Raw genomic sequence first — 230686 nt, forward strand, 5'->3', positions numbered from 1 at the left:
CGAACGCGCGGTGCGGATCGCGCACCGGCCGATGCAGTTCGATGCGGCCGTCGCCGTGCTCGGGATCGGCGGCGAATTCGGCGCGCAGGAACTGCGGCACCTGCGCCTCGAACACCTGCGCGCTCTTGGCGCCGTTGCGCGAGACGCGATACTCGACCCGCTCCACTCCGCGTTCGGCCGATCGCTGGCCGCGCGCATCGCGCTGCGGATCGTTCAACTGCACCTGGGTGTAGAACACCGGTTCGGCGCGTCCCTGCGCGTCCATCTCGAACACGACGTAATGCGCGGGCACGGCGGCGTGGACGCAAGTCGCCGCCAGCGACAACGCGGCGGCGCACAGCAACGTGGACAGTCTCATGGCGATTCCCCTGCGAGCGGCGGACGGATGCGCATCGGCGCCGGCCGCGGGAGGAAGCGGCCACGTCGATATCGGATCGAAACGTCGGCGCCGCGGCGGTGCGGCTCGAAAGGTCCGCGCGCGCCCGGCGACATCGGCACGCTACTCCTAGGCCAGCGCGCCGAGCGTCGGCGCGGTCACAGTATCCGGCGGCGGGTTTCAGCCATTTTTGTGATGCGCGATAGCGGAAACGCAACCCGGGATGCGCAAGGCGCGGCGCGGACGAGCGGCCGAACGAGGCCAGTTCTATCGCGGGTTTGCGATTTGTATGGATGCCGCTTCGGCCAGGAGCCAGATTCATCTGTCGCCGCAGTCGCGACGCCGCGATACGAGCCGTAGCGGCCCGGCGTTCTCCGACATCTGTGCGGAGGCCGCTGCGATGGAGCGGCCTTTCCGCCCGTCGCCGCAGTCGGCGCCGCGCAATCCACGCAACGCTCGCGCAGCCTCCGCCGCATATCGACATCGCCCAGCCCGACCCGCGACGACACCGCCCTCATCCCTGAGAAAAGACCTTCAGGCCCGACGCCTTCAATCGGCCGCGACGCGGCTTCGACCCGCTCGGAGCCGAAAGCGTCGGGACTGAAGTTCCTCTCCCCTCGCGCGGGCGCACCTCTCGCGCGTCGCGGGCTCGCGCGTCCTGCGCGAAGCCCGCCCCCTTGGCCCCCACCCGATGGCGGCATCCCTGCCGCCACGCGCGCCGTCCTGGCGCATCCCCGATCCCGATCGCCCGCCGTCCCTGGCGGTGCTCCCTGCGCCGCGCCTCCTGGCGCGCCTGATCGAATCGGGCGGGTTCGTTCGGCCGACGTTCCCTGCCGTGCTCGGGGCCCGGCATCGCAAGTTCTCCACCGACGAGGATGCTTGCCGCTTGCGATGCGCGTCCCTGGCCCCTTATCCGCCCCTCCTTGGGCGTCGCTGACGGGTTGGAATCCGTTCCTTGCCGCGTGCCGCTATTGTCGCCGTTGCGGTTCTCTCACATTGAGAATCCGCACCGATCGACGCGGCCCGAATGCCTCGGCGGGAACGCGGACGTGGAGCGTCGCGGCCTCCTTGTCCGCTCTCGCCGCGCGACCTGCGCGGCGTCTCCACGGCGCACAGAATCGCGCGCCGCGGCCGGCCGCGTCAGTCGGCCGTCGGCGCGCGTCGGGGTAGGATTTTTCCGCTTGCGCTCAGCGCTGCGATGCGCTTACGGCATCACCGGCGGGTGGTAGGTCAGGGTCAGACCGAGCAGCCACAGCAGGCCGAGCACCAGCGGCACGTGCACCAGCAGCTGCAGGAAAGTGAAGCCGACGATGTCGCGCGCCTTCAGGCCCAGCACGCCCAACAGCGGCAGCATCCAGAACGGGTTGATCAGGTTCGGCAGCGCTTCGGCCGCGTTGTAGACCTGAACCGCCCAGCCCAGGTGCACCTGCAGATCGTTGGCGGCCTGCATCACGTACGGCGCTTCGATGATCCACTTGCCGCCGCCGGAGGGCACGAAGAAACCGAGCACCGCCGAGTACACGCCCATGACCAAGGTGAAAGTCTCGGTGCTGGCGATGCGCACGAACACGCTGGAAAGGTGATGCGCCAAGGTCTCGCCGTCGGCGCCCTTGGCCGCGGTCAGCAGGCTGGCGATGCCGCCGTAGAGCGGAAACTGGATCAACACGCCGCCGGTGCTCGGCACCGCGCGCGCGACCGCGTTGAGGAAGCTGCGCGGGCGCCAGTGCAGCAGCAGGCCGGCGGTGAGAAACAGGAAATTGTAGGTGTTGAGGTTGGCGATCGCGGTCACCAGCGGTTTCTGCGCGAATTCGTAGATCAGCCAGCCCACGCTCATCGACGCGAGCAGCACGGTGATCAGCGGGCTGTATTCGAGCCACTCGCCGGGGCGCGTGCGCGGCGGCAACGCGGCGGCGTGTTTTTCGTCGGCGGCGAGACGGTCGGCGCCGTCGAACTCGCGCGCGCGCCGCACCGAGGCGCCGCGCGGCGCGGTGACGAAGCACACCAGCAGCGACACCGCGATCAACGCGGCGGTCAGCGCGATCGACTGCCACAGGAAGATGGTTTCGCTGAAGGGAATCACGCCGGTGATCGCCAGCAACGCGGGCGGCATGCTCGCCGGATTGGCCTGCAATTGCGCGGCCGAGGAGCTCAGGCCCATCGCCCACACCGCGCCGAGGCCGAGATAGGCCGCGGCGCCGGCGGCGCGGTAGTCCATGTCCAAGTCGTCGCGCCGCGCCAGCGCGCGCACCAGCAAGCCGCCGAACACCAGCGAGAAGCCCCAGCTCAGCAGCGAGGTCAGCATGCTGACCAGGGCGACGTAGCAGATCGCGCCGCGGCCGGTGCGCGGGAAGCGCGCCAGCGCGTCGATCAGCCGCGCCACGGCCGGCGCGGTGGCGACGACGTAGCCGCCGATGACCACGAAGGCCATTTGCATGGTGAACGGGATCAGGCTCCAGTAGCCGTCGCCGAACGCCGCCGCGGTGGCGGTGGGCGTGGCGCCGAAGGCCAATGCGGCGAAGGCGACGACGACCACGCCGAGCGCAGCGAACACGTAGGCGTCGGGGAACCAGCGTTCGGCCCAGGCGGCGCTGCGCAGGGCGAAACGGGCGAGCGGGCCGTCGGCGGCGGGAGCGGCTGGGGTCATGGCGTGAGTAGTCCTGCGGAGGCTTGGGGATTGTCCGAGCCGGGGGTGCGCGGGCCACTTGGACTTTAGTCGCAAAGGCGTGTGGCGGTCTTCCGGGGAGGCTCTTGTAGGAGCGGCGTGAGCCGCGACCGCGGCACTGCGTTTGCGCCGCAGACGGGAGGTCGCGGGTCGCGGCTTACGCCGCTCCTACAGGGAGTTTTCGGCGAATTCGTTGGGGTGGAGATTCGCGTGTCGCTGGCGCGATCTTCGTTCCGGGGCTGTTCGCGACATCGCGCAGGCGCCGCAAGTGTGGTGGCGCGGTCGCGGCTTGCGCCGCTCCTACAGGTGGCTGTCGGCGGATTCGTCGGTGTTGGGCGCCGTGGGGCGCGGGTTTCGGGCGGCAGGGGCGCTCCGACGTCGTGCAGGCGTCGCAAGCGCGGTGACGCGGTCGCGACTTGCGTCGCTCCTACAGGTAGCTGTCGGCGGATTCGTCGGAGTTGGGCGCCGTGGGGCGCGGGCTTCGGGCGGCAGGGGCGCTCCGACGTCGTGCGGGCGTCGCGAGCGCGGTGGCGCGGTCGCGGCTTACGCCGCTCCTACGGGTAGGCCAGAGGTTCGCGTCAGTCCTTGGCGCCGATGTTCACGCGCGGCGCCTTGCCGGAGCCGATCACCGCTTCGGCCCGCAGTTCGAAGGTCGCGTCCTTGGAGTACAGGCCGCTCACGGCCACCGCCGTCCACGCGGGGTAGTGATCCTTGAAGAATTCGCGATGCACTTTCAGCACCGGTTCGATCCGCCGACGGAATTCGGCCTGGTCGCGGGCGACGTGGAAGCTCTGCAGCTCGATCACGTCGTCCAGGTCGGCGCCGGCGCTGCGCAGATGCGCGCGCAGTTCGACGAACAGCGCGCGCGCCTTGGCTTCGTCGTCGGCGCCGTCGAGGGCGGGGATGCCGGAGACGATGACGCGGTCGCCGATGCGCACCACCGGCGAGTAATGCAGGTCGCGGTAGGAGCTTTCCCAGCCCGGCGGGGCGAAATGCTCGCGGGTCGGCGCCTCGCCGGGCGCGGCGATCGCGCCGCAGCAGGCGAGCGATAAGGACAACGACAGCAACGGTTTCAGCATGGCGGCGCTCCGCGCGGCGGGATCGACCGCCATTTGCGCATCGCGGCCGCGGCGGCGTCATTGCCCTGGATCACGATTGCGTTGTGCAGAGTTCGCGAGCTCGCGAATGCCGGCGAAAGTTCGCCTAGCGCGGCGCGAATGCCGCGACCGCGCACACACATACGCGGCTCCGCCACCGACTCGCGCCGCCGCGACGACCGCGCGCGGGAAACCTCAGTAGTCGCCGGGATCGGCGCTGTAGCGCACCGGCACCACGATCGTCGCGCTGCCGCCGGCGACCAGATCCACCGTCAACGACACGCTGTTGCCGCCCGCCGCGCCGCCGCTGGCGGCGCCGCAGGCCGAACCCGCGCTCGCGGTGCAGCGCCACGGCGCCGACAAGGTCGCGCCGGCCGGCAAGGTGTCGCTGACCTGCGCGCCGATGGCCGCGTCGCCACCGTCGTTGTTCACCGTGAGGGTGTACTCGCGGTCCACGCCCGGGGTGTAAGTGGTTTGGTTGTCGGTCTTGCTGATGCGCAGGCCGGTCAATGCGGCGCGATTGGTGATGGTGCAAGTCAAGTCGTTGCCCGCGTTCGGCGTCAACGTCCAATCGACCGGGCCGGTCCCGCTCGGCCCGGCCGGCGCCGGTACCGCGCCGGTGCTGCCGGCGTTGGCGACGCAGGCGATGCTCTTCTGGTAACGCGCGAACGGCGTCGAACCGGCGCTGAGCGCATCGCGCAAGGCGTAGCCGGTGCCCGACGCCAGCAGCAGCGCACCGGTGCTGGCGCTGGTGCCCGCGCCGCTGGTGGCGGCGCTGCCGAGAACGTTCGCGCCCTGCAGCAGGCTCACGGCGAACTGATCGGCCGCGGCCGCGCGCGCGGCGACATCCTTGTTCAAGGTGATGCGCGCGTCGGCCAGCGTCAGCACGTGGTCCTCGACTTCGCCGTCGTTGGCCGAACCGGTCGGCGTGGCGATCTGCGCGGCGTTGCTGGCGATGCGCAGACGCATATAGCTGCGCCCGGTCTGCACGCCGGCCGGCACGGTCCAGTTGAGCGCGACCGTGGTGGTGCCGCTGCAGGTCGGGCTGTTGCTCGATACCTCGCCCGGATCGTTGAAATCGCCGTCGCGGTTGAAGTCGATCCAGCCGCGCACCGTGCCCGGCCCGGTGCAAGCGATCGCCGGCGAGGTGTAGGTGCGGCCGGGCAACGCGGCGATCGTGCCCAAAGGCGTGGCGAACGCGTCTTCGTCGTCGCTATCGAGCACGTCGTCGCCGTCGGCGTTGGGCGAGTACTGCGCGACCGATTCGGAATCCAGCAACGTGCCCAGGCGCGTGCTCGGCGGCACCAGATTGGCCAAGGCGAAGGAACTGGCGTGGATGTCGGTGGTCGCGCCCGGCGTCAACGTGCCGCCGCTCCAGGTGAACTGGGCCAGATGCACGGCATCGCCGTAACTGGCCGGCGCGTCGCCGTGATCGGTGGTGTCGACCACGACCACGCCCAAGGCCACCGCCGAACCGCCGCCGCCGCGGAACTGCACGCTGGCGCTGGTCGCGTTCTCCATGAAACCCACGCCCATCGGACCGGACGAGCAGAACGGCGCCGCGCCGAAGCGCAAGGTGCGGGTCGCACCGGTTTCGGTCAGCAACGCCGGGGTGCCGTTCGCGCAATCGGAGGAACGGAAGCGGTCGATGACCCGCCACACGGTCGGCTGGCCGGCGTTGTTGGCGGCGATCATGGCTTGCAGATATTCCGCGCCCGAGGATTGCTCGGCATCGGCCACCACCAGGCCTTCGAGTTGATACGCCGGCGGATTGGGCTGACCCGGCGGGCCGAGCGTGGCCGAGCAGCTGAAATCGAAATTGACCGTGGTGCCGTTGGCGTTGTTGCGCAGGCCGATGTCCATCGTATTGGCGGTGCCGGTGCCGCCGATGTTGTACAGATCGTCCAGGCCGTCGCCGGTCCAGTCGCCCGGCCGGTAGATGCGCAGCGACGGCGCGGCGCCGCCGCTGATGTTGCTCAGCGAGCAAGTCACGCGCAGCTCTTGTCCCGACAGCGGAATCACGTTGGTCACGCTGGTGCCGGCCTGCGGGATCGTGTTGGGCGCGGTGCCCCAATCGAACCAATAGATGTTCTGCTTGAAGCGGCCCGCGCCGCCGGTGGCGAACTGCGCTTGCGCGGCCAGCGGCAGCATCAGCGCGGCCAGACCGGCGACGGCGACAGCGGGATTCGCGAACAGGCTCGCGAACGCGCTCGCGAGCGAAGCGCGCCGGCGGCGCGCGGAACGGGACGAGGTCATGCGGGACTTCCAAACGGCGACGGGCAACGCCGGGCGGCCGGGCCGCGCGCGCGGAAGAACGCGTTACGCTGATCCCCCGCTTCGGCGTGGCCTCAGTTTGCCTATCGGCGCGTCAACGCCATTTGAAATGCGTCTTCATCGCTTGAAATGCGCTGAACCGCTTAACTGAACATCGTTCAGCTTGCCGCGTGCGCGCCGCGCACGACGTAGTCCACGGCCAGACCGGCGAAGATCGTCAGCCCCACCCAATGGTTGTGCAGGAACGCGCGGAAACACCGCTCGCGCTCGCGGCCGCGCGCGATGACGAATTCGTACGCCACCAACGCGATCGCCGCGATCAGGCCGGCGTAGTACCACACCCCCAAATCCGCGCGCTGCCCGGCCAAAGCCAAGGCCGCGAACATCAACGCGTAAAGCACGCCGATGGCGATCAGATCCAAATCGCCGAACAAGATCGCGGTGGATTTGGACCCCATCCTCAGATCGTCTTCGCGATCGACCATCGCGTACCACGTGTCGTACGCGGTCGACCACAAGATATTGGCCACGTACAACAACCACGCCACCGCCGGAACCTCGCCGCGCACCGCCGCGAACGCCATCGGAATGCCCCAGCCGAACGCCATGCCCAGATACACCTGCGGCAAATGGGTGTAGCGCTTGAGGTAGGGATAACTCGCCGCCAGCACCACGCCGACCACGCTCATCAATATCGTCAACCGGTTCATCGTCGCCACCAGCGCGAACGCGACCAGCATCAACGCCGCGAACACCGCCAAGGCCTCGCGCCCGCGCAACTCGCCGGTCGCGAGCGGACGGTGCTTGGTGCGCTCCACATGCGGATCCAGCCAGCGGTCGGCGTAATCGTTGATCACGCAGCCCGCCGCGCGGGTCAGCCAGACCCCGGCCGAGAACACGAACAAGGTCCACAGCGGCGGCACCCCGCCGGCCGCGATCCACAGCCCCCACCACGTCGGCCATAACAGCAGCAGCCACCCGATCGGGCGGTCGCCGCGGGTCAGCTTCCAGTACAGCGACAGACGCCGCCGCCAATCGGGCGCGGGCAGGTGGGATTGAGCGTGGTCCATAGCGGTATAGGGTAACGCGTCGGCACTGGGGCGCCCGCGCGTGAGCGGCGGGTGGAGCGTGCCGGAATTGCCGGAAGGGGCTCGCCCCTGATCGGATTGATTGGGAGGGCCAGACTGGACGGGCCGGACGCGGGACTTGCCGGATCGGCCCGGTCGGCGGGTGCGCGGGCCGGATAGCGCGCCTGTTCTGGCCGCTTGGCTCGGTACGGACGGCCCTCGGCCCCCGCCGCCGGCCGGATTCACCCAAACCGCCGGATTCCGTTATGATGCACGGCCGCACGCCGCCCACCGGCCGTGCGCGATCTCTAAGCGCCTGTAGCTCAGCCGGATAGAGTAGCGGCTTCCGAAGCCGTTGGTCGGGGGTTCGAATCCCTCCAGGCGCGCCAAACACCCCTGTTCGAACCTCTCTATTCCGAGAGCAGCGGCCGCCGAAAACGCCTTGTTTTCGGCGGTTTTCGCGTTTTGGCGTTGGACCAAGGCCGGCGCGGTTTCGACCGAAATGGGGCAGATCAACCCAACTTTTCTCTCTCTTTTCTCAGGTCGTTGGTTTTTTAGTCCAACGACCAACTCGCGCGCCCCTTTGTTTTCAATAACTTAGCGTTGGTCAAAAAAGACCGGTTTGATGCCAAAGGTGGGGCCCAAAAAAACGTTCTAACGTGTGCGGAACTCACGAATTGGGCCAAGAGTAGGAATTAGTATCCTTCCCTCCTTCCGCTGACTCTGCGCAAGACATGCTGACTCTGATCGAGAAGCTGGCCGTGGCCGAACTGGGAAAGCTTCTGTACGACTTCCTGCCGGCATCAGGGAACAGGGCCACGTCATTTCCGATTGCCGCCGCACAAGCGGGCATTCCTGAAAGCTGGCCAATGGGCTTCAGCAAAGGGCCTGGCATCGAACGGATGCTGGAATGGACTCTCGTCAATAGACGAGACCGCATTGCTCCCCTTCTAGAGGCGATCGTGGGTCAGTCGATGTCGTATCGCGGCAAAGGCAGTAATCCTCTGACGCGCGAGGAAGTCAGCCAAGTCGTTCTGCTAACAGCCAAACTAGGCGTTCAACTGGTTGAACTCAGCGACCCTGCATTTCTTGATGGATTGGCTCGCCAAGCAAACCCGTCAGCGCCGGCGTCCCCTAAAGCTGAGTCCGTATCCGTTGCTGTTTTACAGCAGCTCGAACGTCAGCATATCGATTTAGCCTCGCTAGCACCTCATCCTCGCGGGTACGCCTTCGAGAAGTTCCTCTCGGAGCTCTTCTCTGTTTATGAGTTGGCACCGCGGGCTAGCTTTCGCATCGTTGGGGAGCAGATCGACGGCAGCTTCAGACTCGACCATGAGACATACCTGCTTGAGGCCAAATGGGTAAACGCACCCGTCGGCGCACAAGATCTCTATGCTTTCACTGGCAAGGTTCAGAACAAGGCCACGTGGGCACGTGGAGTGTTCATTAGCAACTCTGGCTTCTCGAGCGAGGGGCTTATCGCGTACGGAAAGCGCAATCCCGTTGTCTGTATCGACGGTTTCGACCTGAACGAGATGCTTCGCCGCCGCCTACCCTTCGACGACGTACTTCGAGCCAAAGTACGCCGCGCAGCAGAGACAGGCGATCCGATGGTCCACGTGCGCAATCTATTCCCCTGAGGTGAGCGCGGAGGACTACGCCGTCCCGAGCCCACCGATTTCGGTTCAAACGCACCACAAAGGGGATAGACGACGATCTTCGTATCGCCGCCGCCACTCGCGGGACAAATGCTGGAATCACTTACCCAGTTCGGACCAAGCGCTTTACGATCCCTAGTCTTCCAGCCAGTCGGCATACGGCTTCAGATCCTCGATGTATGGAAACAGGTCGCCAACCTCGCACCTGATCTTTGTATCACCTGGAGCGATCCAAACGGAACGCGCCACCGTCCCCGGCAGGCGGAATCAGCCCGCAGTCCATCGCCAGCCGCGCCAGCGCGATATCGGTCTGCACGCCCAACTTGAACATCACCTTCGCCCGCACGGTACGGATAGTGGACTCCGTCAGGTCCAACTCCAGCGCAATATCGGCGTTGCGTTTTCCCTGCACCATGAGCAGCGCGACCTCCAACTGGCGCGGGCTGAGCTGGTCGAACGGCGTAGTCTCGAACAGCACCCGCGCGCCGAGCGCGTCGTCCAGATAGCGCCGGCCGGCGGCGACCTCGCGCACCGCGCGCACGACCGCGCTGCCGTCGCGGGCCTTCGATACGTAGCCCATTGCGCCGGCCGCCAACAGACGGCGCGGCACCGGGCCGCCCTCGACCACCGAGACGATCAGCACCTTCAGATCCGGGTGCTCGACCAGCAATCGGCGGGTGACTTCCAGACCGTCCATGTCCGGCAAGTGGAAGTCGCATAGCACCACATCCACGCGGCGGCGTGCGATAGCGGCGAACGCCTCCTTGCCGTTACCGGCTTCGCCCACAACGCGGAAATCCTTCTGCGTCTCCAGTACCCAATTCATCCCGATGCGCACTAGCGGATGATCGTCGATCACAAACAAGCGAATCATTTCCGTCCTCGGCATAGCGTTCCGGGGACGGACTTAACCAACACACTTGCGGCGTCATCAACTCAATCATTTCACTTTTGCTTTTCGCCGAGTCGAATCTCGGCGTAACGCAAAAGATGGATAGACGAACGCCGAAACAAGCGCGGCAAACGCGCAAACAAAATCAGAACTTTCCTACGGCGCCGCAGCCCTCGCTTTTGTTAGCGTTTTCCGTCTCCCTGATCGCTGGAGCATGCGGTGGACGATGCTGACAGTTCGTCGATCATCTACTTCGATGTTGTTCACCTGAATTCAAAGCACTGGCATGTGCACGTAGACGGCATACGCCAGCCTGTTCCGTTCACGAGTCGCGATAGCGCCGCAGTGGCGGCACGCGCGCAAGCTCGACATTTCAACTTGCACAGCGGCTTGCCTACACGAGTGCGTGTCGCCGATGTGCTGGGCGACCTCAAATGTAAGAACTGTTACAAAGAGCTCGACAACACGCTGAACGACCTGCCTTTCGAAGCCCGACGAGCGGTCTCATACCCCGAGATTCTTGCCAGCGACACTCGGCTGGAGAATGATGCAGCCAACCGCCACATGGACCCCGTGGCCTTGTCCGGCACTGACATGGAAACGTCCTACTTCGCCCCTCAGTCTTTTCCTCTCGACCGGCCGCCCCTCTGGCGTCGTGTCGCCGCGAGTTTGCTAGGCGCCTCCCAACGATGCAGGCCGCTCCCCCCTGCGTCGCGCATCACCACGTCAAAAGGAGTTGCATCGTGAAAGCTTCTCGTAAGCGCTTCAAAGATCAGACCGCCTCCCCCAATTCCTCCGGAACCTGACCATGTTCATAAGGACGTGCAGACAAAGACCTAGAAGCGTCACCCCAGGCATGCATCGAACAAGCACCCTACTGGCGTGCCTGCTCGGCCTGTCCACGGTGTTGACCGGCGGACCAGCCAGCGCGCAGGAAACTCAGACCACGTGGACCGTCAGTTCCATGGCCGGGCCCCAGCCTGGAAGCTATGTGACGCAGGACGAGGCTGCGGCTGCCATTAAGTCACTGCCCAGCCCGTTCCCGCCGGATGCGCAAATTCCCAACCCGCATCCCTTCATCGACACGATTAAAGAGGCGCAAGTCGCGCCCGACGGCAAGCTGTCGATTGTGTATTGGATGGGGCTGAAGCCGTCACTAGACCCTGACTGGAAGTACACCGCGGCCGAAGCAGAGAGCCCGCTCGCCACCGAAGCGCAACTGGTCGCCACCATCCAAGCCAGTTTCAACGCGCAGTACAGCGCCTGCACTACCAATGCCAAGGTCACGTTCTTGGGGCCCTGGTATACCCAACAGCCGTCGCACGCAGGAAAGATCGAGCTACGCCCGTACAAGGTCGAGTATTTCGATGGATTGAATACCGAGGGATCGCCTTGTGAGCCTGCGGCTTACGAAAATGAAGCCATGCGATCGCGGCACCAGCAGTGCCCGAACATGTTCATGCAGTGGACCATCGAGCGCCAAGCGTGCGCGAGCGACCTCACCGCGAGCATCAGCCCTGGAAAGATCCAGGAATGTGGCGCTGATGCCACCGCCGATGCCGAGCAAGGCAACCCTTGCAACGTCAAGACCGGCGCCAAGATTGAGCACCAAACCGATATCGACCTGGGTTGGATCGCTCTCGTCCGAAGCTATCACTCAAGCGTGACCACGCAAGCCGGCGGATTCGGCCCGGGTTGGACCCATTCGCTTGATCGGCGATTGGTCGTTTCGGGCAACACGCTGAGCCTCAGCGGCGGCAACGGCTATCAGGTCCGATTTACCAAGGTCGGCGACGCGTACCTAGCCGCCGATAGCAGCGGCGATCGTATCGTCGCCTCGGGTGGTCAGTGGTGGCTCTATCGGGGCGGCGATGTGCTCGTGTTCAACGGCAAAGGCCAGTGGATCGAGCAGCGCAACGAAGACGGCACCGGCTTGACCTTCAGCTACACGCCTCTCGGTCAGCTGGATACCGTCACGCATACCACGGGCCGGTCGCTCCGCTTCGTCTATGCCAGTCAAGCCGCGGATGCGGCGATCAGTTCGGTAACGGCCAATGGGGCGACCCTCGCCAGCTACACCTATACGCCGGGCCGACAGGTCGAAACGGTGAGCTTTCCCGGAGGTACGCAACGCAAGTACCACTATGAGGACAGCCGTTTCCCGCGCTTTCTGACCGGGGTGACGCATGAGGACAGCCAGCGTTACAGCACCTTCGCGTACGACGCCAAGGCGCGGGTGATCTCCAGCCAGCACGCGGGCGGCGCCGACGGCATTACCTTGGAGTACCGCCCGCAGGGCGGCACCATCGTGACCGATTCGCTCGGGCAGAAAACGACCTATGGCCTGACCAGCGACGCAGGCGCACTGCCCCGTCGTCTCAGCGACATCGTGGATGAGCGCGGCGCGGTCAGCAGCACGTACCAGACCGAGGCCAGCGACTTGCGCGGTCGTCCGGCTAGCGTGACCAACCGCAAGGGCATCAAGACCGAGTACGCCTACGCCGAGGCCAACGACTCGGTGACCGGAGCGCTCGCTCGCACCGTGACGACGACCGAGGCTGTGGGCCAACCTGAGCAGCGAATCAGCACCTCGACGACCGATGTAGCGAGCAATCGCCTGATCCGGTCGGCTGTCGGCAATCAGGAAACCCGCACCACCCGCAATGCACGCCTGCAACCGGTCACCGTGACTGTGCGTGATACCGTCACCAATGAGGTTCGCACCACCACGTATGCCTACTGCGAGGCCGCCGATGTGGCCGCTGCCAGCAGCACCTGCCCGATCTTGGGCCTGTTGAAGTCGGTCGATGGCCCGCGCACGGACGTGAGCGATCTGACCCGGTTCGAGTACTACAGCAGCGACGACAGCGCCTGTGCGACCACGCCGTCGCTTTGCACCTATCGCAAGGGCGACCTGCGCAAGACCATCGACGCGCTCGGCCGCACCACGGAAGTTCTCGGGTACGACCCGCAGGGCCGGCCGGTGTCCGTCCTCGACGCCAATGGCGTGACGACCGATTACGAATACCAGTCGCGCGGTTGGCTGACCGCAACGAAGGTGCGCGGCGCAGACAACGCCATCGAAACCGACGACCGCATCACCCGCGTCGAGCACTGGCCGACCGGCCTAGTCAAAAAGGTCACCCTTCCTGGCAACGTCGCGACCAGCTACACCTACGACCTCGCGCAGCGCCTGACCGACATCACCGATAGCGCGGGCAACACGATCCACTACACGCCCGACCTGGCCGGCAACATCAAGCAGGAGGACATTAAGACTGCCAGCGGCGCCCTCAAGAAGACGCTGTCGCGTGTGTTCAACGCCCTGAGCCAGTTGCAGACCCTGAAGGACGCGTCGCAGAACGCCACGGGGTTCACCTATGACAAGAACGGCAATCCCGAGCAGACGACGGATGCACTGGGCCGGCAAACCCTTCAGTCCTACGATCCGCTCAATCGCCTGAGCCGCACCCTGCAGGATGTGGGCGGCTTGGCGGCGGAAACGAAGCTGGAGTACACCGCGCTCGACCAGATCGCGAAGGTCACCGATCCGAATGGCCTGAACACCACGTACGCGTACAACGGTTTCGGCGACCGCACCAAGCTGACCAGCCCCGACACCGGGATCACCGACTACACGTACAACGCCGCAGGCTTGGTGGCCACCAAGAAGGATGCCAACGACGTCGTCGCGCACCGCTACACCTACGATGCGCTCGGCCGCCCGAAGGCTATCTTCTACACCGCGGCTGGCCCGGCCGACGTCGAGTACGACTACGACACCGTCAACGCCGAATGCACGGCTGGCCAGACCTTTGCGCTGGGTCGCCTGACCGCGAGCCGAACCGAAGGCAATGAGCTGAAGTACTGCTACGACCGCTTCGGCCAAGTCGTGCGCAAAGTGCAGATCGTCGCGGGCAAGAGCTTCACCCTGAAGTACGCCTACACCATCGCCGGCCACCTATACACGGTGACCTATCCCGATAGCACCACGGTCGATTACGTCCGCGATGCGCAGGCGCGGATCAAGGAGATCGGTGTTCGCCCCTACGGTGGCACCCGCACGGTGCTGTTGAACAACGCGACCTACGAGCCGTTCGGCCCGGTGACCGGCTGGACTTACGGCAATGGCCGCGCGCTCAACCGCACTTACGATCAGGACTACCGTCCGAAAACCATCCTGGACAGCGCCAGCGGTGGCTTGTCGCTGAGCTACGGCTACAACACGGTCGGCGAACTGACCGAACTCAAGGACGGTTTACAAAGCGCGGTCCAGGCCAAGTACGACTACGACACGCTCGGCCGGCTGACCTTCACTCGGGACGGTCTATCCAACCCGCTGGAGACCTACACCTACGACAAGACAGGCAACCGCAAGAGCCTGACTGACGGCGGCGGCTTGAAGGCCTACGGTTACAATAGTGCCGGAACGCATCGCCTCACCGACGTAGCTGGCGTCGCCCGTGGTTACGATACGGTTGGCAGCACCATCAGCATCGGCGGGACTGCCAAGGAGTTCGTCTACAACGCCAACGACCGGCTGAGTCAGTTCAAGCAGAGCGGGGTCATCAAGGCCAACTACCGCTACAACGCCTTCGGCGAGCGGGTCGCGACTACCGGCGCCACGACCAGCACGATCGACACGTACACGCTGTACGACGAAGACGGTAACTGGATTGGCGATTACGACAGCACGGGGGCCGCTAAGCAGCAGGCGGTGTGGTTCGGCGACGCACCAGTCGGGTTAGTCGTGGGCAGCGGCGGCACGCAGAAGTTGCACTATGTGCAGCCGGACCACCTGGGCACGCCACGTGCGGTGATCGATCCGACCCGCAATGTCGCTGTCTGGACTTGGGATGCCAAGAGCGAGGCGTTCGGTAACAGCCCGCCGAACCAAGACCCCGATCTGGACGGCACCGCGCTCGTGTTCAACATGCGGTTCCCGGGGCAGCGACTCGATGCAGCCAGCGGACTGATCTACAACTACCTCCGTGACTATGATCCTGCTATTGGGCGCTATGTTCAAAGCGATCCGGTTGGCCTGGATGGCGGTATTTCGACCTATGCATACGTAAGCAATAATCCCGCTCAAGACATCGACCCATCAGGCCTTCAAGGAACGTTGGCACGAAACTGGGGCTTCAATCAGGCTGCGCGGGCAGCCGCTGGCGGGAAGAAGGATTGCCCGGCTGGCCCGGTGCCACCTCCGCTGACAATGGGTTGGGCGCTCCATCAAGGTGTAACTAGTGCCGTTAGGGCTTACAACCAGCGAGAAGATCAACGCGTTTACGTAACCTACGTTCTACAAAAGGGTAACGTATGGTACTTCGGGCGCACGAGCGGATTCGGCACTCCGGATCAAATTGCACGAGCGCGATATCGCTATCATGAGCGTCGCCTGATGGGCTATCAATTCGTGACCTTCGACCAGGCAGCTTCTGGCGTCACCGGATATGCGGCGATCCGTGGGCGAGAGCAGCAACTGATCGACTCGTGGGGTGGCGTGGGCGCACCACAAGTCGGTAACGACATTCGAGCTGTGCGCAAAGACAATCCGTCGGGTCGCGTTTATCATGAGGCGGCCAATTACAGGTTCGGAAACATCGCTCCATACACTGGAAAATGACAATGCGCAAAAGCCTGTATGAGGAAATCGCCGATTGGTGTCTGACCCTGCTGGATATGGCCAGCAAGGATGAAGACTCGAAAATTTTGGCGATGTTGCGCGACAACGTTGTTAAAAATAGCGGAAAGAAGTCAATCGTCGAGATTGCTACAGAGCTTTCAATCGCGTTCGAAGGTGAGCCTAAAAACCGGCTTAAGCTTATCGATGAAACTTTGCTGAAAAAGCACGGGATGACACGCGAGTACTTCTTGCTAAAGCAGAACAAGAAGGTTCGGAAGATTCTGCAGCAGGGCGCAATAAGGAACGACAAGGAGTACGAAATTGTTCGTAGCTCTTTGCTTGACATGGAGCCACCGCCCCTACTCAAGGAGGCATTGTTCGAACTCATTGCACAATATGAAAACGCACAAGGCGCAGCCAAAATCTAATCGACCGACGCAACGAATTAATGTTAACGGCGTTGGACGGAGACCTTGAGAGCGGCCTTTGCAACAAACCTTGAATTGAAGGGCCCCGGCAACGGGGCCTTTCTTTTTGCGCTCGCTACAACGCCGATTGCCGACGCGCCCGCAACTGACTGGCTACCGAGCGCCCCTTTTGCATCGCCGAGCGCACCGACCACTTGGCTAGTGCTGATGCCCATACGTCCCAACCTCGCCAGTCCATCCTGTAGGCCAATGGCGAAGTCGGCCAAATCGTTCGACTCGGCTACCGGCTCGGCCTGGACGTACGCGCTTCGTCCGCCCGGTGCGACCGGGACCTCGACGGGGCCGAACGACTCGACCTCCTGCTCCCAGGTATCCTCGGCCAGCGCGCGGCCGAGCAGCCCCGCCTTTTTTCATTGATCCGTGCAGTAGGTAATGCTGCCCAGCGTGAGCCATGCAACCTGGGCACTGGGCGGCAGCCCCACGAATACTTCTCCATTTGCTCGCACATCGATTCGGGTCGGCGCTCCTGCATCGCTCAGCGTCGTCATGATCAACTGCGCGGATGGACGAAACGCTGCGGGCAGGACGAACACCACCGTTCCGCCGGCCCCGCCCTTGACCACGCCCCGCAATTGCACACGGTTCCCATCCTTTCGGTAGCCTGCCGGAGCAAACACATCTCCGAAGTTCGTCCACGGCGCGTTGAGCGACGGCGCTACCCACGCGCCCTTGCGCGTATCGGCCAGCGCCGCGGCGGTACTTCGCCGGGTCTGCCCCCCTTGCACCACCGGCACGATTTCATCGCCGGTCAGCGCGCTCGCCGCCGGCAGCTGGGACAGTTTCAGGTTCGCCATATCATTCCATCAGCAGGTAGTCGCCGGCTTCGGTGACCAGCTCGTCGCTGACCTCCGACCGCAGCAGGCCGTTCTTGAAGTCGAAGGTGTGCGTGGCCTTCTGCCAGCTCGCCAGACCGTCGCGCGTCGAGCCAATCTCGGCTCGTAGGCGGTAGACGCCCTTGAGCGTGGCGGCGTAGCTGGTGCCGGTGATCGGCGCCGGGCTGTCGAGGACCGTGCCGGCAATGGCGTCCAGCAATCGCAGCACGTAGGCGGTGCCCGCCTCCGGGCCGATCGATCCCTGCCCGTGGTCGACCAGTTGATCGCTCTGCAGGCGCCGGTCGCGGTGCGCCCAACTCACCACCAGGTCGCCGTCCACGGCAGCCGGATAGCGAGCGCCGGCCAGTTTCAGATCACCCGGCGGGTACGGCCGCGCTTGGCGCTGCGCCAGCCTGACGCTGTCCACCGGCGCCAGCGCCGGGTCCAGCTGCGCGCTGGACGTGCGGGTTAGCAGCTTGGCCTCGACGGTTTCGCCGACGGCGTAGTCCGTGGGGTCCGCCGCCGCAAAGTCGTCGTAAAACCAAATCCGGGCGCCCTCGGCATGCGGCACAGGCACGGTGTCCGCGCAACCGCGCGCCAGCGTCGCGGTCTGCGTCTGCGGATCGATCGCCACCACGCGGACCAGCTCGTCCTCGATCCAGGCCGCGGTCCCAACCACCACCTGATCCAGCGCGCGCCCGGTCGTCAGTTGGGCGGCCGTCGTCGTTGCCGACAGCGCGCCGGCCAGGACCGCGGTCGGGCACCAGTCGCCGGTTCCGGCCTCAACAAAGGCGCCGCCCCCGACCCGGCTCGTCAGGATGTAGTTCAGCGCCAGGCCACCGGGCTGCTCACCCAGCGCCAGCACCAGGCCGGCATCCGCCGGCAGCGCCGCCAAGGCGGCCGGATCTAGCGTGGTAGCCAGATCCCGATAGCCGGCCTCGAACAATCGACGCGTCGGCGCCGGCTGGGGATTGCGGTCCGGCGGCGTCCACACCGGCGGCTGCGACTGCACATAGCTCGTAGCAGGCAGACCGAACACGTCCTGTACCGCCGAGACCAGGATCGCCCCTTCCGAGAGCCGGCCGTCATCGAACGTCCCGGCGCGCAGCACCAGGGTGCCGATCTCGCGGAACGGGTCGCGGATGCAGAACACGCTGCCGGGCGCGAGAGCGTCGCCGCGGCGATCCAGCCGTACCTTGAACCGCTTCAAGGCCGAGCAAGCGATAGAGAGATCGCGCGTGGCGACTCGGGCCGCCAGCTCGGCGGTCGGCAAACCGCGGTACTCGGTCGTAGTCGAGGCCACGCCGCCAGTGGCTTGGATGCCGGCCAGATCCTGCACTCGGATCTGCCGTTCCTCGTCGTTGATCGGGTCGTACCAGGTCACGATGACCTGATTGACCGCGCCGTCCTGCGCGCCGCCCTCGTCCTCCTCGATCGCCAGCAGACCGGACTCGTAGTCGAACACCGGCAGGTCTTCGACGCGGTAGTCGTCGCGCAGCAGGCGCAGCGTCGAGCGGCCGGTGCTGCGGTCGGTGTACTGCGCGGCACCGATATGGTCGATCACGACCTGCATGAAGTCGCTGATCGACGTCTGCCGTGCCCAACGCAGGCACAGGCCGAAGCCTTCGGCATGCAACGTGTCGGCGGCGCGCCGGTAGCTCGCCTCGTCCAACAATCCGCGATCCAGGCCGCGGCCCCAATCGCGGTTCGTCAGGCACTCGACCAAGATGTGCGCTGGGTTCATCGCCCGGATGGCGCCGTTGGCGAGCCAGATCACCGCCTTCTCGGGATACCAGGGCGCACCATCCCAACCGACCAGCGCGCGGCGCGCGCGCGACTTCCAAGGCTTGGGGTACGGATTGTTCGCCGCGATCTGACCGTCGAAGTACTGGGTCGTGGCGCCGCGGAACGCAGGTGTCGGCGTGCCATGCAGCGCGGACAGGGCCGGCAACACCGCTTGGTCGGCCTCGCCCATGAGCACGTCGAGCGTGCCCTTGATCCCGCCCTCGCCCTTGTCGCCGCCGAACAGGTCGGGCTTGTTGATGGCGATTCGGCCAGTCTTCATGATCGAGCCCTTCCAGGCCTCGCGGTCGCCGACTCGAATCTCGACAATCTCGTCCACCGGCCCTCGTGCGAGGCCCATGTGCAATCCGAACAGGTAGCGGTGGCCGACCGTCTGCTTCTTGCGGCTACCCACGCGCTGCCTCCGCGCGCGCGAACGCGACCAGGTGCAGGCCCAGCGCATCGCCGGTCGCCTCGATGACTTCGGCCTCGATGCCGTCGCGCACAAACGCACTCCAGTCCAAGCCGTAGTAGGCGAACCACTCGCGCCCACCTTGGGCGCAGAACCCCGGCCGCGCGCCGAAGCCCGGCGCGCGGCGCAGGTGCTCCAAGGTCACGATCACTTCTTGCCGCCCTTCTGCTTGATCGGCTGTGTGCGGTACTGGCCGACGCCGAGCACCATCCAGTCCGAGATCCAGACATCGCCGAAGATCACCGCCTGCGGCGTGCCCTCGGTGGCCTGCGGGAACTGGAAATCGCCGAACGCGGCCGGCTTGGGCTGCGGCGGTTTCGGCCGTGCGGCCGCCGAGACGAAATAGCTGACCAGCCAGATCGCCAACTGGACCCAGACGTTCATGCAGATGTTCCGAATTCAGAAGACGGGCGTGCCGTCGAAAGGCGATTTACCGGGTAGCCCCGGGGCGCCGCCGTAGTTCGGCGCGTTGGCGAACTTGCTGTGGCAGATCGCGATCGTCCGCGCGCAGCCGGGATAGGCGACGACGGCTTGGCCGACACGCAGCCCGTCGCCGGCGCCGAGCAAGATCAGCCGCTCGCCGATGTGGGCGCGAATGCCGCGCCGCTCGATCCCGGCCTCGCCCAAATCCCAGGCCAGGAAGCCACCGGCCAACCAGCCATCCGGGAGCAGACCGAATGCGCCCGCGGTGACTGCGTTGCCGGCAACCGTCGCCAGCAGCGCCGGCACCCGATGCGCCTCCGGGTTGACCCGGCAGTTGCGGTCGTAGAGCGTGTGCGGGCAACCGCGCGTCCACGCCAACCGCAGCCCTGGCTGGCCGAGCGCGGCATCCAGCGACTGGCAGCGGACCTCGGTGGCTTCCAGCTTTGGCCGATTGACCCCGGCGACGCGGCCCACCCAGGACACGCGCGCCTCGGCATCGCCTTCGTGGATGTCGCGCACGAACACCGCGACCTCGGTCGACGGCGGCAGGCCGCGATACAGGCGAGCAACCTCGAAATCGCCCGGCGCTGTAATCGTCAACACGTCGCTGGCGACATGCCCGGACTGGCGGATGCCGTCGTCGCTGATCGCGGTGGCGCGGAAGGTCTGCGTATCGAGTTGGAAGTCGCGGTCGCCGCCGGTGTATCGCCAACGCTTGCCGCCGCGGACGAACTCGTACAGCCGTCGCGGATTGCCCGCGGCGGTCGAGCGTTCGAATTGGTCGAAGCTCATGCCGGGGTGGGTCCATCGTTGCTGTCAGGATCGCGCACCGCCCGCAGCACAATGGCCGCGTCGGCGGCGCCGTCGCTGTCGGTGTGGTGCTCGATCTCGGTTTCGTCGCTGTCGGCGCGGGACAACGCCATGAAACTGATCCGCTTCACGTCGCGCACGCGGACATCTGCACCCAGCGCGGCGTCGAAGGTGATGCGGTCAATGGCGTCGTCCAGGCTCACCGCGGCGGTGATGCGGCGATGGAAGGCGCGGCCGTCGCGCAGCTCGATCCGAAGGTCGCGGCGACCGGGCCGCAGACCGCCGAACCGGGCCAGGCCGACATTGGCGATGTCCGCCGCTGTCGCGGTGCCGGCGACGGTAGCCAGCAAAGTCAGGTCGTCGGCATGGGTCGGCCGCCACACGGCACGCTGGCGGCCTCGCAGGGCGTATAGCCAGGACCGAACCCGCGCCCGTTCCGCCCGGCCGTGCATTCGCCAGGTATGGGATTGCGTCACCGCCGCCCAGTCCGCCGGGTCCAGCACGAACGGGGCGCCGAACTCGTTGTCCAAGGACAGCAGCGCGCGCTGCCAACCGGCCGACAGCGATTCCGACTCGTCGGGGCGATCGGCCAGCACCGGATGGCCGCGGTACCTCGGCGCATCCGACAGCGCTGGCCAATCGCAGGGCTCGACCACCTCGAAGCGCATTGCGACCGAGGCTGCCTGATCTGTCAGGCGGGTGACCTTCGGCGCCTCGGCCAAGCGGGCGGTCCGGACGGGGTACAAGCGGGTGCCGCGCGACCAGGCCCGCGTCGTCGGATGCCGCAGGACGATGCGGTCGGCGCTGATCGACTCGATCTCGGCGACCTCGGTGTCGAACGCGGTCGGGCCGCGTAGCAGCACCAGACCGCCCGGCCGGAAGTCGCGATAGGCCGGATCGCAGGCCAGGACACGGACGCCGAGCGCATACTCGGCGCCTAGCCATTGCCCGTCCGGCCAGACCGGCAGCGCCCACGTGCGCCCGCCCCAGCCGAACACGGCCAGATCCAGCAACACCCGCTCGCGGCCGTCCACGGTCAGCGTCGCTTCGAACGAGCGCCGCGGCGTCGAGCGCAGGCCGCGCCGCTGCTCAACCTGCAGCGGGCTGGTCAGGATGTCGGTGCGCCACGCCAGCCGCTCCAGCACGCCGCGAGACCAATCCGGTACAAAGGCGAACGCGACGATGCGCTGGCCGGTGATGACGACCGGCTGCACAGGGAAACCGTCAAACCGGAACGCCAGCGTGGCGCCGATCACCGGCGGGCCATCGGTTCCGACCGCGACCTGCCACGTCCGCTCCGACAGCGGTGCGAACGGCAGCGGCGGCGCGCCGGGCGCGGTCAGGACGATGCCCTCGCCGCCCGACAGCGTCGCTTCGGTCAACGTCAGCGCCTGGCTGCGGAACGCATTCCAGACCCACACCGCCCGGCGCTGCACGCTGCTGACGTTGCCGAGGTTCAGCACCCGCGGCTCGACGTGGATGCGGTCGAAGAAATCGTCGCCGAACAGCGGCTGCATCACGCCGCGGCGTCGGTCGCCGATGTGCTGGGGCAGCACTACGGTGCGTTGCCCATACGTCGGCTCCGATCCGAGCGCCCCGGACGCGCGGCCATCCCAGAACGGCGGAGATCGGAAGTAATCGCCCTGACCGCTGAAGGTCAGCGGCCACAGGCCATGCCACATACGATGTCCGCTAGTTACTCGGTGATGCGATAGGCATATCCGTAGACCCCGCTATTCGGGGTGCCGGCCGGGCCATTCTTGCGATGGACCGGGAACACCTTCCAGCGGTCGCTGCCCAGCACCAGCTCCTCACCGGGGGCGTAGCTGTCCAGGCGGATGAAGCGAAGGTCCGGCGGGTGGCCGACGCCGGTGTTCAGGTCGCCGCCGCGGGGCACCGAACACCACAGCGGCTGGCCCGGCGCGCGACCGGTCAGTGTGCTGTGTCCGATCTCCTTCAGTAGATTGATCGGCGCCCCTCGCCGACGCCAGCCGCAGGACAGTGCGCGGCTATCGCCGCCGGTGTCCGAGACCCCATGCCAGCGTGGCGAAACGCCATCGAAATCACAGCGCACGCGCGTCACGGCCGACATGTAGTTGGCCCAATAGTCATCGAATGCCACTGCATGGCGAACGTCGTCTGGACTGCTGATGTAGCTCGGATCGTAGTACCACTGACTGCCGTAGACATACTGCGCGGTGTTGACCAACCCGGCGGTCACTAGCCTCCCGGTGCCGAAATGCTTAAACGTGCCGGCCTGAGTCTCCAGCACGATATGCAGGTACGGCTGCGGCGCTGTTGCGCTGAAGAAGTGGACGGCGCTATACGGACCTTGGACGTAGTTCGTCCAGACCTGCGCGCTGGCGTCGGTCTGGACATCCGCGTTGGCATTTGCCGCGTAACCCGTATGGCCGAACGCGCCCACGAACGGCGGCGGCCGAGAACTGTCGCCACCGCTCAGTTCGGTCAGAAACGTCGCATACAGAGAACCCGCATGAACGCTCAGCGCTTTGCCGACGCGCACCGTGCGGTCGCGCCAGCCATCCACGGCCCAGCCGTTGCCTTGGGCAAACACGCGCAGCTTGTCGAGCAGCTCGTTGGGGTCGTTCGCTGCGGACGTCGCGTAGGCCATCAGTCGAGCTTCAACGCGAAGTAGTTGTCGGGAGAGATCCGAAAAGCGTTCTGGAACGCCATCCAGCCCGCGCCCTCATGGTCAATCCGCGACTCCGAGGCGGTATTGAAGCCAGTCGTCCAGCCGCAGCCGTCGAACTCACCCAGCGTGTGCCGCGGCGAGGTGCTTCCCAGAACCAGCGGCAGCATGGGCGAGGTGCCGTCCAGGTTCTCGCGGAGATTGGCGCGATCGCCCCAAGTCGACATCGCGCTCGGATACACCTTCCCAGGCGTCTCGGTATCGCCGATATCGCTCGATCCTGACGCAGAACGATTGACATGCAGACGCCAGACATTGTCTGGGTAGTTCACCGCGAGCGCGTAGCGTCCGGGGTCGAAGAAGCAACGGAAATTGGCGTCTGTAGCATCGGGCGTCAGGGTCTCGGCAGATCCGCATGCGCCAATAGCGAGCGGGTACTCGTGAATCGACGGCGGCTCGTAGGCGTTGATGAAGCCCAGGTAGGCGCTGAGGTACACCGTGCCCACTCGCGCGACAATTACGACGCGCTGGCCGTTGATCGCCAGCCAGTAGGCGAATGGACCGTTGCGCAGCGGCAATCCCCGCACGCCGCTGACGTTGGTCTGCGACCGCACGCCGCGTAGCGGATTGTGCGAGCGGAAACCGTACCAATTGAGGTTGTACGCGGCACGCGCCGCATCCTCGTACAACTCGGCGCCGATGAAGATCGCCTTCTGTCCATCCAGGCCAGGTGCCTGCACCACCCACTGCGCCCGGTCTTCGAGCTCGAAGTCGGCGTCGAGGTCGGTATGGAAGCTTATGTCGTTGACTTCGAGCGGGTCGGCGCCGGCCGTGCCCGTGATCAGCAAGCGCCAGAACCGGGCAGCGGCAGGAACAACGGTGATCGGGTAGGTCCGGCGCATGCGCGCGCTCGGCCAGACCTGGCCACTCCAGGTTTGCACCCGCGACCAGGCCGAGCCGTCGTCGGAGCGCTGCAGTTCGAAAGCCGCCGGGCCGCGCGCGCCGTTATCGCCGATACCCACCGTCATTGCCTTGACCACGGCCGGACCGATCATCTCGATACTGGCGTGCGCCGGCAGACCGGCAACGGGCAGGCTGGACCAGGTGTCGGTTCGGTTGTCGAATACCGAGGCCGGATTGGTCAGGTTCGTCGTGCGAAAACCTGCATTGCGGCAGCCGTAGCGGCGAACCAGCGTCCAGGCAGGCGAAGTGTTGAGGGTGAAGCGGTCGCCCGGCACGAATGGCGTCGCCCCCGCATTGATCCGGAACCGTAGCCGCTCGGACTCGAAGGGCTGGCCCACCCAGGCGATGCCTAGATCGCCCGCAAGCGCGCCGATCACTTGGAACCGATCCGCATCCAGCGCGGTCAGGGTGAAGCCCTCGGCGACGCTGATGCGGCCGCCGCGGTACCCGCCGGCAGCGCCGTCCGGTCCGGTCAGCGTGCCGTTGCCGGTACCCGCATACAGCAAACCCCAGGCGTGGCCTTCGGTACAGAGCGCAGATTCCAGCCGGCCGAGGAAGTCGTAGTAATCGGCAGCAACGCCGGCACGAAGAGTCATGGGCAAAAGAAAGCGCGCCCGGAGGGGGCCGGGCGCGCGATAGCGGTTGAGGAACTGGGGGCTCAAACCGCCGGACTCAGTGTCGCCACCGACGGTTGCACACGCTGCGATGGCTAGCTCGAGTCCTGACGCACGGTAGGAGCAATGGCGCGGATTGTGAGCAAGATCACTTGGCGCGCCCGACTTGGATGCATATCACGGCCACGATCTCGCGCGGTTTGAGACAACACATTCGGATAATTCCCGTGGGCACCACGCTCGGCGCGAAGCAGCTTCGATTGGCGCCCGGACATGCAGAACATCCACCGTTTTCTCACTATGGAGAGTAAGAAAATGCACGCATGGATCAGTTCCACCCACAAGCGATTCGCCTTCGTTCTCGCAGCAACGCTCGCGTTGCTCCCGTTCACCGCCAGTGCCCAGTTCGACCCTCCCACGCCCGTCCAAGGCATGTATCTCCAGATCGCCTCGCGCTGCGTAACGCCAACCTCAACCGGAGGCGTTGTTCTCGGCCCCTGCTACACGAACGACCAGAAGTGGAAGTTCTATGGCGTCCGAAAGAACTGGCGGGGGTTCTGGGACGTTTTCATGATTCGAAACGACGCGCTCGGCATGTGCTTGGCCATCAAGGGGACCGATTGGCGAGACAACGCCCCCCTTGAGCCAAGGGCATGCTCTGCGACAACCGTTCCTGTCGCGGACATGCTGTGGTTCCGCGAAGATGCCATCGAACCCGATGGCTGGAATCTGGCCAGCCAGACCAAGTGGCGCAACATCTATAGCACCAAGTGTATGGATGCAGGCGACCGACACCTCGGCATTCAACTAACCCAGTGGACCTGTGCGGGAAGCAGTTGGGGCCCGCAAGACTTCACCGGGTACTTCTACTACTGACCAGCCAACGGCCTGCCTATTGCAGTCGTTTCCGCACCGCTCTCTGCAGTATCTGTAGAGAGCGGTGCGTTCCGAGCAATTCGATCTCAGCTCGCTACCCTAGATCCTGCCGGACAGTCGGAGCATTGGCCCTGATCGTGGAAAGGATCACCTGTCGTCCCGCTTGCGTGCCCATCACATTCACGATCTCACGCGGGTCCAGGTACAGGACATTCGTGATCTGCGAGGAGCGCGGCTCGGCGGCACTGGCGGCGGATCGCTCCGACACCGACCGGTGTGCGACGGAGGGCGCGGTCGGAGCCGGCGACACAAAGCCCCCTCCGGCGTACCCGCGCAGCCCGTCCAATGCGGCCATACCGATACGGTTGAACCGCTCCAAGAACGACCGCGCACCTGGCTGGCGCACGACTTCCCGGCGATTGACGAACTCGCCGCGGTGGACGATGCCAGCCGGCGCGTACTTCGGGCCGATGCCGGTAAATCCGCCGGATGCGAAGAAGCCACTCGCGCCCTTGGTCGCATTGGCGGCCAGCAGGGTGGCCGCGGCCGTCTGCATCGCAGTGGCCGCCTTCATCACCACCCCACCGGCCACGCCCAACGCTACCGAAGCTCCGGTGATCGGGGTGGCATAGGCGGCGCCGGCGGCCGCGGCTTGGACCGGGTCTGGCTGCGCGAGATCGGGCGTTTTGCCCCCTCCCGCGATCTTGCCTACAACCGACATCAGCTTCGCCGTCGCGAAGGCGGCCAGTTGCTGCGACGCCAACTGCGCCAAGGACCGGGCCATGTCCTGCACCAATCCCGTCAGTGCTTGCCGCAACGTCAACGTACCGGTAGCGAGCCCTTCCAACGCATTGCCAAGGCCCGTCTCGAAACCATTGGTCAGCGTTACCACCAACTCATTCGACTGCGTCTTCAGCGCAGCGACCTGTGCCGTCAGATTCTTGACCCGCTCGATCGCTTCGGGTGAAGCGGTCTTCGCGGCCAGGGCATCCATCTTGGGCAGCAGCTGATCGACTTCGGCCGCGGTGCGGCCATGCAGATCCAGCAGTTCACGGCGCGCGCCGATCTCAGTCAGCAGGCCCGCCTGTTGACGGGTCTGGATCGACTGCTCCTGACGCGACTGATCGCCAAAGACGCGCTCGATCCGCGCTTCCAGTTCCTGCAGTTCCGCCTGTGCGGACTCGGTGTCGATGTGTAGTCGCAGCGTCGATTCACCGACGACGCCCAGACGCTTCATGTCCGCGATCAGTGGCGCGTATTGCGCCGTTAGCTCACGCTCGCGTGCGTCCTTCTCTTTGCCTTGAATACGAAGCAAGGCGTTCTGCGCGGAGGTGACTGCATCGGCTAATTCTTGCCGTCGTGCCTTGTCTTTGCGCTCCTGCTCGTCGCGCTCCTTATCTTGCTTCGACTTCTGGGAGCCGCTTTTGTCCTTGCCCTTCTTGTCGCCGACCTTTCCAGCCGCATCCGCGATGGTCTTGGCGTTCGCGGCAAAGTCGCGCGCCGGCTCGGCGTCTGCGCTGGTCTTCCACAGCAGTTCGATCTGCTGATTGGCCTTGTCGATCTCCTCGGACATGTCGCCGCCGGCTGCACGCCACGCCTCAGCGGTCTGGCGCGCGAGCCCCTTAGCGTCGTTCAATGCCTGCTGTTGAACCTGGAAGAACTGCGATGGTCCCGAGAAATCGAACTGCGCTACCTTCTTGACCGACTCGACGTAAGCAACGATCACCCGCCCGTTGAGCGCGAGGTACTGGCCGAGGTTCTCGATGCTCACCAATAGGGCCGCGATGACGCGGCCGACGATCTGAAATCCTAGTTTCAGACCGATGAGCGCAGTACCGACCACCCGGACGATCGATACCAGCGCGTTGAGCTTCTGCCCCGCGGTGTCCGTCGTGCCGCCCGCGGTGACCAGGGCGGCGTTGTAGTTAGAGATGAAGGTCGCAAGCGACGACAACTCCGTGGAGAAGGCGCCGGCCGCGCCGGTCGCGCGCTCTGTATCGCCGATGGTGATGGTGAATGCATTACTCAGCTGCGTCAGTGCGCCACCGATGGTCAGGGGAAGCTTCGCGAACTCCTCGGAGATCGACTTGCCCTGGCTCTGGATCGCCCGAAGCACCACCGCCGTGGTCAGCTTGCCCTCGGCCGCGAGCTTCTTGAGATTGTCCGCGCCTTCGACGCCCAGGTCTTTCAGGCCCGCCTTCAGCGCCTCGGCCAATCGCGGCGTCTGTTCGAGGACCGAATTCAGTTCTTCGCCGCCCAGCCGCCCCGTCGACAAGCCCTGACCCAACTGCATCAATGCGGCCTCGCCGGAGGCTGCGGAGGTGAAGCTCAGCGCTACCGCTTGGGAGATCGTCTGCGTCAGGCCGAGCAGTTGATCCTGGCTCAGCTTGAGCGCTTGCGTGCTGCGCTCGACGCGGGCATAGAGGTCGACGGTCGCCGCCAACGGCTGGCGAGTCGCCTGCGCGATCTGCTGGACGCCGCTGTACGCGGTGTTGAATTCCTCCTGACTCTTGGTCGCCAGCTTCAGGCGGCCTTGCAGGGTGACCGCTTCGTCGGCGACGCGCGCGAGCGCCTGTACCGATCGCAGCGACAAATAGCCAGCGGCGATTCCCCGAATTTCGGACTGCAAGCCCGTCAGGCTGGCCTGCGCCTTGCGCCCGGCAGCCTGCGACTCGTTCGCGAACGAGCGCACGCGGGCGCCGGCTTGCTGGAGCGCAGCATTCAGCGCCGCTGCGTTGCCTCGCAGCAACAGCGTGATCGTAGTATCGCGATTGGCCATTCGGAACGCGCAGGGCAGCGCCGGCCCTGCCGCAATGCGGCTGAGCAATCAGGCTGGAAAGGTGGGGATGGGCGGCGCGGGCCGCAGAAAGCACCTCCGCCTATGCGGCGGAGGGGTGCCGAGTCACCGAACGGTTCGGCAGAACGAGGAAGAGATCGAGCAGCGCGGTCAGACCGACAAGTGGCTGGGAGCCGACGCGGTCGGCGCCTTCGCCGTGTCGCCCGGGGGCAGCAAATTGGGCGGCTTGCAGCCGGCGCAGGCGAGCAGAACCAGGGCCAGAACGATGGTGGCGCGAGCTTTCATGACGGAATCCTCTGTTGGGCGACATGCGGTCCCGGCCTGCCCGGCCTTGGGCTGGCCACCGCATCCCAATGTAGCCCCGCCGGGCTAACCCGCTTTAGAGGACGGAGCGGAGAGCTTGATCCCACTCACAGATCGAGCTGGCCGACCCCTTCGATGTGCCGTTCGCCACCGTAGCCGGTGACCCTGGCCCGGCCTTCGGCTTTGCTTCGGTAGAGCGCCTCGTCGGCCCGCCGCAGCAGGGTTTCGGAGGAGTCCCCCGGTCGAAGGTCCGCGACACCCATCGACAATCCCAGCGGCACGGTGGCCCCGTCGATGGCCAGCGGATTCCGGCTGACTGTCTCGCGGAGCGCACCCGCCAAGACCAACGCCTCGGACTGATGCAGTCCGATCAGCACCAACAGCATTTCATCGCCACCATAGCGCGCGACCAAATGGCCCGTGGGCAGCCAGTTGCGTATCCGGAGCGCCACGATGCGCAGTGCTTCATCGCCCGCGGAATGTCCGTACAGATCGTTGATGGATTTGAAGTGGTCGATGTCGACAAACACTACCGACAACGGCGAGCCGGCGGCGTGCGCCTTCTCGATGTTGATCCGTAGCATGTCCTCGACCGCGTCGCGCGTGATCACGCCGGTGAGCTTGTCGTAGGTCCACCGGCGCTGAGCGGCATCCCGGTCTACACGAAGCTGCTCCAGCCGCGCGGTGAGGCCGAGCATCAAGCCCAAGCCGCTCGCTGCCAAGCCAATCGGGAACCCATCGATGGCCCAACCGGGCATCGCCCACCAGTTCTGGTAGCCGCCGACCATCGCCACCAAAACCACCATGACCGGCGCCCATGCGAGCAACAGATACATCGCGTCCAATTGCCGGCGGCGTAGCGCCCGAAAGATCGCAACCGCGATCCCGCCGAAGGCGACGAGCATGACGGTATTTCCGAAGTAAGCACTAAACGTCGTTACATGAATCACCGAGATCAGCAACAGGCCGCCCAGCAGCGCGCTGCACACATTCAGCAGTCGTGCGACACGGGGCTGCTGAACCTGCAGTTGCAGAAAGAACATCAGGAAGCGAATGCCCGTTAGGACCGCCGCTGTGTTGATGACGATATTGGTTCGCCGGTCCATCGCGAACTCGGCCAGCGCGGGGAATACGCGGATCTCGCCGCCTTCGATCATCAGGTTGGCGAGCTGGGCCAGCAACGTGATGCCCAGATAGGCATACCCATGCTCGCGCAACGCGGCGAAGTAGCCGAACGAGATCAGCGCGACAATGAAAAGGGCAACCAGTACGGAGGCGCGGAACTGTGCGTACTGGACATCGCCAGCATGCACCGTCGCCATCGGCTCCACCGACAACTCCGAGGCGATCAAATTCGGCGAGGTAATCCGCAGGTACAGCACGTCGCCGGGCTTGAGGCCCGCGTTTAACGGCACCACCAGCGCGCGCGCGGAGTGCAGCAACTCGGACTCGGGGCCGAAGGCGGTACGGTTCGCTGGAACGCGTTCGCCGGGCTGCCACACTTCCAAGCGCTTCTGATTCGGCGGCGACAGGACGAGTTGGGGTAGCGCCCGATCTGCGGGCAGGTCGCCCAGGACTACCCGCCACCACTGGGGCGCCGGGCGCGGGATCACGATGCTGGTGCCGTCGACCTTGCGGAACTCCTGATCGTAGGCACCGGCCAGCACTTCGTCCGGCTGCGCGCCCTGGCGATCCAACCGTTCTAGTCGCAGCGACGCCGCATGAGCACTGCCGACGAGCAGCGCCAGTAGCAGGAGCAGCAGGCTGGCCCAGCATCGGGACGCAAAGGTCCGCATCGAACTCCCTCCCTGAGGGTTTCGCGAGAATAGCGACGCCACGGGGAGGGCTAGGTGCGCCGGGTCACGGTTCCTCGTCGGGCCAAGAAGAAAACGGCGTTGACTAGCGAATGCCGTCACTTTCTTCGATTTTTCGAAGACGTTTCGCCAGCCAGACCACCATCATGCGACTTGGCCGCCTGCCTTTTGGTAGACCGCCAGCAACGCTTCCAGCGGCAGTTCCCGCTGGCCGTAGCCGGCGTTCGGCAGCGACGCCCAGGTCTTGCGGGACTTTCGGACCGCCGAGCTGATCCAGCCCTTCTTGATGTCGGCCAGCGACCCGTTCTCGCGCAACAGTTCGATGGCGGCGCGGTCCTGCGACGCCGGACCGAAGTCCGGCAGTTTCAGCCGGATTTGAAGGCTGTTCCAGGTCCGCCACAGGAACTGATAACGGCCGGCGGCGGTGGAGTGAATCCGGTACTTCGGCAGCCAGACCTTGATGCGTGGATGGTGGGCGAAGTCCGTGAACCGATCACCGCCCACCAGCACGTCGTACCCACCGATAACGCTGAACCGCTCGACGCCCTCGGCGTGCGCGATCATGTCCAGGAACGCCACGACATTCTGGCCACCCGCCTGCTCAGCGATCAGACGTGCCATCGGCGCCTCGCTGCTGGAACAGACGGCCAAACAAACCCAGCACCAGAACGCCTGCGGTGATGTACGTGGCAACCCGATCCGGCACATGCACGCGCAGATCGTCGGGGATGTTCAGCCAGACGCCTTGCACCGCCAGCGCCAGGCTCATCGCCTGCACGCTCAGAAAGCGCCACGCATGGCGCCAGTTCTCGATCAACTTCATAGGGGTTCCCGAAGGGAGTGGATAAGGGCAGCGACGTCGGCTCCGCCAGCGAAGCCGGCGTTCACGTCTTCAATGCGCTCGGCACGCAGCGCGCGCGCGCGCTGGATCGCAGCGCGGTAGAACAAGGCGAGCTGGCGCGCGGTCGCGCACTCGATCCACGGCCAGTCGTGGCCGTGATCGATCAGCGTGGCGAGGACACTGGGCCAGTCGCTACCGGGGCCGCCCGCCGCAGTTCCACCGCCGCCAGCACGCGCTGCAGAAAAAAATCTGCATTGACTGCCCAGAACGTCAGCAGCAACAGATCGCCTTGTGCACCGGGCAGTGCATGGACCCACTCGGCCGACTGATCGCAGGCTTGGGCGAGCAGGGCAATCGTGGCGGCCGGATGTGCCGCGCAGACCCGATGCAGACGGCCCAGGTCGACGTTGCCGTCCTCCGTCTGCTCGACCAGGTCGGCGACCAGCGCCGCAATTTCGGCATGCAATCGCAGGCTTTCGAAGAAGCCAATTTCGCGCACGGTTACGCTGCGCCCACCGATGGGCAGCGTGCGGTTCGGCTCCAAGATGGTCAGGTCGTCGGCCGGGGGAGCCCGGCGCTTTACCTTGCGCGCCATCAGCCGGTCACGAGCTCGATCCGGCCGAAACCACCCAACTCGGGGTCCAACGCGCGGGATTCATCGAACAGCGCGGCACCGGAGAGTTGCAAGCTGCCCCACTCCTCCGAGATCAGCGCCAGCTGCTCAATGGGATTGAATGTCAGGCGGTACAGCGTCACCTTGGCGCGCTGGCCGGTGACGGTATTGATGCCGTCGAGGAACAACATCCGCTCCGGCGGCGGGGTCGTGAACAGCGCGATGTTGACCGTCTCGCCGTACTGGTAGGTCGCCTTGTAGGGCTGGGTGAATCCATCGACCTTCCGTAGCCCGACCACGCCGGCCGTGGGCGATTCGGTCCACCAATTCGCCGCGGGAATCGTCACCGGCGGATTGGCGCTGTCGGTCAACGATAGTTCGCTGATGTGGCCGCGGTCGAGCGCGACCAGGTCGCCCGCCTTGAGGCCGGCCGGCAGCAGTTCATTGCTGACCGCGCCGGCAGGCACGGTCGCCGGCAACGCGTACAAGCCCTCGGCCAAGTTCTCCGCGGTGGCTTCGTCCAGCGTCAGATTGACGTTCGCGGTCTTGGATTGGACGAGCCGGCCATACAGCAAGCGATTGCCGCTGAAGGATTCGAACTTGTCCGAATTTTGGACTTCCAGGGCGAGTTCCAGCTGCGGCGCATTGCCGACCCAGCGCAGCGGACCGGGCTTGCCCGTGGACTGGCGCTGGGCGAGGTAAACCTTACCCTGGAACGAAAACAGATTCGGCGCGGCCATCGGGTCGCGTGCTCCTATATATAAGGTGTCGAGGGCCGCCGGCTGGCGGCCTGTTCAGCGGCGCAGGGAGCGCAGGAGTTGCCGATCCAGCTCGGCGGTGATGACGTCCAGGCCGGCTTGGGCCATGCGGGCCGGGCGGTCGCCCTTGCGCAGCATCTGGGCCAGCGACGGGCCGAATAGGGGTTCGATGGGGTAGCGCGGCACCCGCCGCGTGCCGCCGCTGCCGGCCAGGGGCGCGCGCTCCCAGGCTTTGGCGATGCCCTGCCCTCGCCGGCTGCGGATGAAGCCGTGCGGTTCGTGGCCAGGCCGGTTGCGGAAGATGCGGTAACGCAGGCCAGTCGGTGTCCCGCGCCCGGCAAAGTTCAGCAGGCCGATACCCCGCACCCGGCCTACCAGCTCAATGCCATCGCGCGTGATCCGCACGCTCAAGCCGTCGCGAATCCGTGCCGCCGAGATGGCGTACTCGGTTTGGATGTCGCGGCGCGCGATGACCGGCCAGCGGCGACGCAGCGTGCCCAGCGCTCGGCGTTGAACCAGCAACACTTTCGCCGGTAGCGCGCTGATGGCCTTTGCGGCGTCCAGGGCACCATCGGCATCGATGGAAATCCGCATCAACGGCGATACCGGACCGTCAGGGTCAGCTGCACCGCGACCACCGCCAAGCCCTCGGGTCGGTCGAGGAACACGATGTCCTCGACTTGCAGCGGCAGCGCTTGTGGCAACGGAATCCACGCATCGAGTGCGTCTTCAACATCCGCGGCGATTGCGTGCGCGCGTGCGTGCGCGTCGTTGAGATGGGCCGGCAGAGTGGCTTCGACCATCGCCTGCAGCAGCCGGTGCTGGCCGTGCGGCTTTTGGGTGTCGCGCTGTACGCCCAGCGCGGCCAGCGTCAGCCCCGGCACGTCGGGATCGGCGTGCTGGGCCGGCTCCAGCGCCACATCGGCGCCGATATCGGTTCGATAGCCACCATCCGTTCGAATCTCGGCCAAGCGGACTGCGATGCGCTCCAGCAGCGTCCAGGTCGGTGCCGGCTCAGCCATAGAGCGCGGCCTCGTTGACCAAGCCGTCGTCGCCGACAATCGCCTCGACCGCCTGAGTCCGACCGTCCACGATGACTTCGTCGCCGCGGCGAAAGATCCAGTCGGCATTCCGAGCCAGTACATGGCGCGCGCGGCCGATCACCTGCTGAAACTCGCCCAGGCGCTCGACGCCGTCGCGCACTACAACGCGAACCGACGCCAAGTGCGCGGGACCGCGCCGTACCTGAGCGATGGTTCCGAGCACGTCGAACGCGGCCGCATCGGCCGTTCGGAACACGTCCACCGCTTAAGCCTTCAGCTTCACGAGCAGCGCCGGGCGATGGCACATCGGCAGCGGGTTCGATTGCGTATGCAAGTCGGTGCCGCGGTCGAACTTGCGCGGCGCTTGCTTGCTGTAGAGCAACTGGCCGAGGGTGTTCACCGTCTCGTTGAAGTCGGCCGGGGCCACGTAGGTGGCGAAGGTATCGAGAGTGCCTAGTGGGAACGCGTGGCCCTCGCCAGGTTCGATGAACTTGCGCACGTTCGCATCGCCATCACTCGCCTCGCCCGTGTACTCCTCGAAGCGGATGCCGGCGAACCGGAAGTCCGTGCGCATGTCCTCGCGGAGCGCGGCGCCTTCTTGCCAGCGGTTGTAGGCATCCTGAACCTTCTTGTGACCCGTGAGCGCGTCGAAGAAGTCCGACGACACCAGCACGTGAATCGCGCTCATGCGCTCGCCCAGCAGCGCCTTGCTCATGTACCGCTTCAGGTCGAGGCACTTCTTCCGGACATCGGTGTCCGGATTGCCGAGCTGGAAATCGAACGTTTGCGGGCGAATACCGAAGATGTCGAACAGGTTCGCGATCTCGGTGCCGTCGGAATCCAGGATCACGCCCTTCAAGGCGCCCATGCGGAGGTGTTCGAGCGTGATCGCGTGCTTGTTGCGCATGGTCTGCAGGTGATCGGCCATGACGCCAGCGATGCTCTCGAGCTCGGTCTCGGTGCCGAAGGCGCGAACCCCTACGACCTCTTCCGGCAACACGACGTCATCGTGCGGGATATGCGGGATCACAAACGCTCGCGCGGTGCGCTTGCCGCGCTTACCCACGGTTCCCGGCGAACCGACCGGCTGCGTCGGCAGCAGGGACAGCACGCCGTTCTTCTCTTCGATGGTGACCTGCCGCGTGCGAACGGGTTTGACCGGAAACAGGTTCAGTTCGTCCAGGCGTCCGTACTGATTCGGCAGAAGATTGATCGCCGCAGTCAGGGCGCTGACCGAGAACGCGGGGTTATGGAACGGGTTGTTCATCGACATGGATCAGATTCCTTGACGCACGAGCACGCCGGCAGCCCGCAGTTGCTGGATGCAGGCCGAGCGCTGTTCGGGGGTAATGGCTTTCGGCCAGACCAGGGCGTGGTCAGCTACGGTCGCGTGGCGCGCGACGATCAGGCCGTCCGGGCTTGGCGCGTCGGCGGTCAGGATTGGCACGATCACGACGCCGACGGCCTGCTCGCGGCCATCGGTGGCGGCCGGGTCGAGCGCCGCCACTTCGCCGGTCGCGGTGACGCGCCCCACCACATGACCCAGTTGCAACGCTTGCTGCGCTGCCACGGTCACCCGATCGCGCGAGTACAGGTTGTCGGCTTCGAACTTGAGCAGGTCGCCCAGGTTGTGCGGCTCGGATTGGGGCGGATAGACGGTAATGCCCATCTCAGCGCTCCTTCTTCGTGCGCGCAGCCCGCGCCTTGACGGCGTGGATCAACGGGTTGTCATCCAGCGACTGCGAAGCAGCCGCCCGCGCCGCAGTCGGCGACAGGTGGCTGGTGATCTCGGGCGATTCGGCACGCAAGCCGAGCAGCTTTCGACGAGCGTCGGCGGTGCTCAGGCCTTCGCCCAGGAACACCGCGGTCAGATCGGGACGACCCGCGAGCGTGCACAGCTCGGCGATCGCCAGGGCGTCACCGTGCGCTTGCGCGCGCACGGCATCAAACTCGACGGCGGACGCCGTCGATTCGGAGTTGGACATCGTGGGGAACTCCAAGGAAAGGGGACGCGCGGCGGCGTCCAATTCGGTATGCATCTGCTGCACGGCGTCGCCGAGCGTGCCCAAGTGATCGGCCAGCCCCGCGTCGATCGCGTCTTGGCCGAAGAACAAACCGGCCTCGGTCTGGCGGACGGCGTCGACGGACAGACCGCGGTGATGGGCGACCGTCAGCACAAACAGTTCGTAGAGACGGTTGACCTCGGTCTGGATCGACGCTCGGGCTTCAGGTGTCAACGGCTCATGCGGGTTACCGTCGTTCTTGCGCGCGCCGGCCAGAATGGGCGTGTAGTTGAGCCCCTGTTTCGCGTCGCGTTGGGATTGATCTACATGGAGCGCGATCACGCCGATTGACCCGAGGCCGGCCGTACGGGTCACAAACACCCGCTCGGCCGCACTCGTCAGCGCATAGGCCGCCGAGAACGCCGCGTCGTTGGCGACCGCCCAGATCCGTTTTTGGTCGCGGCCGGCACGAATGCGGTCGGCCAGGTCGAACACGCCTGCGGCTTCGCCGCCCGCGCTATCGATATCCAGCAAAATCCCGCGCACGGACCGATCCGCCAGCGCCGCGTCCAGGCGCGCCGCGATGCTCTCGTAGCTGACCAGCCCCGACATCGCATCGAGACCGCCGGTCCGTTGCACCAGCGTGCCGTGGATCGGCAGGATGGCGATGCCCTGCGCGTCGCCCCGTTGCGGCGCGAGCTGGGGCGGGCCCATCTGCGGGGGCGGCACCGTCTGCAGTTCGAACTTAGGTGCGAGTACGCTCAGAATCACGTCCAGCTTGACGCGCTGGATCAGCAGCGGCGTGTTGAACACGCGCGCCGCCAGGTAAGGCAGTCCGGTCATGCGGGAAGGTCGGTCTCAGACGGCGCCGGCTCGGCCGGCACGGATTGGAAGGCACCGTTGCGGGCGACGCGACGCGGGTCGGTGTCGAACACCAGACCCAGGTCGTCGGCGCGGGCGGCATCGGCCGCAATCTCGCGATCGATGGTCTCCGCGTCGTAGCCGGAACTGGCGATGGCTTCCGCGCGCGAGAGCAGGCCAGCGCGGATCGCCAGGATCATCGCGTTGAACTCTTTCTCCGGGTCCACCCAGTTCCAGCCCTGCGGCACCCATTTGCAGGCGCGGTACTGGCGCTTGCGGCGGCGATAGCCGGGAAGCTCGACGGCGCCGGCGAGGACCGCGGCGTCCACGAACGCGTTCCAGATCGGTCGGCACAGCTGGAACACCAGCACCGTGTGCTGGATCTGCTCGCAGCGGCGCCGGAACTCCAGCAGCCCGGCGCGGATGGACGAATAGTTGACGCCGGTCAGGTCGCCGGTCAGTTGCTCGTAGGTGATGCCCATCGCCGCGGCAACGGCGCGGAACTGCGAGCGCAAGAACGCTTCGTAGCTCGCGCCGACGTCGGCGGGTTGGGCGAAGGCGACGTTCTCGCCCGGCTCCAGGATCTGCAGGCTGCCTGGCTCCAGGCCCAACGGCGCATTGCCGTGCTCGTCCGCCGGGGCGTCACCCGGCAACGGGTCGTCCGGGCCATCGCGGGTAATGAAACCGGCAAACATCGCCGCTGTCTTCTTGCGGACCAGCTCGGCGTCGTCGTATTGGTCCAGCTCATTGAGCTTGACGAGCGCGCGCGCTAGCCACGGCTCGCCGCGAATCTGTCCCGGGCGCAGCGGACGGAAGATGTGCAGGATCTCGGCCGCGCGCACCCGCACCGTGTCCAACCCGCCCTGCCGCGTCATCGGCGCCATGGCGCCGTCCTGCGGGTGCGAGAGGTAAAGGTGGTACGCCACGCGCCGGCCGAGCCGGTCGAACTCGATGCCGGCGCGGATGACGTTGCCGTTCGGCTCCTCCCGGTTCAGATGCAGCGGCAGGTGTTCGGGCTCCAGTACCTGAAGTTGCAACGGCACCGCGAGCCCGTCCTCTGGCCGTCGCGGGCGCAAGCGCACCAGGCACTCACCACCTTCCACCAGCGCGCGGCAGGCCAGCGCCTGCAAGCCGTAGAGATCGGTCAAACCGGCCGCGTCGGCTTCGTCCACGAAGTCGCCCCAGAGCGTATGCAGCGCTTCGCGTTGGGCGGTGTCGGCGATCAGCGACTGCGGCTTGATGCCGGTGCCGACCGCGTTTGCGACGAAGGCTTCCACCGCCGCGTTGGCCCAGGCGTTGCGCCGGACCAGGTCCCGGGACCGCACACGCAGCGCATCGCCGGCGGCCAGCAGCGCGGCGACCGCGCCCGGGTTGCTGGGCTGCCAAGCCGCCGAGCGTCGACCTTGCCCGGCCACTTCGTGCACGGGCGCGCCGCCGAGCATCGCGGCGCGCAGCCGTCCCCACCAGCCCACGATCAGAAACCCTTAGCGGTGGTAGTCAGCAGGCGACGGACCCGGCGCGGTCGGCCTTCGGTACCGGCGAGCGCGGCCTCGATCTCGCGGATCGCCGCCAGCAGCTCGTCCACGGAGCGATACTCGACCAGGCGATCGCCGAAGCTGACGCGGCGTTCTCCGCGCGCGAGCGCATTGCGCAGCGCCTGCAGTTGTTCGTGGGTGTACGGAAGATCGCTCATCGCATGAAACGGCTCGAAATCACCCGGCGCCGAGCGCGCGGGCCTGAAACAGAAAGGCCGCCCGATGGGGCGGCCGTGGGCATGGGTAGCGCCGCGGGCGCCGGAGGCGCGGTCGATGTCGGCACGCCCAGCGCGCGCTCCATCTCGCGCCAATGCCGCTCTTCGAAGCGATCGACGCCGGCCTGCATCGCCGCGGCGCGCGCCATGACGTAGCAATCGAGGGCCTCGTTGCGGTCGCGGCGCTTCTCCCAGACGCGCTGCGGATAGCCGTGGCGGTCGCGCCGAGTGATCAGGTGTTCGGCGGTCAGCTGCTGCAGGAACTCGCCATCGATCTTCGGCAGGTGGACGTAGCCCGCTGGGAACGTCGGCTGACCATCTGGACCGATCTCGATCGACAGGCGCAGCGCGTTGTACAGCTCCAGCTTGGCGATGCCACCGGCCACGGCGAATAGCTTCAGGCCGCGCCGCAACCGCTTGCCCGGCACGCTGACATCGACCGCGGTCGGGATACCGATCAAGGCGGCGCCGCTACCAACACCCTTCATCGGCAGCAGCCGCGGATCGTGCGCGTCGCGCGCGAACGCGTAGGCCTCCTGCGTCGCGTAGCCGGTGTCCAGACCAAGACGTACCAGCGGCAGCAACGCGCCCGAGGCGTGGGTCCATTGCTCGCGGAGCAGGCCGGCAAGTTCAGCCCAGACCGCACCGCGGGCGGTGTCGCCTATGAGCACCCGGTGTTCGATCAACCAGGTCTCGCGTTCGCGGCCGAACGCCCAGACCGAAACCTCGATCCGGTCCTTCTGCACATCGGCGCCGCCGGCCAGCACGAGGCCGCCGGCCGGCACGGTGCCGATCCGGTAGTCCTCTCGCCGTTCCAGCAGGCGTTCCCAGTCGGGGGCTTCGCCTTCCTCTTCCCAGGTCTCGCCCAACTCGGTGTTCTTGAACGCCTTGAGCGCCGTGGCGGAGCCCTGCGCCGCTTCCCAGGCAGCGGCGATGTCGGCCCAGCTGCGCCAGCCAACCGGCGAGTACAGCGAAGACAGGTGGTAGCCGGCGGTCTTGCCGCGGTTCTGCGGCGCCGTCGCAACCCACTGGCCGGCTGCCAGCATCGCGGTCTTGTGGTGCTCGCCGATGGGTTGCTCGCAGGACTCGCAGATGTAGCGGGTCGAACGCGGGTCGCCCCAGGTCCAGCGCAGTTGCTCGAACCGCAACCATTGCTCGTGGGCGCAGTGCGGACACGGCACGAAGAAGCGGCGCTGATCCGACGCCAGATACTCGCGCTCGATGGTGCTGGCGCCGGCAATCGTCGGCGTGGAGACCAGCAGGATCTTGCGGCGGGTGAAGGTCCGGGTGCGTGCCTCGGCGAGAGCGACCGCATCGCCCTCGCCCTCCACGTCGCGCGGATAGCCGTCCACTTCGTCCAGGAACAGGTAGCGCACCGGCATCGACCGCAGGCCGACTGCGCTGTTGGCGCCCGTCAGAACCAGAACGCCGCCGCGGAACTCCTTGGCGAGGATCGTGTTGCCCGAGTCCCGCGCGCGCGAGGGCGCGATGCGCTCGCGCAGCGACGGCGACTCCTCGATCAGCGGATCGACGCGCTGCTTCGAGTTGCGCTTGGCCATCTCGACCGTGGGCGCCACCGCCATCATCGGCCCCGGCGCGCACGCGATCACGTAGCCGATCCAGTTGTTCCCGCACTCGGTCCCGCCGACCTGCGCGCCCTTCATGAACACAACGCGCTCGGTCGCCGAGGCCGGCGACAGGTCGTTCATGATGTCTCGCAGGTACGGCGTGCGCGCGGTGCGCCAGCGGCCGGGCTCAGACGACGACGTACTCGACAGCACCCGGTCGCGGTCCGCCCACTCGGACACATCCAAGAAGGGATCGGGCGTCAAGCCGTCGCGCCAGGCGCGCGCGACGTCGTCAAAGCCGTCGTACAACGATTACTCCAGGCGGGCGACAAAGTCTCCCAATTCGGACAAGTGCTGCCGTACCTCGCGCTCGAGCGCGACGTGCATGGCATGTGGATCGATGCCCAACTCGGCCGCGAGCATCGAACTGATGCGCGCCGGCCAGTTCAACCACGCGTCGCGCTCGGCGCGGGCCAAGGCGAAGACCTGGCCGACCGCCTGCTGGCGGTCGATCAGTTCGCCGCGCAGCTGCGCGATGCGCAGCTTGTGGTGCTGGGCCTTGAGGACTTCGTTGGCGGTGCGCGCCTGCGCGTAGCTGTTGCCGGCGGGCGCACCGGCCGGGGCCGACAACGTCTCCTCCTGCGCTACGGCGCGCGGCCGCGCCGGTCGCGGCGCACGCGCGGGCGCGTCCGCCGAAGTCGTGTTGGCCGCCCACTCGGCATCGGCGCGCGCCGGGTCGATGGTGCCATCCGACAGCGCGGTAATCCGACCGGTGGCGATGGCTTTACGAACGGCGGTGTCCGAGACGCCGCGATGGCGCCCGTAGGCGCGGATGCTGATTCCCACAGGCGGTCACTGGCAGGTTCGGGCCTCCGCGACCGCCGGCCATCGGCGCAGAACAGGGTGAATTGGAAGAGGGAACACCCCAGCCCCCGTTAGGGGCTGGGGTATGCGCTCTCCGGGGTCAGTTACGCGGCGCGCACATGGCCGCGAGGATCGCGTTCTCCAACTGGCGGATCGCCTTGCGCAGACTTGGAGCGTAGTTCGCATCTGCCACGTCCCACACCAGCATCAAACGGGCCTCGCGAACGGCGCGGTCCAGTTGGTGGACCGGCAGGGCTGCGAACTCCGGCTCCAGCCCGTCGAAGTACCGCTGCAGGCCGGCGAGCAGCCACCGCATCGTCATCTCGTCCTCGTTGATCTCGCTCGGCACCTCGCGCTTGCCGGACCAGCCCTTCGCCTGATCGATAGCGCGCTCGACGGGTGCCAGTTCCTCACGGCACTCCACGACCAGCCGCTCAACGAGCGAGGGCGCCAGCGCGCGGGTACGGAAGGTGACCGTGCAATCGGCAAGGGTGCTGGCGAGACGGTGACAGGCAAACAGCGTCAAACCATCCGCCTCGGGCACCGGCGCGCTGGACAGTAGTATCCGCTCCACGGTGTCGCGCAAGCTGCGCAATTCCGTCCGGGCCATCATGAGTTCGTCGTCCATCGGTTCGTCCTAGTAACGCCGCTTCGATGCGGCGCGACCATGAACGCTTCACCGCGCGCGCATCGCAAGCCACTTCAGCGCCTCGTGCGCTCGCAGACAGCAAACGGACAGGAAGGCTGCTACGCCGGAAGAGGGAACACCCCAGCGCCTCTCGGGCGCTGGGGTCTGACCTCTCCCAGTTCAGTCCGCGTCGTGCGGCATCCAGAGCGCGTCCATCAGCGCGCCAGGAGACTCCTGATCATCTCGCCAAAGCTTGCCCATCAGTTCGTTGGGATCGCCTTGCGTCCCCATCGTCATCCGCGCGCTGTCACAGAGCATCCATACTAGGTCGTAGCAGTGCTGCGCAATCTCCCGCGCCGCCTGCATCTCTTCTGGGCACAGCGGCGTCGTCGGCTTTCCATCCGCCAAGTCTTTTACTAACTGGTGGCAGTCGCTAAGCATCGCAGCGGTGTTGCGGAACCTACGCACGGAAACCTTGAGCATTTCCCTTCTTCCCATAGTCGCCGCGTCGTTGCGGCGACGACATGAACGCTTCGTCCTGCCAGAACATCAAGCGCTGAATTGCTCAGTTCAGAGGGTGGACGGCGGCGAGACAGGAATGTTGAAGAGGGAATACCCCAGCGCCCGCCTAGGCGCTGGGGTACGTCCTCTCCAGATTTCAGCGGCGGGGTAGGCTTGCGATTACGCTCCGCATCAGTTCTCGCGCGTCCAGGTGTTGGTCCAGATCGATTCCCGCGTGTTCGCACAGCAGCGTCAGGATGTCGAAACATTGCTCGGCCAGATTCTCGGCGGCCCGCGCCTCTTCATGGCTGAGGGAAAATGTCTCGTCCTCATCTCCCGTAACCATCTCTTCGATGGTGTTCCTGCAGTCGGTGAGGTCGATCAGCGTGTTGTGGAACTTGCAGTAGGACATATTGGGCATGTCTGTATTCCGGTAGTCGCCGCGTCGTTGCGGCGACGACATGAACGCTTCTTTCCGCATGGAAGCCAAGCAGAACGAGCGCTGTTCGCGTTCGCAGACAGAGTTCTGACAGCTTCGGCTGAGGCCGCGCCTACTCCGGCAGTTGTCCGAGCGCTTGCTCCAATCCGCTGACTGCGAAGCTGATGCCGTGCTGGTACTCGGCGTCGCGCGGCCGGAACACGTACAAACGCTCGACCAGATCCCGGGCCTGCTCCACCCACTGACGCGGCGTCAGCGTTGGCCGGCACGCGAGATAGGCTTCAATTTGGCCGGCCGCACCGGTGAACGCGGCGCTGACGACCTCGTTTCTCCGCTTTGCCCGCCGCCCTCTAAAGCCGCCCCGCACACGCCGCTCCCACGCATGCAGTTCTTCGTCCGCAGCGCGAACCCTGCCGCAAAGCTCAGGTGGTTCAACACGCCGCGCGCGGTCCAACCGCGACCACGGCACCAGAAATCGCGCCAGCGCCTCGCAAGCTTGCGTAGTGCAGGTGCCGTACTCCCACACCGGCTCCAGATCGGTCGGCGCGTCTTCGACCAACCATCGAATCCGTTTTGGCAGCGTGCCCAGAGTAAATATTGCGTCCTGTACCTCTTGCACTTTGCGTCCTCTTGTCACCGCCTCTTGCGGCACGGCATGAACGCTTCAATTTCGGCAGAAGCCAAGCACCGCCGACATCATTTGGACAGGCACCAGACATCTTCGCTGTGAGCTGTCCGTTAGCTGTCCGGCAGCACCTGGAAGCCGAGCCTTCCGAGAGAAGCGCTTGGCTTCTGCCCAAATGGAAGCGTTCATGCGTCCACCCAACGCGGCCAAGGAGGCCATCATGAACGACGCACTATTCGCGGAAATCGCCCTGGAACATATCGGGATTACCACGCTGGAAAGTCGTAAGCGCGACGATCTGGACTTCTACAGCGTCGCGGTCTGGGAAGTTCGCGACGTCATGCGGTCCGCGTATCTGGCCGGATACGCCGCCGCGCTACGCGCAGCGCAGGGAGCCGGACCAGCATTGCCCACAGAGCGCCACACCTTGACGGGCGAAGCATGGCTGGGCGCGGGCGAAGCGAGCGACTACGGCGACGATCCGAACGCCTACACGGTAACCACGCTACCTATTCCCGAGGTGGAGCTGCTGAGTTACCGATGGCAGGAGCGACGCGCTTGCGATGTGCTGATCCCACGCGCCATCCAGCAACGCCGCATCGACTAAGGCGCATCGCCGCTAAAGCCCCCGCCCGCGCGGGGGTTTTTTGTTCCGCGCCAAGAAGCTGTCCGACACCTGTCCGTGAATGAGAACGGTCGTTCTTCATCGTAGAAACCGCTTGGCTTCCTTGGCGAAGGAAGCGTTCATGCGTCCACACCAACGCGGCCACGGAGGCCAAACGCAATGACCACCAAAGACGAACTGAACGACATCTTGCGCGGCATGCCTGCGCATGAGCGCGCCATCTTGGCAGCACTGGATGGGCGCACCCCCTGGGAGCTTGCATGCGCCGAACAGAAGCGGCGCGCGGCCATGACGCTCCACAGGTTCAGCAGCGAAATGATCAACGAAATCGTCAGCGGGCGAATCGACTTGCCCAAGGCCGCGCGCGATGCCGGCGGCGAGTAAGGGGCACACCCGCCCGGTAGATGCCGAGCGTCCCAACCCCGAAGACCTCTGGTTCTTGAAGGCAACGGCGGCGACGGTTCTCGTCGCCGCCGCCAACGGAACCCTCGACCTCAACCAACTGGCGCGCGACGAACTGATCCGTCGCGGGCTGGACCCCAGCGGCGAATGGGTTGGTCCCCGCCGCGCTCAAGAACTGCACCACTCCACCCAACAAGGAGCTTGACCATGACCACCATCGAACTCTCCGGCAACCAGCGCACCGTCCTCGAAATGGCCCGCGATACCGGCGGCTACATCGAGCACTACCCCACCGGCTTGCTGGGCGGCGCCCGCACCAGCGTCGTGCGCGCTCTGCTGCGCAACGAACTGGTCGAAGCCCACGATGCCGGCTACCGGATCACGACGGCCGGCTACGCGGCCATCGGCGTCGAGCCCCCGATGGATGCCGACACCACCGGAACAGAGGCGCCCGCCACGCAGAACCTCAGCGAACCGAGCGCTCCCGGCCTCCCGGAGGAGACCGCGAGCAGCGCACCGGTCGCGCCGAGCAAGCGCGAGCGCGCCGCGCGCGGCGACACCAAGCTGACCACGGTCGTCGGCCTGCTGATGCGCCCCGAAGGCGCCACCATCGCGCAGATCATGGCCGCGACGGATTGGCAGCAACACTCGGTACGCGGGTTCCTTGCCGGCACCGTCAAGAAGAAGGGTTACACGCTGACCAACAGCAAGGAAGGCGACGGTGAGCGGGTGTATCGCATTGCGACCGAGGAGGCGCTGGGCGCACCCGCCGACGTCACCGCGCACGGCGACGAGGAAGAGTAAGGACCGCAGCGAGCCGGACAAGTGTCCGGCTCGCTGTCTAGTAGCAGTCTCACAACTAAGATCATCGAGAATGCTGCGCGCATCGCTTGATGTTCTTTCGAATTGAAGCGTTCATGTCCTCCCAACCACGGAGTACCACGATGATTAACGTTACCCCGCAGACCGGACCGGATGAACTGCTCGCAGTGCTTGACGCTCGCATCCTCGATGCGGTCGAAGATACGTTGTCTAACGACGAGGACTCGACGGACGCGGAAGTGGGTCAGTACCTGATGGACCTCGGACTGAGCGAGATGCAAGCCAAGCGCGCGCTGTGTTACCGCACGCTGTACAGCCTCAACCTTTGGGTCGGCGATTGCACACCGATTCGGTCCAGCACCCGCTTACGCTACGACGGCGAGAGCGGTCAGTTTGTAATCGCCTGATTACCTCGCTGCCGCGCCTTGCGCGGCGGCCTTCCTGTCCGACCGCTTAGCGCGTGAGGACGCACCGCGCTAACACCCTTGGATTCCGCCCCGAAGGAAGCGCTCATGGGCCTCCTAACACAAGAGGCCACCATGACCAGCCGAATCCTTCCGCCCTACCAGCTGCAGATACGATTCAGCCATAACCCTCGCAACGCCAGAGCGATGATGCGTGAGTTGAGCGCCTACTACATCGAACCCGAGTTGGCGTGGGTCATCGAGCAAAAGACGATGACGCAGACCGAGTACCGGGGCTTTGAGCGCGACTTTACCCAGCCCCAGTATTGGATTACGCCGCTCAACAGCCGACCGACCCACTGCATCATGGTCGTGGCGCCTCGTATGCCGACGCTCTACGTCAGGGCCGAAGGCGCCAACTACGCGCGCCTCGTTGGGCTCGCTGTCGAGGAAGGCTGAGCGCCGCCCCGGCGCCGCGCGCTGCGCGGCGTCAGGGCCGCAACGCTCTCAGAATCTCGGCGGCAACTTGCGGGACGATCGCATTGCCGGCGGCGCGCAGGCGAGGTATTCGGGCGGGTATCCCATGAGCCAGAAGACGAATTCCGGGTTGAGGAATCCGCCGACCGGCGAGGGTTCGACCTGTCGCCCAAGCATCCCATTGACCGGCGCGCTGCCAACGCTCGACGCATCCTTGTGATCCCGCGTCGTCGGCGTCGCCCAAACCGCCTGCGCCGGCAGCGGGCGGGTCGCCCCGCTGCCGAAGCTCTGGTTCGGCCCGCCCTTTTCCCCGTCGCTCGCGCGCGGCGTGCTCCACACCGCTTTCGCCACTCCCGGAAGGCCATTGCGCCGCTCGGCCGCAAAGTCCCCGCGTTTCTCCGCATCGTTCGCCGTCGCGGTCGGCCAGACGGCGCCCCACGATCCAGACGCGGTCGCGGCGATGCGGGGCGTTGACGGCGCAAGCTGGAACAACAACCGCCCGGCTGGCGTAGCCTTCGCCTTCCAGGTCAGCGAGAACTCCGTCGAGCCCCAGCGGGATGAGGCCAGCAACGTTCTCGCCCAGGAATACAGCGGGTCGCGCTTGTGCAATAAGGCGATGCAACTCCGGCCAGAGGTGGCGGTCGTCGGCATGCGCGCGCTGGTTGCCGGCGACGCTGAACGGCTGGCAGGGGAATCCGCCGGTCCACAGCGGCGCGTCGCCCGGCCAGCCCGCGAGCCGGGCGGCGTAGGCGAATCCGCCGACGCCGGCGAAGAAGTGGCATTGGGCGTAGCTGCGGAGATCGGCTGCGGAAACAGATCGAATGTCGCGGTCATCGACGTCGCCGGCCGGAATTAACCCGGCCGCCATCAGGTTCTTGAGCCATTGGCACAGGTACGGGTCGATCTCGTTGTAGTAGACCGCCATTAGGCGGCGTCCTCGACCGCCGCATCCGCGGTGAGGAACGCGACGCCGTCCGACGCCCGCGTCGCCTGCTGGCCGGTGAAATCCTGCCAGCGCCGGACAATGACATCGACGTACTTGGGGTCCAGTTCGAGCAGCCGCGCGCGGCGCCCGGCCTTCTCGCAGGCGATCATGGTCGTGCCCGAGCCACCGAACGGGTCGAGTACCAGGTCGCGGCTCTTGCTGCTGTTGCGGATCGCGCGCTCGACCAGCGCCACCGGCTTCATGGTCGGATGCAGCTCGCTCTTGCGCGGGCGGTCGATGAACCACACGTCGCCCTGATCGCGCGCGCCGCACCAGAAGCGGTCGTTGCCTTCGCGCCAGCCGTAGAGGATGGGCTCGTACTGGCGCTGGTAGTCAGCCCGTCCCATCACGAACTGGTTCTTCGCCCAGATGATGAAATCGGACCAGCGGCCGCCCGCGGCGCGGAAAGCGACCTGCAGGCGATCCAACTCGGACGACGACATGGCGATGTAGACCGCGCCCTTGGTAACGTCGAGAATCCGGCGGCACGCGCTTTCGAGGAAGGCGCCGAAGTCGGTGCCTAGGTTGTCGTTGAGAATCTCGCGCTGCGTCCCCCGGATCTTGTCGCGCGGGTTGTTGCCGTAGTCCACGTTGTAGGGCGGATCGGTGAACGCCATGTCAATCAGCTCGTCGCCGAGCAGCGCCGCGTAATCGTCCGCCGCCGTTGCGTCACCGCAGATCACGCGGTGGTTGCCGCAAATCCAGACGTCGCCCCGCTTGGATACTGGGTCGGGCTTTGGTTCGGGCGCGGCATCCTCGTCGGTCAGGCCCGCATCGTCGCCAGCCCCCAGCAACTCATCGATCTCCTCATCTGAGAAGCCGAGCAGGTCCAGGTCGAAGTCGGCGTCGCGTAGTTCCGCCAGTTCCAACGCCAGCAGCTCATCGTCCCAGCCCGCATTCTCAGCCAGGCGGTTGTCCGCCAGGATGTAAGCGCGCTTCTGAGCAGGGCTCAGATGAGCGAGCTCGATCACCGGCACAGTGTCCAGGCCCAGTTGGCGCGCGGCAAGCAGCCGGCCGTGACCGGCGATCACGCCGTTGGCGCCGTCGACCAGGATCGGATTCGTCCAGCCGAACTCCACGATGCTTGCGGCGATCTGCGCGACTTGCGCGTCGGAGTGCGTGCGCGCGTTGCGCGCATACGGAATGAGCACGCCGATGGCGCGCTGCTCGATCTGGAGGGTCACATTGAATACCGATGCGAACCGCGGTTTGCAGCGACTGCAAACCGGGATAAAGGATTTGACACTAGCGGGGTTTTGCGGCTACGCCCCCCGCTCGGGAGAGCCTCTGGGAAGGACCCTGGCGAATTTTTGACCACCAGTCAGATCGGTCGGGCGGTGCCCCAAGCGCTCTCTCTGGCCATGCCGTCATCATCTGGCCGCCGATGCCACCAAGACGGCAATAGAGCACCAGCGCTATGCTATCCAGTGACCAAGCCCGACTAACAAAATCGACAAGCCATGGATGCAGAACAGTCATTGAAAGATCTGGAAAACTCGCTTCGGGATTTCGCTGAGTTCATATTGCGCCGAAAATACGGCCACTCCTGGATTAGCAGTCTCAAGATTTCACCTGAAAGACTGAGGAGCTGGCAGGAGCGAAAGTCAGTTGAGGCAAAGAGATTGCCCGGTGAAGCACTTGAAGACCGGCTCCTCTACTATGCCGACTTCTATGACTTAAGGACCATAGTCACGAAGCACTGGGAGGATGGATTCTCCGAAGCGTTTCCTGAGAAGAGATGGGTCGAGGTACTACTAGCGGAAATGGAGAGGCTCCGGGACCCGAGCGCGCATAGCCGTGAACTAACGGACTACCAGAAGCATCTCGTCTGTGGGATTTCCGGCCTGATCAGAACAAGAATTATGAAGTTCCGTGGAGCCAGAGACGACATGCACAGCTTCTTCCCGGTCATTGAACACGTCACTGACAGCCTCGGCAATCAAATGGCAAATCCGGCGTATGCCACCATGATTGTCGCTAAGGATCCCGTGCGAGTCGGGGATACCGTAGAGATCAGAGTGAGCTCCATCGATCCACAAGGAGAGCCACTTCTCTATAAATTCCGCCGCGTGAATGTACCACTGCTTGGCGACTGGGTAGATTCGAACTCTATGACGATTACTTTCGCGGAATCCGACATTGGCAAAGCGTGCGACATCAATGTGATGGTCAAGACGCGTCGCAGCTATCACGCATACGGTGAGTTTGATGACTACGTGGCAATAAGGTACGTGGTCCTTCCAGCAACATCCTCTTGATTTGGTAAAGCGGGCCAGCCCGGAGCGGAGGAGGTGACGGAGGCACTCCGAGCTGGCCCTAGCGATCGCGCTGCTTCATGGCACAGCGCGCTCAGCATGGGGATCAGACTAGGCCAAAGATCAGCTTTTTGGGACAGCGATATTTGTAGCCCGAACTCTGATTACCCGCGTTTAGCCGTGCCTGCCGAAAACATGTTCTCCGTTGCAGGCGAAACGATGCGCGGGAGCGCACCGTTGAGATGGACGGTGACCAGGTTGAGCGCATGTTGCCACCGACGCCATGCGGTCTTTCTGATCAGGCCGGTACGCGAACAGACCTCGCGCCACGGAACGTACTGCGCGCGCAACCAGATCAGCCGGCGCTGTTCTTCGTCTAGCCACTGCAGCCAGCGCACGGTTTCGCCAAAGCGATCGATCGCACCGGGCGACGCCGCAAAGCGCAACACGACCCGTTCGTCCGCATAGCCCTCCCAGGCTTGGCGGTTGATGTCCGGCCAGAACGCGGCATAGCCCTGTACCCGAGCCGGCGGCAGTCGGCGCGCGGTAACAGCCGCCTCGTGGAAACGGTCCGTCACACGCTCAACAGTCCAGGGCTCGCTCATGCTTCCGGTCCTTGTGCCAACGCCCAGTGCAGCAGCGCGAGCGCATCGGCCTCGTTGTCGTCGGCCGGTGCGTGGCCGCGCCGCTCCATCGCGGCGATCATGGCAACCTTCTTGGCGTTTCCCTTGCCCGTGGCGTGTCGCTTGATCGTGGTGACCGGAACGCCTTGGTACGGAATCCTGTGCTGCTCGCACCAGGCCGTCAACTGACCCAGAAAGCCGCCGTAAGCATGTGCGGCGTCCACGCCCAAGTGCCGCCGTACCTCCTCGAAGTAGACGACCTCGATCTTGCCGACAAAGCCATGCGCTTCGTCCAACCACCGCCCGAAACGCAGATACCGCATGCCACCGCCCTCGAAGCGGCTTGGTCGGAACGTCTGGATGCCGCTGGTGATCTGACCAGGGCGGGCCAACGCCCAGCCCATCGTCGTGCCAAGGTCGAGTGCCAGAATCGTGCTCATGCGCGCTCTCCATTGCGCGGAGGCTCGTAGCCGAGATAGACGAAGCAAAGCGACCCGTCCGGATTGCGGCACGGGAGATAGCCCTCTTCCGCCAGGTGCATACCGAACAGGCGCATGTCGCCGCTGCCGTTCCCGTTTCGATCCGACCATCTCCGAAATTCCGCGAACAGCTTTTCCGGGCACGCGACGTTGGGCAGTCGGCCGAACTCTTCCTCGAAATCAGCCACGATTTTTTCTAGTTCTCGATTCAGGTCCATGATCCTTTCCTGGTGGGCTGACACATCTGACGCGGCTTCCGGTTGTTCTCTATATGTGCGTGTGCGCGCGCACGTGTGGGGGGTAACTAGCAACCGTGTCAGATGTGACAAGTCGTTGATTTTTCAAAGCACGAGTTCAGATGCGCGGCGTCCTGCGCGGCAGCAGACGAAAGCCGATCAGGCCGCGTTGGCCCGTAGAGTTGCGATGCGGCTTGAGGCCACGGACGGCCAACGCAGCGATCAGCCGCTTGATCGATCCGACGTATTCGCCGTTCTCCTCCGCCCAAACCTTCCAGCTTCCGTACAGATCGCTGCTGAGCGCGAAGGCGTTTGGATCGAGGGCGCCTGCCACGGCCATCCACTGGCCGTGTGCGTCCTCGTCTTCGAAGTAGTCCTGCGTGGCGTCGCTGACGCTCGCGGGCGGTTCCAGGCCATGCTGTTGCCAATCCAGGCAGCCGTCGACCGCCCATCGCAAGATGCCGTCGCGCTCCCCCAACAGCTTCTGCGCCAGTTCGGGGTCGCGGCGTGCCGGCGGCACGGTCACCGTGAACGGGATCAGGTGCAGGCGACGCTTCATCGCCTCGTCCACGTTGCGGATGGTCGGTTTGTGGTTGCCGGCGATGACGAGCTTGAACTGCGGGATGTACTCGAAGAAGTCTTGGCGCATGAAGCGCGCCATGATCTTGTCGCCGCCGGTGATGGCCTTCAGCTTGGATTCGTTCCAGCGTCGCCCCTCCTCCGTCTCCACGGCGGACACGAAGCGCGCGCCGCGCAGTCCGGCCAGTTCGGTCGGATGGCGCTCGCCACGACTTTCCATGAACGTGTCCATCGGCGCGCTCGTGGCGTAGTCGCCGAGGATCGAAGTCAGCGTGTTGACGAACACGGACTTGCCGTTGGCGCCGGTGCCGTACAGAAAGAACAGCGCGTGCTCGGTCGTAACGCCGGTCAGGCAATAGCCGGCCATCCGCTGCAGGTAAGTCTGCATCTGCGCATCGCCGCCGGTGACGTCGGCGAGGAAGCGGCGCCACAACGGGCTGTCGCGCCCCATGCCCGCCGTCGCCATCCGGGTCAGTCGATCCGCGCGCGCGTGCCGGCGCATCGCACCGGTGCGCAGATCCACCGTGCCGATGGGCGTGTTGAGCGCCCACACGTCGCTATCCCACTCCTGCGCCGACGACGAGTGACGCGGGTCGCTGCGCGCCAGGCGCTCGACGCCCGCCACGGTCGAGGACGAGGCCAGCTTGGATCGCTGCGACGGCCGCTCGGCCAGCGCGGAGGCTGCGCGGCAGACGCCGCGCACCAAGTGCTGCACGACCAGCGTGCGGTCGGGGTTCCATCGCGAACCGGTCCAGCTCAGCCACTGACCCCACTCTGCGCAGTAGCGCCAGTCCTCGGCGTAGCGGCGGCTGAAGGCCAAGCCCAGTCCATCGTCGCTCGTCCAGTCGAGTCCTTCGAAGTCGACGGATGGCGGTGAATCGTCGGTGCCCGCCGACAGGAAGGTTCGCTCGCCGGCGCGGATGAATCCCTCGATGTCGAACCCCTCTGCGGCGGCGTCGGCGGCGTCCCAGCCCTGCGGTTTGTCCTCCGGCAGATGCAGCACGGCGACCGAGTCGGCGCCGGCTCGGAACGCTGCTTGCGCCGCCTGCATGGCGTACTCCCAGCCTGGCCGATCCTTGTCCGGCCAGATCAGGACGTGCTTGCCGGCCAGCGGCAGCCAATCGGTTTTCTCGATCGGCGCGTTGGCGCCGTTCATCGCGCTCGTTGCGCAGAGGCCGCGCTCGATTAGCGCGTCGGCGGACTTCTCGCCCTCTACAAGGATGGCTTCGACGGCGGAGGCAAGTCCGGGCTGGTTGTAGAGCGGCCGCGGCGTGGGCGCCTGGTGCTTGCGGCGCTTGGCATCCCACGGGCGATATTGCTTTCCCTCCGGCGGGTCGTAGCGGTAAACGCAGGCGATCAACTCGCCCTCGGCGTCGAGATAGTCCCAGCGCGCGGTCGCCGGCCCCAGCTCGTCCATCGCCGGTTCGGCGCGACGGCGTTGCCGCGTTGCCGGCGCCGACAGCGAGACACGCCCCAGAAGTTGGGCGGCGCGGTTCAGGACGGTAGGAAAGTCACGCCGAGCGTCCAGGCCGAAATGCTGCGCCACCAGGTCGAACACGTCCCCGCCTTCGCCGGTGGCATGATCGTTCCACAGCCCGGCCTTGTCGCCGGTCAGCGCTACTTCGAGGCTGTCCCCGATTGCGCCGTGGATGTCGCCGATCGTGAACTTGCCGCGGTGGGCCTTACCTTTCGGATACAGGTCTTGCAGCACACCCTGTAAGCGCAGCAGCAGTTCGCTGCGCACGGCGTCGCGCTGCGATACGGGTGGTGTCGGCGCCGATGCGGCCTCAGCGTCGTTGAAGTCGTTCCAAGTGCTCAATGAGACAGGCTCCAGCATCGGTCCTGCCAGGGGCAGGATCGGCAGGTGTAGTGGGTGGGGGTCGTGCTGATGCGCGGGAGCGCCTCGCCGGCATCGCAGGCACGCAAGATCTCGACGGCGCGGTCGGACGCGCGCTGCGCCAGCCCCCGGTCGAAGACCACGCGCTCTGCGTAGATGGACATGTCGTCGGCGCAGACCGCGGTGAAAAGCGCCGGGTGTTCGTGCAGGTCCAGATACGCTTGGTATAGCGCGACCTGCGCAGCGTAGACCGGACGGCTCGCGGCCAGCCGTTTCTTTTGCAGGTCGCGGAACGTCTTGGTGCCGACCGCCTTGTTCTCCCAGAGCATGGGATAGCGGAAGCTGTCGGGGCCGGCCACGATGATGCCGTCCGCGTGACCGGCTACCCGCCCATCGGCGGCTTTGAATCCGAACTGGCCCCCGGCTTCGGTGTGCGTTCGCAGTTCGAAGCCGGCCAGGCGCAACCATTCGGCCATCCAGTCTTCCATGCGGTGTCCGCGCTTGAAGACGCGAAGAACACGACCGGGGATATGCCGCCCAATGTCCTTGGGCGTGTCGAAAAATTGGAACTGCAGGCGGCGAGAACACTCCTCGCCCAAACTGGAAGCGCCCAGGTATGGACGCGCTGGCTCCGTGGCGGCGCTACGCTCCAGCGCCACGTCGATCAGCGATCCCAGGTGCTCGGACACGTCGTGGGAGTTGAAATCGAGCATGGCGCTGACGTGGTCTAGAAGGGGATCGGGTCGTCGAACGGAGCGTCGTCGGAGACGCGCGGGTTGGAGCGCTGGCGTATCGACGCTTCATACGCGCAGGTGACCGCTTCGATCACTTGGGTTGCCTGCGCTTGCGTGTACTGGGCCAGCGGGACATCGAACCCCACGCGGTCGGCAACCGACGCCAGCGCTTGCAGGCAGGCGCGCTGTGCCTGGTGGGATAACGGCTGAGTCACGGGCAAAAGATCCTCCACCGACGCCGGATCGCTCCGGTATCGAGATGAGTAGAGTTGGTGGAACGCGTTCTGGCAGGTCGCCGAACAGAATGCCCAGCGATATGGCGCGCGCTTCGGATCAGCAATGGGGCGGCGAAGATCCAGATGGCCGAACCCGCGTGCGGGTCGGCCACAGCCCCAGCATGGCCTCATCGGCCATGACGCGACTTATCGAACACCCGGTCGCGGTACGCGATCAGGGCTTGAACGTGCTCCTCGTGCTGCACTGCCAGTTCCTGAAGCACCCGGATCTGCGCGTCCAAGTCGGCCGCGGTCAGTTCCCGCAGTTTCGTGTAGATGCCGTCGCGATTCGGGTATCGGTCTTGCAAGATGATTCGTCGTCGCATGGTGCGCTCCTACTACTGCGCCCATGCCGGACGACCGGATGGCGTCGCCGCTGCGGTCGCCGCCTGAGCGATGTGCGCGGGCATGTCGCGACTGACGGCTGGAGACTCCCCGCTCATGCATTCTCGATACTGCGGGTGGTCCGGCATGATCGGAATCTTGATCACCGCCTTGTCTTCGCCGTAGCTATCCTTCTCCCAATCCACCTTGCCGGCGAACACGATGCCATCGAGGTCGCCGAAGCTCTCGATGCATCGGCCCTGCTGCGCCGCAGTACTCATGTCGTCCGGATGCAGCGCGTGCGCGGAGTTGAGGACGCCCTTGATGAAGCTGCGGCCCATCTGGCCCCAGGTCGGGCCTTTCGGGCTGTGCAGCCCGATCAGGGTCCACAGCTTGCGGCGCGCGTACTTGCCTTCCAGCACGACGAACTCGGCATTGAGATAGACCGCGCCGGTGTCGCCGCGCGTCGCCCATCCATGCATCCAGCCGTTGGCCGGGTCGTTGTAACCGCCCGGCTTGATGGTCATGCGGACCTTGACCAGCGTTCCCTTCGGGATGAGCGCAAAGGCCGGGCTCTCGGCGTCGTTGAAATTGTTCCAAGCGGAGGACATCGTTGACCTTCTTCTAGTGAGTGGACGACGGGCTCGGCGCCGCAGCCTCGGGCGCGCCGAGCTTGGTCATGAGCTGGCCCAGGTTCGGCGGCTCAACGACGTCCAGGCGACCGGATCGGTCTTTGGCGGGGAAGCCCCAGGGATTTGCGGTTTGGCAGACGAACGCGCGATAGGGCTTGCCTTCGGCCGCCGGGATCTCAGCCAGCGTGATCACCTCATCGACAATGCCGGGCAGTTCCAGCCCGGTCTTGGAGCCGTCGATCTGAAGTTCGTAGTACCGGCGATTGAAGTCGTCGGTACGCTCATCGAGGATGCCGACGAACCACACATGGCGACCGCGGGCATGTTGGATGTGCGTCAGCCAAGCGACCATCTCCTGACCGAGCAGGCCGTAGGCGCCGCGCATGTCCGGCTTGTTGGTTCGCTCGGAGAACGCTTGGGGCTGCCCTTTGCACCACTGCAGGCACAGGCGTCCCGCGACGGTGATCGAGTCGATAAACAAGGTGCGGTAGCGATCGAGCACCTGTGGATCGCCGTACTTCACACACGCCTGGTCGTAATGCCATTGGCTGAAGTATTGCCCGTCACGCAAAGCCGGGTTCGGGCCGCCGAGGAAGACCGCCAGGTCGCGGCAGTCATCCCAGGTGCGCGGACGCAAGCTGTCGCCCGGCCAGTTCTTGACGGCCAGGTCGCCGGCCTCGATGTCCACGAACAAGGTCGTCGCCGGGTCGAGCGTCCACAGTTGGTACGTCTTGCCCAGCCCCCAGCGCCCGACCAGCACGCCCTTGACGCCGCGCGCCTCGGAGAGGCGTTGATCCGCGGTGATGATGGGCAAGCTCATCAGCGTCCTCCCAAAAGGGCGCGCAGCATTTCATCCCAAGGATCAGCGTCGCTGGTCGGCTTGATCGGCTTGGTGGTCATCGCCCGGCTCGGTGCTGGTGCTGCCTTCGGCGGCGCCGCGCGCTGGATGAGCCAGGACTCCAGGCCGGTGGCGGTCTCGATGGACATCAGAATCCAGCCGCCACAACTCAAAATTGTGATTTCCATCACGCTCCACCTTCCGTCATCGAGAGGCGGAAGGCGGGCTTGCCGGTCTTGAGCGTCCGAGCCGGATCGAAGGACGCGCGCATCGGCGTCGGCCAGGAGTTGTACTTCGTCTCGCTGACCCGGTAGCTGATCTCCACGAACTCGGTCGGGTCATCTCCGGCTGCCCGGATACGCTCCACGATCCGGCGCAGCTTGCCTTGGTCCCACTCGACCTTCTTCGGCAGTTCGCAGGAGATGCGAACAACGCCGTCGTTGAAGGAGACAGTCCCCGCGTCCTTGCCCGCGGCTACGCGATGCACGGCGGCGACGCGGCTGTACCGCAAGTCGAGCGCACGGTCGACCAGTTCCACGTTCGCTTTTGCGCGTGCGAGCGCGTCGTTCGCCTGCTTCTTCAGGTCGAGCAACTGGTCCGGCGGGTAAGCGGCCAGTTCCGACGCGGGACGACCGACGCAACGTTCCAATAGGGTCATGCTGCCACCTCGGCGGTGACCGCGTTCGTCGGACTCGGTCGCAGCGACCGATTCTCGTAAGCTACGATGTCCTCCAGACGGTAGCGGATGCGCCGCTCCACCTTGAAGAATCGCGGGCCGACCTTCTCGCAGCGCCACCGCTGCAGGGTGTCCGGCTTGATGTCCCAGCGCTCGGCGAGCTGCTCAGGGGTCAGGTTGTTGCTGCTCACTCCAGACTCTCCTCTCGTCCACGGCATCGATGCCGGTGGAGAGAGCGTCCTCGGAAGTCCGCTAGAACTTAAAGCCAAGCTAGCTACAAGGTTGATAGAAGTTCGCTCTGCCCCTGATAGAACTTTTCGGCGAAAAATTCGCCAGTTCTAACGAAAGATGAATATTTTTGGCCCTAGGGCGTCGATCTCAAGCAAAAGTCAAGGTCTCATCTTGCGGCGCGTTCATTGCGTGATATAGGCTGCGGCGAAATCAAGCACCACCTGAAGTGGTCATTCGTGGAATGTCTATGAACAGCAAAGGATTGTTGCACCACTCGCAGCGCGGCAGCGCACGTCGCCGCGCAACTGCACCGCCACCGCACTCAGCGTCGATACGCATCGACGACTGCCGCCGGCATGTGCATCGCCTAGCCCATGCTGGGTACCGCAGAGATCCTCAGATCTCTGCGTTGTAACTGCTCCCCCCATCGGTGAATAGCTTTACTCGGGCTTACGGAGGCCCGATAGGAGTCGTTCGTCCCGAGATTCACCAAGGATGTATTGGCGTGCTCAAACTGTACTTGCGCTGGTTCGATCGAGAGCCGGTCGGCGCTCTGTTGCCTGCGAAAAGCAGTCGCGAGTTGATCGATCTCGATGCGCTGGGTGCGTTCACCGCTCCCCGCCGAACGCGAAGATATCGCTGCGTCGACTGCGGCCTCCTCGAAACCGTCCATGTCTATCCGGCGGGCGATCATCTATTGCAATGCCAGCAGTGCGGTAGCCGCAGCGTCGACCTCCAAGGACCGCCCTTCCTGACGGTGCAGGTGCGACACGACTGGCTGCCCGGCGTGCTGAGCCGGCTGATGGTCGGCGAGTCTGCGTCGCCGGCGATGCTGGTACACAACCGCGTTTGGCACCTCGCCGACATCGACACGCCACGTGGCCAGGTCGCGGTCATGCTCGTACGCAGCGGCTGGCAGTGCGACTACACCGAAGTCGCCGCGGTGCTGCGCAAGTTCGGCAGGCCGCGACAGATCGTGCTGACGACGAGTCGCATCGAGCAGGAGGAGTTGAACAGCGCTGGGCGCGTCGTCATCCCGCTGGTCTCGGTCGCCAAACTCGACGCACAAGGACTCTGGCTGGAGCGCGAGACGCTGATAGAGCACTACCTACGCGGCGTCAATCAAGCTCGCAAGCTGCTGCTGCACCCCACGCTCAAGTCCGACCAGCAGCTTTGGTTCGAACTCGGGCCGGACAACGCATGGGTGCGCGTCAACAACCGCACGGTGCGACTGTGGGGCAAACAGCGACTGTTCGTGGCGTCGATCGCCCGAGCGCATGTGCGCAACCAGCCGCATCGGCGCCTTGCCGACGCGGTCAACGATGCGGGCTACGAAGGCGACGTTCGCAGCCTGCACCAGATCTGCTCACGCCGAGACTTCCGCGAGGTGATCGGCATTGCCGATGGCTTCGTATGGATTCGCGACGACGTGCAGTAACCCGGCACAGCCGCCCTGCCATCACGAGGCTGCGAACGCCGACCACCATCCACCGGACCGATGGAAAACCGCTCCCCACTACCCCTGCAAGAGAAGGCTCAATCATGGAAACCAAGCTGAGGCAAGACGTCACCCGAATCGCTCGCCACGAAGCGCGCCTGATGGTTGCACCGCTGATGAAGCGGATCAGGTCGTACAAGAAGGAATTGGCTTCGCTTAAGGCAACAGCGCGGGCAACGCGCTCGGCACCGCCGAAGAAGCCGTCGGCAGCGACGGCCCCGCCTTCAAGGATCAACCAGCCGGCGCAGGTCAGCGGCGAAGAGGCGCAGGCCTGGTACTCCACCCAGAACCTGATCGAACTTCGCGCGAAATTCGACTTGTCCGCCGCCGGAATGGCCGACCTGGTCGGCGTCCGTCCGTGGTCGATCTATCGGTGGGAATCGGGCGAGAAGCCGAGCCTCACGTCGATGATCAAGGTCGCGTCCCTGCGCAAGGTCAGCCGCAAGCGCGCGTTGCGTATGCTGGAAGAACTGCGAAGCGCTGAAGAGTAAGTGGGACAACTACTCCTCGACCGGCTGCACCGGTCGAGGAGCTCAACCTCAAGGCTGGGCCTTGAGTAGGCGCACGATCTGATTGGCCGACAGCATGTGGCCTGGCGCCGCCTGCCCGACTTCTTCCCGATAGATCTCGGACATCGCCTCATACTGAGGCAGCATCCTGCGTCCTGAATTGAAATCGGATCGGTCCGCGAAGTTCGGATACTCCTTTAGGTATTGAATAAGATACCTTGTGGCCACTAAAAAACGCTGCTCCTCTCGGCCGTCATACCCCGGGAAGCGCGGCGGGCAGGCGCTCGCGCCTACTTGTTCCAAGACCTCGGCGCGCTCGGCGCGCGGTAGGGCCTCATAGCTTTCTTCCAGCGCCGACCACATCTGCATGTGCAGCCGGATAGCTGCGATGAGCGGCGGTGTGGGTTCGGTCTGGAACAATCCTGCGTAGCGCTCAATCAGCGCCCACTCCTGACCGTGGTAGAGGGCCGATGTAACAAAGTCCGGATCGACTTCGTCGTCATGCTCTCCAATACCTAGCTTCCGCTGGATGCTGGCGAGCATCGCTACGACCAGCCGTTCGTTGTTTGTTAGTTTCATTCAACTCCCCTGTACTCTTGCTTTGTCCATTAACGCGCGCGCGGGCGCAGCTTTCCACTGGCGAACGATATAGAAGGCGTCCCCGCGCCTCCGTTATTCATGATTAGCTAACTTTCGCGGCAAAGGAAGCTTTGTCGCGTTCTTTGCGACGAGCGAAGTTTAGGTTTGTCCCATGAACCCACTCTCAACTCCCGCCGATGTCCATCTTCCCAGGGTTTTCATTGGGAGCAGCAGGGTCTCGGTCCGGCGCAGCACCACATTGCCGTACCTGACCTGGCCCCGGAGGTATGGCTAGCTTCTATCGGAAAAAATGTGCACGGCTGCACAGCTACCATCCGGCGCCATCAAGCGCGGGCATTCCAGATCGATCGTCCCTTCCGCAACGAGGCCGCGGCCGCCGGCTGGGTGGCCCGTTGGCTCGACCGGCAGGGCCATCTGATACAAGCCGAACTGCAAGAACGCCCGGCTCTACCCTGTGGCCGACCTGTACCTAGCACCGTCTAGCTCCGGTTGCCCTCGATTAGCCGCGATTAACGAAATCTGTCCTTAGACGTGGCCCTCGGCCATGCATAGCGTTGCGCGCATGTTCCTTTTGGAGGATTCGTGTGCCCACGTCGACCATCCCGCCCCTCGCGTCCGAGAGGCTATTGCGCTCGTCTGAACTCGCAGACCGTTGGCAGCTGACCGAATGTACCGTCCGCAAATGGCGGAGCAAGAACATCGGGCCCGAGTACGTCAAGGTCGGCGGAAGCATCCGGTACCGCCTCGATGAGGTGCTGCGGTACGAACAAAACTGGGGCGGGCGGCGGGCAGATTCATGAGCGCACCAGCTCCGCTTTCCTCGGCTCCTTCTGCTGAAGCGCGGCGAGTCGAGATCGCTCGCCTTCTCGCGCTCGCGATCACGCGCTGCCGGCGCGACGAGAAACCCGCTGGCTGGACGCAGAAGGGGGTTGCTAACCCGCGCGTGGGAAGCGTCCATGTCCGTCCCTTCAAACCGGGTCCAACCCCACGATGAAAAAAGACATGCCTGCAATGCCCGCGGCAACAGTCGCACGCGTCGTCGCACTTCGTAATATGACTATGCGCGAGCTGAAGGCGCAATGGTCAGAACTGTTCGAGAACGCGCCACCGGTCGACCAGCGTCGCTTCCTGGAGCGGCGCATCGCGTATCGACTTCAAGAGCTCGCCTGGTCGAAGCATCATGCGGCTGAGCTCGATGCAAACCGCGCACGGATCGACCTGCTGGTGGACAAGGGCAAGCTCCCTCCGCGCGTGCGCAATGGAAAGCCGATGCCCGGCTCGGTGCTGATCCGGCATTTCGGCGGACAGGACCATGTCGTAACGGTGAGGGCCGACGGCGATTTCGACTATCGCGGCCAGAGCTTCTCTAGCCTCTCGGCGCTCGCCAAGCACATCACCGGCACACCGTGGTCTGGACCGGTGTTCTTCGGCCTGCGCAGCGCCAGTGCCAAGACGAATGGAGGCCCGCGATGAGCGCCCCTGACATTTCGCGCCGTCTGCGTTGCGCCGTGTACGCGCGAAAATCAACGGAGGAGGGGCTGGAACGCGAGTACAACAGCATCGAAGCCCAGCGCGACGCCGGCCAAGCCTTTATCGCCAGCCGCCGCGCCGAGGGGTGGATTCCTGTCGCAGACGACTACGACGACCCAGGTTACTCGGCGGCTACGCTGGTGCGCCCTGCGTTGGAGCGCCTGCTGGACGACATCCGCGCCGGCAAAATCGACATCGTCGTCACCTACAAGGTTGATCGACTTTCCCGAAGCCTACGAGACTTTCATCGACTGTGGGAGCACATGACTGCATACGGGGTCGAGTTCGTCGCTGTGACCCAGCAGTTCAACACGACCGATGCGATGGGACGGTTGATGCTCAACATCCTTCTCTCGTTCGCCGAGTTCGACCGCGAACTGGACGTCGAGCGCGCTCGGGACAAGATGATCGCAAGCAAGAAGAAGGGGTTGTGGATGCACGGCGTTCCGCCGCTCGGCTACGACCTCCAGAACCGCCGGCTCGTGGTCGACCCGAAGGAGGCGCCGCTGGTGCGCTGGATCTTTCAGCAGGTCGCGGCGGGCATGCCAACGGCGCCGCTCGTTGCCGCGCTGCGCGCACGCGGCGCGACCTCCAAGGTCTGGACTACCCGGAACGGACGCCAGATCCTCGGCAAGCCTATCGATAAGTCCCTGGTCTACAAAATGCTCGGCAACCGCACTTACCTTGGGGAGCTTCGCCACGGCGCGCAGTGGTTCACCGAATCGCACGAAGCCATAATCGAGCCGGAACTTTGGGCCGAGGCGCAGGCGGCTATCTCTACCCGGCCGCGCGCCCTGCCGTCGTCGGACAGTTCGAAGATTCCCTTCCCCTTGCGCGGGCTGGTCTTCGCGGCGGATGGCCGCGCCATGACGCCGTGGCATACCACCAAGCGCAATGGTCGAACCTACCGATATTACGTCCACACCCGCGCGCTGCACGAAAGCGCCAAGCTACTAAAGCTTCCGCGCGTCCCCGCCGGAGAATTGGAGGCTGCCATCATCGAGCAGCTGCGCAGCGTGCTTCGGGCCCCGGAGTTGATTTCGGCGATTTTGGCGCAGGCAGCTGCACTTGACCCCGACCTGGACGAGCCGCAGATCATGATCGCCATGCTACGCCTGCATGAGATCTGGGAGTACCTCGCCGGGCACGAGCAAGAACAGATGCTCCAACTGCTGATTGAGCGAATCGTCGTCCACGAAGATCGCGCCGAGTTGCGGCTGCGCCCACTGGGCCTGACCAGCTTTGTCCGCGAACTGGAGCAACACGAAGCCGTCGAGGTATCCGCATGAGCAAATTCAAGGTCGAGATAGCCACAGGCAGCGATGGCTCTATCAGCTTTGATGTTCCGCTGCGGATCACAAAGCGCGGCTACCGCAAGCTCGTCCAGCTCACCGGGCCGGAGGCCGCCGAGCGGCCTTGGGACGCCCGGCCGACCGCGCTGCAGCGTGCGCTGGGCCGTGCGGAGCGCTGGCGCCGGATGCTGGAATCCGGCGAGGCCATGTCCATCAACGATCTGGCTGCGAAGGAGAGAACGGACTTCAGCTACGTCGCTCGCCTGCTCAATCTAACGACATTGGCGCCGCAGCTGGTAGCAGCGATCTTGGACGACACCCTTCCCAGTGGCACGACCGTCAATGACCTGGCGATCAACCCGCCTCTGCTATGGTCCGGGCAGATCGAGCAACTGCAGCGCAAGCGCGGTCCGTTACGCAGGTAGGCGCTTGTCTTGGAATAGGCGGACAAATCGTGCACCGACACTCGATCAGCTGCCCCGCTCCCCGCAGATTGCCGGAACGTGTCGGCCGCGCATTGCGCCCCACGGTCTATTTTCCAAGATCGGAGGAAACATCCTGGCTCGCACCTGAGAATCTATCGGGATTGGTAGGCCACCAAGGAGACGAGCCTTGAACCTAATTGATTAATAGCTTGGGCAACTTTGCTATTCAATCAATGACTTAAGCCTTACCAATTTCCCGGAAGCGCCCACCTGCGACACCGGCAGGTCAGCATCCTGCCAGCCATTTCCGCGGTGTCCGCTATCGGCCAGGAGCGAACACTTAGTGGAGCGAGCCGTCAAGATTAGAGTTGATCTCGGCTTCATGGAAATTCACCATATAACTGGACAGTTGAACTTTACCAAAGGCACCACATGAGCGTCGCGGCTAGAAGATCCCATCGTGGGGACGAGTACCAACTCGCCGTCGCCGTGCACTGGCTAGTTCGACTGCTTTCTGATCCGAACATCGTATCTATCCAAGTAGACGCCGTCTCACTCCCAGCATCGCCAGAAGCCGTCGATGTGGACGACATCGTCATAACTTACGGCAATGACACTACCCGACACGTACAGGCCAAGAAGAACCAGCCGAACCAAAGTTGCTGGAAAATATCGGATTCGGATCTTAAGGACGAGTTGATCAAGGCGCATCGGCAGTTACAGAAAGCCCCCGATGCGATCATCGAGTTCTGTTCGCACACTCCGTTCGGCGACCTGGCGGCGCTGGCCGAGAGCACCCGTGATTACGTCGATTACGACGTATTCCAGGCGCAGGCCAGTTCTAAACTCAGAACGGCCCTTGCCAAGCTGGAACGCATCCTGGGCTGCGCTGGCGATATCGCCTTCAATTTGGTCAGGCACATCGAAATCGGCAGCGCCCACAATTTCGACGGCTGGGAAGCCGTCAATCTCTCGGCGCTGCAATCCCAAGTCGACGATCCCGAGACAGCTGTCGACGTACTCACCAGGATGGCACGTGGCAACCAGAGCGGGCTGCGACTGCCACCTGGCCCGCTGCAACGCGACCAGATCGTGCAGGCGCTAAGCGAACGCGGCGTGGGAATAATCAGCAACCTCGTTCCGCTGGATCCGACCCAAGTGTCCCGCAGCTTTGCCGCGGCGTCAGCCGACCTCGCCGACTGGAAGACGACGCTGCCCAACGACGACTGGCTGGAACGCCCCGAACTGGACGTGCTTTGCGAACGAATCGCCAACGAGCCCGCCTCGCTGACGCTCGTGCTCGGCGAGCCGGGCTGCGGCAAATCCGCACTGCTGGCCATGCTGGCGCGGAGGCAGGTCGCGCTCGGCATACCCGTCCTCGCGATCAAGGCGGACTACCTGTCCGAGACAGTCGTCGATACTCCCTCGCTGGGCGATCACCTGAACCTGCCCGCCGACCCGGTCGATTGTGTGGTTGCGCTGGCCAAGTCCACGAAGGTACTAGTCCTTGTCGATCAACTGGATGCGCTTGCGGACCTAGTCGTCCAGCACTCCACGCGATTGCGCGCGCCCATGGACCTGATTCGCGGGCTTTCCGGCGTACAGAACATTCATGTCGTGGCCTCATGCCGGTTGTTCGAGCACCGGCACGACACTCGGTTGCGGAATCTTGATGCCGAGACCATGACCCTCGATTTTCCGTCTTGGGACAACGTCCAGGCGACCCTCAGGAAGTCTGGCATCCATGCCGGAGGATGGAACGCCTCGATTCGTGAAGACCTGCGGTCGCCCCAGACCCTGAACTTATTTCTACAGTTGATCAGAACCACCGACGAAGCAGATTTGCTGCTCGGATATCAACACATGCTCGGCGAACTGTGGAAGCAACAGGTTCTGTCGGATGCGAGCGGGCGCGCTCGTGAGGCGCTGTACGCCATCACGAAGCGCATGGCAGAGAGGGAAGTGCTCTGGCTGCCGGAAGCGCTGTTCGAAGCCTTCCATTTCGAACTGCAGCGACTCTCGCGGTCCGGCATCTTGCTATGCGAGGGCGGCCGCGTCGGCTTCCGCCACCAGACGCTGTACGAGTACATCCGCGCACGAAGCTTCCTCGACGTACCCGGCCAGCTGACCGATGCCGTGCTGGCGCGCCAGCACAGCCTGCGAGTCAGACCACTGTTATGGCACTCGCTTGCCTACATGCGTGCGGTCGACCGTCCGACCTACGCTCATGAGATCGAACGACTCTGGCACGCCAATCTTCGCCCGCACCTGAAGATGCTACTCATCGAGTTTCTCGGCCAGTTGCAGGACCCTAGCCCCAGCGAGACGGCCCTGGTCGCGGAGAAATGGGATGACGCCTGGTACCGACGCCGCATCCTCGCTACGGCGCCCGGTAGTCCGGGTTGGTTCGACTGGCTGGCGCATGATCACCTAGCGGAGATCATGCGACTGCCGGTCGAGGAAGCCCGGGGCGCGCTGCCTGTGCTGTCGCGCGCGTTGCCGAGCCGCCGGTCCCGTGTTCTTGACCTGATCAGGAGTCACTGGCAACCCATAGCGGAAAAGGACCCCCTAACTTGGTTCGTGCTGGAACAGTTGCCGACGTGGGATACGGACTGCATTAACCTGGGCCGACAGATCCTCTCCAGGACAGGGATTGCGGGTTGGCAGGCCAACCACATGGTCAGCATCGTCAGTGCTGTGGATCCCAGCCAGGCACCATTGCTGCTCGATGCTTGGCTACTGCAGAAGACCGCCGATGTGCAGCACCCAGCTGAGGAGGCGGCACGCATTGCCAAAATTCTCAACGAGCAAGAGCTACACGACTTGCCGGCAATCGCCGAAGCCGCCCCGCGAGAGTTCGTAACGGCGATCTGGCCTTGGGTGTTGAAGGCAATGCATCTTCTGGCGCTGGACGAGCATGATTTCGTCGTCGGATACCGAAACGTCGACATGCGATTTCCCGATCTCGATGTCGAAGATTTGCACCGCGAGAAACCTTTCATCGCTGCCGTAGTCGTCGGGGTCAGATTGCTGGCAGAACGGCACCCTGAGGATTTTCTTGCTTTTCTGAAATCCAATCGGCAGGCCGATCTGATGCCCGTTCAGCGGCTGCTTGCATTGGGCCTCCGGCAAGTGGCTGCGCAGTACCCTGCCGATGCGCTCGCGTTCCTGCTTGAGGATCCCCGGCGCCTGGTGGTCGGCACCTATCGCGACACGCATGCCGATTCGAATCGCCTCATCCGCGCCGTCTCGCCGCATCTGGATGAAGAACAGGTCCAGCGACTGGAACGGACCATCCGCGAATGGAACCGGTACGCCCACCTCCCCGACGACGATGCAAGGACACGCCTTCATCGTCTGCAGTGGACGCGCCAGCATCGTTTGCGCGTACTGCGGGCCATTCCCCAGGAATACATGAGCGCGGCCTGTCGCCGTCATGTCGCAGAGGAGGAGCGGGCATTCCCAGGTCTGGACGACGCCGACGTCCGGTTTTCGGGCCTTAGGGAGATCGGCAGCCCCATGGATGCCTCGCACATGCAGCGGGCAACGGAGGAGGACATCCTCAGCCTGTTCGCCGAACTCACCGATCAGACGCAATGGGATCACCCCAGACATCGGATGCGCGGCGGCGTGATCCAAGCGAGCCGCCAACTGGCCGAGCTCGCCAAGACCACGCCGGACAAGGCTATCCGCCTAATCCGCCGGATGAGCCCGGGCAGCAACGAGATCGCGGTCGGCGCCGTGTTGCGGGCCCTTGGGGAAAGCAAATACGACGCCGCCGCGCTGCATTCACTTGTATTGGAGCTAGACCAGATCGGATTCAATAGTGCGGAATTCCGTGGCGACGCAGCGGATGCTGCCACTGCGGTTGCAGATACCGATTCACCATTGCCACAGAATCTTTTCGATCTGCTGGTGAGTTGGTTGCGAGATGATCCCGACGATGCCGAGCCCGACGACACCGCCGAGAACAAAGACCTGTCGGACAGCATCCTATGGAGCCATAGCGGATTCGTTATTGTACCCCATGGCAACTACCCGTTTCTTTCGGCACTGACCCGTGCCTGCCTTTCTCAGGAGCCGCCGCGTACCGATGAGTGGCTGTCCATACTCGAAGCGCATCTGGGCCGGAAGGAGCAATTGAAAGTCTGGGGGGCCTTGGCCTATGACCTGAGATGGCTGACATGCGCCGATCACGGTCGCGCGCAGCGCTTCCTGCTGGATCTGTTCGAGGCCTACCCCGGGCTCTGCAGCTCCAAGACCGGCGTAATACTTCTCGCACATAGCCAGCACTGGATTTCGTCCGCGACAGCCAGCACGCTGCTAGACAGACTGTTCGCCACGGGAACAGGCTTTTCTGCCCAAGCCGCCGGCGAGATCCTCATGCTGCGGTATGCCCTACAGAGTGAAGAAGAGTCGAGCCTGCAAGATCTTCTGGAGCAACTCCTGGTGGATACGGATGAAGATTCTTTCCCGGTTCAGTGCCGCATCGGGCTCGCCTATGCTGCTGCCGAACTATGGTCGGAGGCGGACTTCCGCGCCCGCCTCCACCCCCATTTGCTGCGCCTTCTGGATCTGGGTGACGAGAAAGTGACCGCCGCCGCGGCCCGGGTATTCGCCCAGCGTCACCTGAAGCCTGACACTGCCAGCCGTGAATTGCTCGACCACTTGCAGGCGCGTCCCGAGCTGCTCAAGCAGATCGCCGATAACGATCTCGGCGAGTGTTTAGTTTCAATGCTGGAAGCGGCACCGCTAGTCGTCGCAAAAGTCGTGCACTCTCTTCTGAACGCGTCCGGAGACGAGTTCTTTAACGGTACGTCGTCGCGCTACTTCCTAGTGGAGAATCTTCTAACCATCTCCTTGCGCTTACAGGAAATGGGAGCCCCATTTCAGGAGCTCGGTGCGCACGTGTTCGAACGCCTGCTTGAGTTCAATACGTCCGAAGCCCGCAACGTTGCCTTAGACCTCGACAAACGAACGACCAATGTGCCTAACACCCGTTCTCCAAGAAGACGCAGAAGAAGTACAACCGCTAGCGCAAATTAGAACGCCTTCAAATTCTGTCTTGAGTACCGCTCGCACATGAAGTCGATCAGACTCTAGTCTTGCAACTGCGAAACCTCGTGATCGTGGTCAACAAATTAGTAATGTCCGCTTTGGATCGAAAGCTGCCCTGCCCTAACCCCCATCTAATTCCTGCCCTCCGTTACGGGTTTCAGGTAGGCTCACCCAATAGGTTGCCCCACTACTCCGCCAGGCGCAGCTACCCTACAAGTGGCGATCATCGGCGTGGTTGGCTGGTGAGCTACTACGCCGAGGTCAGTAGAGTTATGGGCGGGATTCGGCCACTGATGCAGATCGACGACTAACTAGCAACCTACCGACTTCTCGAATATCCGGCGACGCCGGATCCGGACCTGATCCCGCTCGAGCTCAATCAGCAGAAGCGCCCCACCAAATCCGCCACCAAGCGAGTCACCCTTCGCCTTGGCGGCGTCGAACTGTGCACGCGCTACGCGCTCCATCGCAGCAACGCTAGAAACCGGCTCGCGCAGAGATGGGGCGATGATGTCACCAGGTGCAATTATTCCGGTAGCCGAGATTGGCTCAACACCGACGTCGCCGGCTTCACCTTGCTTGGTGAACAAAATGCCTCGCATTCGTCCTGCACTTTTCGACCAGCCGACTAAGCCGACTTGAATACTGTGACAGTGGGGAGACGAGAGCACTTCCGGAGGGGCGCCTTGAGCAATTCGCTGCTGGTGGCGAGTCTCGAGAGTTTCCACGATGAGGCGGGGCATCTCGGGCTCTATCACATCGAAATCGATGTAACACTGAGCGGCAAGGCACTCCGCAAAGAGAATGGCGCCCGCCGCAGTATCTCCACGCCAGCCGATGAAAAGTCCCGACTCCGACAACACTCCGAACTTGTTCGCTTCGAAGCTCTGTCCCCCCTGACTGTTGACAACGGCGGTGTCCATTCCGATCAACGCTCGATCGGGTCGCACGAAGATGTTGAGGATCGTCAAAATCACTCTCCTGGCGGGCTCGCCGTCTGAGGAAAGGTTACCCCGCTTTCCCTGTAGCACCAGATCCAAATGCGTCCGTTTTAGGTCGAAAGCGGATGTTAGCGCCGCTACCACACGTCGACCAGCTGTTGGCCAGCGACGGCGGCGACGGCCGCGATCGCCACGCATCTGCCGGCGGGTGGCCCGTGGCGCCGGGAACGCCAGCCAACGATCAGCCGGCGCCGAACCACCTGGCCAGGTCTACGAGATCTTGGAAGACCACGAGCGCCCCTACTACGCCCATGCTGTCGCTAAAGGGTGGGGAACGGCGACTGACGGTCTCGCTTGTCGGCCCCCGATAACGCGCTTAGCGCCTCCCGAACCACCCCGTGTAGGGAACCCGCGTCGATGAAAGCGCTGTCCCAAGCCACGGTGATCGAACTCGCCCGCGTCGGCGCCGTGCGCGGCGACACCCTGCACGGTCGCGCCGACGGCTCCATGCGATGCAGACGCAGAAATTGAGTCACCCATTGTCGTTGAGGGATGTCCACGAAACCCTGTGCGATTCACTTTGTAAACGACCGCCAGCCATTTAGTACGCGCGCATGCCATCAACGCGCCGCGTTAACGCCATCGAGCGTGGATCCCCGGAGGTGGGCCTGGCCAAACTTCGGATACTGTTGCTGGCTTCGTACCAGCCTCCGCAGGAGTGCCTGTCGGGGTTTCCGCATGGTGCACGCCCAGTCACGGCATCGGTGTCGCGGCCAGAGAGCGTCTGCAATGAGTGTACTCTGCGCGCCCGAGGCGGCCGCCTGCGCCTTAGAGTTCACCACTACGCAACGACTGGCTGACATCTTATCTATTGTCAAACTGGACTATTCATGGGCAACTGGCGACTCACTCCTAGAAGGCTGAGTCGTGGAAACCAGAGAGTTCCCTTCAAGCCTTCGAGCCGTAAGAGATGACGGCACTGTTGTCACGCTCATACGTATACTGACGATGTCCAGAGCCAACGACTTGGACGAGCACTGGCGCTTTGACCATATCGTGGTGCTGGATATAAGCGGCGTAACGCTACAGATCACGGCACAGGGGGAGTACCTCAACACCGAGAGCGGTGTCAGGTACAAATCCTCCCAAAGGGGAGCGCCTTGAGGTCACCTGTGTCGCCGAGAGCTCGTTGCGCAATGAAGAACCAACTCGCCTAGGGCTAGCTGCGCCGCATTCTGCTAAGGCGCCGCTCCGCCCAATTCAGTCTCGGGGCGGGGTTCAACACCTCAGGCTCGGTATTAGCGGCAAGCGCTTTAAGGCGGATAGACGCGTAGCAACCATTCCCAAGCAAGTCGAAGCGACCGGAAGGGTTTTTCATGATCGCTTCCCTACTAACAAAAGTCTCCCGCCCTGCCAATGGAGGGCGCAGCGAACTGCAGAGCGCAACGGCCAGCTTCAACTTACTGGTGCCACTCCTACACCAAGGATGCCCTGGAACCAAGCGACTCACCATCGCCGTGTCCAGCTCAACGACGACTTCCGTTTCACTCACGGATTCGCAGCGCCCGATAGCAATGTCGAAGCTCTTTTGCATGAAACCCTCAGCGGGCTATCGCGGAAATCTTGCTGTTCAATCGCGCCTCTAACATCAAATGGCGCAGCCGTGACTCGACCAACGGGAGCCCCGCGAGGCGTGGCGATGCGCGCAAGGAATAGACGGGTGTCCTCTGCCCAAGAACGGTTCGACTGCTGCGCTGAACCGAAACATTCGTTGAACCACAGGCGCGCATCCACAGTGCGCGCAGCGCTTCCGGGCCGATGGTTTGATCGATCGGAAGAGTGAACTGGAACCATTCGACATGATGTTCCATGGCGCTCCACCATCTTTGTTGAGCACTCAGTATGCACGGCAACGTTCGAATTCACTTAAAAACAACTAATAAATAAAAAGCTGGCTTAGCTCCGACATTGCGCGTAGGGTGAACGAGCAAACATCTGATCGATACCTCTTCGCCCTCGCAGCGCCTGCCGTCCGTCGGCCACCCAACTCATTTCGCGATATCCGACCATATAGGGCGGCGCATTGGCGCAGACTCGGGCTTCGTCGACTTTCCCTATGGCATTCAAACATGCACTCGCCTCCCTGCGCTCGAAGTCGCGGCGGTCTGACGTACTGGGCACTGCATTTCCGAGAGGCATGCTTCTATAGCCCGGGCCTGCGCTTCAGCGATTACGCGCCGGCGATCTATGTGGGCATCTCTGAATTCATCGCATCACCAACCACCCCATTCGAGCACTCGCTACCGCGGTTGCGCGCGAGGTATCGGAGTGTACGGGGGAATTCCCCACTGGCCTGGGAAGGCGCCATCCCCGTGATTTGGGCCGCTTGGGAGCGCGCCAGCAGAATCGAGACTCGCTGCCTCCACTAATCATTCAGCGCATGCGAACGAATGGCTGGTGCGAACCTGTTTCGGCTGAACGGTTTATGCCGCCATTGAGACCCGCGCGTCGCCACGACGGAACGTAGCGCCAGCATCGTCAAACCGCGCTTGCCGGCACCCGAGATTGCGCGTAGCGTCCACCAGATCCACATGTTTCGGGCGCCCGCATCGATGAAAGCGCTGTCCCAGGCCAGCTTGGCCGTGCTTTCTCGCGCCGGCGTCGGCGCCGTGCGCGGCTACAGCTTGCGGGGTCACGCTGATGGCTATGTCCTCTCGGTACAGGACGGCCTGCCCGAAGCCGTGCAAAGCGCCAAACACAGCGGCGGCCGCCAATTTGCCCGCCTGGACGCCGCCCTCGCGCTGCTACGGATCCTACGCGTGGCAGCGGTCGAGGTACGCGTGATGGAAGCCACCGGGCCGTCTCCATGGCCCTAGCGCCGCGGACGCCAGTCGCCCAAGCCACGCTGGACCGCCTGCACGCCGAGGCCGCGGCCCCCACCCCTGAGCTCGCCGTGATGCCGCTATCGATCCGTCGCGCCAAGGCGCGCGCCGCCGCCCTGCTCGACGCCCTTGAGGTCGACGAGAGCTGGGACGCCCACGACGCCGAGCGCGCGTTCAATTTTGAGCGCCACTCGGGCGCACCGGTGACCCGGGCGCCGCGGGGTTTGCGTGCTCAGCCTAACCGCTGGGTACACGGAGAGGGGGGCACCGGGCATTCGTCGCCCTAGCTGTTCCAGCCACGACAGTAGCCCTCCTGCGCGCTCGTTATGTCGGTATGTTGTCGAGGGGAGTTGTAACCGGAGTTGCCTGCGGGCCCTTCGGCGAAGCGCTTGAGGTGCCGTGCCCCTCACCGTAGCCGAGGGCTTGATGCTGGCCGAGGCCCATATCGCCAACTGGCGCGCTCATGATGCGCCGAACGACACACCTCTGCGCTAGACGCAAAGTCCTATTCCGACTGGAATTGGCAGTCAAATCACTTTGTTGCCAGTGCCCTGATCGTCCAGTTGCGGCTCGTTGTCGGTGTTGACCGAATTGCCCTGGCCCTTGAACGTCACCTGACGATAGTTGCGTCCCAGCAGCGTGTTTCGATCACCGGCGATGGTAGCGTGCCCCACCTCGGTCATGTTGTAGGTGTTGTCCGAGCCGATCGCTTCCAGCGTCTCGACCTTCTCGTTGAGCACGGTGACCTTGGTGCCCTCAACGCGGATCGATTGGGCGTGGTCGACGTTGACCGATCCGTTCGATCCCGTGACGACCACCGCGCCGCATTGGCCGTTGAGCACCGTCTCGAAGTCGTTCTTGGTGATCCGCACGTTCGACCCCTGGCTGCAGGTGGCGCCGCTGGCGGGGTCCACGAGTTCGTTGGACACCACGGCACCAAGGCCCCCACCCGCGCCATCGGTGCACGCGATCGCGGCGAAGCACAAGGCCGACAGGGCTAGCAGCCTCGTGTAGCACCGCAGGTAATCGGCGCTCGCGCCGTTTTGTTGTTGGATGTGAACCATCATCGAAGCGTCCTTGTTTGGAAACGAGTGGATCACTGGCCGGCCGCCTTTTCTCCAGGCCTCTTAGCCTTCTTGGTCGCCTTCTTTCCGGTCTTCTTGGTAGCGCCGCGTGAGGCTTTCGTCGACGCTGCGCTAGCGGGGGTCTTGGAGGATGCGCCGCCGATGGCGGGGAAGCGCCCACCATCGTTGGCCTTGCGCCATGCCTTGCCCTCGGCGCCCTTCTCCCACGCCACGAAGGCGACCGGGGTTCGACCACGCCCGGTCCAGGTCTCGCCGGTAGGTAGGCGGTACTTGGGCGCCACCTTACCGATCTTTCGAGCACGGGAGGCACGCGCCGGAGCCTTGACCGCATCGGCGTCCAACTCGCTTCCGGAGATTTTTGCCAGCTTGCGGCGCTGGGCCGGCGTCAGCACCTTGGCGTATCGCTGAAGAACCTCGATCGCTTTGGGAACCTCGGAGTCGCGTTTCTCGACCAGCTTCTTCTGGGCTTCCAACTGCTTGATCTCGGCGTCGATCGACTGGAGTGTGGTCAGGGCCACCGGGGCATCCTATCGGGGGGAAGGCTCGGTTATAGCATCGATCGCGATTTCGCCAAGTCGGTCCCGGACGCGCCTCTCCATTTGAATGACCACGAAATCCTGCTGTAAACAGCTACGTCCTGTCGGTGTAATACCGCCTGCCCGCGGTCGTGCTCGAGATGCGTCTGGCCGCGGCCGCCACGTCCCAGGCCGCGCCACGCGGCCGGTTGCCGCGCGATCCCCACGCCTAAGCCGTCCGCATGCCTCTCTCGATTCGCCGTGCCAAGGCGCGCGCCGCTACCTGTCAACTTGGTGGCTGCTCTCTACGAGCCCCTGGACGATGCAGCCGGCTTGCACGAGTGACTCTTGACATGCACTATATTTTGATTATTGTTGAAATATGGAAACTAAAATTGCTGTCCCCCTCCTCGCCGCCCTCGCCCAGGACACGCGACTTTCGGTGTTCCGCCTGCTGGTCGAGCAAGGCCCCGAGGGGTTGCCCGCCGGACAGATTGCCGAACGTTTGGACATCAGTCCGGCGACGTTGTCGTTCCACTTGAAGGAACTAACGCATGCCGGGCTGACGCTGTCACGACAGGAAGGACGCTTCGTCATCTACTCCGCCCACTACGAGACGATGAACGGTTTGCTGTCGTTCCTGACCGAGAACTGCTGCGCCGGCTCGCCCTGCGACAACGCGGCGCCGAGTTGCACGCCGACCAAGCGATAAGGAATCACTATGAAACGCTCGCACCTGTGCGTCTCCATCCCGGACTTCAGCGCTTGATTCCTATCCGACCCGCGACCCCGGCGGATCACGTAGCCGTGCAGGCGCTACTGGCCGCCTCGTTGCTCTCGCTCCAGGACTCCGAGGCCGACCCGATCGACTTCCTCGTGGCCGAGCAGGACGGAACCCTGCTGGGTGTGGTCGCAGTGCAAGCGTGCGGCGACACAGGCTTGCTACGTTCCCTCGCCGTCGGCACGAACCTCCGGGGTAGCGGATTAGGCAAAGCACTCGTAGAGCGCGCTGAGATGCATGCCCGCGCCCGCGGCCTGGTGCGGCTGGTCTTGCTGACGGAAACCGCGTCTGCCTTCTTCTCACGATGCGGTTACGTTCCGACCGAACGCGGCGACACACCAGTGCAAATCCAGTCCACAGCGCAGTTCCGCTCGTTGTGCCCCGCCACCGCCTCCTGCTGGAGCAAATTCCTCGGCCCGCCATGAGCCCCCGTCACTACAACATCCTATTTCTATGCACCGGCAACAGCGCCCGCAGCATCCTCGCCGAGGGCTTGGTCACTCACCTCTCCGGCGGACGCTTCCAGGGCTACAGTGCAGGCAGCCAGCCGATCGGACACGTAAATCCGCTGGCGCTCGAAACACTGCGCAACTTCGGATGCGCGACGGAAGGATTCTCGAGTAAGAGTTGGGACGTGTTTGCCAGCGCTGATGCGCCGGCCATGGATTTCATCATCACAGTCTGCGACAACGCCGCGGGCGAAGCCTGCCCGCTGTGGCCGGGTAAGCCGGTGTCGACGCATTGGGGCGTACCCGATCCGGCCAGTGTCGATGGCCCTGAGGAGAAGCGGCGTAAGGCCTTCATGGATGCGGCATTGACGCTTAGACGGCGCATCGAGCTGTTCCTATCGCTGCCGCTGCACCGACTCGACGCCATGTCGCTGCAGCAAGAGCTGCGCGACATCGGCCATCGGTGAGAAGGGGCTATGGTCACGATAAGCGAAACCACCGGTCAAGCTGCGGCCGCCCCCGTCATGAGCGTGTTCGAGCGATACCTGAGCGTGTGGGTCGCTTTGTGCATCGTTGTCGGCATCGCGCTAGGCCAAGTCGCACCGGCTGCATTCCAGGCCATAGGCCGACTCGAGATTGCACAGGTCAATCTTCCAGTGGGCGCGCTGATCTGGGTGATGATCGTGCCCATGCTGCTCAAGGTGGATTTTTCCTCATTGGGTCAGGTGCGTCAGCACTGGCGCGGGATAGGTGTCACGTTGTTCGTCAACTGGGCGGTCAAGCCGTTTTCGATGGCGCTGCTGGCATGGATCTTTATCCGGCATCTCTTTGCCGGGTGGCTGCCGGCCAGCCAACTCGATAGCTACATCGCGGGGCTGATCCTCCTGGCCGCAGCCCCGTGCACGGCGATGGTCTTTGTCTGGAGCCGGCTTACCGGCGGCAATCCGGTGTTCACGCTCTCGCAGGTGGCGCTCAACGACACCATCATGGTGTTCGCCTTCGCCCCTATCGTCGGCCTGCTGCTGGGCCTTTCGTCGATCACCGTACCGTGGGATACGTTGCTGACCTCGGTGTTGCTCTACATCGTCATACCGGTAATTCTCGCCCAACTCTGGCGCCGATCATTGCTGCAGCGAGGCCGTGCGACCTTCGAACAGGCCCTGAAGCACCTCGGCCCGCTGTCCATTGCAGCGCTGTTGCTGACGCTGGTGTTGCTGTTCGCGTTCCAAGGCGAGGCCATCCTTCGACAGCCGCTGGTGATCGCGCTGTTGGCAGTGCCCATCCTTATCCAGGTGCTCTTCAATTCCGGCCTGGCCTACTGGCTCAACCGCCAAGTCGGCGAACAGCACAGCATCGCCGGCCCCTCGGCGCTGATCGGCGCGAGCAATTTCTTTGAGCTCGCCGTGGCGGCCGCCATCAGCCTGTTCGGCTTCCAATCCGGCGCGGCCTTGGCCACCGTGGTCGGCGTATTGATCGAGGTACCGGTCATGCTGCTGGTCGTTCGCGTGGTCAACCGATCGCGCGGCTGGTATGACCGCAGCGCCCTCACAACGTAACTGGACCCTGCCCCGTGAGCGACATCACCATCTACCACAACCCCGACTGCGGAACCTCGCGCAACGTACTGGGGTTGATCCGCAACAGTGGCGAGGAACCAACCATCGTCGAGTACCTGAAAACGCCACCCAACCGCAGCAGGCTAGAGGCCCTGATCGCTGCAATGGGTCTTCCGGTGCGAGCGGTTCTGCGTGAAAAAGGCACGCCCTTTCTTGAACTCGGCCTGGACGATCCGACGTGGAGCGACGAGCAATTGATCGATTTCATGCTCCAGCATCCCATCCTCATCAACCGCCCCATCGTGGTCACGCCACTGGGCACGCGCTTATGCCGTCCGTCGGAAGCGGTGCTTGACATCCTGCCGCAGTCGCAACAAGGCGCGTTCAGCAAAGAAGACGGCGAGGTGGTGGTGAACGCGGAGGGTCGACGTGTTTGAGCCCCGCATCGACTTGCCGAACATCGACCCCGCGCTGTTTCCGCAGCCGGAGATCGAACGCCTGCTCTCGTCCGATCGTCCCGTCCACGCCCCCCGCTTCCTGCTGCTCTACGGTTCGTTGCGCGAACGCTCCTACAGCCGCTTAGCCGCTGAGGAAGCAGGGCGCATCCTGCGCGCGCTCGGCGGCGACATACGGATGTTCAATCCCTCCGGCTTGCCGCTGGTGGACGATGCGCCTGGCGATCACCCCAAGGTCCGGGAACTGCACCAACTGGTGCAATGGGCCGAGGGCATGGTGTGGAGTTCGCCGGAGCGCCACGGCGCCATGACCGGCCTGATGAAGACGCAGATCGATTGGATCCCGCTGTCGGTCGGCTCGGTACGGCCGACCCAGGGCAAGACGCTGGCGGTCATGCAGGTGTCCGGCGGCTCCCAGTCCTTCAACGCGGTCAACCAAATGCGCGTATTGGGCCGCTGGATGCGGATGCTGACCATTCCTAACCAGTCGTCGGTCGCGAAGGCCTATCAGGAGTTCGACGACGCCGGGCACATGCGGCCATCCGCCTACTACGACCGCATCGTGGACGTGATGGAAGAGCTGATGAAGTTCACACTGCTCACGCGCGGCGTTACGCCCTACTTGGTGGATCGTTACAGCGAACGAAAGGAGAGCGCCGAGGCACTGAGCAAGCGCATGCAGCAAGAGGCCCTTTAGCGGGTGGCTTCGCTTGAGCGGTGTAAGGTCTCAGCCAGCGTCTTGCCACGGCCCCGAGCCGGTAGACCAGCACGATCTGCGCCGCGGCGACTGCATGGAATCTGACGTTATGTCCGCCCCCGCCCCCGAAACCGCGCTTGCCGGCGCCCACAGCCAAGCGTAGCGCCTCCCGAACCATTCCGTGTCGGGCGCCCGCGGCGATGAAAGCGCTGTCCCAGGCCACCTTGATCGAGCTCGCCCGCGCCGGCGCCGTGCGCGGCTACACCCTGCACGGCCGCGCCGACGGCTACGTCCTGTCGGTGCAGTACGGCCTGCACGAGGCCGTCTTGACGGCCAAACGCGGCGGCGCCCGCCGCTTCGCCCGCCTCGACACCGCCCTCGCCTTGCTGCGGACCCTGCGCGCGGCCGCGGTCGAGGTGCACCTGGCCGACGCCGCGCCGCCCCCGCGCCCCGACCGCCGCGGGCGCCCCGCCGGCCTGGCTGCGCTGGACCGCCTGCACGCCGAAGCCGCGACGCCGCCCCCGGCCGCACCGCGCGCCCAGTCGCCGCGTGGCCCCCAGCCCTGAGTCGCCGCATGCCCCTCTCGATCCGCCGCGTCGAGGCCCGCGCCGCCGCCCTGCTCGACGCCCTCGAGGTCGGCGAGACCTGGGACGCGCACGACGCCGAGCGCGCGTTCAACTTCGAGCGCCATTGGGCCGCGCTGATCGCGCGCGCGCCGCAGGGGTTGCGCAACCAGTTGCTGGACCAGGGACGGCAGGTGCGGACCACCTCGCCGACATACGCGCGGCTGCATCACTCAATCGGGCTGCTCAACGGACACTGAGCACCACTGCACCGGCATCGCGGCACTCATGCAGTTCGAAATCGCCGGCGTCTAAAACTCTGGACGGCTCACTGCACTGTGGTCGGGGTCGTGGCCGAAACACGGGCGCAGTTCCGTTCGATGCCAAAACAATGGCTATTGCGCGAGTTGGGGAGGGGAGATGCGAAAGGTTGCCGCATATGCAATGGAAAGCACTGCAGACAGTAATGAGTCCGCCGCGATACTGGAAAAGAAGGCATCAAAAATTCTGGACGACTGGCTCAAAGACAAAGGTCGCCTCGCGCAAGACGGGGAAACATTCGCACTTTCGAGGGGGCGTGAAGGGGTACTTTCGGATACTACCGAGCATTCACCAAGTGGATCTTATCGGAAAATCTCTCTATCAGAAGCCAGCGAAGGTGGGCGGTTTGTCTGCGAGGTAAGCCTAACCCGAAAGAACGACGCCTGCGCAATTTTCGTAGAGTTGCGGGTGGCATCCCAGATTCAGCAACTGGCCCCATTTCAATTCGATGTACGACGCCCCGCATTTATTCAGCAAATCCTTAACAGCGAGGAAGAATGGTACCTAGACCAGAATTTGCTACCGGGCCGTCCAGTACCATTCGTCGGCGCTCAAGGAGGAGCAGACCTTTCACGACTGATTTGGCATAAAGACAGGACGATTCCGCTGATACTCATATCAACAGAAAAAGGCAAGTCGATTACCGAATCATTTACCGAGAGGGTATGCAGCGACCTCTGCGGCTTAGCCATCATAGGAACATCCGATGAAACCTCATCGCGAATGCTTTCGAGTATAAAGGGCACGGAGTGGTCCTGTTACAACGGTGCCGTCCGACTGTACTGGCCAGTAGGTCCGGGAATGGATAAACCCTCCTCGCACCCCATTTGGACCAAGAGCACCCTCTATACGGGCGTATCCGAAGCCAAAGACGCATCCTACAGAATACGCAGTCAATTTAGACGTCAAATTTTAGGCCTGTCGGCCTTTTCAATTCGTGAGCCCAGATCGGCTCGTGAGTTGCGTTCCGAGATCAACGAACTTCGACAGCATACTCTTGCGGAATCATTCAAACGTGGCGAAAGCGAGGATGACTTCAGAGAGATCGCTGAGAACTACGCCGCAGATAACGACCGTTTACGCGCGGAACTGGCTCAGAGGGATGAGCGGCTGAATGACCTGCAAGACCAGGTAGAAAATCTGCAGGTTGCCCTTAGATACGTTTCGGCAGAGGCTCCGACAGTTGCGCCAGATAAGACTTTCTTAATTGACAGTGTTGCCGCCGCGTTGCGCGCGGCTGAAGCTCAATTTGGCAACGAACTGGAGTTCTCCGACTCAATCTATCGCGAAGTTGAAAGTCTGCACCCAGAGGCCGGTCCGCCGGATAAGATCTTTCGCTACTTGGAGGCACTCTCAGATCTAGCCGCGGCACTGAAGTCTGGATCGCTAGGCGAAGGTGTGATTCCATGGCTCGAGAATCGCGGTGTGACTTGCTCTGTGGAATCAGAAACCACGCGGAGGTCAAGAGCACAGATGAAGCAGAGAACTTGGCAGTTTGGCGGAAAACCAGTCGAGTTTGATTTTCACCTCAAACCTAGCGACAACGTCAGCCAAGACCGCTGCGCTCGGATATATTTTGACTTGAATGGCTCAGCGGACAAGGTTCGCGTTGGATACGTGGGGCGCCATCTTGACTAGGATCTACTCCATACAGCGCTTTGAGCAGTTGATGGAGCCCCCGGCCACTTTGGCCGAGCTCGCCCGCGCCGGCGCCGTGCGCGGGGACACCCTGCACGGCCGCGCCGACGGCTACGTCCTATCGGTGCAGTACGGCCTGCACGAGGCCGTCTTGACGGCCAAGCGCGGCGCCCGCCGCTTCGCCCGGATCGACACCGCCCTCGCGTTGCTTCGGACCCTGCGCGCGGCCGCAGTCGAGGTGCGCCTGGCCGACGCCGCGCCGCCCCCGTGCCCCTACCGCCGCGGCCGCCCCGCCGGCCTGGCCGCGCTGGACCGCCTGCACGCCGAGGCCGCCCCGCCGCCACGGGCCGCGCCGCGCGCCCGGTCGCCCCGAGGCCCCCACCCCTGAGCCGCCGCGATGCCCCTCTCGATCCGCCGCGCCAAAGCCCGCGCCGCCGCCCTGCTCGACGCCCTCGAAATCGGCGAGACCTGGGACGTCCATGATGCCGAGCGCGCGTTCAATTTCGAGCACCACTGGGTCTTGCTGATCGCGCGGGCGCCGCGGGGGTTGCGCGCTTACCTACTGCGAATGGAGCGGGAGGCGCGGGACGCCTCGCCGACGTTCGCGCGGCTGAATTGTTCGATGGGATTGCCCCGGTTTCGCTGAGCACCGTCTTCTGACCATCGTCAGACGGAGCGGAGCCGCTGTCCGCGCGGCGCGACACCCAAGCCATGTAGATGCCGGAATTTAGTCACTCTTCGTGGCTACGAGATGTCTACGAAACTCTGGGCGATTCAGTATCCTCCGCAGAGGGAGGAGTAATCGCCCGGGAATGCGCCGCTATGGGGGGATACGGATGTATTTGGCAACGCTGAGTATTGAAAACTTTCGCAAACTCAAGGAAGTACAGATCCAGTTTCAGCCAGGGCTGAACATCATCGTGGGCGCCAACAACGTCGGCAAGACCGCCGTCGTCGATGCACTGCGCGCCTTGCTTGCCGGCTATGACGAGCCGCCACCGCGACTGGATACCGACGACTTGCACCGCCCTAGGGAAGGGGAGCCTGCCGGCGACATCACGTTCCACTACGTCTTCCGGGGCCTCAGCCTAGACGACGAGGCGGATTTTCTTGCGGCGCTGACGCCCGACGGCGACGGCAACCTGGAAGTGCACATTCATGTTCGCTATTCCGGCGCGGACGCCAGCGGGCGTTTTCGCATTAAACGCTGGTGTGGTGAGCATGAAGACGTCGGCCTGACGTCGGACATGCTCGAAAACCTGCGGGGCGTCTACCTGCAGCCTCTCCGGGATGCCGCCCAGGGCTTGCGCCCGGGCCGCGCCAGCCAACTATCACGGCTTCTGCAAATGCTAGCCGACGATGCCGGCCGCGAGGGGATCAATCAGGCGCTTAGCGAGCTTGATCAGAATCTCAGGGCACACGCGCCGATAGTTAGCACGCAGACCGCCATCGCCACCCGCCACGTGTCCATGCTAGGCGAGCAACTAGCGCAGGCGCTGGAAGTCGGCCTGAGCGCCAGCGACTTCCAGCGCCTATCTTCCCGGCTCTCCCTCCTGGTCGACAACTTCGAGATCGAGCAGAACGGACTCGGCTTCAACAACCTGATCTTCATGGCCGTCGTCCTCGGCGCGCTCGCCAAGAACGCTGAAGCCAGCTACCGCGGCCTAGTGATCGAGGAGCCGGAAGCCCACCTGCACCCCCAACTCCAATCGATCCTGCTGCGCTACCTGGAAAGCATCCATACCCACGAGGGCGAAAAGCCGGTCCAGCTGTTCGTTACCAGCCATTCTCCGAACTTCGCCAGCATCGCGGACCTGGAGTGCCTGACCTGCTTGGTGGATACCGGCACCGCGATCGAGACGTTCTTCCCCGGAAGCGTCGAATTCGCCGCCGGTAAACGGGAGAAGCTCAAGCGCTACCTGGACGTCACCCGCGCGGAGCTGTTCTTCGCCCGCCGCGTGATCTTCGTGGAAGGCGCGGCCGAGCTTATGCTGATGAACGTGCTCGCGGCCCGGTCGGGGTTCGATCTGCGCAAGCACGCGGTCAGCTTGATCAGCGTGGAAGGATTGAACTTTGATTCCTTCCTGCCGCTGTTCGGAGAAGGCGCGCTGAAGATCCCGGTCGCGCTGATCACCGACGCCGATCCCGAGCAAGTGCAAAGCGACGCCGGCAATCCGGTAGCGCTATACCCGGCGTTGGGGGACGCCGTGGTGGTGTCCGCCAACACCGCAAAAATGAAGGAGAGAGAGGACGCCTATGTCAAGGTATTTCACGGGCTAAAGACTCTGGAATACGACTTCGCCCTCTACACCGACAATCGGACAGCGATGCTGGCTGCACTGAAAGAGCTGCATCCCAAGATCGGCGAAGCGGTGGAAGCGGCCGTTGATGCGGCCCAAGGCGACGCGGCCAAGGCCAAGGCCCTTTTCACGGGCATGTTCGAGCGCCCGCAGAACAATGTACAGAAGGGCCGTTTCGGTCAGTCATTGGCGCAGATCCTGGCCAAGCCAGACACCCCGTGCGTCGTGCCCAACTACATCCGTGAGGCCGTGGCCCATGCCTGCCAATGCGAGGCGCCCGCATGACCGCGCTGTCCGACGAGCAGCGCGCGATCGTCGATGCCCCCACCGGCCCGTTGTCGGTGATCGCCTGCGCCGGAAGTGGCAAGACACGAACGGCTGTGCATCGACTGGTCGAGATGCGGAGGCGCCTGGGGGAAGAGCGAGGCCGGGTCGCGCTGCTTTCCTTCTCGAACATTGCCGTTGATACCTTCCGCGAGAACTACAGGCGTCTCGCCCACACCCTGCCAGCCACGGCCGGGCGGGGCCGGGTCGACATCGACACGCTGGATGCGTTCATCACGACCCATGTTCTGAGGCCACACGCACATCGCACCATGGGCTCGCAGCAGACCCCCTATCTGGTCTCGGGAAGCGAGCCGTTCCTTGCCGGCTTCACGTTCAGGACCCAACAGTTCCCCCAAAGCATCACGATGATGCGCGTGGGATTTCGCGAGGGCGACTTCCACTTCTTCTACAGCGTTCACAGCCAGAGCGTCGGCCTGAACAGAGCGACGGCATTGACCCTCGTCGAGCGGCTCGGCAGAACCGGCGCGTACACGCATGACCTCGGCCGGTATTGGTGCCATCGCGCCCTGCGGGAACAGCCAGCCGTTCTCCGTGCGCTGGTCCGTCGCTATCCACACATCCTGATCGACGAATCGCAGGATATCGGCCCGTGCCATCAGGCCATTCTCGACCTGCTTGCAGACGCCGGAATGGAAATTTCCCTGATCGGCGACCCCAACCAGGGAATCTACGAGTTCTCCGGGGCGGACGGCAGGTTCCTCACCGAATACGGTAGTCGTGCAGGCGTCAGCTCGTTTTCGCTAACCACGAACTATCGCTCGGTTCCCGCGATCCTAGCCTTGGCCAATCAGCTATCCAATCGCAACGACACGCACGAAAGGGACTCGCCCGATACGGTACACGGCGCCTTCTTTACCTCCTATCGCGCCACCCAACGGGATCAGTTGATCGAAACCTTTGAGGCAACCGTCGCGGCAGCCGGACTCGAACCCAGCCGCAGCGCCATTCTTTGCCGCGCGGTGAAGCTGGCGGATGAACTCGCCGGCGCAGACACGCCTGTTGGACGTGGCCTCGTCAAAGAGTTCGCGCTCGCGTCGATCCTCCGCGACAAGCGGCGCGACTACAAGCGGTCCTTCGAGGCACTGGCACGGTGTGTCGTCAGTTTGCTGGTTGATCCCCCGGCAAACTTGCTCACGGCGCTACTGAGTCCGGCCAGGCATCCCGAGATGCGACGCGTGCGGCGACGACTGTGGCAGTTTGTCCGCGATCCGGGCGTTGGCCTGCCCCCGTCCACGCTACTCGCCGATACCGAGTGGCTTCCCAGCCTGCTTGAGCGCGTGCGCCAACTGCTGGCTACACTCCAAGCCGAATTCGGGTTCACTCCCACCGACAGTCTGGGAACCAAGCTGACCCGGCGCGACCTGCCGCATGCTTCGCTAGTGGCCGCTGACGATCTCGGCACGCAGCGGAACACTCGGATTCGGGTCGATACCGTGCACAAGGCCAAGGGCGAAAGTCTCGATGCCGTCCTCTACATGGCGACCAAAGATCATGTCGAGGCAATGCTGGACGGTGTCGCGACCGAGGTAGGACGCATCGGCTACGTCGCCGTCACGCGCGCCAAGAACTTGCTTTGGCTTGGCCTCCCCGCAGCGGCCCTTCCGGGGCTTCGCCAGAGATTGATGGACTTCGGCTTCCGCGAGGTAGGTGCGGAATGACTCAGGAAGAGAAGCGGCGCTTCCGGTTTCTCGACTATGCGCCGCCCATCGTGGCGTTCATTGCCGCGATCGCGGCGGTTGTCGGCTCGCCAAAGTGGGACACGGCTGCCCCTGGCGTCGCGAAGATCACACTGTTTGGCTGGCTCGTATTGGCAATCGGTCTGCTCGCGCTGGTCACGTCATTGCTGGTGACCTCGCGCAACAAGCGGGAGCAGGCGCGGCAGCGCGAAACAAAGGCCCGCATTGCATCGATTGGCATGCGCCAGTTGTTGAGGGCGTTTCAGCATGCGGTCCATCCTATTGCCAGCGACTCGATTTGGAGGCGGCAGTGCGACGCGCCTGAGTCTCCGCTGGATCTCCTCGATTCCGAGCGCCGCAGGATCCTCGCGACGCTCGACTTGAACTCCACGTCGCCCTACGCAGACGGCTCGTTCGAGGAGATCAAATGGTTCAGCATGCTGGGACGAGCAGCGAGGGAGGGATCGGAGGAGATCACGACGACGCTCCAGATCTATGCCAGCTACCTGTCTCCGGACGTCATGGATGCAACAACGAAGGTGCTTTACTCGGATTTCCTGCGCTTCAGGTTGCTGCACATCCACGAAATCGTCCAGGCCAATACTTATCGCGATGCGAACCGAGCAATTCTGTTCTTCTGGGTTGCGAACGATGAAATGCACAGCCCTGATTACGAGGAGTTCTGGAAGCTCCTAGCGCACGCAATGACGCTATGTGGTGCAGAAGCGGCGAAAAATGGTCAGCCAAAGTTCTCGCTGCGTTGATGCGAGACCACGATGGAATTGGCTCGCACGCCCGCCGATCACCGACCGCAATCCGCGCCGCGCAGCCTCGCGGACCATCGGAGGAAGCCAAGTAGTTGCCTGGAGCGACCGCTTCGGGTCGGAGCTGCCATGCCCCCTATCCCCGATAAACACCCCTAATCCCTGCCCCATCAATGTCTGCTTCCGGCTAGAAGCGGAAACTGAATTCGATGCATCCGGAATATGAATTCTGAATTGAAGGTAGCAGAGCTCAAGAACCTTGGGGGCACGACGACAAAATCAATTCGGCGGGCTGTGGTGAGCCGCCCCGCGGGGCCAAGTGATGGCACTCGGTCGCGCCATGACAGCTGAGGACGGCACTGCGGAAACACTCGCGGCAGCGCAGTACAATTCGAAAGAGCTCGCTACCGCCATCAGTGCCGCGTGGGCCTCGACGCAGGCGTCCAAGAAGCTATCGGGCGCTCTGGAGATGCATCGAGGTTCACTGAGACTTCCTCGCACTCCACACACTCTCGCTGCTCGCGATTCGTCATTCCACTTACGTCTGTCCAGGAACTCTTCGACCCATGCGCCAAGGCCCCTTCTCTCGCCCAACTGTTGTTGCTGCGACGGAACTGCTCGAACAGCATACACAGGCCCGGTTCAATCAAATGATCGTGCGTCTTGGGCTCGAGGACGACGTGTCACAGGACACGACCGTCAGCGTGGGGAAGAAGATCGCGGTACTGGGCAGAGTCGTGGTGGCGCGAGCTGACCAAGTGCTGCAGACCGTCGACGGGCCCGTGACGTTGGCGGAGGCGCTTGTGCGCGAAGCGGCGCAACTAGCACAACCGGTCTCGACAGATGCGCTTCATACGGACTTCCTGCGCGGACTGGCGCGGGATGGCTTCGTGCTGGTGCCAGCCCCGAGTCGCGCCCAGCGTGCGTCGATCCGCGCCGCGCTTCCTGGCGAGATCCAACTACCTGCCACGGACGACGAAGTGCACCACTTGCTTAAGCAGTTTGGCTTCGCCACGCCCCTCGGCCACCTCGACCAAGCAATCGATGCCCACACTCGCGGCGACTGGGCCGCGTGCAACGGACAGCTACGCGCCTTCATGGAGGGGCTATTCGATGACATTGCCAGATATATCGATTCGCCACAGGCCGCGCGGCTGCCTACCGCGGAGAACCGTCGCGGCATGCTGGGGACCCTGGGGTTTCTAGACGTCAGCAGGAACGAGTGGTCGGGCGACGGCAAGAACTACGTCAACGGCCTGTTCAAGATGCTCCACACCCAGGGCGCGCACCCGGGACTGTCTGATCAGGACCACAGCACCTTCCGATTGCACGTGGTGCTTGTTACCGCCGGCATGTACCTACGGCGCCTCACAAGGCAGCGACTGCACCCGTAACCTTCCTTGTCCCCGCGCGTCATCGACTGCGTTATGACTGATCCGCCGCCGCGTCTGCTTAGCTGCAGGGCACAACTCTGTCGTTCAGCGACCGCTCCGGGTCGCACAGCGCCCTGCGGCCAAGAGCGGTCGTTGCGAAAAGGTCACCTGGACACTGCCTTGTTCACGCTCGCATCCTGGGAAAGGCCTCTAAGTAACGTACCGTTCTAGGCCGTCGCGCAGTTGTTACCGTGGCTTGTTGTTCCATTAAGCTTATTTTTGTGAACCTACTAGTTCGAATCCGGGCGCCGTGGGCGCGCCAATTCTTAGCGGGAAACTTTCTCCGCTGTCCGTACGCCCCTCTGCAAGCCCCGTTACTGACGGGCCTTTGCGAGGGGCGTTTGGTTTTGGGGTTTTCGAGCCCGCAACCGAATCGCTTTGCTTTTCCCTCCCTCCCCTCTTCTCCGATCAGCTTCCGATCGCAACCTTCATCGACCGCGCGACACGGTCGGTAACTGTATTCGCGACCCGGCCAAGGAACTGATCTATGTCGCCAATAGTCGATTGCGCCGGACAAGCGGCGTTACTAAAGCAAGCTGTCGTTGAGGCGTGATCAACGAGCCGGATGTATTCGATTTGCGTCGATGAGGACGCAACGACCTGGCCCGCGACGAGCGAGGGAGGATCGCCAACAGACGAACCGAAGTTCCTGATCCTCTTTCATTTCAGTTCGCCTGCGTTTTTGAAACCACTCCTTGCGACAAAGACGTTCTTGCAATGGTTTTACTAGCGCCGAATCCTCAGAACACACATGGTGATTCGACCAAGGCTCAGACGCATGTTCGTCGCAGCAACCTGCGGGCCGGATGACATGTCGGCCGGCGTGACCTTTGCCAAAGACCATAGACGCCAGCCGGTTTTCCAAGGCGAATTTTCCTGCCCTTCGGGCCCGAAAACCCAGCCATTGCGCCTTCACACCGGAAACACGACCCCTGGACTCAACTAAGCCCGCTACAGGGGACACGTACCGGGATCAGGGGCCCGCACGCTATCCGGCGCAACGACCATCACGCAGCGACGCCGTGGGGTTTTCCATGCCCGAGATTCTTGGGGAAGTGCTGATCCATGGGTTGATCGACACCCGCAGCATCCGGTGCCGGGCGACCGCGAGGGGACGACGGGAACTGCTGTTCCATTTGAACCGGTGGCGCATTCCGAGCGAGAGCGCGATCCATCCTCGCTGCGCCGTCCGATTCCGGATCCACTATCGCGAGGTCGCGAAGACGTTGCGGGCGCTCGCCAGCCGGCATCTGTGCGTGTCGCGGCTCCTCGTCCGGGTCGAGAGCGACCGCGTGGACATCCTGCATCTGGGGCAATCCTGCATCGACGACGCGCTGCGCGCGGATGCGCCTGCGCCCGGCGCGCCGCGCTTGCTGGTGGACGACGTGCTGGGGCTGGTGGAGATCGACGCGGCCGAAGGCGCGTACAAGTGCCTGCTGACGCAAGACGACGGAACCAAGCTGCGCGTCGCGATCGTCGCGAGCGGGATCCCGCTCGCGGAACTCACGCTCGCGCGGGCGCGCGCGGCGGCGGCGCAGATTCCCAAGCTCGATCCGATCGCGCCCGCGCGCGGCGGCGAGCGCGCAGCGCCGCGCGCCGTGCGCCTGCTCGTCGGCGCCGACGGCGTCGACCATTGGTCTTTCGCCGACGGCCGCGACGACGCGGCCGCGCCCGCTCCCTGCTTGGTCCCGCGCTAGACCCATCGATTCCCCACGACACGGCTTCTCAACCGAGGTTCGCCTATGCGTCGCCCGACCGTCGCCTCACGGCTTTTGGCAGTCGCTGTCTTGTTCGCCTCGCTGGGCGCTTCGGCGGCGCAGCTCAACAACGCCACCGCGAGCGGCACCGTCGGAACAGCCGGTTCGTCCACCAAGCCGTATCCGTCGACCTTGACCGCGACCTACACGCTCAGCGGCGGCACCAACGTCCAGATCGTCGCCAACAACGCCCCGCTGACTACGCTGGGCGGCGCGACCGCGACGATGTTCTCGCCCAATGTCGCCACCACCACGACGGGCATCCAGTTGCAGACGGTCGGCGCGTCCTGCAACTTTCCCAACAGCTCCGCCACGACCGTCACCTGCGCCAACATCGGCAGCAGCCTGACCATCAGCTTCAGCCGGCCGGTCACCAACCCGATCGTCCATTTCGTCGGCTTGGGCAGCGTCAGCAGCGTCACCGGCGACACGTTCACCATCACCGCCGGGCGCACTACCCACACCTTGTCCGCGTCGGTGCCGACGGGCGCGTCCATGACCGTGTTGCCCAACGCGGTGAATCTTCAGATCACCGGCGGCAACAAGCTCGATCTGATCAACACCAACTACAACGGCATCAACTGCACCACGATCACCGCGCCGGCGACCCAGCTCGCCGGTTGCGGCAGCGTGCGGATCAACGGCACGGTGAGCTCGGTGACCTTCACCGTCGGCATGTCGGGCTCGCGCAACGTGTTCCACCCCACGGTCGGCAACTCGCTCGGCGACGACGGCTATCTGGTGACCACCACCGTGGACGAGGATTTCGGCGACGCCCCCGCCAGCTACGACTCGGTGGAAGCGGCCAGCCACATCGTCGACGGCATTCGCCTCGGCGCCAGTGTGGATGCCGACAACACCAGCGTCTTCAACACCACGCCCGCGGTCACGCCCAGCCCGAACGCCGTCGCCGCGGGCGGCGACAACAACGCGGCCAACGGAGACGGCGCGGACGAAGACGGTTTGACCACGCCGCTGGCGACCTTGCACACCGGCTTGATCGGGCAAACCTACACGCTCACGCCGAGCCTCAGCGGCAACGCTGCGGCGGGCACGGTGTGCGGCTGGATCGATTTCAACCGCAACGGCGTGTTCGATACGGCCGAAGGCGTTTGCAACGCGGTCGCGAGCGGCGCGACCAGCACGACGCTCAGTTGGACCGTGCCGATCGCGACCACCGCGGGCCGCAGCTATGTGCGCTTGCGCGCCACGCAAGGAACGCAGCTGACCACGGCCACGCCGACCGGACGCGTCGACAGCGGCGAGGTCGAGGACTACATGATCGAGATCAAGCCGGTGGTCCAGGTGATCAAGCTGCTCAATCCCACCAGCGCCACCGGCCGCTTCGACCTGGGCATCGGCGGCACCGCGTTCGCGATCAACCAGGGCCACAACGGCACCACCGGTTTCCGCACGCTGTACCACAACAGCGCCTCGGGCGCGCCGGATCTGACCGTCGCCCAGAACATCGCCACCACCGCGATCACCACCACCGTCGCCGAGGTGCCGAATGCGGCGACCACGGCGCTGTACACCGCCACCTACAACTGCGCGAACGGCGCGGGCGCCACGGTCGCCACCGGCACGGGGACCAGCGTGAACATCACGCTGCCGGTGTCGGTGACCGGTGCGGCGGCCAACGGGCGCGCTCAGGCGATCACTTGCACCTTCACCAATCGCCTCAACACCTCGGCGATCTCCATCACCAAGAGCGACGGCCCCGGCGTGAACACCTACACGCCCGGCGGCTCGGCGACGTATGTGCTGACGGCGTGCAACGCCGCCGGCGCCGATGCCGCGAACGGAGCCGCCATCCTCGACAACCTTCCGGCCGGCGTGACCTTGTCCGCTCCGTGGACCTGCACCGGCGCCGGCGGCGCCGCGTGTTCGGCGGGCAGCGGCGGCGCGGCGGGCGGCAGCGTGGTGAGTTTGAACGCGGCGGTATTGCCGGCCGGCGGCTGCCTGACGATCAATGTGCCGGTCGCGTTCAACTCCAATCCCGGCAGCTACTGATGCGGCCCGGGTTGCCGGACTGAAACATCGTCGGCCGGCGCGCGCGAGCCGCCGGCCGCTCGACTCGGGGGCGTGCTACAACTAGCGCTCCTCCGGCGCACAAGGACTCGCCCATGGCCCGCTATCCCAGGATCGATCAGCCCTGCCCGCTCGACGCGCAGGCGCAGCAAGGCATCGGCGGCCATTGCGGCCAATGCGGGAAGACCGTGCATTGCCTGGACGGACGCAGCGACGCGGAGCGCGCGGAATTGCTGCGCCGGGCCAACGGGCCGATCTGCGTTTCGTATCGCTTGGCGATGGGCACGGCCCTGGCGTTGGCGATCGCCGCGCCGGCGGTGGCCGGTCCGGCGGATGTCGCGGCCGCGTCCGGTTCGTCGCAGGCGGTGCTCGCTCCGCCGAACGCCGCGTCGCAGGCGCAAACGCCGGTGGCGGCCGAGAATCCGCTCGAACCCGATATGCAGGTGGTCTTCGTCGGCGGCGTCAGCCGGCCCGACGACGCGGCGTGGATCGACGACGGCAACGACGACTTGCCGGAACTGCCGATGCGGCGCGAGCCGCCGCCGGGCGGATAAACGCGCGACGCGGCTCAGTCCGCGGCGGGGTCCTCGCTCAACAAGCCCACCGCGTCTTCGATCCGCAGACCGGCGATGGCGCGCATCGCGCCGCGCAGGCTGTCCGGATCGCCGTCGCCGATCGCCAGCACGAGATGGCCGGCATCGAACTCGCCCAGACCGGCGTCGTAGCTGACCCAGCGTTCGCCGTTCCAGGCCTGCACCCACATGTGCGGCCCGAACGCGTGCGCGCGGCCGGCGAAACGGCTGCCGTACGCCAGACCGGCGACCACCCGCGCCGGTATGCCGCGGGCGCGCGCCGCGGCGGCGAGCAGCAGCGCGTATTCGGTGCAATCGCCTTCGCGCTGGGACAAGGCCTCGCGCGCGCTGCGGTAGCCGCTGTAGACCACCGGCCCCGACAACTGCGCCTGCACCGCCGCGACCAGCCGGCGCATGCGCGCATCCACGCCGCCCATGCCGGCGGCGCGGGCGAAGCTCGCGACCGCGCGGTCGCGGCTTTGCAACCAGGGCGTCGGCGCGAGATAGCGGCGCAGCGCTTCCGCGCCGGGCGCGGCTTCGTCGCCGCAGCGCGTGCAGACGGTCAACTCCACTGCGTCGGGCGTGCGCACGGCGCGTTGCTCGCCGGTTCGCGGCCACGGCCAATTCTCGGCTGCGTCGCGCTCAGCGAGGCGATAGCGGATGGTGCCGTGGCGCGCGGCCGGCGACAGGCGATAGGGCGAGGGCACCAACGCCGCCTGGATCTGCGCCTTGAGCTCGAGCTCGGACACGGTCTTTTGCGCGGACTCGGCCGCGTTCGCCGAAAGCGAAGACAGGATCAGCGAAAGCCACAGCCACCATCGCGCGCCGCGCGGACCGGGCTTTCGTCGGCGCCGGCTTTGCGGCTTCGCTTCTTCGTTCGCGTTCATTCGTTTTCCGGTTCGCCGACACCCGGCGGCTGGATGTGCTGGGCGGCGAAGCCTCGCTCCAGGCTCCGGCGCAACCGCCGCGGCGTGCGTAGATGATTAGCGACGAATCTTATGCTGCGCGCGCCCCGAGGTTGAACGAGGCTGCCGCGCCGATGCCGAACACCGGCTAATAGACGGGCGGCCTCAGCACGTCGAAAATTCCGAACTCGACGGACACGAGCACCGCCGATTCGACCGCCCGCCGGTCCTCGAACGCCGGCGTGAAGCGCCAGCGCTTCAGCGCGTTCGCAACCGCGAGATCGTCCAGTTCGTAATAGCCGCTCGATCGCAGCACCTTGATTTCCCGCACGGCGCCGTTCGCCGATACCCGCACCCAAAGCTCCAGAGTCCGCGGCCGGGCCGAGAAAGAAAGCGACAGCGCTTGCGAAGGCGCCGGCAAGCGCAAGGCTTTCGCCGGAATCAACGAGGGCGAGGGCGGCGCTGCGTCGTCCGCGAGCGCCGCCGGCCGCACCTCGCCGATGCGTGTGCGCTCGGGCGCGTAGTGCAGAAAATTCGGCCGGGGGATGCAATCCCAAAGCGCGCAGCCCTGCGGGTCCACGCCGACATAGGGGACGAAGCTCGCGTCGGCATCGGCGGGCGCGCGGACGGGCAGGGTCAGGGCCAAGAGCAGCGCGGCATGGACGCTCAAGGCCAGCCCCAACGCGCCGGCGATCAAATAGTTGGGATGCGGGTCGGGTGTGCGGATTCCTTGCATCGCGGCGGCCTCCTGGCTTCGGCCTCACGATGCTCTCAAGGTGCGCGCGAATCAAGCAGGCCGTTAGCTGAAGCGGCGGCCCCGGCTCGGGCGCCGCGCCCGAGCCGCGACGGGTGCGGCCGCCGCGCTATCGGCTACTCCGCATCCGCCGCCGCTCCCGCCTCGCGCCGGTGAAAGCTGTGGAACACCCGCTGCACCAACACGAAGAACAGCGGAATGAAGAACAGGCCGAGGAAGGTGCCGGCCAGCATGCCGCCGAACACGCCGGTGCCGATGGCGCGCTGGGCGCCGGCGCCGGCGCCGGTGGCGACCGCCAGCGGCAGCACGCCGAAGCCGAAGGCGAGCGAGGTCATCAGGATCGGACGCAGGCGGCTGTGCGCGGCGCTGACCGCGGCTTCGATCAGCGGCATGCCCTGCTCCACGCGTTGCTTGGCGAACTCGACGATCAGGATCGCGTTCTTCGAGGTCAGGCCGACCGTGGTCAGCACCGCGACCTGGAAGTACACGTCGCGCTCCATCCCGCGCAGCACGCTCGCCAGCACGACGCCGATGATGCCCAGCGGCACCACCAGCAACACCGCCGCCGGCATCGACCAGCTTTCGTACAGCGCCGCCAACCACAGGAACACCACCAGCAGCGACAGCGCGTACAGCCACGGCGCCTGCGCCACCGCTTCGCGTTCCTCGAAGGATTGGCCGACGAACTCGGCGGCGAAGCCCGGCGGCAACTGCGCCACCAGCCGCTCGACCTCCTGCATCGCCTCGCCGGTGCTGACGCCGGGCACGGATTCGCCGTTGATGTTGGTCGCCGAGACGCCGTTGTAGCGCTCCAGCTGCGGCGGGCCGTATTCCCAGCGCGAGGACGCGAACGCCGACACCGACACCATCTCGCCGTCGCCGTTGCGCACGTGCCAGCGGCCGAAGTCCTCGGGACGCATGCGGAACGGCGCATCGGCCTGCAGCACTACGCGCTTGACCCGGCCCTTGTCGACGAAGTCGTCGATGTAGCGGCCGCCCCAGGCCACCGACAGCATGTCTTCGACGTCGCTCATGCTCAGGCCGAGCGAGGCGACCTTCTGCGGGTCGATGTCGATGTAGAGCTGCGGCGTATCGTCCTGGCCGTTGGCGCGCACGTTGCTCAGCAGCTTGCTCTTCTCCGCCAGCGTCAGGAACCGCTCGCGCGCGGCCAGCAACGCCTTGTGGCCCTGGCCGTAGCTGTCCTGCAGGTAGAAATCGAAGCCGGCCGAGGTGCTGAGCTGCACCACCGGCGGCGGCGCGAACGCGAACACGCGCGCGTCCTGGATCTTCGACAGTCGCGCCATCGCCCGGCCCTGCACCGCGGTCACCGCTTGCGCGGAGGACTTGCGCTCGCTCCAGTCGCGCAACTGGATGAAGCCGAAGCCGGCGTTCTGGCCCTTGCCGCTGAAGTTGGAGCCGGCGACGGTGAAAGTGGATTGCACCGCCGCGCGTTCGTCGTGCAGGAAGATGTTTTCGACCTGATCCAGCACCTTCAACGTGCGGCCTTGGGTCGCGCCGACCGGGCCTTGCACCATGGTCAGCAGATAGCCTTGGTCCTCGGCCGGCAAGAAGCCGGTCGGCAGGCGGAAGAACAGGCCGATCATCACCGCGCTCAACGCCAGATACAGCGCGATCCAGCGCAACGGCCGGCGCACGATCGCCGCGGACAGCCCTTCGTAGCGACGGCCGAACCGCTCGAAGCGGTCGTTGAACCAGCGGAAGAAGCCGCGATGGCGGTTGTGCGCGGCCGCGTCGTAGGGCTTGAGCACGGTCGCGCACAGCGCCGGCGTCAGCACGATGGCGACCACCACCGACAACACCATCGCCGAGACGATGGTGATCGAGAACTGGCGGTAGATCACCCCCGCCGAGCCTTCCAGGAACGACATCGGCACGAAGATCACCGCCAGCACCGAGGCGATGCCGATCAGCGCGCCGGTGATCTGGCGCATCGAGCGTGAGGTCGCCTCGACCGGCGACAGGCCTTCTTCCTGCATCAGGCGCTCGACGTTCTCGACCACGATGATCGCGTCGTCCACCAGCAAGCCGATCGCCAGCACCACCGCGAACATGGTCAGCATGTTGATCGACAGGCCGACCACGGCCATGACGATGCAGGTGCCGAGCAGGACCACCGGCACGGCCACGGTCGGGATCAGGGTGGCGCGGATGTCCTGCAGGAACACGAACATCACCACGAACACCAAGCCGATCGCGACCAGCAAGGTTTCGACCACGCCGAGGATCGACAAGCGCACGTAAGGCGAGGTGTCGAACGGATACACCGCGCTCAAGCCGCGCGGCATCTGCGGCTTCAGCCGCGCCAGCTCGGCCTTGACGCCCTCGACCATGCGCAGCGAATTGGCGCCGTTGGCCAGGGTGATGCCGATGCCCGAGGTCGGCTTGCCGTTGTAGCGCGCCAGCCGGCTGTAGTCGGCGCGGCCGAGTTCGACCCGCGCCACGTCGCTCAGCCGCAGCGCGGCGCCGCTGCCGGTGGCGTTGCGCAGCACGATGTTGCGGAACTGCTCGGCCGTGCGCAGCCGGCCCAGCGCGATCACCGAGGCGTTGAGCTGCTGCCCTTGCACCGACGGCGTGTCGCCGAGCTGGCCGATGGAGGCCTGCGAATTCTGCGCGCGGATCGCCGCGGCCACGTCGCTGGGGGTGAGCTTGTACGCGGTGAGCTTGTCCGCGTCGAGCCAGATCCGCATCGCCCGCTTGGAACCGAACAACTGCACGGCGCCGACACCGGGCACGCGGCTCAGCGCGTCGTACACGGTGGTGGCGACGAAGTCGTCGATCTCGTCGGTGCGCAGCGCGCTGCCGTCGGCGGCGACGAAGGCCACCACCAGCTGGCGCGCGCCGCTGGTCTTGCTGACCGAGATGCCTTGCTGCTGCACGATCTGCGGCAGCAGCGGAATCGCCTGCTGCAGCTTGTTCTGGGTCTGGACGTGGGCGATGTCCAGATCGGTGCCGGCGACGAAGGTCAGGCTGACGGTGACGTTGCCGTAGCGGTCGCTGGTGGAGACGATGTCGCGCAGTCCCTCCAGGCCGGTGACGTTCTGCTCGACGATCTGGGTGACCGATTCCTCGACGGTTTCGGCCGACGCGCCCGGATAGCTGGCTTCGATGTCGACCGCCGGCGGCGCGATGTCGGGATAGCGCGAAATCGGCAGCCGGGTCAGCGCGTAGGCGCCGGCCAGCACGATCACGATCGCGATCACCCACGCCAGGATCGGGCGCTTGATGAAGAAATGGGACATTCGGTTCTCCGCGCGGTCAGCGGCCGGCGCCGGCGGGCGCGTCGGGCTTGCGCGCCGGCGCCTGCTGCACCAGCACCGCCTGCACCTTCATGTCCGGCTCGACTTTCTGCACGCCTTCCACGATCACCCGCTCGCCCGATTTCAATCCTTCCTCGACCAGCCAACGGTCGCCGACGGTGCGCGAGACCCGCACCGCGCGCCGTTCGACCTTGTTGTCGCGGCCGACCACCCAGGCGCTGGCCTTGCCGTCGGCGTCGAGCGCGATGGCCTGCTGTGGCGCCAGCAAGGCGTCGGCGAGCGTGCCTTCCTGGATCGCGGCGCGCACGTACATGCCCGGCAGCAAGGTCAGATCGGGATTGGGCACCACCGCGCGCAGCAGGAAATTGCCGGTGCCCGGATCGACGGTCACGTCCGAGAACTGCAGCCGGCCTGGGTGCGGATAACGCGCGCCGTTCTCCAGCTGGATGCTCACCGATGCGCCCGCGCCGCTGGAACGCAGGCGGCCGGAATCGATCGCCTGCTTGAGCGCGAGCCAGTTCGCGCTGGGCTGGTTCACGTCCACGTAGATCGGATCGAGCTTCTGCACCAGGGCCAGCGGCGCGTCCTGATTGGCGGTGACCAGCGAGCCCTCGGTCACGTCCGACTTGCCGATCCGCCCGGCGATGGGCGAGACGATGCTCGCGTACGCCAGATTGACCCGCGCGCTTTCCAACGCCGCGCGCGCCACGCCGACTTCGGCGTTGGCCTGATCCTCGGCCAACGCCGCGTTCTCGTTGTCCTGCGCGCTGATCGCGTGGATCTTGACCAGCTCGCGCGAACGCCGCGCGGTGGCGCGGGCCGCGTTCGCGGTCGCCTCGGCCTTGCGCAGCGCGGCTTGCGCGCTGTTGTAACTGGCGCGGTAAGTCGCCGCGTCGAGCTCGTACAACGGCTGCCCGGCGCGCACCGCCTGGCCTTCGACGAACAAACGCTTGTGCACGATGCCGCCGACCTGCGGGCGGATATCGGCGACTTGCGTGGCGCGGGTGCGGCCCGGCACGTCCTGAGTCAATTCCAGCGGGCCGCTCTTGAGTTCGACCACGCCCACTTGCGGCGGCGGCTCCGCGCCGTCCTCCTGCGAGCGGCTTTCGCCGCAGGCAGGCAGGATCAACACGGCCGCGCATGCCGCGGCCAACGCCGCGGCTCGTCTTCCTGACCAACGCACGACGATTCCTCCTAGCGGCCGCCCGGCACGGGGCCGTGACTGGCGTCGAGAACGACCGGATCGATGTAGCCGACGCTCTCAAGAATATAGAACTTGCGCAAGTGGAACGTGTCGCGATAGATCGGCTCGTCGCCCTTGGTGATCGAACGGCACACGCCGTCCGGACACAGGCCGCTGAGCGGATCGATCAGGCTGGCGTTATTGTCCTTGGCGATCTGGCGCAGACGCGCCAGGAAGGGTTCGTAAGCCTGCAGCAGGCTTTCCTTGGTCGCCGGCGGGCTGTTGACCTTGAAGCCCGGCGCGAACAGCGTGCGCTGCACCATCTGCCGCGGCGCGAAGCCCGGATTCAGCGGCGCGTTGAGCACGATGTAGACCTTCTTGCCGGACGCGGCGAAGCCTTCGACCATGCGCCGCACGTTGTCCAGCGCCGGATCGGCGACCGGCAGCAGCGGACGCACTTCGCCGACATGGTCGCTGTCGCGGTTGCCGGTGAGGTAGGAGTACCAGGAGAAACCGATCACCACCGATTCGATCGGATCGGTCTTGGCCAGCGCGATCGCGTCGGCCAGCAGCTGCCGGCACTTGGCGTGAGCGACGCGGGTGATTTCGTCGTGCGGCGCGCAGCCCGGGCGCCAGGCGAAGATCGCGCCGCGGCTGTTGCCGGGATTTTCCTTGAGCACCTTTTCGACCCGGCCGTGATACTGCGCCAGGGTGCTGTCGCCGATGAACAAAACCTTCTTGGCGCCGTCGCCGATGTTGAGGATGCCGGGCTCTTCGGGGTACGGGAAATCCTCGTTCTCCGCCGCCAGGATCTTGGCCACGTCGGCCGGAATCGGACGCGAGGGGATCTGGGTCTTGTAGGTCAGCCAGCCGCCGAGCGCGCACACGGCCATGGTCGCGAACAAGCCGCCGGCGACCTTGAAGGTTTTCGGCGAACCGCGCAACGGACGCTCGATGAAGCGATAGGTCAGCCACGCCAGCAGGACCGACAGCGCCACCAGCCCCACGCGCAGCGCCGGGGTGTAGTCGCGCCAGTCCATGGTGTGCGCCAGCGACAGCAGCGGCCAATGCCACAGGTACAGCGGATAGCTGATCAGGCCGACGAACACCATCCAGCGCTGGCTGAGCACGCGCCGGCTGATGAAGCTGTCGGGGCCGGCGGAGATCAGCAGCACCGAGCCGAACACCGGCGCCAGCGCCCACCAGCCCGGGAATTCCATCTTGTTGTGCAGGAACGCGAACGAGCCCAGCAGCAGCACCGCGCCGAGGTTGGCGCGGGCGTTGTCGCCGAACAGGCCGGCGCGCGGCACCCACGCCGGCAGCGCTTCGTGGCCGCCGTGCGCGGCCTTGTTCTGGGTCGCGAACGCGAGCAGACCGCCGAGCGCGAGTTCCCACAAACGGCTGCTCGGCAGGTAGAAGGCCTGCAGCGGATCTTCGTGCACGGACGACACGTTGAGGTAGAACGACACCGCGCTGATCGCCGCGAGCAGCGCGACCTGCCAGCGGCCCAGGCGCCAGGTCGCCCACAGCAGCAGCGGCCAGACGAAGTAGAACTGCTCCTCCACGCCCAGCGACCATAGATGCACGAGCGGCGCCTCGATCGCGCCGAAGTACAGATTGGTGTCGATGAACAGACTCAGGTTGAGCACGAACGCCGCGCCCGCGGCGATGTGTTTGCCCAACTGCTCGAATTCGTCCGGCAACAACACCGCCCAGCCGAGCGCGAACACGGTCAGCATCATCGCGATCAGCGCCGGGAAGATGCGCTTGATGCGGCGGCCGTAGAAGCCCAGCAGGCTGAATTCGCCCTTGTTGAGCGCGCGCAGCAGGATGCCGGTGATCAGAAAGCCGGAAATCACGAAGAAGATGTCGACGCCGACGAAGCCGCCGGGAATCAACTCGGGAAAGGCGTGGAAGATCACCACCGGCAACACGGCGACGGCGCGCAGGCCGTCCACGTCGGGCCGGTAATCCAGATGCGGCGCGGCGGGTTTGGTTTTCGCCGTCGCGGCGGCGACGGCTACGGAAGCTGAGGACATGGGAACACCTGTATTCGTAATCGACTGATTGACTCGGTTCGCACAACGGTGGGGCGCTACGCGCGGGCGCGCGCGGCGCTCATCCGTCGCCGGGTCTGCGCTTGCCCTCCTCGCGCCAGCCCTTGCTGCGGGTCTTCAGCCATTCGACGCGGTCGAGCAGCACGCGCACATAAGCGTCGGTGTACGCCTGCGCGCCGGCCTGGGAGAGATGCGACCACTCGGGAATGTCGAGGTTGCGCATCTGCGCGTAGTCCTCGAAGTTCACCCCGAAGCTGCCGGTTTCGCGCACGATCCGGTCCCAGCCGGTCGCGCGCGGGAAGCGCTGGTGCTCGGCCGCGAGCAGCGGACCGGCCGACGGCGCGCGCAGCCACACCACTTCGCCGCCGCGCGCGCGGATGCGGTCGATGTCGACCTTGGCCTTGGCGATGGTGGAATCGATCAGTTCCTGGCTGGCCGGATCGCCTTCCCAGTACTGCTGCCACACATAGCGCGCGTGCGCGTTCAATTTCGGATCGGTCGCGACCCGGTTCCACAGATACAGCTGGCGGTCGTCGTAGGCTTCGCTGATCTTCCACACCTCCAGCGGTTCCACGCCCGGGCGCACCGGCCAGTCCAGGCGCTTGAGCAGGTCGAAGGCCTTGTAGTTGCTGTCGAGGAAGGCCAGATGGCGCGAGGCTTCCTTGTAGAGATAGTGGCCCGAGCGCTGCGACGGCGACTGGTCCTTGAGGTACTTGAGCACCGACACGCGGCGGCCGTAGTCGTCGGTGAACAGGCTCGGCTCGCTGATGCCGATCACCACCAAGCCCTTGAAGCGCTCGTCGTCGGCCAGATCGTGCAGGAACGGCAGCGAACTGGTCGCCGGCAGCGCGAGCTGCACGGGGCGGCGCCCGGTCAGTTCCTTCCACTTCGCCAGTTCGGTGCCGAACAGGATGCGCGAGTCGCCGATGATGACCACCGCGTCGGCCGGCGAGCGGTCGAGCCGGCGCCGTTCCTCGACCCAGTAATCGCGGTCGTCGTCGAGGTCGCCCGCGGCCAGACCGAGGTTGCGCATCGCCATTTCCCACCCGAGCATCAGCGCGAAGGTGGTGACCAACACCGCGACCATGATCTTCGGCCATGGATGATCCGGCACCGGCCGCTGCAGCCCGGTGCCGAAGCTGCTTTCGGAGTCGGCGGTGGAAACGGCCGATTTCGACCGCTGCGACGGATCCGGGCCGAGCAAGTCCGGCGCGGCCGCGGTGCCGTCAAAACTGGAAGTAGATGAAACCATCGCCATTTCCCTGGGTAATGATGGTCAAGAACAACATGCCGCTGAGCGCGCAAACCACGACCCACGCCGGGGTGCGCGCGACCACGCTTTCCAATTCCTTGTCGCGCATCTTCCAATGCGCGAACAGCGTCGCGGCGATGCACAGCGTGCTGAGGCCGATCTGATACAGCGACAGCACCGGCAGCGCGTCGCGGTGGAAGCCGACCATGCTCTTGAACAGCGACATCGCCTCGGTCAGCGTCGGCGAGCGGAACAGCACGCGCATCGCCGAGACCAAGGTGAAGGTGAACAGCATCATGGTGATCGCGTACCAAGCGCCCTGCGGAAAACGCCAGCCCTTGGTCCAGCGGCGCAGCAGGCGTTCGGCGCACAGCATCAATCCGAACACGCCGCCCCAGACCACGAAGGTCCAGTTGGCGCCGTGCCACAGGCCGCTGATGAGCAGGGTGATCATCAGATTGACGTTGGTGCGCAGCTCGCCCTTGCGGCTGCCGCCGAGCGGGAAGTAGACGTAGTCGCGCAGCCAGGTCGAGAACGACATGTGCCAACGCCGCCAGTACTCGGCCACGCCCACCGCCGCGAACGGCGCGCGGAAGTTGTTGGGGATGCTGAAACCCAGGCACATCGCCGCGCCGATGGCGGTGATCGAGTAGCCGGCGAAGTCGAAGAACACCTGCGCCGAGAACGAGATCGTCGCCACCCACGCGTCCAGGCCGTTGACCGGTTCGCCCCAGCCGTAGACCGCGTCGGCCGCCGGCGCCAGCATCGCGTCGGCCAGCACCACTTTTTCGAACAGGCCGAAGATCATCAACGCCAAGCCCCAGCCCAACTGGTTGGCCGTGGCGGTGCGCGGACGCTGGAACTGCGGCACCAGATCGGCGGTGCGCAGGATCGGGCCGGCCACCAGCTGGGTGAAGAAGGCCACGAACAAGGCGAAATCGAACAGCTTCGGAATCGGCTCGACCCGCTTCCAGTACACGTCCAGGGTGTAGGACATCGAATGGAAGATGTAGAACGAGATGCCGACCGGCAGCAGGATGTCCCACTTCGGCGCCTTGTACTCCACGCCGATCAATCCCATCAACGCCGCCCAGTTCTCCTGCGCCCAGTTGCCGTACTTGAAGAAGGCCAGGAAGCTGAGGTTGAACATCAGCGACAGGATCAGCCACAGCTTGCGCTTGCGTTGATCGGTCTGACGGTGGATCTGCAGCGCCGCGGCCCAGTCGACCGCGGTCGACGCCCACAGCAGCAACAGGAACGGCGGGTTCCAGGCGGCGTAGAACAGATAGCTCGCCACCAACAGATTGGCCTTCTTGACCGACCACGGCAGCTTCAGGTTGTGCAGGAACAGCACGACCACGAAAAACACCAGGAACGTGAGCGAATTAAAGACCACGGCGACTCTCCATTCCTTGGATGCGGGCGGCGCTCATCGCAGCCACCGCCACGCCGCCCACGCGATCGCGCCGGCGACGCCCACGGCCAACGCGGCCGCCGCCCGGTTGAGGATCGCGTCCTGCCGCCGCGCCCGCGCCTTGGCCTCGCCGTAGGGCATGGTGGTGTGGGCGATCATCGTGTACAGCGGCAGCCAACGCTTCGGCCACACGCGGTTGAGCGCGATGTCCAGGCGCTTGCGCGCGACGAACCACGGCGACTGCACTTTCTTGCGCAGCTCGACGAAGTTCTCCTTGGACAGCTCGCACAGCACGTCGGTGTGCTGGCGCCGCGCCTGCTCGTAAGCGCGCAGCGCCGCGGCGCGGTCGTCCGGGTGGCTTTCCAGCGCGTTCACCAGCACGCAGCAGTCCTCGAACGCCGAGTTCATGCCCTGGCCGTAGAACGGATACACCGCGTGGCAGGCGTCGCCGACCAGCGCGGCCCAGTCGCCGAACGCCCACGGCGCGGTGCGCGTGGTGATCAGCGAGCCGATCGGATGGCGGCTCCACTGTTCGAGCAACCCCGGCAGCAGCGCGACCAGATCGGGGAAGTACTTGCCGATCAGCGCGGTGATCTGCTCGGGCGTGCGCACGGTCTCGAAGCTGTCCTCGCCCTCGAACGGCAGGAACAAGGTCAGCGTGTGCGAGCCGTCGCGATTGGGATGCGAGACGAACAGGCAATGGCTGCGCGGCCACACGTGCAGCGCGGTCAGCTCGATCACCGACTTGCCGTCGGCGTCCGGCGCCAGGGTCAGTTCCTTGTAGCCCCACTCCAGGTATTCCTGGTGGTAGTTGGCGCGCACCCCGCGCTGCAGCTCGCGCCGCGCGCTGGAGAACGCGCCGTCGGCGCCGACCATCCACTGCGGCCGCACGCTCACCGGGCCGTCGTCGGTCTCGAACTCGAGCGTGCGCGATTCCTTGTCGATCCGCGCCAGCCGGTGGCCGAAGTGCAGCCGCACCTGCGGATGCTTCTCGGCGTGATCGAGCAGCAAATGCCCCAGTTCGTTGCGGTCGATCGAATGCAGGACTTCGCCGGCGTCCTTGCCGTAGGGCTGGTAACGGGTGCTGCCGTCGGGCGCGTGGATCACCCGGCCGCTCATCGTCACCGCCGTATCCAGCACGGTCTGCAGCAGGCCGACCAGTTCCAGCGCGCGCATTCCGCGCTTGGACAGGCCGAGGTTGATCGAGCGGCCTTCGCGGCCGCCGCGGTTGCGCGGGTCGTTCTGGCGCTCGTACAGATCCACCGCGTAACCGCGCTGGGCCAGCGCCAAGGTCAGCAGCGAACCGGCCAGACCGCCGCCGACGATGGCCACGCGCCCGCTCTGCGGCGGCGCATGCGCATCGGGCGCGTTGGCGGCGTCGGCGCCGCCGGCGAGATCGAGGAGGTTCGCGTTCATGCCGGTTCCGCCGCCTCGTCGCGCGCTTGCGCGCTGCGCGCCTGCGGCGCCGGCGCGCGCATCGACACTTCGGCGACGATCAGCTTCTCCAGCGCGTCGTTGAACTTGACCGGCTTGAGCGAGCCGCCGAGCCGGTACAGGTACGAACGCAGGAACGCCGCGCGCTCTTGCGGCGAGTACTGATCGCGGGTCATGAACGGCAGATCCGATTCCACCATCAGCCGGATCGCCAGCATCGGCACCGGGCTGCGCAGCGGACGGAACTCGGGATTGCGCAGCCCCGGGCTCTCGTTCATCGAATGGAACTCGCCGAGCATCATGCCCTGATCGACGAAGTAGGGCTTGAGCTGGTACTGAACCTCGTCGACCAGCGCCGTGCCTTCCGCGCCGCGCGCGGCCAGGGTCGGGAACGCGACCAGGAAGGCCTTGTTGATCGACTCGGGCGCCTTGCTCGGCTCGGTCGCCAGGAACACGTTGCGGTATTCCTTGATGATGCGGCCGATGCTCTCCGCGGTCGGCTCGGCCTCGGTCACCTCGGCGAACCAGATCGTGTCCATGTTGAGCGCGCCGGGCACGAACGGGCAGATCGAGCCGGAGCGGCCGAGCTCCGGGTGCGGCGCGCCGATGAACTCGCGCACCCACTTGAGCAACTGCGCGCGCACCGAATCGGGCTCGCACTCGCGCTCGACCTCGCTGACCCGCATCAGCCGCGGCACGCCGTCGGGCACGGCGGCGGCTTGCGCGTTCTTGGCCGCGGCGGCGGCGTGCTTGCACGGCGCCGGGGAGGATCCGCCCTGGGTAGTCATTTCGCGCTCCTTGCTGTTCGTTCGTTTCGCCAACGTTTGCGTTCGACTGCAGACTTCCGTTCCATCGCTGCGTTTCCTTGGGTTGAAGACGGCCGTCCCTCGGGCCGACTGTCGGTCCGGCCGGGCCTCAGTAAGAGGGCTCGGTCAAGACGCGGTTGTTGGGTTCCGGCGCCGCGACGTCGCGGATCTCGTCGATGCGGCGGATCGCCGGCACCAGATAGGCGCGCAGCGCGTACAGGCTCATCGACAAGCCGATCAGCACGAACATCAGGCCGATGCCGCGGCCCGGCCCCACGCCGATCACCCATCCGACCGAGCCGGCCAACCACCCGCCTTCGCGCAGCGCCGGCTCGAACACGTAGTCCGACAAGGGGCCGGCGAGGCAGTAGCCCACGGCCATCGCCGCGTTGAGCACCAGCTCCTGGATCGCGAAGCAGCGCCCTTGCAGCTGCGCCGGCACCTTGCTCTGCCACAGCGAATTGTTCGAGGCGTCGATCGCCGGCAGCATCGTGAACAACACGAAGCCGCAAACCACGACCAAGGCGAACGCGGGATAGACCCCGTGGGCGGCCAGGAACACGCCGCCGATCATCGAAAACACCAGCACCCCGTCGATTCGCTTCTTCAAACCGCCGGTGAGCGTCATCGCCAGACCGCCCAGCAACAGGCCCGCGCCGCTGGTCGCGTACTGCACGCCGACCCACTGCGCGGTGGTGAACGACAGCAGCAGCGGCGCGATCAGCACGCTGGCCACGGCGAACACGAAGTGGTTGTAGCCGTAGACCTTGAGCAGGCCCAATAAGCCGGGCTGGTCGCGCACGTAGCGCCAGCCGATCTGCGCCTCGCGCCACGGGCTCTGGCGTTCTTCGTCGGGCGCTGGCTCCGCGCGCGGAATCGCGATCAGGCTCAAGGTGATCAGGCCGATCACGAAGGTCGACGCGTCGATCAGCAACACCCCGCGGAAATCCAGGGTCGCAACCAGGAAACCGGCCAGCAGCGGCCCGGCGATAGACGCGGCCGCTTCGCCCGAATGCACCAAACCGTTCGCGCGCGGCAGCTGATCGGGCGCGACCAATCTCGGCACGCTGGCCAGGAACGCCGGGTTGCGGAAGCTGTCCAGCAGCGACGTCATCGCCGCCACCGCGTACACGTGCCAGACCGCGAGATGGCCCAGCGACAGCAGCAGCACCAGCGAGCCCATCAACAGCGCCGACAGCACTTCGCAGGTCATCAGGATGCGGCGCCGGTCCCAGCGGTCCACCAGCGCGCCGGCCAGCGGCGCGGCGAAGATCGCCGGCAGCGCGGTGACGATGAAGGTGATCGCGAACTGGGTGGTCGAGCCGGTGGTGCGCAAGACCCACAAGCCCAAGGCGAAGCTGGACAGGCGCGAGCCGATGCCGGACAGCATTTGCCCGATCCACAGCAATACGAAACTGCGCGACAGCGCGAGACGGCTCATGGCTGAAGCGCTCCTTGCGCGAGGGACGGCGGAGTCGGGGTCATAGCGGCAACTCCATCGCTTCGTTCGAGCGGTCGCTGGGTTCGGGCGCCGGCGCCGGAGCGGGAAGGCGCACGCTCGCGGCGAGGCCGGCCAAACTCGGCCGGCAGAACACGTCGGCCAAGGCCAGCGCGATGCCGTCGCGGTGCGCGTGGCTGAGCATGCGCATCGCCAGCAACGAATTGCCGCCGAGGGCGAAGAAATCGTCGTCGCGGCCGACGCGTTCGTGTCCCAGCACTCGTTCCCAGATCCGCGCCAGCGCGAGTTCGGTCGCGCCTTGCGGCGCCTCGTACGCGCGCGCCGCGTAGGCCTGCGCGTCCGGCGCGGGCAACGCCGCGCGGTCGAGCTTGCCGTTGGCGGTGCGCGGCAAGCGTTCCAGCCGCACGAACGCGGACGGCAGCAAGTACGCGGGCAAAGCCGCGCTCAAAGTCGCGCGCAACGCTTCGATGTCGGCCTCGCCGACGAAGTAGGCGACCAAACGCCGATCGCCCGGCGCGTCCTCGCGCAGCGTCGCCAGCGCTTCGTGCACGCCGGCTTGCGCCAGCAAGCGCGTTTCGATTTCGCCCGGCTCGATGCGGAAGCCGCGCAGCTTGATCTGCGCATCGCCGCGGCCATGGAACTCCAGCATGCCGTCGTCGCGCCAGCGGCCGAGGTCGCCGGTCTTGTACATGCGCTCGCCCGGCACGAACGGGTCGTCGATGAAGCGTTCGGCGGTCAGCGCCGGCTGTCCCAGATAACCGCGCGCCACGCCGGCGCCGGCGATGCAGATCTCGCCGACCGCGCCTTGCGGCGCCAGGCGGCCGCGCGCGTCGAGCACGTAGACGCGGGTGTTGGCGATGGGCCGGCCGATGTGCGGCGCGAAGCCGCTGGCCCGGTCCATCGTCGCCCAGGTCGAGTAGGTCGTGGTTTCGCTCGGCCCGTACAGATTGCGCAGCCGCTCGACCGAGGTCTGCGCGAACAAGCGTTCGGCCAGTTCGCGCGTCAAGGTTTCGCCGGCGACGTTCACGCTGCGCGCGTCGGAACCGATGGCGCCGGTCTCCAGCCACGCTTGCAGCGCCGAGGGCACGGTGTTGAGCAAGCCCGCCGGCGTGTCCGGCCGCAGCGCCAACGCGTCGGCGACGATTTCCACGCAGCCGCCCACGCTGAGCGGGGCGAAGCACTCGAATACCGACAAGTCGAAGTTCATCGAGGTCGAGAACAGCGTGCGCGCCAAGGCGTCCGCACCGAATTCGCCCGCCGCCCAACTCAGGAAGTTGACCGCGTTGCGGTGTTCGATCATCACGCCCTTGGGCGCGCCGGTGGAACCGGAGGTGTAGATCAAATAGGCGAGGTGCGCGGAGTTCAGGCCGAGCGCGGCGCCATCGGGATCGTGCTCCGGCGCCTCGCCGGCATCGTCCGGCGTGAGCCACGCGGCGCTCATCGTCTCGGGCAACGCGGCGCGGGTGTCGGCCGAACCGATCACCGCCCGCGCGGCGCTGTCCTCGAGCATCCAGGCCAAGCGCTCGCGCGGGTAAGCCGGATCGAGCGCGACGTAGGCGCCGCCGGCCTTGAGCACCGCCAACGCCGCGATCACCGACTCGGGGCCGCGCGGCAAACACAAGCCGACGCGCATGTCAGGCTTCACACCCAGCGCAATCAAGCGGTGCGCGAGCCGGTTGGCGCGACGGTTGAGTTCGGCGTAGCTGAGCCGCTCGCCGGCGTGCGACAGCGCCGGCGCATCGGGCGTGCGCGCGGCCTGCGCCTGGAACGACTCGTGCAGGCAAGCCTGCGTCGGATAGTCGACGCGTTCGCCAGCGCTGAGCGCCAACACGCGCTCGTTTTCGCTCGCCGGCACCACGTCCAGACGGTCGAGCGGCGTGTCCGGCGCTTGCTCCAAGGCTTGCGCCAGCACCGTCAACGCGGTTTCGTACAACGCACCGATCCGGCGCGCATCGGCCGAGGCCTCGGCCTGCACGCTGAAGCCCAGCCGCCCGTCGTCGGAATCGTCCACCGACACGGTCAGGGGATAGTTGGTGCGCTCCGATCCGGCCAGCATGCGCAGCCCGCCGACGACGGACTCGTCCGCGCCGCCGGCCTGCGCGGTTTGATAGCGGTAATTCAACAACGAAGTGAACAGCGGCTGCGGCGAAGGCACCGCGCTGCAGCTCTGGGCCAGAGCGATCGGCGCGTGTTCGTGACGCAGCAGTTCGGTCAGACGCTCGTGCGTCAGGCGCACGCCCTCGCTCACCGACGCGCCGTCGATGCGCAGGCGCAACGGCACAGTGTTGATGAACGGCCCCATCGCGCGGTCGGCGCCGTCGCCGGCGCTCAGCCGACCGAACATCACCGTGCCGAACACCACGTCTCGACGGTCGCACACCCTCGCCAGCAGCAGCGCCCAAGCCAGATGGCACAGCGTCGCCGGCGCGACGCCCGCGGCGCGCGCGGCCGCGCGCAGGCGCCGGCCGAGCGCGTCGTCGAGATCGAACTCGGCTTCGACGATGCGCGCACCGTCGCCGTGAGTGTCGAGCAAGCCGAACGGCACGGTCGTCGCATCGATGTCGCCGAGCATTTCGCGGAAATACGCTTCGTGGCCGGCGCGCTCGCCCGCGCGGCGGGTGCGCGCAATGAAGCGGCGGAACGGCACCGGCTCCGGCAAGCCATCGCCGCGGCCGGCGAGGATCGCCGCGACTTCCTCCTGCACCAGCTGCAGCGAGGTGTGATCGCTGGTGGTGTGATGCATCAGCTCCAGCGCGACCCAGCGGCCGTTGCGTTCGTCGCGGGCGACGAACCAGCGCCATGCCGGCGCCTTGCGCAGGTCCAGGCGGTAACGCACCGGATCGAAGCGCTCGCGCAGCTGTTCGGCGATGTCGCCGTCGGCCGGATCCAGTTCGATCTCCTCGACCACCAGCGGCGCGCGCCGCCATACCACCTGCACTGGTTCGGACAGGCCTTCCCAGACCAACGCGGTGCGCAGCACGTCGTGGCGCTCGATCACCGTCTGCACGGCGTCGACGTAGCGGTCGAAGTCCTCGCGCCGCTGCACGGCGTAGAGGGTCGGCGACAGGAACACGTCGCCGCGGCCGCCGAGCGCGTGATGGAACAACAGGCTTTCCTGCAGCGGCGCCAGCGGATAGATGTCCTGGACGTTGGCCGCGCCGCCGGGCACGCCGGCGACGATGCGGTCGATGTCGGCTTGGCTCAGCGACACCAGCGGCAGCATCGACGGATCGATGGCGTCGCAGCCGTCGGGGATGCCGTTGTCCGGCACCGCCGCGGCGTCGCTCGCCGTGCCGCCGGCTTCGTCGATCGCGCTCGCCAACGCTTGCAACGTCGGCGCAGCGAACAACGCACGCACGTCCACGTCCAAGCCGGCCGCGCGCATGCGTTCGATCAGGCTCACCGCCAGCAGCGAGTGGCCGCCGAGCTCGAAGAAGTTGTCGTTGCGGCCGACCCGGTCGAGCTTGAGCACCTGCGCCCACAACTGCGCCAGCGCGGTTTCGGTCGCGCCGACCGGCTCGAGGTAGGGCCGCGCGACATAAGCATCGGCCTGCGGCGCCGGCAGCGCCTTGCGGTCGATCTTGCCGTTTACCGTCAGCGGCATGCGTTCGAGCACGACGTAAGCCGCCGGCACCATGTACTCCGGCAGCGTCGCGCTCAGGTAGGCGCGCAGGTCTTCGATCCCGATCCGCGCTTCGGCGGCGGCGCGCACGTAGGCGACCAGGCGCTTGTCGCCCGGCCGGTCCTCGCGCGCCAGCACCGCGACTTCGGCGCAGCCCGGGCATTCGGCCAATCGCGCTTCGATTTCGCCGAGTTCGATGCGGAAACCGCGGATCTTGACCTGGAAATCGCCGCGGCCGAGGAACTGCAGGCTGCCGTCGGCGTTCCAGCGCGCTCGATCGCCCGTGCGGTACAGCCGCGCATTCGGCGCGTCGGCGAACGGATCGGCAAGGAAGCGCTGCGCGTTCTTGTCGGAACCGCCTTGATAGCCGTCGGCCACGCCGAGTCCGCCGATGCACAGTTCGCCGGCCGCGCCGGACGGCATCAGTCCCAGGCCATCGTCGAGCAAATAGACGCGCACGCCCGGCAACGGCCGGCCGATGGGCAGTTCCGCGCCCGCGGCGTCGCCGCCGTGCACGTCGCTGCCGTCGTAGGTGGTCAACATGGTGGCGCAGACCGAGGCTTCGGTCGGGCCGTAGTGATTGCTCAGCGCGACCCGGCCGCCGGTGAGCGCGCTGAAGCGGCGCACCAGCTCCATCGGCACGCTCTCGCCGCCGAACATCATCAGGCGCAGGTCGGGCAGCACCGGCTCGGTGCCGGCGCCGCGCAGTTCGATCAGGCCGTCGGTCCAGCGCCGCCACAGCGCGGCCGGCGCGTCGATGGCGCCGATGCGGTGTTCGGCGCAGAAGCGCTGCAGTTCGCGCGCGTCCAGATCCGTCGGCGAAGGATGCAACACCAGCGCGGCGCCGACCGACAAGGCCGGGAACACGTCGCCGACCGAGGCGTCGAACACCAGCGGCGGGATCATCAGCAAGCGCTGGCCGGCGAAATCGTGACCGGCGATGAAGCCGCGCACCAGATTGAGCGCGCCGCGGTGCGGCACGACCACGCCCTTGGGCAGGCCGGTCGAACCCGAGGTGTAGATGACGTACGCGGTGTCGTCGCCGCCGATGTCGAGCGCCGGCGCGTCGGCGCGCGGGGCGGTATCGGCGACGGCGAACGCGCGCCCGTGCAACGCCTGCGCGGCTTGCCGCGCCGGTTCGGCGTAACGCTCGTCGGCGTATAGCAGCGCAGTCGCCTCGGCATCGCCCAGCACGTACGCGATGCGCTCGGCCGGGTAGCCCGGATCGACCGGCACGTACGCCGCGCCCGCGGCGAGGATGCCGAGCGCGCCGATCAGCGAATCGATGGAGCGGTCGGCGAGCAGCGCCACGCGCTCGCGCGGCCGCACGCCGAGTTCGCGCAGGCGCCACGCCACGCCGTGTGCGCGTTCGCTGAGTTCGCGGTAATCGATGGCGCGGCCGGGTTCGATGGCGGCGACCGCGTCGGGGGTCCGCCGCGCTTGCGCCAGCACCGGCGAATACAGATCGGCGAAGCCCGGCAGCAGATCGCTTCGCGCTGCGCCGCCGTCGCCGAGCGCGAGCAGCCGCGCGCGTTCGTCCGCGCCGACCAAGCCGATGGAGGAGACGGCTAGATTCTCGTCGGCGACCATCGCTTCGAGCGTGCGCCGCAGATAGCCGAGATGGCGCTCGACGCTGGCGCGATCGAACAGTGCGCTGGCGTATTCGAGCTGGCCGACCACACGGTCGCCGACTTCGCTCAGGTCCAGGCCGAAATCGAACTTGGCGATGCGGTACGCCGCCTCGATCTCGGACACGTCCAAGCCCGGCAAGCGCAGTTCGCCTTCATCGAGGTTCTGCCAGGCCAGCATCACCTGGAAGATCGGCGCGTGGGCGAAATTGCGCGCCGGGTTGACGATCTCGACCACTTGCTCGAACGGCAGATCCTGATGGTCCTGCGCTTCGAGCACGCGCGCCTTGACCTGCGCCAGCAACTCGGCAGCCGATTCGGCGCCGGCGCCGATGCGCACGCGGATCGCCTGAGTGTTGACGAAGAAACCGATCAGCGGCTCGATCTCCGGCCGCGTTCGGTTGGCGACCGCGGTGCCGACGACGATGTCGTCCTGACCGGACAGACGCGCGAGCACGGCGGTCCACGCGGCCAGCACGGTCATGAACAAGGTCGTGCCGTGGCGCTGGGCGAGCTTGCGCAGCGCGGCGGTCAGCGCGGGGTCGAGTTCGACCGGCACCGCGTCGCCGACGAACGACTGCTGCGCCGGACGCGGGCGGTCGGTCGGCAGTTCCAGCAGCGCCGGCGCACCGGCGAGCGCGTCGCGCCAGTAATCGCTTTGCTTCGCCAGCACTTCGCCGCTGAGCCACTGGCGCTGCCAGACCGCGTAATCGGCGTATTGGATCGGCAACGGCGGCAGCGGGTCGTCTTCACCGGAACGGTACGCGGCGTACAGCGCGCTCAGTTCCTCGGCGAAGATCGCCATCGACCAACCGTCGGAGACGATGTGGTGCATGGTGATCGCCAGCACGTGCTCGTCGTCGGCGGTGCGCAGCAGCTGGCCGCGCACCAGCGGGCCGCGGGCCAGATCGAAGGCTCGCGCGGCTTCGTCTTCCAAGCGCGCGTCCAAGGCCCGCGCATCGGCGCCGCGCAGGTCGTGCGCGCTCAGCGACAAGCCGATGTCGGGGTCGGCGATGCGCTGCACGGTGCGCCCGTCCTCGCGCTCGAAGGCGGTGCGCAGCACTTCGTGGCGGGCGACGATGCGGTCCAACGCGCGGCGCAGCGCGTCGATGTCGAGTTCGCCGCGCAAGCGCAGCGCCATCGGCATGTGATAGGCCTCGCTCGCGCCGTCCAGCTGACCGAGGAACCACAGGCGCTGCTGCGCGTGCGACAGCGGCAGCGCCACGTCGCGCGCCACCGGCGCGATCGCGCGCTGTTCGCTGCGCGCGCGGCCGTGCAGGTGCGCGGCCAAATCGGCCAGCACCGGATGCGCGAACAAATCCTTGAGCGACACCTCCAGCGCCAGCGCGCCGCGCATGCGCGAGAGCAAGGTCACCGCGAGCAGCGAGTGGCCGCCGAGCTCGAAGAAATGATCGCGGCGGCCGATGCGCTCGATCTTGAGCGTCTGCGCCCACAGCTGCGCCAGCGCGGTTTCCAACTCGCCCACCGGGGCCTCGAACTCGCGCGTCGGGTACGCGTCGGCCTCGGGCGCCGGCAGCGCCTTGCGGTTGAGCTTGCCGTTGGCCGTGAGCGGCATGCGCTCCAGCGTCACGTAGGCGACCGGCACCATGTAAGCCGGCAGCGTCTGCGCCAGATGCGCGCGCAGCGCTTCGGTATCGACCGCCGCGCCCGGCTCGACTTCGACGTAACCGACCAGGCGCTTGTCGCCCGCGGCGGCTTCGCGCGCTTCCACGACGGCTTCGCGCACGCCGGGGTACTGCGCGAGGCGCGATTCGATTTCGCCGAGCTCGATGCGGAAGCCGCGGATCTTGACCTGGAAATCGTTGCGGCCGAGGTAATCGATGGCGCCGTCGGCGCGCCAGCGGCCGAGGTCGCCGGTCTTGTACATGCGGCCGCCCGCGGCGAAGCGGTCGGGCAGGAAGCGCTCTTCGGTCAGCTCGGGGCGGTTCAAATAGCCGCGCGCGACCTGCGGGCCGCCGATATACAACTCGCCCACGGCGCCGGCCGGCACCGGCTGCAAATGCCGGTCGAGCACATAGACGCGGGTGTGCGGAATCGGCGGGCCGATGGAGGTTTGCGTCGCGGGATCGGCTTCGACCGTGCACATGGTCGCGTCCACCGTCGCCTCGGTCGGGCCGTAGCCGTTGATCAGCTTCGGCCGGTGGCCGCGGCGCTGGAACCAGCGCGCGACCATCTCGGCGTTGACCTTCTCGCCGCCGATCATGATCTGACGCACGCCGGCCGGCACGTCGCCGCCGCGCTCGTCGGCGATCTGATGCCAGAACGCGGTCGGCAGATTGAGGATGCTGACGCGCTGTTCGGCGCAATGGCGCCAGAACGTGGCCGGATCGGCGATCCATTCGTCGTCGCGCAGCACCAGCGCCGCGCCGGCGCACAGCGCGCTGAAGTATTCCTCCACCGACATGTCGAAGCTCAGCGCGGCGAACTGCAGCAAGCGGTCGTCTTCGCGCACCGCGTAGGTCTGTTCCAGCGCGTGCACCAGCGCGGCCAGGCTGCGATGTTCGATCATCACGCCCTTGGGCAGGCCGGTGGAGCCGGAGGTGTAGATCACGTAAGCCAGATGATCGGGGCGCAGGCCCAGCGCGGCCGGATCGGGATTGGTTTCGTCGAAGCCCGCGCCGGCGTCGGCGCCGTCGAGTTCGATCGCTTGCGCGGTGGTGACCGGCAGCGCGTCGCGCAGCGCGCGCTGCGTCAGCACGGTGTGCGGCGCGACATCGCCGAGCATGTATTCGAGACGGTCTGCCGGATAGGCCGGATCCAACGGCACGTAAGCGCCGCCGGCCTTGAGCGTGGCGAGGATCGCCACGACCATCGCCGCGCTGCGTTCCATATAGATCGCGACGCGGTCGTCGGGCTTGAGGCCCGAGGCGATCAATCGGTGCGCCAGACGATTGGCGCGGCGATTGAGTTCGGCGTAACCGATCTCCTCGTGGCCGTGCACGACCGCGACCGCGTCGGGCCGGCGCGCGGCCTGCGCCTCGAACAGCGCCTGCACGCAGCGCGGCGTCGGCGGTTCGATCTCGGCGTGGTTCCAGACTTCCAGCACCTGCCGGCGCTCGTCCGGCGGCAGCACGTCCAGCGCGTGCAGCGCAGTGTCCGGCGCCTGTTCCAGCGCGGTCGCCAGCGATTCCAGCGCGGTCTCCAGCATCGCGCAGACGCGCTGCGGCGAGATCGAAAGATCCGAGGTCTGGAACTGCAGATCGAAGCTGCCGTCGAGCCGGTCGTTGATCGACAGGTCGAACGGGTAGTTGGTGCGTTCGCCGTCGCGCAGGAAGCGCATGCCGTTCCAGGCCTGCACGGGCGCATCGCCGACCGCGCCGTCCAGATCGGCCGGCACGTCGTGGCGGTAATTCATCAGCGACGAGAACAGCGGCAGCGGCGGGCGCACCGCGCTGCAGCGCTGAGCCAGATTCAGCGGCGCGTGTTCGTGGCGCAGCAGGTCGGTCAGCAGGCGGTGGGTGCGGCGCACGCCCTCGCGCGCGCCGTCGGCGTCGATGCGCACGCGCAGCGGCAGCGTATTGATGTAGACGCCCATGCCGCGCTCGGCGCCTTCGTGCATGCGTCCGAGCATGACTGTGCCGAACACCACGTCCTCGCGCCCGCTGGCGCGCGCCAGCACCAGCGCCCAAGCCAGATGGCACAGCGCGGCGGGGCTGACTTCGGCGGTGCGCGCGCAGGCGCGCAAGCGCGCGCACAGCGCCGGGTCGAGGTCGTGATCGGCCTCGGCGATGCGGTTGCCGTCGCCGCGCACGTCGATCAGGCCGAACGGCGCGGTCGGTTCGTCGACATCGCCGAGCAGTTCGCGGAAGAACGCTTCGTGCTCGTCGCGGCTCAGGCCCAACCGGGTCTGGGCGACGAAATCGCGGAACGGTTTCGGCGGCTTGAGCGCATCGGCGCGGCCGTCGAGCAGCGCCTGGATTTCTTGATTGACGAACTCGATCGTGGTGTGGTCGTCGATCATGTGATGGATCAACTCGGCCAGCACCCAGCGCCCGTTGCGCTCGTCGCGCGCCACGAACAGCTTCCACATCGGCGCCTGGCGGATGTCGATGCGGCAATGGCGCGGATCGAAGCGCTCGGCGAGTTGGTCTTCGATCGAGCCCGCGTCCGGGTCGAGTTCGATCTCTTCGATCTCCACCCGCGCCCGCCGCCACACCACCTGCACCGGCTCGGGCAGGCCGTCCCACACCACCGCGGTGCGCAGGATGTCGTGGCGGTCCACCACGTGCTGCAAGGCTTGCGCGTACTGCTCGATCCGCTCGCGGCTCTCGCTTTCCAGCAAAGTCCAGGTGAGGTAAACGTCGCCTTCGCTTTCCAGCAGGTAATGGAACAGGAAGCCTTCCTGCAGCGGCGCCAGCGGATAGATGTCCTGGATGTTGGCCGCGCCGCCCGTCACGCCGGCGGCGATGGCGTCGATTTCGGTCTGGCTCAGCGCCACCAGTGGCAGCATGTGCGGTTCGATGCGCTCGCAGCCGGCCGGAATCCGGTTCGGCGGAATCTGCGGAGCCAGCGATTCGGCGCCGACTTCCAGCGCCAGCGCCTGCAAGGTCGGCGCGGCGAACAACACGCGCACGTCGGCCTTCAGGCCGATCCGGCGCATGCGCTCGATCAAGGTCATCAGCAGCAGCGAATGACCGCCGAGCGCGAAGAAGTTGTCGTTGCGGCCGACCCGCTCGAGCTTGAGCACTTCGGCCCAGATTTGCGCGAGCGCGGTTTCCGTCGCGCCGACCGGCGCTTCGTACTCGCGCGCCGGATAGGCGCCGGCATCGGGCGCCGGCAAGGCCTTGCGGTCGAGCTTGCCGTTGGCGGTCAACGGCATGCGCGGCATCGCCACGTAAGCGGCCGGCACCATGTACGCAGGCAGGGTTTCGCCGAGATGGCGGCGCAGATCGTCCAGATCGACGCTGGCCGCGGCGCTGAAATAGGCCACCAGCCGCTTGTCGCCGAGCCGGTCCTCGCGCGCGAGCACCGCGACTTCCTGCATGCCGGGGTATTGCGCCAGCCGCGCTTCGATCTCGCCCAGCTCGATGCGGAAGCCGCGGATCTTGACCTGGAAATCGTTGCGGCCGAGGTATTCGATGGTGCCGTCGCTGCGCCAGCGGCCGAGGTCGCCGGTCTTGTAGAGACGCTCGCCGGGCGCGAACGGATCGGCGATGAAGCGCTCTTCGGTCAGCTCCGGCCGGTTGAGGTAGCCGCGCGCCACGCCGGCGCCGCCGACGTAGAGCTCGCCGGTCGCGCCGATGGGCGCGGGCCGGCGGCGCGCATCGAGGATGTAGGTGCGCAGGTCCGGAATGCGCGCGCCGATCGGGCTGCGGCCCTGATAGCGCTGCAAATCTTCCGGCTGCAACGCGTGATAGGTCACGTGCACCGTGGTTTCGGTGATGCCGTACATATTGACCAGCTGCGGCGCGTCGGCCGCGTTGCGCTGGTACCACGGCGCCAGACTGCGCAGCTCCAGCGCTTCGCCGCCGAACACGACTTGGCGCAGGCGGTGCTCGCGCTCGCTGACCGATTGCGCGGCGATCAGCTGATTGAACGCGCTCGGCGTCTGGTTGAGCACGGTGACCCGCTGCTCGCACAGCAGCCGGTAGAACTCGTCGGGCGAGCGCGAGGTCGGATACGGCACCACCACCAGCCGGCCGCCGTAGAGCAGCGCGCCCCAGATTTCCCAGACCGAGAAGTCGAACGCGAACGAGTGGAACAGCGTCCACACGTCGCGCGCGTCGAAGTCGAACCAATGCGCGGTGCGCTCGAACAGGCGCACGACGTTGGCGTGTTCGATCATCACGCCCTTGGGCGCGCCGGTCGAGCCGGAGGTGTAGATGATGTAGGCCAGATGTCGCGCGTTAACGCCCAGCGCGGCGGCATCGGGGTTGGATTCGCTGCATTCGCGCCACAACGCCGCGTCCGCGCTCAGGTCGAACACGGGCAAGGCATCGGCGGCATCGCCGAGCGCGGCGCGCGCGCCGGCGTCGGTCAGCACCGCCACCGGCGTACTGTCGCCGAGCATGTAGGCGATGCGCTCGGGCGGATACACCGGGTCCAGCGGCACGTAGGCGCCGCCGGCCTTGAGCACGGCCAGCACCGCGACGACCATCTCCAGCCCGCGCTCGACGCAGATCGCGACGCGGTCGTCCGGGCGCACGCCCAGGCCGATCAGATGATGGGCGAGCCGGTTGGCGCGGCGGTTGAGTTCGGCGTAGCTGAGTTCCTGGTCTTCCCAAGTCACCGCGACCGCATCCGGCGCGCGCGCGGCCTGGATCTCGAACAGTTCATGGATGCACGCGCTGCTGCCCGCTTCGGCGCCTTCGTCGCCGGTGCGGTTCCACTCGCTCACCAGCAAGCGGCGTTCGTCCGCGCCGAGCAGATCCGCGTGTTCCAGCGCCGCGCGCTCGTCGGCGGCCATGGTTTCGAGCATGCGCCGCAGATAGCCGACGTAACGCTGCGCGGTGGCGCGGTCGAACAACGCGGTGGCGAATTCGAGATGGCCGACGATGCGGCCGTCGATCTCGGCCAGATCCAGGCCGAGGTCGAACTTGGCCGTGGTATGCGCGACCTTGGCCGGCGCAACCTTCACCCCGGGCAGGATCAGTTCGCCCTCGTCGTTGTTCTGCCAGGCCAACATCACCTGGAAGATCGGCGCGTAGGCGAGGCTGCGCTGCGGGTTGACGATCTCCACCACGCGCTCGAACGGCAGGTCTTGATGGTCCTGCGCTTCCAGCACCCGTTCCTTCACTTGCTGCAGGAACTTCGCCACATCGCCGCCGACCTTGGCGCGCAGCGCCTGGGTGTTGACGAAAAAGCCGATCAGGCCTTCGACCTCGGTGCGCATGCGGTTGGCGACCGCGGTGCCGACGACGACGTCGTCCTGCCCGGTCAGCCACGCCAGCGTCGCCATCCACGCGGCCAGTACGGTCATGTAGAGCGTCGCGCCGTGGCGCTGCGCGAGCAACTTGAGCGCGCGGGTCAGCGATTCGTCGAACTCGATGGGTTCGGCGGCGCCGGCGAAGGATTGCTGCGCCGGGCGCGGACGGTCGGTCGGCAGTTCCAGCAGCGCCGGCGCGCCGGCCAGCGCGTCGCGCCAATAGCCGCTCTGCTTCTCCAGCACTTCGCCTTCGAGCCAGTCGCGCTGCCAGACGGCGTAATCGGCGTACTGGATCGGCAACGGCGGCAGCGGATCGTCCCCGCCGGCCGAATACGCCGCGTACAGCGCGCTCAGTTCCTCGGTCAGCACGCCCATCGACCAACCGTCGGAAACGATGTGGTGCATGACGACGACCAGCGCGTGCTCGTCCTCGCCGGTGCGCAGCAGCGCGCCGCGCACCAGCGGGCCGCGCTCCAGGTCGAAAGCGGGCGCGACTTCGCCGTCGAGGCGCGCTTGCACCTGCGCGTCCGCGGCGCCGCGCAGGTCTTCGACGCGCAGGTCGAAACCGAGCTCCGGCGCGCCGATGCGCTGGACGGTGCGACCGTCTTCGCGCGCGAACGTCGTGCGCAGCACTTCGTGGCGGACGACGATGCGGTCGAGCGCGCGTTGCAGCGCCGGGACATCGAGCGGCCCGCTCAGGCGCGCGACCCACGGGATGTGGTACGCCTCGCTGCCGCCGTCGAGCTGGCCGAAGAACCACAGGCGTTGCTGGGCGTAGGACAGCGGCAGCGCTTGCTCGCGCGGCGCGCGCGGGATCGCGCGCTGCTCGTTGCGCGCGCGGCCGTGCAGGTGCGCGGCCAGATCGGCCAGCACCGGACGCGCGAACAGGTCCTTGAGCGAGACCTCCAGCGCCAAGGCGCCGCGCATGCGCGACAGCAAGGTCACCGCCAGCAGCGAATGGCCGCCGAGCTCGAAGAAATGATCTTGCCGGCCGACGCGCTCGATCTTCAGCGTCTGCGCCCACAACTGCGCCAGCGCGGTTTCCAGTTCGCCCACCGGCGCCTCGAACTCGCGCGCCGGGTACGCATCGGCGCCCGGTTCCGGCAAGGCCTTGCGATCGAGCTTGCCGTTGGCCGTGAGCGGCATGCGCTCCAGCGTCACGTAGGCGACCGGCACCATGTAGGCCGGCAACGTCTGCGCCAGATGCGCGCGCAGCGCTTCGATCTCGATGCTCGTTCCCGGTTCGACTTCGACATAGCCGATCAGGCGCTTGTCGCCCGCCGCCGATTCGCGCGCGTCCACCACGGCTTCGCGCACGCCGGGGTACTGCGCGAGGCGCGATTCGATCTCGCCCAGTTCGATGCGGAAGCCGCGGATCTTGACCTGGAAATCGTTGCGGCCGAGGTAGTCGATGGCGCCATCGGCGCGCCAGCGACCGAGGTCGCCGGTCTTGTACATGCGGCCGCCCGCGGCGAACGGATCGGCGAGGAAGCGCTCTTCGGTGAGCTGCGCGCGGTTCAAATAACCGCGCGCGACCTGCGGGCCGCCGATGTACAACTCGCCCACCGCGCCGGCCGGCACCGGCTGCAGATGACGGTCGAGCAGGTAGATGCGGGTGTGCAGGATCGGCGCGCCGATGGACGCCTGCGCCGACGCATCGCCGTCGACCACGCACATGGTCGCATCGACCGTGGCTTCGGTCGGGCCGTAGGCGTTGATCAGGCGCGGACGGTGGCCTTCGCGCTGGAACCAGCGCGCGACCATCTCGGCGTTGACCTTCTCGCCGCCGATCATGATCTGGCGCACGCCGGCCGGCACGTCGCCGCCGCGTTCGTCGGCGATCTGATGCCAGAACGCGGTCGGCAGATTCAGCACGCTGATGCGCTGCTCGACGCAGTGGCGCCAGAACGTCGCCGGATCGGCGATCCATTCGTCGTCGCGCAGCACCAGCGTCGCGCCGGCGCACAAGGCGCCGAAATATTCCTCCACCGACATGTCGAAGCTCAGCGCGGCGAACTGCAGCAGACGGTCGTCCTCGCGCAGCGCGTAGCCTTCCTCCAGCGCGGCGATCAGCGTCGTCAGGCTGCGATGTTCGATCATCACGCCCTTGGGCAGGCCGGTGGAACCGGAGGTGTAGATCACGTACGCCAGATGGTCCGGACGCAGGCCGAGCTGCGCCGAATCCGGGTTGGCGTCGTCGAAACCGTCGAGTTCCGAGCCGTCGCCGAGTTCGACCACCTGCGCCGCGGTCGCCGGCAAACCGGCGCGCAACGCGGCCTGGGTCAGCACGGTGTGCGGCGCGACGTCGCCGAGCATGTATTCGAGACGGTCCACGGGATAGGCCGGATCCAGCGGCACGTAAGCGCCGCCGGCCTTGAGCGTGGCGAGGATCGCCACGACCATCGCCGCGCTGCGTTCCAGATAGATCGCGACGCGGTCGTCGGGCCGCAAGCCCGATGCGATCAGGCGATGGGCCAGACGGTTGGCGCGGCGATTGAGTTCGGCATAGCTCAGTGCTTCGCCGCCGTGCACGACCGCGACGGCGTCGGGCCGGCGCGCGGCCTGCGCCTCGAACAGCGCCTGCACGCAGCGCGGCGCCGGCGCTTCGGCTTCGGCGCGATTCCAGGTCTCCAACACCTGCCGGCGCTCGTCCGGTGGCAGCACTTCGAGCGCGTGCAAGGCGGTGTCCGGCGCCTGTTCCAGCGCGGTGGTCAGCGCATCCAGCGCGGTCGCCAGCATCGCGCACACGCGCTCCGGCGTCGCCGCGGCGAGATCGGCCCACGCAGCGAGGCCGAAACTTCCGTCGGCGCGTTCTTCCATCGTCAGAACGAAAGCGTGCGCGTCGTCTTGCGCGCGCTCGGCGCTGACTTCGCCGGCGCGGCGATAGTCCAACACCGAAGTGAACAACGGCATCGGCGCTTCGACCGCGCTGCATCGCTGCGCCAGATCCATCGACGCATCCGCATGGCGCGCCAGTTCCGAAAGCGCTTCGTGCGCGCGGCGCGCGCCCTCGCGCGCGTCGGCGTCGTCGAGGCGGATGCGCAACGGCAGCACGCTCGCGAACGCGGCGTCTTCGCCATGCGCGGCGCTGCCGAACACCACATCGTCGCGCGCGCTAGAACGCGCCGCGACCATGGCCCAAGCCAAATGCGCCAGCGCGGCGACATCGACCTCCGCCGCTTGCGCGGCGCCGCGCAAGCGTTCGCTCAGCGCGGAATCCAACGCGAGCTGCGCGCCCGCGATGCGGCGTTGCGCACCGGCAACGCCGATCCATCCGAACGGCGCGGTCGGCTCGTCTACGTCGCCGAGCGTTGCGCGGAAGTAACGTTCATGCTCCGCGCCGACTGCGCCGACGTCGGGACGCTCCTGCGTCCGCGCCGTGCCGAGTCGCTCGTGTGCGCTAGTCCGATCGCGTGTATTCACTGCTAAATCCTTTAGCCTTCAACGCATTCCGTACGATTTTTGAGTGGCGCATCCGGCCGCGATCGCCTGTGGGCGTCGCCTCCGTCGGCCGTGATTCGCGAAGTCGCGATGCGCGCTAAGCGCTACCGTGATCCACTCGCGTCGCGCTGCTTGCGACCTGTTGCGCGCGAACGCATCCGCCGCGTCGGCGGGAAATCGCCACGCGAACGCCGCGTCCGGTCGCAGGCGCGAGCGCCGGTCGAACCGCCGAATCCGGCCGCGGTTTCGCGACCCATGGCGACAAGTACGCGGAAATCGGCGACCTCAGGACAGAATTCGTGACGCCGGTCATAAGACAGATGAACGAGGCGAGCGCCAGCGCGGCGCCCACGCAGCCGGCCACCGAGGTTCGGCGCATTCGATGAATTCGGCGCGTGCGACAACGCTCGACGCCTACGCGCCTTGCGATCAGTGCGGTCCATTTTCGCCCCCCGGCGGTGCGGCCTCGTTGCCCGTAGCAGCCGCTCGAAACACAACGCGTGTGTTGTGAACGGCATCAACTTACAAACAAAAGCTACTTCGTCTTCACGCCGCTTTGTCTACGAGCAATAACCGCACCTGTCAATTTGTACGGTGGCGCTTAACTGAATGTGCGAGTCGCCACACAGATTCTTCGTGATAGGCGTTAGCGTCCGATGGCCGCTGGAATCTCCTCGCGACGAAGGACAAATGCGTAGTGCGACGAAACTTGCGCGCATCGTCGCTGCGTCACAGATATCCCTCGACAACCGCAAGTGGCGAGGATGTGCACGAAGGCGACGCGAAAACGCACACTCGATATTGCGCGCGATGCGCGAAAGTCGGTCGCACCGTCGGCGATTTTTGTTTCGCTATTGAACGATGCGAGGCGCGAGAGAGGATGTTCGCGGTTGCGATGCGGATGCGACGGCGCGCGCGGTGTGGCGAAAAGCCGGCGGCGGTGGGCGTAATTCGCACCTTATATAAGGTATACGCTCGGCCGTCCGGCTCTTAGCCGATGAAGGTCCGCACGCCTTAGACCCTGGGTCCGCCGCGGGCGCGGGTTCGCGCGCTGCGCGGCCCGATGCCTCGAAGGCATCGGCGGCTGCTTCGAAAGTTCATTCAAGCCGATGGACGCCGTCGCCGGCTCGCCGCCGGATTCGCCTGCGCGTTGATGCGGCGGCCATCGGCCGCGGCGCGCCGCTCAACCGCAGTCGACGCCCGTCACCACGTTGGCTTTGTCGACGCGCACATTGAGCCGGTCTTCGCGCCGGTCGCTGGAGAAGGTGTTGTCCGGCGCGACCACGCGCCACAAGCCCGCGCCGCTTTGCTGGAACAACTTGCGCCCGGTCGCTTCGTCGAGCGGCTGGCCGACCGCCCAGGTCAGCGCGGCGGCGTCGCAGTGTCCGCGGCCGGCGAGGTCGGGACGCGTCTGGGTCTGCGAGCAGGCCGTGGCGGCGAGCGTCAGCGCGACGGCGATCGCGGCGCGGGACAAAACGGAGCGGCGTTGGGCGTTCATCGTGCGACCTCAGCGGAGGGACGCCTGCATCGTCCCTCCAATGCCGCGGCTTGTCGACTGGGCGCGGCGGCTCGCGCGCGATCGGTCACTCCACGCTCGCCAACCACGCGGCCGCCAAATCGAGCACCGCTTGCGCGCGCTCGCGATGCGGCACGTGGCCGCAGTCTTGCAGGATCTTCAGCGTCGCCGGCCCCGCCACGCCCGCGGCGATGCGTTCGGGATGGCGCACGCTGCCGTATTCGTCGCGCTCGCCGTGGATCGCCAGGGTCGGACTCGTCGTGCGCGCCAGTTCCGCATCGAGCGTCCACTCGGCGAACTCCGGCGCCAGCCATGTGTCGATCCATGCGCCGAGCACCCAGGCCGCCTTGTCGCCGTGGTACTTGCTCAAGCGCTCGACCTGGCCGGGCTGCGCGAACGCGGCGCGCGCGGCGAGGATGCCCTCGCGGGTGCGGTCCTCGACGAAGGCTTGCGCCGATTCGGTGATCAGCGCGGCGCACCGCGCCGGATGCCGCGCCGCGCACCCCACGGCCATGCCGCCGCCGACGCTGTGGCCGAACACGACGAAGCGCTCCAGCGCGAACGCCTCGCGCACCTGCGCGAAGCCTTGGTCCGCCTCCGCGGCGATGAAGTCGAACCCCAGCCGCCCCGGATGCGGATCGGACCGGCCGAAACCGAGGCGGTCGTAAGCGATCACCACGCGGCCGCTGGCCGCCGCCAATCGCGCCGGGAAGTCGCGCCACAACTCGACGCAGCCGAGCGAATCGTGCAGCAGCACGATGGTCGCGGCGTCGTCGCGGCCGGGCCAACGCTGCGCGAACAGGCGGCCGTGCGGCGCGGCGATCCAGAAGTCTTGCGGTACGGATGTCGACATGCGCGCGTCAACCTAACAGATGCCGCAACACGCCGGCCGAGGCGATGCCGATCAAGACCGTCGGCAACATCGACCATCGCGTCGCGGCGAACACGGTGATCGCCAGCGCGACGAGGTCGGCGGGACGGCCGGAGACGAAGTCCGGCGCGATCACCGCGATCAGCACGCAACCCGGCGCGGCGTCCATCACCGCAACCGCGCGCGGGCCGAGCGCGCGGTTGCGCAGCGCCAGATAGCCGCCGATGCGGGTGAGGTAGGTGACCAGCGCCATCGCGGCGATGGTCGCGGCGGTGTGAGGATCCACGCTCATGCCGCGGACTCCGCGCGCCACGCGGCGACCGCCAGGCCCACGATCGCGCCGGCGGCGACGTACCACGCGCCGGGCACCAGCAAATGCACGGCGGCGGCGGCGATCAGGCTGGCCAGCCACGGCAGCGCCGCGCGCCAGCCCTTCCACATCCCGCGCAGCAACACCAGGAACACCGCGGCGAAGGCCATGTCGAAACCGTAGCCGCGCACGTCGCCGATCAACGGCCCCAAGGCCGCGCCGAGCGCGGTGCAGGCGATCCAGGTCAGGTACAAGCCGGCCGACACGCCCAGGTAATAGCGCAGGCTGAAGACGCGGCGGCGTTGCGCGTCGGCCAGACCCAGCGCCCAGCTCTCGTCGCACATGAAGAACAGCGCCGGCAGCGTCTTGCGCAGCGGCAAGCGCTGCAGCCACGGCGCCAGCGCGGCGCCCATCAGCAGGTGGCGGCTGTTGATCAGCGCGGTCATCGCCGCGATCAACAGCAGATGCGGCGGCGAACTCCACAGCTCGACCGCGGCGAATTCCGAGCCGCCGCCGAAGTTGAGCCCGGTCATCAGCGGCACTTCGATCGGGTTGAGCCCTTTCTGCGCCGCTTGCGCGCCGAGCACCAAGGCGAAGGGGACGAAGCCGAGCATCACCGGCGCGGCGGCGGTCAGTCCGCGGCGGAATTCGCCGCGGCGTTCGGGCGCGCCGGCCAGGGCGGCGCTGTCGATACAGGGGGAGGCCTCGCTCATGCGGCGTTTCTCGGTGCGGGCGAGAAAGCATAGGGCGCGCGCCTTGAAATCGGGTTGCGAAGATGCGGCCGAAACCGGCGTTCGTGGCATCATCGGCGGACGAATGGCGATTTCGCGCAATCCGATGCCAAACCCGCTCGACAAGACCGACCGCCGCATCCTCGCCGCCCTGCAGCGCGACGGGCGCCTGCAGAACCTGGAGCTGGCGCGCGAGGTCGGCCTGTCGCCCTCGGCCTGCCTGCGCCGGGTGCGGCTGCTGGAGGAATCCGGGGTGATCGAGCGCTACGTCGCCCTGCTCGACGCGGCCCGCATCGGCGCCGGCTTCACCGTGTTCGCGCGGGTGTGGCTGGCGGGGCAGGATCAGGCCACGGTCGAGCGCTTCATCGAAGCCGTGCGCGGGTTTCCCGAGGTCACCGAATGCCATTTGATGGCCGGCGACTGCGATTTCCTGCTGCGCGTGGCGGTCGCCGATCTGGACGCGTACCGCCGCTTCCAGGTCGAGCATCTCAACCGCATTCCCGGCATCCAGAGCGTCAAGACCGAGATTCCGATGCAGCGGATCAAGCAGTCGACGCAGTTGCCGCTGTAGCGCCGGGCGCGCGGCGCCGTCGGGGCCGATCGCGCGCGGCGCGGATCCGGGCGCCGGCCTCGGCGCCCGGTGCGGCCGCACGGCCGCGCGAGGTCAGTTCTGCTCGCCGCCGCCCGGCGGCGCGATCACGAAGCAGCGGCCGCGGTCGACGGTGTACGCCCCGCTCCACACGCCCCAGCCCGGCGGCTGCGGATCGGCGCAGCCGCGGCTGATCAGCTGCATGCCGATCGTGTTGCCGGCGTTGTCGGTGTAGGTGCGGATTTCCACGTACGGGCCGGGCTGCGACAACGCGGCGCCGGCCAGCGCCAGCGAACACACGGCCAGAGCGGCGGCGAACATCCCTTTACTGCGGAGCTTGCGCATGTCCTTCTCCTTGGAAGCGTCGCGCGCCGGGGCGGCGCGCGACCGCTGCCTCCCGCTCTAGCGCCGCCGCCGCGCGCTGTCAAAACGCGCGTTCGCGGACAGTGACGCGCGGCGGCTTACGGCTTCGTCGCCGCCCGATCCGGCACAGCGCGCGCGGCCGGCGGCGCCGCCACGCGCAGGCCGCGGCTGCGGCAGATGTCGATGTCGGCGTACTCCAGCACGCGGCCGTCGGCGAGCGAGAAACGCAGGTCGTAGCGGCAGTCCGGGCCGGGCAGTTCGATCGTCGCGCTCTCGCCGCCGCCGCGCAGCGGCGCGCCGAGCGGCTTGTCGGCGAAGTCCGCGGCGCCGGCCTTGGACGCGGCGACCGCGACGATGCTGTCGCCGCCGCGGTTGACCAACTCGAAGTAGCGGGCGTGCGCCTGCGCGGCGGACGCGGCCGCGAGCGCGACCAGGACGAGGGCGGCGGTGCGGATCGCGGGCATGGCGGGTCTCCGGGGTCGGCGAGGGCGGTCCGGCGGATCGGTCGGGGCCGGGTTCGCGCACATCGCAGCGCGCCGGCGCGCGCGCGACCAGCGCGGCGGGACGAATCGTCGCGGCCGCGGGACGGATCGTCGCCGCGGCGGCCGCGCTTTGCCGCGCGCGCCGCGGCGCTTACGATGCCGGCGAAGCGATTTCGGGCCGCGCCGATGCAAATCCAATTGGGCGACACCTCCATCGGCCTGGGCCGCTACCTGAGCTTGTGGACGGCGGTGGCGCTGGCCTTCGCCCTGCAGCACATGCTGTTCGACGCGATCGTCGGGCCCGAGGTGTGGTCGCTCTGGGACTATCTGCGTTGGGCGTTGATCCAGTGGTTCACCTGGGCCGCGCTGGCGCCGTGGGTGTTCCGGCTGGCGGCGCGGCATCCGCTGCGTTCGCCGCTGAACCTGCGCGGGCTCGGCCGGCAGGCGCTGCTGAGCGTGGGCGTGACCGCGCTGGCGCTGGCGATCGGCTCGGCGGTCTCGACCTTGTTCGAGCCCAGCGGCTTCGCTCAGCAGCTGGTCTATTTCGTCGGCCAGCACGCCGCCACCGGCCTGCTGACCTATTGGGCGCTGCTGGCGATCCAGCATTCGCTGCACTCGCGCGCCGAGCAGAGCCGGCGCGAACTTGAAGCGAGCCGGTTGGCGCGCGAGTTGGCGCAGTCGCGGCTGCAGGTGCTCAAGACCCAGCTGCAGCCGCACTTCCTGTTCAACACCCTGCACGCCATCGTGACCTTGCTCGACGAGGACCAGCGTTCGGCCGAAGACATGCTGCTGCGCCTGAGCGAGTTGCTGCGCGCGTTCCTGGAGGATTACGACGGCCAGGAGATTTCGCTGCGGCGCGAGCTGGATCTGCTGGAGCTGTACCTGGGCATCCAGCGCAAGCGCTTCCAGGACCGCCTGGACGCGCGCATCTACGCCGACCCCGAGGCGCTGGATTGCGCGGTGCCGAGCCTGTTGCTGCAGCCCATCGTCGAGAACGCGATCCGCCACGGCATCGGCCGCCGGGTCGGCGCGGACCGGGTCGAGATCGATTGCCGGCGCGAACACGGGCAGCTGCGGATCGAGGTGCGCAATCGCAACAGCGAACTGACCCCGGGCGAGAGCGCGCAGGGCCACGGCATCGGCCTGTCCAACACCCGCCTGCGCCTGCGCGAACTCTACGGCGACGACGCGCAGCTGCGCCTGGACGCGCTGTGGCCGCAGGGCGTGGCCTGCCGCATCGCCTTGCCGGCGCGCGAACTCGACGAAGACGTGGAAGTGCCCGCCGGCGCGGCGCCGCCCGCGAGAGCGCCGCGCGCATGAGCCTGGGCGTGCTGGTGGTCGACGACGAACCGCTGGCGCGGCTGGCGATCGTGCGCCTGCTGCGCGAAGACCCGCAGCTGCGTTTGCTCGGCGAATGCGGCGACGGCGCCAGCGCGGTGCGCGCGATCGCGCAGCTGGCGCCGGATTTGGTGTTCCTCGACATCCAGATGCCGGCGATGACCGGGCTGGACGTGATCGCCGCGGTCGGCGAGGCGCGCATGCCGGCGACCGTGTTCGTCACCGCCTACGAGCAATACGCGGTGCGCGCGTTCGAGGCCAACGCGGTGGATTATCTGGTCAAGCCCTTCAGCCGCGAGCGCTTCGCTGCCACCGTGCAGCGCGCCAAGCTGCGGCTGGCCGCGCAGGCGGGTTTGGGCAGCCAGATCCTGCAGGCGCTGGACGCGCTGCGGCAGAAACACGACTACCTGCAACGCATCCCGGTGCGCGAAGGCGAGGAAGTGGTGTTGATCGCGGTCGAGGACATCGTCTGGATCAAGGCCAACCGCAACACCGTGCAGATCCACGCCGGCGGCCGCGCGCACGAGCTGCGCGAAACCCTGACCGCGCTGGCCGCGCGCCTGGACCCGCGCGACTTCGCCCGCGTGCATCGCTCGGCCATCGTCAACGTCAAGCGGGTGCGCAGCATCCAGCCCTGGTTCAACGGCTATCACGTGGTGACCATGGACGACGGCCACCGCCTGCGCATGAGCCGCTACCAGCACGAGAGCTTCCTGCGCTTGGCGACGGTTCGCGGAGACGAATGACCGGACCGCGCTGCGCGTGAGTTCCCTGTAGGAGCGGCGTAAGCCGCGACCCCGCCCCCTTCCGCCCGCCGCACACCCTCGACCGCGCCCAAGACTCCGGTGAGCATCCGTGAGCGACCCCATAACGCGCCCGCCTCGACGCTTCGCGCTTGACCGCCATCGCTGACCTTCACGCCGCGCGCCGCTATCGTGGCTGCACACGGACGAGGACGCGCATGAACGACCGCAGGTTCACCTGGATCGCCGTCGCCGCGACTTGCCTCCTGTCCGCGGTGGCGATGCTCGCCGCTTATCTCGGGATCGGCTTTCTGCACGAGTTCCTGTTCGATATCGATCGCGGCTGAGCCGCGCGCCCGCGCCGCGACCGCGATGGCGCGCCGAAGCCACGCCGCGACTCCCTCGAGAACGTCTCATCGACTAGCGCCGCTCGTCGGAGCCCGCGTTCCGCACTAGCTGCGACCGCGAAAACCACTTCGCGTCAATAGACCGATTCGCGCGCGCATCGCCGCGACTGCGAAGCGCATCGCACAAACGAATCGCGACGCGCGCCCGGGCGCATTTTTGCGACCGCCGCCCAAAGAGGTCGCAGCGGCTGCGAAGCGCGTGCGGAGAATCGTTTTTCCACCCTCTTCCGCCCGGCGACGCGTTCGCTCCGCGCCCGGCGAGGGCTCGGCACCGCGCCGACGCGCGCGGCATTCCAACGACTTTGGATGCATTCCGACACCCTATGAACAACGTACTGTTTTTAGTCGGCCAACACTTCGTCGCGCCCGCCATGCCGGACAACGTGCTCGGCCTGTCCGGTTTCGTGTCCTCGCTGCGTCAAGGCGGCCGCGGCGCCGACGGCGAGCCCTGCGAACTGCACCTGGGCCAAGGCATCAGCGCCTACGACGCGCGCTATCTTCGCGAGGAACTGCAGCGCCGCGGCCTCGCCCGCCGCTATCTGGTGCGCGGCGACGAGCCGCACAAAGCCTCGCGCGCGCAGGTGCACAAGCATCTGGAAAAGAACGTGCTGATCAGCGATCTGAGCGCGCTCGGCGACTGCCGCTTCCGCGCCCGGCTGCGCGTGGACGACGACAACGAATTGCTGCTCGACCACGCCTCGGGCTGGCACGTGCCCGGCATGGTGATCCTGGAGGCGATGCGGCAGATGGCGATGGCCTCGGTGGTCGCTTCCGGCGCGCTGGAATCGTTGGGACCGGACTGCGGTTTCATGATCCAAAGCTGGAACACGCGCTTCCTCAGCTTTCTGGTGCCGCTGGATTCGCAACTGGAATGCTCGCTGCTGCCGCTGGGCGCGCCGCGCGGCCGGCGCTTGGAATTCCGCGGCGACATCGCGGTGATGCAATGCGAGCGTATCTCGGCCGAAGCGTCGCTGGAATTCGCCGCGCTGGAAAAGCGCGCGCTGGAGTCGGTCGAGGAACGTCACGCGCGTTCGGCGCTGCGCCAGTTCCCGCAACCGGCGGCGGTGGATTGAGCGTGCGCCCGCCCTGTCTATACATCGCCGGGCTCGGCGCTTGTCTGCCGCCCGCGCTCAGCGCGAAGGAAGCGGTCGCGCGCGGCTGGTACGACGCCGAAAGCTACGTCGTCGACGGCTGGACCGGCGCCTGCGACGCGGGCGACGCGTCGCCGCTGCGACTGGCGCTCAACGCCGGCCGCGTCGCGCTCGCGCGCGGCGGCCGCGGCAGCGCCGGCGTCGATCTGCTGCTGCACGCCTGCGTGCTGCCGCAGGGCCCGCATTTCTGGGCGCCGCAAGCGTGGCTGGAGCGGCAGCTGATCGGCCGCGGCGTGCGCGCGATCGAACTGCACCAAAGCTGCACCGGCGCTTTCGCCGGCCTGGAGTTGGCGGCGGCGTGGCTGATGCAGGACGGCGAACGCGACGTGCTGCTGACCTGCGCCGACAACTTCGGCTACGACCCGGGCCTGGGCCGCGATCCCACGTTCCGCTGGCGCTACGCGCGCAACCGCCGCACCGCGCGCGGCTCGGTGCTCGGCGATGCCGGCGCGGCTGCGCTGCTGAGCAATCGCGGCGGTTTCGCGCAAGTGCTCAGCGTGGTCTCGCGCACGCTCTCGCCGCTGGAAGAGGCCTATCGCGGCGACGCGCCGCTGTTCCCGGCCGAACTCGGCGCCGAGCATCCGCTGCGCATCGGGCCGCGTTTCGAGCAATACGAACGGCGCCGCCCCGGCGGCGTATCCGCCGCGCTCGAACTGATCAACGCCACGCGCATCGAATTGGCGAAGCAAGCCCTGCACGAAGCCGGCGTCGGCGCGCAGGACATCGCCCGCGTGGTCCACGTCTTCGCCGGCACGGAGCGTTATGTGCAGCAATTCCTCGAACCCTTGGGCATCGACCCCGCGCGCGGCCTGCTCGAATTCGGCCGCGAACTCGGCCATCTGGGCGCCTGCGACGCGCTGGTCGGCCTGGAGCATCTGGTCGCCAGCGGCCAGTTGCGCGGCAGCGATCGCGTGCTGATGACCGCCAACGGCGCGTCCACCGCGGTGGCGTGCGCGGTGGTGGAGATCCAGGAGGCGCCGCGATGGGTGTCGTGATTCCGGAAACCTCCGCGCTCGATGTGGCGGCGTGGCTCGAACGCCTGCAACGCGCGTGGCGCGGGCGCGATCCCGACGGCTTCGCCGCCTTGTTCGCCGACGACGCGGGCTATCACGCCGGGCCGTTTTCCGAACCGCACCGCGGCCGCGACGCGATCCGCGCGCACTGGGCGGCGACGCTGGCGCGTCAGGCCGAACGGCCGCAGTTCTGGTTCGGCCCGCCGCAATGCGACGGCCTGCGCGCGAGCGTGGAGTGGTGGTGCGTGCTGCGCGCGCCCGACACCGGCGCGCCGCGCACCGCCGCGGGTTGCCTCGTCCTCGAATTCGCCGGCGACGGCCGCTGCCGCCGCTTCCACGAGTACTTCCACGCCGCCTTCGACGCGGCCCTGACGCCCCCGGCCGGATGGTTCGCATGAACGCTTCGCTCAGCCCCTCGCAATCGCGGCGCCTGCTGCACGCGCCGCGCGTGTTGTTCTTCCTCGCCCTGGCCGCGCTGCTGGCCGGCGCGTACGCGCAGTGGCGCGCGCAGGCGCCGTTGCCGGCGTTGCTGCTGCTCGGCGCGTACTTCGCCTGGATGATGTACGAGATTCCGGTGACCTTCCAAGGCGCGACCGCGCTGAAGGACGCGCGCACGCTGGTGCCGTACGCCTTGGCGCGCATCGCCACCATCGCCACCTGCGGCCTCGCCGCCGCGGCCGCCACGCCGTGGCTGGGCTGGATCGCGCTGGCGTTGTTCGTCGGCGGCGTGGCCTTGCGCGAAATCGCGATCAAGACGCTCGGGCGCTTCTACACCCACCATGTCGCCCGCCGCAGCGATCAGGTCGCGGTGACCAGCGGGCCGTACCGCTTCATCCGCCATCCGGCGTATCTGGGCATGCTCGCCGCGCACGTCGGCCTGGTGCTGGGCTTTGCGCATGCGCTCAGCGGCGCCGCGCTGGCGCTGCTGTTCGCCGCGGTGATCTGGCGCATCCGGGTCGAGGAACGCGCCTTGCTCGACATGCCCGGCTATGCCGAGTACGCCGCGCGCACTCCGCGTCTGTGGCCGGGCCTGTGGTGAGCGTCGTGCACGATCTCCCGCTGCTGTCCGGCGCGGCCGCGCGCGACGCCGCCCAGGTCGGCCATAAGTTCGCGCGCCAGCAACGCATGATCGAAGCCGGGCTGCGCGTGCCGGACTTCTTCTGCCTGCCCGCGTCCGCGTTCGATCATGCCTTGAGCTTGGCGCGCATCGGCCTCGACGCCAACGAGGCCGACGCCGAAGCGCAGTGCGCGGCGCTGGCCGCCGCGTTGCGCGCGCAGCCCTTGCCCGATCACTGGCAAGAACGCCTGCTGGCCGAGTTCGACGCGCGCTTCGGCGCCGACGCGCTGGTCGCGGTGCGCGCCTGCGTGGTCGCCGCCGACGGGCGCGAAGATCAGGGCGAAGACAGCGCCCAGGATCCGTTCGCCGGCATGAGCGACAGCTTCCTCGAAGTCGGCCGCGCGCGGCTGTGCGAGCGCGTGGCCGCGTGCTGGGCCTCGGCCTACACCGAACGCGCGGTGCGCTACCGCGTGTGGCGCGGGCTCGACCCGCGCGGCGCGCGGGTGGCGGTGGGCGTGCAGGCCATGGTGCGGGCGCGGCGCGCCTTCGTCGCCTTCACCCGCGACCCGCGCGACGGCGCGCGGCGCGTGGTGATCGCCGCCGCGCACGGACTCGGCGAAGGCGTGGTGCAGGAGAAAGCCGACATCGACCATTTCTTCGTCGACGCCGGCGGCGTCGGCGCCGAGCTGGTCGAGAAGCGGCGCATGCTGGTGCGCGCGGACGCTGCGGGCGCGGCCGGCGACGACGGCCTCGCCGTGGCCGAGGTGCCCGCGGCGCTGCGCGCCGCGCCGGTGCTCGACGACGCCCTGGCGCGCGAGATCGCCGATCTGGCGCTGCGCGTGGAAACCTTCTTCGGCCCGCCGCAGGACGTGGAAGGCGCGATCGACGCCGACGGCCGCGTGCATCTGGTCCAGGCGCGTCCGCTGGCCGCCGCGCCGCGCGCGCAGCCGCCGCTGTACTGGTGCAACCACAACATCACCGAGAGCTATCCCGGCATTTCCGGCGCGCTGACGTTTTCGCAGGCGCAGGAGTTCTACCGGCGCGCGTTCGGCGATCTGTACCGGCGCATGGGCGTGCCGGCCGAACGCTTCGACCGCCATCGCCATCATCTGGAGCAGTTGGTCGGCTATTTGAACGGCCGCGTCTATTACCGCCTCGACGCGTGGCACGCCTTGCACGGGCAAATGCCGGTGTTCGAACTGGTGCGGCCGTTGTGGGAAGACGCGATGGGCGTGGCCGGCCCGGCCCGCGACGCGCCGCGCTGGACCCGCGCGCAAGCCTGGCGCGCGCTGCCCGCCGCGCTGTGGGGCCGGCGCAAGCACGCGCGGCAGGTGCGCGAGTTCCTGGCGTGGTGGGACGAGTCGATGGCGCAGGCCGAAGACTTGCCGTCGCGCTCGCCGTTGGAACTGGTCGCCTTCTATCGCCAGCTGTGGGCGCAGGTGTCGCTGCGCTGGGGCGTGACCCTCACCAATTCGTTGTACGCGCTGTTCGAGCTGGGAACGCTCAAGTTCCTGCTCGCGCGCTGGACCCAGGCCGACCCGAGCCTGCTCGCCGGCCTGTTGATCGGCGGGCGCAGCAACCGCTCGCTGCAATCGGTGCGCGAAGCCGTCGCGCTGGCCGAGCGCTGCGCCGCGCAGCCGCAGCTCAAAGCCGCGCTGCTCGACCGCGGCGGCGATCTCGCCCAGCTGTGGCGCGATCTGTGCGCGCAGCGCTACGGCGCCGAGCTGGCGCGGCAGGCGCAGGCGTATCTGCACCGCTACGGCGACCGCGCCCTGCACGATCTCAAGCTCGAAGAAGCCACGCCGCGGCAGCGGCCGTGGATGTTGCTGGACACGCTGCGCTCCTACATCGAGCAAGGCCTGAGCGCGGAGCGCCTGGCCCAGGACGAGCGACGCGCCGCGGCGCGGGCGCGCGAGGAACTGCGCGCGGCGTGTCCCTCGCCGTTCAAGCGCGCGATCCTGGCGCGGCTGGCCGCGCGCATGCGCGAGTACTTCGCCATCCGCGAGGACACCCGCTTCTGCCGCACCCAGCTCTACGGCCTGTCGCGCGACGCGCTGTGGCGCCTGGGCGACGCGCTGCAGCGCGCCGGCCGGCTCGACCGCGCCGAGGACGTGCGCGACCTGCGCGTGGACGAAGTGCTCGGCGCGTACGACGGCGCGCTCGCCGGCGCCGATCTGCGCGCGCTGGCCGCGTTGCGGCGGCGCGAACGCGAAGCCTGCGCCGCCGCCGCGCCGGCCGAGGCCTTGCTCGCCACCGCCGCCGACCGGCCGCTGGCGCAAGCGCTGGAGGACGCGCGCCCCGCGCTGCCGGCGCAAACGCCGAGCCTGCGCGGCCTGGGCTCCTCGGCCGGCATCGCCCGCGCGCCGGCCAAGCTGGTGCTCGAACCCACGGTCGGCGCCGACGCTTGCCGCGGCGCGATCTTGATCGCGCGCGAAACCGATCCGGGCTGGCTGCTGCTGATGATGGCGGCCAAGGGCTTGGTGGTGGAACGCGGCACCTTGCTCTCGCACACCGCCATCACCGGGCGCTTGCTCGGCATTCCGACCATCGTCGCCATGCCCGACGCCACCCGCCTGATCCCCGACGGCGCGCTGATCGAAATCGACGGCGCGGCCGGCACGGTCCATCTGATCGAGGACGCATCCGCATGACCGCCGACTCCTGCCCGCACCTGCGCGCATCGTTTCCGTTTCCCGGCCGCGGCGGCAGCGCGCTGCCGGACGACTATCTGCAGCGTCTGCGCGAACGCGCGCTGGTGCCGGCGACGCTGGCCAACGGCCGCGCGGCGTGGCTGGTCACCCGTTACGCCGACGTCAGGACGGTGATGTCGGATCCGCGCTTCAGCCGTCAGGCCTGGGCCGGCGGCACCTTGTTCGCGCGCGACAGCAAGGCGCTGGCGCTGGTCACCAGCGACCCGCCGCAGCACACCCGCCGGCGCGCGGCGGTGCAGGCCGCGTTCGCGCCGCATCGCGCGCAGCACGACCGCGCGCGGATCGCGGCGCTGGCCGAGGAATGCCTGGACGCGTTCGAGGCGCAAGGCTCGCCGGGCGATCTGGTCGCCGGTTTCACCAAGCCGTTTCCGTATGCGGTGATCTGCGAACTGGTCGGCGTGCCGCGCGCCGACGTCGATCGATTGCACCCGACCGTGGACACGATGATGTCGGCCGGCCGTTTCCCCGCCGACGCCGTCGCCGCCGCGCACCGCGAGATGCACGGCTACTTCGCCGCGCTGCTCGACGCCAAGCAGGCGCGCCTGGACGCCGGCCATGCGCCCGCCGACTTGCTCGACCGCCTGCTCGCCGAACACGGCGACGACGCCGATCCCGAGACGCGCCTGTCGCGCGAGGAGATCGCCGTGCTCGGCTTCGGCCTGTTCATGGCCGGCGGCGAAACCACGATGAACCATCTGGCGCTGTGCGTGTACGAAGTGGTGCGCGACCGCGAACTCGCCGACGCGCTGCGCCGCGACCCGGACAAGATTCCCGCCGCGGTCGAAGAGCTGCTGCGCTGGATCTGGTTCGGCGCCACCGGCATGCAGCCGCACGTGGCGCTGGAGGACGTGGCGCTGGAAGGCGGCACGATCCGCGCGGGCGAAGTGGTGGTGCCGCTGACCGAAGCCGCCAACCGCGATCCCGCCGTGTTCGACCAGCCCGACCGGTTCCTGCCCGAGCGCGCGCACAACCGCCACATGGGCTTCGGCGTCGGCCGCCATGTCTGCCTCGGCGCGCCGCATGCGCGGGTCGAGTTGCAGGTCGGTCTGGAGGCGCTGCTGCGGCGCTTCCCGCGGCTGGAACTGGCGGTGCCCGAAACCGAACTGGCGTGGCGCACCAATATGTTCCTGCGCGGCGTGTGGCGCTTGCCGACGAGGTTCTCGCGATGATCGCGCGGCTCGCCCGTTACGTCGCCGGCAGCTATCCGCCGGCGATGTCCGTGTCGATCGCGCTGCTGTGGGCGTACGGCGTCAGCGGCCTGTTCGCGCTGTGCGATCCGCGCGGCGCGGCGTGGCGCCCCGACGCCGCGACCGCGCTGGCGGCGCTGACCTTGGCGGTCGATCTGTTGTTGATGCGCATGATCGACGACTTGCGCGACCTCGACTACGACCGCATCCACGAGCCGCAACGGCCGCTGGCGCGCGGCGCGGTGCGCGCGGCCGATCTGGGCTGGGCGTACGCGCTGCTGTCGCTGGGCTTGGTGGCGTTGAACTGGGGTCACGCCGGTTTGCCGATCCTGATCGCGCAGCTGCTGTACGCGTTGCTGGTGCTGTTCGTCTATCGACGCTGGCGCTGGCCCGACGGCGACAAGCTGGTGCTGTCGTTGCTGATCAGTTGCCCGGGGCAGCTCCTGCTGCATCTGTATCTGTATGCGGGCTATCTGGCGTCGGCGGGCCACGGTCCCGACGGCTACGGCCTGCTCGCGCTGGCCGTGGTGTTCTGCGCCAGCCTGCATCCGGAGCTCGCCAAGAAGATCGTGCGCGAACCGGCGCCGGGCCAGCGCAGCTACGTGCGCACGTTCGGGCTGCGCGGCACGGTCGCCGCGGCGATGGGCTTCGCCGCGTTGTCGACGGCGTTGTTGCTCGCGCCGCTGGCCTCGCGCTGGGCCGCGCCCGGATTGCTTCTGCTCGCCGCGCCGCTGGCGTTGCCGTTGGCCGCGTTGATCCGCTTCGGTCGACCCGAGCCGCGCTGGCGAGCGAAGTACGCGCTCTGGTACTTGCTCGCCAGTTTCGCCAGCTACGCCATCGGCGGCGCGCTGCTCGCCTCGCGGCACGGCCAGTGGCCGTGAACCCGCCGCCGGATCTGCTGCTGCTCGGCGGCAGCGGCTTTCTCGGCTCCGCGTTGCTGCGCGCGCTCGACCGGCACGCGCCGCCGGGCCTGCGCGTGCGTGCGCTGTTGCGCGATCCGGCGCGCGTGCCCGCACGCGCGTGGCTGGACCCGCGCGCCGGCGACCTGCGCGCGCCGCCGTGGGACCTGGAGCCCGAGCGTCCGTACGTGCTGGTGCATCTGGCGGTGAAACAGATCGACCGCGACGGCAGCGGCTTCGACGCCGTCAACGTCGACGCCACCGAGGCCTTGCTGCGCCGGCTCGGGCCGAACCTGCGCGGCGCGGTCTACGCCAGTTCGATGTCGGTGTACGGCCAGGGCGCGCAGGACGGCATCGACGAAGACGCCGCGCCCGCGCCGGACACGCCGCTGGCGCGCAGCCGCCTGCGCGCCGAACGGCTCGTCGCCGAACACGCGCAACGGCTGGGCGCACCGGCGTTCCTGCTGCGCCCGCGCTTCGTGATCGGCGCCGGCGACCGCTACGTCGCGCCGGGCCTGCTGCGCTGGACCCGCGCACCGCTGCGCCTGGGCGACGGCCGCCAACGCTATTCCTTCATCGATGCGGACGATTACGCGCGCATCGTGTTGCGGCTGGCGCTGCTCGCGCCGCAACGCCCGCCGCGGGCGCGCGCGCTGCATGTCGGCTACGCGCAGCCGCTGTCGTACGCGCGCGTCGCCGCGCTCGCCGACGCGGCGCAAGGTCTGAACCCCGGCCGCTGGCGCCTGCCGGTCCCGGCCGGTGCCGCGTATGCGCGTCTATTGCGCAGAACCGGCCGTCCGTCACTGACGCAATGGGCGATGCGACTGGAACTGCTCGGCCAGGCGCATTGGGGCCGCAGCGACGCCTTGGCCGGGCTGATCGGCCACGACCTGCTCGCGCGCGACCCCGCCGAGGCCTTGGATCGCGCCCTGCGCCTGCACCTGTCCGCTCCCGCCTGAACGGCGCGGCCGCGGCCGCGCGCGCCGCCTGAACGCCGCGCGCGAACCTTTCGTCCGGCGAAAGGGCTGCGAAAGGAAAGCCCCCTAGGCTGCCGGCAACGACTATCCGCAGGACCGTGCATGAGCCTGGGCTGGAACATCCTTTGCGACTTCGACGGCACCATCGCGTTGGAGGACGTCACCGACACCGTGCTGGCGCGTTACGCGCGGCCCGGCTGGGAATTGATCGAGGCGGCGTGGAAGGCCGGCCGCATCACGTCGCGCGAATGCATGGGCCAGCAGATCGCCCTGCTCGACGCCGACCGCGACGAGCTCGACGCCTTGCTCGACGGCATCCGCATCGACCCCGCGTTTCCCGAATTCGTGCGTGCCGCGCATGCCGCCGGCTGCCGCCTGACCGTGGTCAGCGACGGACTGGACTACTCGATCCAGCGCATCCTCGCCCGCCACGGGCTGGGGCCGCTGCCGGTGATCGCCAATCACTTGGTCGCCGACGGCGAGCGCGGCTGGCGCCTGGAATTTCCGAACTCGCGCGAGGACTGCCGGGTCGGCAGCGGCACCTGCAAGTGCGCGGTCGCCGGCGACGCGCCGGCGCGCCTGCCCAACCTGCTGATCGGCGACGGCCAGTCGGATTTCTGCGTCGCCGCGCGCGCCGATTACGTCTTCGCCAAAGCCAAATTGATCGAACACTGCCGCCAGCAGCGCATCGCGCATGCGCCGATCGGCGGCTTCCTGGAAGCGCTGGCGCTGCTGCCGAGCCTGCTCGACGGGCTGCTCGACGCGCCGCGCGAAACCGTCTCCGTCCTCCCCCTCCCGATTCGAGCCCGTACTCCATGACGCACTCCGCTCTGCTCGCCGACGACGCGGCTTTCCGCGACGTCGCTCCGCACACCGCCGACCTGTCCGACACCGCCGCGCCGCGTTCCGACGCGGAACTGCTCGCCGACGAAGAGACCTGGTGCTCCTTCGGCGACACCGTGCATTACAGCGATCCGCCGAAGATCTTCACCGGCGCCCAGGGCAGCTATCTGTACGACTCGGCCGGCACCGAATTCCTCGACCTGCAGATGTGGTACTCGGCGGTCAACTTCGGCTACGGCAACGAGCGCCTCAACAACGTGCTCAAGCGCCAGATCGACACCTTGCCGCAGGTCGCCAGCCAGTACCTGCACCCGACCAAGATCGAACTGGCCAAGACCATCGCGGTCGACGCGCAGAACAAGTGGGGCCGCAAGGGCCGCGTCCACTTCAACGTCGGCGGCGCGCAGTCGGTCGAGGATTCGCTCAAGCTGGTGCGCAACGCCAGCGGCGGCAAGAGCCTGATGTTCGCCTTCGAAGGCGGTTACCACGGCCGCACCCTCGGCGCTTCGGCGATCACCTCGTCCTACCGTTATCGCCGCCGCTACGGCCATTTCGACCGCGCTCAGTTCATCGAATTCCCGTACCACTTCCGCGGCCCCAAGGGCATGAGCAAGGAAGAGTACGGCGAACATTGCGTGGCCAAGTTCGAGCGCCTGTTCGAGACCGAATACAACGGCGTGTGGGACCCCAAGGTCGGCCAGTGCGAGTACGCGGCGTTCTACGTCGAGCCGATCCAGGGCACCGGCGGCTACGTGATTCCGCCGCCGAACTTCTTCACCGGCCTCAAGCGCGTGCTGGACAAGTACGGCATCCTGCTGGTGGTCGACGAAATCCAGATGGGCTTCTACCGCACCGGCAAGCTGTGGTCGATCGAGCATTTCAACGTGCAGCCCGACGTGCTGGTGTTCGGCAAGGCGCTGACCAACGGCCTCAACCCGCTCGCCGGCATCTGGGCGCGCGAAGAGCTCATCAACCCGACCGTGTTCCCGCCGGGCTCGACCCATTCGACCTTCGCCTCCAACCCGCTGGGGACCGCGGTCGGTCTGGAGACGATGCGGATGCTGGCCGAAGGCGATTACGAGAACCGGGTGATGCGTTCCGGCGCGCACTTCCTCGCCGGTCTGCAAGACCTGCAGAAGCGCCATCCGGAAATCGGCGACGTCGACGGCCTGGGTTTGGCGCTGCGCGCGGAAATCTGCGAGGCCGACGGCTTCACTCCGAACAAGAAGCTGCTCGACCGCATGTGCGACATCGGCCTGGCCGGCGAGCTGGAGCACAACGGCAAGAAGATGGGCCTGGTGCTGGACGTGGGCGGTTACTACAAGAACGTGATCACGCTGGCGCCGTCGCTGCATATTTCCGGCGAAGAGATCGATCAGGCGCTGGCCTTGCTGGATCAGCTGCTCACCCGCGCCAAGCTTTCGCTGTAATCCGCCGTCGATGGACGCGACGGCCGCGGCGACCGTGTTTCCTCGTTCACCGGTCGCCGCGGCGGTTGCGCCGCGGCGGGAGGGCGCGCTGCCCTCAGCGTCGTTCGTCTTTCCCTCTCCGACTTCGCGCGGCGAGGGGCTGCGCCTGCGAGCCGGCGGCTCGCGCGGCCCCGAACGCCCGAACGTCCCGCGTTCGGGCCGGACGCGCACCGACGGCCTGTTCCCGGCGTCTTCCGCACCCGCCGCGCACAGCGGCGGCCGTCGTATCCGCTTTGTCCCTATCGAATGCGTGGACGGCCGAGCGAGCGACAACGCCCGCCCGGCCGACGCGCGGGCCTCACTCCGCCCGCTTCACCGCGATCACCGCGTTCAACCCGCCGAACGCGAACGAGTTCGACAGCACCGCCGACACCTTCGCCTCGCGCGCCACGTTCGGCACGTAATCCAGATCGCACTGCGGATCCGGATCGAGGAAGTTCGCCGTCGGCGGCACCGCCTGCTCGCGCAAGGCGCCGAGCGCGGCGACCATCTCCAGCGCGCCGGCCGCGCCGAGCGCGTGGCCGTGCATGGCCTTGGTCGAACTGATCGGAATGATCGGAGCGAGCGCGCCGAAAGTCTCGCGGATCGCGCGGGTCTCGCTCGGGTCGTTCGCCGGCGTGGCGGTGCCGTGGGCGTTGATGTAGCCGATCCGCTCCAGCGGCAGGCCCGCGTCCTTGAGCGCGCGGCGCATGGCGGCGACCGCGCCGGCCTGCGACGGCAGGACCAGATCGCTGGCGTCGGCCGACAGGCCCGCGCCGGCCAGTTCGGCCAGGATGGTCGCGCCGCGGCGGCGCGCGCGTTCGTACTCTTCCAGCACGAAGATCGCCGCGCCCTCGCCCAGCACCAAGCCGCGGCGCTGCAGGCAGAACGGGCGGCAGGTGTCGTCGGCCAGCACCCGCATCGCTTCCCAGGCCTTGGTCAGGCCGAGGGTGATGCAGGCTTCCGCGCCGCCGGCCAGGGCCACGTCGGCGCCGCCGGCGCGGATGGTCTGCAAGGCCTGCGAGAACGCGTGATTGGACGAGGCGCAGGCGCTGACCACGCCGAACGCCGGGCCGGTCAAACCGAATTCGATGCTCAGGTGGCAGGCCGGCGCGTTGGCCATCACCCGCACGATGGTGAAGGGATGCACGCGCGGGTTGTTGTCGCCGTACAAGCGGCGGAAGGCTTCGTCGTGGCTGGTCTCGCCGCCGACGCCGGTGCCGACGATGACCGCGCTGCGCTCGCGCAGGTCGCCTTGGTCGAAGTCGATGCCCGACTGGCGCACCGCCTCGCGCGCGGCGATCACCGCGAACTGCGAGGTGCGGTCCAGTATCGGCAGGCGCTTGTCGTCGAAGTGCTGGGCGGGGTCGTAATCGCGCACTTCGGCGGCGACCTTGGCCCGCAGCTTCTCGGCCGGTACCGCCTGGATCGGGCCGATGGCGCTGCGGCCGGCCAGCATTTCGCGCCAGGTGTCGGCCGCGTTGTGGCCGAGCGCGTTGATCGCGCCCATGCCGGTGATCACTACTCTACGCATCCGGGTCTCCGGCGGACGGAATCGAATCGGGGCGGCGCGACGGCCGGCTCAGGCCGCGCCCGGCGCCGCCGCGGCGCTGTCGAGCGCCTGCTGCAACGCGGTCAACAGGCCCTGGACCGAGTCGGTGTCGAAATTGGGGTCGCGGTCGGGCAAGGTCACGCCGAAGTGTTCTTCGATCTCGAAGATGGTCTCGATCGCGGTCAGCGAATCGACGCCGAGATCCTTGAGCGTGGACTGCGGGGTGATCGTCGCCACATCGATGCCGCTTTGCTTGGCGATGATTTCGTACAACTGCCGTTCGACGGATTCGTTCATGCTGACGCTCCTGGTGTCGCTTGCGGGGGCTCGCTTCCGGCGGGCCGGCCCGAGCGCGCGACGCGGCCGGGCCCGGCCTACCAAAGCCGGACTCTAGCCGGCCAACCTTGCACATGTCTTTCGTAACCCGACTCGAACCTGAGCGGCTGCTCAGCCACTTCCTCGCCCACCCGCCGCAAGGCTTCGCGGCGGAGTTGGCCGGCGGCGGCCTGCCCGCCTTCACCGCGCCGTTCGACCTGCTGACCACGGCCGAACCCGAACTGCTGCGGCGGGTGCAGCGCTGGCCGGGGCAGTCAGTATGGCGCCCTTGGCTGCGTCTGCGCACCCGTTTCATCGGCGCGACCAACACCGAGTACTTGTGGCTGCCGCCGCTGCCCGGCCGCGACGACCCGGCCGCGCTGGCGCGGCGCCTGCGCGAGGAACAGGGCCGGCGCTGCCCGCTGCTGATCGTCAAGGACCTGCCCGACGAATCGCCGCTGCTGCCGGTCGAGGCCAACCGCCAGGCCGCGGCGTTCGCCCAGGCGCTGGCGCAGGAAGGCTTCGTGCTGCTGGAAGGTCAGGCACTGGCCTGGGTGCCGATCGATTTCGATTCCATCGACGCCTATCTGGCGCGGCTGTCGCGCTCGCGCCGCCGCGACCTGCGGCGCAAGCTGCGTTCGCGCGCGGACCTGAGCGTGGAGACGCTCGCCGCAGGCGCGCCGCAGTTCGCCGACGACGCCATCATCGACGCGTTCTACGCGCTGTACCTCAACGTCTACGCGCAAAGCGACATCCACTTCGACCTGCTCAGCCGCGACTACTTCCGCGCCCTGCTGCGCGACGGCGACAGCGGCGGCGTGGTGTTCGTCTACCGGCACCAGGGCGAGATGATCGGCTGGAACCTGTGTTACGAACACGCCGGCATGCTCGTGGACAAATACATCGGCCTGCTCTATCCGCAAGCGCGCGAGCACAATCTCTATGCGCTGAGCTGGTTCGAGAACCTGGACTACGCGCTGCGCCGCGACCTCGACGCTTACGTCGCCGGCTGGACCGACCCGCAGGTCAAGCGCCAGCTCGGCGCGCGCTTCGCGTTCACCCGCCACGCGGTGTATGCGCGCAATCCGCTGCTGCGCGCGATCCTGCGCCGGGTGTCGAAGTTCTTCGAATCCGACCGCAGCGTGCTGGAGGCGGCCGCCGCCCCGGCCGACGACGAACGGGAGAGCGCCGATGCCGCCGGCCGCGCCTGACTCGTCCGCATCCATGCCGGTCGTGCTCGACCTCGACGCCTCGGTCGGCGCGCTGCCCGGCGCGCTGCGCCTGGACTTTCGCGATTGGCACGACCGCCTGCGCTTCGCCTGCTCGCGGCGCGCGCTGGCGCGCTTCGGCGAAGCGGTCGACGACGCCCTGCCCGCGCGCCACGGCTGCGTGTTCCTCGGCAGCGGCGACTTCCATCACTTGAGCCTGCCGCTGATCCGCCGCGCCGCGCGCGCGCACGGCCGCCTGCAGGTGGTGGTGTTCGACAACCACCCCGACAACATGCGCTTTCCCTTCGCGATCCACTGCGGCTCGTGGGTGTCGCGCGTGGCGGCGCTGCCGCAGGTCGCCTGCGTGCACGTGGTCGGCATCACCTCGACCGACATCGGCGCCGGCCACGCCTGGGAAAACCGGCTGCGCCCGCTGTATCGCGGCAAGCTGCGTTATTGGTCGAGCCAGGTCGCGGTCGGCTGGGCGCGCTGGCTGGGCCTGGGCGCGGCGGTGCGCGCGCATGCGAGCGTCGACGCCGCGCTCGACGCGTTCCTGGCCGAGATCGAACGCAGCGGCGAGCCGATTTACCTGAGCATCGACAAGGACGTACTGCGCCCCGAGGACGCGATGACCAACTGGGATCAAGGCCAGATGCGCGCCGACGCGCTGCTCGCCGCGGTCGCGCGCCTGCGCCCGCGCATCGTCGCCAGCGATGTCAATGGCGAGATTTCCATCGCTGCGTATCCGCAGTGGTGGAAACGCGCTTTGGCCGCGGCCGACGGGCAAAGCGCGCCGGATGCGGATGCGCTGCGGTTGTGGCAGGCGCAGCAGCATCGGGTGAATCTGCGGTTGTTGGCGGCGTTGGGGTGAGGCGGCGGGAGGTTCGTTTCCGACTGTAGGAGCGACGTGAGTCGCGACTGCGGATTCGCAGCTACGACGAACCTTTCGACGTAACCGTAATGGCGCGGTCGCGACTTGCGTCGCTCCTACAGGGGCTTCGGCCGGTTCGTTTCTGGCTGTAGGAGCGACGCGAGTCGCGACTGCGAATCCGCGACTGCGACGAAACTTTCGACGTAGCCGTAATGGCGCGGTCGCGACTTGCGTCGCTCCTACAGGAGCTTCGGCCGGTTCGTTTCTGGCTGTAGGAGCGACGCGAGTCGCGACTGCGAATCCGCAACTGCGACGAAACTTTCGACGTGGCCGTAGTGGCGCGGTCGCGGCTTACGTCGCTCCTACAGGGGCTTCGGCCGGTTCGTTTCTGGCTGTAGGAGCGACGCGAGTCGCGACTGCGAATCCGCAACTGCGACGAAACTTTCGACGTGGCCGTAGTGGCGCGGTCGCGACTTGCGTCGCTCCTACAGGGGCTTCGGCCGGTTCGTTTCTGGCTGTAGGAGCGACACGAGTCGCGACTGCGAATCCGCAACTGCGACGAAACTTTCGACGTAGCCGTAATGGCGCGGTCGCGGCTTACGCCGCTCCTACAGAGGCTTCGGCCGGTTCGTCCAGACGCCTCAGCCACCCGGCTGCCGGCAACTTTCCTGCAGCACCCGCGCGATCTGCGCGAACGCTTCGTCGTCCAGCCACTCGCTGTTTCCGATCGCCATCACCCGCGCGGCGAAATCGGCGGCGTGGGGCGTCGGCGCGGACGGCACGGTGCCGCGCAGGTAGTCGTAATCCGGCAAGGCGCGCACGAACGGCCACGATACGCCCAGGCCCGCGCCCCACAGACGCGCCAGCGCCGCGTCGCGCGCGGCCGGGTCGGCGAACAACAGCGTCAGGGTCGGCCAGGTGCCGCGTTCGCCGCGACGGTCGCCGAGCACCTGCACGCCTTCGATCCCGCGCAACTGCGCGCTGCGCGCCAGCGCGCGCTGGCGCGCAGCGTCGAGGAACGCGGGCAACCGCGCCGCGGCGCGCGCGCCGATGTTCTGGCGCCACCGGCTCACGCGATGCAAGGGGATGTCGAGCGGAAATCCGTCCGCCGCCGCCGCCACGTCGTCGCCGCGGCGCAAGGCGCTGCGCAGCGGCCGGCCGTACACCCAGCGTAAGCCGCGCGGGCCGTAGAACAAGGCGTAGCCGATCAACTCGATGCAGCGCCGCGCCTCCCACGCCGGCGACGGCGGCAGCACCTGCGGCGCCAGTTCGGCGATGCCCGCGCGCAGCACCAGATCGTGCGCGATCAACGCGCCGCCTTCGAAAATGCTCAGCCCTTTGCCGGCGGCGAGGCTCAGGATGCCCAGATCGCCGGCCGCGCCGGCCGGCGTGCCGTCGGCGTGGCGCGCGCCCAGCGCTTGCGCCGCGTCTTCGATCACCCACGCGCCGGCGGCGTGCGCCAACCGCAGCGGCGCGCTCAAGTCGGCCAAGCGTCCGCCCAGGTGCGCCGGCACCACCGCCAGCGTTTGGCTGCCGCACAGCGCGGCCAAGGCCTCGGGATCCATCTCGAAATGGCCCGGCCGGGTATCGCACAGCCGCAGCGTCAAACCGCAATGCGCGACCGCGATGGCCACCAACGGGCAGGTGTAGGCCGGCACGATCACCTCGCGCCGCGCGCTGGTCCGCTTGAGCGCGCTCAGCGCCAGCACCAGCGCGGCCGTGCCCGAGCAGGTCAGCGTGGCCGCGCCGCGGTCGAGTTCCAGCAAACGCGCCAACGCGGGCGCCAGCGGCGGCGCCGCGGTCGGCGCGAAATCGCGCCAGCGCAGCGGCAGGCCCGCCGTCGGCGGCAGCTCAGTGCGCGGCGCCGCCATCGGCTTCGCCCGCGTCCTTGCGTTCGGCGCCCACGGCCAGTTGCGCGGCGCGCTCGCTGCCGGATTCGGCATCGTCGGGCTCGCCCATCGCCAGACACACGATGCCGGCGACGATGGCGGCCGCGCCGGCGATTTGCAGCGAACTCAAGCGTTCGCCGAACAGCCACGCCGACAGCGCCAGCACGCTCACCACTTCCAGATGCGAGGCGGCGAAGGCCGGCCCGATCGGCGCGTGCTTGAGCAAACTCATCCAAGTGAAGAACGCGCCGATGTAGCCGAGCAGCGCGCCGTACAGCCACGGCTGCGCGAGCAGGCGCAGCAGCCACTCCACCGAGGCCTCGGGCGGAAACGCGCCGGCGCCGGCATGCTTGAAACTGAGCTGGGCGAGCGTGTCGAAGCCCATCAGCAGGGCGAAGCCGATCAGATAGAACCGCTTCATGCGCCGGCTCCCACCATCGCCACGCCGGCGCCGATCAGGCCCATGCCGGCCAAGCGCCACGGCGTGAGCTTCTCGCCGAACAGCCAGCGCCCGGCGAGCATGATCGCGACGATGTTGATCGAGCCCAGCAGCACGCCGCGGCCCAGCGGCACCAGCGACAGGAACGCGATCCAGGCCAGGAATTCGAGGACGTAGCAGGCGCCGCCGATCCACAGCCAGGGGCGCGACAGCATGTGCTTCCAGCGCGCCAGACCGTCGCCGGCCTCGGGATCGCCCGCCGCCGCCTTGAACGCGAGCTGGCCGCCGGTGTCGAGCAACACCGTCGCGGTCCACAGCGACCACACCAGCGCGTTCATGCCGCGCGCGCCGCCGCGTCGGCGCCTGCTTCGGCTTCGGCGCCGACCGCGCGGCCGTCGCCGACGCGCTGGAAGAAGCCGGCCAAACGTTCGATCAGCAAGCGGCGATCGCGGTCGAGGGTGATCATGTGGTAACTATCGCGCAACCACAGCAGTTCCACCGGCCCGGACACGCGGTCGGCGACCAGATGCGCATTGCGCACGTGCGCGACATCGTCTTCGGTGGCGTGCGCGACCAGACACGGCGCGCGCACTTCGCCCAATTGCCGGCGCACACGCGCCGACAGCGAATACAGATCGGCCAGCGAATGCCAGGGATTGCCCGGCAACCCGGCCGCCGCGCTGTCGCCGCCGAGCATCGCGCCGCTGACCTGGGCGCGGATGCGCTCGTCGCGCAGCCCGTACGGCGGCTCTTCCTGGAAACTGCGGCCGCGGCCGATGCCCAGGCGCTTGAACAGCGGCAACAGGAACGACAAACGCCCGATCGCCGGCATGTTCCACCCGTCGTATCGGAAGGTCGCGCCGAGCACGCCGACGCCCGACACCCAACCCGGCCGCCGCGCCGCCAACATCAGCGACAACAGCGCGCCCATCGACAACCCGGCCACGTACAAACGATCGACCCGCCCACGCAATTCGTCGGCCGCGCGCTCCACGCTCGCGTACCAATCGCGCCAATCCGTCGCCAGCAAATCGGCCTCGTCGCCGCAATGCCCGGCCAACTGCATCCCGTACACCGTGAACCCGGCCCGCTGCAGCCCCTTGCCGAGCAAGCGCATCTCGTGCGGCGTGCCGGTGAGCCCGTGAATCAGCAGCACGCCGTCGCGCCCGCCTTCGAAGTGGAATTCCGCGTTGGTGATCATCGAGACCTGGGTCGCTGTGCCGCGGCCGCGCCGGCGCTGCCGGGCGGCCCATTAGCCGGAATGGCCAGTGTCGCCAGCCTGGGTTTCACCAACCTTTCGCGAGGCGGCGCGGGCTGAATGCGGCTTCAGGCTGGGGTTCGACAGCGGCGGCGGCGGCGCGCGAGCGCCGAGCCGCGACGCAGGTCGCGCATTGCCGGCCGCTCGCCGGCCTCAGCGCGCGCTCTTCGCGCCGACGGCCCCGCCCAAAAACCGCACCAACACCCGCTGCCCGATCCGCAGCCCGCCGGCCTTGTCCAAGGCCAGCACGCACTCGACCGTGCGTTCGTTGGCGCGCACGTCCGGATCGTCCTCGAGCGTGGACGGCCCGAACGCCGGCGACAGGCGCAGCACGCGGGCGGCGCCGAGGACGCGTTGGGTGTCGCCGTCGTCGAGGATCTGCGCCTGCATGCCGGGGCGGACGCTGTCGAGGAAGGCGGCGTTGAGTTCCGCGCGGACGATGCGTTCGCCGTCGGGCAGCAGTACGAACAGCGGGGCGCCGTGGGCGGCCACGCTCATGCCAACGCGCGCGGCGATGCGCGAGAGTTCGCCGGCCACGGGGGCGTGCAGGGTCTGGCGTTGCAGGATCCAGGCGGCTTGCTCGCGTTGCGCGGCGGCGATGTCGGCAGCGGCGCGGGCGCTGTCGGCTTCGTTCTGCAGTTGCGCGAGCGCGTCGCGGGCGTCGTCGGCGCTCTGGCCGTCGCCGGCGCCGGCCGCGGCGGCCGCGCCCAGGCGCTGGGCGCGCACGCGCGCTTGCGCGAGGCGTTGCTGCAGCAGGTTCACCTGCGCCCGCGCTTGCGCGAGCTTGGCTTCGGCGATGCGGTCGTCGGCGCGCGCGGCGGTGGCGTCGAGCGCGGCCAGTTCCTGGCCGGCGGCGACGCGGTCGCCTTCGCGCACCGGCACCCGGGTCAGCACGCCTTCGGCGGACATGCCGAGCTTGAGCAGGCCGCCTTCGACATCGACGCGGCCGCGCGCGACCGCGGCGAATGCGGACGCGCCCGCGGCGGCGGCTTGCGGCGCGGCGGCGCGCGCGGGTTCGTCGCGGCCGCAGCCGGACAGGGCCGACGCCAGCGCGAGGCAGAGCAGCAGCGGCGCGGGGCGGTTAAGAAGTCGGATCATCGCGGCCCGAGAGAGAAGAGGGAGGAAGAGGAGGAAGAGGCAGGTCGGCGCCGGGATCGCGCCGGTCGCTGAGGATGCGGCCGTCTTCCATGGTCAGAAGACGGTCGGCGTGGCCGATCAGGCGCGGATCGTGGCTCACGCACAGCACCAGGGTGCGGTGGCGGCGGGCGATGCCGTGCAGGATGTCGATGACGATCTGGCCGTTGGCGGCGTCGAGCGAACTGGTCGGTTCGTCGGCGAACAGCAGCGCCGGGCGCTTGGCCAGCGCGCGCGCGATCGCCACGCGTTGTTTCTCGCCGCCCGACAGTTCGGCCGGGCGCAGGTGCGCGCGCCGCGCCAAACCGACTTCCTCCAGCGCGGTCAGCGCGCGGGCGCGGCTGTCGGCGCGGCTCAGGCCGAGGTAGTGCAGCGGCAACGCGACTTGTTCGGCCGCGGTCAGCGCGGGGAACAGGTTGAAGCCTTGGAACACGAAGCCGGTGTGGTGCAGGCGGAAGGCTTCCAGCGCACGCAGGCCGAGCGTTCCGAGGTCTTCGCCGAGCGCGCTGACCCGGCCCTGGTCGGGCCGCTGCAAACCGCTGAGCACCGACAGCAGCGTGCTCTTGCCGCAGCCCGACGGGCCCGAGATCAGGGTCAGCTCGCCCGGATGCACTTGCAGCGAGATGCCGTCGAGCACCGTCGTGCGCACGCTGCCGGAGACGAAGGATTTGACGATGCCGTGCGCGACCAAACCCGCCGAAGGATCGGCGGCGCTCGCGGCGGGCGGATTCGGCAGCGCGCTCATCGCAGCAGCACCGCGGGATCGGCGCGGCGCAAACCGCGCAGGGCCGACAGGCCCGACAACGAAGCCAACACCATCACCACCAGCATGCAGATCGCCGTCACTTGCAGATTGAACAACACCGGCACGTCGCGCGCGCGCGCCAGCCCGATCAGCGCCAGCCCGGCGCCGGTGGCCACCACCACGCCGATCGCGCCGACCCACAGCGCTTGCTCCAACACCACCCAGCGCAGCGAGCGCATGCCGATGCCGAGCGCGTTCAAGGTCGCGTATTCGCGCACCGAGCCGTTGACCGCGGCGACCAGCGCCTGACTGGTGATGACCGCGCCGACCAGCAGCACCACCGCGGCCAGGAACAGCACGCCGGCGCCGGCGCCGGTGTCGAACATCCAGAACAGCACCGCTTGGCGGGCGAAGTCGGGCGCGGTCCAGGCCTCGAAACGGCCGAAGCCGGCGGCGCGGGCGTTCAACTGTTCGATCACCCGCGGCGCCTGCGCCGGATCGCGCAGGCTGGCGACGAAGTACGCCGGCCACGCCGCGTTGCCGCTGCCGCCCTGCAGGCGCCGCGCGGTGTCGAGCGAGGCGACGACGTTGACGCCGCCGAGCGCGCGCAAGCCCGAGCTCGCGCCGACCACGCGCACGCGATGGCCATTGAGGTGCGCGCTCTCGCCGATGCCGACGCCGAGCTTGTCGAGTTCGGAGCGGTCGACGATCACGCTGTCGGGCAGCGCCAGGCGCTGGCGCAGTTCCGGCGACAGCGCGCGCGAGAACATCAAACCGTCGCGGCCGATGTCGATGCCGGACACGTACACCGACACGCCGCCGGTGTCCTTGGCCGGGCCGCGCCAATCGGCGTCGAGCCAATAGAACGGTTCGACCTTGGCCACCTGCGGCTGCATCAGCAGCAGCGATTGCAGGTTCGGGTCCACCGGCCTGCCCTGATCGACGCTTTGGGTGCCCGGATAACCCACCCACAGATCGGCCGAGGACCCCGACACGTACACGCTGGCGCTGCCGAAGATGCCCAGCACCAGCGCGGCTTGCAGCAACAGCAGCAGGCTGGAGAAGCCGATCGCCAGCACCGCCGGCAGGAACCGGCGCCATTCGTAGCGCAGCGTCTGGCGCGCCAGCGAGGTCATCGGCGCGCCTCGCCGCCGCGCGCGGAGACGCGGGCGGTGACGTCGCTGTCCTCGGCGCGGCCGAGCCGGTCCTCGGGCGCGGCGCCGAGCGCTTTGTACAGCGCGATGTAGGCCTGGGCGCGGTCGCTCTGCGCGGCGTTGAGTTCCAGCGCGGATTGATCGCGTTCGATCCGACTGGTCGCCAGTTCCAGATCGCCGCTCAAGCCTAGCCCGCGCCGCACTTGCTGCATCTGCGCCGAACGCGACAGCGCGTCGAAGGCGCGGCGGTCGGCGTCTTCGCGCTGGCGTTGTTGTTCCAGCGCCGACAACGCCGATTCGGTTTCCGCTACCGCCGCCAGCACGGTCTTGCGATAGGCCAGCGCTGCGGCTTCCAGGTCGGCGCCCTTGGCGTGGGCGCGGGCGCGGCGCAGGCCCCAGTCGAACAGCGGCACGTCGATGATCGGGCCGGACACGCCGATGCCTTCGGTCTCGGTGCGGCGGTGCGCGGTGACGTTGACCGACCATTGGATCGAGGTGCCGAACGCCAGCCGCGGGTATTGGTCGGCGCGGGCGAGGCCGAGGTCGGCGGCGGCGCGCAACACGCCGGCCTGGGCCTGGGCGATGTCGGGACGCGTGCGCAGCAGATCGGCCGGCGCGCGTTCGATCGCCGCGCCGGTCAGCGCCGGGCGCGCGGGTCCGGCGCGCCATTGCGGATCGGGTTCGGCGCGGCCGAGCAGCAAGGCCAGCGCCTGTTCGGCGGCGACGATGCGCTGGCGCGGTTCGCCCAACGCGGCTTCGGCTTGCGCCAACGCGGCGCGCGGCGCTTCGACGCTGTCGCGCGCGGCCAAGCGCAAGTCGGCGCGCACTTGCTGCACGCGCAGTTGTTCGGCGCGCGCGGCGCGGATCGAATCGAGCAGGCGCTCGCGTTCGACCGCGTCGCGCAGCGCGATCCATTCGCGCGCGGTTTCCGCCGCCACGCTGATCTGCGCCTGGCGCAGTTGCGCGGCGGCGTTGTCGAGCTCGGCGCGGGCGCCGCGTTCGATCGCTTCGCTGCGGCCGAAGAAGCCCATCTCCCACACCGCGTCCAGGCCCATCACGAAGAACGAGGCGCTGGCGTCGGGATCGATGGGATTGCTGGTGCGCGCGCGCACTTCCGGCTTGAGCACGTCGCCGGCGTGTTCGTGCAGCAGGCGCGCCGAGCGCAGGCGCGCGCGCGCCTGGGCGGCGTCGAGGTTGGCGGTCAGCGCTTGTTCGACCAGCGCGTCCAGGCGCGGATCGCCGAAGGCGCGCCACCAACCGCGCGGATCCGGCGCCGCGGCGGGCGCGGCGTCGGCGGCCGGCGCGTTGCGCCAGTTCGGCGGCAGCGGCGGCGTTTGATCGGGGATCGGCGTGCTCATGCACGCGGCCAGCGCCAGCGGCAGCAAGGCCGTCGCCAAGGCGCGGGCGGCGATTCGCGGGGCAATCCGCTGCGACACAGACATCAACGCGGCTCCGCGGTGGTGGACGCGCCGAGCCCGGCCGGGGCGTCGGGCGCGATCAAGGGAAAATCCAGTTCGACCCGCAGCCCGCCCAGACGCGAGCGCGAGAACGCCACGCGCGCGCCGTGCCGGTCGGCGATGCGGCGCACGATCGCCAGCCCCAGGCCGGTGCCGCCTTCCAGCGCCTCGGGCGCGCGGAAGAAGCGGTCGCCCAGGCGCGGCAGGGCCGACTCGGCCACGCCGGGGCCGTCGTCGTCGACGCCGATCCGGGCGAATTCGCCGTGACGCTGCAACGCGACGCTGACCGTGCCGCCGCGGCGCACGTAGCTGAGGGCGTTGTCGATGAGGTTGTCGAGCGCATCGTGCAAAGCATACGCGTCGGCGCGCACCGTCAGCGCTTCGCCGGGGCCTTCGTAGCCCAGGTCGATGTCGGCGCGCACCGCGCGGGCGACGTGTTCGCCGAGGATTTCCGGCAGCAGTTGGTCCAGGCGCAGCGGCGCCATCGGGCCGTCGGCTTCGACCGGCGCCTGCGCGCGGCTCAGCGCCAGCAATTGGGTGGCGGTGCGCGCCAGCCGCATGGTCAGCACCTGCACCTGCGCCAGCGCGGCGGCGCGCTGGATTTCGTCGCCGGTGCTGCGCGCGCGCTCGGCGTGCAGGGCCAGACCGGCCAGCGGCGTGCGCAACTGGTGTGCGGCGTCGGCGATGAAATGCTCCTGGCTCACGAACAGGCGGCGGATGCGTTCGAGCAAGGCGTCGATGGTGGCGCTCAGCGGACGGATTTCCGCCGGCACCGGCACGTCGCCGACCGGCACCAGTTCCTGCCCGTGGCGGGCGAGCCGGCCGATCAGCGGGTCGAGCGCGCGCAGGCCGCGGCTGACGCCGCTCCACATCAGCGCCAGCAACACCGCGGTCAGCACCAGCTGCAACAGGATCGACATCAACAGGATCTGCTGCGCGCGCAGCTGCCGGTCTTGCACGGTCTCGGCCAGCGTCACCACCAGCGTGTCGCTGGGATCGGCCGGCGCCGGCACCGCGATCGACACCGCGCGCGAACGCACGCCGTCGATGGTGGTGTCGTAGAACTGCGCGTCGCCGTGCAGGCGCGGCGCCGGGCCGGGCGGAATCGCCTCGCGGCTGGCGCTGAGTTCGCCGCGGCGCAGGCTGCGCACTTGGTAGTAGTTGTGGCCGAGCTTGGCGTATTCGAGCAGGAACGCGGCTTGCGGCGAGAGCTGGCCGTCCGAGCCGGTGGCCTTGAGCACTTTGGCGAGGCCGTACGCGTCTTCGAGCAAGCCTTCGTCGTAGACGCTGTCGGAATAGCGCGAGGCGACCGCGTACACCAGCACCGACACCAACACCACGGTGACGCACACCGGCACCAGCAAGAAGCGCAGCAAACGCCGGCGCAGGCTGTCGCCGGTGCGCGCGGGTCGCGCGCGCGGGCCGGGCATCGGTGCGGCGGGGGTCACGTGCGGGCCGGGCGGACGGTCACGCGCGGCGTTCGCCGGCGGCGGCGACGTGGCCGGTTTCCTCGACCACGTAACCCAAGCCGCGGATGGTGCGGATGGTCACGCCGGTGTCTTCGAGTTTGCGGCGCAGGCGGTGGATGGCGATGTCCAGGCCGTTGTTGGTGATGTCCTGTTCCCAGTTGCACAGCGCTTCGATCAGTTGCTCGCGGCTGACCAGACTGCCGCGGCGGCTCAGCAACGCATCGAGCAAGGCGAACTCGCGGCCGGTGAGTTCCAGCGCGGCGTCCTGGTTCCAGCCGCGGCGGCCGGCCAGATCCAAACGCAGCTTGCCGATCGACAGCATCGGAATGCCCTGGCTCACGCGCCGGCGCAGCAGCGCGCGCACGCGCGCGGCGAATTCTTCCAGCACGAAGGGTTTGACCAGATAGTCGTCGGCACCGGAGTCGAGCGCGCGCACGCGTTCGCTGACGCCTTCGCGCGCGGTGACCACCAGCATCGCCGCGCTCTCGCCGCGCGCGCGGGCGCGCTGCAGCACGGTCAGGCCGTCGAGCTGCGGCAGGTTGAGATCGAGCACGACGAGATCGTAGGTGCCGTCGTGCAGCGCGGCGTCGGCGTCGTTGCCGCGCGCGACGCGATCCACGGCGTGTCCGCTGTCGGCCAGCGCGGCGCTCAGGCCCGAGGCGATGGCGGGGTCGTCTTCGGCGATCAAGATGCGCATGGGGGCGTCTCTGGGCTCGTTCCGGTCGCGCGACGCGTCCGGCGTGATAGCGAAAGTGTGGCACTCGCTATTGCGAATTTTCGTTAACGTTACTTTCTGTCAAAAATTTGTCGGAGAACCGGGCGTTCGGCGCATGCATGCGCCTTGCGTTCGCCGCGCCGCGATTGCTGAATTCAAGTGCTTTTCTCCTCGTCGCGAATCCGTCGAAAGTCGCACGCAAAGATGAACCGTTCGCGTATCGCCGCGGCCGTCGGTACGCACGGTTACAAAACCGCGACGGCTTCGGCGCGGCTTCGACCGCGACGGTTCGGCAAGGTTCCGCGTTCGCTCAGGCACTTGCCTATCGCGGCAAAGCGCGGGGCGCCGTGATCCAGGTGGCGATGTGAGCGTCGGTTAGGCGCGCCGCGCGGCGGCGGGCGGTCATGGGGCAGGCCTAAGATCGACGGCCAGGGCGGGGGCCGCGGCGAAGCGGGGGGAACAGCGCGATGGGCATCGCATCGATAACGATCCGCGCGGCACGGCGTCGGGCGGCGGCCGGTCTCGTTCTGGCCGGGCTCGCGGCGGCCGGCGCGGCGCGCGCGGGCGAACCGGCCGCGGCCGGCGCGGCGCCTTGGCCGGTCCGGGTGGTGATCGTGGTCGCTTACGAAAACGGCGAGGACCGCGGCGACGCGCCCGGCGAATTGCAGTCGTGGGTCGAACGCGAAGGCCTGGACCAGCGCCTGGACTTCCCCGGCGGCGTGCGGCCGCTGCGCGCCAACGCCGACCGCTCGGTGCTGGCGCTGACCACCGGCATGGGGCTGGCCAACGCCGCGGTCTCGACGATGGCGCTGGCCGCGGACCCGCGTTTCGACCTCAAGCGGGCGTATTGGCTGGTCGCCGGCGTGGCCGGCATCGACCCGCACGCCGGCGCGGTCGGCGACGCGGTGTGGGTCGATTACGCCCTCAACGACCTGGCGCGCGAACTCGACCCGCGCGAAGCGCCGGCCGACTGGCCCTACGGCGCCTATGCCTTCCGCGCCGACGGCCCGGGCCGTTTGCCCGCGCAGACGCTGGAGTACGGTGCGTTCGCGCGCTACGCCCAGGTCTATCCGCTGGACCCGGCGTTGACGGACTGGGCCTTCGATCTCACCCGCGACACCGAACTCGACGCCGCGCCCGAATTGCGCGAACTCGCGCGCGAATGGCGCGACTTCCCCGCCACCCAACACGGCCCGCGCGTGCGCCGCGGCGCCAGCGTCTCGTCCAACCGCTATTGGCACGGCGAGGCCGGCACGCGCTGGGCGCGCGACTGGGTGCGGCTGCACACCGGCGGCCGCGCGCGCTTCGCCGTCAGCGATATGGAAGACGCGGCGATCGCCGCCGCCATCGCCCGGCTCGGCCGCACCGGCGCGGTCGATCCGCGCCGGCTGCTGGTGCTGCGCGCGGCGTCGAACTACACCCGCCCGCCGCCGGGCGTCGCCGCGTTCGCCTCGGCCCAGCGCGCCCACGCCGGGCGCGGCGTGCCGGCGTACGAAGCCGCGTACCGCGTCGGCCGCCGGGTGGTGCGCGAACTGACGAAGAACTGGGCGCGCTACGCCGACGCGTTGCCGGTCGCCGACGCGCCTGCGAATGGGCAAGATCGCAGCGAGAAACTCCCATGAGGACGACCCGATGACACCGCGCGCCGCCATCGCCGCACGCACGATCCTGCACGGCGCGCTGCTCGCCGCCGCGCTCGCCGGCGCCGCGCATGCGCGCGAACGCGCGCCCGACGACGCCGAAGCCGCGACGGCGGCGTACTTCGACCGCCTGCTCGCCAGCCCGCCGCGGCTGCGCGCGTTCGTGCAGGCGATGCCCAAGGGCGGCGACTTGCACAGCCATCTCAGCGGCGCGGTCTACGCCGAGGACTATTTGCGCTGGGCCGGCGAAGACGGCCTGTGCCTGCAGCGCGAGGACGCGCGGCTGGTCGCGCCGCCGTGCAAGGCGCCGGCCTCGGTGGCGGTGAACGAGGCGCCGCTGCCGCTGTACGGCCGCGCCATCGATGCGATGTCGGTGCGCGGTTACGAGCGCGGCGTCGGCGATGCGCAGGTGCCGGTCGAACAACGCTTCTTCTCCGCGTTCGACCGCTTCCGCACGGTCGCGCGCGAACGCGGCGGCGACATGCTCGCCGCGGTGCGGGCGATCGCCGCGGGCGAAAACACCGCGTATCTGGAACTGATGCTGGTGCCGCCGGCCGGACGCGATTTCTCCGACGCCGCGCCGGCCCGCCAGGACGGCGAGGATTTCGCCGCGTGGGCGGCGTCGCTGCAGCGCGCCCTCGCCGAAGCGGTGCCGCGCGCGCGCGCCGAACTCGACGGCGACGAAGCGCGTGCCGCCGCGGTGCTGGCCTGCGCCGGCGCCGCGCCGCGGCCCGGCTGCGCGGTGGAAACGCGTTATCAGATCTCGGCCACGCGCACCCACGAACCGGCGCGGGTGTTCGCCGGCCTCGCCTTCGCCTTCGCGCTCGCCGCGGCCGATCCGCGCTGCGTCGGGGTCAATCTGGTCGGCCCCGAACACCAGCGTCTGGCGGCGAGCGACTACGCGCTGCACATGCGCATGGTCGCGTTCTTCAAGCAGCGCTATCCGCAAGTGAACGTGTCGCTGCACGCGGGCGAACTCGTCGCCGGCTTGGCGCCGCCGGGCGATCTGCGCGCGCACATCCGGCAAGCGGTGGACGTCGCCGGCGCGCAACGCATCGGCCACGGCGTCGCGCTGGCGTACGAGGACGACCCGGCCGCGCTGCTACGGCGCATGGCGCGCGACAAGATCGCGGTGGAGATCAATCTGTCCAGCAACGCCGCCATCCTCGGCGTGCGCGGCGCCGCGCATCCGCTGGCGCTGTACCGCGCGGCCGGCGTGCCGGTGGTGCTGTCCACCGACGATCAAGGCGTGCTGCGCGGCGATTTGAGCGGCGAGTACCAGCGCGCCGCGCTCGAGCAAGGCCTGCGTTATCGCGACCTCAAGCGCATCGCCCGCGACAGCTTGCAGTACGCGTTCCTGTCCGGCGCCAGCCTGTGGCGCGACGAGGCCGGCGGCGCGCGCGCGGCGGCCTGCGCCGGCGGCGACGCGGGCGGCGAACCCGACGCGGCCTGCGCGGCGTTTCTGCGCGGCAGCGACAAGGCGCGTTTGCAATGGCGGCTGGAGCGGCAATGGACGCGTTTCGAACGCCAGCCGCGGCTGCCGCTCGATCCCGCGCCGGCGGAATGATCCTTCCGTCGCAGTTTTTACGAGTAACCGATCAGGAACGCGCCTGCAGTGGGCGCCAAGTCCCTCAAGGAGTCGTCCCGATGCGCGCATTCCCTCCCCTGGCCCTGTGCCTGCTGTTGGCGGCCGGCCCGGCGTCGGCCGGCAACGATTTCTGCGACGGCGGCGGCAAGGCCGCCGATGCGGGCCTCGCCGCCACGCCCGTCGATCCGGCCGGCGGTTCGTGCGAGATCGACATGATCGTCTCCAGCCAGCCGCGCGCCGACGCCGGCCCGTACTGGCGCATGCGCGACCTGCCCTTCACCCAAGCCAACGTCGACGTGCTCAAGCGCTCCTTCGAGTGGCCGGAACTGCCGCTGGAACTCGAAGAGGTGCGTTTGCCGCGCGGCGACGCGTCCCTGCGCGCGGCGAGCGGCCCGATCGAGCCGCCGATCGGCGAGCCGGGCGGCCCGTACGGCGAATCGACGTTCCTGGAATGGTCGTTCCGCCCGAGCGGACCGCAGTCGGGCGCGCGCGTGCTGGCGCTGACGGTGCGGGTCGACAGCCGCGCGACGTATCTGCGCGCGGATTGGCTCGCGCCTGCGTCTGCGCTGTGGTCCTACGCCGGCAAGATCGCGCCGCCGCCGATCGTCGACAGCCGCACGGTGCGCCTCTACGGCAACGACGACGCGCCGCAGCGGCACCTCACCCTGCTGCACGACGGCGCTTACGTCCGCGTCGGCCTCGGCCAGCCGGTGCAACGGTGGATCAGCTTCGCGCTGCCCGACGATCGCTGGAGCCCGGTGCGTTTGCGCAGCGGCCCGCTCACGGGCACGCCGCTCGGCGACGGCATGGGCATGAAACTGCGCTGGCCTTCGCTGACCGCCGGCACGCTCAACCGCGACGCGACCGGCGGCGGCTTGCCTGCGCCCGAACCGAATCCTGTCGTGCCGCGCCTGGATTGAGCGCGGCGCCACGCCGTTCCACCCGGTTCCGACGCCGGCCGCGCGCGCCCACGCACGCCCGCACCCGCGCGCGGCGGCGGCGCTCGTCCGGCCTTCACGACGCGGATCGACGTCCGTTCCGAACGCTGTCGCCGATCCGCACCGACGACCACCCCCGATCGATCAGGAACGCGCCCGCCCCGGGCGCGCCGTTACCCAAGGAGCACTACCCATGCGCGCACTCTCTCCCCTGGCTTTGTGCCTGTTGCTGGCGGCCGGCCCCGCCTTGGCCGGCAGCGATTTCTGCGACGGCGGCGGCGACGGCCCGATCGACCCGGATACGCCGGGGGCGCCCGGCGGCGGCACGACGTCCAAGTCGGGCACCGATCCCAACGCCAGTTCGTGCGAGGTCGACATGATCATGACGCTGGCCCCGTTCGATAACGGCGACGAATACTGGCGCCTGCGCGATCTGGCGTTCACCGAGGAAACCCAGGCCGTGTTGAAGCGCGCCGCGCAGTGGCCGGAACTGCCGCTGGAGCTCAAGCAGATCCGGCTCAATCCGCTGGATGCGCAGGCCGAGGCCGGCACAGCGTCGAACCGCCCGGTGCCGCCGATCAAGGTGGCGCCGCAAGGGCAATCGACCTTCCTGGAGTGGACGTTCGTGCCGCCCGAACAAACCGGCAACGGATACCCCGCGCGCATGCTGGCGCTGACCGTCGTCGCCGGCGACAGCGGGCCGGTGCTGCGCGCGGACTGGATGATTCCGCCGAACGCCGCGTGGTCGCACGCCGATCAGCGCACCTTGTCGCCGAAAGTGATCGATTCGCAATCGGCCGAGCTCGGCGATTACGCGCGCGCGCCGACCGGGCCGCGCATCACCTTGCTGCACGACGAGGACCAGGTGCGCGTGGGCCTGGGCCAGCCGGTGCGCGAATGGATCAGCTTCCCGCTGCCCGATGCGCAATGGCGGCCGGCGCGCCTGCGCAACGGCCTGCTGAGCGGCAGCGAGCTCAACCCGGGCATGGGGCTGAAGGTGAAATGGCCGACGCTGCCGCGCGGTTTTCTCTACCAAGACGACGGCGACGGCACGCAGCAGCCGGCGCAGCTGCAGTCGCGCTGATCGCTAGGCGCGCGGCGGCGCGGCGTACTGGGCGGCGCAGCGTTCCAGGCGGCGGCGCTTGGGATGCTCGGGTTTCAGCTCGGCGCGCACCGCCGCCGCCGCTTGCGCGAAGGCCTGGGCCTGCGCCGCCGTCCACGGCGCGGGCTCCATGCACAGGCCTTCGAAGCGGGTCAGGGCGCGGTTGAGTTCCTGGCCCTGCACCGCCTCGAAACGCTGCAGCGCGGGCGCCAGCGCCGCGCGCGCCTCGTCGTAGCGGCCCAGATCGCGCAGCGCCATTCCCCACTCCAGTTGGTAGAACGCCAGATTCAAATGCTCCGGCGTCGTCGCTGCGGCGATTTTCACCGCGCGCCGCAGATGCGGCTCGGCGGTGGCCGCGTCGCCCAGGAACAAGTGGTGCATCAAGCCGATGTTGAATTCCGAACTGGCCACGCGCGGATGCTTCGGCCCGAACACCTTGAGCCGCACCTGCAATGCCTGCTCGAGCCACTTGAGCGCGGCGGGGTAATCCTCGCGGCCCTGGGCGATGGTGCCGAGCAAGGTGTAGACCGACGCGGTTTCCTCGTGATCCTCGCCGAAGCGCGCGAGGTCGATGTTCAAGGCCTGCATCGCCGCTTTCTCGGCCTCGGCGTAACGTTCTTTTTCGCGCAGTTGCCGCGCTTGCGAGGCCAAGGCCTTGGCGCCGGCCGGATCCTCGCCGTGCGCGCGCGGCAATTGCTCGAGCAATTGCGCCGCGCGCTCTTGCTGGCCGGCCGCCGACAACGCGCTGGCCCAGCCGCGCCGCGCCTGCATGCTGCGCGAATCGGCCAGGCCGTAGCGCTGGCGGTGCAGTTGGTCGGCGCGCTGCCACTGCGCCAACGCCGCGTCCAGCTTGCCCTGGGCCTGCGACAAGCGCGCGCGCAAGCGCAGCAGGGTCAGCGCTTCGTCCTGCGCTTGCGGCGTCAACCGTCGCTCGGCCTGGGTCAGGAAGCGGTCGGCGGCGGGGTAGTCGGCGCGCAGCAGCGCCACTTGCGCGCTCAGCCCATAACTGCGGCGCAGCAAGGCCGGTTCGGTGTCGGGCTCGGCCAAGCGCAGGTGCAAGGCCTCGGCCGCGTGGCGTTCGGCGGCGGCGTAGTCGCCGAGGTTGAACTCCACTTCGGCGATCGCCGCGGTCAGCGCGGCGCGGGTTTCCGGGTCGCGGTTGGCCTGCAAGGCCTTCGCCGCGCGCGTCAGCACATCGCGCGCGCTCAGTTCGGCGCCGGTTTTCTGCGATGGATCGGAGGCGCGGAACAGATCGACCATGAACGCGGTCACCCGTTCGGCCTGCAGCCGCCGCGCTTCGGCGCGGTCGCGCGCGAGCGCCAATTCGCGCGACTGCAGCACGGTGTGGGTCACGAACCCGATCAACAGCGCCGCGGCCAAGCCGGCCAAGGCCAGCGGCAGCCGCTGGCGGCGCGCGAACTTGCGCAGCCGGTACCAACGTTCGCCGCCGCGCGCGGCCACCGGCCGCGATTGCAGCACCGCGCGCAGGTCCTCGGCCAGCCGCTCGACGCTGACGTAGCGCTGCTCGGGTTCCTTGCGCAGGCACTTGGCCAGGATCGCGTCGAGATCGCCCTGCAGCTGCCGGCGCAGCGCGCGCGCGGACGCCGCGCCGCGCGCCTGCGCGATGGCCGACGCGCGTTGCGGGTCGCGTTGTTCGAGCTTGGCCAGCCCCCGGCTCGCCAGCGGCGGCACGTCCTCGGCGATGGCCCGGCTCAGCTCGGCGGCGCTGCGGCCCTCGGTCGCCAGCGGCAGCTGTCCGCACAGCAGTTCGTACAGCAGCACGCCCAGCGCATACACGTCGGTGGCGACGCTGGTGGGTTCGCCGCGCGCTTGTTCGGGCGCGGCGCTGGCCGGCGAGAAGAACGCCTGCGCGTCCACGGTCGCGGCCGCGCCGGCGCCGGTTTCCAGCGCCTTGGCGATGCCGAAATCGAGCAGGCGCGCGCGGCCTTCGCTGTCGACCAACACGTTGCCGGACTTGAGGTCGCGGTGCAGCACCAGCCGGCGGTGCGCGTAATCCACCGCGGCCAGCGCCTGCAGCGCCAGTTCGATGCGCGCGCGCGGCGGCAGCTTGCGCCGGTCGCACCAGGCCGCGATGGGTTCGCCGTCGACGTACTCCATGGCGAAGTACGGCTGCCCCGACGGCAGTTCGCCGACGTCGATCAGGCGCGCGATGTTGGGATGTTCCAGGCTCGCCAGCAGTTCGCGTTCGCGCCGCAGCCGGCGCTGCACCTGCGGTGCCCACAGCGGCGAGGCGGCGAGCTTGAGCGCGACGCGCTGCTCCACGCCGTCCAGCGCGCGCCGCGCCAGATACACCCGGCCCATGCCGCCGGCGCCGAGTTCGCGTTCGATCGCGTACGGCCCGGCGCGTTCGCCCGGGCCGAGCCGGCCGTGGTCGTCGTCGGCCCACAGCGCCGGGCCGCGCCAGGGCAGCGCTTCGGCGTCGCCGGAGGATTCGGCTTCCATCGCATCGTGCGAGGCCAGCAGGCGCGCCACCGCCGCGCGCAAGCCGGCCGGGTCGGCGTGCGCGGCGCAGGCGCGGTCGAGGAAGCCGGCGCGTTGCGGCGCCGGCAGTTCCAGCGCGCGCGCGAAGGTTTCGGCGGCTTGCGCCCACAGCGCGGTCGAAGTGGCCATGGCGCGGCGCTCAGCCCGGCGGCGCGGAGAGTTGGTCGTGCAGCCACGCGCGCGCGAACTGCCAATCGCGCTTGGCGGTGGGCAGCGACACGCCGATGGTCTGCGCGGTTTCCTCGATGGTCAGGCCGCCGAAGTAGCGCAGCTCCACGCCGCGCGCGGCGCGCGCGTTGATGCGTTCCAGCCGTTCCAGCAGGCGGTCCAGATCCAGCGCGTCGGCGAGGTCGGCGGCGGGCGCGGCCACGTCTTCGCCGGCCTGCAAGGTCACCCGCAGCACGTCGCCGCCGCGCTTGAGCGCGGAGCGTTCGCGCAGGTGATCGACCAGCAGGCGGCGGATCGCGTGCGCGGCGATGGCGTAGAAGTGGGCGCGGTTCTGGAACGGCACTTCGCGCTGCTCGGCCAGCTCGAAGTAGGCGTCGTTGGCCAGTTCGGTGGCGCGCAGGGTCACCTGCCCGCTGCGCGCCAGCCGCTGCCGCGCCAAGCGCCGCAGCACCGGGTAGATGCGTTCGAGCAGCTGCGCTTCGGACTGCGCATCGCCCTCGCGCCAGCCGAGCAACAACGCGGTGATGTCGGACGGCGGATCGGCGGCGGTCATGGCGGGGGCGGCGCCCGGAGGGGAGGCCAGCATAGCGCCTGCGCGCGGCGGCGAACCACGCGCGCCGCGGCGGCGGTTACGCGCGCGCAACGTCCGCGGACGCGGCGCGGCGGGCTTGCCAAGCCGTCCGGCCGCGGCCTTAATGCCGGAAGCGTCGCGCCCCGGCGCGCGACCGCGGAGCCCGCCCATGTCCAAGCACGGTCTGCGTCATCCGATTTTGTCGGTCGCCCCGCAGCGGCTGCGCCCCACCCAGATCACCGTCGGCCTGCGCGAAGTCGCCGACAAGCGCGCGCAGTGGCATGCGCTGGGCCGCAAGAAGCGCGCCGCGCTGATCGCCTCGCATTGGTTTCCCGGCGTGCTCGGGCCGGGCGGCGAGGTCTATATCGTCGATCACCACCACTTCGGTCTGGCCATGCTCGAAGAAGGCGTGGAGCAGGTGCCGGTGATCGTGCAGCGCGATTTTTCCTGGCTCGACCCGGTCACGTTCTGGCGGACGATGGAATTCAACCGCTGGGCGCATCCCTACGACGAACGCGGCGCGCGCACCGACTACGCGGCGATCCCCGAAGGTTTGCCGCAGTTGCGCGACGATCCCTACCGCACCCTGGCCGCGCGCGTGCGCGAGGCCGGCGGCTGCGCCAAGGACGCCACGCCCTACGCCGAGTTCTTGTGGGCCGATTTCCTGCGCGCGCGCATCCCGGCCAAGGACGCGGCCAAGGCCGGGGAACGCACGCTCGGTCGCGCCGTGGCGCTGGCCCACAGCCATGAGGCCGGCTATCTGCCGGGCTGGAGCGGCAGCATCGAATGAGCGCGCCGGCGCCCGAGGTTTCCCGACCCGGCCGCGGCGCCGACGCGCTGGCCGGGCTGGCCATCGCCGGCCTGCTGCTGCCCGAGGCGGTGGCCTATTCCGCGCTCGCCGGCCTGCCGGCGCAGACCGGCGTGTTCGCCCTGTTCGCCGGCTTGCTCGCGTACGGGCTGATCGGGCGCAGCCGCTTCGCCATCGTCTCGGCCACCTCGTCCTCGGCCGCGGTGCTGGCCGCCGCGACCCTGGCCGTGGCCGGCCCCGACCCGGCCGCGCGCGCCGCCGTCGCCGGTTTCCTGACCCTGGCCACCGGCGCCTGCTTCCTGGCCGCCTCGGCCGCGCGCCTGGGCGGGCTGTCGCAGATGATCGCGCGGCCGGTGCTGCGCGGTTTCACCTTCGGGCTGGCCTGCGTGATCGTGCTCAAGCAGTTGCCGGCGCTGCTGGGCGTCCACGCCCGCGCCAGCGACTTCGCCCCGCTGCTGTGGGAACTGCCGCAGCGCTGGCGCGAATGGCAGCCGGCCAGCTTCGCCGCCGGCGCGCTGGCGCTGGCGGCGCTGAAGTTCGGCGAACGCTTCCCGCGGGTGCCGGCCAGCCTGATCGTGATCGCGCTCGGCATCGCCGCCTCGGGCTGGCTGTCCGCGCACGGCGTCGCGCTGACCGGCGCCATCGCCTTGAGTCCGCAGCTCAGCGCGCCCGGCTGGCCCGGTTCCGGGCAATGGCTGACCTGCCTGGAACTGGCGCTGGCGCTGACCCTGGTGCTGTACGCCGAGTCCTACACCGCGATCCGCGCCTACGCGCTCAAGCACGGCGACGCGGTCGAACCCAACCGCGACCTGTTCGCGCTCGGCATCGCCAATCTCGTGTCCGGCCTGCTGCACGGCTTGCCGGTCGGCGCGGGTTACTCGGCCACCTCGGCCAACGAAGCGGCCGGCGCGCGCTCGCGCGTGGCCGGTCTGGTCGCGGCGCTGGCGGTGTTGCTGATGGTGGTGTTCGCGCTGGCCTGGATCGAACGCATCGCCCAGCCGGTGCTGGCGGCGATCGTGATCCACGCGGTGAGCAAATCGCTGCGGCCGGCGACGTTCGCGCCGTATCTGCGCTGGCACCGCGACCGCTTGGTCGCCTTCGCCGCAGTCGCCACGGTGCTGACGCTGGGCATTCTCGACGGCCTGCTCGCGGCCATCGCCTTCAGCCTGCTGATGCTGCTGCGGCGGCTCTCGCGCCCGCGCCTGAGCGTGCTCGGGCGCCTGCCCGGCAGCCACGATTTCGTCGACCTCGCCCTGCACCCGCAGGCCGCGCCGGTGCCCGGCGTGCTGGTGCTGCGGCCGGAACAACCGCTGTTCTTCGCCAACGCCGAGCCGATCCTGGCGCTGGCGCGGCAGCAGGTGGAGACCCATGCGGACGCGCGCCGGCTGGTGCTGAGCCTGGAGATCTCGCCCGATCTCGACAGCACCTCGCTGGAAGCGCTGAGCGATTTCGACGGCTGGCTGCGCGCGCGCGGCGTGGCGCTGACCTTGGCGCGGCTCAAGGACGGCGTGCGCACGCTGCTCGAACGCGTGCAGTTGCCGGGGCAGACGGCGTCGGCGCTGGAGTATTGGAGCGTGGACGATGCGGTGAACGCCGGCGCGGCGGACGACGGCGAGGCACGGGCGTGAGCGCGGGGGTTCGACCGTGGGCGGCGGCGCACGGGGCGGCGCGGGGCGCAGATCGGCGCTCGGTAGCGCGCGAGGCGGCGCGGCGCGCAGATCGCATCGCCGCCGCACCCGCGATGCGGCGGCCGCGCGGTTGCGCTGGCGCGGCGGAACGACCGCGCCGTTGCAGCCGCGAGAATCGGGCGATGGCGAAGCGATGACGGCGCCGCGTTGGCTGCGCGTCGGCGCGGGTTCGTTGTCGCTGTGGGCGCTGGCCGCGACGGCGTTCGTCGCGGCGAACGAATTCGGCGGCGAAGCGGCGGCATGGCTCGGTTTTCCGCCGGGCGGCGCCGCGCGGCTCGGTTGGGATCTGGCGTGGACGCTCGCGGCGGCGGCGCTGGCCGTGTGGCTGCTCGCGCGCTGGGCGCCGGCCGCGGCGCGCGCGCAGGCGATGCTGGCGTGGGCGTTGCTGGCGGCGTCGGGCGTGTGGGCGGTGACGAACCTCGGCGGCGAATTTCCGCTGTGGTTCGATGCGGGGCTGTTGTTCGCCCTGCCCGTGCTGGCCGGGTGCGGGTGGCGATGGGCGTCGCGGCGAGAGCAAACACACCGCGCCTGAAGGCCGGCGCGCGCGGCGCGGATCGACGCGTCGCTCGCGCAATCCCGAGACCCGCGGCTCAGCCGCCGCGCACCCGCCAACGATCGCCGTCGACGGTTCCCGCGAACGCCGCGCCGCCGCCGAGGTAATCCCACAGCGGCCGCAGCACCGCTTCGGCCTTGAGCAGCGCTTCCTGGAATTCGGCCTGCGCGTCCGACAGCCAGGTGATCGCGCCGCCGGCGCCGAACGACACCTCGCGCCCGTCGTAGGCCAAGGTGCGGATGCCGATGTTGAGATCGGCGACGCGGCCGTAGCCGAGGTAGCCGATCGATCCGCAATACACCCCGCGCGCGCTGCGTTCGAGCCGGTCGATGATGCCCAGCGTGCGGCGCTTGGGCGCGCCGCTGATCGAGCCGCCGGGGAAGGTCGCGCGCAGCAGATCGACCAGATCGCAGTCCGGCCGCAATCGCGCTTCGACCGTGCTGACCATCTGGTGGACGGTGCGGTAGCTCTCGATCGCCGCCAGCCGCGGTACCTCGACCGTGCCGCGCACGGCGACGCGGTTGAGGTCGTTGCGCATCAGGTCGACGATCATCAGGTTCTCGGCGCGGTCCTTGCCCGAGTCGGCCAAGGCCTGCGCGTAGCGCGCGTCCAACGCCGGATCGTCGGCGCGGCGGATCGTGCCCTTGATCGGCTTGGCCTGCACGCGGCCGGCGCGGTCCACGCGCAGGAAGCGCTCGGGCGAGGTGCTGAGCACGTGCTGCGCGCCGCTGCGCAGATAGGCGCCGAACGGCGCGGCGTTGCCGCGGCGCAGGCGCCGGTACAGCGCCAGCGGATCGAGCGCGGCGCGCACGCGGAAATGATTGGTCAGGCAGACCTGATACGACTCGCCCTCGACGATGGCGCGGCGGCATTCTTCGATCGCGGCGAGGTAGTCGTCGTGGCCGAGGTCCATCGCCACGTTCAACTCCGCCAGCGCGGACGGCGCCGGCGGCGGCGGCGCGGGCGGCAGCGCTTGCACGCGCGCGCAGGTCGCGTCGAGCCAGCGTTGCGCGTCGTCCACCTCGGTTTCCTCGGCCACCGCCACCGCCCAGGCGCGGCCGGCGGCGTGGTCGAAGGCGAGGAAGCGGCGCGCGCGCATCCACACCGCATCGGGCGCGGCGGCGGCGTGGCCGCGCTCGCCGTCGAACAAGGCCTTGGCCTCGAAGCCGAAATAGCCGACGTAGCCGCCGCGGAACTCGAACGGCAACGGTGCGTCGGGCGGCACGACCTCGCGCGCGAGTTCTTCGCGCAGCTTCGCCAGCAAGGCCTGCCCCGCCGTCAGCGCCGCGTCGTCGCCGGCCACGCGGTAGTCGAGCACGTCGCCCGCATCGGCTTCGCCCATGAACGAGCAACCGGCGTCCTCGGCGACTTGGCTGTCGAGCCAGAACGCATGCGGCGCCTCGGCGTAGCAATGCGCGAACACCGCTTCGGCATCGGGCGCGGGCGCGAGCGGGCGCAGCCACGCGCGCAGCGCGGGCGCGGATTCGCGCGCGGGCTCGCGCACGGGCGCGGGCGCGGTGCCTTCGCGCCGATCCTGCGGCGCATCGAGACGATGCCGGCGCACCAGATCGCGGAAGTTGGCGATCATCGCCAAGCCGTGCTCGCTCAGCACCGACTCGGGATGGAACTGCACGCCCCACTGCGGCCGGTGGCGATGGCGCAGCGCCATGATCAGGCCGTCCTCGCTGTGCGCGGTGGCTTCCAGCGCGTCCGGCAGCGGCGCGGCGGCGATCAGCGAGTGGTAGCGGATCACCCGCAACGATTGCGGCAAGCCGGCGAACAGTTCGCGGCTGTCGTGGGTCAACGACGCGGGCCGGCCGTGCACCGGCTCGGGCGCGCGATCGATGCGCCCGCCGTTGGCGTGGGCGATGGCCTGGAAGCCCAGGCACACGCCGAGCAGCGGCAGGCGCGAGGACTCGATGGCGCGGCGCGACAGCCCCAGATCGGCGGCGTGGGCGGCGCTGCCGGGGCCGGGCGAGATCACGATGCAGTCGTAGCGCGCGTCGGCGTCCAGCGCGTCCCAATCGGCCGCGTCGTTGCGCAGCACGCGCGGGGCCTGACCGAACGCGCGGCCGATCAGGTCGGCGAGGTTCCAGGTGAAGGAGTCGTAGTTGTCGATCAACAGGCAACGCATGATCGGCCTATTGTCGTACAAAGCCGCGCGGGCGCGGCGGCCGGGGGCGCGGCGGGGCGCGCTTGCCGCGCTGGACACGGCGGGCGCCATAGCCGCGCCGCATCCGCCGGCGGACGCGGCGCGGTGGCGGAACGGACCGCGGGCGCCGGAACCGGCGGCGCGGACGACCGACCGGGCCGGCTCGAATGCGCTCAGAGCGGGCGCGGCAACCAGACCAAACTGAGCACGCCGCCGTCGGCGTCGAAACGGTAGTCCGCGGCGAACGCCCGGCCGCGGCCGATTCCGGCGGCGAGGTCCTCGGCGCAGACGAACTCCAGCCGCCGCGGTTCGATCCGCGCCAGCCGCATCGCCTCGAAGCCGAAGAAGCGCCGCACTTGCGGGAACAGCGCCTTGTACAGGCTCTCCTTGGCCGAGAACACCGCGATCAGGCCGGCGGCCGGATCGTCGAAGCCGGCCCGGATCAGCGCCTGTTCGGCGGAGTCGACCACCACGCCGGCGATCTCGGCCGCGCGCTCCGCGCCGATCGGCTGCTCGATGTCCACGCCCAGCCCGAGCGTATCGGCCGCCGCCGCGGCCAGACACAGCGCGCGGCCGCCGGCATGGGTGATCGAGGCGACCGCGCCGTCCGGCCACACCGGTTCGCGGTCGCGGCCGATCGGGACCGCCGGCGATTCGACGCCGACCCGCGCCAACGCGCGGCGCGCGCACAGGCGCCCGGCCAGGAACTCGCCGCGGCGCTTGGGCACCGCGCGTTCGAGCTGCGGCGCGAAGGCGATGGCGTGGTGCGCGAACAACCCGTCGCGGTAAGCGGCCACCTCGAAGCGGCAGGCATGGCCGAGGAAGCGGCGGCCGAAAGCCTCGACTTCGATATCGCCGGCATCGCGCAGGAAGTCCTGCCCGGGCCGCGGCGATTCGGAAGCGGAGGCGGCCGGCGCGTCGGCGGTCATGAGCGCGGGAGCGGTGGGAGGGCGCTCAGGATCGCACAGGCGCCGCGGCGGCGCCGGTATCGCGGTCGCGGGACGCCGCCGTGAGGCCGATGCCGCGATGACGCCCTGGATGCCCGCGTTCGCGGGCGGGACGACAGGCAGGTTTCGCGGCCGATGCGTTTCCGCGTTGCATCCCTGCCGTCATCCCCGCGAACGCGGGATCCAAAGACTTCAGCGCGATCCCGCCCGCGCCCCGGTGACGCAGCGACGCAACGCCCGGCAAAAAAAACGGCCCGCGCGCAGCGGGCCGTTCTTCGACGCTACCGATCCGACCGGCGGATCAGTTGACGTTCACCGCGCTCCAAGCCCGCGCCAAGGTGTTGTACTCGGCCGAATTCGCGCCGTACAACTCGGTCGCCGCCGCCAGCGTCGCCGCGCGCGCCTGCGGGTAGGTGGTGTTGGAGGTGAACTTCGCGGTCAGCGCGCGATACCAGATCTTGCCGAACTTATCGCGGCCCATGCCGGTGAGGGCGGTGTCGCCGTTGCAGACCAACTGCGCCTGAGTCAGCCCCGAACCCGCCGGCACGGTCGCGCCTTCCATCGCCAGATAGGCCAGACGGTTGCCCACGCCGGAGGTGTAGTGCGGGTTGTGCGCGCCGTCGGACAGCGCCGGGTCGAAGCCGCCGGCCGGGTAGCAGTTGAACGACTTGCCGTCGGCGGCCTGGTTGTACATGTCGCGGAAGGCCTTGCCGTCGGTGCGCATCATCTCGCCGATGCGGTAGTCGCCCGGGTCGCGCGAATTGTTGGCGTAGAACTCGACCAGGGTGCCGAAGATGTCCGACGAGGATTCGTTGAGGCCGCCGGCGTCGCCCGAGTACGCCAGCGCCGAGGTCTTGGCGGTCACGCCGTGGGTCATCTCGTGACCGGCCACGTCCAGGCCGACCACCGGGCCGTAGCCGCGCGCGGCGTCGCCGTCGCCGTAGAACATCGAATTGACCAGCGCCACGTAGGCGGCGTTGGCGCCGGTGGTGGCGCCGGTGGAGGTCTTGAAGTTGGTGTGGGCGTAGCTCTTGATGCCCTTGCCGTCGCCGGCCAGGCCGGTGCGGCCGTGCACGTTCTTGTAATAGTCCCAGGTCACGCCGACGCCGTAGTGGATGTCCACGGCCAAGGTCGCGCGGTCGCTGACGGCGTTGTTGCCCCAGGCGTTGTCGGCGTCGCTGAACAAGGTCGCGCCGGCCGTGGTGGACAGGATGTCGAACAGGTTCGACACGACGCCGCCCTTGGCGTCGTACACGCTGCCGTTGCCGCGCGTGGTGTCGATCAGGTCGTACTTGGTCGCGCTCTTCTTGTCGGTGGCGATGCTCAGATCGCCGTAGTAGAACGACTTGCCGGTGCCGGTGGCCGCGGCGGTCTGGATCAGGTCCTGCACGTCGAGCACCTTGCCGCTGGCGGCATCGACGTAATACTTCACCAAGCCCGAATGGCGGGTGGTGTCGGCGCCCTGCAGGGTCACCTCGTACGCCAGCACCGGCTGCTTGCCGCGCGCGTAGACCACCAGATCGTTGGAGCGGACCTGATCGACGCGGCCGGAGAAGCGCGCGCCGGCCTCGACCGCGGCGGCGTCGGCGCTCAGGCGCGGCGTCAGCGACGGACGCTGCGCGCTGCGCAGGGTCAACAAGGCCTCGCGCAATTGGCCGCGCTGGCTCTTGACCACCACATCGCCGCCGACCACGCGCAAGCCGCGATAGCTGCGGTCGAAGCGCACGTGCTGGGTGCCGTCGGCGTCGACCACCGCGTCGCGCGCCTCGAAACGGTCCTCGGCGTCGCCCTTGAGCGCGCCGAGATGGTTGGAGATCAAGCCCTGCGCCTGCGTCACCGCCAGCGCGCGCGCGGCCGGCGGCGCGGCGTGCGCGGCAGGCACGACGGCGGCGACGGCCAGAACCAGAGCGATGCGCTTGGGTGCGTTGGAATACGAAGTCATCCGTGTTTCCCCTCAAGTGATGCAAGCGCCGGTGCGGCCGGCGAACCGTGGCGGCGTGGGCTGCCGTCGCGATCATCTTGAGTCGGCGAATGCGCGCGGGCGGTGATGCGCAAGTGCGGATCGCGAACCAAATTGCTGGGATATTTCGCAGTTTTCGCATTCTTCATATGACGCATCGGCGTTCATCGCATTCACTCTGCCGACGATTTGATACATAGTTTCACGGAGGTTTCGTTCGCGACCGAAGCGAACATGCCACCGACGATGCAGTCGCGCTCTAGTTGGAATGCATCGCGCGAACAGGCGGATTGCAGCCCCGATGCGGGCGCGCGGATCGCGCAACGCAGTCGCTGAAACCGAAGCGAGCGCGGTGTATGGTCCGGACTTTCGCCTTCGAGCCCGCCGATGCGCCTTCCCGCCCGCCTTCCGCTTCTGGCCCTCGCCGCGCTGCTGGCGCTGGCCACGGCCGCTTGCGAAACCGCGCCGCCGCCGGCCGCCGCCGAGCTCGCGCGGCGACCGCCGGCGGGCATCGAAGCGACCTTGCAGCGCTACGTCGACGACGGCCGCATCGCCGGCGCGGCGGCGCTGGTGCTGCGCGACGGCCAACCGGTCTACGAAGGCGCGGTCGGGTGGAGCGACAAGGAAGCCGGACGGCGCATGCGCGCGGACACGATCTTCCGCATCGCCTCGCAGTCCAAGGCCATCACCAGCGCGGCGATCCTGATCCTGGCCGAGGACGGCAAGCTGCGCCTGGACGATCCGGTGAGCCGCACGATTCCCGCGTTCGCCCACACCACGGTCGCCGGCGACGGCGGCGCGGCCGCGCCGGCCCGGCGCCCGATCCTGCTGCGCGATCTGCTCACCCACACCGCCGGCATTTCCTACGGCACCGACGAAGCCGTCGCGGACGCCTACCGCGCGCGCGGTCTCGGCTCGGCCGCGGGCTACGGTTGGTACCTCGCCGACAAGGACGAAGACGTTTGCGCCACGATGGAACGGCTGGCGACGCTGCCGTTCGTGGCCCAGCCCGGCGAGCGCTGGGTCTACGGCTACAACACCGACATCCTCGGCTGCGTGGTCGAACGCGCGTCGGGCCGGTCGCTCGACGCGTTCGTGCGCGAGCGCATCGCCGGCCCGCTGGGCATGCGCGACACGCAATTCTTCTTGCCGCCCGCGCAGCGCGAACGCTTGGCCGCGGTGTACGCCAGCGGCGACGACGGCCGCGCCGTGCGCGCGCCCGACGGCGCGCTCGGCCAAGGCGATTACATCGACGGCCCGCGCCGCGCGTTTTCCGGCGGCGCCGGTTTGTTGTCGACGGCTCGCGACTACGCGCGCTTTCTAGAAGCGATCCGCCGCGGCGGCGAACTCGACGGCGTGCGCATCCTCTCGCCGCGCAGCGCGGAGTCGATGCATACCGCCCAAACCGGCGCCTTGTATCCCGAGCCCGGCATGGGCTTCGGTTACGGCTTCGAGGTGACCGAACGCGCCGGCGCGCACGCGCCCGACGGCGCGGGCGCGTTCGGCTGGGGCGGCGCGTACGGCACGCTGTACCGCGTCGATCCGGCCTCGCGCACGGTGATGGTGCTGATGCTGCAGCTGATTCCCAACGACACCGACATCCACGAAGCGTTCCGCGACGCGGCGTACCGCAGCGTCGCCGACGGCGCGACCGCGGCGCCGGCGTCCGCGCGGCGTTGAGCCTCCGCCGCGGGCGCGGCGGAGGCCGCGCTCATTCGCCGACGATGACGTGCGGCAGGAACCGCGAGGTGTCCTGGGTGATCGGCCCGGCGTCCTCGCGGATGCCCATGCCGGCGGCCTGATCGGCCACCACCCAGCTGCCGATCAGCGGGTAATTGGCTTCGCCGTCGGCGCCGTCGAAACGCGGCAGCGGGTGCAGCGCCTGACGGATGGTCGGGCCGTCTTCGTACGGACCGTCGCTGCGCAAGCGCTCGCCGTCCAGGCCGACCAACTCGATGTTGGCGCCCTCGCGCGAGAACAGCGGCTTGCGCACCCAGCCCGGCGCGAGTTCGCCGGCCTCGGCGTCCTCGAAATGCGCTTCGAGCAGATTCGGATGGCCGCCGTGGCGCTCCCACAGCAGCGGCAGCACGCCCTTGTTGCTGAGGATCGCCTTCCACGCCGGCTCGATCAGCTGCACGCGCGAGCCGGCCAGCTTGGGGCCGTACTCCTCGGCGAACATCCACTCCAGCGGATACAGCTTGAACAAGGTGCGGATGACCCGGTCGTCCTCATCGGTGAAATAGCCTTCGCGGCTCAGGCCGATGCCTTCGATGCTCAGCTCCAGCGTCTGCACGCCGGCCTGTTCGGCGCAGTCGCGCAGGTAGCGCACCGTGCCCTGGTCTTCCAGCGAGCCCTCGACCGCGGCGAAATGCACCGGCGTGGCGATGCGCCCGTCGCGCGCCAGCGCGCCGAAGGTTTCGATCAGCAGTTCCTGGATGCGGTTGTACTGGTCGCTGCGCTCGCCCAGTTCGCCGCGGCCGATGTTCTGCTCCAGCCACAGCCACTGGAAATACGCCGCCTCGTACAGGGACGTGGGCGTGTCGTAGTTGAGCTCGTACAGCTTGGCCGGGCCACGGCCGTCGTAGGCCAGATCCATGCGGCCGTACAGGTGCGGCTCGCCGCGGCGCCAGGAATCGGCGATCCAGTCCCAGTACTCGCGCGGGATCGCGAGGCGCTCCAGCAACTGCTCCGAGCCGACGACTTCGTCGACCAGGGCCATCGCCATGTCGTGCAGCTCCTGGGTCGGCTGCTCGATGTCGTCCTCGATCTGGCGCAGGCCGAACGCGTAGCACGCGCGTTCGTCCCAATACGGCGCGCCGTCGATGGTGTGGAAACGGAAGCCGAGCGACTCGGCCTGTTCGCGCCAGTCCGGACGCTCGGGTACGACGATGCGTTTCATGCGCGCTCGAATGGACGAAGGGATCAGCCGCCGCGGCCGAAGCCGTGGCTGCCGCTGCTGGAACTGCTGCTGCGGCCGAAACCGCCGCGCGCCGCGGCGCTGGAGCCGAAGCCGGCGCGCGAAACGGTGACCGCGCGCGCCGGCAGCGCGGTGTCGCCGGCCTTCTTGCCGTAGACGGTGCCGCTGTAGTTGCCGATCTCGCGGCCGTCGGGCTTGAGGTAGCCGCCGCTGCGGTAATCGCGGTACAGCGGCGACACGCCGCCGATGTGGTAGTAGCGGTTGCCGCCGCTCATCAACTGCGAGGCCGCGTAACCGATCAGGAACCCGGTCATCGGCGGAATGTAGGTCGGATGGCCCGTAGCGGACTGGCCCGCGAGCGGCTGGCAGGCGCCGAACTGCTGGTTGCACTCCTGCTCGCTCTCGAACCGCGGCGCCAGCTTTTCGTGCTCGACCAAGGCCTGCGAATAGGCCTTGTCGCATTCCTCGCGCGAGATCTCGGTCTGCACCGTGCATTCTTCGCGCGAGGTCAGGATCTTGCCGCTGGGGTCGTCGTCGCAGCCGGCCAGCGCGGCCGGCACGGCCACCGCCATCAGCACCAGGCGCAGGTTGCGCGAGCGCTTGCCGCGCGGCGCCTTGTCGTCAGCGTTCGTGGTCATGGCATCGCTCACGGCGTCATCGCGGCGGCGTTGATCAGGCCGACGCTGACCGACACGCTCGCGGAAAAGATGCCGGCGCCGATCTGGCCGTCGGTGATCTGCTGCGACATCTTCGGCGCGACCAGGCGCGCGATCAGGAACGCGACCAGCTGCACCACCACCGCCGCCGCGCCCCAGATCGCCGCGTCGATCAGGCTGACCGAGTTGGAGATCGCCGAATGCAGCGGCAGGGCCAGACCGATCAAGGTGCCGGCGAAGCCGGTCGCGGCGGCGGCGTTGCCGGCGCGGATCAGGCTCAGTTCGCGGTGCGGGGTGATCAGCGACACCGCCAGCGCGGCCAGGACCAGCACGCCGATGCCGGTGCCGGCGTAGGCGAGGAAGTTGAGGAAGCTGTGGGCGTCGATCGGTGCGTCCATGAGTGGAATCCTTGCGTTGAATGCGGTGCGCTTAGGTGATGTCGAGGTCGGCGGTGTTCAGGTCGATGCCGAGCGCGTAGGTGACGACGAATTCGCTCGGGCCGTAGTCCTCGGCGGTGACCAGGAGGAATTCGTCGCGGTCCAGTTCGGGAATCTCGCGCCGGTACAGCATCGCGTAATGGGTCAGATCGTCGTCGCGGCGCGGCGGGTCGTGGCGGTAGAGCACTTCGTCGTAGACCACCGGCGGCACTTTCTCGGCCACGTCGTCGCCGAATTCGCGGTACCAGGTGCGTCCGGCGTACTCGATCGAAGCCGCGCCCAGGTGCGGGTGTTCGTGGATGAAGCGCTTGAACGCGGCCTGATTCGGCGGGTTCACCGTGTCGTTGAAGACGAAGGCCTTGATGCCCTCGACCTGCCCGTTGGCGGTGCTGATCTGCAGGTAGGCGTCGTCGTCGAGATAGAAGCGGTGCAGCGCGTGGCCGCCGCGCAGGTCGATGTAGCCGTAGCAGGGAATGCCCTGATGGCCCTCGGGCAGGCGCAAGGTCCAGGCCTGCGGGTTGGCGCGGAAGGTCAGCGTGTCGAACGCGACCCGCCCGTTGATGCGCAGCCCCAGCGGCAGCTCGTGCGCGAACGGCAGCGCGGGCTTGTCGTCCTCGCGCTTCTTGCCGCCGAACAATCCGTCCAACCAACCCATCTCGATGACCTCGCGTTCGATCCGTTTCAGGCCGCCGCGAGCGACGCCCACGGCAGGCGCGCGCTGTCGATGCGCGCGTCGGCAAGGTAATACAACAAGGTGCCCGGCGCGATCTCGACATGATCGGGCGGATTGAGTACCGGCGCGGCGGTGCGGCTGTCGCGGTAGCCGATCCACAGCGCCGCCTCGGCGCGGAACGCCGCGGCCAGCTGGCCCGCGCGCACCGGCGCGGCGGCGGCCGGGACCTGCAAGCTGAATTGGGTCGGCCCGCCCGCGCCCAGCCATTCGCCGGCCACCAGCGAGCTGCCGGCGTCCTGCGCGGCGCGCGCGATCACGTCCACGTGCAGGGGCCGCGTGCACTCCACGTGCGGGTAGTGGCTGCGCACCAGCTGCGCCACCGCCGCCGCCTCGAAGTGGGCGACGATGTGGGCGCTGGGCCGCTGCGCCATCACCGCGAACACCGCGGCCAGCGAGCGGTCGTCGTCGGCCGCGTGCACGATCACCCGCGCCGCGCCGGCCAGCGCGGCGCGCTCGTATTCGCCGCAATCGGCGTAGGAATCGACCGAGACGAAGCGGATCTGGTCGGGCAGCGGATTCTCGGCCAAGCCTTCGGCGACCAGGACGATGCCTTCGTCGTCGGTGTGCGCATCGGCCAGCAGCAACTGCACCAGCCGCTGCGATTCGCGGCCGTGCCAGCCGATCAGCACGGTGTGGCCGCGCATGTCCTCGTAGCTCATCTTGCCCATTTGGTGGCGTTTCCAGAAATGGATCAGGCCGGCGCTGGTCTTGGCCAGGATCGAGGCGAACAGGGCGATCGCGCCGGGCATCACGAACAAGGCCGCGACCCAGCGCCCCGCGGCGCTGCCCGGCGAGAGATCGCCGTAGCCGATGGTGCTGGCCGTGGTCACGTAGTAATAAACGAACGCGTCCCAGCCCAACAGCTTGTCTTCGCCGGCCCAGGCCAGCAGCAGCCAGGTGCCGCTCATGTGCAGCGCCAGCGCGGCGGCGACCACGCCCCAGCCGATCCGGCGCAGGTGGCCGCGCAGGCTGCGGTAGAGCTTGCCGAGGACGATCATGGCGCGGGTCCTGGGGGTGGCGTGGGTGGCTTCAAGTCCTTTTCCTTTGGCGATGGCGCGTCTTGCGCTTGGCTGCGTCGTTCGATTTCGGCGGCGGTTGCCAGCCTATCTCGGTCGTTCGCTCCGTCACTCCGGCGGAGGCCGGAGTCCATTTTTGCAGTTGCAGTTGCCGTTGCTTTGGGCTGGGACGTATCCCCACCCGAGATCATCGTTCCGCAGCCCCGGAGGGCGCGCGCATGGATGCGCGCGTGCGCCGTAGGGGCATGGATGCCCCTTACGGCGCAGCCCCGCGCCGGGTGCTGGACCTAGTGGCTCTTGACTCTAAAACCAGCGTTTTTCTTTGGTTACTTTCTTTTGTCGCGCTGACAAAAGAAAGTAACTCGGCCGCTTGCGGACGAAAGCTCTTAGCGTTTGATCTTCGCGTGTCGTCGCGCGCTCTTGCGAAGAGAAAGCGGAAGCAACATCAAAATGGGTTCCGGCTTTCGCCGGAATGACGGAGTGTGAGCTGCGCTTCTCGCAGGTGGCGGTAGCGGACACCCTACCCACCGTCATTCCGGCGAAAGCCGGAACCCATTTTGACTTTGCCGCTGGTTTTGCCTTCAACGCAACAACGAGTGACGACAAGCTCCAATCCAAAGCGTTCCGTCCGCAAGCGGCCGGGTCACTTTCTTTGTCTTGCCAAAGAAAGTAACCAAAGAAAGGCGCTTTCCTTGTTTTCGAATCAAGAGCCACTAGGTCCAGCACCGGGCGCGGGGCCGCGCCATAAGGGTCATCCTGACCCATGGCGCGCGTGCGCATCCATGCGCACGCCCTTCGGGGCTGCGGGGCGTGGGCTTTGATTGGAGATACGTCAAAGCCAAAACGGCAACGGCAACATGGATTCCGGCTTTCGCCGGAATGACGGTAGGTGGGTTCGGCGTAGCTGAAATGTCGCAGTCGCAGCTCGCGCAGCTCCTACAGTCGGATACGAAACTTGCCGGAGACTCTGTAGGAGCTGCGCGAGCTGCGACCGCGACATTTCAGCTACGGCGAAACCTTCATCGCCCCGCACCGCCCACGCTCGCGGCTTACGCCGCTCCTACCCGAAGCGATGCGCGGCGCCGACCCACGGCCGCCGCCGCGCGAACCGCCGTCAATCCTTGCGCTCGACCTTATCGGTTTCCTTCACCTCCGCCGCCGGCAGCGACAGCGGATCGTGGGTCAGCTGCTGCACCGGCTTCTCGCGGAAGCGCTCCAGGATGTTGTCGACGCTGGTCGATTCCGGCAGCAAACCGGCCGCTTCCAGGCGCTTGTTCAGATCGCCGTCGCCGGTCTCGGATTCCAGCTGCGCCGCCGCTTCCAGGCGCGCGCCGCGTTCGGCCTGGCGCTGCTGGATGCGCTCGAGCGAATCCAGCGCCGTGGTGACCTTGCCGTTGGCGCCGGAATGGCGCGAGGCGACCGCGGTCTGCGCGCGCTGCACCGCTTCGGTGGCCTTGACCGTGTCGACCTGCTGCTTCACCCGCGCCAGCTTGCGCTCGGTCGAGCTGATCGCGGTCTTGAGCTGGTTGATGCTGTTGTCGTAGCTGGCGATCGCCTGCTCGTCGTTCTTCAGGTCGTTCTCGACCGCGGCCAGACGCTCGGCCACTTCGCGCGCGAGCTGTTCGTTGCCCTGGCGCAGGGCGCCGGCGATGTAGGTCTCGTACTCGGCCTTCTTGGCGAAGCGGTCCTTGCTGCGGTTGGCCTGCAGCTGGCGCTGGGCCATGACCTTGGTCAGCTCTTCCTTGGAACGCGCCAGCTCGGTGCCGGCGTCGCGGATTTCCTGATCCAGGATCTTCAGCGCGTTGGCGTCGACGACGGCCTGGCCGGCCTCGTGCGCGGTGCCGCGGAACAGGGTCAGGATTTTCTGCAGGATGCTCATGCGCTCACCAGATAGGACTTGAGGGCTTCCACCGCGTCGATCGCGTTGTCGGCCAGGGTGCGGATTTCCAGCTCGATCTGCTCGGCGCTGGAGTCGGGCGCCATTTCGCCGAACACGATGTAGACATCGCGGTCGTTGATCGTGGTCAGGCCCAGGTTGGACAGCGGGTTGATCGGGTTCAGGCGCAGGCAGGCCTCGTTGAAGCCGGCCGCGTCGCGCACCTGCCCGGATTCGACCAGCGGCGTGGAGACGAAGATCTCGCGGTCGGTCAGGGCGATGGTGATGCCCAGGTCGCCGCTCTCGGGCAGGGTCACCTGGATCGCGGCGTCGGCGGTGGGCACTTCCTCGACGTTCTCGGCGCCGAAGGTGGCTTGCAGGCGGGTGATCAGTTCTTGCGTGGTCCAGCGGGACATAGGGCGGTCCTTGTGGGGTGTCCTTGGGTAGCCTTGAAAAGCTGGCTCGGAAAGCGCGGCGCGTGCGGATCGCGGGGACGCGGCGCGGGCGGCGCCTCCTGGCTCGCCGCGATCGTCGTCCGTGACCGTGCTCATGGAACGGGAAGGTTATAGGGGCGCCCGCGGGCCGGCGCAAGGCGCACAAGTCGCGAAGCGGGCCGGCCGTCGCCGGCGCAAAGCCAACGGCGGCGGGCGTTTGCGGCCCGCGAAGCGGGCCGGTCGGCGACGATCCGCGCGGGCCGGGCTTTGGGCTAAACTGTCCGGCGGAACTACCCGACCGGCATTCCCGGCCCGCGGTTCCGCCTTTAGCGGCGGACGGCGGACCGTCCTAGGGCGGGTCCGTGCAGCGGTCGCGCCGAACTTTCCCGGTGGCGGCCACGTCGATGGCTCGATGCGCCCCCGGCGGGGCGCACGCAATAGGTGGACCGTGCGCAATTACGACCTTGAATTCCTGAAGAAATTCTCGATGGTGATCGGCTTCCTGATGCTGGTGACCCTCGGCCTGATGATCGCGGCCTTTTTCGTCCACAAGCAGTTGCCGCAGGAAGTCGATCCGCGCGCGGCCAAGCGCACCGAAAACCGCATCGCGCCGACCGGCGCGGTCTACGCCGGCGCGACCGGCGCGGCCTCGCAGCAGGCGGCGGTGGCCGCCGCGGCGGCCAAGGCCGCGTCCCAGGTCGCTTACGGCGGCACCAAGGACGGCAAGGTGATCTTCGACAGCCTCTGCGCGGGCTGCCACAAGTCCGGCGCCGGCGGCGCCCCGACCCTGGACGCCTCGCATTGGTCGGCGCGCATCTCCAAGGGCAAGGACACCTTGCACAAGCACGCCATCGAAGGCTTCACCGGCACCTCGGGCGTGATGCCGCCGAAGGGCGGCAACCCGGCGCTGACCAACGATCAGGTCATCGCGACCGTCGATTGGATGCTCGGCAACATCAAGTAAGCCGCGCGCTCGCTTCGCCAAGACGCCGCCTGCGGGCGGCGTTTTCGTTTCCGCCGCCGGCACGCGACGATCCGCAACCGGCGCGCGGATAATGGCCGCTCTTTCTCCGCCGAGCCCGCCATGACGCGCATCCGCCCCGCCCTCGCCTTCGCGCCCTGCCTGTTGTTGGCCGCCTGCGCCAGCGCGCCGCGCGCCGACCGCGGCGAACCGGCGACCGTGGCGATCGGCTCGCTGCAAACCGCCGCGGCCGCCGCGCCGGTGCGGGTGGCCGGCGTCGTCACCGCCGCGCTGCCCGGCGCCGACGGCCAGCCGGGCTGGCTGCTGCAGGACGCCGGCGACGGCGATGCCGCCACCTCCGACGCGATCTGGGTGCTCGGCCCGGCCGCCGCCGCGCTGGCGCCGGGGCAGGCCGTGGCGGTCGCCGGCACGGTGCGCCGCGCCGCGCTGCCGGCCGCCGGCAAGGGCCGCGCCGACACGCTGCTGGCGATCGACGCCGCCCAGGTCGAACCGCTGCGCTCGCGCTCGCTCGATAAGCGGTTGCAGGCGCTGGCCCCGGTCGCGGTGACCGCCGCGCCCGACTGGAACGCCTTGGCCGGCATGCGCGTGCGCATCGCTGTGCCGCTGACTCTGGCCGACCGCGACCGCGAACGCGGCACCGTCGAGGCCTCGTTCGACGGCCCGCTGTGGCAACCGGGCGAACGCGCCGCGCCGGGCAGCGAGGCCGCGCGCGCGGTCGCCGCCGACAACCTGCGCCGGCGCCTGACGCTCAGCGGCGACGCGCTCGGCGAGGCCGCGTTCGCCGCGCGCAGCGGCAGCCGCCTGGACGCGCTGGAAGGCATCGCCCTGGCCCGCGACGGCCGCCCCGGCCTGCGCTTGGAGCGCGCGCCGCAGCTGCAAGCGGCGCCGCGCCCGCAACAGCCGCCGCGCGTCGACGGCGACCTGCGCATCGCCGCGTTCAATCTGGAAAACCTGTTCAACGGCGACGGCCGCGGCGCCGGCTTCCCGACCCCGCGCGGCGCGCGCACCGAGGCCGAATTCAAGGCGCAGCTGGCCAAGCTGGTCGAGACCATCCACGCGATGAACCCGGACGTGGCCGCGCTGATGGAGCTGGAGAACGACGGCTACGGCGCCGACTCCACCCTCGCCCAACTCGTCGCCGCGCTCGACCGCGCCGACGCCGCCGACGGCGGCGCCCAGGACTGGCGCTACGCCGCGCCGTGCAAGCAGCCGTGCGCGCTCGCCACGCGCGGCCCCGGCGGCGATCTGATCCGGGTCGGCCTGATCTACCGCGGCCAACGCGTGGCCGCGCGCGGTCTCGCCGCGACCTTGGTGCAGGGGCCGTTCGGCACCCACGCGCGGGTGCCGATGGCGCAGGCGTTCCAAGCGCTCGGCGCGGACGGCCGGCGCGGGCCGGCGTTCGTGGTCGCGGCCAATCACTTCAAGTCCAAGGGCTGCCGCGACGCCGAAGGCGCCGACCGCGACCAGAACGACGGCGCGGCCTGCTGGAACGCGCTGCGCAGCGATTCGGCGCGGCGCCTGGACGCGTGGCTGAAGACCGACCCGACCCGCAGCGGCGCGGCGCTCACGATGATCGTCGGCGACCTCAACGCCTACGCCCAGGAACAGCCGCTGCGCGAGCTGTACGCGGCCGGCTGGCAGGACGCGTTCGCCGCGGCCAAGGTCGCCGCGCCTTACAGCTACGTCTACGACGGCGAACTCGGCCGCCTCGACCACGCCCTGCTCTCGCCCGCGCTGGCGGCGACGCTGCGCGGCGCGGCCGAATGGCACACCAACGCCGACGAACCCGAGAGCGCCGGCTACCGCGGCGGCGGCGCGGGGCCGTGGCGCAGCTCCGATCACGATCCGGTGCTGCTCGGGTTCGATCTGATGCCGCGCTGAGCGCGCGGCGAGCGCTGGGCCGACGCGGCCCGCTCGGGCGGGTGTCGGCTCGTCTACTTTTGCTCGTGGCGGCAGCGGCGCCCGAGCCTAAGGTGTCGGCCCGAATGCGCGCTTGCGCTGAGCTACATGCCGAACGCACCGCGACGGCGCCCTCAGACCGAAAGCACCAAGCCCGAATGCGTGTTCGCGCTGAGCCACGTGCCGGACGCGCCGCGACGGCGTCCCCGGACCGAAGGCATCGAGCCCCAAGGCGCGCTTGCGCTGAGCCACATGCCGGACGCATCGCGGCGGCGGCGGCGCCCGGGCCGAACGCAGCGAGCCCGAAGTCGCTTGCGCCGAGGCACCTGCCGAACGCACCGCGGCAGCGCTCGACGTGCCGACGTCTTGCGCTCCGGCGCGACGCCATCGCCGGGAATTTGCCCGCCTTGGCCGCCGCCGTCGCGCACACGCCGCCGTAACACCCGCTCCGCGCCGCCCCGTATCATGCGCGGCATGAGCACCCCCGCCTTTCCCAGCGATGCGAGCGCCACGCTGACCCTGGCCGGCCCGGCCGGGGCGATCGAGGCGATCGTGGAAGCGCCCGAAGCGCCGGCGCGTCCGATCGTCGCCATCGTCTGCCACCCGCTGCCGACCGAGGGCGGGACCATGCACAACAAGGTCGTGACCATGGCCGCGCGGTCGCTGCGCGAATGCGGCGCGGCCACGGTGCGCTTCAACTTCCGCGGCGTCGGCCACTCCGAAGGCGAGTTCGATCAGGGCGAGGGCGAATGCGACGACCTGCGCGCGGTCGCCGCCTGGGTGCGCGCGCAGCGTCCCGACGCGCAGCTGTGGCTGGCCGGTTTCAGCTTCGGCGCCTACGTCTCGCTGCGCATGGCCGACGAACTGCGGCCGCGGCTGCTGATCTCGATCGCGCCGCCGGCCGGACGCTGGGACTTCGACCGCATCGCCCCGCCCGCCGGCTATCCGTGGATCGTGATCCAGGGCGAAGCCGACGAGATCGTCGATCCCGAAGCGGTGTATGCGTGGATCGCCGGCCTGCGCCAGCCGCCGGAACTGGTGCGCATGCCCGACACCTCGCATTTCTTCCATCGCCGCCTGATCGATCTGCGCGGCGCGATCAAGAACTCGGTGCGCCCGCACCTGCCGCCGGAGATCGACGCCGGCGCGGCGCCGCCCGCCTGACCCAGGACGCTTCCCCCATGCGCCTTTCCCCCCGCCTGGCGCTGCCGCTGGCCGCCGCCGCGCTCGCCGCGGCCGCCTTGCCGGCCGCCGCCGCCGGCATCGATTGCGCCAAGGCCGCCAACCGCAACGAACAAGCCATCTGCACCGACCCGGTGCTGCGCGCGCGCGACGGCGAACTCGCCGCCGCCTACGCCGCCGCGCTCAAGGCCAGCGACTACCGCGGCGAACTCAAGCAAGACCAGCAAGCCTGGCTGCGCGAGCGCGACCGCTGCGACGGCAAGGTGCGCTGCCTGCGCATGGCCTATGTCGGCCGCCTCACCGAACTCAAGCCGGCCGCGGTGTCGGGCAAGTTCGACTGGGCCGGCGAATGGACCCGCAGCGACGGCACCGCCACGCTCTCGCTCAAGCCGCTGGACGGCGACCGCTACGAGTTGGAGCTGCAGTCCAACGCCGGCGCCAACACCGGCCTGCTCACCGGCCGCGCGCGCAAGGCCGGCGCCAGCGAGCTCAGCTTCAAGGGCCAGGGCGACAACGCCGCCTGCGCGCTGACCTTCCACCGCTTCCACCGCCAGATCCAGATCGAGCAGCAGCACACCGGCAGCGACTGCGGCGCCGGCATGGGCGTGTACTTCAGCGGCCGCTACCTGCCCGGCTTGCCGGCGGCGGTGGCGACCACGCACTGGACCCTGCTCGACCTGGGCGTGGTGCTCAAGCCCGAGGACGACGCGCGCCTGCGCAAGCTGCTCGGCGACGATTACGACGCGCTGGTCGAACGCATGGACGTTACCGACACGCGCAGCGACGACGAGTTGAAGGCCGAAGTCACCAACGGCTACGTGCGCGGTCTGGCGGTCGCCATGCGCGCGCTGCTGATCCAGGCCGGCGACGGCCGCCAATGGGCGGCGGTCCGCGGCGAGGACAAGCAAGGCCACGCCGAACTGCGCTACTACAGCTCCGATCCGGCCTGGACCGGCAAGCTGCCGGCGGCGTTCGACGCGTGGTCGGACGGCTATCAGGAACAAGTGCCGGTGCGGCTGATGTCGGCCGGCGGCCGCGTGTTGGGCCGGCCGTGAGCGCGAACCTGCGTACCGACGCGGCGGTCACGCCGTCGCAGGCCTACGCCGCCGGCGTCGCCCGCGGCGATTGGGGCGACGACCCGGCCCAGCATCCGGCGCTGCGCGAGCTCGACCGGATCCAGGCGCAGATCGTGAGCGCGCCCGAACCCGGCCTGTTCGACCGCCTGCGCGGCAAGCCGCGCGACGGCGTGCGCGGGCTGTACCTGTGGGGCGGGGTCGGCCGCGGCAAGACCTTTCTGATCGACCTGTTCTACGAGCAGTTGCCGATCCGCGAGAAACGCCGCACCCACTTCCACCGCTTCATGCGCGAAGTCCACGCCCAGCTGCGTGTCCACGCCGGGCAGAGCGACCCCTTGGCCAAGATCGCGCGCGAATGGCGCGACAGCCTGCGGGTGCTGGTGCTGGACGAGTTCTTCGTCATCGACATCGGCGACGCGATGCTGCTGGGACGCTTGCTCGAGCGCCTGTTCGCCGAGGGCGTGACCCTGGTCACCACCTCCAACATCGATCCGCCCAATCTCTACGCCGACGGTCTGCAGCGCGACCGCTTCAAGCCGGCGATCGCGCAGATCCAGACCCATTGCCAGGTGCTGCTGCTCGACAGCCAGCAGGACTACCGCCTGCGCGCGCTGACCCGCACGCCGGTCTACCGCGCGCCGCTGGACGCCGAATCCGAGGCCTGGCTGGCCGGCCGCTGGAAGGAACTGTCCGCCGGCTGCGCGCCGGAAACCGGCCCCTTACGCATCGACGACCGCGACATCCCGGTGCGCGCGCGCGCCGACGGCCACGCCTGGTTCGACTTCGCCGCGCTGTGCGAAGGCCCGCGCGCGGCCAGCGATTACATCGAGATCGCGACCGAGTACCACACCGTGCTGCTCGGCGGCATTCCGCTGTTCGACGGCCGCAACGACGACCCAGCACGGCGCTTCGTCAATCTGATCGACGAGTTCTACGACCGCCACGTCAATCTGGTGTGCACCGCCGCCGACGCGCCGACCGCGCTGTACCGCGGCGAGCGCCTGGGCGGCGCGTTCGAGCGCACCGCCTCGCGCCTGATCGAGATGCAGTCGGCCGAATATCTGGCGCGCGAGCACCGCGGCTGAGCCGCGGCGGACGGCGCGCGCCGTCCGTCGCGACGCGTCGTTTCCTATCGGCGGTGAAGACCGCGTGCAGCGATGGCTATAGGACTTTCGGCCGATGCTCGCCCGGGCGCGGCGATTCGCTGCGCGAACGCGGCGACGTTCTTTCCGCGCTCGCACCGTCTTTTTTGCGCGTTCGGTCGCGCATCGGCGCTGATCCGCGCATCCGCGCGCCGCACCGCGCGTCGGCGAGCCCGCCCGCGACTGAATGCCCGCGCCTCGTCGGCGCGAGCGCATCCGGCGCGCGCCAGGGCACGCGCAAAGTTTCGCTGCGCCGCCGCACGAATCGCCGAACATGCTGTTTTCAAGGGGTTTCTTGCATGCGCGCGGCGCCGGCGGCGGCGTCCGGGGCGGCGCCGAATTCCGCGCGGCGCGGGGTTTTTTCCGTGCGCGCCGCCGCTATCGGATGCGCGCGACTGAAAAACCCGCATTTTTTTACGCCAAAGCTCTTGGCGACGCGGCGGGCTTGCCCTACATTCCGCCTTGCCGAGGGGTTAACCAGGCAACCCATCCATCCAACGCCGTACTACCGGAAAACACTATGGCTACGAAAAAGACCGCTGCAAAGAAGAAGGCCGCGCCGAAGGCCGCCGCCAAGACCGCCGCTCCGAAGCCGATCAAGGAAGTGCTGAGCAAGTCCGGTCTGGTCGCTCACCTCGCCGAAACCACCGGCGTCGTCGCCAAGGACGTGCGTTCGATCCTCGGCGCGCTGGAAGGCGCCGTGCACGCCTCGATCAACAAGAAGGGCGCCGGCGCGTTCACCCTGCCGGGCATCCTGAAGATCACCGCCGTCAGCGTCCCGGCCAAGCCGAAGCGCAAGGGCATCAACCCGTTCACCAAGGAAGAGCAGTGGTTCGCCGCCAAGCCGGCCACCGTCAAGGTGAAGGTGCGCCCGCTCAAGAAGCTCAAGGACGCCGCGCTCTGATCCTGCGGATGCGGCGCGCTTCGGCCCGCCGCATCGGCTGCTTCGCCGGACGCCGCCCTCGGGCGGCGTTCGTGTTTCCGGCACCGCGGTTCGCGCGCGCGCCGTCGCCGACATCGGGCCCGAAGACTCTCGCCGCCGCCGCGCGAACGCCTTCGGGCCCGCTGTTTTTCGCGCGCCCGCGCGGCGCGCGCCATCGCTAAAAATGAATACGCTGAAGCCGTGCAAGCGATGCGTTCGGCGCGCGCACGCCGTGGCATAGTGCGGCCATTCGTCGTGGAGCGTCTGCCGTGGATCCGATCAGCCTGGAAGATTTGGCGCTTTTAGACGTCTTACAGCGCATCGACCAAGGCCAAGCGCCGAACGACCACTCGCGCACCTTGCGCGAGCGCCTGATCGAAGCGGCGCTGGCGCAGGCCGACGACGCCGGCGCGCTGACCCTGACCGACGCCGGCGTAGAGCGCTGCAAATCCCTCCGCCACCGCGTCGCCGCCGACGCGGAAGCCGCGCAGGTGCTCAAGGAGCGCGAGGACGCGGCGCAGGAAACCGAAGCGCCGTGACGCGTTGAGCGACGCGCGACTTTGCCGCATCGGTTTTTTCGGTGCCGCGGTGCATCGATGAAATAACCGTGGCGACGCGGTTCGCGCCCATCGCGGATTTCGTCGTTGCCCGATTGTCGCGGTCGCAGCTTGCGCAGCTCCTACAGTCGGATACGAATCGGCCGAAGCCCCTGTAGGAGCTGCGCGAGCTGCGACCGCGAAAGCGCGACAACGGCGAACCGCTCCTATCCCACCGGGCAAACAGCCATCGTTAGCCGTTGCCGTTGCCGTTGCCGTTCGCCTTGACGTATCTCCGACCCAAGCCCACGCCCCGCAGCCCCGGAGGGCGTGCGCATGGATGCGCACGCGCGCCATGGGTCAGGATGACCCTTATGGCGCGGCCCCGCGCCCCTTTGAGCCCTAGTGGCTCTTGATTCGAAAACAAGGAAAGCGCCTTTCTTTAGTTACTTTCTTTGGCAAGACAAAGAAAGTGACCCGGCCGCTTGCGGACGGAACGCACTTGATTGGAGCTTGTCCTCACTCGTTGTTGCGTTGAAAGAAAAACCGACAGCAAAGTCAAAATGGATTCCGGCTTTCGCCGGAATGACGGCGTGGGGGTTGCGGAGCTGCGGATGATTCGGCGGAGCAACATCGCTTCCATCGAATCCGGCGGAGCGACACCGCTGCGATTTCACAACGAATTTCCAACAAACCTTTGCCCAACTCCACCGCAACGCCCTACACAAAGAAACATCTCCACGCCCCCATCCCACTTGCCCACCGCCCCCCAACCCCCGATATCGAACGTTCCGCCGCCTCCGCCGCAACGCGCATGTCGACGCCTTTCGCCCACCACCTGACCCTCTGGACCCTCACCCCAGACGGCCCCCCCATCCACACCCACAGCAGCGACGTCCTCCCCGTCCGCCACCAAGGCCGCCCGGCGATGCTCAAAATCGCCCACGAAGCCGAGGAAAAGCGCGGCGGCCTGTTGATGAACTGGTGGAACGGCGACGGCGCCGCGCGCGTCTACGCCGACGACGGCGAGGGCGCGCTGTTGCTCGAACGCGCCTGCGGCCCGCGCTCGCTGGCGCAGATGGCGCGCAACGGCCACGACGAGGAGGCGACGCGGATCCTGTGCGAAGCGGTCGCGCGCCTGCACGCGCCGCGCCCGCAGCCGCCGCCGGACGGATTGGCGACGCTGCGCGAATGGTTCGCCGATCTGCCGGTGTACGCGGCCAGCCACGGCGGCGTGCTGCGCCGCTGTTGGGAGGTCGCGCAGGAACTGCTCGACGACCCGCGCGAGGAAGTGCCGCTGCACGGCGACATCCACCACGAGAACGTGCTCGACGCCGGCCCGGACCGCGGCTGGATCGCGATCGATCCCAAGCGCGTGGCCGGCGAACGCGGCTTCGACTACGCCAACCTGTTCACCGATCCCGACGGCGAAACCGCGCTGGCGCCGGGGCATTTCGAGCGCCGGCTGAGCATCGTGACCGAGCTGGCGCGGATCGAACGGCGGCGCATGCTGCAGTGGATCGTCGCGTTCCAGGGTTTGTCGGCGGCGTGGTTCCTCAGCGATCAGGAGCAGCCGGACAAGGAATTCGCGATCATCGGCAAGGCGCTGAACGAGTTGGATCGCGCCTGAGGGTCGCGCCGATTCGAGCGCCGCGGGCCGGCCGCGGCGCACGGCGCCCGCGCATTGTGAATAACGAGGACCGGCATCGAGCCCGAGGTTCTCGCGCGAACACGGCTCATGTCTTCCAACGATTCTCGCGGCAGGTTCCGCAGGGTCGATGCGCTCGAATCGACCGCGACGCCGCTTACCGCGACGCGGCCTCCCAGCCGCCGCCCAGCGCTTTGTAGAGATTCACCTCCGCCGTCAGCGCATCGCCCTGCAACTGCAGCGCGGTCAGTTCGGCATTGAACAGATTGCGCTGCGCGTCGAGTTCTTCCAGATACGAGGCATAGCCTTCGTTGTAGCGGTTGTGCGCGATCCGCAGCGCTTCGGCCAAGGCCTGCTGCTGTTGCAGCGCTTGTTCGCGCTGTTCGCGCAGGTAGGCGATCGCCGCCATCGCGTCCTCGACTTCGGCGAACGCGGTCAGCACGGTCTTCTGATAGCCCAGCACCGCCTGATCGCGCCGCGCCGCGCTCGCGTGCACGCCCGCGCGCAGGCGGCCGGCGTTGAACAGCGGCGCCAGCACGCTGCCGCCGACGCTCCACACCCGGATCGGGTCGCCGTGCAGCAGGCTCGATTCGAGGCTGCCGAGCGAACCGGTCAGACGCAGCGTCGGCAACAACTGCGCGCGCGCCGCGGCGAGGTTGGCGTCGCTGGCGGCGATCTGCGCTTCGCCTTGGGCGATGTCGGGCCGGCGCCGCAGCAACTGCGAAGGCACGCCGGCGGCCGGCAGCGCGGGCGCGGCGATCTCGGCCAACGGCTTGCCGCGCTCGATCGGCTGCGGCGCGCGGCCGAGCAAGACCGACAGCGCGTCTTCCTGGCGCCGGATCGCTAATTCCAACTGCGGCACGACCTGCGCCGTGGCGCGGTATTCGGCCTGCGCCTGCGCCAGTTCCAGGCGCGAGGTGTAGCCGGTGTCGTAGCGGCGCTGGGCGAGCTTGAGCGCGTTCTCGCGCGAGGCCAGGGTGCGCCGCGCCACGTCCAGGCGCGCGTCGCTGGCGCGCAGGCCGAGATACCCCGAGGCCACCGTCGCGGCGACGCTCAAACGCACGCTGTCGGCGCCGGTCTGGCTGGCGAGCAGGTTGGCGCGGGCCGCGTCGGTGAGCGAGCTCAGGCGGCCCCACAGATCGACTTCGTACGCGGCCTGGAACTGCGGCTGGCTGACCGTCGACAGATTCGGCCGCCCGGTCGCCGCGCCGACGCTGCGCGCGCGCGTGGCGCTGCCGGCCAGATCCAGCGTCGGCCACTGCTGCGCGCCCTGCGCGTCGAGCAGCGCGCGCGCTTCGGCGACGCGCGCCGCGGCCAGACGCAGGTCGGTGTTGTGTTCGAGCGCGGTGTCGACCAACTGCGACAGCGCCGGGTCGTTGTAGCCGCGCCACCAGTCGCGCTGCACGGCGATGCCGGCGCCGGGCGCGTCGCGCCACGCCGCGGGCGGCGCGTCCATCGACGGCGGCGGGGCGACGGTGACGCAGGCGCCGAGCAGCGCGGTCGCCGCGCCGAGCAGGGCGATGCGGGCGAGGGTGCGCGGCGAATTCATCGGGCCGGGCTCGCACTATTGGACGGCGCGTCCTTCGGCAGCGCGCTGCCCGGCGGCGCGCCGTTCGGCGACGCATCGCCCGGCGGAACCGGATTCTGCGACGAGTCTTTCGCACCCGGCCGCGCCGCCGCATCGTCCGCCTGCAACGCCGGCACCGACGCGTCGCGCGCCGCATCCGCCGCCGCGGCCTGTTCGGCGCGATGCACGGCGGCTTCGTCCACGGCGCTGGCGGTGTCGACGGTGGCTTCCACCGACATGCCCGGGCGCAGGCGCGCGGCGAGTTCGCGTTCGGCCTCGTCCTGCCCGGGCTCCAACGCGATCCGCACCGGCAGGCGCTGCGCGACCTTGGTGAAGTTGCCGGTGGCGTTGTCGGTCTTGATCACGCTGAATTCCGAACCGGTCGCCGGCGAGATCCGCTCGACCCGCCCGCGCAAGGTCTTGCCGTCGAGCGCGTCGACGCGGAACCACGCCGCCTGCCCGGGCTTAATGCGCGCGGTCTGCGACTCCTTGAAGTTCGCCACCACCCACACCCGGTGCGGCACCAGCTGCATGAGCTGGGTGCCGGGGGTGACGTACTGGCCCAGGCGCACGCCGATCTCGCCCAGGCGGCCGTTCTGCGGCGCCTGGATGCGGGTGTTGGCCAGATCGATCTCGGCCAGCCGCAGCGCGGCGCGCGCGTTGGCCACGGCCGCGCTCAGCGCGTCGCGGTTGACGATCACCGAACGCACGTCCTCGTCGGCCGAGCGGCGCGCGGCCTGGGCTTGGCCCATCGAGGCCTCGGCCTGACGCAGCGCGGCCAGGGTTTGGTCGCGTTCGCGCTTGGACAGCGAGCCGTCGCCGACCAAGGCTTCGGCGCGGCGCATATCGGCCTGGGCGCGGGCGAGGTTGGCCTGCGCGGCCTTGAGCTGGGCCTCGACGTTCGCCACCGCGGCCTCGCGCACGCGCTGGGCCTGGGTCGAGTTGGCGAGGTTGGCGTCCTGCGCGGCCAGATTGGCGCGGGCCTGATCGACGCGCTGGCGGTAGTTGCGCGCGTCCAGTTCGACCAGCACCTGCCCGGCCTTGACCAGCATGTAGTCCTGCACCCGCACCTGGGCGACGTAACCGTCGACCTTGGGCGCGATCACGGTGACGCTGCCGCGCACGTAGGCGTTCTCGGTGGTCTGGCGCGCGCTGGAGAACGGCCACAGCCGCCACGCGTAGAGGATCACCAGCACCGCCAGCAGCATGATCAGCAGCGCCGGCACGGTGGCTTTGGATTTGAAGGGCGTCTTCAGCGGCATGGGGCGTCCTTCGGGTCAGGGCGGGGGAGATCAGGCACGGGTGGGAACGGGAGCCGGCGGCGGCGATTGCAGCGCAGGCGGCGTGGGCGCGGCGTCGCGGCTGTCCTGGAACAGCGGCGCCGCCGCGGCCGGCGGGCCGAACGGGCCGGGCACCTGCGAGGCGAAGCTGATCACGGTGTGGCCGCGCCGCCACAGATGCCACTTCAGCAGCAGCACCCAGATCAGCACCGCCGCGGCCAGCCACGCCACCGCCAGGAACACGTCGTTGTAGGCCAGCACCCAGGCTTCGCGGGTGACTTGCTGATTGAACGAGACCAGCCCCTGGTTGGCGCGCGCGCCGCCGTCGCCGAGCACGCGCGCGACCGCGCCGCCGAGCTGCTGGGTGCGCAGCGCCACCTGCGGGTCGCCGAGCGTGGCCTGCTGCATCAGGTGTTGGTAATGCGCGGTCTGGCGCTGGGCCAGATAGGTGCCGAGCACCGCCGAGCCGAGCAGGCCGCCGAGCGCGTTGGTGGTGCTGAACAAAACGATGAAGGTGACCAGATTGCGCAGCCCGTCAGCGACTACGCGCACCAGCGCCAGCAGGATCGAGGAGGCCAGGAACATCGAGGCCGCCATCGCGATCAGGAACTGGGTGAGATAGAAATTTTCCGGCCGGGTCAGGTTGGTCGCGTGCGAGTCCACGTACGCGCAGACGCCGACGATCGCCACCGCGATCAGGCCGAGCCAATCGAAGCGCTGCTTGGGCAGGAACGGCAGGGTCACCACGAAGCCGGCGATGGTGCCCAGCAGCACCAGCCAGAACAGCGTATGCATCTGTTCATTGAGCAGGCCCAGCACGTTGAGCAGGCCGACCGCGCCGACCGATTGCTCCGACAGCACCATGCGCGAGAGCGTGATCGCCAGCCCCAGCCGCACCATGTAGCCGCCGTGCAGCAGCCAGCGCAGGTTGACCATGGGCTTGGAGCGGTTCATCTCCACCACCACGAACACACCCGCGCACACCGCCGCGACGGCCAGGCACTGGCCGAGCCACGGCGTGTCCAGCCACCAGCGCAGGCGACCCTGGGTCAGCGCCACGGTGACCAGCGCGATGGCGGCGGCGTAGAGCGGGAAGCTGACGATGTCCAAGCCGTCGAACATCGGCTGGCGCGGCACCGGCGTGACCCGCAGCAGGTTGATCGCGGCGAAGCAGGCCAGCGCCAGCCCCAGCTCGAACATCACCACGCCGTGCCACTGGCCGTTGAGGAACAGGCCTTCGGCGATGATCCGCGACACCGGCGCGCCGGTCTGCAGCGCGGCGAAGCCGAACATCAGGCCGATCACTTTCTTCGCGCCGCTGAAGACCTCGGCCATGTACAGCACGGTCAGCGAGCTCAGCGGCGCGGCGGCGATGCCGAGCGCGGCGCGCGCGGCGATGGCCGAGCTGAGGTCGTTGGCGACCAGATGCACCACCGCGGCGACCACGAACAAGCCGATCGCCAGATCGGCGAACAGGCGCAGGCCGTAGTGCAGGCGGAACTTGGTCAGCAGCAGGCTGGCGGGGATGTTGGTGGCGAAGTAGGCGGTCAGCAGCCACGCGCCCTCGGCCGTGGTCGCGCCGAGCGCGCCCTGCACCTGCGGCAGGTTGGAGGCGACCAGGTTCATGCCCAGGCTTTGGGTCAGGCCGAGCAGCAGCGAGATCGCCACGAACGCGGCCATGCGCCAGGGCGGCATCGGCGCCGGCGCTGGCGCGGCGGGCGGACCGGGCGGCGGCGAAGGCGGGGCTCCCGCGCCGTCGTCGGCGTGGCCCGGCGCGGCCGCAGGCTTGCTGGGCCCGAACGGGCCCGGCGCCGAGGCGGAAGAAGGCGCGGCGGCGCCCGGCCTTGCGGCGACGGGGCTGGCGGAGGCGGTTGCGGAATCGGACACGGCGGTGGCGGCGGTGCTGGCCATGGCAGGCGCGCGGCTCCCGCAGGCGTTGACGTTGCGACGGATTAGTAGGCAACACCGGCCGGTCAACGATCAAGTTCGCGCGAGGCGGCTGATCTGTCCGTTCGAGTCGCTTTCCCCCTGTGCGGCTATGGTGCGGGTCGTGCGTCGCGGGGATGTGACGGTGCGCCTTTTGCGGTTATCGTGCCGGTGCGGTCGCGTCCGACTTCAAGGAGATGCCGGAGTCGCCGCGCGAAGGGATGCCCATGCAAGAGGACGATCCGTACCGACGCGAACCTAACGCGGCTCGAACCGATCTCTCGACGAGCGGCGAGCGCGAACGCAAGCCCGCAGGCCTGGGCGGCTGGCTGATCGTGCTGGGCTTTCTGATGGTGTGGTCCCTGATCGCCGGAGCCTGGCTTGCGGTCACCAGCTTCGGTTTGCTCGACGCTGCCGGCCTGTCGCCGGCCAAGCACACCGCCCTGATGTTCCATACGGCGGCCAACAGCGTCTTGAGCGCGTTCAACCTCGCGGCGTTGGCGTTGTTCTTCTTGAAATCCCAGATGTTCGTGCGCGCGCTCATCGCCTGGCTCGTCGTGGACGCGATCGCCACCTTCGTCGCCTTGTGGCTGAGCGTGCGCGCCGACCCCAGCGGCGAAGGCGTGCCGGTAGCGATGTCGCTCGTGCGCGTGGCGGTGTGGAACGGCGGGTGGGCGGCTTATGCGTTGCTGTCCAAGCGGGTGAAAAACACCTTCGTGCAACCGCGTCCCTGAGCGTGTCCGCACGTTCGTGCGACACGATTGCGTGACTTCCGCCACGCAGCACCCTCTCGCGCGCTGCCTATAGTGGCCGGCCCCCGCCGCGCACCCGTAAGGACACGCCATGCACGCTTTGCGCCCCCTGGCCGCCGCGCTCGCGCTCGCCGCCGCGAGTTTCGCCGCCGTCGCCGCCACGCCCGCCGAACTGGAAGCCGGCACCGACCGCGTCTTCGCCCAATGGAACCACCCCGACACGCCCGGCTGCGGCGTGGCGGTGTACCGCGACGGCGCGGTCGCGTTCCGCAAAGGCTACGGGCAGGCCAATCTGGAACTCGGCGTGCCGATCGGCGCCGACACCGTGTTCGACATCGGCTCGACCTCCAAGCAGTTCACCGCCGCCGCGCTGGTGCTGCTGGAACGCGACGGCAAGCTGTCGCTCGACGACGACGTGCGCAAGTACGTGCCCGAGCTGCCCGACTACGGCCCCACCGTCACCCTGAGCCACCTGCTGCACCACACCAGCGGCCTGCGCGACTACATCGACGTGCAACTGCTCGCCGGCATCGCCTTCGACGACTACAGCAGCGACCGCCAGACTTTGGACCTGCTGTCGAAGCAGAAGGCGCTGAACTTCGCCCCGGGCAGCGAGTACGTCTACAGCAACACCGGCTATTTCCTCGCCGCCGAAGTGGTCAAGCGCGTGTCCGGCAAACCGCTGGCGCAGTTCGCGCGCGAACGCATCTTCGAGCCGCTGGGCATGCGCGACACCCGCTTCCGCGACGACCACACCTTGCCGGTGCGCGGCCGCGCCAGCGCTTACGGCCGCGCCGAAGTGCCGGCCGGGCAGACGCCGCCGACCGGCATCGAGCGCTACCGCATCGACCTGCCGAACTGGGATCAGGTCGGCGACGGTTCGGTGCTGACCACGGTCGGCGACCTGCAGCGCTGGGACGAGAACTTCTATCGCCCGGTCGTCGGCGACGCCGCTTTTCTCGCCCGCCTGCAACAGCCCGGCCGGCTCGCCAACGGCGAATCCATCGAGTACGCGCTGGGGCTGATGATCGGCGAACACCGCGGGCTCAAGACGGTCTCGCACGGCGGCGCCTGGGGCGGCTATCGCGCGCAGCTGCTGCGTTATCCCGAGCGGCATCTGTCGGTGGCGACACTGTGCAACGTGGCCGCGGCCGACACCGAAACCCTGGCCCAGCGCACCGCCGAAGTGTGGCTGGGCCTGCCGCCGGAGCCCGGCGCGGCGAGCGGCGCGCGCCCCACCGCGGCGGTGCCGGCGGCGGCGATGCAGCGTTGGGCCGGCGTCTACCGCAACCCCAACACCGGCAGCCTGCGCCGGGTCGAATGGAGCGACGGCGCGCTGGAACTGCACGCCTTCGGCGACAGCTTCCCGCTGCGCCCGGTCGGCCGCGACGAATACGAAGTCGACGGCGGGCCGATCGCGGGCCTGTCGTTCCGCGACCCCGGCCGCGGCCGCCCGCGCGTGGCGACCCAGCTCGCCGGCGGCGAACGCACCGACTTCGAGCAAATCGCCACCGCCCGCCCCGACGCCGCCGCGCTCGCCGCCTACGCCGGCGACTACCGCTGCGAAGAGCTCGACCGCGACTACCGCTTGAGCGTGATCGACGGCGCCCTGCATCAAGCCGACCCGCGCTTGGCGCCGGTGCGGCTGGATCCGCTGGAACGCGACAGCTTCACCCAGGGCGGAGTGACGCTGCGGTTCCTGCGCGACGCCGCCGGCGCCATCGAGGCCGTTTCGCTCGACGCCGGCCGCGCGCGCGATCTGCGCTGCAAGCGCCGCTGAGGCCGGCCGGCGCGCGCAACGGGTTATCGTGATCGCCGCCGCCGGGCATACGAACGGAAACGGGAGCGAACGGGCATGGACAAGGTGGATCCTTATCGGCGCCTGCCGGCCAGCGGCGGGACACCGGCCGACCCGGCGTTCGCGCAGGCCGGCTCAGGCCTGCCGCGGCCGCGCCCGCAGGGACTCGGCGGCTGGCTGGCGGTGTTCGCGGTCGTGCTGTTGGCGTGGCTGGCGGTCAGCGCCGCGACGTTCACCCTGATCCTGGCGATGATCGGCTCCTCGCACGCCCCCACCGGCGCCGCGATGATCCGCGCGCAGTGCCTGCTGGTCGCCATCGCCGTGCTGTTCGCGGCCAAACTGACGGTGCTGGCGCTGATGTGGCTCAGGTCGCCGCGGTTCCCGCGCGCGCTGGTCGCCTGGCTGGTCGCCAACATCGTCGTCGCCGCGACGTTCTGGATGTCCCTGGCGTTCGAGCGCCCCGAAGACATGTTGTACGTAGCGCCCTTGCTCGCCACGGAGCTGCTGTGGAACGGCGGCTGGATCGCCTACGCGCTCAAGTCCGAACGCATCCGCAATACATTTTCCGCCCGCGAGCGCTGACCTGCGTCCGGCGCGGCTGGGTTTCGATCAGCGCGCCGCGCCTCGCCGCCGCAGCGCGAGCAATCCGTACAGCGCCACCAGCGCCGACAACGACACGAGGATGGCCAGCCACTGCGCCAGGGTCATCGTCGCCAGGATCGCCGCCATCACCGCGACCGCCAGCAGCGGCATCGGCCAGCTGCCGCCGGGCAGCCGGAACGGCTCGCCGGCGCCGCGCAGGTCGCGCGCCTGCGCGCGCCACGCCGCGACCGAGACCGCGGCGAACAGCAGGCAGATCGCGCCGCCGGAAATCAGCGCCAGGGTTTCGAAATTGCCGATCAGCGCCAAGGCCAAGGCGATGCCGGCGTGCGCGAACAGGGCCACGCGCGGCACGTGGTAGCGCGCGTCGACGCGGCCGAACGCGGCCGGCAGGTAGCCGTCGCGGCCGAGCGCGAACAGCAGGCGCGAGGACGAGAACAGGTTGCCCATCAGGAAGCCGGTCATCGACACGCCCGCGGTCGCCAGCAGCAGACCGTGCGCGGGCGCCCACAGCGCGCCGGCGGCGTCGGCGACCGGCGCGCCGCTGCCGTCCAGGCGCGCGCCGAGCGCGGCCTGACAGGCCAATTGGATGCCGATGTAGAGCAACACCACCAGCACGATCGCCGACAGCGTCGCGCGCGGCACGTGGCGCGCCGGATCGCGCACTTCGCCGGTCGGCACCAGCGCGGTTTCCATGCCCGAGTAGGCGAACACCACCAGCACCATCGACGAGCCCAGCGCGCCCCAGGTCGGCCACGCGGCGGCGCCGAGCTGGCTCCAGTCGACGAACAGCAGGCCGATGCCGGCGAACGCGAACAGCGGCGCGAGCTTGAGCGTGGCCAGCAATACGATCATGCGCGCGCCGAGCTTCACCCCGAACGCGTTGAGCGCGAACAGCGCGGCGTAGACGGCGGCGATGAAGGCCGCGCGCGGCAGCGGCTCGCGCAGCGCGGCCCAGGCGTTGCCGGCCTGTTCGGCCAGCGCCGCGGCGACGCCGGCGCTGGAGGAGGTGTTGCACACCCACATCAGCGCGCCGGCGAGAAAACCGGCGAACGGCCCGAACGCCGCACCGACGAAGGTGTACGGCCCGCCGGTGGCCGCGGCGCGGCTGCCGACCGCGGCGAAGCACAGCGCGATCGGCACGATCGCCAGCGCCCCGGCCACGAACACCAGCGGCGCGCTGGCGCCGAGCCGCCCATACAACAACGCCGGCAACATGAAGATGCCGGCGCCGACGATGATGTTGACGATGGACGCGCCGAGCTGGAACGGCCCGAGCGCGCGCACCAGCGCGGCGTCGCCGTGCAGCGCCTTGGGCGGCGGCGCGGCCTGCGGGACGGCGGATGCGGCGTCGGTCATGGCGGCTCCCCAGCGGTCGCGGCAGCCTCGCATGCGGCGGGGGCAAATGCGAGGGCCGTGGGGGGTGCGGGAGCGGCATTCGGGTATGGGGTTTGCGTCGCGACCGGCCGTTGCGCGGTCGCGGCTTGCGCCGCTCCTACAAGGGGACTTCGTGCGCCGCGGTCGCTCCCTGTAGGAGCGGCGCAAGCCGCGACCGCGACATCGCGCCTACGACGCATCCCGCCTCACTCCCGCGCCTGCTCGCGCAAGAAATCCACGAACACCCGCAGCGTCATCGGCGTGCGGGGCGGGAACCGCGTTTGCGTCGCGACCGGCCATTACGCGGTCGCGGCTTACGCCGCTCCTACATGAGCCGCGGTCGCTCCCTGTAGGAGCGGCGCAAGCCGCGACCGCGACACCGCGCCTACGACGCCACCCGCCTCACTCCCACGCCTGCTCGCGCAGGAAATCCACGAACACCCGCAGCTTCATCGGCAACTGCTTGCGCGCCGGGTAATAGACGTAGAACCCCGGAAACGGCGCCAGCCAGTCCGACAGCACCGCCACCAGCCGCCCCTCGCGCAGATCGGCGCGCGCCAGGGGCTCGAACACCTGCGCCAAGCCCAGCCCCGCGCGCGCCGCCGACAGGATGGGCGCGCTGTCGTTGAGGATCAGCCGCCCGCTCACCTCGACGTCGAAATCGCGCCCGTCGCGGCTGAACTCGAACGGATACAAACGCCGCGCCCCGGGCAGGCGCAGGCGGATGCAGTCGTGCTCGGCCAGATCGCGCGGCGTGCGCGGCGGCGGATGGCGCTCGAAATACGCGGGCGCCCCGACGATCACCTGCCGCTGCGGCCCGCCGATGGGCACCGCGACCATGTCGCGGGCGAGGCTTTCGCCCAGGCGGATGCCGGCGTCGAAGCCCTCGCCGACCAGATCGGCCAGCGTGTCGTCGGCGAACAGCTCCACTTCCAGTTCCGGGTAGCGCGCCATGAACGCCGGCAGGTGCGGCTCGATCATGATCCGCAGCGCGGTGCGCCCGACGTTGATGCGCAGGCGCCCGGTCGGGCGGTGGCGGACGTCGTCGAGGTCGTCGAAGGCGGCCTGGATCTGCGCCAGCCCGGGCTGGATGCGTTCGAGAAAGCGCGCCCCATGCTCGGTCAGCGCGACCTGCCGGGTGGTGCGGTTGAGCAGGCGCACGCCGAGCTGGGCCTCCAGCGCGCGCACGCTCTGCGACAGCGCCGAGGGCGAGACCTCCAGCTCGGCCGCGGCGCGGGTGAAGCTGCCGAAGTGGGCGACCCGGGCGAAGCCGAGCACGGCGGGCAGGGGATGGGCGGCCATCGCGGCGGCTCCGGCGGGGACTGCCGGCAATTATGAAGAAAATCTTCATAACGCATGAGGACTGAGCCGATTTTTCGCGCAATCGCGCGGGCCTACAGTGCCTGCACGCCCTCGCCGGGCGCCGCGGCGGACCCCCACCCGCCGCGTCCTGTCTCTCCCCCCGATCATGGAGAACCGCCGCAATGACTACGCTTCCGACCCGCCGCCTCGGCCGCAACGGCCCCACCGTGTCCGCGCTCGGCCTGGGCTGCATGGGCATGAGCTTCGCCTACGGCGCCGCCGACGAGGGCGAATCGCTGGCCACGCTCGAACGCGCGCTGGAGCGCGGCGTGAGCTTCCTCGACACCGCCGACATCTACGGCCCGCACACCAACGAAGTCCTGCTCGGCGGGTTCCTGCAGGGCCGCCGCGACCGGGTGTTCCTGGCCACCAAGTTCGGCTTCGTGCCCGACCCGGCCAACCCCGCCGTGCGCAGCATCAGCGGCCGCCCCGAGTACGTGCGCAGCGCGGTCGAGGACAGCCTCAAGCGCCTGCGCACCGATCACATCGATCTGTATTACCAACACCGCGTCGATCCGAACGTGCCGATCGAGGACACCGTCGGCGCGATGGCCGACCTGGTGCGCCAGGGCAAGGTGCGTTACCTCGGCCTGTCCGAGCCGTCCGCGCAGACGCTGGAACGCGCCCAAGCCGTGCATCCGATCACCGCGGTGCAGAGCGAATACTCGCTGTGGACCCGCGACCCGGAAACCAACGGCGTGCTGGAAACCTGCGAACGCCTGGGCGTCGGCTTCGTCCCCTACAGCCCGCTCGGCCGCGGCTTCCTCACCGGCGCGATCACCGACGCCGGCACGCTCAGCAGCGACGATTTCCGTCTGAGCACGCCGCGTTTCCAGGGCGACAACTTCGCCCGCAACCTGGAACTCGCGCAGCAGGTCAAGGCGATGGCCGCGGACAAGCAGTGCACGCCGGCGCAGCTGGCGCTGGCTTGGGTGTTGGCGCGGGGCGAGCACATCGTGCCGATCCCGGGCACCAAGCGCCGCAAGTACCTCGACGACAACCTCGGCGCAGTGGACGTGGTCGTGTCGGCCGACGAACTGGCCACGCTCAACGCGGTGTTCGCCCCCGGCGCGGTGGCGGGCGACCGCTACACCGAAGCAGGCATGGCGATGATCGGTCGCTGAGCCGCGCCCGCGGGACGCAGCGGCGACGCTGCGTCCCGTTTTTTCGGCGCAATGCGGCTGCGGCGCGATCTGTCGCCGCGCGGCCACGACTCGCGTCGCTGCTACAGCCGCTGCGCCGCCGCATCGATCCTCCCTGTAGGAGCGACGCAAGTCGCGACCGCGACAACCCAACTACGACGAAACCCGGCCACCCCGACCATCGGCCGCAACCGTGTTTCGAAACCTCACCAGCGATACCGCAGCGACGCCGTAGCCGCGCGCAGATACCCGCAGTAACGCCATGCCGCGCTGCTGCAGACCGGCACGTATTCCTTGTCGCTAAAGTTGCCGGCGTTGAGCTGCAACCGCCACGCATCCAGGCCGTGATGCACGGCGGCGGCGAACTACGTGTACGCCGGCGTCCGCCACGGATTGCAGGTGCCGCGGCACCGCCGCCGCAGAAACCGCTCCGTTCCAACGACGCCGGCCCACCACCGCACGCCCAAGCCTGTGAGCGCGCCGCGGCGCGCCCGCAGGAGCCGCGCTTAGTCGATCCCGGATTCCGGCATCAGCGGACAGTTCATCGGCTGGGCGCACAGATTGTGGCGGTGCGCGCATTGGCTCTGCGTGGTGCCCGGCTCGTTCATGCAGTCGTTGTAGATCTGCAGGCAATCCCAGCAACTGCCGGCCGCGGCGGTGCCGGCGAAACCGGCGGCGAACACGAACGCGGCGACGAACACGGTGAGGCGGCGGCGAATCGGACGCATACGAACCTGCTCCTTGGTCGTGGAAGTAAGGGCGCCGAAGTCCGGCGCAATGCGGCTCAGGGATCCAGCGGCAACGGCATCAGTACGCAGCCGGGCGGAACGCACTCGTTGTACTGGCGAGCGCAGACCTCGTAGCTCGGGTTGGGCCCGGCCATGCAGTCGTCGTAGATCTGCCGGCACGGCGCGCAACGCGCCGGAACCGCGCCGGCGACGGTGGCGAAACCGGCGGCGAACGCGAATGCGGCGGCGAACAGGGTCTTGTGGCGAATCGAACGCATACGAACCTTCTCCTTGGTCGTGATGGATACGGCCGGTCTGGGCGAGACGCCTCAGAATTCCGGCATCAGCGGACAGTTCAGCGGCTGCGCGCACTGGTTGTGGGTGCGCGCGCAGACGGCCTGATCCGCGTCGGGCTGGGCCATGCATTGGTTGTAGAGGTCCATGCAATCGCGGCAACTCCACGCCGCGGCCGAACTGCCGGCGAAACCGGCGGCGAACACGAACGCGGCGAGCAACACCCGCGGGTGGCGAACAATCGAACGCATACGAACCTCCTCCTGGGTCGTCGGCCGGATCGGCCGCGGCCAGCATGCGCGCCGGCGCCGGCCCCGCTTGTGACTGCATTCACGTCCGCACGCACCGTTGCAACGCGGTGTTGCGCGGGGCGGCGGGTATCCGCGGCCCGGCTTCGGCCTTAGCATCGGGGCGGGGTTCGCGCCGATGCCGCCGACGCGCGCATCGCTGCGAACGCCGCCCCCCGTCCTCACCGCGCCGGAGTTCCGCAATGCCCCGTCTCGTCCGCCCGCTGGCCGTCGCCGCGCTTGTCTTCGCGCCCTGCGCCTTCGCTCAGAACGCCGACCCGGCCGCGGTCGTGCACGCCGCGCAGTCGGTGCAGACCCAGGTCACCGCGTGGCGCCGCGACATCCACCAGCATCCCGAACTCGGCCAGCACGAAGTGCGCACCGCGCAGTTGATCGCCGAACAGCTGCGCAAGCTCGGCCTCAAGCCGCGCACCGGCATCGCCCAAACCGGCGTGGTCGCCGTGCTCAAGGGCGGCAAGCCCGGCCCGCGCATCGCCATTCGCGCCGACATGGACGCGCTGCCGGTGACCGAGCCGGCCGGTCTGCCGTTCGCGTCCAAAGTCACCGCCGACTATCGCGGCCAGCCGGTCGGGGTGATGCACGCCTGCGGCCACGACGCGCACGTCGCCATCGCGCTCGGCGTCGCCACCGCGCTGGCGGCGCAGAAGGAGCAACTGCCGGGCGAGGTGATGTTCGTGTTCCAGCCGGCCGAGGAAGGCCCGCCGACCGCGGGCGAACCCTTCGGCGCCAAGCTGATGCTCGACGAAGGCCTGTTCAAGGATTTCAAACCCGACGCGGTGTTCGGCCTGCACGTGTGGGCCGGCCTCAACGTCGGTCAGATCGGCTACCGCAGCGGCCCGATGCTCGCGAGCGCCGACGAATGGAGCCTGACCGTGCGCGGCAAGCAGACCCACGGCTCGCGGCCGTGGGACGGCGTCGATCCGATCACCGTCGGCGCACAGATCCTGCTTGCCAGCCAAAGCATGATCGCGCGTCAGGTCAACATCGCCGCGACCCCGGTGGTGTTGACCGCCGGCCAGTTCAACAGCGGCGTGCGCTTCAACATCATTCCCGACGAAGCCAAGCTGGTCGGCACCCTGCGCACCTTCGACCCGGCCGTGCGCGAGGACGTGATCGCGCGCCTGCGCCGCACCGCCGACGACTACGCCCACGCCGCCGGCGCCAGCGCCGAGCTGGCCGTGGTCAACAACGCGCCGGCCACGATCAACGACCCCGCGCTGACCCGGCGCGCGCTGCCGTCGCTGCGGCGCGCGGCGGGCGAGGCCAACGTGGTCGAATCGGGGTTGGTGACCGTGGCGGAGGATTTCTCGCAATTCGCCAACACCGTGCCCGGGTTTTATTTCTTCGTCGGCTCGACCGCGGAGGGCAGCGACGCGGCCAAGGCGCCGATCAACCACTCGCCGAATTTCATGCTCGACGAAGGCGCATTGGAGGTCGGGACGCGGGCGATGCTGCAGGTGGCGTTGGATTATTTGCAGGGCGCGCCGACGCAGGATTGATCGCGCCCGGGCCGATCCCGCGCTACCCGGCGATCCCGTGTAGGAGCGGCGTAAGCCGCGACCGCGACATCTCGCTTGCGACGAAACCCGGATCGCGCGGCCGACCGCACCGCCTCGACTTCGTGCTGGCGCCGTCTCTGCGATGTCGCGGTCGCAGCTCGCGCAGCTCCTACAGTCGGATACGAACCAGCCGAAGCCCCTGTAGGAGCGGCGCGAGCCGCGACCGCGACACCTCGCTTGCGACGAAACCCGGGATCGCGCGTTCGACCGCGGTTCCTCAACCGCGTCGCAAGCCAGGCACCGCGGTCGCGGCTCACGCCGCCCCCACCCCGCCAGCCCCGCCTCCGCCGACCCACCAAAGTCGCGCAGCCGCCCCGCCCGCCTTCGGCTAGCATCGGGACTTTCCCGCCGGAGTCGAAGTCGATGAAGCGTCCGCTGTCCGTCGCGCTGCGCTGCGCCCTGAGCCTGTCCGCCCTCGCCCTGCCGCTCGCCGCCGCCGCCCAGGGGCCGGGCGAGCGCCCGGAGGTCGCCAGCGCCGCGGCCAAGGTCAAGGCCGACGTGGTCGCCTGGCGCCGCGACTTCCACCAGAACCCGGAGCTGTCCAACCGCGAGGAACGCACCGCGGCCAAGGTCGCCGAGCACCTGCGCAAGCTCGGGCTCAAGCCGCGCGTCGGCATCGCCAAGCACGGCGTGGTGGCGATCATCGAAGGCGGCAAGCCCGGCCCGAAGATCGCCCTGCGCGCCGACATGGACGCGCTGCCGGTCAGCGAGCAGGTCGATCTGCCGTTCGCATCCAAGGCCACCGCCAGCTTCCGCGGCGAGACCGTCGGGGTGATGCACGCCTGCGGCCACGACGCCCACACCGGCATCCTGCTCGGCGTCGCCGACGCGCTGGTGGCGATGAAGAAAGACCTGCCCGGCCAGGTGATGCTGATCTTCCAGCCGGCCGAGGAAGGCGCGCCGGCCAACGAGGAAGGCGGCGCTTCGCTGATGCTCAAGGAAGGCCTGTTCAAGGACTACAAACCCGAAGCGGTGTTCGGCCTGCACGTGTTCTCGACCTTGAACGCCGGCCAGCTCGGCGTGCGCGGCGGCCCGCTGATGGCCGCGTCCGACCGCTTCAGCATCAAGATCAAGGGCCGCCAGACCCACGGCTCAGCGCCGTGGGCCGGCGTCGATCCCATCGTCGCCGCGGCCGACGTGATCGGCAGCGCGCAGACCATCGTCAGCCGCCGCACCAACATCGCCAAGCTGCCGGCGGTGGTGAGCTTCGGCGCGATCAAGGGCGGCATCCGCTACAACATCATTCCCGACGACGTGGAAATGATCGGCACCATCCGCACCTTCGACGAAGGCATGCGTCAGGCGATCTTCAAGGACCTCAAGAACGTCGCCGAACACGTCAGCGCCGCGCACGGCGCGCACGCCGAGGCACAGGTGCCGGATCAGGACGGCAACCCGGTCACCTACAACGACCCCGCGCTGACCGCGCGCATGCTGCCCAGCCTCAAGGCCGTGGCCGGCGACGCCAACGTGGTCGAGATGCCGCTGGTGATGGGCGCGGAGGATTTCTCCTACTACGCCAAGGAAGTGCCGGCGATGTTCTTCTTCGTCGGCGCGACCGAAAAGGGCGTGGATCCGGCGACGGCGCCGAGCAACCACTCGCCGAAGTTCAAGCTCGACGAAAGCTCGCTGGATTTGGGGCTGCGGGCGATCTTGCAGGTGACGCTGGATTATTTGAATGCGCCGAAGGCGGGGTGATTCGGTTTTTCGCTCGATCGCGGTTTCGGCGTAGTTGAATTTTCGCGGTGGCGGCTCGCGCCGCTCCTACAGGGGCTTCGGCCGGTTCGTATCCGACTGTAGGAGCTGCGCAAGCTGCGACCGCGAACCTCGCCGACCGGCGCAAGCGCGAAGTCGAGGTTGCGCGGCCGCACGCCCGATCCGGGTTTCGGCGTAGCTGAATTTTCGTGGTCGCGGCTCGCGCCGCTCCTACAGGGGCTTCGGATGGTTCGTTTCCGGCTGTAGGCGCTGCGCAAGCTGCGACCGCGAACCTCGCCGACCGGCGCAAGCGCGAAGTCGAGGCTGCGCGGCCGTACGCCCGATCCGGGTTTCGGCGCAGCTGAATTTTCGCGGTCGCGGCTCACGCCGCTCCTACAGGAGCTTCGGCCGGTTCGTTTCCGGCTGTAGGCGCTGCGCAAGCTGCGACCGCGACCCCGCCGGCCGGCGCTGGCCCGAAGCGGCGCCCGGCCCCAGCGGCTAAAATGCCGCTATGACCTCCCACGAACTCCCCCTCGGCCGCCACGTCGATTACCCGCGCGAGTACGACGCCTCGCTGCTGTTCCCCATCGCGCGCGCGCTCGGCCGCGAGCACATCGGCGTGGACGACGCCGCCCCGCCGTTCGTCGGCCACGACCGCTGGCACGCCTACGAACTCAGCTGGCTCGACGCGCACGGCAAGCCGCATGTCGCCACCGCGACGCTGTCGGTGCCGGCGACCTCGCCGCATTTGATCGAATCCAAGTCGCTCAAGCTGTACCTGAACTCCTTCAATTCCAGCCGTTTCGACAGCGCGGACGCGGTGCTCGACGCCATCGTCCGCGACCTCAGCGCCGCCGCCGGCGCGCCGGTCGCGGTCGCGTTCGGGCTGCCGCCGATCGGCGCAACCGGCACCGACGGCGCGCAGTCCATCGACGGCCTCGACGTCGCCATCGACGATTACGGCCCGCCCAACGCCGGACACCTGTCCGCCGACGCCGGCGAGATCGTCGAGGAAACCCTGAGTTCGGCCCTGCTCAAGTCGAACTGCCCGGTCACCGGCCAGCCCGACTGGGCGCGCGTGGTGATCGCCTACCGCGGCCCGCGCCTGGACCGCGCCGGTCTGCTGCGCTATCTGGTCTCGTTCCGCGACCACGCCGAATTCCACGAGCAGTGCGTGGAGCGCATCCACGCCGACCTCAGCCGCATCGCCCGTCCGCAGTGGCTGTCGGTGGAAGCGCGCTACACCCGCCGCGGCGGCCTGGACATCAATCCCTGGCGCGGCAGCCCGGGCCTGAGCGCGCCGGCCGCCGGCCGCGACGAGCGCCAGTAAGCCGCTTTCGCGGCACCGGCCGGGCATACGGCCGGTGCCCGGCGACGACGCCGGCGCACCGCGCCGGCCGGGAACGGCCTTGAGGCCGTCATACCCCCATTCAGATTCGTCATCAACGTTCACACAAGCGCTATGTCTTTTTAACAAGCGCCATGTCATGTTGCCCCCGCCAACACGGCAGGAGCCCTCTACCCATGACTACCCCGGACAAGAAAGCCGATTTTTCCGATGTGCAAAGCGGTGTGTCGAGCACCGACGAAATCAAAGAGAAAGCCGATTTCAGCGACGTCCAGAGCGGCGTGAGCTCGACCGACGAGATCACCGGCGGTGGCCAACAGACCTACACGGTCCAGAAGGGCGACACGCTGTCGCACATCGCCAAAGAGTTCTACGGCAAGGCGAGCAAGTGGAATGCGATCTTCGAGGCCAATCGCGATCAGCTCGACGATCCCGACAAGATCCAGCCCGGCCAGATCCTGAAGATTCCGACCGTCAACGACTGACGCACCGTCCACGACGAGGCGCGTGCGCGCGCCGCGACGCTTTCCACTTCATCGTCTTTCCAAGGAGATCCACCATGCTGATCCGCAATCGCACCACGTACGCCGTCGCCGCCGCCCTGGTCGCCTCGCTGGCGCTGGCGGGCTGCAAGAAGAAGGAAGAGCCGGCGCCGACCCCGCCGCCGGCCGCGGAAACCCCGGCTCCGGCCCCGGCGCCCGCTCCGGCGCCTGTCGCCGCCACCGCGACCGTCGCCAGCCTGGATCTGGGCAACGCCGTCGGCGCCGACAAGAAGGTCACCGCCGCTTCGACCACGTTCAAGCCGAAGGACACCATCTACGCGTCGGTCGGCACCACCACCTCCGATCCGGCCGCCACTGTGGCGACCAAGCTCGCCGCCAAGTGGACCTACCAGGATGGCCAGACCGTCAAGGAAGATCCGGCGGTCGACGTGCAGGCCACCAACGGCGGCGTGACCGAGTTCAACATCAACAGCCCGAAGGGTTTCCCGGAAGGCAAGTACAAGGTCGAAATCTCGCAGGACGGCAACGTCGTGCAGAGCAAGGAATTCGAGGTCAAGAAGTAAGCCTCTCCGCCTGAAGGGCGGGCAAGCCCGGGCGCGGCCTCACGGCCGCGCCCTTTTTTTGTTCGCGCGATGCGGCGTTCGCTCGCTGCAGGAGCGGCGCGAGCTGCGGCCGCGAATCTGCGGCGGCGAGGCAAACGGGGCTTCCGTGCGAACGCTGGCGTCGATAAGAAAACATCGAAAATTTCGTCGTAACTGGGATGTCGCGGTCGCGGCTCGCGCCGCTCCTACAGAGACCTCGGACGGTTCGTCTCCGACGGTAGGAGCTGCGCAAGCTGCGACCGCGAACCTCGCAAACCGGCGCAAGCGCGAAATCGAGGCGACGACGACGCACGCCCGATCCGGGTTTCGCCGCAGTTCGGTTTTCGCGGTCGCGGCTCGCGCCGCTCCTACAGGGACTTCGGATGGTTCGTCTCCGACGGTAGGAGCTGCGCAAGCTGCGACCGCGAACCTCGCAAACCGGCGCTAGTACGAAATCGAGGCGACGACGACGCACACCCGATCCGGGTTTCGCCGCCGTTCGATTTTCGCGGTCGCGGCTCACGCCGCTCCTACAGGGCGCCGTCGCGATGTTTCAGGCGCTGGGGAATTCGCCGTCGACGTACACCCAGCGCCCCTCGACGCGCGCGAACCGGCTCACCTCGTGCAAGCGCACCGCGCTGCCGCCGCCGATGCGATAGCGCGCGACGAACTCCACCATCGCCGCGTCGCCGTCCTCGCGCTGGCGCTTCACGTCCAGGCCCAGCCAGCGCACCGACGGGTCGAACTCCAGGTCGTCCGGGCAGGTCTGCGCGGCCCAGCTCGCGCGCAGGTACTCCAGGTCGCCCAGCGCATAGGCGCTGTAGCGCGAGCGCATCAGCGCCTGCGCGCTGGCCGCGGCCTGTCCGGCGTGCAGCGGCCCGCAGCAGGCGGCGTAACGGCGCGAGGGGTCGCAAGGGCAGGCGGCGGGCGGGGCGATTCGAGCGGTCATGGCGGTATTTTCGCCGCGGCGACGCGCTTGCGACTACCATGCACGCCCCGTTGCCCCCCACGAGCGCCGCCATGAAAGCCCCCGCCTACCTCGACGACGACCAGATCGAACGCCTGGCCGACCTGCTCGACCAGCGCGCCGTGCCGTACAAGGGTTTCAACCTGGAGGCCCTGGACGGCTACCTCTCGGCCCTGGTGGTCGGCCCCGAGCACCCGGCCCCGGCCGAATGGCAGCCGGCGGTGTGGGGCGGCAAGGAGCCGCGCTGGAGCGACGAGGCCGAGGCCGCGCAGGTCCAGGCGCTGCTGATCGGCCACTGGAACATGGTCAGCGCGCGCGTGCGCCACGGCGAGGACGACCTGCCCGACCACCTCGCCCCGCTGCTGTGGCTGCCCGAGGAGCCCGATGTCGAACACCCCGACGAGCTCGACGTCGGCCGCGACTGGGCGCTGGGCTTCTTCCGCGGCGTCGAACTGCGCGAGGCCACTTGGGAAACCTGGCTCGACGAGAACGACTGGATCGACGAGATCTTCGTCCTGTTCGACCGCCTCGCCAGCGGCGAAGTGCTCGGCGAGGACCCGGCCGCGCCGCCGACCCCGGTCAGCTACCGCGAGCGCCTGGAGATCGTCTCCAGCCTGCCCGGCATGCTCGCCGACCTGCAGCACCACCGGGTCGAGGCGCTGACCCCGCGCGAACCGCTGCGCCGCGCCGACACGCCGGACCGCAACGAACCGTGTCCGTGCGGGAGCGGGAAGAAATTCAAGAAGTGCTGCGGGGCCTGAGGCCCGCGCTGGCGCCCGTCGCATCCGCCGGCTAGCGTAAGCGCGGGGAAACACCGCCCGGGAGGGGCGACATGCGCGAGACGCCTTATGGATTCCACTACAGTTGGTCGGATCTGGAGCCGATCCGGCCGCTGACGCTGACCGTGTTCGCCACCCAGTTGGCCGGTTCCGCCCTCGGCTACTTCGGGCTGCCGGTGGAATCGGCCTTCGACCGGATCTGGATCGGCGGCGCGTTCGCCACGCTGCCCGGCTACCTCGCCGGCTGCGCGGTGCAGTACTTGGTCCAGCCGCAGCGTTTCGACGAGCACGCGCTGATGATCAAGCGCTTCGGCGGCATCGCCGTCGCGCTCAGCGTCGTGGCGCTGTGCGTCTACTGGGACAACAAGTCCTGAACTCCGGCCGCGCCCGCATGTCCGACGCCCCCCACCCGTGCCTGCGCTGCGGCGCCTGCTGCGCCAGCTTCCGCGTCGCGTTCCACTGGAGCGAGACCGACGCGCACGCCGACGGCATCACGCCCTCGGCGCTGACCGAAATCCTCGACCCGCACCGCGTGGTGATGCGCGGCACCTACGGCGGCGCGCCGGTGCGCTGCGAGCAATTGCGCGGCGCGGTCGCGGTCGACGCGCATTGCGGGATCTATCCGTTGCGGCCCTCGCCGTGTCGCGAGGTCAGGCCGGCGTGGGAAGACGGCGCACCGAGCGCGCAGTGCGACAAGGCGCGAGCGGCGCATGGGATGGCGCCGTTGACGCCGCGGGACTGGGCCGCCGCCTGAGACGCGCGGCGGCGCGGCGGTCGGCTCAGAACACGAACCGGTCGATGATGCTGAGCCCGGCGACGATGCCCAGCACGCCAATGAGGATCGCGGCCCATCCGCCCACCGGCTCGCCGTCGGAGTCGACGGGTTCGCCATCGCCGAAGTGGAAGCCGATATTCGCGCGCCGGGTCAGGATCGCGCGCACGCCCAGGCCGATGAACAGCAAGCCGATCAGTAGCATCAGGATCTTTGCCATCAACGCAATTCCGAACCGACGCTCGGGCGCGGGACACGCCTGAAACCGCCACAGCATAAGGCAACGCGCGGCGATGCGATGGCGCTGTCGACGCAGCAAAGTCGACGCTCGGACACCGAGTACCGCCGAGCGCTCAAACCTCGCATCGCTCGGCCGCGGCCAACAGCCGATCCACCATCGCGCGCTGCGCGCGATCCTCGCGCAAGCCGTAGCGCGGCAGCTGCGCCAACACGTCCCGCCACTGCCGCAGCGCTTGCGGATCGCGCTTCACGCAGGCGCGTTCGCGCGCCCAGCGCGAGCGGATGCGCTTGAGCTCGCCGGCCAGATGCACGCGCTGCCGCCAGCAGGGCGCGCACAACACCCGTTGCTGCCAGATATAGGCCTTGCGCACTTCGTAGGCCTCGCGCTGCTGTTGCGCGGTGAACACGAATCCGTCGCCGCAGTTGCGGCAGGTCGATGCCCGGTCGAGGTAATGATCGTCGGCGAGTTCGCAAGCCAGGGAACGGCGGCTTGCTTGCGACCACCGACTCGTATCCAGCGCGACCGCGACGCCGGCGTCTGGCTCTTTGTTTTTACGTTTGGACATGGAAAAGATTCAGTCGCGATGCGCGGGCCGCTTACTCGTACTGGGCCAGACCGCAATGCCCGCATTGGCGCGAGAACGGCCGCCACGACAGAAACCGGCGATCGCAACGCGGACAGGGAAACCGCTGCCATCGTATCCCCGCTACCGTACAGCCCAGCAGCCATGCGAGGTCGACCACGACGAAGACCGTGCCGGCTACCGCCTTCGGCATCAGCGGCAACACGCCGAACATCACGGCCACCAAGCCGAGGAAGCCGCCGAGCCACACGGCGAAGAACCAGAACCGGCGCGCGCGGTAATCCCGCCACTGCGGGGCATGGGGCGAATCTTGCGTGCTCATCGTGTCCGTTTCCGACGATCCGTCATTGATGGCCGCCACGATAGCAAGGCCGCCCGGCGCCCCCGCAACGCAGCGACCCAACCCCGCACTTTGCCTCCCCTCCCCCGAACCGCGACAATGGCCGGCCGGCCCGTCGCGCCACCCGCGGGCCGCAGGAACCCTGCTCCGTCCATGCGCCCGCGCACGGGCGGCCCCACTGGAGATCGTAATGACCGAGTTCGTAGCGACGCCGCCCGCAGGCGGCGCCAAGATCACCAAGACCCCGACCGGCCTGAACGTGCCGGACCGCCCGATCATCCCGTTCATCGAAGGCGACGGCACCGGCCCCGACATCTGGCGCGCCTCGGTGCGCGTGCTCGATGCCGCGGTCGCCAAGGCCTACGGCGGCCAGAAGAAGATCGAGTGGCTGGAGGTCTACGCCGGCGAGAAAGCCAACAACACCTACGGCACCTGGCTGCCCGACGGCACCGTGCAGGCTTGCCGCGATTACCTCGTCAGCATCAAGGGCCCGCTGACCACGCCGGTCGGCGGCGGCATCCGCTCGCTCAACGTGGCCCTGCGCCAGATGCTCGACCTGTACGTCTGCCTGCGCCCGGTGCGCTGGTTCGAGGGCGTGCCCTCGCCGGTCAAGAAGCCGGGCGACGTCGACATGGTGATCTTCCGCGAGAACACCGAGGACATCTACGCCGGCATCGAATGGGCCGGCGGCAGCGCCGACTCGAAGAAGGTGCTGGACTTCCTGCAGACCGAGTTCCCGCAGGCCTTCGACAAGATCCGCTTCGGCACCCAGGCCAAGATCGACGCCTGGCAGGACGCGCTGGTCGAAGTCGGCGCGCCGCGCCGCGAACTGGGCGTCGAGGTCGGCATCGGCATCAAGCCGGTGTCGTTCCTGGGCACCACCCGCCTGGTCCACGCGGCCATCGAATACGCGATCGAGAACAATCGCAAGTCGGTGACCCTGGTCCACAAGGGCAACATCATGAAGTACACCGAAGGCGGCTTCCGCGACTGGGGTTACCAGATCGCGCGCGAAGCCTTCGGCGCGGTCGAGCTCGACGGCGGTCCGTGGCACGTGATTCCGGAAGGCAAGCCGGGCGCGGGTCTGGTCATCAAGGACGCCATCGCCGACGCCTTCTTGCAGCAGATCCTGCTGCGTCCGAAGGAATACGACGTGTCCGCGACGCTGAACCTCAACGGCGATTACCTGTCCGACGCGCTCGCCGCGCAGGTCGGCGGCATCGGCATCGCGCCGGGCGCGAACATCAACTACGTGACCGGCCACGCCGTGTTCGAGGCGACCCACGGCACCGCGCCGAAGTACGCCGACCTCGACAAGGTCAACCCGGGCTCGGTGATCCTGTCGGGCGAAATGATGCTGCGCTACCTGGGCTGGACCGAAGCCGCCGACGCGATCATCGCGGCGATGGACAAGGCCATCGGCTCCAAGCGCGTGACCTACGACTTCGCCCGTCTGATGGACGGCGCGACCGAGGTGAAGTGCTCGGAGTTCGCGGACGAGATCATCAAGCATCTCTGAAACGGCTCAGGCTCGAGGTTGTGAACGCACGGGGCGCTTCGGCGCCCCGTGTTTTTTTGCGCGGCCCGATCGCTTCGATACGTGGCCAGCTCCCTGTAGGAGCGGCGCGAGCCGCGACCGCGAAACCGCGCTTGCGGCGAAACCCATGCGAAAATCGCGCGCCCACAAACTTCCGGCGTAGGTGCGGTTTCGCGGTCGCGGCTTGCGCCGCTCCTACTGGGGTCTCTCGCGACCACGCGCGAGACCGCGAGCGGACGACGACCGGCATGCCCACTCCCACGGGTTCGCGCTAGGATCGGAACGAATCCCGCGCGCCGCGCGGACCGCCGCATCGCCTCACACCGGACGCGAGGTCGCCGCCATGCGCTTGCTGCTGTGGATCGTTCTGCTGATGTCCTGGACCGGAGCCGCGTCCGCCGCCGCGCCGTACGCGGTCAATTCGATCGTGCTGATGCAGCCGCAAGAAGCGCTGCAAGAACGCGTCGACGGCGCCGAGCCGCTGGCGAACTACATCAAGGCGCTCAACGCCGCCGCGCAGGAACACCTGCGCAAGGCCGCGCCCGGCGCGCCGGCTTCGGGTTATGTCGTGGTCGCCGTGCGCGCCGACGGGGTGCGCCGGGTCTGGTTGGATTACGCGCCGGCGTTGCCGGCCGCCGTCGCCGACGGGCTGCGCGCGACGCTGGAGCGGGTGCCGCCGATGCGCGTGCGCGGCGGCGCGGCGGTGTTCGCGATCAACGCCTCGCTGTGGGGCGGCGCGCCCGCCAGCGCCGGGCCCGCCCCGACCGAATGGCGCAAAGCGGCCGAACGCCTCGGCCAGCCGATGGAAGCCGAAGCCTTCGCGTTGCGGCTGCTCGACGGGCGATGAACGCGAACGTCGACCTGCGCGGCTATCGCGCCTACGACGACGGCGCGATCGAGGAGCTGGGCCGGGTGCCGACGGCGCGGCTGGGCGAGTTGTTGGCGCAGGCGCAGGCCGCGATCCACGGCCGCGCTCACGGCATCGGCCTGTATCGCGACGAACGCGATTTCCTCGAAGCGCGCCCGATCGGCCAGGGCGAATTCGCGTTCCGCAGCGAGCGGCTGACCGACGATTCGCTGCTCGCGCGCTTAGCGCGCCGCGGCGATCTGACCTTCCGCGTGTCCAACCTCGAACAGGCGGTGGCCGCATTCGTCTGCTATACCGGTCTGCCGCGCGCTGCGTTCGAGCGCAAGACCGCCGACTTTCCGAAGGTGCGATGAAACCGCTTAGCGCATGCCCGCCGGGTTCGAACCGGCCCTCGACCTTCCTGCGCGCGCCGCGGCGCGCGTCCGCCGCGATCCTGGCCGCCTCGCTGCTCGCCACGCTCGCCGCCTGCGCCTCGTCGCCCGCGAACGACCCGGCCGCCGTGACCGTGCTGCGCGTCGATGCCGCCCGCTTCGACGATCCGAACAACCGCGAGCCCGCGCTGCGCGAAGCCTGCGCGGCATGGCGCTTGAACGAGCGGCAAGTCGCGGCGTTCTTCGCGTCCGGCCGCGAATACCCGGACGGCACCCACGACGCGTTCTACTGGCTGCCGTGCTCGATCAAGGGCCGCCTGCGCGCGCAGGGACGCGAGTGGGACTTCGAGATCAACGCCGCGGCGACGGCGACATGGACCGACGGCGATACGGTGCGACGCTGGGGCTGCATGGCGAAGGCGTGCGAGCCGCTGGTGTTGTTGATGCCCGACCAGCAAGGACCGTAGTCGCGATCGCCCCCTGTAGGAGCGGCGCGAGCCGCGACCGCGAATTCGCGATAACAGCGAAATCGCCATTTGGGCGAAAGGCATCGTCACGCGGTCGCGGCTCGCGCCGCTCCTACAGGGAGCGACCGAAGCCATCGCAGCGACTTACATCCGCCGCTTGCACTGCTCGAACTCGTCCTTGAGCGTGGCCTTGAACGCCTCATCGCTGCCGGACGCCATTTCCGCATTGAGCCGATTCAAGTCGTGCTTGGCTACGGCGGCATCGGCGAAACAGCCGCAAAAGCGCGTGGCGCGCTCGGCGCCGAGCGATGTGCGATTTCCCAATCGCCGCTCGCACGCGCTGATGAAGGTCCCGCGCGCTTCTTGCGGCGAGGCTTCCGGCACAGGTTTGGCGCAGGCGGATAGGGTGAGGACGAAAGCGCTCAGTGCGAGCGCGCGGTACAGGGTCATGGAAAGTCCGATCCGTAGCTGACGAACGACCGCCGAAGCGGGCGGCGCGCATTTTCGCACGGACCCGTTTTCGCGCGGAGCGTGCACGGCGGCCGCGAGCCGGTTCAAGCAATCCGATTCAAGCGATCCAATTCACGCGATCCGTCCCAGCGCCGGGCCGCCGTATTCGTCCGCCGCCGTCCACGTGCGGACGCGTCCCACCCAAACGCGCGCCGCGCGTCGCGCCAAACGCGCGCCCGACGCTGTCCTGGCGGCGCCGCGCAGGCCGTTGGTTAGTACGAATCGCCGGCGCGGAACTCGGCTCCGACCGGTACAGGCGCACGCCGCTGCTCGCGCGTTCGCGGGGGACACGGAGACCGTCATGAACGTACCGGCAAACGAACTTCCGGCGACGACGCCCCCGGCGCCCGCGACGCCGACCGCCGCCGCGCCTCCCGCGGCGGAAATCGACCGGCGAGTGCTCGACGACGCGCTCAACGCGATGAACGCGCTGCTGCGCACCTTCAGCATCGAGCGCTACGTCCATCTGGCCACCGCCGCCGCCTCGTCGGCGCTGCTGTTCTACGCCGTCTATCAGATGATCGTCACCCAGCACATCGACAACAATCTGGGCCTGGTGTTCGGCGCCAGCGGTTTGGCCACGGTCTCGACCACGCGCTCGGCGTACTTCTTCCGCCGCGCTTTCGATCTGATCGAACGAATCATCTTCAAGCTGGCGGGGGTGTAGCCGTGAACGCGCCCTCGCCCGACACCACGCTCCAGTCCATCGCGCGGGATATCGAACAGTTCAAGCGCCAGTCGAAGTCGGCGATTCCCGCCGGCGTGGTCGGCCTGGTCCTGATGTTCGGCGGGCTGGCCTACAGTGGCTGGCAGCTCACCACGGTGGGCCGCGAAGTCGCTGAAAAACGTCGAGAAATTGCCGAAAAGGATCGGGAAGTCGCCGCCAAGCGCCAGCAAGCGGCCGATCTCGATCTCAGCCTCAGCGCCAAAGCGGCCCAGCTCGCACAGGCGGATCAGCAGCGCGCTGAGCGGAGCGTTCAACTGGAATCGCTCCAGCTCAAAATCGATGAATTGAATCGAAACTTGAACGCTATCGCCACCGCTCCTAACGCCGCACAGAAGAACGCGGAGCTGGATGCCGCAATGGTTCGCGCCAAGGATCTCAACACCGCGATCGCCAGCGCCACCGCGACCGATGCCGCCGCACCGCGTTACGGCGCTTACCGAGTCGACGTGTTCTATTGCGCCGACCGCGCCGCGCGCAACAAACCGCTGGCGGAACAAGCGCGCACGCTCGGCCAGAACGGCGCGACGCAAGGCCGTTGGCAGGTGCGGGAATTGTCGGAGAAATCCAACGCCTCGCCGGGTTACGGCATCCGCTCGGACGTGATCCGTTTCGAGAGCGACGAAAAGGCGATGGCGGGCAAGCTGCGCGACGATGTGACCCAACTCACCCGGGTGGCGTTGTCGGCGCAGCAGATCAACTACCGGACGCCGAACTACATCAGCCTGTTCTTCTGCGGCGAAGGTTGAGCCGCGACGGCGCTGCCGCGGCACGGCCGACGGCGCTTCGTTCGCGTCTTCAGCAGGCCCGTCCGTTCAACGCGTAAGCGGCCCGAAGCCCCTGTAGGAGCTGCGCAAGCTGCGACCGCGGGGCCGCAGCTTGCGTCGTAAGCCGGAGGTCGCGGTCGCGGCTCACGCCGCTCCTACAAAAACACCATGCGACCCGCGGAAAACCTCAGCGCACGTACGGCGACGGCGCGTTCTCGACCTGCTTCTGCTTGATCGCGTCGATCTTGGCCTGCTCTTCCTCGAGCGTCATGCGGTGCTTGGGCGCGATGTTCGGCTCGATCAGGCGCAGCCAGTTGCGGGTGATCTGCTTGCTCTCGTCCTGGCAGCGCAGCGCGCGCGCCTCGGGCAGGCGGCCGCTGGTGACGATGCGCAGGTACTTGCCCGGGTCGTGGCCGTAGATCATGCACTGCAGGTTGAAGAAGCGCTGCGCGCCGACCGAATGCTCGTCGGCGTAGGTGGCCATGTCGTGGTTGCCGTCGTCGGTCAGCAGGAAGAAGTTCGACGCCAGCTGCAGGTTCTGGGCGACGTCGCCGTCGGTTTCGTCGGCGCTGACCAGCGACAGCATCAAGGTGGTGGCGAGCTGGTCGACCGCGTCTTCCTCGCGCCCGGTCTGCGGCAGGTCGAGCATGTCGACCAGGGCATGGCCGGTTTCGTGCAGCATCAAGAAGCGCAGGTTGGCCATCAGGTACTTGAGCTGATCGCCGGTGCTGCCGCCGTTGGCCTGGGCGATCGCCGCGCCCTGGCGCACCAGCATCTCGAGCATTTCGTAGCACAGCACCACGTCGCCCTTGTCGCGGGCGTAGAAGGCGTTGATCGTGCCGCACTCGGCGGTGACGAAGTTGATCGGTCGCGGCAGGGTCAGCCAGCCGTCGAGCTGATTGACCTCCGGCAGGTGATGCAGGATGTCGATCTCGCTGGCCATGTTGTACATCGCCAGCAGCTCGGGATTGCGCGGGGAGACGTACTTGTAGGTGAAGTGGGTGCCGTCGGCCTTCTCTTCCTTCGGCACCTCGGCGGCGACCGGCGCGGTCTCGGTCGGCACGACGGCGTCGGCCGGCTTGGCTGCGGGCAGCGCGGCGGCGGGCGGCGGCGCGGGCGCGGCGGCTTGCTGCTTCTGCCAGGTCGTGTAGCCCCAGACCGAACAGACCGCGATCAGGGCCGCGGCCAGCACGCCGATGATGATCTTCTGAACCATGGATGTGTCGCTCTCGTCAGGAAAGGCACGGGGCGGCGAGCCCCGGTTCGAGCGCAAGACGCGAGCGGCGAACGGTTCCGGCGATGCGGTCCGGGCGGCGGCGCCGCTCCGGACGGTCCCCTCATCGGGCCGGTCCGATCGGCGCGTATCGGCATCCCTGCACCGTCGCGCCGGATGGTACTCCGATGTTTTCGAGAAGTGCATCGGATTTTGCCGGTAATGACAGTAGGATCGGCGGCCGCACCCGCTCTCGGACAGGACGCCCATGACCGCCGGCCGCGCTTCGTCGCCCACGCCCACGCTCGCTCGACCGCTCGCACCGGCGAGGCCGCGGCCGTGCCGCTGAGCCTGCGCGCGCTGTGGTTCCTGGCCGCCGCCGTCGCGCTGCCGGCCTGGGCGCATTGGGATTCGGTGGTCGGCGAGTTCGACTTGGCGGCGATGCAGACGCTGACGCCGGCGCGCTTTCTCGGCTACTTGGCGTTCGGCGCGGCGATCTGGCTGCTGCTGGCGGTGTTGCCGTGGTCGTTGCTGCTGCGCTGGCGGCAACGCCGGCGCGGGCCGCGCCGCTACGACCGCGCAATCGCCGCGACGCTGAGCGGCGTCGCCTTGTTGCTGGCCTTGCACGGCAACCTCACCGCGTTCGCCGACTTCTACGGCAACACCTGGGCGCGCTGGGAGGCGACGTTCGGGTTCTTCGTGCCGCAGTGGCCGGCGATTTCGCTGTGCGTGGCGGCGACGGTAGCGTTGGAGTTGCGCTGGCCCGCGGGCACGGCCGAATCGCCTCGTTCCGGCATGGCCTCGCGGTAGGAGCTGCGTAAGCTGCGACCGCGGTCTTCGAGCTTGCGGCGCGAGCGGCTATCCCGCGGTCGCAGCTTGCGCAGCTCCTACAGGGGGCTGGCGAGGCGACGCGCGGGGCGGGCGGAATTGCGGTGCGATTCGGCTCGGCGATTCGCTGCGCATGGCAGCCGTTGCCCGCGCGCGCGACCGAATCGCCGCGCTCCCGCATGGCCTACCTGTAGGAGCGGCGCGAGCCGCGACCGCGATCTTCGGGCTTGCGGCGCGAGCGGCTGCTCCGCGGTCGCAGCTTACGCAGCTCCTACAGGCGCGGCCGAAGCGACGCGGGCGGCGCCGGAAGCCGGCGCGACGGCTCAGCAGTCGTCGTTCTCGTAATGCACCTTCTCCAAGGTCTCGGCCATTTCCTTGCGCTTCTTCGCCGAGGCCTCGGTCTTCTTGAACTGCACCGGCAGCACGCGCTCGCCGTCGGGGCTGATCCACTTGCCTTTCAGGCCGGCGCCGTCGCGCACCAGCATCATCGCGCCGCTGACGCCGCTGCCGAGGTTGGATTCGACCAGGGCGAGGTGCCCCTTGCGGTCGCTCTGGGTGCGCAACTCCAACCATTTGGACACGCCGTCGTAGCGGTAGGCCGCGGTGACCAGGCGCTGGTCGCCGCCGCATGGCGCGGGTTCGTCCTGCAAGTACATCGTCACCGCGCGTTCGCCGACGCGGCCGGTGTAGAGAGTCAGGGCGAGGCCGTCCTGCGCGGCGGCCGCGGCAGGAGCCAGCGCGGCCAGCAGCAGCGCGGCGGGGGCGAGCAGGCGCGCGGGCGTCCATGTCCGGGTCGTCATGACGGTTTCATCGGTAAGGAAAAGTCGGGGCGCGAGCATGCCACAGCCGCGCGCGCGCCGCCGTACACTGCGGCCATGTCCGCCGCCCCCGACGCTCTCGCCGAAGCGGTCGCCGTCGCCAGCCAGATCCGCGATGCGTTCGCCGACTATCACGCGCGTTTCGCCGCGATCACCCGGCGCGCGCAAAGCCGTTTCGAGCGCAGCGACTGGAACGGCGCGCGCGAGGACGCGGTCGAGCGCATCGCGCTCTACGACCTGTGCGTGGGCGAGGCCGGCCGCGCGCTGGAGTCGCGGCTCGGCGCGCGCGCGCGCGAACGCGCGCTGTGGGCGCGGGTGCGCGAGGCCTACGCCGGCATCGTCGCGCCGCTGCTCGACGGCGAGCTGTACAAGACCTTCTTCAACACCCTGACCCGGCGCTTCTTCAAGACCCGCGGCGTCGACCCGGCGCTGGAGTTCGTCGCCCTCGACATCGAACCCACCGACGCGATCACCCATCCGGTGGCGCGGCACAGTTACGCGGTGTCCGGCGACCGCTTGGTCGAGACGTTCATGCGCGTGCTCGACGATTACCCCTTCGCCTTGCCCTACGCCCACCGCACCCGCTGCGCGGCCGGCATCGCGGTGCGGCTGCAGGAGGACCTGCAGCACTGGGGCCCGCACCCGGTGCGCGCGGTGGAATTGCTGGACACGGTGTTCTATCGCGAGCGCCGCGCTTATCTGGTCGGCCGGGTGTTCGGCGAACGCAATTTCTCGCCGTGCGTGATCGCGCTGGTCAACGACGGCGGCGCGCTGCGGGTCGACGCGGTGCTGACCCTGCGCGCCGAGGTGGTGCAGCTCTTCAGCTACTCGCGCAGCTACTTCCACGCCGACTTGCCGACCGTCGGCGACGCCGTGGTGTTCCTGCGCACGCTGCTGCCGGGCAAGCCGATCGACGAGCTCTACACCGTGCTCGGCCGCGCCAAGCAGGGTAAGACCGAGCGCTACCGCACCTTCTTCCGCCAGTTCGCCGCGCAGCCGGGCGAACGCCTGATCCGCGCCGAAGGCGAACGCGGCATGGTCATGGCGGTGTTCACCCTGCCCAGCTATCCGCTGGTGTTCAAGCTGATCCGCGACCGTTTCGCGTATCCGAAGGAAGTCGCGCGCGAAGAAGTGGAAGCGAAGTATTCGCTGGTGTTCCACCACGACCGCGTCGGCCGGCTGGTCGATGCGCAGCCGTTCCGCTTCCTGCGGTTTCCGCGTTCGCGGTTCGCTCCGGAATTGCTCGACGAGTTGATGACGACCTGCGCGGGCAGCATCACCCTCGACGGCGAGGATCTGGTCCTGCACCTGTGCTACGTCGAGCGCCGGCTGCGCCCGCTCAACCTGTACGTGCGCGAACAAACGCCGGAGGCCGCGCGCGCGGCGGTGATCGATTACGGGCAGGCGATCCGCGATCTGGCGCTGAGCAACATCTTCCCCGGCGATCTGCTGCTGAAGAACTTCGGCGTGTCGCGCCACGGGCGGGCGATCTTCTACGACTACGACGAGTTGTGTCTGGTCAGCGATTGCCGCTTCCGCGAGGTGCCGGCGCCGCGCAATCACGAGGAAGAGATGGAGTCGGGCGCGTGGTTCTACGCCCACGGCAACGACGTGTTTCCCGAACAGTTCCCGCGCTTCCTGGGCCTGACGCCGCCGTTGCTGGGCGCGCTGATGCACGCCCACGGCGAGATTTTTCAGGTCGAGTGGTGGCGGCAGGTGCAGGCCGGATTGGCGGCCGGGCGGATTAACGACGTGGCGCCGTACCCTTCGCAGCGGCGGCTGCCGTGACCGACGCCGCCGCTGAGGTGCCGGCTCAAGCGCAGCCGTGCGCGCCGTCGCAGGCGTCGACCCGGGCGCTCTGCGCCGGCCACAGCCGCAGCCACCACGGGCGCGGGCCGGCGCGGCGGGCGGCTTGAGCCGGGCGCGAGGCGGGAACGAACGCCGCCGGCTTGCGCTCGGCCGCCGGCGACTCGTCGTCGGCATCGCGCGGATCGACGAAATGGCCGTGCAGGAACAGCAGATTCTTGTAGATGTTCATGGGCCTGGTCTCCTCGGGAGCCGGCGACGGCCGGCGCCTCATCGATTTGGGGCCCGGAGTCGGGCGGCGCGTGGGGAACGCCGGTCCGGCTGCGGACGAGGCTCAAGTTACGCTCGCCAAATGCGGCAAAAAAGCGATACGTTTGCAAGCCAGACTTGAGCCGGATCGAACGCTCCACGCCACCCGGGACCGCCGCGATGAACCGTCCGCCGTTGCACGCCTTGCTGGGTTTCGCCACCGCCGCGCGCTTGAACAACCTCACCCGCGCGGCCGAGCAGATGCACCTCACCGTCAGCGCGTTGAGCCATCAGATCCGCACGCTCGAACAGCGCCTGGGCCGGCGTTTGTTCGAACGCGGCCCGCGCGGGGTGCGCCTGACCGCCGACGGCGAGCGCCTGCTGTCGGTGGTGGCGCCGCACCTGGACGCGCTCGACCACGCCCTGCGCCCGTACAGCCCGCGCCGCGACGACGTGCTGACCCTGAGCCTGATGGCGTCGATGGCCTCGTCCTGGCTGGTGCCGCGGCTGGGCAGCTTCGTCGCCCGCTATCCGCAGCTCGAACTCAATCTGTTTTCCTCCGCCGCGCTGGTCGACTTCGACCGCGAACCCGGCATCGACGCGGCCATGCGCGGCGGCTACGGCCGCTGGCCCGGGCTGGTGATCGAACACTTGTTCGACGAAACCCTGATCCCGGTGGCGAGCCCGGCGCTGGTGGAGCGCATGGGCGGGCTGCCGGCGCAGGAGGACCTGCACCGCTGGCCGTTGTTGGGCGACCTGTCTACGTACTGGCAGGACTGGTTCGACCGCTACGGCGGCAAACCGCCGGCGCGCTACGTCGCCCATTTCGACGATTCCGAAACCATGCACCGCGCCGCGGTCGAGGGACTCGGCGTGGCGCTGGGGCGGATGGCGCGCACGCGGCTGTTGATCCGCAACGGCCAACTGGTGCCGCTGAGCCAGGGCCGGTTGAAGATCGATTGGGGGCATTACCTGGTGTATCCGTCGCGCTCGGTCGATCACGCCGGGCTGGAATCCTTCCGTACCTGGCTGCATGAACAGGCGCGCGAGTACGTCGATCAGATGGACGCCGACCTCGCCGCGCGCGATCCCGCCGCGGCCGCGGCGAGCACGAAAAAGCCACGCAAGAAACGCAGCTGAGCGCGCTGCGGCGACGCCGCATCGCCGGCCGTCGGCGACCTGCGCACAGTTGCGCTGCAGCGCAAGCTGAACGCATGCGGTAGGCTGCGGCCTTCTGAATTCACTGGAGTGTGTTGCATGGAACGTCAACGCCTTGCCCGCCTGCTGCTCGCCGCGCTGTTGCCCGCCGGCCTGTGCGCAGGCGCGCATGCCCAGGAAACCAAGCCGGCCGAAGCGGTCGCGGAGCAGACGGCCGCGAAGCCGGCCGAACCGGCCGCCGCACCGGCGGCGGCGAAGCCCGCCGAGGCCGCTGCGGAACAGACGGCCGCGAAACTGGCGGAGCCGGTCGCGCCGCAACAAGCCGCCGACAAGCCGGCCGAGAAGGCCGCCGAACCAGCCGCGGCGAAGCCGGCGGAGCAAGCCGCCGTGCCGGCCGCCGAGCCGACCACCGCGAAGCCGGCCGAAAAAGCGGCTGAGGCGACCGCCGCTAAGCCGGCCGAAAAAGCCGCCGAGCCGGCCGCTGCGAAGCCCGCGGAAAAGCCCGCCGACAAGCCCGCCGCGCGCAAGCCCGCGAGCGCGGCGACCGCCGGCAGCCCGCTGAAGACCGCCATCGCCGGCAGCTGGCGCGACCCGAACAACGTCGCCCGCGATGCCTACCGCCATCCGCTGGAAACGCTGCAGTTCTTCGGCGTGCGCCCGGACCAGACCGTGGTCGAAATCACCCCGGGCAGCGGCTGGTACTCCGAAATCCTGGCGCCGTACCTGCGCGAGAAGGGCCATTACGTCGCCGCCGTGGTCGATCCCGACAGCCAGACCAAGGACAGCGCGCGCATCTACTACACCAAGGCCAAGACCGGCCTGGAGAAGAAGTTCGCCGGCGCGCCGCTGCAGTACGCCGCCGTCGCGATCGCCGCCTACGACCCGTTCAAGCCGGCGTTCGGCCCGGCCAATTCGGCCGACGTGGTGCTGACCTTCCGCAACGTGCACAACTGGCGCACCGCCGGACAGGCCGAAGTGATGTTCAAGGGCTTCTTCGAGGTGCTCAAGCCGGGCGGCACGCTCGGCGTGGTCGAACACCGCGCCAAGGCCGATCTGCCGGCCGACGACAAGAGCGGCTACGTCGGTCAGGCGCAGGTGATCGCGATGGCCGAGGCGGCCGGCTTCAAGCTCGAAGGCAAAAGCGAGGTCAACGCCAACCCGCGCGACACCAAGGACTACCCGAATGGGGTCTGGACCTTGCCGCCGACCAACCAGCACGACGCGGCCGACGACGCCAAGTACAAGGCGATCGGCGAGAGCGACCGGATGACGCTGCGGTTCCGCAAGCCGCGTTGATTCGATCGCGCCGCGCGGCGGTCCGGTGGGCCGCCGCGCGTTGTCGGTGTTTCGCTGCGCCGATGGGTTCGTCGTTGCCGCAGTTGTCGCGGTCGCAGCTCCTACCGTCGGATACGAAACCGACCGAAGCCCCTGTAGGAGCTGCGCGAGCTGCGACCGCGACAATCCAACCACCGCGAACCTTTCCACCGTCGCGCCGACCTCCGCGCCATCGCGCCCCCCGCCCTCGCGCCCCCCGCACCGCCGCCCCGGCACACTAGCGCCCGCCTTCCGCCGCCGGCACCGCCCGATGCTCATCGCCTTCAACAAACCCTACGGCGTGCTCTCGCAGTTCACCGACCGCAGCCAGCCGCCCAAGCCGACCCTGGCCGGCTTCGGCCTGCCCGCCGAGGTCTACGCCGCCGGCCGCCTCGACCACGACAGCGAAGGCCTGCTGCTGCTCACCGACGACGGCACGCTCGCCCACCGCCTCACCGACCCGCGCCACAAGCAGGCCAAGACCTATCTGGTCCAGGTCGAAGGCGAACCCGGCGACGAACCGCTGCGGCGCCTGCGCGACGGCGTGGACTTGAACGACGGCCCGACCCTGCCCGCGCAAGCGCGCGTCGTCGCCGCGCCCGACTGGCTGTGGCCGCGCGATCCGCCGGTGCGCTTCCGCAAGACCGTGCCCGATGCGTGGCTGGAGCTGAGCATCCGCGAAGGCCGCAACCGGCAGGTGCGGCGCATGACCGCGGCGGTGGGCTTGCCGACGCTGCGGCTGATCCGGGTGGCGATCGGCCCGCACCGGCTCGACGGGTTGGCGCCGGGGCAGTGGCGCGCGCTCTAGCCGCGCGGCGGCGCTAGCCGGCTCACGCGGCCGACCGTCTCGATCGCGCGCGCCGCCGCCTCAGCGACTCGCCGCGCCGGCCCGGTCGGACGGCAGACAATGCCGCAGCGCGTCCTCCAGCGTGCGTACGTCCACGCCGCGGCACACCGGCGCGGGCGCCACGCAATCCAGATACGGCGCCGCCCAACGCCAGCCTTCGGCCTGACCGGCGATCATCGCCGGCGCGCGCGCATCGACGCAGCGGGCATGCGCCTGGGCCACGTAGGCGCGGCAATCGGCCGGCGCGAGCCGGCCGGTGCCGGCTACGTTGCGTTCGCACAGTCCCTCGGCGGCCTCGCGCCACAGCGCGAAGAATTCCGCGCGCGGGATCGGCTGGCGGTCGATATCGGCCAGCCGGTAGCGCGGCGCCGGCACGGCGAACCAGTGCAGGTAGGCGAACGCGGCGATCGCGGCCAGCGCGATCAGCAGCAGGAGTCGTTGCATGCGCGGAACCTTGGCGCGGTCAGTCGGGGGGCGCGGCATTCTCGCGGATCGGCGGCGCGCTGACGAGATTTGCGAGCGCGGTCGCGTTTTTCGCGCACGCGGTCCGCACCGCGAGCGCGCCGACCCGAGCGAACGCACCCGCACCATCCCACACCCGCGCGCCCCGACCGCTCACGTTCGATCACCCGGCGCTGCAATCGCCCGCTCATCGCCGCCGCGACCGCGTTCTCAGCTCGCTTTCGCCGCTGAGAAACCGTCCCGGTTTGATCCCGCACCGGCGCTGGCGCCGCCCGCGCGCGCGGCCTTAGCGTCGGCGACAGCTACGCGCCTGGCGCTGCGCCACTCGCGGTCTGCTCAACGGAGGAGCCCGACCCATGTCCACCCTGCGTTCCCTGACCCTCGGCATCGGCCTCGCGCTCGCCGCCGGAACCGTCTCGCTGCTGTACGCCCCGGCGACGTCCGCCGCCGAGGAGCCGCTGCCGTTCGACCAAGCCCCGCCGGTGGTCGAGGACATGCTGATCACCCCGACCCCGCAGTCCGGCTCGGGCGACGCCCTGCTCCAGCTGATCTACGCCAAGGACCAGCAGCTGCCGGCGGAGATCGCCTTCAACGTCGGCGACAAGCCGGTCAAGCTGGTGCGCGACGAAAAGGATCCGCAGCTCTACAGCGCCCCGATCCCGTTCGACTTCGACGGCTTCGTCAAGGAACAGACCGAGCGCCAGGAACTGGCCTCGCAGAAGCTGACCGTGCCGACCTTCGTCGGCCGCGAGTTCCGCGGCGAGGCGCCGATGGCCTTCCTCGACCCGGAGACCCTGCGCAAGCAGATCGAGCTGCGGGTGCCGATCCGCATTCCGTTCCCGGTGGTGTTCGGCCCGCCGGCGATCGTGCGCCCGGAGCGCTCGCTGCTGGTCACCGCGCCCAGCGTGGTCGAGGACCCGACCCGCACCTTCGACCTGTGCACCGGCGCGGGCAACCCGAACGGCGCGTGGACCTTCAACAAGCTGATGACCAACATGGCCAATCAGCCGGTCAGCGGCGTCAACCCGTCCGACTTCGTCGAGAACTGGCTGCGCCAGTGGGGCACCACCCAGACCATCAACACCTTCGCCGCGACCCCGCGCACCCAGATCATCAACCAGGTGCTCAACACCTGGGAACGCGACACCGTCACCGGCAAGCTGCGCCTGGACCGCTCGCCGCTGCGCCTGCTCGGCGTGGTCAACCGCATGGACCTGCGCACCAACTCGGCCTACGGCGGCGGCACCGCCGGCGAGGGCCGGTTCGTGTTCGGCGTGATCCGGCGCAACACCAGCGGCAGCTGCACGGTGTTCCCGTTCACGGTGATCCTGGAGTACGGCATCCCGATCAGCGGCTGCACCAACATCCGCAGCTACGCCCGCCAGTGGGGCGCGCTGGGCACGCTGACCCTGGGCTCGCCGGCCTACAACTCGCAGTTGCAGGTCATCACCGACCGCTTCACCGCGGCCAACGCCTCGCCGGGCAAGCCCAACGGCAGCGCGATCAATCAGGTGCGCACCAACGAGTTCCTGCAGAGCCCGTGGGAACTGCGCGAGTTCGCCATCGCCCGCGGCGCCACCCAGCTGACCATGACCACGGCCAAGCAGACGCCGCACCACAGCCTCAACAACTCCATCGCCCTGGGCGACTACATCTTCGACAACGGCCCGCAGATCCTCGCCGGCACCTACCGCCTGCCGCTGCTGTACGGCAGCGACCGCCTGCTCACCGGCGCGGTGCCGAACGGCCCGCCGCAGCTGTTCTGGAACGGCCCGGGCGCCGGCAACGACGAGCGCAACAAGTTCTCGCTCAACACCTGCAACGCCTGCCACGGCAAGGAAACCCAGACCGCCAACTTCCTCCACATCGCCCCGCGCAATGCCGGCGCGACCTCGCTGCTGTCGAAGTTCCTGGTCGGCACCGGCACGCTCGCCGCGCCGAGCACCTTCACCATGGCCGATCCGTTCAGCGGTTCGCCGCGCACCTACGGCGATCTGGTCGACCGGCAGTCCAAGCTGTCGGCGCTGCAGACCAACGCCTGCCTGGCCGGCGGCGTGTTCCACGAGGCGGTCAGCGTGCCGTTGCTGGCGACGCACTGATCCGGCGCGCGGCATCGGCTTGAAAACGAACAGGCGCCCGCGGGCGCCTGTTCGCGTTTCAGCGGGACGGCGCGGGCGCGGCGACGTGGCGGATTGCCGCTTGGCGGGGCGCAACGGAGTCCGGCGGAGTTCGGCCCTAGGCCTTGTCCGTCGCGGTCGCCTGCACCGGCACCGAGTTCGCCCCCGGCCGGCTCAGCAGCAACACCCCGCCGAGCACCACCGCGGTGCCGACCAACTGGATCGCGGTGATCTTCTCGCCGAGCACCCAGGCGCCGAGGAACACCAACGACACCGGCCCGATCACCGAGAACTGCGCCGCGGTGCCCGCGCCGAGCCGGCCGACCGCGGCCATGGTGAAGGTCACCGGCAAGAACGTGCAGAACACCGCGTTGGCCGCGGCCAGCGCGTAGACCTGCCACGGCAGGCCGAACAGCGCCGACGGCGGGCGCGCGATCAGGTAATGGATCAGCACCGCGGCAGTCGAGACGATCATCGCCCAGGCCACCAGCTGCAACGAACCCAAGCGCTTGATCAATTCGCCCGACATCGCCAGATACAGCGCGTAGCTGACCGCCGCGCCGAGCACCAGCGCGCTGCCGAGCAGCACGTGATCGCCCTGCACGCGCAGGTTCTCGACCATCACCAGGACCACGCCGGCATAGCTCACCGCCAGCGCCGTCCACTCGCGCGCGGCGACCTTGCGCTTGAACGCGAACAGGCCGATCAGCAGCACGATGGTCGGGTTGAGGAACAGAATCAACCGTTCCAGCGAGACCGGCACGTACTCCAAGCCCCAGAAGTCGAGCAGGCTGGACAGGTAATAGCCGAGCACGCCGAGGATCGCGATCAAGCCCCAATCGCGCCGGGTCGGCAGCGCGCCGCGCGCGCGGGCGCGGCCGTGCTCGCGCAGGCCCAGCGCGGCGAACAGCGGCAGCGAAAACGCCATGCGCAGGGCCAGCACCTGCAGCGAATCGACGCCGTAGCGGTATTGCAGCTTGGCCAGGATCGCCTTGGCCGAGAACAGGATCGCGCCGGTGGCGGCGAGGAAGAAACCGGTGCGGCGGGCGGCGGCGGAAGCGGGGGACACGGGCGGGCGATCTCGGGTGAACGCGCTCGCCGCCGGGTTCGCGAACGAAGGCGGCAGGCGGCGAAACGTGGGGAAACGGCGGACGGACGCCGCGGCGTCCGGGGCACAGGTTAAGGCCGGCGCCGGGCCGGCGACACGGCGCCGCGTCCGAATCGGTTTGCCGTCGCGGGCGGTCGGCCGGGCGGCGGCGCTTCACGCCCTGAGGCGCCGGGCCCGCGACACGGCGGCGCGTCCGAACCGCTTCGTTGTCGCAGGCGGTCGACCGGGCATCGGCGTTCTGATGCTCCGATCCGCCGGCCCGCGCAGGCCGACCTCGCGTTCGGCGCCGGTCAGCCTTCGGCGCTGGCCGCATCCAGCGCCGCGATCTCGTCGGCCTTGAGCGTCAGCCGCGCCGCGGCGATCAACTCCTGCAACTGCGCGACGCTCGTCGCGCTGGCGATCGGCGCGGTCACCGAGGGCCGCGCGATCAGCCACGCCAGCGCCACCTGCGCCGGGGTCGCGCCGTGCCCGGCGGCGACCTCATCGAGCGCGGCCAAAATGCGCAGGCCGCGCGCATTCAGATACTTCTCCACCGCGCCGGCGCGCGCCCGGCTTTTGCCCAGGTCGTCGCGGCTGCGGTATTTGCCGGTCAGAAAACCGCTGGCCAGCGAGTAATAGCCGATCACGCCGACGCCGCGTCGGCGCACCAACGGCTCCAGTTCGCGCTCGAAGCCGGCGCGATCGTAGAGGTTGTATTCCGGCTGCAAGGTTTCGTAGCGCGGCAGCGCGTGCCGTTCCGACACGTCCAAAGCTTCGGCCAGGCGCGCGGCGGAGTAATTGGACGCGCCGATCGCGCGCACCTTGCCCTGCTCGATCAGACGCGCGAATGCGCCCAGCGTGTCTTCCAGCGGCACCGAGCGGTCGTCTTCGTGGGCCTGATACAGATCGACGACCTCGGTGCCGAGCCGGCGCAGCGAATCCTCGACCGCGGCCTGGATATTGGCCGGCGCCAAACCGCGCCGCGGCGCCCACTTGGCGACTTTGGTCGCGATCACGATGCGTTCGCGACGGCCGCCGCCCTGCGCCAGCCAGCGGCCGATGATCCGTTCGGATTCGCCGCCCTGATTGCCCGGCACCCACGCCGAATACGCATCGGCGGTATCGACCAGGGAAAAACCCGCCTCGGTGAACGCGTCGAGCAGGGCGAAACTCGCCGCCTCGTCGGCGCTCCAGCCGAACACATTGCCGCCGAACGCGAGCGGCGCGACGGACAGGGACGAACGGCCGAGCGGACGCAGGTTCATTGCGCTTTCCTTAATGCGGGAATGTTCATGATGCGCCGCCGCAAACGGGGGCGTCATCCCTGAATCCGCGAACCGGCGTTGCCGACTGCGTCGGGTCGCCGCAGCGGCGTGAACGATTCATCATTCCCGTGAACGGTCCCGCCTTTATGTGAAGGTTTCTGTTAACTTGCCACACGATTTCCACGCGATTCACAAATGCGAATTTCATGTGAATTACGTGGCAATCCAGCGCTTCCAGGAGATTTACAGGACGTGAGCACTCCCGCGACATCCACCGGTCGCATTTTGGTCGTCGACGATCAGGCCGCGAATCTGCGCGTGGTGACCGCCCTGTTGTCCCGCCAGGGTTACGAGGTGGTCGCCGCCTCGACCGGCGACGAGGCTTTGCAGTTGTATGCGCAGTCCCCGCCCGACCTGATCCTGCTCGACGTGATGATGCCGGGCATGGACGGTTTCGAGGTCATGGACGCGCTGCGCGCCGACTCGCCGCTGCGCGTGCCGGTCGTCTTCGTCACCGCCGCCCACGACCGCGACCTGCTGCTGCGCGCCTTCGACGCCGGCGTGGTCGATTACGTCACCAAGCCCTTTCTGCCCGAAGAATTGCTGGCGCGGGTCAACGCCCACGTCGGCCTCAAGCTCACCCGCGACCGCCTCGAACGCGTCGCGCGCGAGCGCGAGGAACTGGTCAATCTGGTCGCGCACGATCTCAAGAACCCGCTCACCAGCGTGCTGTTCGCCAGCGACCTGCTGATCAACCACGGCTGCAAGCCCGAGCGCGTGCCGCGTTATTTGCAGATGATCCACGAGAGCGCCGACGACGCGCTCGGCTACATCCGCCATTACCTGGAAAGCCAGGCCGGCCATCACGAACGCGCCGAATCCGGCGCGCGCGCGGACCTGGGCGAAACCCTCGACTGGTTGGTGCGCCGCTACGAAATGCAGTTGGACGCGCGCGGCATCCGCGTGCAGGTGCAGCCGCCGGCGAACGGTTCGGCGCAGGTGGCGATGGACGCGCGCGTGCTGCGTCAGGTCAGCGAAAACCTGGTCACCAACGCGATGAAGTACGCACCGGGCGGCGACCTGACCCTGGCCGCGCGCAACAGCGCGCCGGGGTTTTGGCAATTGATCGTCGCCGACCGCGGGCCGGGGATTCCGGTGGCGCGGCAGCGCGAACTGTTCAAGCCGTTCGTGCGTTTGCACGACAGCGATATCGACGATGGCTTGTCGAGCGGCTTGGGGTTGTCGTTGGCGAAGCAGATCGTGGTGAATGCCGGCGGGCAGCTTTGGTACGAAGAGCGCAAGCATGGGGGCTCGCGGTTCATCATCGAGTTGCCGGAGGCGTAAGGTCCGGTTTCTTCGGCGCTCTCGCATGGAAACCGCCCGAGTCCCACGCGGCTTCGGCCGCCTCCTGTAGGAGCGGCGCGAGCCGCGACCGCGAAAGCGCAACCACGCCGAATCCCGCTTGCCGTCATTCCGGCGAACGCCGGAATCCATTTTGCCCTTGCCGTTGTTGTTGTCTTTGCCTTTCGCTTGGACGCATCCCCACCCGAGGCCCACGCCCCAAAGCCCCGGAGGGCGCGCGCATGGATGCGCGCGTGCGCCGTAGGGGCATGGATGCCCCTTACGGCGCAGCCCCGCGCTCGGTGCTGGACCTAGTGGCTCTTGATTCGAAAACAAGGAAAGCGCCTTTCTTTGGTTACTTTCTTTGGCAAGACAAAGAAAGTAACTCGGCCGCTTGCGGACGAAAGCTTTAAGCGTTTGATCTTCGCTTGTCGTCGTGCGCTCTTGCGAGCGGGAGCGGAAGCAACATCAAAATGGATTCCGGCTTTCGCCGGAATGACGGTGGGTGGGGTGTTCCGCCACGTGCGAGAAACGCATCTCGCACTCCGTCATTCCGGCGAAAGCCGGAACCCATTTTGACTTTGCCGTTGGTTTTGCCTTCAACGCAACAACGAGTGAGGACAAGCTCCAATCAAGTGCGTTCCGTCCGCAAGCGGCCGGGTCACTTTCTTTGTCTTGCCAAAGAAAGTAACCAAAGAAAGGCGCTTTCCTTGTTTTCGAATCAAGAGCCACTATGGCTCGGAGTTGCGCGGGGCCGCGCCATAAGGGTCATCCTGACCCATGGCGCGCGTGCGCATCCATGCGCACGCCCTCCGGGGCTGCGGGGCGTGTGCTTTGCTTGGGGATACGTCAAAGCAAGCAGCAACGGCAACGGCAACGGCAACGGCAAAACAGATTCCGGCGCAGTGGGGTTTCGACGTAGTTGCGATGTCGCGGTCGCAGCTTGCGCAGCTCCTACAGGGGCTTGGGATAGTTCGTATCCGACTGTAGGAGCTGCGCAAGCTGCGACCGCGACAATCGGATCGCGACGAAACTCCGATGCCGAAGCATCCGCAAATGCCGCCCCGATCGCCCAATGAAAAAGCCGACGCTCTCGCGTCGGCTTTCTCGTATCGCCTGCGACGCTGCAGCGCCGCGCATCGTTCGCGCGAACGAACCGTCCGGCTTACTCCGCCGCGGTCTCATCCGCACCGTTGCGCGCCCGCCGCCGCGCGCTGCCCGGCGCCGCGCGGCGCGCGTCGATGCGGCGCGCCGAGCCTTCGATCGGATCGCCTTCGGCCTGCTTGCGCGCCTTGCGCCGCGCCGCGGCGTACCACAGCAAACCGGCGCCGGCGACGGCGG

At 68.0% G+C, this 230686-nt stretch carries 210 protein-coding genes, 1 tRNA gene and 1 pseudogene (2 of these 212 cut by a window edge); 95 read left to right on the plus strand and 117 right to left on the minus strand.

Annotated features, from left to right (window positions below):
• The 5 genes from J5226_RS03405 to ubiA all read right to left on the minus strand — a co-directional run.
• Window positions 1-358, minus strand: partial view of a M64 family metallopeptidase gene (locus J5226_RS03405; protein ID WP_215838458.1) — the 5' portion only. It extends 1424 nt beyond the left edge of the window; 358 of the gene's 1782 nt are visible here — the first part of the coding sequence; it begins with the start codon at window positions 356-358; the stop codon falls past the left edge of the window.
• A gap of 1222 nt (window positions 359-1580) precedes the next feature.
• Window positions 1581-3020, minus strand: coding sequence for a TIGR00366 family protein (locus J5226_RS03410; protein ID WP_215838459.1), 1440 nt, complete (start codon window positions 3018-3020; stop codon window positions 1581-1583).
• Window positions 3021-3616: 596 nt separating this feature from the next.
• The gene (locus J5226_RS03415) at window positions 3617-4117 is read right to left on the minus strand and encodes a Rid family hydrolase (RefSeq protein WP_215838460.1); all 501 of its coding nucleotides are present in this window, start codon (window positions 4115-4117) and stop codon (window positions 3617-3619) included.
• A gap of 213 nt (window positions 4118-4330) precedes the next feature.
• Window positions 4331-6391, minus strand: coding sequence for a CshA/CshB family fibrillar adhesin-related protein (locus tag J5226_RS03420; protein WP_215838461.1), 2061 nt, complete (start codon window positions 6389-6391; stop codon window positions 4331-4333).
• A 176-nt stretch (window positions 6392-6567) separates the two neighbouring features.
• Window positions 6568-7479 (minus strand): 4-hydroxybenzoate octaprenyltransferase, encoded by a 912-nt coding sequence (gene ubiA / locus J5226_RS03425; protein WP_215838462.1) that lies wholly within the window; start codon window positions 7477-7479, stop codon window positions 6568-6570.
• A 309-nt stretch (window positions 7480-7788) separates the two neighbouring features.
• Between ubiA and J5226_RS03430 the strand changes: the two genes are divergently transcribed.
• Window positions 7789-7865, plus strand: a tRNA-Arg gene (locus J5226_RS03430).
• A gap of 345 nt (window positions 7866-8210) precedes the next feature.
• On the plus strand, window positions 8211-9116 hold the full coding sequence (locus tag J5226_RS03435; RefSeq protein WP_215838463.1) for a restriction endonuclease: 906 nt from the start codon (window positions 8211-8213) through the stop codon (window positions 9114-9116).
• A gap of 235 nt (window positions 9117-9351) precedes the next feature.
• Here the strand turns inward: J5226_RS03435 and J5226_RS03440 are convergent, their stop codons facing one another.
• Window positions 9352-10008 (minus strand): response regulator transcription factor, encoded by a 657-nt coding sequence (locus J5226_RS03440; protein ID WP_215838464.1) that lies wholly within the window; start codon window positions 10006-10008, stop codon window positions 9352-9354.
• A 237-nt stretch (window positions 10009-10245) separates the two neighbouring features.
• Here J5226_RS03440 and J5226_RS03445 point away from each other — a divergent pair, with 237 nt between their 5' ends.
• From J5226_RS03445 to J5226_RS03455, 3 genes are all read left to right on the plus strand, one after another.
• Entirely contained in the window at window positions 10246-10773 is a 528-nt protein-coding gene (locus tag J5226_RS03445) for a hypothetical protein (RefSeq protein WP_215838465.1), read from the plus strand.
• Window positions 10774-10882: 109 nt separating this feature from the next.
• Complete coding sequence (locus tag J5226_RS03450) at window positions 10883-15652, plus strand: RHS repeat-associated core domain-containing protein (protein ID WP_215838466.1); 4770 nt, start codon at window positions 10883-10885, stop codon at window positions 15650-15652.
• 2 nt (window positions 15653-15654) lie between these two features.
• Window positions 15655-16080, plus strand: coding sequence for a hypothetical protein (locus tag J5226_RS03455; protein WP_215838467.1), 426 nt, complete (start codon window positions 15655-15657; stop codon window positions 16078-16080).
• 410 nt (window positions 16081-16490) lie between these two features.
• Here the strand turns inward: J5226_RS03455 and J5226_RS03460 are convergent, their stop codons facing one another.
• The 8 genes from J5226_RS03460 to J5226_RS03495 are packed head-to-tail and all read right to left on the minus strand — an operon-like array spanning window position 16491 to window position 24714.
• Window positions 16491-16934: a hypothetical protein gene (locus tag J5226_RS03460; protein WP_215838468.1), complete on the minus strand. Its 444-nt coding sequence runs from the start codon at window positions 16932-16934 to the stop codon at window positions 16491-16493.
• Between the two features lies 1 nt (window position 16935).
• Window positions 16936-19149 (minus strand): phage tail protein, encoded by a 2214-nt coding sequence (locus tag J5226_RS03465; protein ID WP_215838469.1) that lies wholly within the window; start codon window positions 19147-19149, stop codon window positions 16936-16938.
• Window positions 19142-19351: a hypothetical protein gene (locus J5226_RS03470; protein WP_255322981.1), complete on the minus strand. Its 210-nt coding sequence runs from the start codon at window positions 19349-19351 to the stop codon at window positions 19142-19144. The genes J5226_RS03465 and J5226_RS03470 overlap by 8 nt, the downstream gene beginning before the upstream one ends.
• 2 nt (window positions 19352-19353) lie before the next feature.
• Window positions 19354-19590, minus strand: coding sequence for a hypothetical protein (locus tag J5226_RS03475; protein ID WP_215838471.1), 237 nt, complete (start codon window positions 19588-19590; stop codon window positions 19354-19356).
• A 15-nt stretch (window positions 19591-19605) separates the two neighbouring features.
• Entirely contained in the window at window positions 19606-20421 is an 816-nt protein-coding gene (locus tag J5226_RS03480; protein WP_215838472.1) for a phage BR0599 family protein, read from the minus strand.
• On the minus strand, window positions 20418-22121 hold the full coding sequence (locus tag J5226_RS03485) for a hypothetical protein (RefSeq protein ID WP_215838473.1): 1704 nt from the start codon (window positions 22119-22121) through the stop codon (window positions 20418-20420). Before J5226_RS03485 ends, J5226_RS03480 begins: the two co-directional genes overlap by 4 nt.
• 14 nt (window positions 22122-22135) lie before the next feature.
• Entirely contained in the window at window positions 22136-23071 is a 936-nt protein-coding gene (locus J5226_RS03490; protein ID WP_215838474.1) for a hypothetical protein, read from the minus strand.
• Window positions 23071-24714 carry a hypothetical protein gene (locus tag J5226_RS03495; protein ID WP_215838475.1) on the minus strand — a complete coding sequence of 548 codons (1644 nt, stop codon included), beginning with the start codon at window positions 24712-24714 and terminating at the stop codon, window positions 23071-23073. Before J5226_RS03495 ends, J5226_RS03490 begins: the two co-directional genes overlap by 1 nt.
• Before the next feature lie 225 nt (window positions 24715-24939).
• On the opposite strand from J5226_RS03495, the gene J5226_RS03500 reads away from it, so the two are divergent.
• Complete coding sequence (locus tag J5226_RS03500) at window positions 24940-25542, plus strand: RICIN domain-containing protein (protein ID WP_215838476.1); 603 nt, start codon at window positions 24940-24942, stop codon at window positions 25540-25542.
• A 94-nt stretch (window positions 25543-25636) separates the two neighbouring features.
• Here J5226_RS03500 and J5226_RS03505 read toward each other — a convergent pair whose 3' ends face one another.
• The 21 genes from J5226_RS03505 to J5226_RS03600 form a co-directional block, all read right to left on the minus strand.
• Entirely contained in the window at window positions 25637-28321 is a 2685-nt protein-coding gene (locus tag J5226_RS03505; protein WP_215838477.1) for a tape measure protein, read from the minus strand.
• 168 nt (window positions 28322-28489) lie between these two features.
• Entirely contained in the window at window positions 28490-28624 is a 135-nt protein-coding gene (locus tag J5226_RS25300; RefSeq protein WP_255322982.1) for a hypothetical protein, read from the minus strand.
• Window positions 28625-28749: 125 nt separating this feature from the next.
• Window positions 28750-30438 (minus strand): diguanylate cyclase, encoded by a 1689-nt coding sequence (locus J5226_RS03510; RefSeq protein WP_215838478.1) that lies wholly within the window; start codon window positions 30436-30438, stop codon window positions 28750-28752.
• 162 nt (window positions 30439-30600) lie between these two features.
• Complete coding sequence (locus J5226_RS03515) at window positions 30601-31077, minus strand: glycoside hydrolase family 104 protein (RefSeq protein WP_215838479.1); 477 nt, start codon at window positions 31075-31077, stop codon at window positions 30601-30603.
• Window positions 31058-31279 carry a DUF4175 domain-containing protein gene (locus tag J5226_RS03520; protein WP_215838480.1) on the minus strand — a complete coding sequence of 74 codons (222 nt, stop codon included), beginning with the start codon at window positions 31277-31279 and terminating at the stop codon, window positions 31058-31060. Before J5226_RS03520 ends, J5226_RS03515 begins: the two co-directional genes overlap by 20 nt.
• Window positions 31280-31460: 181 nt before the next feature.
• The gene (locus tag J5226_RS03525) at window positions 31461-31892 is read right to left on the minus strand and encodes a DUF6631 family protein (RefSeq protein ID WP_215838481.1); all 432 of its coding nucleotides are present in this window, start codon (window positions 31890-31892) and stop codon (window positions 31461-31463) included.
• Window positions 31892-32650, minus strand: a complete 759-nt coding sequence (locus J5226_RS03530; RefSeq protein ID WP_215838482.1) for a hypothetical protein — start codon at window positions 32648-32650, stop codon at window positions 31892-31894. Before J5226_RS03530 ends, J5226_RS03525 begins: the two co-directional genes overlap by 1 nt.
• 54 nt (window positions 32651-32704) lie before the next feature.
• Entirely contained in the window at window positions 32705-33262 is a 558-nt protein-coding gene (locus tag J5226_RS03535) for a hypothetical protein (RefSeq protein ID WP_215838483.1), read from the minus strand.
• On the minus strand, window positions 33262-33690 hold the full coding sequence (locus J5226_RS03540; protein WP_215838484.1) for a hypothetical protein: 429 nt from the start codon (window positions 33688-33690) through the stop codon (window positions 33262-33264). The genes J5226_RS03535 and J5226_RS03540 overlap by 1 nt, the downstream gene beginning before the upstream one ends.
• A complete protein-coding gene (locus J5226_RS03545) occupies window positions 33683-33973 on the minus strand; it encodes a hypothetical protein (protein ID WP_215838485.1) in 291 nt (96 codons plus the stop codon). The genes J5226_RS03540 and J5226_RS03545 overlap by 8 nt, the downstream gene beginning before the upstream one ends.
• Before the next feature lie 3 nt (window positions 33974-33976).
• On the minus strand, window positions 33977-34984 hold the full coding sequence (locus J5226_RS03550; protein WP_255322983.1) for a major capsid protein: 1008 nt from the start codon (window positions 34982-34984) through the stop codon (window positions 33977-33979).
• Window positions 34985-34987: 3 nt separating this feature from the next.
• A complete protein-coding gene (locus J5226_RS03555) occupies window positions 34988-35380 on the minus strand; it encodes a head decoration protein (protein ID WP_215838486.1) in 393 nt (130 codons plus the stop codon).
• A gap of 1 nt (window position 35381) precedes the next feature.
• The gene (locus tag J5226_RS03560; protein WP_215838487.1) at window positions 35382-36557 is read right to left on the minus strand and encodes a S49 family peptidase; all 1176 of its coding nucleotides are present in this window, start codon (window positions 36555-36557) and stop codon (window positions 35382-35384) included.
• On the minus strand, window positions 36554-38047 hold the full coding sequence (locus J5226_RS03565) for a phage portal protein (RefSeq protein WP_215838488.1): 1494 nt from the start codon (window positions 38045-38047) through the stop codon (window positions 36554-36556). Before J5226_RS03565 ends, J5226_RS03560 begins: the two co-directional genes overlap by 4 nt.
• Window positions 38048-38049: 2 nt before the next feature.
• The gene (locus J5226_RS03570) at window positions 38050-38268 is read right to left on the minus strand and encodes a hypothetical protein (protein WP_064746393.1); all 219 of its coding nucleotides are present in this window, start codon (window positions 38266-38268) and stop codon (window positions 38050-38052) included.
• A complete protein-coding gene (locus tag J5226_RS03575) occupies window positions 38265-40202 on the minus strand; it encodes a phage terminase large subunit family protein (protein WP_215838489.1) in 1938 nt (645 codons plus the stop codon). Before J5226_RS03575 ends, J5226_RS03570 begins: the two co-directional genes overlap by 4 nt.
• A 3-nt stretch (window positions 40203-40205) precedes the next feature.
• Window positions 40206-40739: an elements of external origin gene (locus tag J5226_RS03580; RefSeq protein WP_215838490.1), complete on the minus strand. Its 534-nt coding sequence runs from the start codon at window positions 40737-40739 to the stop codon at window positions 40206-40208.
• Window positions 40740-40857: 118 nt separating this feature from the next.
• The gene (locus J5226_RS03585; protein ID WP_215838491.1) at window positions 40858-41385 is read right to left on the minus strand and encodes a hypothetical protein; all 528 of its coding nucleotides are present in this window, start codon (window positions 41383-41385) and stop codon (window positions 40858-40860) included.
• A gap of 180 nt (window positions 41386-41565) precedes the next feature.
• Entirely contained in the window at window positions 41566-41868 is a 303-nt protein-coding gene (locus tag J5226_RS03590) for a hypothetical protein (RefSeq protein ID WP_215838492.1), read from the minus strand.
• A 175-nt stretch (window positions 41869-42043) separates the two neighbouring features.
• A complete protein-coding gene (locus J5226_RS03595; RefSeq protein ID WP_215838493.1) occupies window positions 42044-42307 on the minus strand; it encodes a hypothetical protein in 264 nt (87 codons plus the stop codon).
• A 130-nt stretch (window positions 42308-42437) separates the two neighbouring features.
• The gene (locus J5226_RS03600) at window positions 42438-42884 is read right to left on the minus strand and encodes a hypothetical protein (RefSeq protein WP_215838494.1); all 447 of its coding nucleotides are present in this window, start codon (window positions 42882-42884) and stop codon (window positions 42438-42440) included.
• Between the two features lie 253 nt (window positions 42885-43137).
• Between J5226_RS03600 and J5226_RS03605 the strand changes: the two genes are divergently transcribed.
• The 5 genes from J5226_RS03605 to J5226_RS03625 all read left to right on the plus strand — a co-directional run bounded on the left by J5226_RS03605 (window position 43138) and on the right by J5226_RS03625 (window position 45662).
• Window positions 43138-43557, plus strand: coding sequence for a hypothetical protein (locus J5226_RS03605; RefSeq protein ID WP_215838495.1), 420 nt, complete (start codon window positions 43138-43140; stop codon window positions 43555-43557).
• A 177-nt stretch (window positions 43558-43734) separates the two neighbouring features.
• On the plus strand, window positions 43735-43959 hold the full coding sequence (locus tag J5226_RS03610) for a hypothetical protein (RefSeq protein ID WP_215838496.1): 225 nt from the start codon (window positions 43735-43737) through the stop codon (window positions 43957-43959).
• A 225-nt stretch (window positions 43960-44184) separates the two neighbouring features.
• Window positions 44185-44781, plus strand: coding sequence for a DUF3489 domain-containing protein (locus J5226_RS03615; RefSeq protein ID WP_215838497.1), 597 nt, complete (start codon window positions 44185-44187; stop codon window positions 44779-44781).
• A 140-nt stretch (window positions 44782-44921) separates the two neighbouring features.
• A complete protein-coding gene (locus J5226_RS03620; protein WP_215838498.1) occupies window positions 44922-45206 on the plus strand; it encodes a hypothetical protein in 285 nt (94 codons plus the stop codon).
• A gap of 132 nt (window positions 45207-45338) precedes the next feature.
• Complete coding sequence (locus tag J5226_RS03625) at window positions 45339-45662, plus strand: hypothetical protein (protein ID WP_215838499.1); 324 nt, start codon at window positions 45339-45341, stop codon at window positions 45660-45662.
• Between the two features lie 31 nt (window positions 45663-45693).
• Here the strand turns inward: J5226_RS03625 and J5226_RS03630 are convergent, their stop codons facing one another.
• The gene (locus J5226_RS03630; RefSeq protein ID WP_215838500.1) at window positions 45694-46605 is read right to left on the minus strand and encodes a DNA cytosine methyltransferase; all 912 of its coding nucleotides are present in this window, start codon (window positions 46603-46605) and stop codon (window positions 45694-45696) included.
• Window positions 46605-47849: a site-specific DNA-methyltransferase gene (locus J5226_RS03635; protein ID WP_215838501.1), complete on the minus strand. Its 1245-nt coding sequence runs from the start codon at window positions 47847-47849 to the stop codon at window positions 46605-46607. The genes J5226_RS03630 and J5226_RS03635 overlap by 1 nt, the downstream gene beginning before the upstream one ends.
• Before the next feature lie 276 nt (window positions 47850-48125).
• Between J5226_RS03635 and J5226_RS03640 the strand changes: the two genes are divergently transcribed.
• Window positions 48126-48923 (plus strand): Swt1 family HEPN domain-containing protein, encoded by a 798-nt coding sequence (locus J5226_RS03640; RefSeq protein WP_215838502.1) that lies wholly within the window; start codon window positions 48126-48128, stop codon window positions 48921-48923.
• Between the two features lie 161 nt (window positions 48924-49084).
• Here J5226_RS03640 and J5226_RS03645 read toward each other — a convergent pair whose 3' ends face one another.
• The 12 genes from J5226_RS03645 to J5226_RS03700 form a co-directional block, all read right to left on the minus strand.
• Window positions 49085-49525: a DUF6362 family protein gene (locus tag J5226_RS03645; protein ID WP_215838503.1), complete on the minus strand. Its 441-nt coding sequence runs from the start codon at window positions 49523-49525 to the stop codon at window positions 49085-49087.
• Complete coding sequence (locus tag J5226_RS03650; protein ID WP_215838504.1) at window positions 49522-49983, minus strand: hypothetical protein; 462 nt, start codon at window positions 49981-49983, stop codon at window positions 49522-49524. Before J5226_RS03650 ends, J5226_RS03645 begins: the two co-directional genes overlap by 4 nt.
• Entirely contained in the window at window positions 49980-50240 is a 261-nt protein-coding gene (locus J5226_RS03655; protein ID WP_215838505.1) for a hypothetical protein, read from the minus strand. The genes J5226_RS03650 and J5226_RS03655 overlap by 4 nt, the downstream gene beginning before the upstream one ends.
• A gap of 136 nt (window positions 50241-50376) precedes the next feature.
• Window positions 50377-52656: a phage/plasmid primase, P4 family gene (locus J5226_RS03660; RefSeq protein ID WP_255322984.1), complete on the minus strand. Its 2280-nt coding sequence runs from the start codon at window positions 52654-52656 to the stop codon at window positions 50377-50379.
• Window positions 52653-53387 (minus strand): PD-(D/E)XK nuclease family protein, encoded by a 735-nt coding sequence (locus J5226_RS03665; protein ID WP_215838507.1) that lies wholly within the window; start codon window positions 53385-53387, stop codon window positions 52653-52655. The genes J5226_RS03660 and J5226_RS03665 overlap by 4 nt, the downstream gene beginning before the upstream one ends.
• A gap of 14 nt (window positions 53388-53401) precedes the next feature.
• Window positions 53402-53623 (minus strand): DUF6511 domain-containing protein, encoded by a 222-nt coding sequence (locus J5226_RS03670; RefSeq protein WP_215838508.1) that lies wholly within the window; start codon window positions 53621-53623, stop codon window positions 53402-53404.
• A 188-nt stretch (window positions 53624-53811) separates the two neighbouring features.
• Window positions 53812-54009 carry a hypothetical protein gene (locus tag J5226_RS03675; protein ID WP_057945739.1) on the minus strand — a complete coding sequence of 66 codons (198 nt, stop codon included), beginning with the start codon at window positions 54007-54009 and terminating at the stop codon, window positions 53812-53814.
• Window positions 54010-54021: 12 nt separating this feature from the next.
• On the minus strand, window positions 54022-54618 hold the full coding sequence (locus tag J5226_RS03680; protein ID WP_215838509.1) for a hypothetical protein: 597 nt from the start codon (window positions 54616-54618) through the stop codon (window positions 54022-54024).
• 13 nt (window positions 54619-54631) lie between these two features.
• Window positions 54632-55459, minus strand: coding sequence for an ATP-binding protein (locus J5226_RS03685; protein ID WP_255322985.1), 828 nt, complete (start codon window positions 55457-55459; stop codon window positions 54632-54634).
• Window positions 55459-55665, minus strand: a complete 207-nt coding sequence (locus J5226_RS03690; protein WP_215838510.1) for a hypothetical protein — start codon at window positions 55663-55665, stop codon at window positions 55459-55461. The genes J5226_RS03685 and J5226_RS03690 overlap by 1 nt, the downstream gene beginning before the upstream one ends.
• The gene (locus tag J5226_RS03695; RefSeq protein WP_215838511.1) at window positions 55665-56135 is read right to left on the minus strand and encodes a hypothetical protein; all 471 of its coding nucleotides are present in this window, start codon (window positions 56133-56135) and stop codon (window positions 55665-55667) included. Before J5226_RS03695 ends, J5226_RS03690 begins: the two co-directional genes overlap by 1 nt.
• Window positions 56132-56344, minus strand: coding sequence for a helix-turn-helix domain-containing protein (locus tag J5226_RS03700; protein WP_255322986.1), 213 nt, complete (start codon window positions 56342-56344; stop codon window positions 56132-56134). The genes J5226_RS03695 and J5226_RS03700 overlap by 4 nt, the downstream gene beginning before the upstream one ends.
• Before the next feature lie 545 nt (window positions 56345-56889).
• Here J5226_RS03700 and J5226_RS03705 point away from each other — a divergent pair.
• Window positions 56890-57822 (plus strand): hypothetical protein, encoded by a 933-nt coding sequence (locus J5226_RS03705; protein ID WP_215838513.1) that lies wholly within the window; start codon window positions 56890-56892, stop codon window positions 57820-57822.
• A 104-nt stretch (window positions 57823-57926) separates the two neighbouring features.
• Window positions 57927-58373: a helix-turn-helix domain-containing protein gene (locus J5226_RS03710; RefSeq protein ID WP_215838514.1), complete on the plus strand. Its 447-nt coding sequence runs from the start codon at window positions 57927-57929 to the stop codon at window positions 58371-58373.
• A gap of 48 nt (window positions 58374-58421) precedes the next feature.
• On the opposite strand, the gene J5226_RS03715 is transcribed toward J5226_RS03710, so the two are convergent.
• Window positions 58422-58970, minus strand: a complete 549-nt coding sequence (locus tag J5226_RS03715; protein WP_215838515.1) for a YfbU family protein — start codon at window positions 58968-58970, stop codon at window positions 58422-58424.
• Between the two features lie 1011 nt (window positions 58971-59981).
• On the opposite strand from J5226_RS03715, the gene J5226_RS03720 reads away from it, so the two are divergent.
• The 4 genes from J5226_RS03720 (at window position 59982) to J5226_RS03735 (ending at window position 67284) form a co-directional block, all read left to right on the plus strand.
• Window positions 59982-60464 (plus strand): DUF2924 domain-containing protein, encoded by a 483-nt coding sequence (locus J5226_RS03720; RefSeq protein ID WP_215838516.1) that lies wholly within the window; start codon window positions 59982-59984, stop codon window positions 60462-60464.
• A complete protein-coding gene (locus J5226_RS03725; protein ID WP_215838517.1) occupies window positions 60461-61810 on the plus strand; it encodes a recombinase family protein in 1350 nt (449 codons plus the stop codon). The genes J5226_RS03720 and J5226_RS03725 overlap by 4 nt, the downstream gene beginning before the upstream one ends.
• Window positions 61807-62238 (plus strand): LacI family transcriptional regulator, encoded by a 432-nt coding sequence (locus J5226_RS03730; RefSeq protein WP_215838518.1) that lies wholly within the window; start codon window positions 61807-61809, stop codon window positions 62236-62238. The genes J5226_RS03725 and J5226_RS03730 overlap by 4 nt, the downstream gene beginning before the upstream one ends.
• A 582-nt stretch (window positions 62239-62820) precedes the next feature.
• A complete protein-coding gene (locus J5226_RS03735) occupies window positions 62821-67284 on the plus strand; it encodes an ATP-binding protein (RefSeq protein ID WP_215838519.1) in 4464 nt (1487 codons plus the stop codon).
• Between the two features lie 323 nt (window positions 67285-67607).
• Here the strand turns inward: J5226_RS03735 and J5226_RS03740 are convergent, their stop codons facing one another.
• Both J5226_RS03740 and J5226_RS03745 read right to left on the minus strand, forming a co-directional pair.
• Window positions 67608-68267, minus strand: coding sequence for a hypothetical protein (locus J5226_RS03740; RefSeq protein ID WP_215838520.1), 660 nt, complete (start codon window positions 68265-68267; stop codon window positions 67608-67610).
• Between the two features lie 1571 nt (window positions 68268-69838).
• On the minus strand, window positions 69839-70108 hold the full coding sequence (locus J5226_RS03745; protein ID WP_215838521.1) for a hypothetical protein: 270 nt from the start codon (window positions 70106-70108) through the stop codon (window positions 69839-69841).
• Window positions 70109-70849: 741 nt separating this feature from the next.
• Here J5226_RS03745 and J5226_RS03750 point away from each other — a divergent pair.
• Window positions 70850-71113, plus strand: coding sequence for a hypothetical protein (locus tag J5226_RS03750; RefSeq protein WP_215838522.1), 264 nt, complete (start codon window positions 70850-70852; stop codon window positions 71111-71113).
• Window positions 71114-71646: 533 nt separating this feature from the next.
• Here the strand turns inward: J5226_RS03750 and J5226_RS03755 are convergent.
• Window positions 71647-72186 carry a DUF3060 domain-containing protein gene (locus J5226_RS03755; RefSeq protein WP_215838523.1) on the minus strand — a complete coding sequence of 180 codons (540 nt, stop codon included), beginning with the start codon at window positions 72184-72186 and terminating at the stop codon, window positions 71647-71649.
• Between the two features lie 29 nt (window positions 72187-72215).
• Window positions 72216-72722 carry an H-NS histone family protein gene (locus J5226_RS03760; RefSeq protein ID WP_215838524.1) on the minus strand — a complete coding sequence of 169 codons (507 nt, stop codon included), beginning with the start codon at window positions 72720-72722 and terminating at the stop codon, window positions 72216-72218.
• A 379-nt stretch (window positions 72723-73101) separates the two neighbouring features.
• On the opposite strand from J5226_RS03760, the gene J5226_RS03765 reads away from it, so the two are divergent.
• From J5226_RS03765 to J5226_RS03850, 18 genes are all read left to right on the plus strand, one after another.
• Window positions 73102-73431, plus strand: a complete 330-nt coding sequence (locus tag J5226_RS03765; protein ID WP_215838525.1) for a metalloregulator ArsR/SmtB family transcription factor — start codon at window positions 73102-73104, stop codon at window positions 73429-73431.
• 95 nt (window positions 73432-73526) lie between these two features.
• Complete coding sequence (gene arsN2, locus J5226_RS03770) at window positions 73527-73925, plus strand: arsenic resistance N-acetyltransferase ArsN2 (protein ID WP_215838526.1); 399 nt, start codon at window positions 73527-73529, stop codon at window positions 73923-73925.
• Window positions 73922-74416: an arsenate reductase ArsC gene (locus J5226_RS03775; RefSeq protein WP_215838527.1), complete on the plus strand. Its 495-nt coding sequence runs from the start codon at window positions 73922-73924 to the stop codon at window positions 74414-74416. The genes arsN2 and J5226_RS03775 overlap by 4 nt, the downstream gene beginning before the upstream one ends.
• Before the next feature lie 9 nt (window positions 74417-74425).
• Entirely contained in the window at window positions 74426-75505 is a 1080-nt protein-coding gene (gene arsB / locus J5226_RS03780) for an ACR3 family arsenite efflux transporter (protein WP_215838528.1), read from the plus strand.
• A gap of 14 nt (window positions 75506-75519) precedes the next feature.
• The gene (gene arsC, locus J5226_RS03785; RefSeq protein ID WP_215838529.1) at window positions 75520-75942 is read left to right on the plus strand and encodes an arsenate reductase (glutaredoxin); all 423 of its coding nucleotides are present in this window, start codon (window positions 75520-75522) and stop codon (window positions 75940-75942) included.
• Window positions 75935-76657, plus strand: a complete 723-nt coding sequence (gene arsH / locus J5226_RS03790) for an arsenical resistance protein ArsH (protein WP_215838530.1) — start codon at window positions 75935-75937, stop codon at window positions 76655-76657. The genes arsC and arsH overlap by 8 nt, the downstream gene beginning before the upstream one ends.
• A 200-nt stretch (window positions 76658-76857) precedes the next feature.
• Window positions 76858-77223 (plus strand): hypothetical protein, encoded by a 366-nt coding sequence (locus J5226_RS03795; protein WP_215838531.1) that lies wholly within the window; start codon window positions 76858-76860, stop codon window positions 77221-77223.
• 8 nt (window positions 77224-77231) lie between these two features.
• Window positions 77232-77480 carry a hypothetical protein gene (locus J5226_RS03800; protein ID WP_215838532.1) on the plus strand — a complete coding sequence of 83 codons (249 nt, stop codon included), beginning with the start codon at window positions 77232-77234 and terminating at the stop codon, window positions 77478-77480.
• Between the two features lie 160 nt (window positions 77481-77640).
• Window positions 77641-79179: a hypothetical protein gene (locus J5226_RS03805; protein ID WP_215838533.1), complete on the plus strand. Its 1539-nt coding sequence runs from the start codon at window positions 77641-77643 to the stop codon at window positions 79177-79179.
• Complete coding sequence (locus J5226_RS03810; protein ID WP_215838534.1) at window positions 79172-79567, plus strand: hypothetical protein; 396 nt, start codon at window positions 79172-79174, stop codon at window positions 79565-79567. The genes J5226_RS03805 and J5226_RS03810 overlap by 8 nt, the downstream gene beginning before the upstream one ends.
• A 9-nt stretch (window positions 79568-79576) precedes the next feature.
• Window positions 79577-79825: a hypothetical protein gene (locus tag J5226_RS03815; protein WP_215838535.1), complete on the plus strand. Its 249-nt coding sequence runs from the start codon at window positions 79577-79579 to the stop codon at window positions 79823-79825.
• Between the two features lie 190 nt (window positions 79826-80015).
• The gene (locus tag J5226_RS03820; RefSeq protein WP_215838536.1) at window positions 80016-81764 is read left to right on the plus strand and encodes an AAA family ATPase; all 1749 of its coding nucleotides are present in this window, start codon (window positions 80016-80018) and stop codon (window positions 81762-81764) included.
• Window positions 81761-83485 (plus strand): ATP-dependent helicase, encoded by a 1725-nt coding sequence (locus J5226_RS03825; protein WP_215838537.1) that lies wholly within the window; start codon window positions 81761-81763, stop codon window positions 83483-83485. The genes J5226_RS03820 and J5226_RS03825 overlap by 4 nt, the downstream gene beginning before the upstream one ends.
• Window positions 83482-84267: a hypothetical protein gene (locus tag J5226_RS03830; protein ID WP_215838538.1), complete on the plus strand. Its 786-nt coding sequence runs from the start codon at window positions 83482-83484 to the stop codon at window positions 84265-84267. The genes J5226_RS03825 and J5226_RS03830 overlap by 4 nt, the downstream gene beginning before the upstream one ends.
• Before the next feature lie 566 nt (window positions 84268-84833).
• Window positions 84834-85661 (plus strand): hypothetical protein, encoded by an 828-nt coding sequence (locus J5226_RS03835; RefSeq protein ID WP_215838539.1) that lies wholly within the window; start codon window positions 84834-84836, stop codon window positions 85659-85661.
• 1073 nt (window positions 85662-86734) lie between these two features.
• A complete protein-coding gene (locus J5226_RS03840; RefSeq protein ID WP_215838540.1) occupies window positions 86735-87397 on the plus strand; it encodes a hypothetical protein in 663 nt (220 codons plus the stop codon).
• A 90-nt stretch (window positions 87398-87487) separates the two neighbouring features.
• Window positions 87488-89470: a GEVED domain-containing protein gene (locus J5226_RS03845; RefSeq protein ID WP_215838541.1), complete on the plus strand. Its 1983-nt coding sequence runs from the start codon at window positions 87488-87490 to the stop codon at window positions 89468-89470.
• A 113-nt stretch (window positions 89471-89583) separates the two neighbouring features.
• Window positions 89584-90042: a hypothetical protein gene (locus J5226_RS03850; RefSeq protein WP_215838542.1), complete on the plus strand. Its 459-nt coding sequence runs from the start codon at window positions 89584-89586 to the stop codon at window positions 90040-90042.
• A 14-nt stretch (window positions 90043-90056) separates the two neighbouring features.
• Here the strand turns inward: J5226_RS03850 and J5226_RS03855 are convergent, their stop codons facing one another.
• From J5226_RS03855 to J5226_RS03925, 15 genes are all read right to left on the minus strand, one after another.
• Window positions 90057-90809 (minus strand): transglutaminase domain-containing protein, encoded by a 753-nt coding sequence (locus tag J5226_RS03855; protein WP_215838543.1) that lies wholly within the window; start codon window positions 90807-90809, stop codon window positions 90057-90059.
• Between the two features lie 304 nt (window positions 90810-91113).
• Complete coding sequence (locus tag J5226_RS03860) at window positions 91114-91701, minus strand: TonB family protein (protein ID WP_215838544.1); 588 nt, start codon at window positions 91699-91701, stop codon at window positions 91114-91116.
• 134 nt (window positions 91702-91835) lie between these two features.
• The gene (locus J5226_RS03865; protein WP_215838545.1) at window positions 91836-94979 is read right to left on the minus strand and encodes an efflux RND transporter permease subunit; all 3144 of its coding nucleotides are present in this window, start codon (window positions 94977-94979) and stop codon (window positions 91836-91838) included.
• A 16-nt stretch (window positions 94980-94995) separates the two neighbouring features.
• The gene (locus J5226_RS03870; protein ID WP_255322987.1) at window positions 94996-96129 is read right to left on the minus strand and encodes an efflux RND transporter periplasmic adaptor subunit; all 1134 of its coding nucleotides are present in this window, start codon (window positions 96127-96129) and stop codon (window positions 94996-94998) included.
• Between the two features lie 62 nt (window positions 96130-96191).
• A complete protein-coding gene (locus tag J5226_RS03875) occupies window positions 96192-98219 on the minus strand; it encodes an acyltransferase family protein (RefSeq protein WP_215838547.1) in 2028 nt (675 codons plus the stop codon).
• 79 nt (window positions 98220-98298) lie between these two features.
• The gene (locus tag J5226_RS03880; RefSeq protein WP_215838548.1) at window positions 98299-99489 is read right to left on the minus strand and encodes a hypothetical protein; all 1191 of its coding nucleotides are present in this window, start codon (window positions 99487-99489) and stop codon (window positions 98299-98301) included.
• The gene (locus tag J5226_RS03885) at window positions 99464-100885 is read right to left on the minus strand and encodes an MBOAT family O-acyltransferase (protein ID WP_215838549.1); all 1422 of its coding nucleotides are present in this window, start codon (window positions 100883-100885) and stop codon (window positions 99464-99466) included. The genes J5226_RS03880 and J5226_RS03885 overlap by 26 nt, the downstream gene beginning before the upstream one ends.
• Before the next feature lie 33 nt (window positions 100886-100918).
• The gene (locus J5226_RS03890) at window positions 100919-102319 is read right to left on the minus strand and encodes an NAD(P)/FAD-dependent oxidoreductase (RefSeq protein WP_215838550.1); all 1401 of its coding nucleotides are present in this window, start codon (window positions 102317-102319) and stop codon (window positions 100919-100921) included.
• Complete coding sequence (locus J5226_RS03895) at window positions 102316-103125, minus strand: DUF6875 domain-containing protein (protein WP_215838551.1); 810 nt, start codon at window positions 103123-103125, stop codon at window positions 102316-102318. The genes J5226_RS03890 and J5226_RS03895 overlap by 4 nt, the downstream gene beginning before the upstream one ends.
• Before the next feature lie 127 nt (window positions 103126-103252).
• Window positions 103253-104584: an MFS transporter gene (locus J5226_RS03900; RefSeq protein ID WP_215838552.1), complete on the minus strand. Its 1332-nt coding sequence runs from the start codon at window positions 104582-104584 to the stop codon at window positions 103253-103255.
• A gap of 40 nt (window positions 104585-104624) precedes the next feature.
• Window positions 104625-119960 carry a non-ribosomal peptide synthetase gene (locus tag J5226_RS03905; RefSeq protein ID WP_215838553.1) on the minus strand — a complete coding sequence of 5112 codons (15336 nt, stop codon included), beginning with the start codon at window positions 119958-119960 and terminating at the stop codon, window positions 104625-104627.
• 1402 nt (window positions 119961-121362) lie between these two features.
• Entirely contained in the window at window positions 121363-121677 is a 315-nt protein-coding gene (locus J5226_RS03910) for an I78 family peptidase inhibitor (RefSeq protein WP_215838554.1), read from the minus strand.
• A gap of 85 nt (window positions 121678-121762) precedes the next feature.
• A complete protein-coding gene (locus tag J5226_RS03915) occupies window positions 121763-122548 on the minus strand; it encodes an alpha/beta fold hydrolase (protein WP_215838555.1) in 786 nt (261 codons plus the stop codon).
• 7 nt (window positions 122549-122555) lie between these two features.
• Window positions 122556-122858, minus strand: coding sequence for an AzlD family protein (locus J5226_RS03920; RefSeq protein WP_215838556.1), 303 nt, complete (start codon window positions 122856-122858; stop codon window positions 122556-122558).
• On the minus strand, window positions 122855-123589 hold the full coding sequence (locus J5226_RS03925) for an AzlC family ABC transporter permease (RefSeq protein WP_215838557.1): 735 nt from the start codon (window positions 123587-123589) through the stop codon (window positions 122855-122857). The genes J5226_RS03920 and J5226_RS03925 overlap by 4 nt, the downstream gene beginning before the upstream one ends.
• A 124-nt stretch (window positions 123590-123713) precedes the next feature.
• Between J5226_RS03925 and J5226_RS03930 the strand changes: the two genes are divergently transcribed.
• The gene (locus tag J5226_RS03930; protein WP_215838558.1) at window positions 123714-124178 is read left to right on the plus strand and encodes an Lrp/AsnC family transcriptional regulator; all 465 of its coding nucleotides are present in this window, start codon (window positions 123714-123716) and stop codon (window positions 124176-124178) included.
• A gap of 93 nt (window positions 124179-124271) precedes the next feature.
• On the opposite strand, the gene J5226_RS03935 is transcribed toward J5226_RS03930, so the two are convergent.
• Together J5226_RS03935 and J5226_RS03940 are read right to left on the minus strand one after the other, a co-directional pair.
• Window positions 124272-124517 carry a hypothetical protein gene (locus J5226_RS03935; RefSeq protein WP_215838559.1) on the minus strand — a complete coding sequence of 82 codons (246 nt, stop codon included), beginning with the start codon at window positions 124515-124517 and terminating at the stop codon, window positions 124272-124274.
• Window positions 124518-124657: 140 nt separating this feature from the next.
• Complete coding sequence (locus tag J5226_RS03940; RefSeq protein ID WP_215838560.1) at window positions 124658-125023, minus strand: hypothetical protein; 366 nt, start codon at window positions 125021-125023, stop codon at window positions 124658-124660.
• A gap of 204 nt (window positions 125024-125227) precedes the next feature.
• Between J5226_RS03940 and J5226_RS03945 the strand changes: the two genes are divergently transcribed.
• From J5226_RS03945 to J5226_RS04000, 13 genes are all read left to right on the plus strand, one after another.
• The gene (locus tag J5226_RS03945; RefSeq protein ID WP_215838561.1) at window positions 125228-126361 is read left to right on the plus strand and encodes a histidine kinase; all 1134 of its coding nucleotides are present in this window, start codon (window positions 125228-125230) and stop codon (window positions 126359-126361) included.
• Window positions 126358-127125, plus strand: a complete 768-nt coding sequence (locus J5226_RS03950; RefSeq protein WP_215838562.1) for a LytTR family DNA-binding domain-containing protein — start codon at window positions 126358-126360, stop codon at window positions 127123-127125. Before J5226_RS03945 ends, J5226_RS03950 begins: the two co-directional genes overlap by 4 nt.
• 215 nt (window positions 127126-127340) lie before the next feature.
• On the plus strand, window positions 127341-127469 hold the full coding sequence (locus J5226_RS25305; RefSeq protein WP_255322988.1) for a hypothetical protein: 129 nt from the start codon (window positions 127341-127343) through the stop codon (window positions 127467-127469).
• Between the two features lie 383 nt (window positions 127470-127852).
• A complete protein-coding gene (locus tag J5226_RS03955) occupies window positions 127853-128602 on the plus strand; it encodes an AfsA-related hotdog domain-containing protein (RefSeq protein ID WP_215838563.1) in 750 nt (249 codons plus the stop codon).
• 2 nt (window positions 128603-128604) lie between these two features.
• Complete coding sequence (locus J5226_RS03960) at window positions 128605-129675, plus strand: ketoacyl-ACP synthase III family protein (RefSeq protein ID WP_215838564.1); 1071 nt, start codon at window positions 128605-128607, stop codon at window positions 129673-129675.
• Window positions 129663-130091, plus strand: a complete 429-nt coding sequence (locus J5226_RS03965) for a nuclear transport factor 2 family protein (protein ID WP_215838565.1) — start codon at window positions 129663-129665, stop codon at window positions 130089-130091. Before J5226_RS03960 ends, J5226_RS03965 begins: the two co-directional genes overlap by 13 nt.
• Window positions 130088-130732, plus strand: coding sequence for an isoprenylcysteine carboxylmethyltransferase family protein (locus tag J5226_RS03970; RefSeq protein ID WP_215838566.1), 645 nt, complete (start codon window positions 130088-130090; stop codon window positions 130730-130732). The genes J5226_RS03965 and J5226_RS03970 overlap by 4 nt, the downstream gene beginning before the upstream one ends.
• Window positions 130733-130737: 5 nt before the next feature.
• Window positions 130738-133401: a PEP/pyruvate-binding domain-containing protein gene (locus J5226_RS03975; RefSeq protein ID WP_215838567.1), complete on the plus strand. Its 2664-nt coding sequence runs from the start codon at window positions 130738-130740 to the stop codon at window positions 133399-133401.
• Complete coding sequence (locus tag J5226_RS03980) at window positions 133398-134630, plus strand: cytochrome P450 (RefSeq protein WP_215838568.1); 1233 nt, start codon at window positions 133398-133400, stop codon at window positions 134628-134630. Before J5226_RS03975 ends, J5226_RS03980 begins: the two co-directional genes overlap by 4 nt.
• Window positions 134627-135529 (plus strand): hypothetical protein, encoded by a 903-nt coding sequence (locus J5226_RS03985; RefSeq protein WP_215838569.1) that lies wholly within the window; start codon window positions 134627-134629, stop codon window positions 135527-135529. Before J5226_RS03980 ends, J5226_RS03985 begins: the two co-directional genes overlap by 4 nt.
• Complete coding sequence (locus J5226_RS03990) at window positions 135526-136506, plus strand: SDR family oxidoreductase (protein ID WP_215838570.1); 981 nt, start codon at window positions 135526-135528, stop codon at window positions 136504-136506. The genes J5226_RS03985 and J5226_RS03990 overlap by 4 nt, the downstream gene beginning before the upstream one ends.
• A 126-nt stretch (window positions 136507-136632) precedes the next feature.
• A complete protein-coding gene (locus J5226_RS03995; RefSeq protein WP_215840314.1) occupies window positions 136633-137343 on the plus strand; it encodes an MtnX-like HAD-IB family phosphatase in 711 nt (236 codons plus the stop codon).
• Entirely contained in the window at window positions 137340-138797 is a 1458-nt protein-coding gene (locus tag J5226_RS04000) for an aminotransferase class III-fold pyridoxal phosphate-dependent enzyme (protein ID WP_215838571.1), read from the plus strand. The genes J5226_RS03995 and J5226_RS04000 overlap by 4 nt, the downstream gene beginning before the upstream one ends.
• Before the next feature lie 337 nt (window positions 138798-139134).
• Here the strand turns inward: J5226_RS04000 and J5226_RS04005 are convergent, their stop codons facing one another.
• Both J5226_RS04005 and J5226_RS04010 read right to left on the minus strand, forming a co-directional pair.
• Window positions 139135-140349, minus strand: coding sequence for a beta-ketoacyl-[acyl-carrier-protein] synthase family protein (locus J5226_RS04005; protein WP_215838572.1), 1215 nt, complete (start codon window positions 140347-140349; stop codon window positions 139135-139137).
• A 48-nt stretch (window positions 140350-140397) separates the two neighbouring features.
• Window positions 140398-140664, minus strand: a complete 267-nt coding sequence (locus tag J5226_RS04010) for an acyl carrier protein (RefSeq protein WP_215838573.1) — start codon at window positions 140662-140664, stop codon at window positions 140398-140400.
• A gap of 113 nt (window positions 140665-140777) precedes the next feature.
• Here J5226_RS04010 and J5226_RS04015 point away from each other — a divergent pair, with 113 nt between their 5' ends.
• The gene (locus tag J5226_RS04015) at window positions 140778-141893 is read left to right on the plus strand and encodes a peptidogalycan biosysnthesis protein (protein ID WP_215838574.1); all 1116 of its coding nucleotides are present in this window, start codon (window positions 140778-140780) and stop codon (window positions 141891-141893) included.
• Window positions 141894-141906: 13 nt separating this feature from the next.
• Entirely contained in the window at window positions 141907-142761 is an 855-nt protein-coding gene (locus J5226_RS04020) for an arginase family protein (RefSeq protein ID WP_255322989.1), read from the plus strand.
• A 641-nt stretch (window positions 142762-143402) separates the two neighbouring features.
• Here J5226_RS04020 and J5226_RS04025 read toward each other — a convergent pair.
• From J5226_RS04025 to J5226_RS04070, 10 genes are all read right to left on the minus strand, one after another.
• Entirely contained in the window at window positions 143403-144632 is a 1230-nt protein-coding gene (locus J5226_RS04025) for an aminotransferase class I/II-fold pyridoxal phosphate-dependent enzyme (protein ID WP_215838576.1), read from the minus strand.
• Complete coding sequence (locus J5226_RS04030; RefSeq protein ID WP_215838577.1) at window positions 144613-145071, minus strand: EamA family transporter; 459 nt, start codon at window positions 145069-145071, stop codon at window positions 144613-144615. Before J5226_RS04030 ends, J5226_RS04025 begins: the two co-directional genes overlap by 20 nt.
• Window positions 145068-145427: an EamA family transporter gene (locus tag J5226_RS04035; RefSeq protein ID WP_215838578.1), complete on the minus strand. Its 360-nt coding sequence runs from the start codon at window positions 145425-145427 to the stop codon at window positions 145068-145070. Before J5226_RS04035 ends, J5226_RS04030 begins: the two co-directional genes overlap by 4 nt.
• Window positions 145424-146290: an alpha/beta fold hydrolase gene (locus J5226_RS04040; RefSeq protein WP_215838579.1), complete on the minus strand. Its 867-nt coding sequence runs from the start codon at window positions 146288-146290 to the stop codon at window positions 145424-145426. The genes J5226_RS04035 and J5226_RS04040 overlap by 4 nt, the downstream gene beginning before the upstream one ends.
• A gap of 210 nt (window positions 146291-146500) precedes the next feature.
• On the minus strand, window positions 146501-147445 hold the full coding sequence (locus tag J5226_RS04045; RefSeq protein WP_215838580.1) for an HlyD family efflux transporter periplasmic adaptor subunit: 945 nt from the start codon (window positions 147443-147445) through the stop codon (window positions 146501-146503).
• The gene (locus tag J5226_RS04050; protein ID WP_215838581.1) at window positions 147429-148226 is read right to left on the minus strand and encodes an ABC transporter ATP-binding protein; all 798 of its coding nucleotides are present in this window, start codon (window positions 148224-148226) and stop codon (window positions 147429-147431) included. The genes J5226_RS04045 and J5226_RS04050 overlap by 17 nt, the downstream gene beginning before the upstream one ends.
• Window positions 148223-149362: an ABC transporter permease gene (locus J5226_RS04055; protein WP_215838582.1), complete on the minus strand. Its 1140-nt coding sequence runs from the start codon at window positions 149360-149362 to the stop codon at window positions 148223-148225. The genes J5226_RS04050 and J5226_RS04055 overlap by 4 nt, the downstream gene beginning before the upstream one ends.
• Window positions 149359-150822 carry a TolC family protein gene (locus J5226_RS04060; protein WP_215838583.1) on the minus strand — a complete coding sequence of 488 codons (1464 nt, stop codon included), beginning with the start codon at window positions 150820-150822 and terminating at the stop codon, window positions 149359-149361. Before J5226_RS04060 ends, J5226_RS04055 begins: the two co-directional genes overlap by 4 nt.
• Entirely contained in the window at window positions 150822-152285 is a 1464-nt protein-coding gene (locus J5226_RS04065) for a sensor histidine kinase (RefSeq protein WP_215838584.1), read from the minus strand. The genes J5226_RS04060 and J5226_RS04065 overlap by 1 nt, the downstream gene beginning before the upstream one ends.
• Window positions 152286-152304: 19 nt before the next feature.
• Window positions 152305-153003, minus strand: a complete 699-nt coding sequence (locus tag J5226_RS04070; RefSeq protein ID WP_215838585.1) for a response regulator — start codon at window positions 153001-153003, stop codon at window positions 152305-152307.
• Between the two features lie 137 nt (window positions 153004-153140).
• On the opposite strand from J5226_RS04070, the gene J5226_RS04075 reads away from it, so the two are divergent.
• The 5 genes from J5226_RS04075 to J5226_RS04095 all read left to right on the plus strand — a co-directional run bounded on the left by J5226_RS04075 (window position 153141) and on the right by J5226_RS04095 (window position 158271).
• The gene (locus tag J5226_RS04075) at window positions 153141-153389 is read left to right on the plus strand and encodes a hypothetical protein (protein WP_215838586.1); all 249 of its coding nucleotides are present in this window, start codon (window positions 153141-153143) and stop codon (window positions 153387-153389) included.
• Window positions 153390-153488: 99 nt separating this feature from the next.
• Window positions 153489-154643 (plus strand): purine nucleoside permease, encoded by a 1155-nt coding sequence (locus J5226_RS04080; RefSeq protein ID WP_215838587.1) that lies wholly within the window; start codon window positions 153489-153491, stop codon window positions 154641-154643.
• A gap of 10 nt (window positions 154644-154653) precedes the next feature.
• Window positions 154654-156228, plus strand: coding sequence for an adenosine deaminase (locus tag J5226_RS04085; protein WP_215838588.1), 1575 nt, complete (start codon window positions 154654-154656; stop codon window positions 156226-156228).
• Window positions 156229-156308: 80 nt separating this feature from the next.
• The gene (locus tag J5226_RS04090; protein WP_215838589.1) at window positions 156309-157169 is read left to right on the plus strand and encodes a hypothetical protein; all 861 of its coding nucleotides are present in this window, start codon (window positions 156309-156311) and stop codon (window positions 157167-157169) included.
• A 211-nt stretch (window positions 157170-157380) separates the two neighbouring features.
• Window positions 157381-158271 carry a hypothetical protein gene (locus tag J5226_RS04095; protein ID WP_215838590.1) on the plus strand — a complete coding sequence of 297 codons (891 nt, stop codon included), beginning with the start codon at window positions 157381-157383 and terminating at the stop codon, window positions 158269-158271.
• A 3-nt stretch (window positions 158272-158274) separates the two neighbouring features.
• Here J5226_RS04095 and J5226_RS04100 read toward each other — a convergent pair whose 3' ends face one another.
• Window positions 158275-160920 carry a serine/threonine-protein kinase gene (locus tag J5226_RS04100; RefSeq protein ID WP_215838591.1) on the minus strand — a complete coding sequence of 882 codons (2646 nt, stop codon included), beginning with the start codon at window positions 160918-160920 and terminating at the stop codon, window positions 158275-158277.
• Window positions 160921-160930: 10 nt separating this feature from the next.
• Window positions 160931-161512 (minus strand): ECF-type sigma factor, encoded by a 582-nt coding sequence (locus J5226_RS04105; RefSeq protein ID WP_215838592.1) that lies wholly within the window; start codon window positions 161510-161512, stop codon window positions 160931-160933.
• Window positions 161513-161699: 187 nt separating this feature from the next.
• On the opposite strand from J5226_RS04105, the gene J5226_RS04110 reads away from it, so the two are divergent.
• From J5226_RS04110 to J5226_RS04120, 3 genes are all read left to right on the plus strand, one after another.
• Window positions 161700-162320 (plus strand): ParB-like protein, encoded by a 621-nt coding sequence (locus tag J5226_RS04110; protein WP_215838593.1) that lies wholly within the window; start codon window positions 161700-161702, stop codon window positions 162318-162320.
• Window positions 162317-163966, plus strand: coding sequence for a SulP family inorganic anion transporter (locus J5226_RS04115; protein WP_215838594.1), 1650 nt, complete (start codon window positions 162317-162319; stop codon window positions 163964-163966). The genes J5226_RS04110 and J5226_RS04115 overlap by 4 nt, the downstream gene beginning before the upstream one ends.
• Window positions 163967-164159: 193 nt before the next feature.
• Window positions 164160-164558 (plus strand): hypothetical protein, encoded by a 399-nt coding sequence (locus tag J5226_RS04120; RefSeq protein WP_215838595.1) that lies wholly within the window; start codon window positions 164160-164162, stop codon window positions 164556-164558.
• A 58-nt stretch (window positions 164559-164616) separates the two neighbouring features.
• Here J5226_RS04120 and pabB read toward each other — a convergent pair whose 3' ends face one another.
• The 3 genes from pabB to J5226_RS04135 all read right to left on the minus strand — a co-directional run bounded on the left by pabB (window position 164617) and on the right by J5226_RS04135 (window position 169620).
• On the minus strand, window positions 164617-166713 hold the full coding sequence (gene pabB, locus J5226_RS04125; RefSeq protein ID WP_215838596.1) for an aminodeoxychorismate synthase component I: 2097 nt from the start codon (window positions 166711-166713) through the stop codon (window positions 164617-164619).
• Window positions 166714-166904: 191 nt separating this feature from the next.
• Window positions 166905-167660: a 4'-phosphopantetheinyl transferase superfamily protein gene (locus J5226_RS04130; RefSeq protein WP_215838597.1), complete on the minus strand. Its 756-nt coding sequence runs from the start codon at window positions 167658-167660 to the stop codon at window positions 166905-166907.
• A gap of 319 nt (window positions 167661-167979) precedes the next feature.
• Window positions 167980-169620, minus strand: a complete 1641-nt coding sequence (locus J5226_RS04135; protein ID WP_215838598.1) for a M4 family metallopeptidase — start codon at window positions 169618-169620, stop codon at window positions 167980-167982.
• Window positions 169621-170025: 405 nt separating this feature from the next.
• Here J5226_RS04135 and J5226_RS04140 point away from each other — a divergent pair, with 405 nt between their 5' ends.
• Window positions 170026-171318 carry a serine hydrolase domain-containing protein gene (locus J5226_RS04140; protein ID WP_215838599.1) on the plus strand — a complete coding sequence of 431 codons (1293 nt, stop codon included), beginning with the start codon at window positions 170026-170028 and terminating at the stop codon, window positions 171316-171318.
• A gap of 31 nt (window positions 171319-171349) precedes the next feature.
• Here the strand turns inward: J5226_RS04140 and J5226_RS04145 are convergent, their stop codons facing one another.
• From J5226_RS04145 to J5226_RS04180, 8 genes are all read right to left on the minus strand, one after another.
• Window positions 171350-172537 carry a glutathionylspermidine synthase family protein gene (locus J5226_RS04145; protein ID WP_215838600.1) on the minus strand — a complete coding sequence of 396 codons (1188 nt, stop codon included), beginning with the start codon at window positions 172535-172537 and terminating at the stop codon, window positions 171350-171352.
• 23 nt (window positions 172538-172560) lie between these two features.
• Entirely contained in the window at window positions 172561-173193 is a 633-nt protein-coding gene (locus J5226_RS04150) for a DUF1190 domain-containing protein (protein WP_215838601.1), read from the minus strand.
• Between the two features lie 8 nt (window positions 173194-173201).
• Complete coding sequence (locus J5226_RS04155; protein ID WP_215838602.1) at window positions 173202-173609, minus strand: DUF350 domain-containing protein; 408 nt, start codon at window positions 173607-173609, stop codon at window positions 173202-173204.
• Between the two features lie 31 nt (window positions 173610-173640).
• Window positions 173641-174354 (minus strand): DUF2491 family protein, encoded by a 714-nt coding sequence (locus J5226_RS04160; protein ID WP_345778196.1) that lies wholly within the window; start codon window positions 174352-174354, stop codon window positions 173641-173643.
• Window positions 174330-175379: a potassium channel family protein gene (locus J5226_RS04165; RefSeq protein WP_215838603.1), complete on the minus strand. Its 1050-nt coding sequence runs from the start codon at window positions 175377-175379 to the stop codon at window positions 174330-174332. The genes J5226_RS04160 and J5226_RS04165 overlap by 25 nt, the downstream gene beginning before the upstream one ends.
• 321 nt (window positions 175380-175700) lie before the next feature.
• A complete protein-coding gene (locus tag J5226_RS04170) occupies window positions 175701-176162 on the minus strand; it encodes a hypothetical protein (protein WP_215838604.1) in 462 nt (153 codons plus the stop codon).
• Between the two features lie 349 nt (window positions 176163-176511).
• Window positions 176512-177276: a PspA/IM30 family protein gene (locus tag J5226_RS04175; RefSeq protein WP_215838605.1), complete on the minus strand. Its 765-nt coding sequence runs from the start codon at window positions 177274-177276 to the stop codon at window positions 176512-176514.
• On the minus strand, window positions 177273-177689 hold the full coding sequence (locus J5226_RS04180; RefSeq protein ID WP_215838606.1) for a DUF2170 family protein: 417 nt from the start codon (window positions 177687-177689) through the stop codon (window positions 177273-177275). Before J5226_RS04180 ends, J5226_RS04175 begins: the two co-directional genes overlap by 4 nt.
• Window positions 177690-178155: 466 nt before the next feature.
• Here J5226_RS04180 and J5226_RS04185 point away from each other — a divergent pair, with 466 nt between their 5' ends.
• The 8 genes from J5226_RS04185 (at window position 178156) to J5226_RS04215 (ending at window position 187076) form a co-directional block, all read left to right on the plus strand.
• Window positions 178156-178671 (plus strand): c-type cytochrome, encoded by a 516-nt coding sequence (locus J5226_RS04185; protein WP_215838607.1) that lies wholly within the window; start codon window positions 178156-178158, stop codon window positions 178669-178671.
• 120 nt (window positions 178672-178791) lie between these two features.
• On the plus strand, window positions 178792-180570 hold the full coding sequence (locus J5226_RS04190) for an ExeM/NucH family extracellular endonuclease (RefSeq protein ID WP_215838608.1): 1779 nt from the start codon (window positions 178792-178794) through the stop codon (window positions 180568-180570).
• A gap of 492 nt (window positions 180571-181062) precedes the next feature.
• The gene (locus J5226_RS04195; protein WP_215838609.1) at window positions 181063-181752 is read left to right on the plus strand and encodes an alpha/beta fold hydrolase; all 690 of its coding nucleotides are present in this window, start codon (window positions 181063-181065) and stop codon (window positions 181750-181752) included.
• 17 nt (window positions 181753-181769) lie between these two features.
• On the plus strand, window positions 181770-182825 hold the full coding sequence (locus J5226_RS25310; protein WP_255322991.1) for a lysozyme inhibitor LprI family protein: 1056 nt from the start codon (window positions 181770-181772) through the stop codon (window positions 182823-182825).
• On the plus strand, window positions 182822-183931 hold the full coding sequence (zapE, locus tag J5226_RS04200; RefSeq protein ID WP_255322992.1) for a cell division protein ZapE: 1110 nt from the start codon (window positions 182822-182824) through the stop codon (window positions 183929-183931). The genes J5226_RS25310 and zapE overlap by 4 nt, the downstream gene beginning before the upstream one ends.
• Before the next feature lie 577 nt (window positions 183932-184508).
• Window positions 184509-184892 (plus strand): HU family DNA-binding protein, encoded by a 384-nt coding sequence (locus J5226_RS04205; protein WP_057949797.1) that lies wholly within the window; start codon window positions 184509-184511, stop codon window positions 184890-184892.
• A gap of 287 nt (window positions 184893-185179) precedes the next feature.
• On the plus strand, window positions 185180-185449 hold the full coding sequence (locus J5226_RS04210) for a hypothetical protein (protein WP_215838611.1): 270 nt from the start codon (window positions 185180-185182) through the stop codon (window positions 185447-185449).
• Between the two features lie 811 nt (window positions 185450-186260).
• Window positions 186261-187076 (plus strand): aminoglycoside phosphotransferase family protein, encoded by an 816-nt coding sequence (locus J5226_RS04215; protein ID WP_215838612.1) that lies wholly within the window; start codon window positions 186261-186263, stop codon window positions 187074-187076.
• 175 nt (window positions 187077-187251) lie between these two features.
• Here J5226_RS04215 and J5226_RS04220 read toward each other — a convergent pair whose 3' ends face one another.
• The 3 genes from J5226_RS04220 to J5226_RS04230 are packed head-to-tail and all read right to left on the minus strand — an operon-like array spanning window position 187252 to window position 191636.
• A complete protein-coding gene (locus tag J5226_RS04220; RefSeq protein ID WP_215838613.1) occupies window positions 187252-188643 on the minus strand; it encodes an efflux transporter outer membrane subunit in 1392 nt (463 codons plus the stop codon).
• Window positions 188640-189923 carry an HlyD family secretion protein gene (locus tag J5226_RS04225; protein WP_215838614.1) on the minus strand — a complete coding sequence of 428 codons (1284 nt, stop codon included), beginning with the start codon at window positions 189921-189923 and terminating at the stop codon, window positions 188640-188642. The genes J5226_RS04220 and J5226_RS04225 overlap by 4 nt, the downstream gene beginning before the upstream one ends.
• Window positions 189924-189953: 30 nt before the next feature.
• Entirely contained in the window at window positions 189954-191636 is a 1683-nt protein-coding gene (locus tag J5226_RS04230) for an MFS transporter (protein WP_215838615.1), read from the minus strand.
• A 458-nt stretch (window positions 191637-192094) separates the two neighbouring features.
• On the opposite strand from J5226_RS04230, the gene J5226_RS04235 reads away from it, so the two are divergent.
• The 3 genes from J5226_RS04235 (at window position 192095) to J5226_RS04245 (ending at window position 194999) form a co-directional block, all read left to right on the plus strand.
• A complete protein-coding gene (locus J5226_RS04235; protein WP_215838616.1) occupies window positions 192095-192601 on the plus strand; it encodes a DUF2569 family protein in 507 nt (168 codons plus the stop codon).
• A gap of 109 nt (window positions 192602-192710) precedes the next feature.
• Window positions 192711-194399 (plus strand): serine hydrolase domain-containing protein, encoded by a 1689-nt coding sequence (locus J5226_RS04240; RefSeq protein ID WP_215838617.1) that lies wholly within the window; start codon window positions 192711-192713, stop codon window positions 194397-194399.
• Between the two features lie 75 nt (window positions 194400-194474).
• Window positions 194475-194999: a DUF2569 family protein gene (locus J5226_RS04245; protein WP_215838618.1), complete on the plus strand. Its 525-nt coding sequence runs from the start codon at window positions 194475-194477 to the stop codon at window positions 194997-194999.
• Between the two features lie 27 nt (window positions 195000-195026).
• Here J5226_RS04245 and J5226_RS04250 read toward each other — a convergent pair whose 3' ends face one another.
• The gene (locus J5226_RS04250) at window positions 195027-196376 is read right to left on the minus strand and encodes an APC family permease (protein WP_215838619.1); all 1350 of its coding nucleotides are present in this window, start codon (window positions 196374-196376) and stop codon (window positions 195027-195029) included.
• Between the two features lie 420 nt (window positions 196377-196796).
• Window positions 196797-197696, minus strand: a complete 900-nt coding sequence (locus tag J5226_RS04255; RefSeq protein WP_215838620.1) for a LysR family transcriptional regulator — start codon at window positions 197694-197696, stop codon at window positions 196797-196799.
• A 182-nt stretch (window positions 197697-197878) separates the two neighbouring features.
• Here J5226_RS04255 and J5226_RS04260 point away from each other — a divergent pair, with 182 nt between their 5' ends.
• A complete protein-coding gene (locus J5226_RS04260) occupies window positions 197879-198880 on the plus strand; it encodes an aldo/keto reductase (RefSeq protein WP_215838621.1) in 1002 nt (333 codons plus the stop codon).
• 224 nt (window positions 198881-199104) lie between these two features.
• Here J5226_RS04260 and J5226_RS04265 read toward each other — a convergent pair whose 3' ends face one another.
• From J5226_RS04265 to J5226_RS04280, 4 genes are all read right to left on the minus strand, one after another.
• Window positions 199105-199251, minus strand: a complete 147-nt coding sequence (locus J5226_RS04265; protein ID WP_215838622.1) for a hypothetical protein — start codon at window positions 199249-199251, stop codon at window positions 199105-199107.
• A gap of 153 nt (window positions 199252-199404) precedes the next feature.
• A complete protein-coding gene (locus J5226_RS04270) occupies window positions 199405-199626 on the minus strand; it encodes a hypothetical protein (protein WP_215838623.1) in 222 nt (73 codons plus the stop codon).
• A gap of 56 nt (window positions 199627-199682) precedes the next feature.
• Entirely contained in the window at window positions 199683-199904 is a 222-nt protein-coding gene (locus tag J5226_RS04275; protein WP_215838624.1) for a hypothetical protein, read from the minus strand.
• A 51-nt stretch (window positions 199905-199955) separates the two neighbouring features.
• On the minus strand, window positions 199956-200171 hold the full coding sequence (locus tag J5226_RS04280) for a hypothetical protein (protein WP_215838625.1): 216 nt from the start codon (window positions 200169-200171) through the stop codon (window positions 199956-199958).
• 239 nt (window positions 200172-200410) lie between these two features.
• Here J5226_RS04280 and J5226_RS04285 point away from each other — a divergent pair, with 239 nt between their 5' ends.
• The 5 genes from J5226_RS04285 (at window position 200411) to J5226_RS04305 (ending at window position 205896) form a co-directional block, all read left to right on the plus strand.
• Window positions 200411-201727, plus strand: a complete 1317-nt coding sequence (locus J5226_RS04285; protein WP_215838626.1) for an amidohydrolase — start codon at window positions 200411-200413, stop codon at window positions 201725-201727.
• A 423-nt stretch (window positions 201728-202150) separates the two neighbouring features.
• A complete protein-coding gene (locus J5226_RS04290) occupies window positions 202151-203485 on the plus strand; it encodes a M20 family metallopeptidase (protein WP_215838627.1) in 1335 nt (444 codons plus the stop codon).
• A 508-nt stretch (window positions 203486-203993) separates the two neighbouring features.
• The gene (queF, locus tag J5226_RS04295; RefSeq protein ID WP_215838628.1) at window positions 203994-204812 is read left to right on the plus strand and encodes an NADPH-dependent 7-cyano-7-deazaguanine reductase QueF; all 819 of its coding nucleotides are present in this window, start codon (window positions 203994-203996) and stop codon (window positions 204810-204812) included.
• 194 nt (window positions 204813-205006) lie between these two features.
• On the plus strand, window positions 205007-205315 hold the full coding sequence (locus J5226_RS04300; RefSeq protein WP_207522477.1) for a LysM peptidoglycan-binding domain-containing protein: 309 nt from the start codon (window positions 205007-205009) through the stop codon (window positions 205313-205315).
• 74 nt (window positions 205316-205389) lie between these two features.
• Entirely contained in the window at window positions 205390-205896 is a 507-nt protein-coding gene (locus tag J5226_RS04305) for a hypothetical protein (RefSeq protein WP_215838629.1), read from the plus strand.
• Between the two features lie 571 nt (window positions 205897-206467).
• Here J5226_RS04305 and J5226_RS04310 read toward each other — a convergent pair.
• Complete coding sequence (locus J5226_RS04310) at window positions 206468-206863, minus strand: YchJ family metal-binding protein (RefSeq protein ID WP_215838630.1); 396 nt, start codon at window positions 206861-206863, stop codon at window positions 206468-206470.
• 71 nt (window positions 206864-206934) lie between these two features.
• On the opposite strand from J5226_RS04310, the gene J5226_RS04315 reads away from it, so the two are divergent.
• The 3 genes from J5226_RS04315 (at window position 206935) to J5226_RS04325 (ending at window position 208414) form a co-directional block, all read left to right on the plus strand.
• Entirely contained in the window at window positions 206935-207642 is a 708-nt protein-coding gene (locus tag J5226_RS04315) for a UPF0149 family protein (RefSeq protein WP_215838631.1), read from the plus strand.
• 71 nt (window positions 207643-207713) lie between these two features.
• Window positions 207714-208034 carry a hypothetical protein gene (locus J5226_RS04320; RefSeq protein ID WP_215838632.1) on the plus strand — a complete coding sequence of 107 codons (321 nt, stop codon included), beginning with the start codon at window positions 207714-207716 and terminating at the stop codon, window positions 208032-208034.
• A gap of 17 nt (window positions 208035-208051) precedes the next feature.
• Window positions 208052-208414: a YkgJ family cysteine cluster protein gene (locus tag J5226_RS04325; RefSeq protein WP_215838633.1), complete on the plus strand. Its 363-nt coding sequence runs from the start codon at window positions 208052-208054 to the stop codon at window positions 208412-208414.
• A 25-nt stretch (window positions 208415-208439) separates the two neighbouring features.
• Here J5226_RS04325 and J5226_RS04330 read toward each other — a convergent pair whose 3' ends face one another.
• The 3 genes from J5226_RS04330 to J5226_RS04340 all read right to left on the minus strand — a co-directional run bounded on the left by J5226_RS04330 (window position 208440) and on the right by J5226_RS04340 (window position 209578).
• Window positions 208440-208652 (minus strand): hypothetical protein, encoded by a 213-nt coding sequence (locus J5226_RS04330; protein WP_215838634.1) that lies wholly within the window; start codon window positions 208650-208652, stop codon window positions 208440-208442.
• A 133-nt stretch (window positions 208653-208785) separates the two neighbouring features.
• Complete coding sequence (locus J5226_RS04335) at window positions 208786-209238, minus strand: zinc-ribbon domain containing protein (protein WP_215838635.1); 453 nt, start codon at window positions 209236-209238, stop codon at window positions 208786-208788.
• Window positions 209239-209269: 31 nt separating this feature from the next.
• Window positions 209270-209578, minus strand: coding sequence for a hypothetical protein (locus J5226_RS04340; RefSeq protein WP_215838636.1), 309 nt, complete (start codon window positions 209576-209578; stop codon window positions 209270-209272).
• 208 nt (window positions 209579-209786) lie between these two features.
• Here J5226_RS04340 and icd point away from each other — a divergent pair, with 208 nt between their 5' ends.
• The 4 genes from icd to J5226_RS04360 all read left to right on the plus strand — a co-directional run bounded on the left by icd (window position 209787) and on the right by J5226_RS04360 (window position 212839).
• The gene (icd, locus tag J5226_RS04345) at window positions 209787-211115 is read left to right on the plus strand and encodes an isocitrate dehydrogenase (NADP(+)) (RefSeq protein WP_215838637.1); all 1329 of its coding nucleotides are present in this window, start codon (window positions 209787-209789) and stop codon (window positions 211113-211115) included.
• Window positions 211116-211476: 361 nt separating this feature from the next.
• The gene (locus tag J5226_RS04350) at window positions 211477-211980 is read left to right on the plus strand and encodes a hypothetical protein (protein WP_215838638.1); all 504 of its coding nucleotides are present in this window, start codon (window positions 211477-211479) and stop codon (window positions 211978-211980) included.
• A complete protein-coding gene (locus J5226_RS04355) occupies window positions 211977-212354 on the plus strand; it encodes a hypothetical protein (RefSeq protein WP_215838639.1) in 378 nt (125 codons plus the stop codon). Before J5226_RS04350 ends, J5226_RS04355 begins: the two co-directional genes overlap by 4 nt.
• Window positions 212351-212839, plus strand: a complete 489-nt coding sequence (locus tag J5226_RS04360) for a hypothetical protein (protein WP_215838640.1) — start codon at window positions 212351-212353, stop codon at window positions 212837-212839. The genes J5226_RS04355 and J5226_RS04360 overlap by 4 nt, the downstream gene beginning before the upstream one ends.
• A gap of 144 nt (window positions 212840-212983) precedes the next feature.
• Here J5226_RS04360 and J5226_RS04365 read toward each other — a convergent pair whose 3' ends face one another.
• Window positions 212984-213289: a hypothetical protein gene (locus J5226_RS04365; RefSeq protein ID WP_215838641.1), complete on the minus strand. Its 306-nt coding sequence runs from the start codon at window positions 213287-213289 to the stop codon at window positions 212984-212986.
• 361 nt (window positions 213290-213650) lie between these two features.
• Between J5226_RS04365 and J5226_RS04370 the strand changes: the two genes are divergently transcribed.
• Window positions 213651-214016, plus strand: coding sequence for a hypothetical protein (locus tag J5226_RS04370; protein WP_215838642.1), 366 nt, complete (start codon window positions 213651-213653; stop codon window positions 214014-214016).
• Between the two features lie 2 nt (window positions 214017-214018).
• Window positions 214019-214822 carry a hypothetical protein gene (locus J5226_RS04375; RefSeq protein WP_215838643.1) on the plus strand — a complete coding sequence of 268 codons (804 nt, stop codon included), beginning with the start codon at window positions 214019-214021 and terminating at the stop codon, window positions 214820-214822.
• A 205-nt stretch (window positions 214823-215027) separates the two neighbouring features.
• Here J5226_RS04375 and J5226_RS04380 read toward each other — a convergent pair whose 3' ends face one another.
• Complete coding sequence (locus tag J5226_RS04380; protein ID WP_215838644.1) at window positions 215028-216056, minus strand: DUF4344 domain-containing metallopeptidase; 1029 nt, start codon at window positions 216054-216056, stop codon at window positions 215028-215030.
• A 336-nt stretch (window positions 216057-216392) separates the two neighbouring features.
• On the opposite strand from J5226_RS04380, the gene J5226_RS04385 reads away from it, so the two are divergent.
• Window positions 216393-216863, plus strand: a complete 471-nt coding sequence (locus tag J5226_RS04385) for a hypothetical protein (RefSeq protein WP_215838645.1) — start codon at window positions 216393-216395, stop codon at window positions 216861-216863.
• 341 nt (window positions 216864-217204) lie between these two features.
• Here the strand turns inward: J5226_RS04385 and J5226_RS04390 are convergent, their stop codons facing one another.
• Complete coding sequence (locus tag J5226_RS04390) at window positions 217205-217681, minus strand: hypothetical protein (protein ID WP_215838646.1); 477 nt, start codon at window positions 217679-217681, stop codon at window positions 217205-217207.
• 75 nt (window positions 217682-217756) lie between these two features.
• Here J5226_RS04390 and aceK point away from each other — a divergent pair, with 75 nt between their 5' ends.
• Window positions 217757-219487, plus strand: a complete 1731-nt coding sequence (gene aceK, locus J5226_RS04395; protein WP_215838647.1) for a bifunctional isocitrate dehydrogenase kinase/phosphatase — start codon at window positions 217757-217759, stop codon at window positions 219485-219487.
• A gap of 25 nt (window positions 219488-219512) precedes the next feature.
• Here aceK and J5226_RS04400 read toward each other — a convergent pair whose 3' ends face one another.
• The gene (locus J5226_RS04400; RefSeq protein WP_215838648.1) at window positions 219513-219737 is read right to left on the minus strand and encodes a hypothetical protein; all 225 of its coding nucleotides are present in this window, start codon (window positions 219735-219737) and stop codon (window positions 219513-219515) included.
• A gap of 197 nt (window positions 219738-219934) precedes the next feature.
• Between J5226_RS04400 and J5226_RS04405 the strand changes: the two genes are divergently transcribed.
• The 3 genes and pseudogenes from J5226_RS04405 (at window position 219935) to J5226_RS04415 (ending at window position 223034) form a co-directional block, all read left to right on the plus strand.
• Window positions 219935-220894 carry a LysR substrate-binding domain-containing protein gene (locus tag J5226_RS04405; RefSeq protein ID WP_215838649.1) on the plus strand — a complete coding sequence of 320 codons (960 nt, stop codon included), beginning with the start codon at window positions 219935-219937 and terminating at the stop codon, window positions 220892-220894.
• 570 nt (window positions 220895-221464) lie between these two features.
• Window positions 221465-222208: pseudogene (locus tag J5226_RS04410) on the plus strand (methyltransferase); the annotation flags it as partial.
• A 289-nt stretch (window positions 222209-222497) separates the two neighbouring features.
• Window positions 222498-223034 (plus strand): pseudouridine synthase, encoded by a 537-nt coding sequence (locus J5226_RS04415; protein WP_215838650.1) that lies wholly within the window; start codon window positions 222498-222500, stop codon window positions 223032-223034.
• 60 nt (window positions 223035-223094) lie between these two features.
• Here the strand turns inward: J5226_RS04415 and J5226_RS04420 are convergent, their stop codons facing one another.
• Window positions 223095-223517, minus strand: coding sequence for a hypothetical protein (locus J5226_RS04420; protein ID WP_215838651.1), 423 nt, complete (start codon window positions 223515-223517; stop codon window positions 223095-223097).
• Window positions 223518-223891: 374 nt separating this feature from the next.
• Here J5226_RS04420 and J5226_RS04425 point away from each other — a divergent pair, with 374 nt between their 5' ends.
• Window positions 223892-225634: a hypothetical protein gene (locus tag J5226_RS04425; RefSeq protein ID WP_215838652.1), complete on the plus strand. Its 1743-nt coding sequence runs from the start codon at window positions 223892-223894 to the stop codon at window positions 225632-225634.
• Window positions 225635-225770: 136 nt separating this feature from the next.
• On the opposite strand, the gene J5226_RS04430 is transcribed toward J5226_RS04425, so the two are convergent.
• Both J5226_RS04430 and J5226_RS04435 read right to left on the minus strand, forming a co-directional pair.
• Window positions 225771-226721 carry a DMT family transporter gene (locus J5226_RS04430; RefSeq protein WP_215838653.1) on the minus strand — a complete coding sequence of 317 codons (951 nt, stop codon included), beginning with the start codon at window positions 226719-226721 and terminating at the stop codon, window positions 225771-225773.
• Between the two features lie 329 nt (window positions 226722-227050).
• Window positions 227051-228004 (minus strand): aldo/keto reductase, encoded by a 954-nt coding sequence (locus J5226_RS04435; RefSeq protein WP_215838654.1) that lies wholly within the window; start codon window positions 228002-228004, stop codon window positions 227051-227053.
• 252 nt (window positions 228005-228256) lie between these two features.
• Here J5226_RS04435 and J5226_RS04440 point away from each other — a divergent pair, with 252 nt between their 5' ends.
• Window positions 228257-229348 (plus strand): hybrid sensor histidine kinase/response regulator, encoded by a 1092-nt coding sequence (locus J5226_RS04440; protein WP_215838655.1) that lies wholly within the window; start codon window positions 228257-228259, stop codon window positions 229346-229348.
• Window positions 229349-230510: 1162 nt separating this feature from the next.
• On the opposite strand, the gene J5226_RS04445 is transcribed toward J5226_RS04440, so the two are convergent.
• Window positions 230511-230686, minus strand: the end of a protein-coding gene (locus J5226_RS04445) for a hypothetical protein (protein WP_215838656.1). 184 nt of this gene lie beyond the right edge of the window; only the last 176 of its 360 coding nucleotides appear in the window; its start codon lies off the right edge, out of view; it ends in the stop codon at window positions 230511-230513.

Origin of the sequence: Lysobacter sp. K5869 (assembly GCF_018847975.1) — a bacterium.
Lineage (GTDB): Bacteria > Pseudomonadota > Gammaproteobacteria > Xanthomonadales > Xanthomonadaceae > Lysobacter.

Coding starts and splice junctions, on each gene's coding strand:
- J5226_RS04000 (WP_215838571.1), top strand. CDS start 137,340: ATGACGCACTCCGCTCTGCTCGCCGACGACGCGGCTTTCCGCGACGTC.
- J5226_RS04130 (WP_215838597.1), bottom strand. CDS start 167,660: ATGACCGCCGACGCGCCGGCCGCCTCCGCTTCCGAATCGCCGCGGCCC.
- J5226_RS03675 (WP_057945739.1), bottom strand. CDS start 54,009: ATGCGACGACGAATCATCTTGCAAGACCGATACCCGAATCGCGACGGC.
- J5226_RS04255 (WP_215838620.1), bottom strand. CDS start 197,696: ATGGCCGCCCATCCCCTGCCCGCCGTGCTCGGCTTCGCCCGGGTCGCC.
- J5226_RS04075 (WP_215838586.1), top strand. CDS start 153,141: ATGCGCCTTGCGTTCGCCGCGCCGCGATTGCTGAATTCAAGTGCTTTT.
- queF (WP_215838628.1), top strand. CDS start 203,994: ATGACCTCCCACGAACTCCCCCTCGGCCGCCACGTCGATTACCCGCGC.
- J5226_RS04415 (WP_215838650.1), top strand. CDS start 222,498: ATGCTCATCGCCTTCAACAAACCCTACGGCGTGCTCTCGCAGTTCACC.
- J5226_RS04010 (WP_215838573.1), bottom strand. CDS start 140,664: ATGAACGAATCCGTCGAACGGCAGTTGTACGAAATCATCGCCAAGCAA.
- J5226_RS04025 (WP_215838576.1), bottom strand. CDS start 144,632: ATGGCGGCGCCGCGCACTGAGCTGCCGCCGACGGCGGGCCTGCCGCTG.
- J5226_RS03505 (WP_215838477.1), bottom strand. CDS start 28,321: ATGGCCAATCGCGATACTACGATCACGCTGTTGCTGCGAGGCAACGCA.
- icd (WP_215838637.1), top strand. CDS start 209,787: ATGACCGAGTTCGTAGCGACGCCGCCCGCAGGCGGCGCCAAGATCACC.
- J5226_RS25300 (WP_255322982.1), bottom strand. CDS start 28,624: ATGAAAGCTCGCGCCACCATCGTTCTGGCCCTGGTTCTGCTCGCCTGC.
- J5226_RS04155 (WP_215838602.1), bottom strand. CDS start 173,609: ATGGACGCACCGATCGACGCCCACAGCTTCCTCAACTTCCTCGCCTAC.
- J5226_RS04380 (WP_215838644.1), bottom strand. CDS start 216,056: ATGGTTCAGAAGATCATCATCGGCGTGCTGGCCGCGGCCCTGATCGCG.
- J5226_RS03800 (WP_215838532.1), top strand. CDS start 77,232: ATGCCCCTCTCGATCCGCCGCGTCGAGGCCCGCGCCGCCGCCCTGCTC.
- J5226_RS04360 (WP_215838640.1), top strand. CDS start 212,351: ATGAAACCGCTTAGCGCATGCCCGCCGGGTTCGAACCGGCCCTCGACC.
- J5226_RS03915 (WP_215838555.1), bottom strand. CDS start 122,548: ATGTCGACATCCGTACCGCAAGACTTCTGGATCGCCGCGCCGCACGGC.
- J5226_RS03720 (WP_215838516.1), top strand. CDS start 59,982: ATGAAAAAAGACATGCCTGCAATGCCCGCGGCAACAGTCGCACGCGTC.
- J5226_RS04040 (WP_215838579.1), bottom strand. CDS start 146,290: ATGATCACCAACGCGGAATTCCACTTCGAAGGCGGGCGCGACGGCGTG.
- J5226_RS03550 (WP_255322983.1), bottom strand. CDS start 34,984: ATGTCGATGAACAACCCGTTCCATAACCCCGCGTTCTCGGTCAGCGCC.
- J5226_RS03695 (WP_215838511.1), bottom strand. CDS start 56,135: ATGACCCTATTGGAACGTTGCGTCGGTCGTCCCGCGTCGGAACTGGCC.
- J5226_RS04310 (WP_215838630.1), bottom strand. CDS start 206,863: ATGACCGCTCGAATCGCCCCGCCCGCCGCCTGCCCTTGCGACCCCTCG.
- J5226_RS04020 (WP_255322989.1), top strand. CDS start 141,907: ATGCCGGTCGTGCTCGACCTCGACGCCTCGGTCGGCGCGCTGCCCGGC.
- J5226_RS04045 (WP_215838580.1), bottom strand. CDS start 147,445: ATGATCCGACTTCTTAACCGCCCCGCGCCGCTGCTGCTCTGCCTCGCG.
- J5226_RS04140 (WP_215838599.1), top strand. CDS start 170,026: ATGCGCCTTCCCGCCCGCCTTCCGCTTCTGGCCCTCGCCGCGCTGCTG.
- J5226_RS04015 (WP_215838574.1), top strand. CDS start 140,778: ATGTCTTTCGTAACCCGACTCGAACCTGAGCGGCTGCTCAGCCACTTC.
- J5226_RS03420 (WP_215838461.1), bottom strand. CDS start 6,391: ATGACCTCGTCCCGTTCCGCGCGCCGCCGGCGCGCTTCGCTCGCGAGC.
- J5226_RS03485 (WP_215838473.1), bottom strand. CDS start 22,121: ATGTGGCATGGCCTGTGGCCGCTGACCTTCAGCGGTCAGGGCGATTAC.
- J5226_RS04070 (WP_215838585.1), bottom strand. CDS start 153,003: ATGCGCATCTTGATCGCCGAAGACGACCCCGCCATCGCCTCGGGCCTG.
- J5226_RS03615 (WP_215838497.1), top strand. CDS start 44,185: ATGACCACCATCGAACTCTCCGGCAACCAGCGCACCGTCCTCGAAATG.
- J5226_RS04030 (WP_215838577.1), bottom strand. CDS start 145,071: ATGAAGCGGTTCTATCTGATCGGCTTCGCCCTGCTGATGGGCTTCGAC.
- J5226_RS04120 (WP_215838595.1), top strand. CDS start 164,160: ATGACGGCGCCGCGTTGGCTGCGCGTCGGCGCGGGTTCGTTGTCGCTG.
- J5226_RS04235 (WP_215838616.1), top strand. CDS start 192,095: ATGCAAGAGGACGATCCGTACCGACGCGAACCTAACGCGGCTCGAACC.
- J5226_RS03895 (WP_215838551.1), bottom strand. CDS start 103,125: ATGACTACCCAGGGCGGATCCTCCCCGGCGCCGTGCAAGCACGCCGCC.
- J5226_RS04250 (WP_215838619.1), bottom strand. CDS start 196,376: ATGACCGACGCCGCATCCGCCGTCCCGCAGGCCGCGCCGCCGCCCAAG.
- J5226_RS03585 (WP_215838491.1), bottom strand. CDS start 41,385: ATGGACGACGAACTCATGATGGCCCGGACGGAATTGCGCAGCTTGCGC.
- J5226_RS03815 (WP_215838535.1), top strand. CDS start 79,577: ATGCCCCTCTCGATCCGCCGCGCCAAAGCCCGCGCCGCCGCCCTGCTC.
- J5226_RS04175 (WP_215838605.1), bottom strand. CDS start 177,276: ATGAGCATCCTGCAGAAAATCCTGACCCTGTTCCGCGGCACCGCGCAC.
- J5226_RS03945 (WP_215838561.1), top strand. CDS start 125,228: ATGCAAATCCAATTGGGCGACACCTCCATCGGCCTGGGCCGCTACCTG.
- J5226_RS04320 (WP_215838632.1), top strand. CDS start 207,714: ATGCGCGAGACGCCTTATGGATTCCACTACAGTTGGTCGGATCTGGAG.
- J5226_RS04365 (WP_215838641.1), bottom strand. CDS start 213,289: ATGACCCTGTACCGCGCGCTCGCACTGAGCGCTTTCGTCCTCACCCTA.
- J5226_RS04100 (WP_215838591.1), bottom strand. CDS start 160,920: ATGGCCACTTCGACCGCGCTGTGGGCGCAAGCCGCCGAAACCTTCGCG.
- J5226_RS04290 (WP_215838627.1), top strand. CDS start 202,151: ATGAAGCGTCCGCTGTCCGTCGCGCTGCGCTGCGCCCTGAGCCTGTCC.
- J5226_RS03480 (WP_215838472.1), bottom strand. CDS start 20,421: ATGAGCTTCGACCAATTCGAACGCTCGACCGCCGCGGGCAATCCGCGA.
- J5226_RS04205 (WP_057949797.1), top strand. CDS start 184,509: ATGGCTACGAAAAAGACCGCTGCAAAGAAGAAGGCCGCGCCGAAGGCC.
- J5226_RS04215 (WP_215838612.1), top strand. CDS start 186,261: ATGTCGACGCCTTTCGCCCACCACCTGACCCTCTGGACCCTCACCCCA.
- J5226_RS04315 (WP_215838631.1), top strand. CDS start 206,935: ATGAAAGCCCCCGCCTACCTCGACGACGACCAGATCGAACGCCTGGCC.
- J5226_RS03860 (WP_215838544.1), bottom strand. CDS start 91,701: ATGCAAGGAATCCGCACACCCGACCCGCATCCCAACTATTTGATCGCC.
- J5226_RS03970 (WP_215838566.1), top strand. CDS start 130,088: ATGAACGCTTCGCTCAGCCCCTCGCAATCGCGGCGCCTGCTGCACGCG.
- J5226_RS03510 (WP_215838478.1), bottom strand. CDS start 30,438: ATGCGGACCTTTGCGTCCCGATGCTGGGCCAGCCTGCTGCTCCTGCTA.
- J5226_RS04095 (WP_215838590.1), top strand. CDS start 157,381: ATGCGCGCACTCTCTCCCCTGGCTTTGTGCCTGTTGCTGGCGGCCGGC.
- J5226_RS03620 (WP_215838498.1), top strand. CDS start 44,922: ATGATTAACGTTACCCCGCAGACCGGACCGGATGAACTGCTCGCAGTG.
- J5226_RS03560 (WP_215838487.1), bottom strand. CDS start 36,557: ATGACCGGACTGCCTTACCTGGCGGCGCGCGTGTTCAACACGCCGCTG.
- J5226_RS03410 (WP_215838459.1), bottom strand. CDS start 3,020: ATGACCCCAGCCGCTCCCGCCGCCGACGGCCCGCTCGCCCGTTTCGCC.
- J5226_RS03650 (WP_215838504.1), bottom strand. CDS start 49,983: ATGAGCACGATTCTGGCACTCGACCTTGGCACGACGATGGGCTGGGCG.
- J5226_RS04060 (WP_215838583.1), bottom strand. CDS start 150,822: ATGTCTGTGTCGCAGCGGATTGCCCCGCGAATCGCCGCCCGCGCCTTG.
- J5226_RS03805 (WP_215838533.1), top strand. CDS start 77,641: ATGCGAAAGGTTGCCGCATATGCAATGGAAAGCACTGCAGACAGTAAT.
- J5226_RS04275 (WP_215838624.1), bottom strand. CDS start 199,904: ATGCGTTCGATTCGCCACAAGACCCTGTTCGCCGCCGCATTCGCGTTC.
- J5226_RS03570 (WP_064746393.1), bottom strand. CDS start 38,268: ATGAGCGATCTTCCGTACACCCACGAACAACTGCAGGCGCTGCGCAAT.
- J5226_RS03435 (WP_215838463.1), top strand. CDS start 8,211: ATGCTGACTCTGATCGAGAAGCTGGCCGTGGCCGAACTGGGAAAGCTT.
- J5226_RS03910 (WP_215838554.1), bottom strand. CDS start 121,677: ATGAACGCCCAACGCCGCTCCGTTTTGTCCCGCGCCGCGATCGCCGTC.
- J5226_RS04115 (WP_215838594.1), top strand. CDS start 162,317: ATGAGCGCGCCGGCGCCCGAGGTTTCCCGACCCGGCCGCGGCGCCGAC.
- J5226_RS25305 (WP_255322988.1), top strand. CDS start 127,341: ATGAACGACCGCAGGTTCACCTGGATCGCCGTCGCCGCGACTTGCCTC.
- J5226_RS04355 (WP_215838639.1), top strand. CDS start 211,977: ATGAACGCGAACGTCGACCTGCGCGGCTATCGCGCCTACGACGACGGC.
- J5226_RS03625 (WP_215838499.1), top strand. CDS start 45,339: ATGACCAGCCGAATCCTTCCGCCCTACCAGCTGCAGATACGATTCAGC.
- J5226_RS04055 (WP_215838582.1), bottom strand. CDS start 149,362: ATGACCTCGCTGGCGCGCCAGACGCTGCGCTACGAATGGCGCCGGTTC.
- J5226_RS03875 (WP_215838547.1), bottom strand. CDS start 98,219: ATGTCCTCAGCTTCCGTAGCCGTCGCCGCCGCGACGGCGAAAACCAAA.
- J5226_RS03755 (WP_215838523.1), bottom strand. CDS start 72,186: ATGATGGTTCACATCCAACAACAAAACGGCGCGAGCGCCGATTACCTG.
- J5226_RS03890 (WP_215838550.1), bottom strand. CDS start 102,319: ATGAACGCGAACCTCCTCGATCTCGCCGGCGGCGCCGACGCCGCCAAC.
- J5226_RS04420 (WP_215838651.1), bottom strand. CDS start 223,517: ATGCAACGACTCCTGCTGCTGATCGCGCTGGCCGCGATCGCCGCGTTC.
- J5226_RS03530 (WP_215838482.1), bottom strand. CDS start 32,650: ATGGCCGCGCCGAATCTGTTTTCGTTCCAGGGTAAGGTTTACCTCGCC.
- J5226_RS03490 (WP_215838474.1), bottom strand. CDS start 23,071: ATGGCCTACGCGACGTCCGCAGCGAACGACCCCAACGAGCTGCTCGAC.
- J5226_RS03535 (WP_215838483.1), bottom strand. CDS start 33,262: ATGCGGATTTCCATCGATGCCGATGGTGCCCTGGACGCCGCAAAGGCC.
- J5226_RS03630 (WP_215838500.1), bottom strand. CDS start 46,605: ATGGCGGTCTACTACAACGAGATCGACCCGTACCTGTGCCAATGGCTC.
- J5226_RS03525 (WP_215838481.1), bottom strand. CDS start 31,892: ATGGCGCGCAAGGTAAAGCGCCGGGCTCCCCCGGCCGACGACCTGACC.
- J5226_RS04305 (WP_215838629.1), top strand. CDS start 205,390: ATGCTGATCCGCAATCGCACCACGTACGCCGTCGCCGCCGCCCTGGTC.
- J5226_RS04285 (WP_215838626.1), top strand. CDS start 200,411: ATGCCCCGTCTCGTCCGCCCGCTGGCCGTCGCCGCGCTTGTCTTCGCG.
- J5226_RS04245 (WP_215838618.1), top strand. CDS start 194,475: ATGGACAAGGTGGATCCTTATCGGCGCCTGCCGGCCAGCGGCGGGACA.
- J5226_RS04170 (WP_215838604.1), bottom strand. CDS start 176,162: ATGGGTCAGGATGACCCTTATGGCGCGGCCCCGCGCCCGGTGCTGGAC.
- J5226_RS03835 (WP_215838539.1), top strand. CDS start 84,834: ATGCGCCAAGGCCCCTTCTCTCGCCCAACTGTTGTTGCTGCGACGGAA.
- J5226_RS03555 (WP_215838486.1), bottom strand. CDS start 35,380: ATGGGCATTACCGTCTATCCGCCCCAATCCGAGCCGCACAACCTGGGC.
- J5226_RS04350 (WP_215838638.1), top strand. CDS start 211,477: ATGCGCTTGCTGCTGTGGATCGTTCTGCTGATGTCCTGGACCGGAGCC.
- J5226_RS03880 (WP_215838548.1), bottom strand. CDS start 99,489: ATGGTTTCATCTACTTCCAGTTTTGACGGCACCGCGGCCGCGCCGGAC.
- J5226_RS04330 (WP_215838634.1), bottom strand. CDS start 208,652: ATGGCAAAGATCCTGATGCTACTGATCGGCTTGCTGTTCATCGGCCTG.
- J5226_RS03645 (WP_215838503.1), bottom strand. CDS start 49,525: ATGAGCGAGCCCTGGACTGTTGAGCGTGTGACGGACCGTTTCCACGAG.
- J5226_RS04005 (WP_215838572.1), bottom strand. CDS start 140,349: ATGCGTAGAGTAGTGATCACCGGCATGGGCGCGATCAACGCGCTCGGC.
- J5226_RS04180 (WP_215838606.1), bottom strand. CDS start 177,689: ATGTCCCGCTGGACCACGCAAGAACTGATCACCCGCCTGCAAGCCACC.
- J5226_RS03725 (WP_215838517.1), top strand. CDS start 60,461: ATGAGCGCCCCTGACATTTCGCGCCGTCTGCGTTGCGCCGTGTACGCG.
- aceK (WP_215838647.1), top strand. CDS start 217,757: ATGTCCGCCGCCCCCGACGCTCTCGCCGAAGCGGTCGCCGTCGCCAGC.
- J5226_RS04145 (WP_215838600.1), bottom strand. CDS start 172,537: ATGAAACGCATCGTCGTACCCGAGCGTCCGGACTGGCGCGAACAGGCC.
- J5226_RS03745 (WP_215838521.1), bottom strand. CDS start 70,108: ATGGAACATCATGTCGAATGGTTCCAGTTCACTCTTCCGATCGATCAA.
- J5226_RS03765 (WP_215838525.1), top strand. CDS start 73,102: ATGGAAACTAAAATTGCTGTCCCCCTCCTCGCCGCCCTCGCCCAGGAC.
- J5226_RS04400 (WP_215838648.1), bottom strand. CDS start 219,737: ATGAACATCTACAAGAATCTGCTGTTCCTGCACGGCCATTTCGTCGAT.
- J5226_RS04225 (WP_215838614.1), bottom strand. CDS start 189,923: ATGCCGCTGAAGACGCCCTTCAAATCCAAAGCCACCGTGCCGGCGCTG.
- J5226_RS03710 (WP_215838514.1), top strand. CDS start 57,927: ATGGAAACCAAGCTGAGGCAAGACGTCACCCGAATCGCTCGCCACGAA.
- J5226_RS04230 (WP_215838615.1), bottom strand. CDS start 191,636: ATGCCGCCCTGGCGCATGGCCGCGTTCGTGGCGATCTCGCTGCTGCTC.
- J5226_RS04090 (WP_215838589.1), top strand. CDS start 156,309: ATGCGCGCATTCCCTCCCCTGGCCCTGTGCCTGCTGTTGGCGGCCGGC.
- J5226_RS03830 (WP_215838538.1), top strand. CDS start 83,482: ATGACTCAGGAAGAGAAGCGGCGCTTCCGGTTTCTCGACTATGCGCCG.
- J5226_RS04280 (WP_215838625.1), bottom strand. CDS start 200,171: ATGCGTTCGATTGTTCGCCACCCGCGGGTGTTGCTCGCCGCGTTCGTG.
- J5226_RS04370 (WP_215838642.1), top strand. CDS start 213,651: ATGAACGTACCGGCAAACGAACTTCCGGCGACGACGCCCCCGGCGCCC.
- J5226_RS04220 (WP_215838613.1), bottom strand. CDS start 188,643: ATGAATTCGCCGCGCACCCTCGCCCGCATCGCCCTGCTCGGCGCGGCG.
- J5226_RS03850 (WP_215838542.1), top strand. CDS start 89,584: ATGGCCCGCTATCCCAGGATCGATCAGCCCTGCCCGCTCGACGCGCAG.
- J5226_RS03460 (WP_215838468.1), bottom strand. CDS start 16,934: ATGGCGAACCTGAAACTGTCCCAGCTGCCGGCGGCGAGCGCGCTGACC.
- J5226_RS03655 (WP_215838505.1), bottom strand. CDS start 50,240: ATGGACCTGAATCGAGAACTAGAAAAAATCGTGGCTGATTTCGAGGAA.
- J5226_RS04085 (WP_215838588.1), top strand. CDS start 154,654: ATGACACCGCGCGCCGCCATCGCCGCACGCACGATCCTGCACGGCGCG.
- J5226_RS03930 (WP_215838558.1), top strand. CDS start 123,714: ATGCCAAACCCGCTCGACAAGACCGACCGCCGCATCCTCGCCGCCCTG.
- J5226_RS03500 (WP_215838476.1), top strand. CDS start 24,940: ATGCAGAACATCCACCGTTTTCTCACTATGGAGAGTAAGAAAATGCAC.
- J5226_RS03610 (WP_215838496.1), top strand. CDS start 43,735: ATGACCACCAAAGACGAACTGAACGACATCTTGCGCGGCATGCCTGCG.
- J5226_RS03840 (WP_215838540.1), top strand. CDS start 86,735: ATGCCCGAGATTCTTGGGGAAGTGCTGATCCATGGGTTGATCGACACC.
- J5226_RS03775 (WP_215838527.1), top strand. CDS start 73,922: ATGAGCCCCCGTCACTACAACATCCTATTTCTATGCACCGGCAACAGC.
- J5226_RS03640 (WP_215838502.1), top strand. CDS start 48,126: ATGGATGCAGAACAGTCATTGAAAGATCTGGAAAACTCGCTTCGGGAT.
- J5226_RS03985 (WP_215838569.1), top strand. CDS start 134,627: ATGATCGCGCGGCTCGCCCGTTACGTCGCCGGCAGCTATCCGCCGGCG.
- J5226_RS03690 (WP_215838510.1), bottom strand. CDS start 55,665: ATGGAAATCACAATTTTGAGTTGTGGCGGCTGGATTCTGATGTCCATC.
- J5226_RS04080 (WP_215838587.1), top strand. CDS start 153,489: ATGGGCATCGCATCGATAACGATCCGCGCGGCACGGCGTCGGGCGGCG.
- J5226_RS03940 (WP_215838560.1), bottom strand. CDS start 125,023: ATGCCCGCGATCCGCACCGCCGCCCTCGTCCTGGTCGCGCTCGCGGCC.
- J5226_RS04240 (WP_215838617.1), top strand. CDS start 192,711: ATGCACGCTTTGCGCCCCCTGGCCGCCGCGCTCGCGCTCGCCGCCGCG.
- J5226_RS04165 (WP_215838603.1), bottom strand. CDS start 175,379: ATGATCGTCCTCGGCAAGCTCTACCGCAGCCTGCGCGGCCACCTGCGC.
- J5226_RS04325 (WP_215838633.1), top strand. CDS start 208,052: ATGTCCGACGCCCCCCACCCGTGCCTGCGCTGCGGCGCCTGCTGCGCC.
- J5226_RS03965 (WP_215838565.1), top strand. CDS start 129,663: ATGGGTGTCGTGATTCCGGAAACCTCCGCGCTCGATGTGGCGGCGTGG.
- J5226_RS04110 (WP_215838593.1), top strand. CDS start 161,700: ATGTCCAAGCACGGTCTGCGTCATCCGATTTTGTCGGTCGCCCCGCAG.
- J5226_RS04150 (WP_215838601.1), bottom strand. CDS start 173,193: ATGACCACGAACGCTGACGACAAGGCGCCGCGCGGCAAGCGCTCGCGC.
- J5226_RS03865 (WP_215838545.1), bottom strand. CDS start 94,979: ATGTCCCATTTCTTCATCAAGCGCCCGATCCTGGCGTGGGTGATCGCG.
- arsB (WP_215838528.1), top strand. CDS start 74,426: ATGGTCACGATAAGCGAAACCACCGGTCAAGCTGCGGCCGCCCCCGTC.
- J5226_RS03900 (WP_215838552.1), bottom strand. CDS start 104,584: ATGAGCCGTCTCGCGCTGTCGCGCAGTTTCGTATTGCTGTGGATCGGG.
- J5226_RS03665 (WP_215838507.1), bottom strand. CDS start 53,387: ATGCTCGATTTCAACTCCCACGACGTGTCCGAGCACCTGGGATCGCTG.
- J5226_RS04300 (WP_207522477.1), top strand. CDS start 205,007: ATGACTACCCCGGACAAGAAAGCCGATTTTTCCGATGTGCAAAGCGGT.
- J5226_RS04270 (WP_215838623.1), bottom strand. CDS start 199,626: ATGCGTCCGATTCGCCGCCGCCTCACCGTGTTCGTCGCCGCGTTCGTG.
- J5226_RS04425 (WP_215838652.1), top strand. CDS start 223,892: ATGTCCACCCTGCGTTCCCTGACCCTCGGCATCGGCCTCGCGCTCGCC.
- J5226_RS03920 (WP_215838556.1), bottom strand. CDS start 122,858: ATGAGCGTGGATCCTCACACCGCCGCGACCATCGCCGCGATGGCGCTG.
- J5226_RS03795 (WP_215838531.1), top strand. CDS start 76,858: ATGAAAGCGCTGTCCCAGGCCACCTTGATCGAGCTCGCCCGCGCCGGC.
- J5226_RS03980 (WP_215838568.1), top strand. CDS start 133,398: ATGACCGCCGACTCCTGCCCGCACCTGCGCGCATCGTTTCCGTTTCCC.
- J5226_RS03750 (WP_215838522.1), top strand. CDS start 70,850: ATGAAAGCGCTGTCCCAGGCCAGCTTGGCCGTGCTTTCTCGCGCCGGC.
- J5226_RS03935 (WP_215838559.1), bottom strand. CDS start 124,517: ATGTTCGCCGCCGCTCTGGCCGTGTGTTCGCTGGCGCTGGCCGGCGCC.
- J5226_RS03595 (WP_215838493.1), bottom strand. CDS start 42,307: ATGCCCAATATGTCCTACTGCAAGTTCCACAACACGCTGATCGACCTC.
- J5226_RS03955 (WP_215838563.1), top strand. CDS start 127,853: ATGAACAACGTACTGTTTTTAGTCGGCCAACACTTCGTCGCGCCCGCC.
- J5226_RS03520 (WP_215838480.1), bottom strand. CDS start 31,279: ATGAAGTTGATCGAGAACTGGCGCCATGCGTGGCGCTTTCTGAGCGTG.
- J5226_RS03730 (WP_215838518.1), top strand. CDS start 61,807: ATGAGCAAATTCAAGGTCGAGATAGCCACAGGCAGCGATGGCTCTATC.
- pabB (WP_215838596.1), bottom strand. CDS start 166,713: ATGCGTTGCCTGTTGATCGACAACTACGACTCCTTCACCTGGAACCTC.
- J5226_RS03475 (WP_215838471.1), bottom strand. CDS start 19,590: ATGAACGTCTGGGTCCAGTTGGCGATCTGGCTGGTCAGCTATTTCGTC.
- J5226_RS04340 (WP_215838636.1), bottom strand. CDS start 209,578: ATGAGCACGCAAGATTCGCCCCATGCCCCGCAGTGGCGGGATTACCGC.
- J5226_RS04035 (WP_215838578.1), bottom strand. CDS start 145,427: ATGAACGCGCTGGTGTGGTCGCTGTGGACCGCGACGGTGTTGCTCGAC.
- J5226_RS03605 (WP_215838495.1), top strand. CDS start 43,138: ATGCGTCCACCCAACGCGGCCAAGGAGGCCATCATGAACGACGCACTA.
- J5226_RS04405 (WP_215838649.1), top strand. CDS start 219,935: ATGAACCGTCCGCCGTTGCACGCCTTGCTGGGTTTCGCCACCGCCGCG.
- J5226_RS04260 (WP_215838621.1), top strand. CDS start 197,879: ATGACTACGCTTCCGACCCGCCGCCTCGGCCGCAACGGCCCCACCGTG.
- J5226_RS04390 (WP_215838646.1), bottom strand. CDS start 217,681: ATGACGACCCGGACATGGACGCCCGCGCGCCTGCTCGCCCCCGCCGCG.
- J5226_RS04105 (WP_215838592.1), bottom strand. CDS start 161,512: ATGACCGCCGCCGATCCGCCGTCCGACATCACCGCGTTGTTGCTCGGC.
- J5226_RS04050 (WP_215838581.1), bottom strand. CDS start 148,226: ATGAGCGCGCTGCCGAATCCGCCCGCCGCGAGCGCCGCCGATCCTTCG.
- J5226_RS03455 (WP_215838467.1), top strand. CDS start 15,655: ATGCGCAAAAGCCTGTATGAGGAAATCGCCGATTGGTGTCTGACCCTG.
- J5226_RS04190 (WP_215838608.1), top strand. CDS start 178,792: ATGACGCGCATCCGCCCCGCCCTCGCCTTCGCGCCCTGCCTGTTGTTG.
- J5226_RS04335 (WP_215838635.1), bottom strand. CDS start 209,238: ATGTCCAAACGTAAAAACAAAGAGCCAGACGCCGGCGTCGCGGTCGCG.
- J5226_RS03540 (WP_215838484.1), bottom strand. CDS start 33,690: ATGGCTGAGCCGGCACCGACCTGGACGCTGCTGGAGCGCATCGCAGTC.
- J5226_RS03925 (WP_215838557.1), bottom strand. CDS start 123,589: ATGAGCGAGGCCTCCCCCTGTATCGACAGCGCCGCCCTGGCCGGCGCG.
- J5226_RS03680 (WP_215838509.1), bottom strand. CDS start 54,618: ATGTCCTCCGCTTGGAACAATTTCAACGACGCCGAGAGCCCGGCCTTT.
- J5226_RS03715 (WP_215838515.1), bottom strand. CDS start 58,970: ATGAAACTAACAAACAACGAACGGCTGGTCGTAGCGATGCTCGCCAGC.
- J5226_RS03590 (WP_215838492.1), bottom strand. CDS start 41,868: ATGCTCAAGGTTTCCGTGCGTAGGTTCCGCAACACCGCTGCGATGCTT.
- ubiA (WP_215838462.1), bottom strand. CDS start 7,479: ATGGACCACGCTCAATCCCACCTGCCCGCGCCCGATTGGCGGCGGCGT.
- J5226_RS03820 (WP_215838536.1), top strand. CDS start 80,016: ATGTATTTGGCAACGCTGAGTATTGAAAACTTTCGCAAACTCAAGGAA.
- J5226_RS03950 (WP_215838562.1), top strand. CDS start 126,358: ATGAGCCTGGGCGTGCTGGTGGTCGACGACGAACCGCTGGCGCGGCTG.
- J5226_RS03450 (WP_215838466.1), top strand. CDS start 10,883: ATGCATCGAACAAGCACCCTACTGGCGTGCCTGCTCGGCCTGTCCACG.
- J5226_RS04195 (WP_215838609.1), top strand. CDS start 181,063: ATGAGCACCCCCGCCTTTCCCAGCGATGCGAGCGCCACGCTGACCCTG.
- J5226_RS03685 (WP_255322985.1), bottom strand. CDS start 55,459: ATGAGCTTGCCCATCATCACCGCGGATCAACGCCTCTCCGAGGCGCGC.
- J5226_RS03515 (WP_215838479.1), bottom strand. CDS start 31,077: ATGGCACGTCTGATCGCTGAGCAGGCGGGTGGCCAGAATGTCGTGGCG.
- J5226_RS04435 (WP_215838654.1), bottom strand. CDS start 228,004: ATGAACCTGCGTCCGCTCGGCCGTTCGTCCCTGTCCGTCGCGCCGCTC.
- J5226_RS25310 (WP_255322991.1), top strand. CDS start 181,770: ATGCGCCTTTCCCCCCGCCTGGCGCTGCCGCTGGCCGCCGCCGCGCTC.
- J5226_RS03440 (WP_215838464.1), bottom strand. CDS start 10,008: ATGATTCGCTTGTTTGTGATCGACGATCATCCGCTAGTGCGCATCGGG.
- J5226_RS03825 (WP_215838537.1), top strand. CDS start 81,761: ATGACCGCGCTGTCCGACGAGCAGCGCGCGATCGTCGATGCCCCCACC.
- J5226_RS04135 (WP_215838598.1), bottom strand. CDS start 169,620: ATGACTTCGTATTCCAACGCACCCAAGCGCATCGCTCTGGTTCTGGCC.
- J5226_RS03415 (WP_215838460.1), bottom strand. CDS start 4,117: ATGCTGAAACCGTTGCTGTCGTTGTCCTTATCGCTCGCCTGCTGCGGC.